The organism is Pseudomonas sp. GW821-FHT01E10, assembly GCF_059422365.1.
In genome coordinates this window covers 1-227,021 of sequence record NZ_JBWKWT010000010.1, presented here as the reverse complement: position 1 = coordinate 227,021, position 227,021 = coordinate 1, and the positions used below count along the sequence as shown (strand labels likewise).

The following is a 227,021-nucleotide window of genomic DNA, read 5'->3' as shown; positions in this document are numbered from 1 at the left end:
AGCAGCTTCAAGTGCTGACCGGGGACCTCGACAAGGAAGTGCGAGCGCTGCTCGAGCCAAGCCGCGCTGCTGAAATGGCCGCCAACGAAGAGAACCTGAAACAGGTTGGTGAACATTTGAGGAAGTTGCACAAGGCTGCGGGTGGGTTGGAGTTGCCCTGAAGCATAGGCCCCCGAAAGAGCAGAATCACTGTGGCGAGGGAGCTTGCTCCCGCTGGGGCGTGAAGCGGCCCCCGAAATCGACCAGACACCATAGGATGATGGCTTCGCCGCCGAACGGGAGCAAGCTCCCTCGCCACAGCCGGTCTCCTGATCGCTTAGCTGTGTATCAATACAAGCCCCATCGAGACATACAGCAAAAAGGGCTTCAGAACGTAGTCCTGAAGCCCTCGGTCTTGCTGTATGTGCTGTGCCGCGAGGCACTAATTCCTCTCTTACTTTCAGCTGACCCGCGCTTTACGCACGCCCTCGGACAAGGCCGCGCACAGGCTGAGTACGCCCTCCACAGCCTGATCCGGGGTCGAGGCGTTGGCGATGTGATCGATCAGCGCCGACCCCACCACCACACCATCAGCCAGACGCGCGATTGCCGCTGCCTGTTCCGGTGTGCGAATACCGAAGCCGATGCCGATCGGCAGATCGGTATGGCGACGCAGACGGGTGACGGCCTCTTCGACATGTTCCAGAGTCGCCGCGCCCGCACCGGTCACACCCGCCACAGACACGTAGTAAACAAATCCGGAACTGCCATTCAGTACGGTCGGCAGACGCCCATCGTCAGTCGTCGGAGTGGTCAGACGGATGAAGTCCAGGCCCGCCGCCTGTGCCGGGTCGCACAATTCAGCGTTATGTTCTGGCGGCATGTCGACCACGATCAGGCCATCGACACCGGCTTCTTTGGCTTCAGCGATGAAACGCGGCACGCCGTACATGTGAATCGGGTTGAAGTAACCCATCAACACCAGCGGAGTCTCGCTGTTGCCTTTGCGGAACTCGCGAACCATTTGCAGGGTTTTCGCCAGGTTCTGCTTGGCGCCCAAGGCACGAATGTTGGCCAACTGGATCGCCGGACCATCGGCCATCGGATCAGTGAAGGGCATGCCCAACTCGATCACGTCGGCGCCGGCACCGGGCAAGCCTTTGAGGATCGCCAGGGACGTGTCATAGCTCGGATCGCCGGCGGTCACGAAGGTCACCAGGGCGGCGCGGTTCTGTTCCTTGAGTTCGGCAAAACGCGTTTGCAGGCGGCTCATCAGTGTTTCTCCTGCTTGGACTGCACTTGTTGAGAGTTTTCCATGTGGTGCATCACGGTTTGCATGTCTTTGTCGCCACGGCCGGACAGGTTGACCACCATCAGGTGATCTTTCGGCAGGGTCGGTGCGCGCTTGAACACTTCGGCCAGGGCATGGGCGCTTTCCAGTGCAGGAATAATCCCTTCCAGGCGGCAGCACTTATGGAATGCGTCGAGGGCTTCGTCGTCGGTCACCGAGGTGTACTGGACGCGGCCGATGTCATGCAACCAGGCGTGTTCCGGGCCGATGCCTGGATAGTCGAGACCGGCTGAAATCGAGTGCGCGTCAATGATCTGGCCATCATCGTCCTGCAACAGGAACGTACGGTTACCGTGCAGCACGCCTGGTACGCCACCGTTCAGGCTGGCCGCGTGCTTGCCGGTTTCGATGCCGTAACCGGCCGCTTCGACGCCGATGATCTCGACGCTCTTATCATCGAGGAACGGGTGGAACAGGCCCATTGCATTGGAACCACCGCCGATGCACGCCACCAGGCTGTCTGGCAGACGACCTTCCTGGGCTTGCAACTGCTCGCGGGTTTCCTTGCCGATGACGGCCTGGAAGTCGCGAACCATGGCCGGGTACGGGTGCGGACCGGCCACAGTGCCGATCAGGTAGAAGGTGCTGTCGACGTTGGTCACCCAGTCACGCAGGGCTTCGTTCATTGCGTCTTTGAGGGTGCCGGTGCCCGCGACTACCGGGATCACTTCGGCGCCCAGCAGCTTCATGCGAAACACGTTGGCTTGCTGACGTTCGATGTCAGTGGTGCCCATGTAGATCACGCATTCGAGGCCGAAACGCGCGGCCACGGTGGCGGTCGCCACGCCGTGCATGCCGGCGCCGGTCTCGGCGATGATGCGTTTCTTGCCCATGCGCCGCGCCAGCAGGATCTGGCCGATGCAGTTGTTGATCTTGTGCGCGCCGGTGTGGTTCAGCTCTTCGCGCTTGAGGTAAATTTTCGCGCCACCGCAGAACTCAGTCAGGCGTTCGGCGAAATACAGTGGGCTTGGACGTCCGACGTAATCACGCTGAAAGTAGGCCAGTTCTTCTTTGAATGCCGGATCCTCCTTGGCTGCTTCGTATTCACGGGCCAGATCTAGGATCAACGGCATCAGGGTTTCGGCGACGTAACGGCCACCGAACGCGCCAAACAGGCCGTTGGCGTCGGGGCCGTTGCGCAGATTAGTCTGGGTCATGGGTCGCTCCAGTTGTATTCGAGAGGTGACGATGGGGTTCACTCTACCCCTGACATCCCACGCTGAAAACCGATAAGATCGCCGCAACCTGTCAGGAAAACTCACAGATCTCATGAGCCATGACCTCCCCCCGCTGAACGCGCTTCGCGCCTTCGAAGCCACTGCCCGCCTGAACAGCGTCAGTCAGGCTGCCGAACAGCTGCACGTCACCCATGGCGCGGTCAGCCGGCAACTCAAGGTACTGGAGGAACACCTCGGCGTGAGCCTGTTCATCAAGGATGGACGCGGCCTTAAACTCACAGATGCCGGCGTTCGATTGCGCGATGCCAGCGGCGAAGCCTTCGAGCGTTTGCGCAGCGTTTGCGCCGAGCTGACCCAAAGCACCGCCGATGCGCCGTTCGTGCTCGGCTGCTCGGGCAGTCTTTTGGCGCGCTGGTTCATTCCGCGTTTGGGGCGCCTGAATGCGGACCTGCCGGATCTGCGCTTGCACCTGTCGGCTGGCGAAGGCGATCTCGATCCACGACGGCCCGGTCTGGATGCCCTGCTGGTGTTTGCCGAGCCGCCGTGGCCGGCGGATATGCAAGTCTACGAGTTGGTGAGCGAACGCATCGGCCCGGTCATGAGCCCGCGATTTGCCGGCTACGAAAGGCTACGAAACGCACCAGCAAGCACACTGTTGAGCGAACCCTTGCTGCACACCACCTCACGTCCGCAAGCCTGGCCGATCTGGGCACAGCAAAGCGGCCTCGACGACAAGGCGCTGAAGTACGGTCAGGGCTTCGAGCATTTGTATTATTTGCTGGAAGCGGCAGTGGCCGGGCTGGGCGTGGCCATCGCGCCCGAGCCGCTGGTGGCCGAAGACGTGAAGGCCGGTCGCCTGGTTGCGCCATGGGGCTTCCGTGAAACCCCGGCGCAACTGGCGTTGTGGCTCCCCAAGCGCGCCGCGGACGGGCGCGCTCGGCAGTTGGCGCAGTGGCTTAAAAACGAACTGCGCCAGACACCTTAATGACCGCGCTTGAACAATAAATAGGCCGCAAGCAATCCCAGCGCACCAACGGCAACACCGGCTGTAGTCCAAGGGTGCTCCTGGGCGTAGTCACGAGTCGCGATCCCGGTTTCACGGGTTTTGACCTTAACCTCTTCATAAGCATCGGTGAGCAGATGGCGTGAGTGTTTCAGCGCGTTCTCGGCGTTGCTTTTCAACGTCTTGATAGTTTTACGCGACTCGTCCGAGGCGTCGTCCTTCAAGCTTTCCAACGATTTCAACAGACTCTCGATCTCGGCTTCCATGCTTTGCAATGAGGCGTTGCGTAACGACGTGTTGGCCATGATGGCTCTCCTGCATTGTTGATGAGTGACGTGTGTTGGTTGGGACTTCAGGGGTTCGAGAAAGTGCAGTAAATCTGAACGTCACTACGGATTGGTCGACAGAAGAAATAAGAAAAATCACTGCTAGGCTGTATTTCACACCTCAAGGAGAACGCCATGTCTGACCATCACACCTACAAGAAAGTCGAACTGGTTGGCTCGTCCACCAGCAGCATTGAAGACGCCATCAACAATGCCTTGGCCGAAGCCAACAAAAGCCTCAAGTACATGGAATGGTTTGAGGTGACCGAAACTCGCGGGCATATCAAAGACGGCAAAGCTGCACACTTCCAGGTGACACTCAAAGTCGGGTTCCGGATTGCCAGCAGCTGAGTTTGAGCCAGCCGTCTGAACTTGCGCGACGACTGAATGCCATAGGAAACAGCAAAGCGCTACAGAATGAGCGCATCCGGTAACAGGATGCCCTCCCTCTATTGATCCGACCAAGGAGTGCAACCCATGAAGAAGTTTATTCTGGCGGTAGGTTTGTTGAGCCTTGCGGGAACAGCCTTTGCCCAGGTCAAGTCGTGTGAAGAGCTGAAAGCCGAAATTGCTGCAAAACTGGACGCCAAGGGTGTTTCCAATTACACGCTGGAGATCGTCGACAAAGGCACTGCTGCCGGTGGAAAAGTCGTCGGGAAATGCGAGAAGGGCTCCAAGGTAATCGTTTACAAACAGGGCTGACTTCCCTCAATAACGAAAAGCCGACGCCATGGCGTCGGCTTTTTGTGGATGCCGTTTAAGTGTCAGCCCTTCATGACCTGCGCCAACAGTTCATAGGAGTGCACGCGATCGGCATGTTCATACAGGTCACAGGTGAAAATCAGTTCATCCGCCTGGGTCTGTTCGATCAGCACCTCAAGCTTGGCGCGGATTTTCTGCGGGCTGCCGACCATCGCCAGCCCCAGGAAATCACCGACCGCTTCTTTCTCATGGGGCAGCCACAGGCCGTCCATGGTCTTCACGGGTGGGCGTTGCACCAGGCTCTGGCCACGCATCAACGCAAGAATCCGCTGGTACACCGAAGTGGCCAGGTAATCGGCCTGCTCGTCGGTGTCTGCCGCCACCAGCGGCACACCGAGCATCACGTAAGGCTTATCCAACACCGCTGATGGCTTGAAGTGGTTGCGGTAGACGCGAATCGCTTCATGCATGAAGCGCGGTGCGAAATGTGAAGCGAAGGCGTAGGGCAATCCGCGCTCACCGGCCAGCTGCGCACTGAACAGGCTCGAACCCAACAACCAGACCGGGACATTGGTACCGGTACCTGGCATGGCAATGATCCGCTGATCCGGCGTGCGTGGGCCGAGGTAGCGCATCAACTCGGCCACGTCTTCCGGGAAATCGTCGGCGCTGCCGGAACGCTCGCGACGCAAGGCGCGGGCGGTCATTTGATCGGAGCCGGGCGCGCGCCCCAGGCCCAGGTCGATCCGGCCTGGATACAGGCTTTCAAGGGTGCCGAACTGCTCGGCGATCACCAGCGGCGCATGGTTGGGCAACATCACGCCCCCCGAGCCGACACGAATGGTCGAAGTGCCACCGGCCAGATAGCCCAGCAGGACCGAGGTCGCCGAGCTGGCGATCCCGTCCATATTGTGGTGTTCGGCGACCCAAAAGCGGTTGTAGCCGAATTTTTCGACGTGCTGCGCCAGGTCCAGGGAATTGCGCAGAGACTGGGCCGCACTGCCGTTCTCGCGCACGGGCACCAGATCGAGGGTCGAAAACTTGATCTCAGACAGTCGTTTCATAAACCTGCTTCTCCAATGGGTAAGCAGGTTTTTTCACCAACGAAAACCTGCCGAGGCTATAAGCGTGTTCTATGCAATGAGGGCATATACCCGAGTTTCAATAGAAGAGACAAAATTCCTGCACGATTAGAGGACTGATCAGATGAGGTGAACTTTGCCTGACGGTCTATCCTCAGAACCCTGGTAACCGAAAACCACGAAGGCGCGACGTTTCGCACCGGATCTTGAGGAGGCAGACATGGCTATCACAAAGAAAGCATCGGCTCATTGGGAAGGTGACCTGAAAACCGGCATTGGCTCAATCTCCACGGAAACCGGCGTACTCAGAGAAGCCCCTTACGGCTTCAAGGCCCGTTTCGAAGGCGGTAAAGGCACCAATCCGGAAGAGTTGATCGGTGCGGCCCACGCGGGCTGTTTCTCCATGGCATTTTCAATGATTCTCGGCGATGCCGGCCTCAAGGCCGACAGCATCGACACCAATGCCGAAGTCACTCTGGACCAGGTGGACGGCGGCTTTGCAATCACCGCAGTGAAACTGATCCTCAAGGCGAAAATCCCTGGGGCGACCCAGGCGCAATTCGAGGAATTGAGCAACAAGGCCAAAGAGGGCTGCCCGGTGTCCAAGGTGCTGAATGCGAAAATCAGCCTGGATGCGACGTTGGTCAGCTAAACCGATAAAAGATCGCAGCCGTCGGCAGCGCCTGGATTATTGATTGATCGGTAGGCGCTGTCGAAAGCTGCGATCTTTTTTTGCGTTGGAACAAAACATGGCTGGCGTAATTGTGGTCGAATAAATGACAGCAGCTTTAGCGCATCACCATGCGCGCTGCCTCAAGGGAGCTTCAACCATGAAACGTTTTGCCTTGGCGGTTATCTGTTGCACGCTGGCCACATCGGCTCTCGCGGTAACCAAATCGTGTGAGGAACTCAAGGCTGAGATCGAAGCCAAGATCCAGGCCAATAACGTCTCGTCCTACACCCTGGAAATCGTCACCAACGACGAAGTGCACGATCAGAATATGGTGGTCGGCACGTGCGACGGCGGCACGAAGAAAATCATCTACCAAAAAAATGACCGTTGATTCGCCTCACATGAGGCAGTAGCTCTCGCGATCTTCGGCGACAATCTCCCGCTTGGCGTTATACAGCCGGGCGCTGGGGCTGAACGCTATGGAGCGAGCCTCCAACAGATAACGCTGGCCGGCCTCGAAATGGTCGTAATTGATGGTCAGGTAGCATATTCGCTCCAGAGGAGTGTTCAGCAACCCCGGTCCTCCGCCAAACACTTCAAAGTCAAAACGTACCCTGAGCTCATGACTACCCGGGGTGACCTGAAAGTAACGGCCATCGCTCAACCGCTGGTTGTCCAGACGATCGGCCATCAGCAGTTTCCCGCCGGGAACTGGCGTAGCGAAGTCGACCCAGGCCATCTGCGGATTGACCGCCGGCAACGGACTCGTGCAGCCGACAAAGGCACCTGCAGCGAGCAACAGCAACAACCTGCGCATGATGAATATCCCAAGGACTGATCATTCAGCATAGCGCCGATCAGGTGCGTTGGCAGCCCGCTGGCTTACCCTGCCCAATCACTTTTCGCTGCTGATCATAAAGCTTTGCCCACGGCCGAAAGCCGATATTCCCCGCTTGCAGCTGATACCGCTGCCCGGCGTTGAAGTCCTTGAATTTCACATTCAACTGGCAGTCGCGCCACAACGGCTCGGCATCGGGGCCAATGTTGGTCGGCTGGACCGCGAACAAATAGCGAACCTTCAGCTCATGGCTGCCGGGCTGCACCTGGAAGTAGCGCTTGTCGATGGACGCCTTGTCATCGACTTTCAGCGCTTGCAGCGCGGCGTCTTGTTGTAATGGATCAAGATCGATCCAGGCCTGCGAAGGATCAGGGGTGGGCAATCCGGCACAGCCGGCCAGCATCAGCAGGCCTCCCGTCAGCATCAATTTGCGCATAGCGGAGCTCCAATAGGCGGGATAGTCTTGCGGGCAGACTTTCCAGGGATTTTTTTATTTTGATCAGGCCGCGTCCAAGCCTTGGGTTACTTGATCGCGTTTTACGCATTTTGTTTCCGGGTGTTTTTCTTTTGTCGCTCAATGGCTGCGCGAGCGTCAGCTATTACGGCCAATTGGCCAGTGGTCAGCTGCACTTGCTGCGGGCCCGGGAGCCGATTGCCAATGTGATTGCCGACCCCGACCGCGATCGGCAATTGCGTGCGCACCTGGCCCAGTCACAAAAGGCCCGAACGTTCGCCAGCCAACACCTGCATCTGCCGGACAACCAGAGCTACCGCTTGTACGCCGACATCGGCCGACCGTTTGTAGTCTGGAATGTCTTCGCCACGCCGGAGTTTTCGCTGAAGCCGCAGAACCATTGCTTCCCCGTCGCCGGCTGCGTCGCTTATCGCGGTTTTTACAGTCAGAGCGCTGCTCGCGGTGAGGCCGCCTTGCAACGCCTGCAAGGTATGGACGTGTCGATCGGCGGCGTCGAGGCCTATTCGACGCTCGGTTGGTTCAACGATCCGATTATTAGCTCGATGATGGCGTGGGGCGACGAGCGGTTGGCCACGCTGATATTCCACGAACTCGCGCACCAACGTTTTTATGTGAAAGACGACACCGAGTTCAACGAGTCCTTCGCCACGTTCGTCGAACAGGAAGGCACTCGCCAATGGCGCGCATTCCGAGACATGCCGCCGGACAATGGAGCGTTGGTACGCCAACGCGACCAGTTCATCCAATTGATTCTGGACACCCGCACCCGGCTTGAACGGCTTTACGCCCTACCGCTGCCGGCCGACCAAATGCGTGAGCGAAAAGCGGCCGAGTTCGAACAACTGCGCCGTGAGTACAGGACCCTGCGTGACAGCCAATGGGCTGGCAACAATCGCTACGATGCATGGATCAACGCCCCGATGAACAACGCCCGATTATTGCCGTTTGGTTTGTATGACCAGTGGGTGCCAGCGTTTACCGCACTGTTCAGGCAGGTCGATGGTGATTGGGTGAGGTTTTATGCGGCAGTGGAGAAGGTAGGCACGTTGCCGGTTGGGGAGCGCAAGGCGGCGTTGAGGGCGTTGGCAGGATCAGCGAATTCCGGTGGCTGAACGGGCCCCTTCGCGGGCAAGCCTCGCTCCTACAGGGGCGAGGCCAGACTACAAACTCGTAGGAGCGAGGCTTGCCCGCGAAGGCATACTGATCAGCGCTGCAAAAACGCCTGATGCAACTCATCCAGCGTCTCGAAGTGATACGCCGGTGCTTCGGCGCTCAATTCTTCCCGGCTGCCAAACCCATAACCCACCGCTGCCGCGTCCAGCCCATTGCTGCGAGCACCGATCAGGTCGTGCTTACGGTCGCCGACCATCAGCGTATTGGCCGGGTCGAGACCCTCTTCGGCCATCAAGTGTGCAATCAGCTCGACCTTGTTGGTCCGCGTGCCATCCAGCTCACTGCCATAAATCATCTTGAAATGCTTGGCGAAGTCGAAGTGCCGGGCAATTTCCCGGGCGAAAACCCATGGCTTGGAGGTCGCGATGTACAGCTGCCGCCCTTGGCCACCGAGGGTTTCCAGTAGAGGCGTGACACCGTCGAACACGCGGTTTTCATACAGGCCGGTGACCTTGAAGCGTTCACGATAGAAGTTCACTGCCTTCCAGGCCTTGGGTTCGTCGAAGTCATAGAACTGCATGAACGCCTGCAACAATGGCGGGCCAATGAAATGTTCGAGCCTGGTCAGGTCCGGTTCATCGATACCCAGTTTGCTCAGGGCGAACTGGATGGAGCGGGTGATGCCTTCGCGCGGGTCGGTCAGCGTGCCATCGAGGTCGAACAGTACGGTTTGGTAATGCATGGAAATTCCTGAGCAATAGCGAGACGCTTTCCGTTATCAAGCGGCTTAGAGCTGGTCGTAGCCTTCGGCCAGATGCAGGTCCTTGAGCTTCACGTAATTCGCTGCACTGTAGGTGAAAAAGGCTTTTTCCTTGTCCGTCAGCGGCCGGATCTGCTTCACCGGGCTCCCGACATAAAGGAAACCGCTTTCCAGGCGCTTACCCGGTGGCACCAGGCTACCGGCGCCGATGATCACATCGTCCTCGACCACCGCACCGTCCATGACGATGCTGCCCATGCCGATCAGAATCCGGTTGCCCACGGCGCAACCATGAAGCATGACTTTATGCGCGATGGTCACATCGTCGCCGATCAGTAACGGAAAGCCATCGGGGTTGAATGGCCCTGCATGGGTGATGTGCAACACGCAGCCGTCCTGCACGCTGGTGCGCGCACCGATCCGGATGCGATGCATGTCGCCGCGGATCACCGTCAGCGGCCAGACGGAGCTGTCTTCGCCGATTTCGACGTCGCCGATCACCACTGCCGAGCCGTCGACAAAAGCGCCTTTGCCCAGCAGCGGCGTGTAGTTCTGATACTTGCGAAGGGTCACGATAGGGTTTCTCTCTGTTGCCGATAGCTGCGGTGAACGTCGATTGTAATTAAGATGGGCGCATGTTTCTTCCCGCATGTTTTCCAGCCAAGGTGCCAACCGTGAGCGTGAACAACCCTCTTCTGCAGTCCTACGACCTGCCGCCGTTCTCGGCGATCCGTGCCGAACACGTGCAACCGGCCATTGAAAAAATCCTGGCTGACAACCGCGCCGCCATTGTCGAAATCCTCAAGACCCAGGCCAAACAACCGACCTGGGCCGGCCTGGTGCTGGCGATGGACGAACTCAACGATCGTCTGGGCGCCGCCTGGAGCCCGGTCAGCCACCTCAATGCCGTGTGCAACAGCGCTGAGTTGCGCGAGGCTTACGAGTCCTGCCTGCCGGCCCTGAGCGCCTACGCCACCGAGCTGGGCCAGAACCGTGAACTGTTTCAGGCCTATGAAGCGCTGGCGAACAGTCCTGAGGCCGCCGGTTTCGACGTGGCGCAGAAAACCATCCTGGAGCACGCCCTGCGTGACTTCCGCCTGTCGGGTATCGACCTGCCTGAAGCCGAACAAAAGCGTTATGCCGACGTGCAGAGCAAACTGTCGGAGCTGGGCAGTCGCTTCTCCAACCAGTTGCTCGACGCCACTCAGGCCTGGACCAAGCACATCACTGACGAAGCCGCCCTCGCTGGCCTGACCGATTCGGCCAAGGCGCAGATGGCCGCCGCCGCGCAAGCCAAAGACCTCGACGGCTGGCTGATCACCCTGGAATTCCCGAGTTACTACGCGGTGATGACCTACGCCCAGGACCGCGCCCTGCGCGAAGAAGTCTACGCCGCCTACTGCACCCGTGCGTCGGACCAAGGTCCGAATGCCGGTCAGAACGATAACGGCCCGGTCATGGAAGAAATCCTCGACCTGCGTCAGGAACTGGCAAAACTGTTGGGTTTCACCAGCTTCTCGGAGCTGAGCCTGGCGACCAAAATGGCCGAATCCAGCGATCAGGTACTCAGCTTCCTGCGCGACCTGGCCAAGCGCAGCAAGCCGTTCGCCGTCCGGGATCTGGAGCAGCTCAAGGCCTACGCCGCCGAACAGGGTTGCCCGGACCTGCAAAGCTGGGACAGCGGTTTCTACGGTGAAAAACTTCGCGAGCAGCGCTACAGCGTTGCCCAGGAAACCCTTCGCGCGTACTTCCCGATCGACAAGGTTCTGGGTGGGCTGTTCGCCATCGTCCAGCGGCTGTACGGCATCGAGATCGCCGAGCTGAAAGGCTACGATACCTGGCACCCGGACGTTCGCCTGTTCGAAATCAAGGAAAACGGCCAGCACGTCGGCCGCTTCTTCTTCGACCTCTATGCCCGCGCCAACAAGCGTGGCGGTGCCTGGATGGACGGCGCCCGCGATCACCGCCGCACAATCAATGGTGTGCTGCAAAGCCCGGTAGCGAACCTGATGTGCAACTTCACCCCGGCCGACAGCGGTAAACCAGCCCTGCTGACCCACGACGAAGTGACCACCCTGTTCCATGAATTCGGTCACGGCCTGCATCACCTGCTGACCCGCGTCGAGCACGCTGGCGTGTCCGGCATCAACGGCGTGGCCTGGGATGCGGTCGAGCTGCCAAGCCAGTTCATGGAAAACTGGTGCTGGGAGCCGGAAGGTCTGGCACTGATTTCCGGACATTACGAAACCGGCGAACCGTTGCCTCAGGATCTGCTGGAGAAAATGCTCGCGGCGAAGAACTTCCAGTCCGGACTGATGATGGTCCGCCAACTGGAGTTCTCGCTGTTCGACTTCGAGCTGCACGCCACTCACGGCGACGGCCGCAGCGTGTTGCAAGTGCTCGAAGGGGTACGTGATGAGGTTTCGGTCATGCGTCCACCGGCCTACAACCGTTTCCCCAACAGCTTCGCCCACATCTTCGCCGGTGGCTACGCGGCGGGTTACTACAGCTACAAGTGGGCTGAAGTATTGTCGGCCGATGCCTTCTCGAAATTCGAAGAAGACGGCGTGCTCAATGCCCAGACCGGTCGTGCATTCCGCGAAGCGATCCTGGCACGAGGTGGTTCCCAGGAACCGATGGTGCTGTTCGTCGACTTCCGTGGCCGTGCGCCATCGATTGACGCACTCTTGCGCCACAGCGGCCTGACCGAGGACGCGGCAGCATGAGTGAGGGACCTGTGATTACCAAAAAACGCTTTATCGCCGGGGCGGTCTGCCCGGCCTGCAGCGAGCCCGACAAGTTGATGATGTGGAACGAAGATACCGTTCCACATCGTGAGTGTGTGGCCTGCGGTTATTCCGATACGCTGAATGAACAAGGCCTGTCGGTGCCCAAGGAATTGGGCACCCGGGTTAACACCTCGGCACCCAAGGTGCCGGACGCCAAGGTTCAGGCCGTGCAGTTTTTCCCGAACCCGAAGCTGAAGAAAAAGCCTGACGAGCAACACTGAGTATCGAAAAACACCTTCCACTGCGCAACGCAGTGGAAGGTGTTACTTACTCGACATGGGCCGAGTTGAACCAACTCTTCATCGAACACATGGCAAACGGACTTGTGCTGCAATCACCATTGGCCAGCGCCGTACGAAGTTTGTCGACATCGGCCTGCATCATGTAGCGAATGCCGTCCTTGAAGTGGGTGCTATCGCCAAAACCGCCCTGAGTCATTTCACTCAGCGCATCTTCCTTACTCCAGCCCTGCACCACCACACGGTACATCGCCGCCATCAGGCCGGTGCGATCCGAGCCGTGTTTGCAGTGCATGAGCACAGGCCCTTTGGCCTCCGCGCTCTGAATCGTGCGAAGGGCCTTGAGCACATCACTGTCATCCACATGATTGGTGCGGTAGGGCAGTTGTATCTGGGTGATTCCGGGTTTTGACAACCAGCTCGAGTCCGGTTCAGGCAGGAAGTTGATGACGGTGGCGACCTTGAGTTTTTCCAGCAACGGCACCGCCCCCTTGTCCGGCAACGCACTGCGATAGAGGGTCGGGGACATCTGATAGAGGTTGTACTGAACCTCCACCGATTGAGCCCAGTCCGCAGGCCGGGATAGAGCAGCGTCGTCAGCGTGGGCCAGCGTCAGGTTGAAAAGTGCGGCCAGCGACAAAAGAAGCGTCGCAGGTAGAAGGCGCAGTAGGGACATGCTCAGGCGACCGTGAAGTGGTGGATAAGTGATCGATAGCCTGAACTCGGGACAGTCAAAGACCTGTGAGGGCACTGTCAAAGAATCGTGAATAGAACAGCAAATGCCCGAGGCTGGTGGTCATTCAGATCAGTCAGACTGTCCGACATCGCTAGTTGATTGAGAGACACTATCCGGCAAGACCTTGAGTTAATAGACACCGATAAAACCAGGCCTGCATGGAGTCTCATGCAGACCTGGCAACAACTATCAACTTCAGGGATTTACGATACTGGAATAAGCCTTGGCCAAGGCCAGCAGTTTTGCTTTGTCATCACCATCGATATCGCCATCACCGTCCACATCGCTGTTAATGGTTTTGATCGTGAAGGATTGACCACCATCGCTGGAAACCGCTGTCACATAGACGGAATCGACCAGTGCCTCTGTCTGCACTTCATTTACCGCATCCCATCCCGGCTCTTTACGGGCAAGCTGCATCGATACTTGTGCTTCACGAGGATTGGTTATGCTCGGCGCCAACAGTTGTAAAAAAATACCACGCTGATTAAAAAACGACATGATTAAATCCTTTTAATTAATAATCCACGACAACTTCGTGTGGCGAGGATAGTACTGATAGCCTTTGTAATTGCGCTACTTTATATATATTTCCGGTGATGACGGTTGCGCGATGCGCTTGATCCATAAACTTGTCTTGTTAGTTCCTTTATATAATCTCCGATGTTCACTCGCCGAACGGCACTGGTTTGTCGCTTTCCCCCTTGATACTGTATGCACATACAGCCAATGGGTTTTTATCGATGAACACGCCTCTGCCACCCCGCGGTCGCGGCACCGCCACCAACCCTCACAACCGTTTCGCACCGAACCGTTCGGTGGCCGAGGATGACGGCTGGTATCAGGAAGCACCAATCACCCAAGGCACCGAGGTGCGCATCGAGACGGCGAAGACCATCATTACCCGCAACAACTCGCCGGACTTGCCCTTCGACCGCTCGATCAATCCCTATCGTGGCTGCGAGCATGGCTGTATCTATTGCTATGCTCGGCCCAGCCACGCTTATTGGGACATGTCGCCGGGTCTGGATTTCGAAACCAGACTGATCGCCAAGACCAACGCCGCCGATGTGCTGGAAGAACAACTGTCCAAACGCGGCTATCAATGCGCGCCGATCAACCTGGGCTCCAACACCGATCCTTATCAGCCGATCGAGCGTGAATACAAAATCACCCGCAGGACCCTCGAGGTGCTGCTGCGCTATCGCCATCCGGTGACCATCATCACCAAGGGCTCGCTGATTCTGCGCGATCTGGACCTGCTGGCCGAACTCGCCGAACAACGACTGGTGGCGGTAATGATCAGCCTCACCACTCTGGACGATGAGCTCAAACGCATCCTCGAACCCCGTACGGCTGCGCCCAAGGCACGACTGCGGGCGATCCGGGTAATGCGTGAAGCGGGGATTCCGGTGGGTGTCTTGTGTTCACCGATGATTCCGATGATCAACGACAGCGAACTCGAAAGCCTGCTGACTGAAGCCCATGCGGCCGGAGCGCAAACTGCGGCTTACATGATGTTGCGCCTGCCGCTGGAAGTGGCGCCGCTGTTCGAAGAGTGGCTGGCCGCCCACTATCCTCAACGTGCAGCTCATGTGTTGAGCCTGATCCGCCAGAGCCGTGGTGGGGAGCTTTACGACAGTCGGTTTGGTGCCCGTATGCGCGGTGAAGGACCGTTTGCCGATCTGCTGGCGCAGCGTTTTGCCAAAACCATCAAGCGCCTGGGGCTCAACCGTCGGGAAGGTTTCGATCTGGACTGCAAAGCCTTTTGTCCGCCGGGTCGCCAGATGTCATTGATTTAAGGACAATCGGACCTATGGTGGAGTAGTGAAAAAAGTACGTCGCGTTCAAGCTGGTCATATTTCTTATGACCTGGAACGTACGTTCTAGAGCGCTTGATTCAGTTTGAGTTAAGCTTCGGCCGCTACCTTGTTCATCGAGTGACTGATGGGTCTGCTTTTCGACCTGGATGTTTTTTATACAGCCACTGGCTTCACATCGGACAAAACGGGAAAATTCCCTGACTCCGCCAAAGAGGATGAATCATGAGTGACAAGGATAAACAGCCTTTGGCTGCGTCGGCTTCAGCCCAACCCGAGGCGGAAACCGCCGATGCAGCGCTGCAGCATATCGTTGACGGCTTTTTGCATTTTCATCACGAGATCTTTCCGCAGCAGGAAGAACTCTTCAAAAAACTCGCCACGGCCCAGCGGCCTCGGGCGATGTTCATCGCGTGCGCCGATTCGCGCATTGTTCCCGAGCTGATCACCCAAAGCGCCCCCGGCGACCTGTTCGTCACCCGTAACGTCGGCAACGTCGTGCCGCCTTATGGGCAAATGAACGGTGGTGTTTCCACAGCCATCGAATACGCAGTGCTGGCGCTCGGCGTGCAGCACATCATCATCTGCGGCCACTCCGACTGTGGCGCCATGCGCGCAGTACTCAACCCGCAGAGCCTGGAAAAGATGCCGACGGTCAAAGCCTGGCTGCGCCATGCGGAAGTGGCGAAAACCATGGTTCAGGACAACTGCCATTGCTCGAATGAAAGCGAGAGCATGCACATCCTTACCGAAGAGAATGTGATCGCTCAGTTGCAACATTTGCGCACGCACCCGTCGGTGGCCTCGCGCATGGCCAACGGTCAGCTGTTTATCCATGGTTGGGTGTACAACATCGAAACCAGCGAAATCCAGGCTTACGACGCGGATCAGGGTTGTTTCCTGCCGCTCGATGGCAGCCATCCGATTCCGGTGGCGACGCCCAAAGCGCGCTTCTAAATCCTCTTCGTAGCCTGTCTCACAACAACGTTTGCGAGACAGGTCAACAGATCCCTGTGTGGTTTAGCCGAGGCTGCTGATCAGGCAGCCCGGCTTTGCCATGCCTGAAGAAAACTTCGGGAGAGTCACCATGCGTGCCGCTCAATTAAAAGCTGTTCTGCCACGGGAGCTGCTGGCTTCGGTGGTTGTGTTTCTGGTTGCCCTGCCTTTGTGCATGGGCATCGCCATCGCCTCGGGGCTGCCACCAGCCAAAGGCCTGATCACCGGCATCATCGGTGGGCTGGTAGTTGGCTGGCTTGCCGGTTCACCGCTGCAAGTCAGCGGTCCGGCGGCAGGCCTGGCGGTATTGGTGTTCGAACTGGTGCGCCAGCATGGTATCGCCATGCTCGGGCCGATCCTGCTACTGGCGGGTTTTCTGCAATTGGTAGCCGGGCGTTTGAAACTGGGTTGCTGGTTTCGGGTCACGGCGCCGGCTGTGGTGTACGGCATGCTCGCCGGCATCGGCGTGTTGATCGTGCTGTCGCAGGTGCACGTAATGCTCGATGCCGTGCCCAAGCCCTCAGGGCTGGATAACCTGGCGGCCTTTCCTACTGCAGTGATTCAGGCTTTGCCTTCGTTTGGCTGGCAAGCGGGTTTGCTCGGGCTGTCGACCATTGCCGTGATGTGGCTGTGGGAAAAATTCCGCCCGCATTCCCTGCGTTTCGTTCCCGGCGCATTGCTCGGGGTCGGTCTGGCAACGATCGCCAGCCTGGCGCTCGCCTTGCAGGTCAAACGTGTGGAGGTCCCGGCTAACCTGGCGGAGGCCATCGATTGGCTACGCCCGGCGGATCTGCTCAACCTGGCTGACCCAACCCTGCTGATCGCCGCCTTCGCCGTGGCCTTTATCGCCAGCGCCGAAACCCTGCTCTCGGCCGCCGCCGTGGATCGCATGCACAGTGGTCAACGCTCGGACTTCGACCGCGAATTGTCGGCACAAGGTGTGGGCAACATGTTGTGTGGCCTGCTCGGCGCGCTGCCGATGACCGGGGTGATCGTGCGCAGCTCGGCCAACGTTCAAGCCGGCGCCACCACCCGCCTGTCGACGGTGTTCCATGGCCTGTGGTTGCTGGCTTTCGTGTTGCTGCTATCGAGCGTGCTGCAAAGCATTCCGGTGGCGAGCCTGGCGGGCGTCCTGGTTTACACCGGTTTCAAACTGGTGGACCTCAAAGCCTTTCGCGGCCTGGGCCGTTATGGCCGGATGCCGATGTTTACCTATGCGGCGACTGCACTGGCAATCATCTTCACCGACCTGCTGACGGGCGTGCTGATCGGCTTTGGCCTGACGCTGGCCAAACTGGCCTGGAAGGCTTCGCGCCTGAAAATCAGCCTGATCGATCTACCGGCGGACGGCGAGATGGAACTGCGTCTGGTGGGGGCGGCGACTTTCCTCAAGGTGCCGGCGTTGACCCAGGTGCTGGGGAGCATTCCCGCTGGCGCGACGGTGCATGTGCCGCTCAATAACCTGAGCTACATCGATCACTCGTGCCTTGAGTTGCTGGAGGAGTGGGGCCGGGCCAATGCGGCCAAGGGTTCGAAGTTGGTGATTGAAGCGCGGGGGTTGAAGCGCAGATTGGAAGGACGGTTGCGGACCACCACCGGGGTAGGCTCAACGGCCGGTTGAAGCCCCCCTGTAGGAGCGAGCGGTGCGGCGATCCGACTTGCCCGCGAAGCTTTTGGCGTACTTGGGGACGCCGTCGCGGGCAAGCCTCGCTCCTACAGGGTTGCATAGACTTACGCGGCTGGTTGATCCAGCTCCAGCTCCACGCCCAATTGGCGCGACAGGCACGGCCAGCGCTTCCACGCGGCGCCGGTGTCCGGGCTGTTGAGTTTCTCGCGGTAGGCCTCCACCGACTCCAGCGCGAAACTTTCATCGTCAAGCATCTCGTCCACGGCGTGATGCACCGCCTCATCCAGTTGGTTGGCAAATTCCTCGCCAATCAATTGGTGGGCAATCAGGTTGGCGACAGTCATGTCCAAGGGGATCAATGGCTGGCCAAAATGCTTGATGTACAGGTCGTTGACCTCTTCGACCAGGCGGTGCGCCAGATAAGCTTCGTCCAGCAGGCTGTCCAGGCCAACGTGACCGGCCATGATCGCCGGCGGTTGGAGGAAGAACTGCTCGGCGATTGTCAGCACCGGCTTGATCTGCGATTCGATGCCCGCTTCCCTGGCGACTTCATTGGCTGCATCCAGCAGGTCTGGCACTTGTTCTATATACGCGGCCACAAAACGCGTCATCACGCCGTTAGCGTCGACATCCGGCAATTGGATGGCGGAGTGAAGGTGCGGCAGTTGGGTTTCCAGCTGACGAGTCAGCAGGCCGGTCTCGGCCTCGTGTTGTTGGGCTTGTTGGATCTGCTCGCGCAATGCGGCGGTGTTCATGAAAACTCCAGGAAACAAAGGCAATGAAATAGGGAAGACATAACTTAGCTGGCTCAGGAAAAAGGCTAAGACGCATTTGTCATAATTATTTCATCCTTGAGACATCGAAGTTATATCGATTTGCCACCACTCGTCTGCATCCTTCTCCATTCGTGACCTGGAACGCAAGTCCAACCTGTTTCAGCTGATTTACCCCATCGCGTTGCGAGGTGGCAGTCGCTGTCTATACTCGGTTCTGAATGGAGTTAGCTGATGACACCCGACTGCATACGCAGCAAGGCTCGGCGATTCAAGTTCGTGGTCTGAAAATGCCGCTCCCTTGCCGCAGGCGTTACGCCTACGGGATAACAAGAACGATAAGGGGAACCCGCAATGATGCGACATCCACATGTCTGGATGGGCCTCCTGTTGTGGTCGATTTTCAGTCAGGCGCAAGCGGCCTGGACTGTCAATATGGCGCCTGGAGCGACTGAGATCAGTCACGCAGTATTCGATCTGCACATGACCATTTTCTGGATTTGTGTGGTGATCGGCATCATCGTCTTCGGCGCCATGTTCTGGTCGATGATGATCCACCGCCGCTCGACCGGGCAGGTGGCCGCAAAATTTCATGAAAGCACCACCGTTGAAATCCTCTGGACCATCGTCCCCCTGCTTATCCTGGTAGCCATGGCGGTCCCCGCAACCGCCACACTGATCAAGATGTACGACAACACGGAGCCGGATATCGATATCCAGGTCACCGGCTATCAGTGGAAGTGGCATTACAAATACCTGGGTCAGGACGTCGAATTTTTCAGCAACCTGACTACCCCCGCCGATCAGATCCACAACAAGGAAGCCAAGGGCGAGCATTACCTGCTGGAGGTCGACAAGCCACTGGTGCTGCCGATCGGTGCCAAGGTGCGTTTTCTGGTGACCTCCGCCGACGTCATCCACTCTTGGTGGGTGCCGGCCTTCGCAGTCAAGCGCGATGCGATTCCGGGCTTCGTCAATGAATCCTGGACCCGTGTCGACAAGCCCGGCATCTACCGTGGCCAGTGCGCCGAGCTGTGCGGCAAGGACCACGGCTTCATGCCGATCGTGGTCGAGGTCAAGGAAAAGGCCGACTACGAAAAATGGCTGGGCGAGCGCAAGGCGGAAGCCGCGCAACTCAAAGAGCTGACCAGCAAGGAATGGACCCTCGACGAGCTCAAGGAGCGCGGCGACAAGATTTATCACACCACTTGCGTGGCCTGTCACCAGGCCGAAGGCCAGGGCCTGCCGCCGATGTTCCCGGCACTCAAGGGCTCGAAAATCGCCACCGGGCCGAAAGAGGCTCACCTGAGCCTGGTTTTCCATGGCAAGCCCGGCACCGCGATGGCGGCGTTTGGCAAGCAGCTCTCGGAAGTCGATATCGCGGCGGTCGTGACCTACGAACGTAACGCCTGGGGCAACAACAAAGGCGACATGGTCACCCCTAAAGAAGTGCTGGAGCTGAAACAGGCGGAAAGCAAATGACCCGGTCTATTGCGTACTCAAGGAATCGGTCGGGGCATGACGTCCCGGTTCGCCCAGCCCAGCCGTTTGCAGGAGACAGGACATGACTGTTGTAGTCGATGACCATGTTCATACCGATACCGCCCACGCCCACGGCCCCGCCAAAGGCCTGATGCGCTGGGTGTTGACCACCAACCACAAGGATATCGGCACGCTGTACCTGTGGTTTGCATTCACTATGTTCCTGCTGGGCGGCTCGTTCGCCATGGTGATCCGTGCCGAGCTGTTCCAGCCGGGACTGCAAATCGTCGAACCGGCGTTCTTCAACCAGATGACCACCATGCACGGTCTGGTGATGGTCTTCGGCGCGGTGATGCCGGCCTTCGTCGGCCTCGCCAACTGGATGATCCCGTTGATGATCGGCGCGCCGGACATGGCCCTGCCGCGAATGAACAACTTCAGCTTCTGGCTGTTGCCGGCCGCGTTCATTCTGCTGGTATCGACCCTGTTCACCCCCGGTGGCGGGCCGAACTTCGGCTGGACCTTCTACGCACCGCTGTCGACCACCTACGCGCCGGAAAGCGTGACGTTCTTCATCTTCGCCATCCACTTGATGGGGATCAGTTCGATCATGGGCGCAATCAACGTGATCGCGACCATCCTCAACCTGCGCGCCCCCGGCATGACGTTGATGAAAATGCCGCTGTTCGTCTGGACCTGGCTGATCACCGCGTTCCTGCTGATCGCGGTGATGCCGGTGCTGGCCGGCTGCGTGACCATGATGCTGATGGACATCCACTTCGGCACCAGTTTCTTCAGTGCCGCCGGTGGCGGTGATCCGGTGCTGTTCCAGCACGTGTTCTGGTTCTTCGGTCACCCCGAGGTGTACATCATGATCCTGCCGGCCTTCGGTGCCGTCAGCTCGATCATTCCGGCGTTCTCGCGCAAGCCGCTGTTTGGCTACACCTCGATGGTCTATGCCACGGCCAGTATTGCGTTCCTGTCATTCATCGTCTGGGCGCACCACATGTTCGTGGTCGGCATTCCGCTGGTGGGCGAGTTGTTCTTCATGTACGCCACGCTGCTGATCGCAGTGCCGACCGGCGTGAAGGTGTTCAACTGGGCCAGCACCATGTGGCAAGGCTCGCTGACCTTCGAGACGCCGATGCTGTTCGCCGTGGCGTTCGTGATCCTGTTCTCCATTGGCGGATTCTCCGGGCTGATGCTGGCCATCGCCCCGGCAGACTTCCAGTACCAGGACACCTACTTCGTGGTCGCGCACTTCCATTACGTGCTGGTGCCGGGGGCGATCTTCGGGATCTTCGCCTCGGCTTACTTCTGGCTGCCGAAATGGACCGGCCACATGTACGACGAAACCCTCGGCAAGCTGCACTTCTGGCTGTCTTTCATCGGCATGAACATGGCGTTCTTCCCGATGCACTTCGTGGGCCTGGCGGGCATGCCGCGGCGGATTCCGGACTACAACCTGCAATTCGCCGACTTCAACATGGTGTCGTCGATCGGCGCGTTCATGTTTGGTGCCACGCAGATCTTCTTCCTGTTCATCGTGATCAAGACCATTCGCGGCGGCGAGCCGGCACCGGCCAAGCCGTGGGATGGTGCCGAAGGCCTGGAATGGAGCATTCCATCGCCCGCGCCGTATCACACCTTCACCACACCGCCGGAAGTGAAATGAAACGCCTCGGTCCTGTAGGAGCCGGCTTGCTGGCGATGAACGCAGCGCGGTGTGTCAGACACTCCGCCTTCGCTGGCAAGCCAGCTCCTACAGGATATGGCGTAGAGGCTGGAAATAATGGCTGACTCGATCTCGATGAAGAAACTGGTCACCCGCCTGTTACTGGTGGTGGCGGCGATGTTTGTCTTCGGCTTTGCCCTGGTGCCGATCTACGACGTGATGTGCAAGGCATTCGGCATCAATGGCAAAACCGCCGGGCAGTATGAAGGCGAGCAAACGGTCGACGCCTCGCGGCAGGTTCGCGTGCAGTTTCTGTCGACCAACGCTGCTGACATGCCCTGGGATTTCTATCCCAAGACGGATGAGCTGACCGCGCACCCCGGGGCGGTGAACGAGATGATTTTTATCGCCCACAACCCCACCGACCGGCCGATGAGCGCCCAGGCGGTGCCGAGTATCGCGCCGAGTGCAGCCGCGGCGTACTTCCACAAGACCGAATGTTTCTGCTTTACCCAGCAAGTGCTGCAGCCCGGTCAACGCATCGAGATGCCAGTACGGTTCATCGTTGACCGCGACATGCCCAAGGATGTGAAGCACCTGACGCTGTCCTACACGCTGTTCGATATCACCGCACGTCATCCGCCCGTAGCTGTTGCAGCAAGCACGGGTGGCTAGGCGTTAAAGCGTGCCCGATAAGGAGAACAATAAATGGCAACTCATGAACATTATTACGTTCCAGCCCAGAGCAAATGGCCGATCATCGCCACGATCGGCATGCTGGTCACGGTGTTCGGCCTGGGCACCTGGTTCAACGACCTGAAGGCTGCGCGGCCGGAATCCCATGGCCCGCTGATCTTTTTCGTCGGCGGACTGCTGCTGGCCTACATGCTGTTCGGCTGGTTCGGGACGGTGGTCAAGGAAAGTCGCGCGGGGTTGTACAGCCCGCAACTCGACCGCTCGTTCCGCTGGGGCATGAGCTGGTTCATTTTCTCGGAGGTGATGTTCTTCCTGGCCTTTTTCGGTGCGCTGTTTTATGTGCGCAACATCGCGGGCCCGGCACTGGGTGGTGAAGGCACCAAAGGCATCGCCCACATGCTGTGGCCGACGTTCGAGTTCACCTGGCCGCTGCTGAACAACCCGGACTCGAAACTCTTTCCTCCCCCCAAGGAAGTCATCAGCCCCTGGGGCCTGCCTCTGCTCAACACCGTGCTGCTGGTGAGTTCCAGCGTCACCGTGACCATCGCTCACCACGCCTTGAAGAAAGGCCATCGCGGGGCGCTGAAAATCTGGCTGGCGCTGACCGTGTTGCTCGGTTGCGGCTTCCTGGGCTTTCAAGCCAAAGAATACCTGCACGCCTACCACGAGCTGGGCTTGACCCTCGGTTCCGGCATCTACGGCGCAACGTTCTTCATGCTCACCGGTTTCCACGGTGCCCACGTGACCATCGGCACCATCATTCTGTTCGTGATGCTGATGCGCATCATGCGCGGGCACTTCAATGCAGACCACCATTTCGGCTTCGAGGCGGCGACCTGGTATTGGCACTTTGTGGATGTGGTGTGGATCGGGTTGTTCGTTTTCGTCTACGTACTTTGAGCCTGGTACTCATGACTACCAAGGCACGTGAGACACCAACTGGCCGCTGAAAAAACCCCAGGCGATCAAGCCGACAGTAATGGCGGCCAGCGCAACACGAATACTCAAGGCGATGACCAGGCGATTCGAGCTGCTGTCGTCCTTGACCAGAAAAAACAGGCCGCTGAACAGGCTGACAACCGTGGCAATCAGCATCAGGACGATGGCTGCTTTGAGCATGGTGACACTCCGGGGGACAGGCGATGCATGTGAGTATAGCTATCGCGATGACCGACTTTCTGGCGACGCCATGAAGCGCTTCCGGCTGGGCCTCGTGCCGACTCTGGTGGTCGCGGTGCTGCTGCCCTTGCTGGTGTCACTCGGCTTCTGGCAGTTGAGCCGGGGCGCGGAGAAAAGCGCGCTGCTGCAAAATTACGCCGAGCGCCGGGCGGCCGAACCGATGGCCAGCACCGAACTGCAACACACCGAAGATCCGGCCTTTCGCCGGGTTCGCCTGCACGGCCAGTTCGATGCCGAACACAGCCTGCTGCTGGATAACCGGCAGCGCGACGGCAAGGTCGGGGTCGAGCTGTTGCAACCATTTCAGGATCAGGCCACCGGGCTCTGGTTGCTGGTCAATCGCGGCTGGCTGCCGTGGCCGGATCGGCGTACCCCGCCGTCATTCACCACACCGACTCAGGTGTTGAGCCTCGACGCCTGGGTCTACGTCTCCCCCGGCGCAACGTTCCAGTTGCACGCCGACCCCAACACCACGACCTGGCCACAACTGATCACCGCCGTTGAACCGGCCAGGTTGTGGACGGCGCTTGAACGTGACGGTTTCGCCTACGAATTACGCGCGCAAAGTGGCCCTGCGACCTACCGCGCCGATTGGCCGGTGGTGGCCATGGGGCCGGAAAAGCACCTGGCTTACGCCGTGCAGTGGTTCGCCCTGGCGATCGCGCTGTTCGGCCTTTATCTCTATCTCGGATGGCACAACGCAAAGGAGAACAATAATGGGAGTGGCCATGAATCCACCCGGCATGTCTGAGGCGAAAACACCGGTGAATCGGCGGCGCGGACGCTTGCAGTTGCTGCTGATCCTATTGGGGGTGATCGGTCCGATGATCCTCGCCACCGGCATGTACAAATTGCAGTTCTGGGTACCCGAAGGCCGCAGTTATCACGGTGAGCTGATCGGCAACGGCCAGACTCGCGCCGACATTGGCGTACAAGCGCAAGAAGAACGCTGGCAGTTGCTGGTGACGGCGCCCAAGGACTGCTCGGTGGACTGCCAACAGCTGGTTTATCTGGCGCGGCAGATCCAGATCGGCCTCGGTCGCGATGCTGCCCGTGCCAGCCATGCGCTGGCCATCGCGCAGCCGCTGAACAGCGATTACGAGACTAAACTTCAACGCGAGTACCCACAGTTGCAACGCTATTCATTGGACCTGCCGTCCTACATCAAAGGCGCACAGAGCAATGACACGCCGCACCTGTGGATCATCGACCCTCACGGCAATCTGGTGCTGCGTTACGACCCGACGGTGAAGGGCAAGGATCTGCTCAACGACCTGCGCCACCTGCTGAAACTGTCGAACATCGGATAAGGGCATCGTCATGGCCAAACCTGGATTTCGCCTCGCGCTGTTTGCCACCTTGCTGGCACTGATTGTGGTGTTGCTCGGCGCTTACACACGCCTGACCCACGCCGGCCTCGGCTGCCCGGACTGGCCCGGCTGCTACGGTTTTATCAGCGTGCCGCAAAGCGAAGCCCAGCTGGCTCATGCCGAACTGCATTTTCCAGACACCCCGGTGGAAGCCCACAAGGGCTGGAACGAAATGGTCCATCGCTACTTCGCCGGCACGCTGGGGCTGCTGATCGCGGTGCTGGCGGGCCGCGCCTGGGTCCATCGTCATCATCCGGGGCAGCCGGTGAAGTTGCCGCTGCTCTTGCTGGCGTTGGTCATTGGCCAAGCGGCTTTCGGCATGTGGACGGTGACGCTCAAGCTTTGGCCGCAAGTGGTCACCGGACATTTGCTCGGTGGTTTTGCGACCTTGAGCCTGTTGTTTCTGCTGACCTTACGCCTGTCCGGCGTATTGCCGGCGCTGACCGTGCCTCGACGTTTGCAATACTGGGCAACCGCCGGCTTGCTGTTGGTGATCCTGCAAATTGCTCTCGGTGGCTGGGTCAGCTCCAACTATGCGGCGGTAGCCTGCATCGACTTTCCAACCTGCCACGGCCAATGGCTGCCGCCGGCTGATTTCGCCAACGGTTTTCACCTGACCCAGCACATCGGCCCGAATTATCTGGGCGGGCAGCTGGACAGCGATGCCCGCACCGCGATTCACCTGACTCACCGCATCGGCGCATTACTGGTCACCTTTGTTCTGCTCGGTCTGGCCTGGCAACTGAAGGTCGTCGGCATGACGCGCCTGGCCGTCATGGTGCTGATCGCCCTTGCCGCACAAATCACCCTGGGCATCAGCAACGTGGTGTTCCACTTGCCGCTGCCGGTGGCCGTCGCCCACAACGCCGGCGGTGCGGCGCTGTTGCTGACGATGGTGCTGGTCAATTATCACGCGCGAACCAGCCTGGTTCGGGTCAAGCATCAGCCCCCTCGGCGCTGGCGTCTACGCCTGCGTAAGCACTCGGCCGGGCCCATAACAATAAAAGGAGAGATGCCATGGCGACTCTGATCGGCGAACGTCACAGTCAGGCCATCTGGCGAGACTACCTGGAACTGACCAAGCCGAAAGTGGTGGTGCTAATGCTCATCACCTCGCTGGTCGGCATGTTCCTCGCGACCCGCGCCGGGGTGCCATGGACGGTGCTGGTGTTCGGCAATCTGGGGATCGCCCTGTGTGCCGGCGGTGCCGCGGCGGTCAATCATGTGGTGGACCGGCGTATCGACGCGGTCATGGCCCGGACCCACAAACGGCCCCTGGCCGAAGGCCGGGTATCTCCAGCCGCCGCGCTGACCTTCGCCCTGATACTGGCGATGCTCGGCCAGGCCTTGCTACTGACTTTCACCAACCCGTTGACGGCGTGGCTGACCCTCGCCTCCTTGCTCGGTTATGCCGTGGTCTACACCGGTTTCCTGAAACGCGCGACGCCGCAGAACATCGTCATCGGCGGCCTCGCCGGAGCTGCCCCGCCACTGCTCGGCTGGACCGCCGCCACCGGTCATGTCGGCGCCGAACCATTGTTGCTGGTGCTGATCATCTTCGCCTGGACCCCGCCGCACTTCTGGGCGCTGGCGATTCACCGCAAGGAAGAATACGCCAAGGCTGACATTCCGATGCTGCCGGTGACCCATGGCGAGCACTACACCAAAGTCCACATCCTGCTCTATACCTTTGCGTTGCTGGCCGTCAGCCTGATGCCCTACGTGATCCACATGAGCGGCGTGCTCTACCTGATGTGTGCCCTCTTACTGGGCGCAAGGTTTCTGCAATGGGCCGTGGTGCTGTACCGTGGCACTCGACCGCACGCGGCGATCAACACGTTCAAGTACTCTATCTACTACTTGTTCCTGCTGTTTATCGCGCTGCTCGTAGACCACTACTTACTGCTGATCCTATGACCCGAACCCAGAAAACCGTCTTCATCCTCGTTGCCCTGATTGCGCTGATCCTGGGCCTGACCGTCAATAAAGTACTGACCGGGAAAAACCAGGGCGACCCGACGGCGCTGATCGATGCAGGGATCATCCTGCTGCCCCAAAGCCGCAATCTGCCGGACGTGAAGATGACCGATCAGGACGGCAAGCCAGTGGCGATCAACGAACTGAAAGGCAAGTGGAGTTTGCTGTTCTTCGGCTACACCTTCTGCCCGGACATCTGCCCGACCACCCTCGCCCAGCTGCGGCAGATCAAGAGTGAACTGCCGGCGGATGCGGTGAACAAGTTGCAGGTCATCCTGGTCAGCGTCGACCCGAACCGCGATACGCCCAAGCAACTCAAGCAGTACCTGGGCTACTTCGATCCGCAATTCATCGGGCTGACCGCAGCCTCGGTCGAAGACCTTCAGAAAATGGCCAACGCGGTGAGCATTCCGTTCATTCCGGCGGACACCAGCAAGCCGAACTACACCGTCGACCACAGCGGCAACCTGGCGGTGATCGGACCGGACGGGACTCAACGCGGGTTCATTCGTGCACCGCTGAATAACCAGAAACTGGTGGCGCAGTTGCCGGTGATGCTCAACCGTCAATAAGCACCACACTCTTTGTAGGAGCCAGGCTTGCCGGCGAAGGCGATCTCACGGGCGCCTTCGCCGGCAAGCCTGGCTCCTACAGAACGACAAAAAAAGGGGCGCATTCAATTCAATGCGCCCCTTTTTCGTTTACGTCAGCCGATCAGAACGCCGGCAATACCGCGCCTTTGTACTTCTCGAGAATGAAGGCTTTCACTTCCGGGCTGTGCAGGGCAGCAACCAGTTTCTGCATTGCCGCGCTGTCCTTGTCGTCCGGACGGGCAACGAGGATGTTCACGTACGGCGAGTCGCTGCCTTCGATGACCAGCGCGTCCTTGGACGGATCGAGCTTGGCTTCCAGCGCGTAGTTGGTGTTGATCAGCGCCAGGTCGACCTGAGTCAGCACGCGGGGGATGGTCGCGGCTTCCAGTTCACGGAATTTCAGATCCTTGGTGTTCTCGGTGATGTCCTTCACGGTCGACAGGATATTTTTCGAATCCTTCAACTTGATCAGGCCAGCCTTCTCCAGCAGCAACAGCGCACGGCCGCCGTTGGTGGCGTCGTTCGGGATCACCACGTTGGCGCCGCCCGGCAGCTCTTCCAGTTTCTTGTACTTGCTGGAGTAAGCGCCCAGCGGCTCCAGGTGCACACCGGCAACGCTGACGAGGTTAGTGCCCTTGGCCTTGTTGAATTCATCCAGGTACGGTTGGTGCTGGAAGAAGTTGGCGTCCAGACGCTTCTCGGCCACCTGTACGTTTGGCTGGATGTAGTCGGTGAAGACTTTGACTTTCAGGTCCACGCCTTCTTTGGCCAGGGCTGGTTTAACGAACTCGAGGATTTCCGCGTGGGGCACCGGGGTGGCCGCAACGGTCAAGGTGTCGGCAGCGTGGGCGGAAAAGGCTGCAATGGCAGCGAATGCGACGAGTAGTTTTTTCATTCAGCTAACTCCTTGTGAGGCGCCAGTCTTCGGCGCCTGCCAGCGAATGGCCGGCTCATGTCTTAAGTGACGAAAACTGTTTATTTGCGGGAGAAATGAACCACCAGCTTGTCGCCGACGGTTTGCAGCACTTGAACCAGCACCAGCAGCAAGACCACGGTGACCACCATCACGTCGGTCTGGAAACGCTGGTAACCGAAACGGATCGCCAGGTCGCCCAAGCCGCCAGCGCCGACCACACCGGCCATTGCTGTGTAGGACACCAGTGTAATCGCTGTCACCGTAATCGCTGCGAAGATGCCCGGGCGGGCTTCCGGCAGCAAGGCGTTGGTGATGATCTGACGGGTCGTCGCGCCCATGGCCTGGGTCGCTTCGATGATGCCGCGATCCACTTCACGCAGGGCGGTTTCCACCAGTCGCGCGAAGAACGGCGTGGCGCCCACCACCAGCGGTGGGATCGCACCGGCGACACCGAGGGAGGTGCCGGTAATCAATACGGTGAACGGAATCATCACGATCAGCAGAATGATGAACGGCAGCGAACGCAGAATGTTCACCACCAGCGATAGCATCGCGTAGACGCCTTTGGCTTCCAGCAACTGGCGCGGGCTGCACAAGAACAACAGCACGCCCAACGGCAACCCCAGCAGCACGGTGAACAACAGCGAACCGCCAAGCATCAGCAGGGTGTCGCCGGTGGCCAGCCAGATTTCGTACCAGTCGATATTGGAAAAGAAGCTCATCAGGACTTCCATCAGCGCAGCACCTCCATATGGACATCAGCTGCGGTGAAGTGAGCAAACGCCGCTTCCATGTCGCCACCGGTGACGGCCAGGGTCAATTGGCCGTAGGGAACCTCTTTGATGCGATCGATACGACCGGCCAGGATGCTGTAGTCCACGCCCGTTTCCCGGGCGACGGTACCCAGCAATGGTGCGTAGGTCGCTTCGCCCTGGAAGGTCAGACGCACGATGCGGCCCGGCACATGAGCGAAGTCGTCGCGCTGTTCGTTCTCGTCGATCTGCTCGTCTTCCTGGACGAAGCGCTTGGTGGTCGGGTGCTTGGGGTGCAGAAACACTTCGGCCACCGAACCTTGCTCGACGATCACACCGGCATCCATCACCGCCACCTGATCGCAGACTCGACGAATCACATCCATCTCGTGGGTGATCAGAACAATGGTCAGCTTCAGCTCGCGATTGATCTCGGCCAGCAATTGCAAAACCGACGCCGTGGTCTGCGGGTCGAGGGCACTGGTGGCTTCGTCGCACAGCAAAATTTTCGGCTTGGTTGCCAGGGCGCGGGCTATGCCGACACGCTGCTTCTGACCACCGGACAGTTGCGCCGGGTATTTTTTCGCATGGTCGGCCAGGCCAACCCGCGCCAGCAACTGCGCCACACGCTGGTCGATTTCGCTACGCGACAGCTCACCGGCGAGGGTCAGCGGTAGCGCAACGTTATCGGCCACGGTCTTGGACGCCAGCAAGTTGAAGTGCTGGAAAATCATCCCGACCTGCTGACGGAAACGTCGCAGGCCGTTGGCATCCAGCGCTGTGACTTCTTCACCATCGACGATGATCTTGCCGCCACTGGAGTTTTCCAGGCGGTTGATCAGGCGCAGCAGGGTACTTTTTCCCGCACCGGAATGGCCGATCAGGCCAAAGACCTGACCGTTCTCAATCGTCAGACTGGTCGGATGCAGGGCGGGAATATCCTTACCGGCGACGCGGTAAGTTTTGTGGACGTTTTGAAACTCGATCACGTAGCGAACCTTGTGGGGCGCGTTAGAAAAGGATCAGCGGTTAGCCGGGCGCGCATTTTAGCCTGTCCGTATAGAGGTTCTTAGCATTTATTTCGCCTTCAACCAGCGATTTGGCAATAAGGCGATCAAAGGTAGGAACCTGGGACCGAGGCAATTGCGGCCTGATGCATCTAGAAAAGCAAAAGATCGCAGCCTGCGGTAACTCCTACACGGTCCGGAGCTGCTGGCAGTCTGCGATCTTTTCTTTATGGCTTGCGAGGACTCAAAACCATCTGCGCCGGAATATTGCGCAGAATCTGTTTCTCCAGCTTCAGATCAAACCCCGAATCCAGCTTCTTCACCCGTTTGGTCAGCAACGTGGCCAACCATGGGTAGTCCTGAGTACGGGGAACCTGAATGCTCACGTCGCACTGATAATTCACCACATCGGCGGCGATAGCATCCAGTTGACGACGAAGTTTGCTCATATCGTTGAGGTTCAATGCCACCGTCGTGCTTTCAGCCGTCGGGTCGATCACTTTGGCCTGCGGTCTGGCTTCGGCAGCCTTGAGGGCCGCTTCGGCTTTATCCAGTTCAGCCTTGCGTGCATGAACGATGGCATTGTTAACGCCACCGGTCAGCGCCGGGGCCTTGGGCATCAATACCCGGGCACGGCTGAGGGCAGTGGCCGCGGCATTCACATCACCTTTTTGCAACACGATCTGGCTGCGCAGCAAATAGGCTTCGGCCAATTGCCGCTGGTATTGCTCAAGGGATTGATCGTTGGGCGACTCGGCCTGCAAGGCCGCCAATTGATCCTCGGCGGTGGCCAGCTCGCTGCTGGCCAGGCTTTGTTCCAGTTGTGCAATAGCCGTGGCCCGCGCATCGGGGGCCTCGGTGGCCGCCGGCGGCGTGCTTTGGCAAGCACCCAGTAGCAGCGAAAATGCGACAAGGAGCAGATAACGGGAGGCGAACGGCTTCATTCCTGCGACTCTCTATTTGCGCAAAAAACGAGCAAGTCTACACCCCTCGACGGGGCAGGACAAAACTCAGCAGAAACAACGCGGCGGCCGCCACCACAATCGACGGGCCAGCCGGGGTGTCCTTGAACCAGGACAACGCCAGCCCGCCACACACCGCGAGCATGCCCAGCAGGCTCGCGCCCAGTGCCATCTGCTCCGGCGAGCGGGCGTGACGTTGTGCCGCAGCCGCCGGAATAATCAGTAACGAAGTAATCAGCAACACGCCGACGATTTTCATCGCCACCGCAATCACCACGGCGATCAGCAACATCAGGACCAGACGCAACGCCGCCACCGGCAAACCTTCCACCCTGGCCAGTTCTTCATGCACGGTGATCGCCAGCAAGGGTCGCCACAGCGTGACAAGCAACACCAGCACCGCCGCGCTGCCGCCGAGGATCCAGGCCAGATCGGTCGGGCTGATCGCCAGCAGGTCGCCGAACAGATAGGCCATCAGGTCGATCCGCACTTCATGCATGAAGCTTAGTACCACCAGGCCCAGGGAGAGCGTGCTCGGTGCGAGAATTCCCAACAGCGTGTCAGACGCCAATGGCTGCCGCTGTTGCAGCGTCACCAGCAACACTGCCAGCAACAGGCAGCCTACGGTGACAGCCACGGTCGGGCTGACATCCAGCAGAAAGCCCAGCGCCACACCCAGCAGCGCGGCGTGGGACAGGGTGTCGCCGAAATAAGCCATGCGCCGCCAGACCACAAACGAACCCAACGGGCCCGCAACCAGCGCCAGGGCCAGACCTGCAAGCAGGGCGAAGAGCAGAAAATCAGCCATGCTTGCAGCTATCTCCATGAACGTGGGTATGGGCCGACGGGGTCGCAATGACCACCGAGCCATGCAGGTCGTGAGCGTGGTCGTGATGGTGGTGATAAATCGCCAGACTTTGTGCGTTCTTTCCGAACAGTTCGACGAACGCGGGATCGCCGCTGACCTGCTCGGGATGCCCGGAGCAGCAGACATGGCGATTCAGGCACACCACCTGGTCGGTGGTGCTCATCACCAGATGCAAATCGTGAGAGACCATCAATACGCCGCAGCCATGACGGTCGCGCAGACGTGTGATCAGGCTATAGAGCTCGGCTTGACCGGCCACGTCGACGCCTTGTACCGGCTCATCGAGCACCAGCAACTCCGGCTCGCGCAGCAATGCCCGGGCCAGCAGTACTCGCTGCATTTCGCCACCGGAAACACTTTGTACCGGGCTGTCGATCACCTGCTCGGCGCCGACCTCCTTGAGGGCGGCCAAGGCCCGAGCGCGGTCCACGCCAGGGACCAGACGCAAGAAACGCAGCACTGATAGCGGCAGGGTTGGATCGACATGGAGTTTTTGCGGCATGTAACCGACGCGCAACTTCGGCTTGCGCCAGACGCTGCCGCTGTCCGGCTTCAACAAACCGAGCACCGCGCGCACCAGCGTGGTTTTGCCGGCGCCATTAGGGCCGATCAGGGTAACGATCTGCCCCGGCTCGACGCTCAGTTCGATGTTATCCAGCACATTTTGCCCGGCAAAAGTGACGGCCACCTGCTCAAGACGGATCAGCGCATTGCTCATTAAGCCCCCTGGCAACCCGAGCAGAGACCGATGACTTCAACAGTCTGGGCCTCGACGATAAATCCGACGTCCCTGGCGCTGCCGACGATCGCGTCGCTGATGGACTTCTGTTCAAGCTCGATGGCGGCGTGGCATTGGCGGCAAATCAGGAACTGGCCTTGGTGAGCGTGTTCCGGGTGATTGCAGCCGACGAAGGCGTTCAGCGAGGAGATGCGGTGTACCAGGCCATTTTCCAGCAGAAAATCCAGCGCACGATACACGGTCGGCGGCGCAGCTCGGCGGCCGTCCTGCTCGCTGAGCACCGCCAGAATGTCGTAGGCACCCAGAGGTTTATGGCTTTGCCAGACCAGTTCCAGCACCCGCCGGCGCAAAGCGGTCAGGCGTAGCCCCTGACGTGCGCACAAGGCATCGGCCTCAGACAATGCGCTATGGACGCAATGAGAGTGGTCGTGGGGACGACTGGCAATCGGTGTTTTAGGCATGAGCGGCGACGAGTGTTGTGAGAGACGTTATTATGTTACCCGTTCTCGCCTCTTCGAGTGGTCATCGTGTCCCGACTTTTTTCTATCTTTGTCGCATTTGTCGCAAGTTTTCTGCTGATCGGTTCAGCCCAGGCCGAAGTCAAAGTACTTACCAGCATCAAACCGCTGCAGTTGATTGCTGCTGCGGTGCAGGAAGGTGTGGCGATTCCGGAAGTGTTGCTGCCACCCGGGGCATCGCCGCATAACTATGCCTTGCGCCCATCCGACGTACGGAAGGTGCAGTCGGTGGACCTGGTTTACTGGATCGGTCCGGACATGGAGGGTTTTCTGCCTCGCGTACTGAAAGGTCGTACGCTGCCCAGCGTCGCAGTGCAGGATTTGCCTGGCCTGAAGCTGCGACGTTTCGCCGAGGACAGCCACTCCCACGCCGAAGAAGCCGATGAGCATGACCACGATCATCGCCCCGGCAGCCTGGATGCGCACTTGTGGTTGTCACCGATCAACGCCCGAGTGATCGCCAGCAAAATGGCGGCCGATCTGAGTGCAGCCGATCCGGCTAACGCGGCGCGCTATCAGAGCAACCTCAAAGCCTTCGATGAACGCCTGGATGCCCTGGACCTACGCCTGAAGGCTCGCATGGCAGGGATCGCGAACAAGCCTTACTTCGTGTTCCACGAAGCCTTCGACTACTTCGAAGACGCCTACGGCCTCAAGCACGCCGGTGTGTTCAGTGTCGCAGCCGAAGTACAGCCCGGTGCCCAGCACGTCGCGGCGATGCGCGCGCGGTTGCAGGAAGTCGGCAAAACTTGCGTGTTCAGCGAACCGCCGCTGCGCCCGCGCCTGGCAGAAACCCTGGTGGCCGGGCTACCGGTGAAACTGGCAGAGCTGGATGCGCTGGGCGGGTACACGCCAGCGACCGCCCAGGGGTATGAGCAGGTGCTGGAAAAATTGGGAAATGATTTGGCCGGGTGCCTGGAGTCGTTGTAAGCAGGAAGTTTGGTGGTGAATCGTTCGCGGGCAAGCCTCGCTCCTACAGGGATCGCGCACATCCTGTAGGAGCGAGGCTTGCCCGCGAAGCTTTTAGAGGGCGAAAGGCAGCGGCGTGTCGACCTTCTGCCGCTGTGCCAAGCGCAGCTGAAATTCCATCGGATCGTGAATCAACACGTCCTGCCCGGCGAAAGACTCCGCCGCAATCAACCGCGACAACCAGAACCGCACGCACGCCACGCGCAGCATGGTCGGCCACAGCTCCGCTTCGGCAGCGGTGAACGGTCGCAGCGCGGCATAAGCGCCCAGCAACGCCCGCGCCCGAGCCCCGTCGAGCTGCCCTTGCTCGTCCGAACACCAGTCGTTCAAGGCAATTGCCACGTCATAGAGCATCGGCCCTGAACAAGCGTTGTAGAAGTCGATCAACCCGGTCAGGTGCGTGCCTTCGAACATCGCATTGTCGCGGAACAGATCCGCATGGATGTTGGCCCGCGGCAGCGCCAGAATTTTCGTCTTCTGCTGGGTGATCTCTTCCAGAGCCCGTTGCAGCAAATCGCTTTGTTCGGCGTTCAGGTGCGAGAGAAACTGCGTGCCCTCTTCCAGCATCCAGTCCAGGCCACGATCGGTTTTGCGCTTGATCATGTTGGCCTGGGTCGCCAGGTGCAGGTGAGCCAGCAGCTCGCCGACCTGAGCGCAATGCTGGGCGTTGGCGTCCTTGATGTGCTTGCCCGCCAGACGTGGCTGCAACAGCGCAGGTTTACCGGCCAGCTCGCGCAATGCAACGCCGTCGGTGGTGCGCAGGGCATAAGGCACAGGCAGGTTGGCGTCGTGCAGCACGTCGAGCAGTTCGATGAAGAACGGCATCTCCTGCACCGGACCGCGCTCGACCAGGGTCAGGACAAACTCGCCCTGCTCCAGGCTGATAAAGAAATTGGTGTTTTCGCTACCGGCGGCGATCCCCTGGAAATCAAGCAGGCGGCCGAGCCCGTAAGGGGCGAGAAAGGTTTCCAGCTCGGGCCGAGCCAGGGGGGTGAACACAGACATGGTTAAAACTGCCAGTACGGGCGCCGCGGTTGAGCCAGCGCCGATTGAAATTAAGAAACTACTTCCACTCAAAGATTTTCCACGAGGGAATCAGCATATCCGGCTGATCCGAGCGGATATAGTTTGCATCTGTTCCGTCCGCACGTATCAGAAAGTACGGTTTTCCGACCTTCGGGGTGACCTTGATCGCGTACACGAAGCCGTTCTGGCGATACTCCTGAATGGTTTTATCGCCTTCCGTGCGGATCGTTACTTCCGGGTCCGCCGAGGGCTTGTCATCCGCCGCCATGACAGCCAATGGAGTGATTGCAAACAAGCCAGCCAGCAACAAGCGATTTAGTGTGCGCATGATAACCTTGTCCCTTTGTCGTCAACGGTCCCGCTATTCTAGCGCCGGACCCGCCGAAAAGGTTGATCCTGCTCATGAGCCAAGCCCCCCTCGTCCTGGTGGACGGTTCTTCTTATCTGTACCGCGCCTTTCACGCGCTGCCTCCGCTGACCACGTCCAAAGGCCTGCCGACCGGAGCGGTCAAAGGCGTGTTGAACATGCTCAAGAGTCTGCGCAAGCAGTACCCGGACAGCCCGTTCGCCGTGGTGTTCGACGCCAAGGGCGGGACGTTCCGCGACGCGATGTTCGCCGAATACAAGGCCAACCGCCCAAGCATGCCTGACGATATGCGGGTCCAGATCGAGCCGCTGCACGCCAGCGTCAAGGCCTTGGGCTTTCCATTGCTGTGCGTGGACAACGTCGAAGCGGACGATGTGATCGGCACCCTGGCCCGCAGCAGCGCGGCCGCCGACCGTCCGGTGGTGATTTCCACCGGTGACAAGGATATGGCACAACTGGTCGACGGGCACATTACCTTGGTCAATACGATGACCGGTAGCGCGCTGGACGTGGAAGGCGTGAAGGAGAAATTCGGCGTCGCTCCCGAGCAGATCATCGATTATCTGGCGTTGATGGGCGATTCGTCCGACAACATCCCGGGCGTTCCGGGTATCGGTCCGAAGACCGCTTCCGGCCTGCTGGTTGGCGTGAATGGCGGCCTGACCGAGCTCTATGCGCAGCTCGATATCGTCCCGACCCTGCCGATTCGCGGCGCCAAGACCCTGCCGGCCAAGCTCGAAGAGCATAAGGAAATGGCCTTTCTTTCTTACCGATTGGCAACCATCAAGATCGACGTGCCGCTGGACATCGGCCTCGACGATCTGCAGATGGGCCCACCGGATCACGACAAGCTTGCCGAACTCTATTCCCTGCTGGAGTTTAAGAGCTGGTTCGAAGAGAACCAGCGCGACGCCAAGCGTTCGGGTCAGGACATCGTCGAGGTCGCCCAGGAGCAGCCGGGTGCCGCCGAAGCGAAATACGAAACCATCCTCGACCAGAAGCGCTTCGAGGCCTGGCTGGACAAACTCGACAAGGCGCCGCTGATCGCCTTCGTCACCGAAACCAACGGCAGCGATGCCCAACACGCGCAACTGGTAGGCCTGTCGTTCTCTGTCGCGGCCAACGAAGCAGCCTACATTCCGCTGACCCATTCCTACATGGGCGTACCGGAACAACTGGACCGTGACACCGTGCTGCTGGCGTTGAAACCGCTGCTGGAAAACCCGAATAAACTGAAAGTCGGCCAACATGCGAAGTTCGACACCAATATCCTCGCCAATTGCGCCATCGGTGGCGATCAGAACAACGGGATTACTGTTCAGGGTATTGCCTACGACACCATGCTCGAGTCCTACGTACTGGACTCAACGGCCACCCGCCACGACATGGACAGCCTGGCGCTCAAGTACCTGGGCCAAAGCAAGACCGACATCCAGGAGATTGCGGGTAAAGGCGTCAAACAGCTGACCTTCGACCAGATTTCCCTTGAGCTGGCGGGTCCCTATGCCGCCGAAGACGCCGATGTCACCTTCCGCCTGCATCTGGTATTGCAGGAAAAACTGGCCGCGACGCCAAGCCTGGTCAAAGTGCTCAACGAGATTGAAATGCCGCTGATGCCGGTCCTGGCCCGTATCGAGCGCCAGGGCGCGCTTGTAGACGCCAACCTGCTGGGCATCCAGAGCGTCGAGCTGGGCGAGAAGCTGGTCGCCCTTGAGCGTGAGGCCTTTGCCATTGCCGGTGAAGAATTCAACCTTGGCTCGCCAAAGCAACTGGGCGTGATTCTCTACGAAAAGCTCGGTTTGCCTGTACTCAGCAAAACCGCCAAGGGTCAGGCGTCGACTGCCGAAGCCGTGCTGGCCGAGTTGGCAGAACAGGACTACCCGCTGCCCAAGGTGCTGATGCAATACCGCTCGCTGAGCAAGCTCAAAAGCACCTACACCGACCGTTTGCCAGAGCAGATCAACGCACGCACCGGGCGCATTCATACGTCTTACCAGCAAGCTGTCGCAGCCACCGGGCGATTGTCGTCCATCGACCCGAACCTGCAGAACATTCCGATCCGTACCGCCGAAGGTCGCCGGATTCGTCAGGCGTTCGTCGCGCCGAAAGGCTACAAACTGCTGGCCGCGGATTACTCGCAAATCGAACTGCGGATCATGGCGCACCTGGCCAAGGACGAAGGCTTGCTGCATGCCTTCCGCAACAACCTCGACGTCCACCGGGCCACGGCCGCAGAAGTGTTCGGCGTCGAGCTGGATGCGGTCACCAACGATCAGCGTCGAAGCGCGAAAGCCATCAACTTCGGCTTGATCTACGGCATGAGCGCGTTTGGCCTGGCCAAGCAGATCGGCGTTGACCGCAAACAGTCCCAGGCCTACATCGACCGTTATTTCGCCCGTTATCCCGGCGTGCTGCAGTACATGGAGCGCACGCGCGCCCAGGCCGCCGAGCAAGGCTTCGTCGAAACCATCTTTGGTCGTCGCCTGTACTTGCCGGAAATCAACGCGAAAAACCAGGCCCTGCGCAAAGCTGCCGAGCGCACGGCGATCAACGCCCCGATGCAAGGCACCGCGGCGGACATCATCAAGAAAGCCATGGTGGCGGTGGACAACTGGCTGGCATCGTCAGGCCTGGACGCCAAAGTCATCCTGCAGGTACACGATGAATTGGTGCTCGAGGTGCGTGAGGACCTGGTCGACCAGGTACGCGAGGAGATTCGCGTGCACATGAGCAACGCCGCACAACTGGACGTACCGCTTCTGGTTGAGGTGGGCGCAGGCAACAACTGGGATGAGGCGCACTGAGCCACCTGAAAAGACGTTTGTGCTGCGGCCTGGCGCCGCAGCACATGACGAAGGGCTATAGAGCGAAAAACGACAGTGATTATTTCCAAAGGATTTTGAAAATAGTCTGAACTAAATCCGCGAACCGCCACTCAGAGATACTGAATGGCTGGTGAAGCCCTTCGATGCTCCTATGTTGTGTTAAGTGTTGGCAGATATCTGGACCCCGCCCTAGCGGTCCGGAACTTGAACCCCGGAACTTCTCCCTCCCCATACGAAGTCCGGGGTTTTTTTTGCCTGCCAATTGGCCTCGAGAGACTTACTCGGCAGCCTCGGCACCCTTGTCCGCCAACTCCATCCAGTCCGCCAGTACGGTGTAGGCTTCTTCCAGGCCCATGCGCTTGGGGGCCGAAAACAGCTGGATAGTAATCGTATCGCCCCAACCCTTGCGGATTTCCGATTGAACCTTGAGCAGCGTGTTTTTTGCCGCGCCGTAGGTCAGTTTGTCGGCCTTGGTCAGCAGGATATGCATCGGCATGCCGCTGGCAACGGCCCAATCGAGCATCAACAGGTCGAAGTCGGTCATTGGATGACGGATGTCCATCATCAGAATCAAACCTTTCAAACTCTCACGGCCACCCAGATAGGCTTCCAGGTGACGCTGCCAGTGCATCTTCAACGGGATCGGTACTTTTGCATAACCGTAGCCTGGCAGGTCGACCAGACGGCGTTCATCGTCTAGCTTGAAGAAGTTCAACAGCTGTGTGCGACCCGGTGTTTTCGAGGTCCGCGCCAGGCTGGCGTGGGTCAGAGTATTCAACGCGCTGGACTTGCCGGCATTGGAACGCCCGGCGAAGGCCACTTCAAAGCCTTCGTCGTCGGGACATTGGTCGACTTTGGCGGCGCTGAGCATAAAGGTGGACTGTTGGCACAGGCCGAGGATGGGATTCTTGAGTTGCATGGGATTTCCGATGTGGGCGGCGCCGGGAATGGACGCGGCAAGCAGTGTCGTTTCCGTTTCAGTGACGCCAGTATATAATGCCGCAGATTTTGTGTGCGCTTTGTCCCAGCGTAGGATGAAGTTCACGAGAGCGATTGACCTTGATTGCGCATTAGAACGCAGCACGCTCTCAACCCTGAAAAGGTCGTTTTATGACGAAATGGCTGCTAGCTGCCGGTGTCTTGATGCCGCTTTACAGCGCTCAGGCTACACAGGATCCGGAAGCTGTGTACAACCGTGTTTGTGGTGCCTGTCATTCCGGCCAACTACCCATGGCGCCCCGCAGGGGCGATCAGGAAGCTTGGACGCCGAGGTTGGCGAAAGGTATGGAGACGCTGGTGCAACACGTGACCCAGGGTTTCAAGGCGATGCCGCCGCGTGGTTTGTGCATGGACTGCAGTGCCGAGGATTACCGAGCCATCATCCAATGGATGAGCGAGTAAACCCGGTCCATAACTCTTTAACCCTTAGCCGTAGTTGGATTAGCTGATGAACAAATTGATCGTGAGTCTGCTGTTGACCGTGGGGATCTCCGGTATTGCCCATGCTGCAGGTGATGCGACTGCTGGTCAGGCGAAAGCCGCAGTATGTGGCGCCTGTCATGGCCCGGATGGCAATAGCATGGCGCCTAACTTTCCGAAACTGGCAGGCCAGGGCGAGCGTTATCTGAACAAGCAGCTGCACGACATCAAGTCCGGCAAACGCACGGTGCTGGAAATGACCGGCCTGCTGACCAACCTCAGCGATCAGGACCTGGCCGATATCTCCGCCTACTTCGCCAGCCAGAAAGGCAGCGTCGGTGCCGCCGACCCGAAAATCGTGGCTCGCGGTGAAGCACTGTTCCGTGGCGGCGACCTGGCCAAAGGGCTGCCAGCCTGCACCGGCTGCCACTCGCCCAATGGCGCAGGCAACGCAGCTGCCGGCTTCCCGCACCTGGGCGGCCAGCATGCTCAGTACGTCGGCAAGCAATTGACCGAATTCAGAAAAGAAGAAGGTGGCCGGACCAACGACGGCGACACCAAACCAATGCAAAGCATCGCTAAAAAGCTGAGCGACGAAGATATCGCCGCCGTCTCCAGCTATATTCAAGGCTTGCACTAAGGCCTGTGATCGAGCGTTGTGAGTGATGTACATCTCTTGCAACGTTAACTCTCGATTAATCCGTCGATGCAAACATAAAAAGGGTAGCTTTGGCTGCCCTTTTTTGTGGCCGCTGCCGTTACACTACAGAACTCAAGCCCGCCGGAATCTGTCTGAAAACAGGTCGCGCGAGGCGCCCAAATTGTCCAGGAGTAAAGCATGCGTAATCTGATCATCAGCGCCGCACTCGTCGCTGCCAGCCTGTTCGGCATGACTGCCCAAGCCGCCGAAAAACCTGAAGCGCCCTATGTCGAACTGAGCAACCCGGTCCCGGTGGCCGAGCCTGGCAAGATCGAAGTCGTGGAGCTGTTCTGGTACGGCTGCCCGCACTGCTATGCCTTCGAACCCGTCATCAACCCATGGGTTGAAAAGCTGCCTGCCGACGTAAATTTCGTACGTATCCCGGCCATGTTTGGCGGCCCTTGGGATGCCCACGGCCAGATGTTCCTGACGCTTGAGGCCATGGGTGTCGAGAGCAAGGTTCACGCTGCGGTGTTCAACGCAATCCAGAAAGAACACAAGAAGCTGACCGATAAAGAAGACATGGCGGACTTCCTGGCGACCCAAGGTGTAGACAAGGAAAAATTCCTGGCCACCTTCGACTCCTTCGCCATCAAGGGCCAGATCAACAAAGCCAAAGAGCTTGCCAAGAAATATGAAATCTCCGGCGTGCCTACCATGATCGTCAATGGCAAGTATCGCTTTGACATCGGCTCTGCCGGCGGCGCCGAACAAGCGTTGAAACTGGCTGACCAACTGGTCGCCAAAGAGCGAGCGGCAACCAAGGCCGTTGCCAACTAAGCGCGGCGACCGCCATGCGCCGCTGGGGAACTGAACGCATCGTTGGCCTGCACGACCCGCGGGTCAACGAGCATCACCTGGAATCAACGGGGTTGCCCGTGGACAGCCGTCTGCGTTTGCTCAGTTTCAATATCCAGGTCGGCATCAGTACCGAGCGTTATCGGCACTATCTGACCCGCGGCTGGCAGCATCTGCTGCCGCACACCGGGCGTGCCGACAACCTGCAAAAAATCGGCAATCTGCTGGGCGACTTCGATCTGGTCGCCTTGCAGGAAGCCGATGGCGGCAGCCTGCGATCGGGCTACGTCAATCAGGTCGAACACCTGGCGCAGCTCGGCGCCTTCCCTTATTGGTATCAACAACTCAATCGCAATCTCGGTCATCTCGGCCAGCACAGCAATGGCGTGCTCAGCCGCCTGCGCCCGTGGGCGATCGAGGATCATCCGCTGCCGGGGCCCAAGGGTCGCGGGGCCATTCTGGTGCGCTTCGGCGAAGGTCCGGAGGCGCTCGTGGTGGTGATGATGCACCTGGCGCTGGGCGCTCGCGCCCGTAGCATGCAACTGGCTTACATCCGCGAGTTGATCGGCGGTTATAAGCACCAGGTGCTGATGGGCGATATGAATACCCACGCCGGTGACTTGCTGCAACATTCCCCGCTGCGCGATTTAGGCCTGCTCGCGCCGCAGATGGAAGCGACCTTTCCCAGCTGGCGCCCACAGCGCTGTCTGGACCACATTCTGCTCAGCCCCACCCTGACGCTTGAAAAGGTCGAGGTGCTGGCACAGCCCATTTCCGATCACCTGCCGGTCGCGGTAGAGATTCGTCTGCCGGGCTCGCTCACGGCCGATGCATTCCCCGCGTTGAGTCCTGCCTGAATGAGCGACGAAGCACAGCGCTGGAAAGAGAAATACCTCAAAAGCATCGAACAACAGGAAAAGCTCGAACGTCGATGGGACGCCCGGCTCGACCTGCTGCGTCGCGGACTGGTGCGCAGCACCCTGGCTGCCGAAGGCACCGATCGCGCCGTTGACCTATGCATGAAGGAAATGCGCGAAGTCGTACGCACAGACGACATGGACGCCGGCCTGGCAGCCTTGCTGCCGCGCCTGGAAAAAGCCGTGCTCGACTCCGAGCAACGCCGGGAAACCCGGGTTGATCAAGTCAGCGCCGCACTGACGGCGCTGGTCTCTCAGTTGCAAGCATTGCCGCTGCCACGGGAAGTGAGCCGGCCACTGAAGAGTTTCGCCAAGCAGCTGAACGGACGTGTCGGCCAGGCTCGCGAAATCCCGTTGCTGCTCAGCGAACTGAGCGGCTTGCAAGGCAAAGCCTTGAGCCTGTTGGAGAACCCTGTGGAACCGGGTCGTCCGGGTTTTCTGCAGCGCCTGTTCGGTAGCCGGGATGCAGACGAGGCTGCGCCACAGATCGCCGCCCCCGAATTGCCAATGCCTGCACCGCAACCTGTCGAGCCGGTTGCAGCTCCACTGGCCGAACTCCCACTCGCGACGGTCAATCTCGCGCCAGCCGCCAACAAACCGCAAGCGGTAATGCCAACCGTTGAAGCTGCCCTGCCCGCCGCTGCGCCCGCTGAACCCGTGGACACTCCGGCTCCCACAGCAACAACGGCACCCATAGCCGAAGTCGTGGCGTTCGCCCCGCCCATCCTGGAGCCAGAGGCCACGAGCAGCCAGGCCCCGGAGCCACAAATCCAGCCGAACCTCGAACACCCGCAAGAGCCGGCTCCATCGATCGCCGTACCGGCCACCCAGGCTCCGCCGGCAATCAACCCGGATGAACTAATCCCGGAGGCCAGCGATCCGCAAACGTCAGAACACGACATTCTGTATGCCCTGCCGGACTCGCCGGAACCGTCCTACAGCTCTGTGGCCAAGCACATCGAAGACACTCTGCTGGGCCTTCTCGACGACCTGACGCTGCCCGAACGCCATCGACCGCAAGCCGAAGCGATGCGCAATCGTCTTCAAAACGGCTTGAATTGGTACGAACTGCTACCCATCCTCGATGATCTGGCAACATTAATGCTGGCCATTACCGACAGCGGCCAACACGAATTCGAAGCCTATCTGCAACGACTCAACGAACGCCTCGAATCATTTCAGAGCAACCTGCAAGCCGCCAGCGAAGGCCACGCCGACAACCGCTCTGCCGCGCGAGTGATGGACACGCAGATTCGCGAGCAAGTCGACGGCCTGCAAAGCAGCATGCAGGACGCGGCGGACCTCGATGACCTCAAGCACATGCTGGAAGACCATCTCGAAGGCCTGCTCGGCACCATGGACCAGCACCAGAAGCAACGCGACGAGCGCGAGCAGGAAGTCGCTGCCCGCCTGCAAAGCCTGGCTGAAAGGGTGGCCCACATGGAGCAGGAAGCGCTGGGTTACCGCGAGCACCTCGAAGAACAGCGCCAGAAGGCTTTGATCGATCCGTTGACCGGCCTGCCGAATCGAGCGGCCTGGAGCGAACGGCTGGACCACGAAATCAGTCAATGGCAACAACACGGCAATACCCTGTTACTGGCGATGCTCGACCTCGACCATTTCAAACGCATCAATGACAACTACGGCCATCTCGCGGGCGACAAGGTGCTGAAAATCATCGCCAGTGTGCTGCGCAAGCGTCTGCGCGGGACGGACTTCATAGCCAGGTTTGGCGGTGAGGAGTTTGTGCTGTTGATGCCTGCCACGGCGCCGATGGCCGGCGCGAAACTGTTGGAAACCTTGCGCGCATCGATCGAAGCTTGCCCATTCCACTTCAAGGGCGAGCGAGTCACTATCACCATTTCCATGGGACTGACCGCCTTCAGAGCGGGCGAACATAGCGACCTGGTGCTTAAAAGAGCTGATCAGGCGCTATATCGCGCGAAAAACACCGGGCGTAATCGGATAGAACTGGGCTGACCGTTAATTGTTCCATTTTGTTTAAAGGCGCGCTTTTGCGGTCGGCGCGCAAGGCAATACGTTACACTGTTGCATTATTGTCTCGTGTATATTGCCTCCACCATGAAACTTCTTGCTCTTATTGCTTCGCTGCTCGTATTAGCCGGTTGCGCCAGCGGTCCCCGGATTGACACCAGCCACCCTTCAGTCAATCACGACAGCCGTATTCAGTTCGTGGTGATGCATTACACCTCCGCATCCCTGGAGGACTCGCTGCAATTGCTGACCCATGGCGAAGTCAGCAGCCACTACCTGATCGGCGACGACGAGCACGCCACCATCTATAAGCTGATGGATGAAAATCTTCGAGCCTGGCACGCCGGCGAAAGCCAATGGCAAGGCCGGACCTGGCTGAATTCCAGTTCCATTGGCATCGAAATCGTCAATCCGGGCTTCCAGGACACCCCGACCGGGCGTCTCTGGTATCCCTACAGCGAAGCCCAGGTCCAATCGATGATCTTTCTGCTCAAGGACATCAGCAAGCGCCAGGGCATCAGCCCTCGCCATATCATCGGCCATAGCGACATCGCCCCCATGCGCAAGCTCGACCCTGGCCCGCTGTTCCCCTGGAAACGCCTGGCGGCCGAAGGCCTGGGAATCTGGCCGAACGAGCAGGCCGTGGCGCGTCAGCAAGCGCAGTTCGCCATGCAGCTGCCAAGCATCAGTTGGTTTCAGGCACAACTTGCCCGCCTGGGCTACGCCACGCCACAAACCGGCGAACTGGATGCAGCGACACGCAATGTGCTGGCGGCTTTTCAGCTGCATTTTCGCCCGTCCCGTTTCGACGGCACGCCGGACGCGCAAACCGCGGCGCTTCTCCAGGTGTTGAACCAGACAAAATAATGACGCCCGCCCGACGGTCAGGGTCTTTTCCCAATCAGCAGCTATAACTCATTGGTAATCCTTCGGATATTCCATGATGACGGCTGCTCGAGAGAAGCTGCGTAGCTGGTTCTATCGCCCTTGGTTTCTGGCGACGCTGGCGGCTGCCTTGAGTGCCACGCTGCTGATGACCGGCAGTCTGTTCATTGCGATGCATCAGGTCGAGGACAACGAAAGCCAGGAGATGAACGCCCAGGGGGAGCGCTTTCTGGTCCGTCTGGAGCAGCTGTTCGGGCAACTGCGCGAAAGCCTCGACGACCTTGAAGCTCAACCGCTGCGGGGCTGCGATGATGAAATGATCGCCACATTGCAGCAAGTCAGCTTCAATTACCGCTTCGTTTACGAAGCCGCTTACATGGATGCTTCAGGAATCTGCTCCAACCGCCCACGCCAGGAAGGGCTTTCGGTGATCCGGCCACCGGACATCGAGGGCCCCACCTACAGCTATTGGTTGAACACCACCACCGAACCCGATGAGAACCGCGCCGCACTGATGCTGGGGCGTGGCAATTTCCGGGTGGCTACGTCTCGCGGGCATTTGACCGACATGGTTGATCTGTCTCCGGGGAGCAGCCTGCTGGTGGTGCTCGACCACGACACCCGCGCGATTCCCGTGCTCGGTGCCGAGCAGGAGTGGCCCCCGACGCAACCCTGGCCCCCGAAAAATCACGATGCACTGCAAGTCACCCCTACCCGCCTGATTTACCGAATGCCGACCAACACTCCCGAATACCAACTGGTGCTGATCACCCCGCGTACCGGGATGCATGTGCCGGCCGTTTGGTGGTGGCTGCTTCCGGCCAGCCTCGCGCTAAGTGCCTGCGTAGGCATTCTGGTGTTTCTGCTGGTGCGCCAGCGTCAATCACTGGATGCCGAACTGCACGGCGCGATACAACGAGGCGAATTGCAGGTGTTGTATCAACCGATCTTCGACCTCGACAGTCGCAACTGTGTCGGAGCCGAAGCCTTGCTGCGCTGGCGAAGACCGGACGGCACCTTGACCAGCCCCGAGCTGTTCATTCCCATGGCGGAAAACACCGGCCAGATCCGCCAGATGACTGATTTCGTATTACAGCGCCTGCTGGAACAGCTCGGACAACTGTTGCGCGCCAATCCGCAGTTGTATATCTCGGTCAACCTGGCGGCCTGCGACGTCATGGTGCCGCGTATCGGTCAGGTGATGGCGCGCCTGCTGGCCTTGCACCGTGTAGCCGCCAGACAGATTGCCTTTGAGGTGACCGAGCGCGGATTGGTTGATGTCGTGGTGGCCAGAGAAAACCTGCAGGCCTTGCGCGATGTCGGGCATCAGGTGCTGATCGATGACTTCGGCACTGGCTATTGCAGCCTCGCCTACCTGCAAACACTGCCCGTGGACTGCCTGAAAATCGACAAGGCATTTATCGACGCGCTGGGTCATGACGCCGCCAGCAGCGGCGTGGCACCGCACATCATTCGCATGGCCCAGGCCCTGCAACTCAAGGTGATTGCCGAAGGCATCGAACATGAAGCCCAGGCAGAGTTTCTGAGCAGCGAGGGGGTGAAGTTCGGTCAGGGCTGGCTGTTCGCACACCCATTGAGCGCTGTGCAATTCATCGAATTGATTACCCGTGGCCGCCGACAGGCAACGCGGCGTCTGGATGACGAAGACTGAGAGGGTTCAGGCTTATACCGCCAGCGCCATGTAGAACTGCGAACCCTGCCCCGGCCGTGAATACACGCCCATCCGCCCACCGTGCAACTGCACGATCTCCTTGCACAGCGCCAGACCGAGCCCGGCGCCGCCCTTCTTGCGGCCGACCTGAACAAAAGGCTCGAATATCCTTCCTTGCTGGCTGTAGGCAATGCCTTCGCCGTTGTCTTCGACACTGATAATCACCCGCTCCCCATGACGTCGAGCCTGCAAACGTATCAGCCCGTCGCGGGAGGTATGACGCAAGGCGTTGTCGATCAGGTTATCGAGCACCCGCTCCAGTTGCGCCTGATCAGCTTGCAGCCGTGGCAACGTTCCCTGCACTTCCACCAACAGCTCAATGCCCTTCTCCTGCGCCGGGCCGGCAAAGCGTGCCTGGGCCTGCTCCAGTAAATCTTTGATGGAGCACGGCGCCAGGGTGAGTTTTTGCAGGCCATTCTGATAGCGAGAGAAATTCAGCAGGTCGTTGATCAACTGCATCAAGCGCTGCATTTCTTCATTCACGGTGTTCAGCAAGTCGGCCTCACGGGAATCCTCGGCAAAACGCGCCCGCTCGCGGAACAGGCCGAATGCCATGTGCATCCCGGTGACTGGCGTCCGTAACTCATGGGAAGCACGCAAGACGAACTCGCTGCGCACCCGTTCGAAGGCACGCTGTTCGGTGACGTCATGCAACACCATCACGGCGCCGAGAATATGCCCCTGGGTATGGCTGACCGGTGTCAGGCTATACGTCAGCAATCGCGACTCCCCGTCAACCTCGATGCTCAGGTCGTCCGGCACTCGCTCCAGGGTGCCGCCGCGCAGCACCAGATGCAGTTGTTCATCCAGTTCGGGACGCTCAAGTGCCGTGCCCAGCCCTTGGCCGAGACGCTCGGTGTCCCAGCCTAACTGGCGCTGAGCCACCGGGTTGAGGTGCTCGAGCTGACCTTGACGATCAATGATCAGCAAACCGTCGTCGATGCTATCGAGCACTGCTTGCAAACGCTGCTGTCCGGCGAGTAGCTCGTCGATATTAGTGGCTTGGTGCTGTCGCAGGGCCTCGGCCATGATTCCGAAGCGTCGGGTCAGCTGGTTCATTTCCACTGCGGAGGAAATCGGCAGAGTCACTTCGAAATTGCCTTGGCCGATGTTGTCAGCCGCCGCCGCCAGGGCCTCGATCGGAGCTCCGAAACGCTGGGCGATCGCATGGGCGGTAATGAACCCGATGAACAGCACCCCCACCCCGATCAACCCGAGCAGGCCGGCAATCAGCAACGCGCGGTCCCGGGCCTGGCGTTCGGTTTCACTGATGTTATCCAGAGCGCGCTTCTGTTCGGCGATCAAACCGTTGCGCAGCGTGTTGAATTTTTCCGTGAGATCCCCGCCCCCAGTGAGCACCTGTGCCGTATCGCGGGAAAGATCGTAGGCCTGCAGAAAGCTCTGGTAATCAGCCTTGGCCTTTTTGAAACCGTACTGGGCGCCCTCGCTGGACGGCTCGCGAGCAATGCCTTCATCGAGCAATTCGAGGTAATGCTGTCGGGATGCCTCGAGCGCCGCGGGATCAGGCTTCTCGCCGAGCATGATGATCAGTTGATCACCCAGGGTCTGGCGCAGCTTCAATCCCAGATCCAGCCTGACGAAGTTGTCACGGATCAGGGCCTCCTGTGTACCAGCCATCTGCATCACGCTGACCAGGCCTAGCAACAGCCCGAGCAGCGCCACGGTGATCAAGGCTGAAATACTCAGGAACAACCGGGTGCGCAATGTCATCGCCAGTTTCATCGGGTGCAGCTCACAGGTTGTACTGCTTGCGTTTGCGGTACAGGGTCGAGGCGTCGATACCCAGGGTCTTGGCCGCCTGATCCAGGGTATCGGCGGTGGCAAGGACCGCGCCGATGTGGGCTTTCTCCAACTCATCCAGGCTCAACGCGGCGCCAATGCGTGGCGTATTGTTGGTCGGAGCTTCGGCCATGCCCAAGTGGCTGATCTCGACCCGCTCCTGCGGACAAATAATGCTCGCCCGTTCCACCACGTTGCGCAGCTCGCGGATATTGCCGGGCCAGCGGTAGCTGAGCAGCGCCTCGCGGGCCTCGTCGCTGAAACACCGGGCCGGACGCGAGTATTCCTTGACGAAGCGCGCCAGGAAACGGTCAGCCAGGTTCAGGATGTCTTCCCTGCGTTCGCGAAGCGGCGGCAGGTGCAAAGTGATGACGTTCAGCCTATAGAGCAAATCCTCACGAAAGCGCCCGTCGCGGACCATGTCTTCAAGGTTGAGGTTGGTAGCCGCGAGGATTCGCACGTCGGCGCGACGGGTCACCGGGTCACCCACACGCTCGTATTCCTTGTCCTGGATGAAACGCAGCAACTTTGGCTGCAAGGTCAGGGGAAAATCGCCGATCTCGTCGAGAAACAACGTTCCGCCATCAGCCTGATTGACACGCCCCAAGGTGCTTTCGCTGGCACCGGTGAACGCGCCACGGCTGTGGCCGAAGAGTTCACTGTCCATCAATTCCGCTGTCAGGGAGGGGCAGTTGATGGTAATGCAGGATTTCTTCTGGCGTTTGCTCCAGCCATGAATGGCCTGTGACAGCTCACCTTTACCGGTGCCAGACTCTCCGAGAATCAGAATGTTGGCGTCGGTACTGGCGACCTGGCGTGCGGTTTCAAGCACCACTTTCATCGCCGGGCTGTGGGAGTCCAGCCCCTCCTTGGGTTTACGCACTTCACCTTCGAGGGCTTCCAGGCGTGCCGAGAGTTGCCGCACTTCCAGCTGTTTGGCGGTGGCCAGACGTAACTGATCAGGGCTGCAAGGTTTGACCAGATAGTCGGCGGCACCGGCCTGAATTGCATCCACGGCAGTGTCTACGGCGGAGTGAGCGGTGACGATCACCACACGCATCCAGGGCGCCTGAATTCGCATCTGGGCCAGCACATCGAGGCCATTGTCTTCACCCAGGCGCAAATCGAGGAAGCACAGATCGAAAACCTGACGCTGCAACAAGGCTTCGGCCTGAGCAGCGCTGGTCGCGGTGGCCACGCTGTAGCCTTCGTCTTCGAGGCAATAGCGAAAGGTTCGAAGGATGGCGGATTCGTCGTCCACCAGCAGAATGCGGCCTTGATGCTCAGTGGCTGATTCCATGTTCCTACGCTCCTTTAATAGGTGTTCTTGGTTAGTCCCGGAAAAATCGGGCAAGTTGCATGATTGATTCTGGTCGATTCCAGCCACAACAGGCTATCTATCTACTCAAAGTTCAGCTAATACGCTGATTTATTTGAACTTTTATTTACAGACCATTCTTTCAGCGATTGCCTGCGTCCCTTTCTGACATCTACGCCCTCCCCGCAATTCCAAAAATATTGAAAGTGCCTGCGAACTCATCGTGCATTACGCACGACTGCAAACGGATCATCGTGCAGGATGCGTCTAAAACGTTTTCTACAAACACAATAACCTTTTGATTTCTATCGTATTTATTCTTTATTAAAGCTGGCATGCAGGCTGCAATGGTCTAGGTAATCAGGGCATTTAATGAACCAGCGCCCGCCAAAGATCACTACCCGTATGGGAGGAACTTCAGGATGAATCGCCAAAGTGCCGCCCAATTGCGTCTTTCGCCACTGCATGTCCAGCAAGGCTTGTTTGCCCTGTTGGCGTTGTTGATCACCCTGATTGGTGGCCAGCAGTACATGCGTTGGGAGCAAAGCGCGCAACCGGCGCCAGTGCACCTTTCGATTCCACATCCCCCCCAAAGCCACTTCAGCGCCGTCAGCAGCAACCCGGCTGACAACGCCTCAATACGAATGATGGGCGTCGACCAGGCCCGGCCTGTGGACGAGACGCCCTCCCAGGAACGTTGGGTGTTTTAAGCAAACGAACTTGGCGCGCTCAACGCGCCGGGAAATGCACCACAAGCAACATCCTTAAATAGAAGCGTAAGGAGAATCACCATGTTGAGCTGGGCAATCACATTCCTGATCATTGCCATCATCGCTGCAGTATTGGGCTTCGGTGGTATCGCGGGCACCGCCACGGGTATCGCCAAGATTCTCTTTGTCGTATTCCTGGTGATGTTCATTGCTTCCTTCTTCTTTGGCCGTCGCGGTCGAGGTTGATATGTGTGTTTTGGTTAAAGACATTGGCGGCCGCCCTGCTTCTGGGCGGCAGTGCCATGACGATCGCGGCCACCCACGCGACATGCCGACTACCGCTTACTCGGTAAACCGGACGAAGGCATGCAGAAGATGTGGATGGCGCGACTGAAGAAAGATCCACGCCGGTATTGAGTTCGAAACACGAAAGAGGCCTCACGCTTCTTTCCACTGCGCTACCCGAGGACGGTAGACGCATGACCAAGGGGTCGGGACGTTCTGACTGCTTCAGGGTCGGAGTGACCTACGGGTACAGGGAGTAGCCGCGCAAGGGCCGGGTCAGGTGAAGCTGCGACGCAAGTTCGTCGGCCTAGCGTGGCTCGACGGACTTGTGGAGAGCTTCAACGTGCAAAACGTTGATCTAGAGCATTCTGCTCATATGTTCTTGCTGCATATTCCCCGCAAAACCGTTTCGCGGTGTTTCTTCGTGACCGTATATCGAGAAAGCTCTGACTTTCATGAGAAGAAAAATCGCAGTCGAACGTAGGACATCTCCTAAATTTTCACTGGTTCAAAAAAACATCAACCGGCGCTGAAATGGCCGGTTCACGGCACTTATACCTGCCGAAATGTCGCATTCGAACCGGCTGGGACGTGGGTTTCAGTTGAAAAATCTCATGCCGATTCGGCATAGGGTAGGCGTTTACGGCATTAGACGGCGCTTCCCCGCATCGGAATAGTTGCGCCTTTTTCGCTGCCAGAGAGCTGTAAATGCTCGCTCGCGGGGACCTTATACGGGGGTTGGTGCAAGACGGCTTCGCCATTGAGCGTTGCAGTTCATGCATCGGCCTGAGTCAAACGCAAGTAAGGGTAAAGATATGAAGAAGGCAAAGCTTAGCCTCGCCTGGCAGATCCTCATCGGTCTGGTTCTGGGGATAGCAATAGGTGCACTGCTCAACCACTTCAGCGCTGAAAAGGCCTGGTGGATCAGCAACGTCCTGCAACCAGCAGGCGATATCTTTATCCGTCTGATCAAGATGATCGTGATCCCGATCGTAATCTCCTCGCTGGTCGTCGGCATCGCTGGCGTTGGGGACGCGAAAAAACTCGGACGTATCGGTCTGAAGACCATCATTTACTTCGAGATCGTCACCACCATCGCCATTCTGGTCGGTCTGGTGCTGGCCAACGTGGTCCATCCGGGCAGCGGTATCGACATGAGCACCCTGGGTACCGTGGATATTTCCAAGTACCAGGCCACTGCTGCCGAGGTTCAGCATGAACACGCGTTCATCGAAACCATCCTCAACCTGATCCCGTCGAACATCTTTGCGGCCATGATGCGCGGCGAGATGCTGCCGATCATCTTCTTCTCCGTGTTGTTCGGTCTCGGTCTGTCGAGCCTGCAATCGGACCTGCGCGAACCTCTGGTGAAGATGTTCCAGGGCGTGTCGGAAAGCATGTTCAAAGTCACCCACATGATCATGAACTACGCCCCGATCGGCGTGTTCGCACTGATCGCGGTGACCGTGGCCAACTTCGGCTTCGCCTCCCTGCTGCCACTGGCCAAGCTGGTCGTCCTGGTTTACTTCGCCGTCGCCTTCTTCGCCTTCGTGGTGCTGGGCCTGATCGCTCGCCTGTTCGGCTTCTCGGTGATCAAGCTGATGCGCATCTTCAAGGATGAGCTGGTCCTGGCCTACTCCACCGCCAGTTCCGAAACCGTGCTGCCGCGCGTGATCGAGAAGATGGAAGCCTACGGTGCGCCGAAAGCCATTTGCAGCTTCGTGGTACCGACCGGCTACTCGTTCAACCTCGACGGTTCGACCCTGTACCAGAGCATCGCGGCGATCTTCATTGCCCAGCTGTACGGCATCGACCTGTCGATCAGCCAGCAATTGCTGCTGGTGCTGACCCTGATGGTCACCTCCAAAGGCATCGCCGGCGTACCGGGCGTGTCCTTCGTGGTGTTGCTGGCCACTCTGGGCAGCGTCGGTATTCCGCTGGAAGGCCTGGCATTCATCGCCGGTGTCGACCGCATCATGGATATGGCCCGCACCGCGCTGAACGTGATCGGCAACGCCTTGGCCGTGCTGGTCATCTCGCGCTGGGAAGGCATGTACGACGACGCCAAGGGCCAGCGCTACTGGAACTCCCTGCCGCACTGGCGCAGCAAGGAAAAGCTGCCGGTTGGTGAAACCTCCAGCAACTAATGCCCGCTCCCACAAGAGCCCCCAACAAACCCCGGAGAAATCCGGGGTTTGTCGTTTCTGCCTACCCCGCTATCATTCGCCGCATCTTCCGGGGGATTTGACTGATGCTTAATGGCCTGTGGCTTGGCTTCTTCATCGTGGCAGCCGTATCGGCGCTGGCGCAGTGGCTGATCGGTGGTAACGCCGGGATCTTTGCGGCGATGGTGGAAAGTATTTTCGCCATGGCCAAATTGTCGGTCGAGGTCATGATCCTGTTGTTCGGCACCCTCACCCTCTGGCTGGGCTTTCTGCGGATCGCCGAGAAGGCCGGGATCGTCGAGTGGCTGGCCAAGGCGCTGGGGCCACTGTTCCTGCGCCTGATGCCGGAAGTGCCGGCCGGCCATCCCGCCATCGGCCTGATCACCCTGAACTTCGCCGCCAACGGCCTGGGCCTGGACAACGCCGCCACACCGATCGGCCTCAAAGCCATGAAGGCGCTGCAAGAGCTCAACCCCAGTGCAACGATCGCCAGCAACGCGCAGATCCTCTTCCTGGTGCTCAACGCCTCCTCCCTGACCCTGCTGCCCGTGACGATCTTCATGTACCGCGCCCAGCAAGGCGCGCCCGATCCGACGCTGGTGTTCCTGCCGATCCTGCTCGCCACCAGTTGCTCAACCATCGTCGGCTTCCTGAGCGTAGCGTTCATGCAACGCCTGCGCATCTGGGACCCGGTGGTGCTGGCGTACCTGATTCCCGGCGCCCTCGCCCTTGGCGGCTTCATGGCACTGCTGGCGACGCTCTCGGCGACCGCGCTGGCGAGCCTGTCATCGGTCCTCGGCAACGTGACGCTGTTCGGCTTGATCATGCTGTTTATGATCATCGGCGCATTACGCAAGGTGAAGGTCTACGAGGCATTCGTCGAAGGCGCCAAAGAAGGCTTCGACGTCGCCAAGAACCTGCTGCCATATCTGGTGGCGATGCTCTGCGCCGTGGGTGTGCTGCGGGCGTCCGGGGCGCTGGACTTCGGTCTGGACGGGATTCGTCACCTGGTGGCGTGGGCCGGGTGGGACACACGCTTCGTCGATGCGCTGCCGACGGCCATGGTCAAACCGTTCTCCGGCAGTGCCGCCCGGGCAATGCTGATTGAAACCATGAAGACCGAGGGGGTGGACAGCTTCCCGGCGCTGGTGGCGGCAACGATCCAGGGCAGTACCGAAACGACCTTCTATGTCTTGGCGGTGTATTTCGGCGCGGTGGGCATCCAGCGTGCACGGCATGCGGTGGGCTGTGCGCTGCTGGCGGAGCTTGGCGGGGTGCTGGGGGCCATCGGGGTTTGCTACTGGTTCTTCGGCTAAACGAAAACCCTGTGGGGGCAAACCCACTCCCACAGGGTTCAGCGGTGGCTTCAGGGCCTCAGCGGCGGCACGACTTTCTGACCCTGCTCCACCGTCCAGGCCACCACCTGTGCCGTCAACTGGTCGCTGGCCTGGCCGAACCCGGCGACCACCGCCGGCACCTTCACATCGCTCAACGGCTGACGCACTTCAAAGCGCCGACTGGCGAGGATGCGCTGGTCATACCCACGCACCAGCAATGCATCCAGCCGCACGACCACGCTCGCCGTCGTGCCTTGGTATTCGGTCTGGAACGCCTGCAGGTTGCCGCCCAGCTCCAGGTCCGCCTGCAAATTGCTGTCATCGGTGCTGAGCAACGGCACCCGACCGTCACGCTGGAAACCATCGAGCAGACGATTGCGCAGCAGCACCGGCGCCGGGTCGCTCCAGCGGGAAGCCTTGTAGCTGCTGATCAGGTCACCCTGAGGGATCACGGCGATCTTCGGGTTGTTCAAGGCTTCGCTGGTCTGCGGCTTGGCCAGCCGCAGCGACCAGTGCAACGCCGTGCTGTGATTGGCCGGTGCGCCGCTCTGGGCCGAGGGCAACCGGTAGACATCGGATGGCTCGGACTTGGGCAGAATCGAGCAGGCACTGGTCAGGGCAAAACCGACAGCCAAGGCTAACGGGATCAGCTTCATGGCGTGAACTCCTTGTTCTTGTCACTGCCCAGCAGGTAACCGCTGGGGTTGGCCTCAAGCCGCTGGGAAATGGTGCGCAGCGAGCTCAAGGTGTCGCGCAACTCACGCACTGCCGGCGCCAGGCCATTGAGGCCCTGCATGCCGTTGTTGAGGGAATCCTGATTAGTGGTGAGCAATGAGTTGATGGTCGCGCTGCTCCGTTCCAGGGACTTCATGGCTTGCTCGGCACTGCCAAACATCTGCTTGCCCTGATCGTTGAGCAGGCTGTTGGCGTTGCGCATCAGCCCAGCGGTTTGTTCGAGTGTGGCGGAGGCCTGTTTACTGATCGACGCCAGTTGCTGCATGGCTTGGCCGATGTCGCCGCGCTGGTCGGCGATGATGCCGGTGGTTTGCTCCAGATGCTCAAGGGTCTTGCTGATGCGCTCGACGTTTTCCGAAGAAAACATCTGATTGGCGTTCTGCATCAACACGTTCACACCGGTCATCAGATCGTTACTGTCGCTCATCAAACGGGCGATAGGCGAGGGTGATGCCACGATGGTCGGCAAATTGCCGCCCTTGCCCTTGAGTGTCGGACTTTGCGGCGTGCCGCCGCTGAGCTGAATGATCGAGGTGCCGGTGATCCCGGTCAGCGCCAGTTTGGCCTGGGTGTCTTCCTTGATCGGGGTATCGCCGCCCAGGCGGATCCGCGCCAACACCCGGCGTGGATCGTTCGGGTCCAGGCGCAGCGTCACTACGTCGCCGACCTTGATCCCGCTGTACTGCACGGCGCTGCCCTTGGACAAACCGCTGACCGCCTCGTTGAAGACGATTTCGTAATCCTTGAATTCGGTGTCGACGCTGGACTTGGCCAGCCACAGACCGAAGAGCAGGGCGCCTGCCACCACTATGACGGTGAACAGGCCGATCAATACGTGATGGGCTCGGGTTTCCATGTCAGACCTCGTTGAGCTGGTTAGCGGCCGTCAGCGCCGCGCGGCCGCGAGGGCCATGGAAGTATTCGTGAATCCACGCGTCGTCGGTTTCCGAAACCTTGTCGATGGCATCCGCCACCAGTACTTTCTTTTGCGCCAGCACCGCCACCCGGTCGGTGATGGTGTAGAGCGTGTCGAGGTCGTGTGTGACCAGAAACACACTCAAACCCAACGCGTCGCGCAGGGTCAGAATCAATTGATCGAACGCCGCCGCGCCAATCGGGTCGAGACCAGCGGTGGGCTCGTCGAGAAATAGAATGTCCGGGTCCAGCGCCAGCGCCCGGGCCAGGGCGGCGCGCTTGATCATGCCGCCAGACAGTGAAGCAGGGTACTTGTCGGCCGCCGACAAGGGCAATCCGGCCAATGCCAGTTTCACCGCCGCCAGGTGCTCGGCATCGGTACGGCTCAGGCCGGCGTGTTCGATAAGGGGCAGGGCGACGTTCTCGGTCACTGTCAGCGAAGAGAACAGGGCGCCTTTCTGGAACAACACGCCGAAGCGCCGCTCGACCAGCGAACGCTCGTGCTCCGACAGGCTCGGCAAGTTCTTGCCGAAGACCTTCACCAGCCCTTCGCTGGGCTGGCGCAAGCCGACGATGCTGCGCAACAGCACCGATTTGCCGCTGCCGGAACCGCCGACCACCGCCAGAATTTCGCCTTTGTACAAATCCAGGTCGAGGTTCTCGTGCACGCTCTGGCGGCCGAAGCGATTGCACAGCCCACGGACTTCGATCACCGCCTCGGAAGGCGCTCGGGGTAGACGACTCACCAGCCCATCTCCATGAAAAACAATGCGGCCACGGCATCGAGGACGATCACCACGAAAATCGACTGCACCACACTCGACGTGGTGTGCGCACCGACGGACTCGGCGCTGCCGCTGACCTTGAAGCCTTCAAGACAGCCGATGGCGGCGATCAGGAACGCAAAAATCGGCGCTTTGACGATCCCCACCAGGAAGTGCTGAACGCCGATGTCCGATTGCAGCAGCGACAGGAACATCGCCGGCGATATATCCAGCGACAGCGCACACACCACGCCACCGCCGACAATCCCCGACAACATCGCCAGGAAGGTCAGCATCGGCAGCGCCACCAGCAACGCCAATACCCGCGGCACCACCAGCAACTCCATCGGGTCGAGGCCGAGGGTGCGGATCGCATCGATTTCTTCGTTGGCCTTCATCGAGCCGATCTGCGCGGTGAACGCACTGGCGGTGCGGCCGGCCATCAGGATCGCGGTGAGCAACACGCCGAATTCGCGCAAAAAAGAAAACGCCACCAGGTCCACGGTAAAAATGCTCGCGCCGAAGCTCGCCAGCACAGTCGCACCGAGAAACGCTACCACGGCGCCCACCATAAAGGTCAGCAGGGCGACGATGGGAGCGGCGTCGAGGCCAGTCTGCTCAATGTGCGCGACCATCGGCGTGAGGCGCCAGCGCTTGGGACAAAACAGCCCGCGCGCGATGGTTTGCAGGATCAGGCCGACAAAACCCAGCACCTGCAGGGCGTCCTGCCAGACCGCATCGACCGCACGGCCGATACGGGTCAGCAGTTGAATGCCGACGCTGATTTCCGGCTCTTTGATCGGCACGCAGAAATCAGTCAGCGAGCAATACACCGTCTGCAACAAGGCGCGATCGGCGGAGGAAAGGGTGCAATCAGGGTGTTCGGCGGACTTGCCCAGACGCTCGGAACCCAGCAACTCCACCAACAGCGATGCACCCGCCGTGTCCAGGGCACCGAGGCCGTTGAGGTCGATGGGGGTGTTGTTGTCGTATTGGCCACGGAGCTTTTCGCTCAGGTGGCTGAGATCGGCGTAATGAGCGAGCGTCCAGTCACCCGTGACCCGCAGCAGGGCAGGGATGTGCGAGGTATCCAGTCGGACATTGCCAGGCGTTGTGCTGCTGGTCATAAGCTCCTGCTTGTTCGGCAATTGCGCAGACCAGATTAATAGCACGAACCGCGTTACTTATCTTTGATGGGTGTGCTGTCCATGACCTTGAAGCGCAGCACGCCGATCAACTGGCCGTCTTCGGTGAGCACCCGAACTTGCCATTTACCCGCGGGATTGCCGGGGAAATTCTGCTTGTGGGTCCAGGCGCGGTAGCCTTCCTTGCGCCCGCCGTGGATATCCAGAGGGATGCGGTCGACCTCTTTACCGTTGAACATCCAGACGTGATAAATCCGCTCGTCCAGCCCCCGTGGGGCATTGATCGCGGTGTAGGCGTACAAACCGTCGCCACGAATCTGCTCGGCGCTGACTTCTTCCAGGCTCTTGCCGGGGGTGCGGTCCTGCATTTGGGTGCTGATCGCCACATCGGTCATCCACAGGGTGGCCGGCGGAACCCAGGAACGCAGCACCCAGCCGACAGCGCCGATGCCAACGGTGATGCTGAGGATCGCCAACGCATTGCGCACGGTCCGAATCGGGAAGATCGACGCCAGACTGGGGAACGACAGCACCATGGCGATGCCCAGCGCCAGTTTGAAGCTCTGGGAGGTGGTCAGGTGCAGGATGACGGGCAGGGCGGTCAGCAGGGCGGCGAAGAGGGTCAGGGTATGCAGCGCCAGGAACGCCCAGCGGCGCGGCGCCAGCCATTTGTAGTAGAGCGGGTCGGTGATCGAGATCAACGCCGCCATGCCCAACAACCCCGTGAAAAACAGTTGGCCGCTGTTCCAGGTGGTGGTGATGAAAAAGAACGGCAGGACGAAGAACAGGCTTTCCTGATGGATCATCTGCGTCGCATAACGCAGCAGGGGCTGGGGTATTTCGCGCTTGAAGACCTTGGCGAACAACTCAGTGAGGCTGTTTTCCAGCATCAGCCAGACCCAGCTGACCAGCATGATGGTGGTGATCCAGGTCGCCAGGCCTTGCTGGCGATCCACCAAGATGAAGCTGCCGACCCCGGAAATGAAACCGCCGAGCGCGATGACCCCGGGGTAGCGCTTCATCAATTCCAGGATGCGCTGTATGTACAGGGTCAGAGTCGGCATTCGGCGGTTCACAATAGTCGTGGGAAAAATCCCCGACAGGGTACCGTCCGAGGGGGCCTGTGGCGAGGGTTCCGGTTACGTTGACCAACCCCAAACCCTGTGGCGAGGGAGCTTGCTCCCGCTGGGTCGCGAAGCGGCCCTAAAACCACCCACCGCGTAATTTCAAGTAGATCTCCGATACCGGTTTACGGCTGCTGCGCAGCCGAGCGGGAGCAAGCTCCCTCGCCACAGGGAAATAACTACTTTCTGCGGTGAACACGCCAACCCAATGCCCCAAGCACCATCAATCCAAATACCCCGGCAATCGCCCACATCAACTGGTCATAACTCACCAACGGCTTCTCGATCCGCAAATACCCCGGTTGCAGCAGCAACTCACGCATCGCCTGGTTCGCCTCGGCCAGCGTCACTTCTTGCAGTGCCTTGGCCGGGTTGGTGAAATGGCCGTCCTCGTAGTCCCCAAGGGCGCTCCAGTAGTAATCCGCCAGGGCGCTGTTGCCTTGCACGGCCCAGGCCTGACGGGCGATGGCGGCCTGCTTGAGGCGGGCGAAGGTGGTGGCGTCGAGACCGTCCTTGAGCAAACCGGCTTTGAGCTCATCCAGCACCTGTTCAGCTGCCGGCACGTCGCCGCGTTCAAGATCGGCGTTCAGGCTCATGAAGCCCACTCCGCCAAACACCTCACGCTCGGCCGAGGGCCCATAGGACAACCCATGGACCAGGCGCAGTTGGCGATAAAGCGCCCAGTCCAGGTAGTCCTTGAGCAGATCGAACGTTTCGTCGGGCTGGTCTTCCTGCACCGGTTCCGGCACCAGCCAGTGCAACTTGGCGCCGCCACCGACAAAACCGTGGCTCAGAGTACGCTCGTGGGCCGCGCTGGCCTGGATTGTCGGCAAGGGCAGGTGATCGGCAGGCTCGACGGCTACGAGCGCGCCATACGCCCGTTCCAGATAGGCCGGCAGCAGGCGGTCGAGCTCGCCGACCACGATCAGGGTCATGTTGTTGGGCGCGTACCAGGCTTTGCGCACCCTCTCCAGTTGCTCGCGGGTCAGGTGACTGACTTCGGCGCGCTCCTGGCATTTGAGGCCCAGTTCCACCGCCAACTGATTACTGGCGGTGTGGCCCAGGTCCTGGCGATCCAGCCAGCGTTGCAGGTGCGAATAATGCCCACCGTCTTCGCGCTCGACCACCTGCTTGGCGACGTTGATAGCGTTGTCGTCGATACGGGTCTGGGTCAGCAGAGCCAACAACAGATCGAGGGCCTTACGCTGGTTTTTCGCCGGTGCTTCGATGACGAACGTGGTGTCGGCGTTGCTGGTGTAAGCGTTCCACTCACCACCCAGGGCCTGCATGCGCTCCTCCAGACCACCTTCGCCGGTGGCGTCGATGCCGCTGAACAGCAAGTGTTCGAGCAGATGCGGCAGCTCCTTGTCGGCGCAGCTGAAATCATCCAGACCCACGCCGACTACCAGCCGAATCGCCACATGCCCGCGCTCGGTGCCCGGTTTGAGGACCAATTGCAGGCCGTTGGGCAGCGTATAGCCCTCGACCTGAAAGCGATCCAGGGCAAATGAGGGCAGGGCGCCGAGCAACAGACAAGCGAATAGCAGACAGCGCATAACGAGTTTCCGTACGACAGCGTAAGTACAACAGACTTCAGGCAACTGTGGACGTTCAGGGTGAATGAGTGATGTCAGCCAAATCGTCGACCGCCAGAGCACCGGTGTCCGAAGTGCCCAACACCGCATAGGCACTGCTGCAAAACAGCGAATTGAGGCGCCTCATGTCAGCGATCAGCTCCAGATGCAGCGAACTGGTCTCGATGCTTTGCACAATCTTACGGTGCAAACGACTGACATGAGCGTGGGCCAGGCGGCGTTCCTGTGCGCGAAAGCGACGTTTCTCACGCAGTAACTGGCGAGCACTTTCCGGATCGGAACTGAGGAACACCGACAACCCCAGGCGCAGGTTGGCAATCAGCTGGCTGTGCAGGCCCGCCAATTCTTCCAGACCGACCTCGGAAAACGACCGCCGCTGCGCGGTTTTCTGCTGCTGAACCTTGCGCAGCATGCGTTCGATCAGGTCACTGGCCAGTTTAAGGTTAATCGCCAGCTCGATGGTTTCAGCCCACCGTTGGCTATCTTGTTCGCTGAGGTCTTCCCGAGGCATTTGCGCCAGATAGAGTTTGATCGCGCTGTAGAGCGCTTCGACATCATCGGTCAGGCGACGGATTTCCTGGGTAACGGCGGTCTGTTTGCCACGCAGTACGGCGAGCATGGCTTCGAGCATGTTGTCGACCAGATCGCCGATGCGCAGGGTTTCCCGGGCGGCATTGGCCAGCGCCAGGCTGGGGGTCACCAATGCCGTCGGGTCAAGGTGCCGCGGTTTGGCCGTGCCGTTGATGTCCGGCCGCTCCGGCAGCAGCCAAGCACAGAGCCTGGCCATCAGCCCGACGCTGGGCAACAGGATCAGGCAGCGCGCGGTGTTGTAGAGCAGGTGGAAGCCGATGACCATTTCCTGAGCGCTGAAGTCGAAGCTGTCGATCCAGTGCACCAGTGGATCGAGCACCGGAATGATCAGCAGCAGACCAATCAGTTTGTACAACAGGCTGCCCAGCGCCACCTGACGGCCGGCGGCGTTCTGCATGCTGGTGCTGAGGAAGGCGAGAACGCCGCTGCCGATGTTGGCGCCGATCACCAGGCCGATGGCCACTGGCAGGCTGATCACGCTGGCACCGGCGAGGGTCGCGGTCAGCAATACGGCGGCCAGGCTGGAGTATGAAATCATCGCGAACAGTGCACCGACCAGCGCATCGAGCAAGATATCGCCGGTCAGAGAGGCAAAAATCACCTTCACTCCCTGAGCATGAGTGATCGGCGTGGCGGCCTCGACGATCAGTTGCAGCGCCAGAATGATCAGCCCCAGACCGATGCTGACCCGCCCCATCTGCCCGACCCGGGTCTGCTTGCGCGACAGAAAGAAAATCACCCCGAGGAAGATCAGCAGCGGTGACAGCCACGACAGGTCGAGGGTCAGTACCCGCGCCATCAGTGCGGTACCGACGTCGGCACCGAGCATCGTCGCCAGGGCCGGGGTCAGCGCCATCAGGCCCTGACCGACAAATGAGGTGACGAGCATGGCGGTGGCGTTGCTGCTCTGGACCATGGCGGTCACCATGATCCCGGCGATAAACGCCAGCCAGCGCCTGGCCATGTTCTGCCCGATCACATGGCGCAAGTTGGAGCCATAAACCCGCAGGATGCCGGTTCGGACGATGTGCGTGCCCCAGATCAGCAAGGCCACGGCCGATAACAAATTGAGCAGGGTGAGCATACAGGCCCCCTGTGGTGGTAGCGCCCCAGCGGGGCAAGTTAACGATGCCGCGATCTTCTACGTTCTGTACTTAAGCTGTAGTTGGCTAACGGTCTGGACGCCAGCATCGCATAGCTAAAGAAGCGATTGAAACAAAACTGTCATGAAAACAGTTTGATGCAGACATGACAAAGGGGCCCGAAGGCCCCTTTGTCACAGCAGGGTGTTCGGGTTACTGACCCGGAACATCCTTGCGCAGTTTCACCGGCTCTTGCTGTGTGCGTTTTTTCGCAATCGCGGTGCGCATCCTGATGTTGATCGCTTCCACTGCCAGCGAGAACGCCATGGCGAAGTAGACGTAGCCTTTCGGCACATGCACATCGAAGGATTCGGCAATCAGCACGGTACCGACGATCAACAGGAAAGACAGCGCCAGCATTTTCAGCGACGGGTGCTTGTCGATGAACTCGCTGATGGTGCCGGAAGCCCACATCATCACCAGCACTGCGACGATGATTGCCGCGACCATGACCGGTACGTGGGACACCATGCCAACGGCAGTGATGACGGAGTCCAGCGAGAACACGATGTCGATGATCGCGATCTGGATAATGGTGTAGAGGAAGTTACCGCCCTTGCCACTTGGCTCGTCGCTGGTTTCATCCTCGCCTTCCAGCGCGTGATACATCTCTTGCGAGCTTTTCCACAGCAGGAACAGACCACCGAAGAACAAGATCAGGTCACGCCCGGAAATACCCTGGCCGAACACTTCGAACAGGTCCGCGGTGAGACGCATGACCCAGGTGATCGACAGCAGCAACAGAATCCGGGTGACCATGGCCAGCGCCAGGCCGAAGATCCGGGTACGCGCCTGCATGTGTTTGGGCATGCGGCTGACCAGGATCGAGATCATGATGATGTTGTCGATGCCCAGGACGATCTCCAGGGCGGTCAGGGTGAAGAAGGCAACCCAGATTTCAGGGTTGGTCAGCCATTCCATGTGTATTCCTTTGAGGATGTGTTTAAACCACGAAGGGCCCAGGCTTCAAACAAAGCCTGGACCCCTCATGGCGAGTCTTGGCTTATAGCGTGCTGAACAGTGGAAATATCCCCATCAGCAAGGCCGCCACCAGTATGCACAGGCAAACCAGCACCGCCCACTTCAAGGTGAACCGCTGATGGTCACCGAATTCGATACCGGCCAGGGCCACCAACAGGTAGGTCGATGGTACCAGCGGGCTCAGCAAGTGGACGGGCTGACCGACGATCGAGGCACGTGCCATTTCTACCGCGGTTATACCGTAATGACTGGCGGCTTCAGCAAGCACTGGCAACACGCCGTAATAAAATGCGTCGTTCGACATGAAGAACGTGAACGGCATGCTCACCAGCGCGGTGATCACGGCGAGGTACGGGCCGAGGAAATCCGGGATGACTGCCAGCAGGCTCTTGGACATGGCGTCGACCATGCCGGTGCCCGTCAGGATACCGGTGAAGATACCCGCGGCAAAGATCAACCCGACCACCGCCAACACGCTACCGGCGTGGGCCGCAACGCGGTCCTTCTGCTGTTGCAGGCAAGGATAGTTGACGATCATCGCGATACTGAACGCCACCATGAACAGCACTGGCAGCGGCAACAGGCCGGCGATCAAGGTGCCCATCAGTGCCAGGGTCAGCGCGCCGTTGAACCAGATCAGCTTTGGACGACGGGCGTCCGGGAACTGCGAAACGCTGATTTCGCTGTGGTCGATTTCATCACCGACCAGATGCAATTCACCCAGACGCGCACGCTCGCGTTTACCGTAGACATAGGCAATCGCCAGAATCGCCACCACACCGGCCAGCATCGCCGGAATCATCGGTACGAAGATCGCGGACGGGTCCACATGCAGCGCACTGGCCGCACGAGCGGTCGGACCACCCCAAGGGGTCATGTTCATCACGCCACCGGCGAGGATGATCAGACCGGCCATGATCCGCGGGCTCATGCCGATGCGGCTGTAGAGCGGCAGCATGGCGGCCACGCAGATCATGTAAGTGGTGGCGCCATCACCGTCCATGGACACGATCAGCGCCAGCACGGCGGTACCGACCGACACCTTCAACGGGTCGCCCTTGACCAGTTTGAGGATCTTGCGCACGGCCGGGTCAAACAAGCCGGAGTCGATCATCAGGGCGAAGTAAAGGATGGCGAACATCAGCATCACGCCGGTCGGCGCAAGCTTGGTGATGCCTTCGAGCATCATCGGGCCGATCTTCGGCGAGAAACCGCCGAACAGGGCGAAGATGATCGGGATGATAATCAGGGCAATCAGCGCGGACAGGCGCTTGGTCATGATCAGGAACATGAACGTGATGACCATGGCAAAGCCAAGGAAAGTCAGCATAGGAATACTCCAGGCGTAGCGCGGCTAGGGAATGGGCGAACCGATGAGGTCAGCGCAGAACGGGAAGCACGAAACGTACGGGCGGAGGTGCAGCGAAGAGGCGGATAGGAGCGGACATCAGAATCACCATTGTTGTTGTTAAATGGGCCGGGCGGGCAATGAAACACTCGCGTTGGCCAACCGGTCTGTTGCCGGCAGTGAGGCGATCCTAATCGGGGAAGCTTTCAGCCAGCTTTCGCGGATGAAAGCATTGACCGAATGTACGACCGGTCGTCGGCCGGGTTGAAAGTCAGTAAACACAGGCTCAGGAGGAAAAAACATGGGCGAACTTCACACTGGCGGCTGCCACTGCGGACAAATCCGCTATCAATTCAGCGGGCCATTGCAGGATATCGCCCACTGCCATTGCTCGATTTGCCGGCGGGTCAGCGGCGGGATCGTGACCACCTGGATCACCGTCCCCGCCTCGGCATTTGCCTGGGTCGCGGGTACACCGTCCCGGTATGGCTCATCATCCACTTGCACGCGGTATTTCTGCCCCAACTGCGGGGCGCAGCTGGCGCTGATAACAACGCTCAGTCCCGAAAGCATCGACGTGACCATCGCCACCCTCGACCACCCTGAGCAGGCGCCGGCCGAGCGGCATATCTGGACGGACAGTCGGTTGCCCTGGCTGCATCTGGACGAACATTTGCCTGGCGAGGCCGAAGAACAACTCTGATCAGAAAACAGACAGGTCCAGCGGCCGGATCGCACCCATCCAGATCGCGTGTTCGGTGTGGTCGAGCAGATCGTTGCCGGTCTCCGGGTGCAGGAACACCACCAACCCCTTGCGATTGAGCGCCAGCCACGGCAATACCTCGCCTAGGTATTGCGGCTCGAAGGCCAATTGGCAGCTCCAGTCCGGGTGCGGGCCGACCAGGCGTTCATGCACGCGGCCCATCTTCAGTGGAAACAATTGTGCGGCCTGCTCACACAAGGCCCGGGCCTGCGGGAGAGTATTGGCGTCGAAATAGACATGGGCGTGGTAGCCCTTGATCTGTTGCATCTGAAACCCCTTTGAACCTGGTCGAACCCACACCGTTCCCCACAGGTCTTACGTTATATAGGCAGGACGTTCGGAGCACAGCCATGAAAAACGCCGAAACCCCGGTAGTGAAGGTAGTGCTTTATGGTGCCATGAGTAGCCTGGGCAGTGCGCTGATGGCGGAAATGCTGCGGCGCCAACATGAAGTGATCGCGATTCTCGATGACCTGACGGCACTCGCGCCACGCCCCGGATTGCGCACCAAGGCCGGCAATCTGTTCGATGCCAAACGGGTCAAGCAAAGCGTGGCCGGCTGTTCGGCGGTGATCTGCCTGCTGGATGCGCCGGGGTTGCCGATGAACAGCGAACACATCGAAAAATCCATCGTGCCTGGCCCGGTCGAGCAGGTGCTGGCAGTGGATGCACTGATTGACGGCATGCAGGCCGCGGGTATCGCGCGGTTGTTTGTGGTGGGTGATTTCGAGGTGCTGGACGATCCGGAGATAGAAGACGAACTGCAACGCCACGCCGCAGAAGAAATCCGCGAGGCACTGCAAAGCAGCCCATTGCACTGGACCCTGGTGAATGCCCCACGCGGCGTACCAGGACTGTCCATCGAGCATTTCAGTCACGTCAGCACGAGCCTGGAACCCGGCCTGGCCGAACCGCTGGAACGGCTGAACCGAGTTGCCGTCGGGATTGCCGATGAGTTATGGCTGAATTTGCATGTCGGTCAGCATGTGAATTTTGTCGCGACTTCGGAACCGTAAAGCCCTCATACCGCAATCGATGGCAAAGGAAGACCATTAAGCGATTGCGCACTGCTGGCCTGTTCCGCCATCAACCAATCCACAAATGTTTGAATCAACGCCCCGCGCCGTTTGCGCTGGGGCAGGACCACGTAATAACCCAGCCTGGAAATCACTGTCTCGGCAATCGGTCGACACAACAGACCTTGCGCCAGCAAGTTATCCACAAGGTGCCGCCAACCGATCGCAACGCCCTGGCCGCCAATCGCCGCTTGAATCAGCAAGGTGTAATTGTCGAAGCGCAGTTGCCCCGGCGCTGGCGCCGACGTGATCCCCAGTTCGCGAAACACGCCGCTCCAGTCGAACCAGTTGCTGCTGTGTTCGCCACGCAGGTGCAACAGCGGAAACTCCAGCAATGACTGAGCCGGCAAGGGCAGGGGACGATCCTTCAAAAGCAGCGGGCTGCACACCGGAAACACTTCTTCACTGAACAACCAATGGCTCTCGCCTTGCTTGAACCGGCCATCGCCGAACAGCACCGCCACATCGATATCAGTGCGCAGCATGTTGTGGCTGCGCTCACTGGTAACCAGGCTGACGTCCACTTGAGGATGGGCGGTATGGAAGCGGTGCAGCCGTGGCATCAGCCAGTACGCGGCGAAGGCGAAGTCGGTGGCCACCTGCAACACTTCGTGTTGCTGCTGTGCACTGATCGCGCTCAATCCGGCGTCGATATTCTGTAAACCGAGCTGAACTTGCTCAAACAGAATCGCGCCAGCCTCGGTCAGTTCGATACCGCGATAAATGCGGTCAAACAATCGTGTAGCGAGCTGCTCCTCCAATCGTTTGATCTGCTGACTGATGGCCGGTTGCGTGGTGCCGAGCTCCACTGCAGCGGCAGTGAAACTGCGCTGGCGGGCCGCGGCTTCAAAGGCGCGCAACAGGTCCAGAGACAAATCACCGAGGGCGTCATACATAAGCTGTGCTTATCCTAGTCATTGCCTGGCGTGGGCTTTACCACAAGTTCCATGGGTTGCATGCTCGATCACAGCACTCTCGCATAAATATCCACTATGGAATGCCGCGATCACATGAAGCGCAAAAATATTCTTTTCATCATGGCCGATCAAATGGCCGCGCCAATGTTGCCGTTCTACGGCCCTTCGCCCATCAAACTGCCGAATCTGAGCCGGCTCGCCGCCGAAGGTGTGGTGTTCGACGCCGCGTACTGCAACAGCCCGCTCTGCGCACCGTCACGTTTCACCCTGGTCAGCGGACAGTTGCCGAGCAAGATCGGCGCTTACGACAACGCGGCCGATTTCCCCGCCGACGTTCCGACCTATGCCCACTACCTGCGGCGCCTCGGTTACCGCACCGCGCTGTCGGGCAAGATGCACTTCTGCGGCCCGGACCAGTTACACGGCTATGAAGAACGTCTCACCAGCGACATCTACCCGGCCGACTACGGTTGGGCGGTGAACTGGGACGAGCCGGACGTGCGGCCGACTTGGTACCACAATATGTCGTCGGTGCTGCAAGCCGGGCCCTGCGTGCGCACCAATCAGCTGGATTTCGACGAAGAGGTGGTGTTCAAGGCCCAGCAATACCTGTTCGATCACATCCGCGAAGATGGCGATCAGCCGTTCTGCCTGACCGTGTCGATGACGCACCCACACGACCCGTACACGATTCCCAAGGCGTTCTGGGATCTGTACGACGACGCCGACATCCCTTTGCCGGAAACACCCGCACAGGATGAACTCGATCCTCACTCCCAGCGCCTGCTCAAAGTCTATGACCTGTGGGACAAGCCGCTGCCTGTGGATAAGATTCGCGACGCGCGCCGTGCCTACTTTGGTGCGTGCAGCTATATCGACAGCAACGTCGGCAAACTCCTGCAAACACTCGAGGAAACCGGGCTGATCGATGACACCATCATCGTGTTCTCCGGTGACCACGGCGACATGCTCGGCGAGCGCGGCCTCTGGTACAAGATGCACTGGTACGAAATGGCCGCCCGCGTACCGCTGCTGATCAGCGCGCCGGGGCAATTCGGCGCCGGACGGGTCAGCGCAGCGGTATCCACCGCCGACCTGCTGCCGACCTTTGTGGAACTGGCCGGCGGCTCATTGGAGCCAGGCCTGCCGCTGGACGGCCGCTCGCTGGTTTCACACCTGCAAGGGCAGGGCGGTCACGACGAGGTGTTCGGTGAATACATGGCCGAAGGCACCATCAGCCCGTTGATGATGATTCGTCGCGGCGCCTACAAATTCATCTACAGCGAAGACGACCCTTGCCTGCTCTTCGATGTGCATAACGACCCGCGTGAACAGGAAGAACTCAGCCATTCGCCGCAACATCGTCAGCTGTTCGAGGATTTTCTCGCCGAAGCACGGGCCAAATGGAATATCCCGGCGATCCACCAACAGGTGCTCGCCAGTCAGCGACGCCGGCGTTTCGTCGCCGACGCCCTGACCATCGGCAAGCTGAAGAGTTGGGACCACCAGCCGCTGGTAGATGCCAGTCAGCAGTACATGCGCAACCACATCGACCTCGACGATCTGGAGCGTAAAGCCCGTTATCCACAACCCTGCCAAAACCAATAATGTTAAGGGGACGTCCATGCAAAAGTTATCCACAGTACTGACAGTCGGGCTTCTGGCTCTGGGCAGCACCTCGGCCTACGCCGAGCAAAGCTGCGAAACGGTGAAGATGGCCGACCCTGGCTGGAGCGACATCGCCGCCACCAACGCCATCACCGGGATTCTGCTGGACGGCATGGGCTACAAGGCCAAGGTCGACACGCTGGCGGTGCCGATCACCTTTGGCGGTCTGAAGGATGGCCAGGTGGACGTCTTCCTCGGCAACTGGATGCCGGCGCAGCAAGGCTTTTACGACAAGTTCGTGGCCAACGGCGATGTCACGCAGCTGGCGAAGAACCTCGACGGCACCGAGTTCACCCTGGCGGTCCCGGATTACGTCTGGGACGCGGGTGTGCATAACTTTGATGACTTGAACAAGTACGCCGAGCTACACCCCAAAGAAGTCGACAAGAAGATCTATGGCATCGGCTCCGGCGCCCCGGCGAACATTTCGCTGCAAGAGATCATCAAGAAGAATGACTTCGAGATGGGCCAGTGGAAACTGATCGAGTCCAGCGAGCAGGCGATGCTGGCCGAAGTATCCCGCGCGGTGAAGAAACAGAAGTTCGTGACCTTCCTCGGCTGGACGCCACACCCGATGAACGTGCAGTTGAAAATGCATTATCTGAAGGGTGGCGAGAAGTACTTCGGTGACACCGGCAGTGTTTATACACTGACCCGCAAAGGTTATGCACAGGCCTGCCCGAACGTCGGCAAACTGCTCACCAACCTGAGTTTTACTCAGGAAATGGAGAACAGCATCATGGCCGAAGTGGTGAACAAGAAGGTCAGCAACGCCGACGCGGCCAAGGCGTGGATCAAGGCCAATCCGGTGGTGCTGGATAAATGGCTGGAGGGCGTGAAGACCGTGGACGGCAAGGATGCTCTGCCGGCGGTCAAAGCCAAGTTGTAAGGTTCCCCTGTGGCGAGGGAGCTTGCTCCCGCTGGAGGGCGTAGCACTCCCATTTCGGCAAACCCGGTTTATCAACCTCACCGAGTTGTCCGGATTTGCGACTGCTGCGCAGCCGAGCGGGAGCAAGCTCCCTCGCCACAATGATCTGCCCACTACGAGCCAATGCTTTACCCTGACGATTTACCCCGTACCGAGAGGTCCCATGGCCTTCCCCAGCCGCCATTCACTCTTTCCCTTCCTGACCTGGTTGCCCCGGCAAACCCGCGCCAGCGTCGGTCGTGACCTGATCGTCGGCCTGAGCGGTGCGATTCTCGCGTTGCCACAATCCATTGCCTACGCCCTGATCGCCGGCCTCCCACCGGAATATGGCCTGTACGCCGCCATCATCCCGGTGCTGATTGCCTGCCTCTGGGGTTCGTCGTGGCATTTGATCTGCGGCCCTACGGCGGCCATTTCCATCGTCCTGTATGCCAGCGTCAGTCCTCTGGCCGTCCCTGCATCGCAGGACTACGTCACGCTGATCCTGCTTCTGACTTTCCTTGCGGGCATTTTCCAGTGGTTGCTGGGTTTGCTGCGGTTCGGCGCCCTGGTGAATTTCGTCTCTCACTCGGTGGTGCTGGGCTTCACCCTCGGCGCGGCGGTGGTGATTGCCATCGGGCAGCTGCCGAACCTGCTGGGGCTGGATGTGCCCAATCAGGCCACGGCGCTCAACAGCTTGATGATGCTGCTCAATCATCTCGGCGAAGTAGACAAACCCTCGCTGCTGCTGGGCCTGGCCACAGTCGCGGTTGGCATCGTGCTGAAACTGCTGGTGCCGCGCTGGCCGACGCTGTTGATCGCTCTGGCCCTGAGCGGATTGCTGGTGTGGCTGTGGCCAGCGATGTTCGGTCATGTGAAGCTGGTCAGCGCGTTTGTCGGGCGGCTGCCGCCCTTCAGCTCGCTGCCGCTGGATCTGGACCTGATATTGCGCCTGCTGCCCAGTGCGGTGGCGGTCGGCATGCTCGGGCTGGTGACGAGCCTGTCGATTGCCCGCTCCCTGTCGGCCCGCTCGCAGCAGTTGCTCGATGCCAATCAGGAAGTTCGCGCCCAGGGTTTCTCGAACATGGTCGGGGCGTTTTTTTCCGGCTCGCTGTCCGCCGGTTCCTTCACTCGCTCGGGCCTGAGCTACGATGCCGGCGCCTGCTCACCGCTGGCCGGGGTTTTTTCGGCGCTGTGGGTGGCACTGTTCGCGATCTTCGGTGCGGCATTGATTGCGCACATCCCGATCCCGGCCATGGCTGGCAGCATCCTTTTGATCGCTTGGGGATTGGTGGATCATCGCGGCATTCGTGCCTTGTTGCGGGTCAGCCATGCCGAATTCCTGGTCATGACGCTGACCTGTGTCGCCACCCTGTTGCTCGAGTTGCAGACGGCGATCTACGCCGGGGTGCTGGCGTCACTGTTCTTCTACCTCAAACGCACCTCACAGCCACGGGTGCAGCACTGGCGCAATGGTGACGAAGACATTCTGAGGGTCGGCGGCTCGATCTTTTTCGGCGCCAGCCATTACCTGCAAGTGCGCCTGCAACGGATGCAAGGCCCGCGAGTGGTGATCGAAGCACAGCAGATCAACTTCATCGACTACTCGGGCGTGGAAATGCTGCACCAGGAAGCACGACGGCTGCTGCGTCAGGATCGCAGCCTGACTCTGCGGCAGGCACGGCCGCAAGTGGTGGAGGAATTGAGGAAGCTGGAAGGCGCGGAGAAATGCCCGATCCGGTTTGAGGACTAAACGCCACTGTTTTGACAAACAGATAACCTGTGGCGAGGGAGCTTGCTCCCTCGCCACAGAACTACAGCGCCAGTTGCCGGCGAAGTTCGGCCAGCACCGGCGCCGTATCCGGGCGCACACCGCGCCACAGATAGAAAGCTTCCGCCGCCTGCTCGGCCAACATGCCCAAGCCATCCATCGACACGCCAGCCCCATGTTCACTGGCCCAACGGCAGAACGAGGTTGGGTCCTTGCCGTACATCATGTCGTAGCAAACCGTCTTGCCCGGTTCGATCAAACTGCCGGCAATCGGCGGTACATCGCCGGACAAACTGGCGGATGTGGCGTTGATGATCAGGTCCACCGGCTCGCGCAGCCAGTCGAAACCGCTGGCCGACACCGGCCCCAGATCGGCAAACAATTGCGCCAGCAATTCGGCTTTTTCCACGGTGCGGTTGGCAATGATCACCGACGCCGGTTGCTCCGCCAGCAGCGGCTCCAGCGCGCCGCGCACCGCACCACCGGCCCCCAGCAGCAGGATGCGTTTGCCCGCGAGGCTGAATCCGGCGTTGACCGTCAGGTCCCGCACCAGCCCGGCACCATCGGTGTTGTCGCCCAGTAGACTGCCATCAGCCAGTTTGCTCAGGGTATTCACCGCGCCGGCCCGTTGCGCCCGCTGGGTCAAGCTGTTCGCCAGGCGATAGGCATCTTCCTTGAACGGCACTGTCACATTCGCCCCACGGCCTTCGCGGAAAAATTCCAACGCACAGCCGGAAAAATCGTCGAGAGGTGCCAGCAAGGTGCTGTAGTCCAGTTTCTGCCCGGTCTGCTCGGCGAACAGACGGTGGATCAGCGGCGACTTGCTGTGGCCGATCGGGTTACCGAATACGACATAACGGTCCATCAGAATTCCTCGTTCAGGCCTTGGCCAACCAATCGCGGTCTTGCAGGAAGTATTCGGTCAGGCGTGCTTCTTCACTGCCCGGCTCGGCCTTCCAGTCGTAGGCCCAGCGTACTTGCGGCGGCAGCGACATCAGAATCGACTCGGTACGCCCGCCCGATTGCAGGCCGAACAGCGTGCCGCGGTCATAGACCAGGTTGAATTCAACGTAACGACCACGGCGAAACTCCTGGAACTCACGCTGTTTGGCGGTGAACGCATCATTCTTGCGACGTTGCACGATCGGCAGGTACGCGTCGATGAACGCATCGCCGATGGCGCGCATGAAAGCGAAGCTGGTATCGAAGTCCCACTCGTTCAAGTCATCGAAAAACAGGCCGCCGATGCCCCGTGGCTCATGGCGATGCTTGATGTGGAAGTAGCTGTCGCACCAAGCCTTGTAGCGCGGGTAAACGTCCGGGCCAAACGGCGCGCAGGCCTGTTCGGCGACGCGGTGCCAATGCACGCAATCTTCTTCATTGCCGTAATAAGGGGTCAGGTCAAAGCCACCACCGAACCACCAGACCGGCTCTTCACCTTCTTTTTCGGCGATGAAAAAGCGCACATTGGCGTGGGACGTCGGCACATGGGGGTTATGCGGGTGAATCACCAACGACACGCCCAAGGCTTCGAAGCCTCGACCGGCCAATTCCGGCCTATGAGCACTGGCGGACGGTGGGAGACCGCTGCCAAACACGTGGGAATAGTTGACGCCGCCCTTTTCGATGACTGCGCCGTTCTCAATCACCCGGGTGCGACCACCGCCGCCGGCAGGCCGGGTCCAGGCGTCTTCGACGAAACGCGCGCCGCCGTCTTCGGCTTCCAGGGCAGCGCAAATACGGTCTTGCAGGTCGAGCAGGTAGGCTTTTACGGCCTCGGTGCGGGTAGTCATGGCATCACCTTGAATCGGGCAAAGCTACGCGGCGCTCCATCAGAGCGGGGGGCCGGCGCAAATGGGTCCGTAGCATAACATCGCAGGCGAGCCTGCCGCAGTTGACGAAGATCAAGCTTGGGAGTTCGATAGGGCGCTTGGCGCTACGACTCTAGAAGCCAAAGACCTAAGGAGAGAGCAGATGGCAAAGCGTATCCAGTTCCGCGTCCATGGCGGCCCCGAAGTGCTCGAATACGTGGATTACCAACCCGCCGAGCCCGGCCCGCAACAGGTACGCGTGACCAACAAGGCCATCGGCCTGAACTTCATCGACACCTATTACCGCAGCGGCCTTTATGCGCCGCCAGCCCTGCCATCGGGCCTGGGCGCCGAAGGCGCGGGCGTGGTCGACGCAGTCGGTAGCGAAGTCACCCGCTTCAAGGTTGGCGATCGCGTGGCTTATGGCAGTGGCCCGTTGGGCGCCTACAGCGACGCGCATGTCTTGCCGGAAGCCAACCTGGTGCACCTGCCGGACGCCATCAGCTTCGAACAAGCCGCCGGCGTGATGCTCAAAGGCCTGACCGTGCAGTACTTGCTGCGTCAGACCTATGAACTCAAGGGTGGCGAAACCATCCTGTTTCACGCCGCGGCCGGCGGCGTCGGATCGCTTGCCTGCCAATGGGCCAAGGCCCTGGGGGTGAAGCTGATCGGCACGGTCAGTTCAGCGGAAAAAGCCGCCCTGGCGAAAGCCAATGGTGCCTGGGCGACCATCGATTACAGCCATGAGAACGTCGCACAACGCGTGCTGGAACTGACTGACGGTAAAAAAGTCCCGGTGGTGTACGACGGTGTAGGCAAAGATACCTGGCTGACATCGCTCGACAGCGTTGCGCCTCGGGGGTTGGTGGTGAGCTTTGGTAATGCTTCAGGCGCAGTAGACGGGGTGAATCTGGGGATTCTCGCGGCCAAGGGTTCGCTGTACGTGACCCGGCCGACGCTGGCGACCTACGCCAACAATGCTGAAAACCTGCAACGCATGGCTGATGAACTGTTCGAGATGATCATCAGCGGCAAGCTGAAGGTGGACATCAGCCAGCGGTATCCACTGGCTGATGCAGCGAAGGCGCAGACTGAGTTGTCGGCGCGCCGTACGACTGGTTCAACGATTCTGTTGCCTTGAGGGCCTCTTCGCGGGCAAGCCTCGCTCCTACAGGATTTGTGTCGTTCACACGATCACGGAACGACATTGATCCCCTGTAGGAGCGAGGCTTGCCCGCGAAGAACGATGACGCGGTCTCAATCCGGGCGCACCACATGCCCCGTCGCCAGATCGCGAATCACACTCGGATTCTTGCGCCCGCCCAGATTGCCACCGAGTACATAATCAACCTGCCCCCGGAAATACTGCTCCACGCGAATCCGCGTCCGTGCCGCCGGTCGGCCCTGAGGGTTCGCCGAGGTCGACACCAGCGGGCCGACCACCGCACACAAGTCCCGCACCAGAGGGTGGTCGCTGACCCGCAACGCCACCGTTTCATGCACACCGGTAATCCACTGGGGCAACAGATTCTGATGCGGCACCAACCAGGTGTTGGGGCCCGGCCAGGTGCTGGCCATGCGGTCCATCCACAACTCCGGGAAGTCTTCGAACAGGAAGTCGAACTGACGAATATTGTCGGCCACCAGAATCAGGCCCTTATCCACAGATCGGCCCTTGATCATCAGCAGACGATCCACCGCCTCTTCGTTCCACGGGTCGCAACCCAGTCCCCAGACGGCTTCCGTTGGGTAGGCAATGACCGCCCCGGCGCGAATTTCTCGTGCGGCTTGTTGCACACGCCAACTGTTAACCATGAAAAAACTCTCCGGAATAAGGCTCTGCGCAGTTTACCGATCTTCCTTATAAAACCTAGTTTACCCGCGCAAACCATCGACCGCTCTCACAGACCGCCCGGCCATCCATCTCCAGCTCCGTCAGCGCTGCCAGCACTTTCGACAAGGCCCAGCCGCTGGTGACCGCCAGGGCTTCGCTGGTATGAGGCGCCGCGTGGAGCAACATGAGCAGTGGATGGGTCACCGTCGTTTGCGGCGTTTCTGTGGATAACGGCAGCCGTTGCCAGCCGCGCAAGGCCTCAAGGATGTGTTCGATGGTTTCCACCAGCACCGCACCGTCGCGGATCAACTGATGGCAACCCTTTGCGCCAGGGTGGTGAATCGAACCTGGAATCGCATACACCTCACGCCCCTGTTCCGCCGCCAGCCTCGCGGTAATCAATGAACCGCTGGCAATACTTGCCTCGACCACCAACACACCAAGGGACAAACCGCTGATGATTCGATTGCGCCGGGGGAAGTTGCCCGGGGAAGGCCCGGCGTCCAGCGGGAACTCCGAAAGTACCGCGCTTCCCGAGGCGATCATGGCGTCCGCCAGTCGTCGATTGCGCTGTGGATAAAAATTTTCAAGTCCCGTGCCAAGCACCCCTACCGTTTGCCCGCCAACGTCCAGAGCCGCCTGATGCGCGGCGGCATCGATGCCCAGGGCCAGACCGCTGGTGATGACAAAACCGGCGCCGGCCAGACTGCGGGAAAACGCACTGGCGGTATCCATGCCCGGTCGCGATGCGCGACGGCTGCCGACCATCGCCAACTGCGGTTTTTCCAGAATGCCCGGATCGCCCGCGACGAATAATAGCGGCGGCGCATCACTGATTTGCGCCAGCAGCGCGGGGTAGTCAGGTTGGTCCCACATCAGTAAATGCTGGCCCGGACGCTCTAGCCAGGCCAATGCGTGGCTGGCGCCATCACGAATTTCACTGCAGCGCCGGGCCTCCGCGCAAGCGAGGGGCAGGCCCAACGCGCGCCAGGCACTGGCGGGTGCGCTGATGGCTTTGGAGGCAGAACCGAAAGCCTCCAGCAACTTCTTGAAACGTGCCGGACCGAGTTCAGGCAAAAGGTGCAGGCGTAAACGGGCTTCCAGTTCCGCAGGGGAAACGGACGTACAGGCAGACAGCGACATGGATCATCCTTGATCGTTATAAGGTCCCGTCGAATCGGGAATAAGCTGTGGATAACTCTGTTGGTAACTTGTGAGCAGGCTTAAGGATTTCGCACCTTGTCCATCACCGCCAAGGAGCGCGATGCGTTGAGCACCAGCCCGTAGCTGAGCTTGTCGTAGGTGCGGAATACCATCAGCAGGCCGGCCCGTTCGTCGGGGATTTTCAAGGGCTGACCGGTGATCCGGTCGCGCACGGTTTCGCCGGTTTTCATCACCACCAGCACATTGCCCTCGGCCAGGCCATCGCGCTGCCCCTTGTTCAGCGTGACGACATCCAGCGCGCCAATCTGGGTGACCCCACGCGGCACATCGATGATCAGGCCATTGATGTCGGTGGTTGGCGCACTGGGCATGAAGGTCGAATTGATCGAGCGCTCTTCGCCGCTGAACAACCGGTCGCCGAGTCGCACCTCTTGAGTGGTGCGTTGCAGGGCCAGGGTGGCGACGTCGCCCTCAGTGGCAATGATTTCGCCACCACCGATGTCGTCGGCGTTGATCCCCAGGAACTCCTTGCTCTGCGGATCGGTGTAGACCTTGCCCTGACGAAAGATGCCGTAGACCGACTGCGCCGGGTCGAAATGGCCACGCGCGAAGATTCGATCGCCGGTGCCGCTGAGTACCCGTTCGGCATCTCCGGCAACGATGTAGGGCGCCTTGTCGAAATCCTCGAGCTTGTCGACGATGCGATTGCTCAACAGAAAACTGTTGATCGACTTCAGCGGAATGCTCGGGATGGCGTCGGCCACCGGCGAACTGCGGACTCGTGGCGACAGCTTGATAGTGCCCCGGGAAGCGCCGCGGTTGAGGGTCAGGCGTGGCTGACCGTTGACGTAGACCAGCGACAGCGTATCGCCGGGATAGATGAGATTGGGGTTTTCAATCTGTGGATTGGCTTGCCAAAGCTGCGGCCACTGCCACGGCTCACGCAGGTATTTGCCGGAAATGTCCCAGAGTGTGTCCCCTGCCACCACGGTGTATTGCTGTGGAAAACCTTCCCTGAGTTGCACTTGCCCATGCGCAAAACCGGCCGAGGCCAGAAGGAGCAAGGCGAGTAGTGATTTCCTCATGCGGTGAATCCCTTTATTATGTACGTTCGCGTGAAACGCCAGAGCCCTCGTGGCTCGCCTCCGGCTCATTATTGAAAAGCCGGAAGCTACGTTCACAACGGTAGCCTGCATCTTCGGACTCGCCAGGCCATCGACCCGACTTTACCTCACACGTGCAGCAATTAAGCTTATGGCCATTTTAGACATCCTCGAATTCCCCGATTCGCGCCTGCGCACTATCGCCAAACCAGTGGCCTTAGTGGACGACGAAGTGCGTCAGTTGGTCGATGACATGTTTGAAACAATGTATGAAGCGCCAGGCATCGGCCTCGCCGCTACCCAGGTCAACGTGCACAAACGTATCGTCGTGATGGACCTCTCCGAAGACCGCAGTGAACCGCGGGTGTTCATCAACCCCGAGTTCGAAACCCTGACCGACGAGATGGGTCAGTACCAGGAAGGCTGCCTCTCGGTGCCGGGCTTCTACGAAAACGTCGATCGCCCGCAAAAGGTCAAGATCAAGGCCCTGGACCGCGACGGCCAGCCTTACGAACTGATCGCCGAAGGCTTGCTCGCCGTGTGCATCCAGCATGAATGCGACCACCTCAACGGCAAGTTGTTCGTCGATTACCTGTCCACGCTCAAACGCGACCGGATCAAGAAGAAACTGGAAAAGCTCCACCGCCAGAACGCTTGATGCCCTTCTTTCAAAGGCTTGCCGCGGCAAGCCTTTTTCTTTTCAAGATGCTTTGCAATTGAGAGCTTCCATGACTGAGCCACTGCGCATTGTCTTTGCCGGCACCCCGGAATTCGCCGCCGAACACCTCAAGGCCCTGCTGGGCAGTCCTTACGAGATCGTTGCGGTCTACACCCAACCGGACCGTCCGGCGGGCCGTGGACAGAAGCTGATGCCAAGCCCGGTCAAGCAATTGGCTCTGGAGCACAACATCCCGGTGTTGCAACCGCCAACCCTGCGCAACGAAGACGCTCAGGCGGAACTGGCGGCGCTGAAATCGGATTTGATGGTGGTGGTCGCCTACGGCCTGATCCTGCCGCAAGTGGTGCTGGATATCCCACGCCTGGGTTGCATCAACAGCCACGCCTCCTTGCTGCCACGCTGGCGCGGTGCGGCGCCGATCCAGCGTGCCGTTGAAGCGGGCGACAGCGAAAGCGGCGTGACCGTGATGCGCATGGAAGCCGGCCTCGATACCGGGCCGATGCTGCTCAAGGTCACCACGCCGATCAGCGCCGAAGACACCGGCGGCAGCCTCCACGATCGCCTCGCAGAGATGGGCCCACCGGCCGTGATCCAGGCGATTGCCGGCCTGGCTGCGGGCACACTGGAAGGCGAAGTGCAGGACGACAGCCTCGCCACCTACGCACACAAATTGAACAAGGACGAAGCGCGCATCGACTGGAACCGCCCGGCGGTTGAGCTGGAGCGTCTGGTTCGCGCCTTCAATCCATGGCCGATCTGCCACAGCACGCTGAACGGCGAAGCGCTGAAAGTGTTGGCCGCAAGCCTGGCCGAAGGGCAGGGCGCACCGGGGAAAATCCTCAGCGCCAGCAAGGACGGCTTGATCGTCGCCTGCGGTGAACAGGCGCTGTGCCTGACCCGTCTGCAATTACCCGGCGGCAAGGCACTGAACTTCAGCGACTTGTTCAACAGCCGTCGTGAGAAATTTGCCGTCGGCACCGTCCTCGGTCAAACGGCAGACGCTCAATGAACCCACGTCTGGCCGCCGCCAAGGCACTTGCTGCAGTCCTTAACGGAAAAGCCTCACTCAACAGTTCTCTGCCGACACAAATGGACAAGGTCGAAGACCGCGATCGCGGCTTCACCCAGGACCTGGCGTTCGGCACGGCTCGCTGGCAGCCGCGTTTGTCGGCGTTGGCGGCCAAGCTGCTGCAAAAGCCGTTCAAGGCGGCTGATGCCGATGTCGAGGCGCTGTTGCTGGTGGGGCTTTATCAACTGCTCTATACCCGCGTCCCGGCTCACGCCGCCATCGGCGAAACCGTCGGTTGCGCCGATAAACTGAAAAAGCCGTGGGCCAAAGCCTTGCTCAACGCCGTACTGCGCCGCGCCCAACGGGAAAACGAAGCGCTGCTGGCCGAGCTGGAACGCGACCCGGTGGTGCGCACCGCCCACCCGCGCTGGCTGCAAAAATCCCTCAAGGCCTTCTGGCCTGAACAATGGGAAGCCATTTGCGCAGCGAACAACGCACACCCGCCGATGATTCTGCGGGTCAACCGTCGTCATCACACTCGCGACGCTTACCTTGGCTTGCTGAGTGACGCTGGCGTGGCCGCCAAGCCCTGCATTTATAGTCGCGACGGCATCATTCTCGATGCTGCTGCCGACGTGCGCAGCCTGCCGGGTTTCGCCGAAGGCTGGATCAGCGTGCAGGACGAAGCCGCACAACTGGCCGCCGATCTGCTGGACCTCGCGCCGGGCCAGCGGGTGCTGGACGCCTGCTGCGCACCGGGCGGCAAGACCTGCCACATCCTTGAGGCCGAGCCCAAACTGGCCGGCGTGGTGGCTGTGGATCTGGAAGCCAAGCGTCTGGTGCGGGTGCGGGAAAACCTCGCACGCCTGGGCCTGAGCGCAGAATTGATTGCCGCCGACGGTCGCGACACCGCCACCTGGTGGGACGGCAAACCGTTCCAGCGCATTCTGCTCGACGCGCCATGCTCGGCCACCGGGGTGATCCGCCGTCACCCGGATATCAAACTGACCCGCCAACCCGACGACATCGCCGCACTGGCGGTGCTTCAGGGCGAACTGCTCGACGCCATGTGGATAACTCTGGAGGTGGGCGGCATTCTGCTTTACGCCACCTGCTCCACGCTGCCGACCGAAAACACCGAAGTCATCGAAGCGTTCCTCGCCCGCACGCCAGGCGCCCGTGAACTGGACCTCGCCACAGCGGCCGGCATCAAGCAGCCCCATGGTCGCCAGTTGCTGGCCCAGGAAGGCGGCCACGACGGGTTCTACTACGCCAAGCTGATCAAGATTGCCGCCGCGCGCGGTTAACCGGGTTTAAGGGAGTGACTGGATGAAGATCATCATCCTCGGCGCAGGGCAGGTCGGCGGTTCGCTGGCAGAACACTTGGCCAGCGAGGCCAACGACATCACCGTGGTCGACACCGATGGCGAACGCCTGCGCGACCTTGGCGATCGGCTGGACATCCGCACCGTGCAGGGTCGCGGTTCGCTGCCAACCGTACTGCGGCAGGCTGGTGCCGACGACGCTGACATGCTGGTGGCCGTGACCAACAGTGACGAAACCAACATGGTCGCCTGTCAGGTCGCCCACACCCTGTTCCACACCCCCACCAAGATCGCCCGGGTCCGCGAAGCCGCGTACCTGACCCGTGCCGAACTGTTCGACAACGAAGCGATTCCGGTCGACGTGCTGATCAGTCCGGAGCAAGTAGTCACCAATTACATCAAGCGCCTGATCCAGCATCCGGGCGCATTGCAGGTGATCGACTTCGCCGAAGGCAAAGCGCAGCTGGTAGCGGTCAAGGCGTACTACGGCGGGCCGCTGGTGGGCCAGCAATTGCGCCAGTTACGCGAACACATGCCGAATGTCGAAACCCGCGTCGCGGCGATTTTCCGTCGTGACCGGCCGATCCTGCCCCAGGGCGATACGGTGATCGAGGCTGACGACGAAGTGTTTTTCATCGCCGCCAAAGCGAACATTCGCGCAGTGATGAGCGAAATGCGCCGCCTCGATGAAAGCTACAAACGCATCGTCATCGCCGGTGGCGGGCAGATCGGTGAACGCCTGGCCGAGGCCATCGAAAGCCGTTACCAGGTGAAGATCATCGAGATGAACCCGGCCCGCTGCCGCTACCTCTCGGACAACCTCGACAGCACCGTGGTGTTGCAAGGTAGTGCTTCAGACCGGGATCTGTTGCTGGAAGAGAACATCGCCGACGCCGATATTTTCCTCGCCCTGACCAACGACGACGAAGCCAACATCATGTCTTCGCTGCTGGCCAAGCGCCTGGGCGCGAAGAAGGTGATGACGATCATCAACAACCCGGCCTACGTCGACCTGATCCAGGGCGGCGACATCGACATCGCCATCAGCCCGCAACTGGCGACCATCGGCACCTTGCTGGCCCACGTCCGGCGCGGGGACATTGTCAGCGTGCACTCACTGCGCAGGGGCGCGGCGGAAGCCATCGAGGCGATTGCCCACGGCGATGCGAAGTCGAGCAAGGTGATCGGCAAGGCCATCGAAAACATCGGCCTGCCACCGGGCACCACCATCGGCGCGATCATCCGCGATGAAGAAGTGATCATCGCCCACGACGACACCGTGATCGAAACCGGCGACCATGTGATTCTGTTCCTTGTGGATAAGAAGCATATTCGGGATGTGGAGAAGCTGTTCCATGTGGGGTTGAGCTTCTTTTGATCCGAAGGCCTCTTCGCGGGCAAGCCTCGCTACTACAGGTTTGAGCCGTCCAGCTATTATGCGAACGACTGAACCGTGTAGGAGCGAGGCTTGCCCGCGAAGGCGATTTCGAACTCCCCCAAAAAACCAGAGGTGCCACCCAATGATCGAATCCCTGGAAAAAATGCTCGCCAAGGGTGTGGATAACTCATTGCTGCGCTTCGGCCTGGGCAAGGGTTATCTGGATCTTGGGGAAAACGCCAAGGCCGCAGAGCATTTCCAGCGTTGCGTCGAGTTCGATCCGAAGTATTCGGCAGCCTGGAAGCTCTTGGGCAAGGCCCATCTGGCGCTGGCGGACTACGCGGCGGCGCGGCAGGCCTGGGAACAGGGCCTGGAAGCCGCCCGCGCCCATGGCGACAAGCAGGCGGAGAAGGAGATGACGGTGTTTCTGAAAAAGCTTGAGCGACAGGCGCACTGATCAGCGGTAACGCAGGCCAAGATCAATAGATCGCAGCCTGCTGAGTTATCCACAGCAGCGTCAATACCAGCGTGCTTCGCCCGGTGGACGCTTCTTGAAGCGCTTCATGCTCCACATGTACTGGCTCGGATAAGCCCGCACGTAGCGCTCGACTACCTGGCTCATGGCCGCGCAGGAGGTTTCGGTATCGGTGCTGTACATGGCCTCTGGCGCGGCTTCGAGGATCACTTTGTAACCCGAACCGTCCGGCAGCCGCAGGGCATGCAGGAACACGCCGACCGCTTTGCCACCGGCGAGCATGTTCGGCACGAATTTGCTGGTCAGGGCCTGAGTGGCGAAGAACGGCACGAAGATCCCGGCGGATTCGGCCGGTTCCGGGTCAGCCGGAATGCCTACCGCGCCCCCCTTGCGCACTTCCTTGATCACGCTGAGGATGCCTTCCTTGGTGGAAGCCGCCACCCGGTTACCCAATTGCACCCGCTGCTTGCGCAGCAACTCATCCACCGCCTTCAGTTTTGGCGGACGGTAGAAAATGATCGGTTTGCACTGGCTGCAATAGAAGTGGTTCAACACTTCCCAGTTGCCCAAGTGGCTGGTGATGCCAACCACGCCTTTACCGGACGCCAACGCATCTTTCAAAACGTCGAGGCCTTCGACTTCGCGCACCAGTTCAATGGAACGCTGGGCCGGCCAGATCCACGCGCAGGCGCTTTCAGTCAGAGACTTGCCGATGTCTTTCAGGCTTTGACCCACCAGACGCTCACGCTCGGCCGGGTCCATCTGCGGAAAGCACTTGGCGAGGTTGATCCGCACCACGTCGCGGGAACGGTTGGGGGTTTTCCACATGATCCAGCCAATCGCCGAACCCACCGCCTGCACTGCCCGCCATGGCAGTAGGGCAAACAGCCGCAGAGCGCCTACCAGCAAGGCGCCTTTAAACTTATCCACAGGTCACTCCTGATCTTGTGCTGTGCGCGAGGCGGCTATTCTAACCGCCGTTCGTCAACGTGGCGTAGCGATCGCAATCCAGGGTGTGGTCCATGACCATGCCTGAAGCCTGCATCAGCGCGTAACAAATGGTCGGGCCGACGAACGTGAAGCCGGCTTTTTTCAGGCCTTTGCTCATCTCGATGGCGGCCGGTGTCACCGCCGGCACTTCACTGCGATCCTTGAAATGATTGATCACCGGCGTGCCGCCGACGAACGACCAGAGAAACGCCACCGGGTCTTCCAGCTCCAGCCAGGCCTGGGCATTGCGCCGGGCTGCGTTGAGTTTGAGACGATTGCGGATGATCCCCGGATCGAGCATCAGTTCATCGATTTCCGCATCGCTCATCTGCGCCACGCGCTGCACGTCGAAGCCGAACAGCACCTCGCGATAACGCTCTCGCTTGCGCAATACAGTGACCCAGGAAAGCCCGGCCTGGAACCCTTCGAGCAAAAGCAACTCGAACAATCCCTGCGCATCGCGTAGCGGCGTGCCCCACTCCTGATCGTGATAAGCCATGTACAGCGGATCTTCGGTACACCAAAAGCAGCGTGGCATAAGGCTCCAGGGGGCGTGCGCAGGACCGAATCGGGTATACTCCCGCTCTTTAAATCGCAGCCCAAGAAACAGGTGAATTTCGTGAGCCAGCCTACGCCAGCCGTGCGTACCTTCCAAGACTTGATCCTCGCCCTCCAGCAATACTGGGCCGAGCAAGGTTGTGTGGTACTTCAGCCCTACGATATGGAAGTAGGCGCCGGCACTTTCCACACTGCCACGTTCCTGCGCGCCATTGGCCCGGAAACCTGGAACGCCGCTTATGTGCAGCCCAGTCGTCGCCCGACTGACGGCCGCTACGGTGAAAACCCGAACCGTCTGCAGCACTACTATCAGTTCCAGGTAGTGCTGAAGCCGAACCCGGACAACTTCCAGGAACTGTACCTGGGCTCCCTCAAGCACGTGGGTCTGGACCCGCTGGTGCATGACATCCGTTTCGTCGAAGACAACTGGGAGTCGCCAACGCTGGGCGCCTGGGGTCTGGGCTGGGAAGTCTGGCTCAACGGCATGGAAGTGACGCAGTTCACTTACTTCCAGCAAGCGGGCGGCATCGAGTGCTACCCGGTGACGGGCGAGATCACTTACGGTCTGGAGCGTCTGGCCATGTACCTGCAAGGCGTGGACTCGGTCTACGACCTGGTCTGGGCTGACGGTCCGTTCGGCAAGGTGACCTACGGCGACGTGTTCCACCAGAACGAAGTGGAGCAGTCGACCTACAACTTCGAACACGCCAACGTCGAGAAGCTGTTCGAACTGTTCGACTTCTATGAAAGCGAAGCCAAGCGCCTGATCGAACTCGACCAGCCGCTGCCGTTGCCGAGCTACGAAATGGTGTTGAAGGCTTCCCACACCTTCAACCTGCTGGATGCGCGCCGGGCGATCTCGGTGACCGCGCGTCAGCAATACATTCTGCGTGTACGCACCCTGGCGCGTTCCGTCGCGCAAGCCTATCTGCTGGCTCGCGCCAAGCTCGGCTTCCCGATGGCGACCCCGGACCTGCGTGATGAAGTACTGGCCAAGCTGGAGGCTGCACAATGAGTGCTCAAGATTTTCTGGTTGAACTGGGCACCGAAGAACTGCCACCCAAAGCCCTGAACACCCTGGCCGAGGCATTCCTGGCCGGTATCGACAAAGGCCTGCAAGCCGCTGGCCTGAACTACGAGAGCAAAACCGTCTACGCCGCGCCGCGTCGTCTGGCCGTGCTGATTACCGCGCTGGCGACCCAGCAGCCTGATCGCAGCATCAACCTCGACGGCCCGCCACGTCAGGCTGCGTTCGATGCCGAAGGCAACCCGACTCAAGCGGCCCTGGGCTTCGCCAAGAAGTGCGGCGTCGAGCTGAGCGAAATCGATCAGAGCGGCCCGAAGCTGCGCTACAGCCAAAGCATCGCCGGCAAGCCGACCGCGAGCCTGATGCCGACCATCGTCGAAGATTCCCTGAACGACCTGCCGATCCCCAAGCGCATGCGCTGGGGTGCTCGCAAGGAAGAATTCGTTCGTCCGACCCAATGGTTGGTGATGCTGCTCGGTGACCACGTCATCGACTGCACCATCCTCGCCCAGAAGGCCGGCCGCGATTCCCGTGGTCACCGCTTCCACCACCCTGAAAGCGTGCGCATCACCTCGCCGGCCAACTACCTGAACGATCTGCGTGCTGCTTATGTACTGGCCGATGCCAACGAGCGTCGCGAGCTGATCAGCAAGCGCACCGAAGAACTGGCGACCATGCAGGAAGGTACGGCCATCGTGCCGCCAAACCTGCTCGACGAAGTGACCGCGCTGGTTGAATGGCCGGTGCCGCTGGTGTGCTCGTTCGAAGAACGTTTCCTCGACGTGCCGCAAGAAGCGCTGATCACCACCATGCAGGACAATCAGAAGTACTTCTGCCTGCTGGATGCCGACGGCAAGTTGCTGCCTCGTTTCATTACCGTGGCCAACATCGAAAGCAAGGATCCACAGCAGATCATCGCCGGTAACGAGAAAGTGGTTCGCCCACGCCTGACCGACGCCGAGTTCTTCTTCAAGCAAGACAAGAAGCAAAAACTCGAAGAATTCAATCTGCGTCTGCAGAACGTGGTGTTCCAGGAAAAACTCGGCAGCGTCTACGACAAAGCCGAGCGCGTGTCGAAACTGGCGGCCTACATTGCCGCTCGCATCGGCGGTAACGCTTCCTGGGCGGCGCGTGCCGGCCTGCTGTCCAAGTGCGACCTGGCGACCGAAATGGTCGGTGAGTTCCCGGAGATGCAAGGTGTCGCCGGTTACTACTACGCCCTCAACGACGGCGAGCCGGAAGACGTCGCCCTGGCGCTGAACGAGCAGTACATGCCGCGCGGTGCCGGCGCTGAACTGCCTACCACCCTGACCGGTGCGGCCGTGGCCATTGCCGACAAGCTCGACACCCTGGTGGGCATTTTCGGTATCGGCATGCTGCCGACCGGCAGCAAAGACCCGTATGCCCTGCGCCGCGCCGCGCTGGGTGTGTTGCGGATCCTGATCGACAAGAAGCTCGACCTCGACCTGAACGACGCCGTGGCCTTCGCCGTGAATGCGTTCGGTGCCAAGGTCAAGGCTGCCGGCCTTAATGATGCCGTGCTGGAGTTCATCTTCGACCGTCTGCGTGCCCGTTACGAAGACGAAGGCGTGGACGTCGCGACCTACCTGTCGGTACGTGCCCTGAAGCCGGGTTCGGCCCTGGACTTCGACCAGCGTGTACAAGCGGTAGAAGCGTTCCGCAAATTGCCGGAAGCCGCTGCCCTGGCCGCCGTGAACAAGCGCGTGTCGAACCTGCTGAGCAAAGTCGAAGGCTCCGTGCCGACGGTCGTTGAAGCCAAGTACTTCGACAACGCCAACGAGTTCTCGCTGTATTCGGCGATCCAGCAGGCAGACCAGGCTGTGCAGCCAATGGCCGCTGCCCGTCAGTACAGCGAATCGCTGGCGCGTCTGGCCGCATTGCGCGAACCAGTGGATGCGTTCTTCGAGGCCGTGATGGTCAACGCCGAAGACGCCAAGGTGCGAGCCAACCGCTATGCGCTGCTGGCGCGTCTGCGTGGGTTGTTCCTCGGCGTCGCCGACATTTCGTTGCTGGGCTGAGGAGCTGCTGTTGAAACTGCTGATTCTCGATCGGGACGGGGTGATCAATTACGACTCCGACGCGTACATCAAGTCGGTGGAGGAGTGGATTCCACTCCCCGGTTCGATCGAAGCGATCGCGCAGTTGAGCAAGGCCGGCTGGACGGTGGCGGTCGCCACCAACCAGTCGGGCATCGCTCGCGGCTATTACGACATCGCCACCCTGGAGACCATGCACGCTCGCTTGCGCGAGTTGGTGGCAGAGCAGGGCGGCGAAGTCGGTCTGATCGTCTATTGCCCGCACGGGCCAGACGATGGCTGCGATTGCCGCAAGCCAAAACCCGGGATGTTGAAAACCATCGCCGCGCATTACAACGTTTCGCTGACGAATCTATGGTTCGTCGGCGATACTCTCGGTGACCTGGAGGCCGCCAAAGCCGTCGACTGTCAGCCAGTTTTGGTAAAGACCGGGAAAGGCGAAAAGACTCAGGGCAAGACCCTACCGGCAGGCACCTTGATTTTTGACGATCTGGCGGCGATTGCCGCAGAACTTATCCACAACTAAGGCTCTTCTGACATCCTGGCCAAGGACTGATCGGGAGTGCGCTTGAATAGGCGGGCAGTGCCCGCAACGGTAAATGTCGCCATGTCGATACTGCAGGCCATCAGAACTTTCCTCTTTTACCTGCTGCTGGGCACCAGTTCGTTACTCTGGTGCACCCTGAGCTTTTTTATCGCGCCGTTTCTGCCGTTCAAGGCGCGTTATCGCTTTATCAACGTGTACTGGTGCCGCTGCGCCTTGTGGCTGAGCAAAGTCTTTCTGGGTATTCGCTACGAAGTGAAGGGCGCCGAGAATGTGCCTGAACAGCCCTGCGTGATTCAGTCGAACCACCAGAGCACCTGGGAGACGTTCTTTCTCTCGGCCTACTTCGAACCGTTGAGCCAGGTGCTCAAGCGCGAACTGCTCTACGTGCCGTTCTTCGGCTGGGCCATGGCCATGCTGCGGCCGATCGCCATCGACCGCGACAACCCGAAAGCCGCGCTCAAGCATGTAGCGAAGAAGGGCGATGAACTGCTCAAGGACAATGTCTGGGTGCTGATTTTCCCGGAGGGGACTCGCGTTCCCTACGGCACCATCGGCAAGTTCTCCCGAGGCGGCACCGCGTTGGCCGTCAATGCGTCATTGCCCGTGCTGCCAATTGCACACAATGCCGGCAAGTTCTGGCCAAAAACCGGTTGGGCCAAAAAGCAGGGCGTGATCACCGTGATCATCGGCGCCCCGATGTACGCCGAGGGTAGCGGGCCACGGGCCATCGCCGACCTGAATGACCGGGTGCAGGCCTGGAACGAACAGATGCAGCGCGAAATGGGTTCGCTGCCAGCAGCCCCGGCAGCACCGAGTGCGACCGACCAAGTGACTGTCTGAAGTTCTGTGGATAACCTGTGTACCGTTTCGTTGAAAATCGCTGTATTTAGTTTATAAGCTTTTGATTTTTATACATATTTCTTAAGCAAATAAAACTTCGGAAAACGTGCATAAGTTTTTTCGGACGTAAAAAAACCGGCTGATATAGCCGGTTTTTTTATGCCTGTAAAAATGATCAGGCTCACTCGCTCAAAAGGGGTAGCTGGACACTGAACGTCGTGCCTTGTCCTACCACGCTATGACAGGAAATCCGCCCGCCGTGACGATCCACCACCGCCTTGACCATGGACAACCCCAACCCCAGGCCGTCACTGCCGTGAGCCGATGCAAAGCGTCGATACTGACTGAACAGCTCGGGAAGCTCTTCGACGGCAATCCCTCGGCCCTGGTCGACGATCTCGCACGTTAACCAACCCTCGGTACAACTCACCCGCACGGTGATCCGCGAACCCGCCGGACTGTACTTGATGGCGTTTTCCAGCAGGTTGAACAGTGCCCGTGTCAGTAACGACTGATCGGCCAGGACCAGCGCTTCAGCATCTTCGTCGAGGTCATGCAGCAACTGAATGTTCTTCAGATGAGCGATGCTCGAGGCCTGGTCGAAAGTATCGAGCAGCAACATCGCGAACATGCTCGGCTGAAACTGATAGGCCTCGGATTCAGCCTTTGCCAACTGCACAAAGGCCTCGGTCAGGTTCAGCGCCTTGCGCACTTGTAACTCGATCTGACTGAACACTTGAGTGTCGCCAGACACCTGATGCCGCTGAACGTCGAGCAAAGCCAGAATCGCCGAGTGGGGGGCCCTCAGGTCATGAGACAGAAAACGCAGCAACACGGCCCGCTGCTCCTCGGCGTCCCGTTCGACGCTCAAGTCAGTGAGGCTCAGTAACCAGCCAATCACCGAGTCGCCCTCGGCCGGCAACAGCGGCGCCAGGTCCAGACGCAGGCTGCGTGCCTGAGTGTCACGAAACTCCAGCAGCTCCAGGGTCGACAACGCCGGCAGCGTTCCATCGGACGGCACCGGGTAACCCAACTCGCTCAGTTGCTCGAGCATCTCCTCGCCCACCAGGCTGCTGGAAAATATCTCCCGAGCCTTACGGTTGGCCAACAGAATGCGCCCATTCGGATCGCTGATCAGCGTCGCCACCGGCAAGTACTCAAGGCCATCGGCAATGAAACGCCGGGTGTCACGTGTCCGGCTCATGGCCTGTTCCAGCGCGACGATTTGCCCTTGCAGCACATCGCCAGCCGGGGCCTGGGTCCGGCGGCGTTCGGGAAACACTTTCGGCTCGCTGTCCAGACGCGCCAGTTCCCAGCCGAAATAGGCGAGCACCGCATTCAGCCTTCGCCAATTCCAGATCAGGTAACCCAACAGCATACCCAGCAGACTCGCGGCCGGTGACCACCACCAACCAAGACGCAACAGCAGGCTCGAACCCAGCAGCGCGACCGCCATTGCCCCCAGGGTCAGCCATAACGCGCGACGCGGACGCACCAACATCAGGCCCAGCAACTCACCGACAATCACCACCGATAACAACGCCGCCAAACGTTCATCGAGAGCCACAATGTTGCGCTGTTGCAGCAACCCATTGAGGATATTTGCCTGAATTTCGATGCCCGGGGTGGTGCCCATGCTCGCCGATTGCGGTGTCACGTAACGGTCCCCCAAACCTGGAGCGGTGGAGCCGATCAGGATCAAGCGATCGCGCAGCAATTCGGGCGGGACTTCACCGCGCAAGACGCTGACGTAGGGCACACTGGGAAAACCCGCATCGGAACGGATGAAAGGAATCCGTATTTTGTGGGCTCGCTGCCAGCCTTGCGTCGACGGCAGGGCCGGGGTCCCGGGCATCGGTACATTCTCCTTGTCGGCAAGGGTCTGTTCGTACAGCAGCCAGGCCAGTTGCGCGCGTGTTTGTTGTGCCGGTCCTTCGCTTAAATACACACTGCGCACGATCCCGTCGGCATCCGCTTGGGCATTAATGTGCCCGATGCCTTTGACGCAATGGCTCAGTGGCGCCACCGGTTCAATTTCCCCCAAAGGCTGTCCATAACGCGCCACGCCTTCACGCAGCAACGGCACGAAGACATTTCCGGCACGGCAGGCCGCCTGGGCCAGAAGCTGATCGTTGCCGGGATGGCTATCGGGCTCGCTGAAAATCACGTCGAACAGAATGCCTTTGGCGTTCGCAGCGCCTAGCCGATCAAGCAACTGTGCGTGCATGGCCCGCGACCAAGGCCATTTGCCTAGCTGCTGCAAGCTGTAGTCATCGATCGTGACGATGAGTATTCGTGGGTCCACCGGCAGCGGGCTCAGCCGACGCAGGTTGTCGTACAGCAGATTGCTCAAGACCAGGCCATGGGTCATGGACAGCACTGCCGTCAGCGGCAACAGGATCAGACTGACCCACAGCCACTCGCGGACCATCCGCCGAAACAGCCGCTGAGCCTGGGTCGGCTCGCGGCCGTCCTTCCTTGGGCGGCCCTTCATCGGTCGTCGGCCAGGGCGCTATTGGACACGCGTGGTCCTGGGGTAATAGAAAATGTCATACACCCCGGTCTCTCCTTCTAACCCCTGAGCGTCATACGCCGACAGGCGAACATGGTAGAACAGCGCTTTCAGCCCGCTGAATTTGACCTCGGGCGTGCTGGAAAACTGCTCTTGCTTGATGTCCAGAAAGTTCGCGTCGGTGGCCACTTGCGCCCGATAACGCGTGGCGCCTTCGATGGGCTTCATGATCAATTGCCAGACAGGCACATTACCCGTTTGACCGGCCTGCCCCAACAAACGTGGGGCAGGTAACAAGTCGATTGGCGTCAACGTGCCTTGTTTCTGAATACGCAAGCCCTGACGGGCCATGACCTGGACTTCATCATCCTCAGGGCCCTGAGTCCGTTTGGCAGTGGAGCGGGCAGAGCGGGGGCGCGACAGTTCCTCATCACGATTGACCGCCACTTGCCCGTTCAGCACTTCCAGTAATGCCTGGCCACCATCATCGTTGCGCACCCGGAAGTGCGTACCCCGTACGCCCAGTACACCGACCGGCGTGACGATCTGAAAACGATCATGGTCGCTGGCACGCTTGATCACATACGACTCGACCTGGCCCTGCTCGAGGATAACCTGAGGGATCGAATGTTCTTCATTGAGGTGTAGCGTGATCTGGGAGCTGGAAGGCAGCACTACCCGCGAGCCATCACCCAGGGAAAGGCTGACAAACGCCGAGGGCGAGGTCTTGATGCCTTCCCGCTCGTCGATCGGCATGCCTTCCTGCAGTGGCGTCTGTTTACCTTTGGCATCCAGCTTCCAGGCTTCGCCAGTCAGATGTTCGACAGTCGCGGGCAGCGGTTGGCCGCGACATTGTTGATTATCATCGATATAGGGCAGACGTTTTGCCGAGGCGGCAGCCGCCGATGCACTCTGGGTGAACAATTCCATCAACCCGGCAACCAGTAAAAGACAAACGCCAGAACGGCGTGGGAGCAATAAGGTCATGAGGTTCATGGATTGGCTTTTATGCTCTTATACAAATCATGCCGGGAAACGCCCGCGCTGACGCACGATACCTGACCGGATGCTCTGGCAGATAGCCATGGGTGCAAAGGAAATGAGATGACACATCCCTGTGTCGGAACCGAGCAGGCACTCCATGTGTTTTTCCCCTGAACTGCAGACTCGCCGAAAACCGGCGATCGACGGTCCTGCAGTTTGGCATTGACGCTCCCTGCGTCGGAGCACATCCCAATGCCCCTGTGCCGCTCAGCGAAAACGAATTTACCGGCATAAGCGACCTTGCGCGGTCATTCTCAATATTTGTTCAGAATTGACTGAAGGCGCCTAAAACACCCAACGTTGTTGCGCCGAACGAATGTCGAGCTGGGCGGCTTCCACCTGTGCGGAGTGCACCGGGGCAAAGCCTGGCGAGTCGCCCATCACCGTGTTCGTCTCTGCCGGGCCGAAGTAACGCGGTGCAACATTCTGCTCGATGACAGATATTGACTGGACCGTGGTGCATCCCAATCCGAGACCCGCGGCCAACATCAACGCTGTTAATCTTGTAAACCCGTTAAAGATAATCTTTAGACGCATTTTTTCCCACAGTCCCTCTGGAGCATTCTGCCGATAATTCATCGCCTACCGGCTAAGTGATATCAGCGTATCCACACTTGGGAAGTTCACAGCAATTCGCCACAATTGTTCAGATTCAACCAATCAGCCTAAACTCCCGCAGGAATTTTCTTAACCGTTGCACTTACGAGATGAAGGAAGCACTCGGCATGCGTGTCGCAATACTGGATGACGAACCCGCCGAACTCCGCCGGGTGGAACAGACACTGCGACAGATCCCCGTCACGGGGGAGCAGACGTGGACGTTGCACAGTTTCGAGCGGGGAGAGGACCTGTTACGGCAACTTCGCCGGGAAACTTTCGATCTGCTGATCCTCGACTGGCAATTGCCCGACATCAGCGGTCTGTCGTTGTTGCGCTGGACCCGGGAACACATGGACTCACCACCGGCCGCGATCATGCTCACCAGTCGCGATACCGAAAGCGATATCGTCCAGGCCTTGAACGCCGGAGCCGACGATTACGTGAGCAAACCGTTTCGTCCTAATGAGCTGATGGCTCGGGTGAGCGCCGTACTTCGTCGGCATGGACTGCAACGCGCGGCAGCCACCGAAATACTCACATTCAATGACCTCGAATTCGACGACGCCGAACTCACTGTCACCCGTGCCTCCACCCCCATCAGCCTGACCGAACGGGAATACCGTCTCGCCCGCTGCCTGTTCGCCAATCTGGGCCGACCTTTGTCCCGTGAATACTTGTATGAGCGCTTTTGGACCCATGAAGAAATCGTGTCCTCCCGGCCTCTGGATACTCATATTTATCGCCTGCGCAACAAGCTGGGGCTGACGGCTGATCGCGGTTGGCAACTGCTGACGATTTACGGGTATGGGTATCGGCTTGAGAGCGTAGCCACCGCTAGCGAATGATTCGACGAACAATATAAAAGTCCAACGCTGAGCGTTGGCAGTGTCCATTACGGTAGTTCTGCGCGGGAAATCAATCCCCCGCCCATGTAGATTTCAATTGATCAATGTTCTGGCACAACCGCCTTAGTCCGAGCGCAACCTGGCTCTGGGGGCGGCATGGATTGTGTCGGCAGACTTGCGATAGAGGCCGACTGCCAATCCCATAATGATGATCGCAATTGAAATCAAGTTCGGTATCGAGATGTGTTCGCCGATAATCAGCATCGAACTGCCGATGCCGAATACCGGAATCAACAACGACAGCGGTGCCACTGTTGAAACAGGATAAAGCTTCAACAGCGAGTTCCACCCCCAATAGGCAAAGTGTGTGGCCAGATAAACCTGGAAAATAATCGATAGCACAGCTGTCAGGTCGAGACTGCTTTGCAGATTCTCAAAGGGCGCGGCACCTTGCATGAGCCAGGCGATGAAGAAGAGTGGGATGGGTGGAAACAGACTGGCCCAGACCATAAATGAAAAGATCTCTTTGACACCGGATGTCTTGATAATCACGTTGCCGACGCTCCAGGCGACTGCACTCAGCACAATCAGCAGTACTCCAAGTATCGCGTGCTCCCCTTGCTGAGTAGAAATGATGCCCGCCAACCCGACCAATGCCAGCAGTGCCCCGATAAGCTGAGCCCTACGTAGCTTCTCTTTAAATAATAACGCCCCCCAACCCATGGTGAAGAACACGCTGAGCTGGATGATCAGCGAAGCAATACCGGGGCTGACACCGACCTGGATGCCATAGTTGATTACGCCCCACATACCCAATCCGAAAATGAAGCCGTAGGCGACAACATAGCTGAACTTGATGGCGGGGCGCTTTATGAAGAACACCAAAGGTATGGCGGCGAGTGCAAAGCGTATTCCGGTTAACACAAAGGGATCGATCGAGCGTAACCCCAGCTTGGTGATTGGAAAGTTCACTCCCCACACTAAAGTGACGAGTATCGCCAGAACCAAATGTTTTTTCTGCATATCCCTAGCCTCACATTAAGCGGCACACCGCGGTATGCCTCATTCCAATCAGTTCAATGCGAACCGTTTCTGCATCAGGCATTTTTGGAGATGTGATTCTATGGTCCAAAATTTTGGCCTGCTTGCTATAGCAGGTCTACTTTTGTCAAAATCGGGCCATGTCGATCAATCCAACACTGGATCCCTACGAGCATGGAAGCCCCGATGCTGTGGTGAACCTGAGCAAGTATTCTTCGGGTACTGTTTTTGCGCGGCATACGCACAGTCGTGGTCAGTTTGCGTACGCCTCGACGGGCGCGTTGAAGATGTTCACCGATCAGGGGAATTGGGTTGTCCCGCCTCAAAGAGCGCTTTGGGTTCCCGCGTGCGTGTCGCATGAAATGCATATGCGCGGCGACGTGACCATGATCAATACTTACCTCAATGAGGCTGCCTCCATCCGCGCCGGTTTGCCGGAGCATTGCCAGGTCTACGATGTTTCGCCGTTGCTGAGGCATCTGTTGGAAGCAGCGCTGGCCATCGACCCGGAGCAAGCGCCTAGTATCCGAAGCCAGTCCGTACAGACGCTGCTGGTGGATGAAATCGGCACCATGTCGGAGCTTCCATTGAGCGCACCATTGCCTTCGGAACCTCGACTGGCCGTTTCGTGCCATCGATTCCTGGATGCCCCCACGCAGAATATCTCCATCAGTGAAATGGCCAGCTGGTCGAACATGAGCCGGCGAACGTTCACGCGATGTTTTCGGGAAGCGACTGGCATGAGTTTTGTCTTCTGGAGACAGCAAGTCTGTCTACTCGAAGCCACGTCCAGACTGAGCAATGGTTCATCTATCACCGAAGTGGCGATGGATCTGGGTTACAGCAGCCCAAGCGCATTTACCTCGGTATTTCGGCGTAACCTGGGGGATTCACCGGGGCGTTATCTGGCCAAGTCCAAAGGCGCATCGATGTTCTGAGCGATTGATCAAGAAGGGTGTCTAGTCCTGAAACAGGTGTAAACCTTATTCAGGACGGGACACGCGCAATAAAAAAGGCCAACGCATAGCGTTGGCCTTTTTTGTTTTAGCGGTCCTGCCGGATCAGAAGTCCAGGTTGGACACCGCCAAGGCGTTGCTTTCGATGAAGTCACGGCGAGGTTCGACCGCATCACCCATCAGGGTGTTGAAGATCTGGTCGGCGCCGATGGCGTCTTCGATGGTCACTTTGAGCATGCGGCGCGAGCCCGGATCCATGGTGGTTTCCCACAGCTGATCAGGGTTCATCTCACCCAGACCTTTGTATCGCTGGATGGTATGACGCTTGGTGCTTTCGGCCATCAACCATTCAAGGGCTTCCTTGAATTCGGTGACGGCTTTCTTGCGTTCGCCACGCTGGATATAAGCGCCATCGTCCAGCAGGGTGCTCAGTTGAGCGCCCAGGGAAACGACGGTCTTGTAATCGTTGCTGCCGAAGAAGTCGCGGTTGAAGGTGACGTAGTTCGACAGGCCGTGGGAGATCAGTTCGACCTCTGGCAGCCAGACATTACGTTCACGGTCTTCGCGCAGGCTGGCCTTGTAGACCAGGCCGGACTTCTCGACGGTGCGCAGGCGAACTTCGTACTGAGCCAGCCAATCCTGCATCGCTGCGTGGTCGGACAGTTGCTCCATGCTCACGGCTGGCAGGTAGATGAAGTGCTCGGTCAGTTCCTGCGGGTACAGGCGCGACAGGCGCTTGAGGGTCTTCATCACCAGACGGAAGTCATTCACCAGACGCTCGAGAGCTTCACCGGAGATACCCGGGGCTTCTTCGTTCAGGTGCAGGCTCGCATCTTCCAGGGCCGACTGCGTCATGTACTCTTCCATGGCGTCGTCGTCTTTGATGTATTGCTCTTGCTTGCCTTTCTTCACTTTGTACAGCGGCGGCTGAGCGATGTAGATGTAGCCACGCTCGATCAGCTCCGGCAGCTGACGGAAGAAGAAGGTCAGCAGCAGGGTACGGATGTGCGAACCGTCGACGTCAGCATCGGTCATGATGATGATGTTGTGATAACGCAGCTTGTCGATGTTGTACTCGTCGCGACCGATGCCGCAGCCTAGCGCGGTGATCAAGGTGCCCACTTCTTGCGAAGAGATCATCTTGTCGAAGCGCGCCTTCTCGACGTTCAGGATCTTGCCCTTCAATGGCAGGATGGCCTGGGTCTTGCGGTTACGTCCCTGCTTGGCGGAGCCGCCAGCAGAGTCACCTTCCACGAGGTACAGTTCGGAAAGGGCAGGGTCTTTTTCCTGGCAGTCCGCCAGTTTGCCCGGCAGGCCGGCGATGTCCAGCGCGCCTTTACGACGGGTCATCTCACGGGCTTTACGCGCCGCTTCACGCGCACGCGCCGCGTCGATCATCTTGCCGACGACCAGCTTGGCTTCGTTCGGGTTTTCCAGCAGGAAGTCGGAGAAGTACTTGCCCATTTCCTGTTCGACCGCGGTCTTCACTTCGGAAGACACCAGCTTGTCTTTGGTCTGGGAGCTGAACTTCGGATCCGGCACTTTCACCGAAATGATCGCCGTCAGGCCTTCGCGGGCATCGTCACCGGTGGTGGCGACTTTGTGCTTCTTCGCCAGGCCTTCAGCTTCGATGTAGGTGTTCAGGTTACGCGTCAGTGCCGAACGGAAACCCACCAGGTGAGTACCGCCATCGCGCTGTGGAATGTTGTTGGTGAAGCACAACAGGTTCTCGTTGAAGCTGTCGTTCCACTGCAGGGCGATTTCCACACCGATGCCGTCTTCACGCTGGATGTTGAAGTGGAACACCTGGTTGACCGCAGTCTTGTTGGTGTTCAGGTATTCAACGAATGCACGCAGACCACCTTCGTACTTGAACAACTCTTCCTTGCCGCTGCGCTCGTCCTTGAGGACGATGCCGACACCGGAGTTGAGGAAGGACAGTTCGCGAATCCGCTTGGCCAGGATGTCCCAGCTGAAGTGGATGTTCTTGAAGGTGTCAGCCGAAGGCTTGAAGTGAATCTGGGTACCGGTGGATTCGCTGTCGCCAACGATTTTCATCGGTTCTTGCGGAACACCGTGGACGTAGGTCTGTTCCCAGATCTTGCCGCTGCGGCGAACGGTCAGGACCAGTTCTTCGGACAGGGCGTTAACCACCGATACACCTACACCGTGCAGACCACCGGAAACCTTGTAGGAGTTGTCGTCGAACTTACCGCCGGCGTGCAGCACGGTCATGATGACCTCGGCCGCCGAAACGCCTTCTTCTTTATGCACGTCTACCGGGATGCCACGACCGTTGTCGCGAACAGTGATGGATTCATCCGGGTGGATGATGATGCTGATGTCGTCGCAGTGGCCGGCCAAAGCTTCGTCGATCGAGTTATCGACCACCTCGAACACCATGTGGTGCAGACCGCTGCCATCGTCGGTGTCACCAATGTACATACCGGGACGTTTGCGTACGGCATCCAGGCCTTTCAGCACTTTAATGCTCGTTGAGTCGTACGTATTTTCTTCGCTCAATGCCTTCACTCCCGATGGTCGTGGGTCTGGGTGATACGGCCCTGTTCCACGTGGAACAAAGCGACTGGCGTTTCCGTCTGCCAGCCTTCCCTCAATAATTCGTGATCTACACAGGTGATAAAAACCTGGCAGCGTAAGTCTTCCAGCAAGCGACAAAGCGCGCGACGGTGGTGCTCGTCCAGTTCGGACGGCAAGTCATCCACCAGATAAATACACTGGCCGCGTCGGGCCTGGCTGACCAAGTGCCCTTGGGCAATCCGCAATGCACAGACCACCAACTTCTGCTGACCACGGGACAAAATGTCCGCGGCGTTATGTGCGCCTAATCGGAGACGCAAATCAGCCCGTTGTGGTCCGGCCTGGGTATGACCCATTTGCTGATCCCGCTGAAGGGATCCAGCGAGCACTGCACTCAACTCACGGTCTTTGTCCCAGCCTCGGTAATAGCTGAGCGTCAAGCCCTCAAGCTCAACCAGTTCGCTCAAGGTCTGTTCAAAGACTGGTTTCAAGGCTTTGATGTAAGCGCGGCGGTATTCATCTATTTCATCGCTGGCCTGGCACAGTTCCCTGTCCCAAACCGCTTGCGAAACGGCGTCAAGTGTACCATGCCGCAGCCAAGAGTTTCTCTGGCGCAAGGCCTTCTGCAAGCGCTGCCACGTAGACATGAATCGCGGTTCCACGTGGAACACACCCCAGTCGAGAAACTGCCGGCGAATCTTCGGCGCGCCTTCCAGCAGGCGGAAGCTGTCCGGGTTGATCAACTGCAGCGGCAGGATCTCCGCCAGTTGTGCCGCACTACGGGCGTTCTGCCCGTCGATACGGATCTGGAACTCTCCCTGACGATCGCGAGATATCCCCAATGCGCTGTGCCCACCCTCGGCCAATTCGACCTGGCCAAATACTGTGCACGCCAATTGTTCGTACTGAATAACCGGCAACAGGCGGGTGCTACGAAACGAACGGGCAAGCCCCAGCAGATGAATGGCTTCCAGAACACTGGTTTTGCCGCTGCCGTTGGCGCCGTAAAGAATGTTGATTCGGGGGGAGGGGGAGAAGGTCACCGGGTGCAGATTGCGCACCGCGGTGACCGAGACGCGACTTAAGGACATCTAGCTTCTGCTGAGCATGATTACAGACGCATCGGCATGACAACGTAAGCCGAGTCGTCGTTGTCGGACTCTTGCACCAGCGCACTGCTGTTGGAGTCGGACAGGATCAGGCGAACCTGCTCGGTGGTCATCACGCCCAATACGTCGAGCAGATAGCTCACGTTGAAGCCGATTTCCAGAGAGCCGCCGTTGTACTCAACGCCCACTTCTTCTTCCGCTTCCTCTTGCTCCGGGTTGTTCGCCTGGATCTTCAGCTGACCGTTGGCCAGCTGCAGACGGATGCCGCGGTACTTCTCGTTGGACAGAATCGCGGTACGGCTGAACGCTTCACGCAGGGCCTGGCGATCGCCGAGTACCAGCTTGTCGCCACCTTTAGGCAGAACACGCTCGTAGTCAGGGAATTTACCGTCGACCAGTTTCGAGGTGAAGGTGAACTCGCCGGTGGTAGCACGGATGTGGTGCTGGCCCAGCACGATGCTGACGTTGCCGTCCGGTTCGGTCAGCAGACGTGCCAGTTCCAGGATACCTTTGCGTGGCACGATGACCTGATGACGATCCGGCTGACCGATATCGGCCTGCATCGAGCACATGGCCAGACGGTGACCGTCGGTCGCCACAGCGCGGATGATCCCGGCCGAGACTTCCAGCAGCATGCCGTTGAGGTAATAACGCACGTCCTGCTGCGCCATGGCGAAGCTGGTGCGTTCGATCAGGCGACGCAGTTTGCTTTGCTCAAGGCTGCAGGTCAGCGAACCCGGGCCTTCTTCCACCGTCGGGAAGTCGTTGGCCGGCAGGGTCGACAGGGTGAAGCGGCTACGGCCGGCCTTCACCACGAGCTTCTGCTCATCGACCTTGATGTCGATCAGCGCGTCGTTTGGCAGGCTCTTGCAGATGTCCATCAGCTTGCGCGCAGGCACAGTGATGGAACCCGGGTCTGCAGGCTCTTCGAGTTGCACACGACCGACCAGCTCGACTTCCAGGTCGGTACCGGTCAGCGACAGTTGCTGGCCTTCGACAACCAGCAGCACGTTGGAAAGCACCGGCAAGGTCTGTCGGCGCTCGACGACGCCTGCGACCAGTTGCAGGGGTTTCAACAGGGCTTCGCGTTGAATGGTGAAATGCATGGTCTAGTCCCTTGCCTTAATAAGCTGCGCTGGTGTTCATCAAGTGGTCAGTGTACGCAGCAGGTTCTTGTAGTCCTCGCGGATGTCCGCGTCGGATTCCTTAAGCTCGTTGATCTTGCGGCAGGCGTGCAAAACAGTCGTGTGGTCGCGGCCGCCAAACACATCGCCGATTTCCGGCAGGCTGTGGTTGGTCAATTCCTTGGACAACGCCATAGCGACCTGACGCGGACGTGCTACCGAGCGTGAACGACGCTTGGACAGCAGGTCGGAGATCTTGATCTTGTAATACTCAGCGACGGTGCGCTGAATGTTATCCACAGAGACCAGTTTATCTTGCAACGCCAACAAGTCTTTCAGGGATTCGCGAATCAACTCGATGGTGATGTCGCGACCCATAAAGTGCGAGTGGGCGATCACGCGTTTGAGCGCGCCTTCCAGCTCACGGACGTTGGAGCGAATACGCTGGGCGATGAAGAATGCCGCGTCGTGTGGCAGATCGACTTTGGCCTGGTCGGCCTTTTTCATCAGGATCGCTACACGGGTTTCCAGCTCCGGCGGCTCGACGGCAACCGTCAGGCCCCAGCCAAAGCGGGATTTAAGGCGTTCTTCAAGGCCTTCAATTTCTTTCGGATAGCGGTCACTGGTGAGAATGACCTGCTGGCCACCTTCGAGCAGGGCGTTGAAGGTGTGGAAAAACTCTTCCTGCGAACGTTCCTTGCGAGCGAAGAACTGAATGTCATCGATCAGCAACGCATCCACCGAACGGTAGAAGCGCTTGAACTCGTTGATCGCGTTCAACTGCAGCGCCTTGACCATGTCGGCCACGAAACGCTCCGAATGCAGGTACACGACCTTGGCATTCGGGTTCTTCTTTAATAGGTGGTTACCCACAGCGTGCATCAAGTGGGTTTTACCCAAACCGACGCCACCATAAAGGAAGAGCGGGTTGTAACCGTGCTTGGGGTTGTCCGCCACCTGCCAGGCCGCAGCCCGTGCCAGTTGGTTGGACTTACCTTCGACGAAGTTCTCGAAGGTGAAAGTGCGGTTCAGGTAGCTGGTGTGCTTGAGCGCACCTTCGACCTGCACCGTGCGATGCTCGGAACGAACCGGGGCCTGTTGCGAACTGGCGCCGGCCATAGGGTCGAAGCTGTCGCGGGACGGCTCTTCACTGACCTCGGCAACTTTTTGCGTCGAACGCTTGGTCGGTGCCGCCGCCGGAGCAGGGGCTGGAGCGCTGACCGGTGCGGCCGCCGCCTGAGCCTGGGACGCCGCAGCGGCCAACGGGGCATTGGGTGCCGCACGCGGTGCCGAACTGCGTTTGCTGCCTATTAATAAGGAAAGCGCCGGCGCCATGCCATTGCCGTGCTCATCCAGCAGTTCAAGGACGCGGCCCAGGTACTTTTCGTTGACCCAGTCGAGAACAAAACGATTCGGTGCGTAGACACGCAACTCGTCGCCTTCGGCTTCGACCTGTAGCGGGCGGATCCAAGTGTTGAATTGTTGGGCAGGCAGCTCATCGCGCAAAAGCTCCACGCACTGCTGCCAAAGTTCCACTGACACGGATATCCCCTAAGTTGAAAGCCGGTGAGGCAAAAACAAGCGGTCATTGTAGCGGCCAGACGCCCACTTATCCACATGCAGGTTGCGCACAGGGCATGAATTATCAACGCGTTAACCCTCAAAAAGAAGACCAACGGTATGTGCATAAGCTCTGTGGATAACCGCCCATGAGGGCACTGGACAAGTGGGGGCGAAACTCGGTGGATAACCTGCCTGTGGATAACTGACCTTTCCACACACAGCTTATCCGATAGCGCAGCACAGGCTGATCACCGTTTTCCACTGTAGTTGTCATTCTCTGTACATCACGGTTTTTAAGGGCTTAAGGCAGTTATCCACAGATGATCGCGTGCCTAGCTTTTACTAGCTTTACAGAAAAGCTTTAAATAATTCCCTTCTTTATTTCTATATCTAGCGAACGACCTGCGGACGAGCAAATCCTCTGGAGATCTATTTATAAGGAAACGTTGGTTGGAAATTGACCTAGAGGCTTGCTTTCTCTAGAATCCCCGGTCTCTTAAAACGGGGGCCATTCCGGCCCGTTGTGGACGAACCAGGTAACACGACAATGAAACGTACTTTCCAACCAAGCACTATCAAACGCGCTCGTACCCACGGTTTCCGTGCTCGCATGGCTACCAAGAACGGTCGTGCCGTCCTGTCGCGTCGTCGCGCCAAAGGTCGTGCGCGTCTGGCAGTTTGATAATCCGGCACTGGAGGTGAGTCAGGACTTCAGTCGGGATAAGCGTCTGCTTACTCCCCGGCATTTCAAGGCAGTCTTTGACTCCCCTACCGGCAAGGTTCCGGGGAAAAATCTCCTGCTCCTTGCGCGCAATAACGATCTTGATCACCCCCGTCTCGGGCTGGTTATCGGGAAAAAGAGCGTAAAGCTCTCCGTCGAGCGCAATCGCCTCAAACGTCTGATGCGCGAATCGTTTCGCCTGAACCAGGATTCACTGGTCGGTTGGGACATTGTTATCGTCGCGCGCAAAGGTTTGGGTGACGTAGAAAACCCCGAATTGATTCAGCATTTCGGCAAACTCTGGAAACGTCTGGCACGCAGCAAGCCGGTACCAGCAGTCAAAGCCGAAACTGTAGGGGTAGACAGTCCCGATGCGTAAACTGGCACTCGTTCCGATCCAGTTTTATCGCTATGCCATTAGTCCCCTGATGGCCAATCACTGTCGTTTCTACCCCAGTTGTTCCTGCTACGCGTTAGAAGCCATAGAAAATCATGGCCTTCTGCGCGGTGGCTGGCTGACCTTTCGTCGTTTAGGTCGCTGTCATCCGTGGAATCCCGGTGGTTATGACCCGGTTCCACCTATCCCTACCTCCCGTTCTTCTTCGATGGCCGAGTAATCATGGATATCAAACGCACGATCCTGATCGTCGCCCTGGCAATCGTGTCCTACGTTATGGTTCTTAAATGGAACCAGGACTATGGCCAGGCTGCCCTGCCGACTCAGAATGTTGCTTCCAGTACTACCGCACCGGGTCTACCGGATACGGCGACTGGCAATAATGCTTCCGCCAGTGACGACATCCCGCGCGCCGCAAGCGATACCAGTGCAACTGCACCTGCTGAAACGCCAGTGGCTGCAAGCAAAGACCTCATCCAGATCAAAACGGATGTGCTCAACCTGGCCATCGATCCACAAGGTGGCGATGTTGCCCAGTTGACGCTGCCGCTGTATCCACGTCGCCAGGACCATCCGGAAATTCCATTCCAGTTGTTCGATAACGGCAACGAGCGGACTTATCTGGCTCAGAGCGGCCTGATCGGCACCAACGGTCCGGACGCAAGTCCTGCCGGTCGTCCGGTTTACTCCTCCGAGAAGAAGATTTATCAACTGGCTGACGGTCAGGACCAATTGGTCGTGGACCTGAAGTTCAGCAAGGACGGCGTCAACTACATCAAGCGTTTCACCCTGAAACGTGGCCTGTATGACGTAACCGTTTCCTACCTGATCGACAACCAGAGCGCTCAGCCCTGGTCCGGTGCAATGTTCGCGCAACTGAAGCGTGACGCCAGTTCCGATCCTTCTTCCAGCACTGCCACCGGCACCGCGACTTACCTGGGCGCCGCCCTGTGGACAAGTAACGAGCCGTACAAGAAAGTGTCGATGAAGGACATGGACAAGGCTCAGCTGAAAGAAACCGTCAGCGGTGGCTGGGTTGCCTGGTTGCAGCACTATTTCGTGACCGCATGGATTCCGGCCAAGGGCGAAAACAACGTCGTCCAGACCCGTAAAGACAGCAAAGGCAACTACATCATCGGCTACACCGGTCCTTCGCTGACTGCTGCGCCAGGTGCCAAAGTTGAAACCAGCGCCGTTCTGTACGCAGGTCCAAAAAGCCAGGCTGTGCTGAAACAGTTATCCCCAGGTCTGGAACTGACCGTCGACTACGGCATTCTGTGGTTCATTGCCCAGCCAATCTTCTGGTTGCTGCAACATATCCACGCACTGGTTGGTAACTGGGGCTTCTCGATCATCTTCCTGACCATGCTGATCAAGGGGATTTTCTTCCCGCTGTCGGCCGCCAGCTACAAATCCATGGCGCGCATGCGTGCAGTGGCACCGAAACTGGCCGCGCTGAAAGAGCAACATGGCGAAGACCGGCAGAAAATGTCGCAAGCCATGATGGAGCTGTACAAGAAAGAGAAGATCAATCCACTGGGTGGCTGCTTGCCAATCCTGGTGCAGATGCCGGTTTTCCTTTCGCTGTACTGGGTTCTGCTGGAAAGCGTGGAAATGCGCCAGGCGCCATTCATGCTGTGGATTACTGACCTGTCGATCAAGGATCCGTTCTTCATTCTGCCGATCATCATGGGCGCAACCATGTTCATCCAGCAGCAGTTGAACCCGACGCCTCCGGATCCAATGCAGGCCAAGGTGATGAAGCTGATGCCAATCATCTTCACCTTCTTCTTCCTGTGGTTCCCGGCCGGTCTGGTACTGTACTGGGTAGTGAACAACTGCCTGTCGATCGCCCAACAGTGGTACATCACTCGTAAGATCGAAGCGGCTACCAAAGCAGCTGCCTGATTTACACTGTGGATAACCACTCAAAACGCCCCCTAGTGGGGCGTTTTGCTATCTGTCACTTTTGTCTGGATACCGGTTTATGAGCGTTCCTCGTGAAACCATCGCTGCCGTTGCCACCGCTCAAGGTCGCGGCGGTGTGGGCATCGTCCGTATTTCCGGGCCGCTGGCGAGTGTGGCGGCCAAAGCCATCAGCGGCCGCGAGCTGAAACCGCGGTTCGCCCATTACGGCCCGTTCCTCAGTGAAAACGAAGAGGTGCTGGACGAAGGCATCGCACTGTATTTCCCGGGACCGAATTCGTTCACCGGCGAAGATGTGCTGGAGCTGCAGGGCCACGGCGGACCAATCGTCCTGGATATGTTGCTCAAACGCTGCCTTGAACTGGGCTGCCGTCTGGCCCGACCGGGTGAATTCAGCGAGCGCGCCTTCCTCAATGACAAGCTTGATCTGGCTCAGGCCGAAGCCATTGCCGACCTGATCGAGGCGAGTTCTGCACAGGCAGCACGAAATGCCCTGCGTTCGTTGCAAGGGGCGTTTTCCCAACGTGTGCATAACCTTACCGAGCAATTGATAGGCCTGCGCATTTACGTCGAAGCGGCTATCGACTTCCCCGAAGAAGAAATCGACTTCCTCGCCGATGGCCACGTGCTGAGCATGCTGGACAAAGTGCGCGACGAATTATCCACAGTGCTTCGGGAAGCCGGGCAGGGGGCCTTGCTGCGTGACGGCATGACGGTAGTCATCGCCGGTCGGCCGAATGCCGGCAAGTCCAGCCTTCTGAATGCCCTGGCCGGACGTGAAGCCGCGATCGTGACCGAGATTGCCGGCACGACCCGGGACATTCTTCGCGAACATATCCACATCGATGGCATGCCGTTGCATGTGGTCGACACTGCCGGGCTGCGGGATACCGACGATCAGGTCGAGAAAATCGGCGTCGAACGAGCATTGAAAGCCATCGGCGAGGCGGATCGGGTATTGCTGGTGGTCGATGCCACGGCTCCCGAGGCCCTTGATCCATTTGCCTTGTGGCCTGAATTCCTCGAAACCCGCCCGGATCCGGCAAAAGTGACGCTGATTCGTAACAAGGCAGACCTGACGGGCGAAGCAATTGCCCTGGAAGTCAGTAACGATGGCCACGTCACGATCAGCCTCAGTGCCAGGTCCGCCGGCGAAGGCCTGGAGTTGTTGCGCGAGCATCTCAAGGCCTGCATGGGTTACGAGCAGACCTCTGAAAGCAGCTTCAGTGCTCGCAGGCGTCACCTGGAGGCACTGCGCCATGCGAGTGCGTCCCTCGAACACGGCCGCGCACAGCTGACGTTAGCGGGTGCCGGTGAACTGCTGGCCGAAGATTTGCGGCAAGCCCAGCAGTCTTTGGGCGAGATCACCGGGGCATTCAGCTCCGATGATCTGCTGGGCAGGATCTTTTCCAGCTTCTGCATCGGTAAATAGTCCTTCTGCGTTACCCACAGACAGGCCGTTCTGGCCTGTCTGCTCCCCTTCTTCTGAAATAGACCTCCGCTCCCGAGCAGATTTTTCTGTTCGGGCAGATTTTCCGTGCCCGGGATTTGCTCGGTCAGCCCTTTTCTGTGGATTAAGCCCTGTGAATAACTGCCGCTAAGGGCAGTTGATAACAAGGCCTCAAAACTGAAGATAACCGCCTCTGTGGATAACACCCCCTTTCATCCACAGGCTTACACCGGTTATCCAAGGGCCTCCTCGGCACATGACCACAGGGTTTTGAATCTCTGTACACATTGAAAATAAAGGCCTCTATGAATCTATCCACAGAAAGGTGGGTCAGTAGAAATAAACATAAAAACAAAGATTTAATAAATTTCTCTCTTTTTAATTTCTATAACCCCGACTTCTCCACAGCTGGTTAAATTTTGTGCAAAGGGTTCTTTAGGAAGGGCGAAGTCCCTATACTTGCCGACCAGGTCCAAGAACCTGAGCTCAAACTATTCCGGATTACCTGACTAAAGCAGGCACGAGGTGCGTGGTGGATTTCCCTTCCCGTTTTGAAGTGATCGTCATCGGCGGCGGTCATGCCGGTACCGAGGCAGCACTTGCATCAGCACGTATGGGGGCAAAAACCCTGTTGCTGACGCATAACGTGGAAACCCTCGGTGCCATGAGCTGCAATCCCGCCATTGGTGGGATCGGTAAAAGCCATCTGGTCAAGGAAATCGATGCCCTGGGCGGCGCGATGGCCATGGCTACCGATAAAGGTGGTATTCAATTTCGCGTATTGAACAGCCGCAAAGGCCCGGCCGTGCGTGCAACTCGCGCCCAGGCAGATCGGGTTCTGTACAAGGCCGCTGTCCGCGAAGCTTTGGAAAACCAGCCGAACCTGTGGATATTTCAACAGGCCGCGGACGACCTGATCGTCGAACAGGAACAAGTGCGCGGCGTTGTCACGCAAATGGGCCTGCGTTTCTTCGCCGACTCCGTGGTGCTGACGACGGGCACCTTCCTCGGTGGACTTATCCACATCGGGATGCAGAATTATTCCGGCGGTCGCGCCGGTGATCCGCCTTCGATTGCTTTGGCACGTCGTCTGCGTGAACTGCCATTGCGTGTCGGTCGCCTGAAAACCGGTACTCCGCCGCGTATCGACGGTCGGTCTGTGGATTTCTCGGTCATGACCGAGCAAGCCGGTGATACGCCGATCCCGGTCATGTCGTTCATGGGCTCCAAAGAACAGCACCCGAAACAGGTCAGTTGCTGGATCACCCACACCAACGCCCGGACCCACGAAATCATTGCCGCCAACCTCGACCGTTCGCCGATGTATTCCGATGCCGGGTTGATCGAAGGCATCGGCCCACGTTATTGCCCATCGATCGAAGACAAGATCCATCGCTTTGCCGACAAGGAAAGCCACCAGGTCTTCATCGAACCGGAAGGGTTGACCACTCACGAGCTGTACCCGAACGGGATATCCACATCCTTGCCGTTCGACGTGCAATTGCAGATCGTGCAATCGATCCGCGGCATGGAAAACGCGCACATCGTGCGTCCGGGCTACGCCATCGAGTACGACTACTTCGACCCGCGTGACCTGAAGTACAGCCTGGAAACCAAAGTCATCGCCGGTCTGTTCTTCGCCGGGCAAATCAACGGCACCACCGGTTACGAAGAAGCCGGCGCCCAGGGTTTGCTGGCTGGAGCCAACGCCGCACTGCGAGCCCAGGGCAAAGATGCCTGGTGCCCGCGTCGTGATGAAGCGTACATCGGCGTTTTGGTTGACGACCTGATTACCCTCGGTACCCAGGAACCGTATCGGATGTTCACATCCCGCGCCGAATACCGCTTGATTCTGCGCGAAGACAACGCCGACCTGCGCCTGACCGAAAAAGGTCGCGAACTGGGTCTGGTGGATGACGCGCGTTGGGCGGCTTTCTGCAAAAAACGCGAAAGCATCGATCTGGAAGAACAACGCCTGAAAAGTACCTGGGTTCGCCCGGGCACCGAGCAGGGCGATGCGATTGCCGAGAAGTTCGGCACGCCGCTGACCCACGAATACAATTTGCTCAACCTGCTGAGCCGTCCGGAAATCGACTACGCTGGTCTGATCGCCGTGACTGGCGGGGGCGCAGAAGATCCACAGGTCGCCGAACAGGTCGAAATCAAGACCAAATACGCCGGTTACATCGACCGTCAACAGGATGAAATCGCACGCCTGCGGGCCAGCGAAGACACCAAACTGCCTGTGGATATCGATTACACGAACATCTCCGGTCTCTCCAAGGAGATCCAGAGCAAGCTCGGTGCGACCCGTCCAGAGACTTTGGGCCAGGCGTCGCGTATTCCGGGCGTGACCCCAGCGGCGATTTCGCTGTTGATGATTCATTTGAAAAAACGCGGCGCGGGCCGTCAGTTGGAGCAAAGCGCTTGAGTTCGTTGGTTACCTCGCAACATGCAGAAGAGTTATCCACAGGTGCTCGCCAGCTCGGTGTCACACTGACGGAAGCCCAGCACGCTCAGCTGCTGGGTTATCTGGCCTTGTTGATCAAATGGAACAAGGCTTACAACCTGACCGCCGTGCGTGATCCGGACGAAATGGTCTCCCGTCACCTGCTCGATAGCTTGAGCGTGATGTCGTTCGTCGAAAATGGTCGCTGGCTGGACGTTGGCAGCGGCGGAGGCATGCCGGGTATTCCGTTGGCGATCCTGTTTCCTGAGTCCCAGGTGACCTGTCTGGACAGCAACGGCAAGAAAACCCGCTTCCTGACCCAGGTCAAACTCGAACTCAAACTGGATAACCTGCAAGTTATCCACAGTCGCGTCGAAGCCTTCCAGCCTGAACTGCCATTCAACGGGATCATTTCCCGGGCGTTCAGCAGCATGGAAAACTTCAGCAACTGGACTCGCCATTTGGGCGACGCCGACACACGCTGGCTGGCAATGAAGGGCGTTCATCCCGCCGATGAGCTGGTAGCATTGCCGGCAGACTTCCACCTCGATAGCGAACACGCCCTGGCCGTACCCGGTTGCCAAGGCCAACGCCATCTGCTGATACTGCGCCGCACGGCATGATTGGGAACACAAGCAAGAATGGCTAAGGTATTCGCGATAGCGAACCAAAAGGGTGGTGTGGGCAAGACCACCACCTGCATCAACCTCGCAGCTTCCCTGGTCGCTACCAAGCGTCGGGTGCTGTTGATCGATCTTGATCCACAGGGCAACGCCACCATGGGTAGCGGTGTGGATAAACACGGTCTGGAAAACTCGGTCTACGATCTGTTGATCGGCGAATGTGATCTGGCCCAGGCCATGCACTATTCCGAACACGGTGGTTACCAGTTGTTGCCGGCAAACCGCGATCTGACCGCGGCCGAAGTCGTTCTGCTGGAAATGCAGATGAAGGAAAGCCGCCTGCGCAGCGCGTTGGCGCCGATCCGTGAAAACTACGATTACATTTTGATCGACTGCCCGCCATCGCTGTCGATGCTCACGCTCAATGCGCTGGTTGCCGCCGACGGGGTCATTATCCCCATGCAGTGCGAGTACTTCGCGCTCGAAGGGTTGAGCGACCTTGTGGATAACATCAAGCGCATTGCCGAACTGCTGAACCCGAACCTGAAAGTCGAAGGCCTGTTGCGGACCATGTATGACCCGCGCCTGAGCCTGATGAACGACGTCTCGGCGCAGCTCAAGGAACACTTTGGCGATCAGCTCTACGACACCGTGATTCCGCGCAACATCCGTCTGGCCGAAGCGCCAAGCTATGGCATGCCGGCGCTGGCGTACGATAAATCATCGCGCGGCGCGATTGCCTATCTGGCATTGGCCGGTGAGATGGTTCGCCGTCAACGCAAAAATTCACGCACCGCCGCTGCCCAGGCAACTTAAGGAATCCCCATGGCCGTCAAGAAACGAGGTCTCGGACGTGGACTGGATGCACTGCTGAGTGGTCCGACTGTCAGCTCGCTGGAAGAACAAGCGGTGCAAGCCGACCAGCGTGAGCTGCAGCACCTGCCCCTGGACCTGATCCAGCGTGGCAAGTACCAGCCGCGTCGCGACATGGATCCTCAGGCGCTGGAAGAGCTGGCGCAGTCGATCAAGGCTCAGGGCGTGATGCAGCCGATCGTGGTTCGCCCGATTGGCAGCGGTCGCTTCGAAATCATCGCCGGCGAACGCCGCTGGCGCGCCAGCCAGCAGGCTGGCCAGGAAACCATCCCGGCGATGGTCCGCGATGTGCCGGATGAAACCGCCATCGCCATGGCGTTGATCGAGAATATCCAGCGCGAAGACCTCAATCCGATCGAAGAAGCGGTGGCCTTGCAGCGTTTGCAGCAGGAATTCCAGCTGACTCAGCAACAAGTGGCCGAGGCTGTGGGTAAGTCCCGCGTTACCGTGGCCAACCTATTGCGCCTGATTTCGTTGCCGGAAGTCATCAAGACCATGCTGTCTCACGGCGACCTGGAAATGGGTCATGCCCGTGCCTTGCTGGGTTTACCGGAAAACCAACAGGTTGAAGGGGCGCGACATGTTGTCGCACGGGGGCTGACTGTGCGCCAGACTGAAGCACTGGTTCGCCAGTGGTTGAGTGGCAAACCGGAGCCTGTGGAACCGGCAAAACCGGACCCGGATATCGCCCGGCTCGAGCAGCGCCTGGCCGAGCGCCTAGGCTCTGCGGTGCAGATCCGCCACGGAAAGAAGGGTAAGGGGCAGTTGGTGATCGGCTACAACTCTCTTGATGAACTTCAAGGTGTGCTCGCACACATCCGCTGAAACAATTCCTCTTGTAGCGTGAAGTCGGAAATCACTACCTGACAGTTGAATAGGGGCAGAACCGCCCCTATACTCTGCGCGCATTTTGTCGGCACAAATTATGCCAAGTTATTGAATTTCGGCAGCCGACCATTGGGGAGCAAAAGTGATGGAAAACCGCACGCCAGACCGCTTGCCTTTCCATCGATTGGCTGTTTTTCCGGTGTTAATGGCTCAATTCGTCGTTTTGCTGATTGCCGCTTTGGCGCTCTGGCGATGGTATGGAGTCGTTGCCGGGTACTCAGGACTTTGCGGAGGCCTGATAGCCTTGCTTCCCAATATTTATTTCGCTCACAGGGCATTTCGGTTTTCCGGCGCCCGAGCAGCTCAAGCCATCGTCCGGTCTTTTTATGCCGGCGAGGCGGGCAAACTGATTTTGACGGCAGTGCTGTTTGCATTGACGTTTGCAGGTGTGAAGCCATTGGCGCCGTTAGCAGTATTCGGCGTCTTCGTGCTGACCCAACTGGTCAGCTGGTTCGCTCCCCTGCTTATGAGAACAAGACTTTCGAGACCTTAGGGCGTTTGAGGCAACCATGGCAGAAACAACCGCTTCGGGCTATATCCAGCACCACTTGCAGAACCTGACCTTCGGTCAGCTACCCAACGGCGGCTGGGGCTTTGCCCACTCCGCAGCAGAAGCCAAGGAAATGGGCTTCTGGGCTTTCCACGTCGATACCCTCGGCTGGTCGGTCGCGTTGGGTCTGATCTTCGTTCTTCTTTTCCGCATGGCGGCAAAGAAGGCGACTACAGGTGTACCTGGTGCTTTGCAGAACTTCGTTGAAGTATTGGTCGAATTCGTCGATGGCAGCGTGAAAGACAGCTTCCATGGCCGTAGTCCAGTGGTTGCACCGCTGGCACTGACCATCTTCGTCTGGGTCTTCCTGATGAACGCCATCGACCTGGTACCGGTTGACTGGATTCCTCAGCTGGCCATCCTGATCTCCGGCGACCACCACATCCCGTTCCGCGCCGTGTCGACCACCGACCCGAACGCTACCTTGGCCATGGCCTTCACGGTGTTTGCGCTGATCATTTTCTACAGCATCAAGATCAAGGGCCTCGGCGGCTTCATCGGCGAGCTGACCCTGCACCCGTTCGGTAGCAAGAACATCTTTGTTCAGGCGCTGCTGATTCCGGTGAACTTCCTGCTGGAATTCGTGACCCTGATCGCCAAGCCGATCTCCCTGGCTCTGCGTCTGTTCGGCAACATGTATGCCGGTGAGCTGGTGTTCATTCTGATCGCTGTGATGTTCGGCAGCGGTCTGCTCTGGCTGAGCGGCCTGGGCGTAGTTCTGCAGTGGGCGTGGGCTGTGTTCCACATCCTGATCATCACCCTGCAGGCATTTATCTTCATGATGCTGACCATCGTCTACCTGTCGATGGCGCACGAAGAAAACCATTAAGACCAGTCTCGACTGGTCTGATGTCCCACCCGGTCAAACGGGTGGGTGCCCTAAACGGGCTATGAAACGATTTGTTTTACCGCTTTAAAATCTAAAAAACCTAAACCATACGACGTAAAAGTCGGGAGGAAAGATGGAAACTGTAGTTGGTCTAACCGCTATCGCTGTTGCACTGTTGATCGGCCTGGGCGCACTGGGTACCGCAATTGGTTTCGGCCTGCTGGGCGGCAAGTTCCTGGAAGGCGCAGCGCGTCAGCCAGAAATGGTTCCAATGCTGCAAGTTAAAATGTTCATCGTTGCCGGTCTGCTCGACGCCGTAACCATGATCGGTGTTGGTATCGCTCTGTTCTTCACCTTTGCGAACCCGTTCGTTGGTCAAATCGCTGGCTAATTACTCGGATCTTCCGGGTAATTTGGTGTGATGGACAACGTAACTGCGAGGTGTTGGCGTGAACATTAATGCGACCCTGATTGGCCAGTCCGTTGCGTTCCTGATTTTTGTACTGTTCTGCATGAAGTTCGTATGGCCTCCGGTCATCACGGCTCTGCACGAACGTCAAAAGAAGATCGCTGATGGTCTGGACGCTGCCAGCCGAGCAGCTCGCGACCTGGAGTTGGCCCAAGAGAAAGCGGGTCAGCAACTGCGCGAAGCGAAAGCTCAGGCAGCTGAAATCATCGAGCAAGCCAAGAAACGCGGTACCCAGATTGTCGACGAAGCCCGTGAACAGGCTCGCGTCGAAGCTGACCGTGTGAAGGCTCAGGCTCAGGCCGAGATCGAACAGGAACTGAACAGCGTCAAAGACGCGCTGCGCGCCCAAGTGGGTAGCCTGGCCGTTGGCGGTGCTTCGAAGATCCTGGGCAAAGCAATCGATCAAAACGCGCACGCAGAGCTGGTTAACCAACTGGCTGCTGAAATCTAAGCGAGGGCGATCATGGCAGAACTGACCACGTTGGCCCGACCTTACGCTAAGGCGGCCTTCGAGCACGCTCAGGCCCACCAGCAACTGGCCAATTGGTCAGCCATGCTCGGCCTGGCAGCAGCGGTGTCGCAAGACGACACCATGCAGCGCGTGCTCAAGGCCCCGCGACTGACGAGCGCAGAAAAGGCCGCCACGTTCATTGACGTGTGCGGCGACAAGTTTGATGCCAAGGCACAGAACTTCATTCACGTCGTTGCCGAAAACGACCGTCTCCCGCTTCTGCCGGAGATCGCCGCTCTGTTTGACCTGTACAAGGCCGAACAAGAGAAATCGGTAGACGTTGAAGTGACCAGTGCTTTTGCATTGAACCAAGAACAGCAAGACAAACTCGCCAAGGTTCTCAGTGCACGACTCAACCGGGAAGTGCGCCTGCAAGTCGAGGAAGACTCATCCCTTATTGGTGGTGTTGTCATCCGCGCCGGCGACCTGGTTATCGATGGCTCGATTCGCGGCAAAATCGCGAAACTTGCCGAAGCATTGAAATCTTGAGTTTGAAGGGGCAGCAGAGCAATGCAGCAACTCAATCCTTCCGAAATAAGTGAAATTATCAAGGGCCGCATCGACAAGCTCGATGTGACCTCCCAAGCCCGTAACGAAGGCACTGTCGTCAGCGTATCTGACGGTATCGTGCGGATTCACGGTCTGGCCGACGTTATGTACGGCGAGATGATCGAGTTTCCGGGCGGCGTCTTCGGTATGGCTCTCAACCTGGAGCAAGACTCTGTAGGTGCCGTTGTATTGGGCGCATACCAGACTCTGGCTGAAGGCATGAGCGCCAAGTGCACCGGCCGCATCCTCGAAGTTCCGGTTGGTAAGGAACTGCTGGGTCGCGTAGTCGACGCACTGGGTAACCCAGTTGACGGCAAAGGTCCGCTGAACAACACCGAGACCGACGCGGTCGAGAAAGTTGCTCCAGGCGTGATCTGGCGTAAGTCGGTAGACCAGCCTGTACAGACTGGCTACAAGGCTGTCGATGCGATGATCCCTGTCGGCCGTGGCCAGCGTGAGCTGATCATCGGTGACCGTCAGATCGGTAAAACCGCTCTGGCGATCGACGCGATCATCAACCAGAAAGACAGCGGCATTTTCTGCGTCTACGTAGCTATCGGTCAGAAGCAATCGACCATCGCCAACGTAGTTCGCAAGCTGGAAGAAAACGGTGCACTGGCTAACACCATCATCGTTGCAGCGAGCGCTTCGGAATCTGCAGCACTGCAATTCCTGGCACCGTACTCCGGTTGCACCATGGGCGAATACTTCCGCGATCGCGGTGAAGACGCGCTGATCGTTTATGACGATCTGTCCAAGCAAGCAGTGGCTTACCGCCAGATTTCCCTGCTGCTGCGCCGTCCACCAGGCCGTGAAGCTTACCCAGGCGACGTGTTCTATCTCCACTCCCGTCTGCTGGAGCGCGCATCCCGCGTTTCGGAAGAATACGTAGAGAAGTTCACCAACGGCGCAGTGACCGGCAAAACCGGTTCCCTGACCGCACTGCCGATCATCGAAACCCAGGCTGGCGACGTTTCCGCGTTCGTTCCGACCAACGTGATTTCCATCACCGACGGTCAGATCTTCCTGGAATCGGCCATGTTCAACTCGGGCATCCGTCCTGCAGTGAACGCCGGTGTTTCGGTATCCCGTGTGGGTGGTGCCGCTCAGACCAAGATCATCAAGAAGCTGTCCGGTGGTATCCGTACCGCTCTGGCTCAGTACCGTGAACTGGCGGCATTCGCCCAGTTCGCTTCTGACCTGGACGAAGCGACCCGTAAGCAACTTGAGCATGGTCAGCGCGTTACCGAGCTGATGAAGCAGAAGCAATACGCGCCAATGTCGATCGCCGACATGTCGCTGTCGCTGTATGCCGCTGAGCGTGGGTTCCTGACCGACGTTGAAATCGCCAAGATCGGCAGCTTCGAGCAAGCGCTGATTGCTTACTTCAACCGCGATCACGCCGACTTGATGGCGAAGATCAACGTGAAGGGTGACTTCAATGACGAAATCGATGGCGGCCTGAAAGCCGGTATCGAGAAGTTCAAGGCCACCCAAACCTGGTAAGCCGCAGCGGGAGCCTAGCGGCTCCCGCTTGCTAACCTGATAGGTGTTACATGGCAGGCGCAAAAGAGATTCGCAGTAAGATTGCGAGCATCAAAAGCACGCAAAAGATTACCAGCGCCATGGAAAAAGTGGCGGTCAGCAAAATGCGCAAGGCACAAATGCGCATGGCTGCTAGCCGTCCTTATGCGGAGCGCATCCGCCAGGTTATTGGCCATCTGGCCAACGCTAACCCGGAATATCGCCACCCGTTCATGATCGACCGTGAAGTAAAGCGCGTTGGTTATGTCGTAGTGAGCAGTGACCGTGGTCTGTGTGGTGGCTTGAACACCAACCTGTTCAAGGCTTTGGTCAAGGACATGGCGGTAAACCGCGAAAACGGCGTCGAGATCGATCTGTGTGTCGTTGGTAGCAAGGGTGCGGCTTTCTTCCGCAACTTCGGCGGTAACGTCGTTGCAGCTATCAGCCACTTGGGTGAAGAGCCGTCGATCAATGATCTGATCGGCAGCGTCAAGGTGATGCTGGATGCCTACCTGGATGGCCGTATTGACCGCCTGTCCGTGGTGTCCAACAAGTTCATCAACACCATGACACAACAGCCTACCGTGGAGCAGTTGATTCCACTGGTGGCAACCCCGGATCAAGAACTCAAGCACCACTGGGATTATCTGTACGAACCGGACGCCAAAGAGCTGCTTGACGGCTTGATGGTCCGTTACGTGGAGTCGCAGGTCTACCAGGCGGTGGTCGAGAACAACGCGGCTGAACAAGCTGCGCGGATGATCGCGATGAAGAACGCTACCGACAACGCCGGTGATTTGATCAGCGATTTGCAGCTGGTCTACAACAAGGCGCGTCAGGCTGCGATCACCCAAGAGATCTCGGAAATCGTCGGCGGCGCTGCCGCGGTTTAACGGTTCAAATATTCAGAGGATCCAGCTATGAGTAGCGGACGTATCGTTCAAATCATCGGCGCCGTTATCGACGTGGAATTCCCACGCGACAGCGTACCGAGCATCTACGACGCCTTGAAAGTTCAAGGCGCCGAAACCACTCTGGAAGTTCAGCAGCAGCTGGGCGACGGCGTGGTTCGTACCATTGCGATGGGCTCCACCGAAGGCTTGAAGCGCGGTCTGGACGTCAACAACACTGGCGCAGCCATCTCCGTACCGGTCGGTAAAGCGACCCTGGGCCGGATCATGGACGTACTGGGCAACCCGATCGACGAAGCTGGTCCGATCGGCGAAGAAGAGCGTTGGGGCATTCACCGTCCTGCGCCAACCTTCGCTGAACAAGCGGGCGGCAACGAGCTGCTGGAAACAGGCATCAAGGTTATCGACCTGGTTTGCCCGTTCGCCAAGGGCGGTAAAGTCGGTCTGTTCGGTGGTGCCGGTGTAGGCAAGACCGTAAACATGATGGAACTGATCCGTAACATCGCCATCGAGCACAGCGGTTATTCCGTGTTCGCCGGTGTGGGTGAGCGTACTCGTGAGGGTAACGACTTCTACCACGAGATGAAGGACTCCAACGTTCTGGACAAAGTGGCACTGGTTTACGGTCAGATGAACGAGCCGCCGGGAAACCGTCTGCGCGTAGCACTGACTGGCCTGACCATGGCCGAGAAGTTCCGTGACGAAGGTAACGACGTTCTGCTGTTCGTCGACAACATCTATCGTTACACCCTGGCCGGTACTGAAGTATCCGCACTGCTGGGCCGTATGCCTTCGGCAGTAGGTTACCAGCCGACCCTGGCTGAAGAGATGGGCGTGCTGCAAGAGCGCATCACTTCGACCAAGCAAGGTTCGATTACTTCGATCCAGGCGGTATACGTACCAGCGGACGACTTGACCGACCCGTCGCCAGCGACCACCTTCGCCCACTTGGACGCCACTGTCGTACTGTCCCGTGACATCGCTTCCCTGGGTATCTACCCTGCGGTAGACCCACTGGACTCGACTTCGCGTCAGCTGGACCCGAACGTGATCGGCAACGACCACTACGAAACCGCTCGCGGTGTTCAGTACGTGCTGCAGCGTTACAAAGAACTGAAGGACATCATTGCGATCCTGGGTATGGACGAGCTGTCGGAAGCCGACAAGCAGTTGGTAAACCGTGCTCGTAAGATCCAGCGTTTCTTGTCGCAGCCGTTCTTCGTGGCTGAAGTCTTCACCGGTGCTTCGGGTAAATACGTTTCCCTGAAAGACACCATTGCTGGCTTCAAAGGCATCCTCAACGGTGACTACGACCACCTGCCAGAACAAGCGTTCTACATGGTCGGCGGCATCGAAGAAGCGATCGAGAAAGCCAAGAAACTGTAATCCCGGCGCCCGGCAACGGGCGCTAATTTAGGTTGAGGCAATCAGATGGCTATGACAGTCCATTGCGATATCGTCAGCGCGGAAGGGGAAATCTTTTCCGGCCTGGTCGAGATGGTGGTTGCGCACGGTGCACTGGGTGATCTTGGTATCGCCCTGGGTCACGCGCCGCTGATCACCAATCTCAAGCCGGGCCCGATCCGCCTGATCAAGCAGGGCGGGGAAGAGGAGGTGTATTACATCTCCGGTGGTTTCCTCGAGGTTCAGCCGAACATGGTCAAGGTTCTCGCCGACACCGTGCAACGCGCTGCCGACCTGGACGAAGCCGCAGCTTTGGAAGCCGTTAAGGCTGCCGAGAAAGCCTTGCATGAGCGAGGCGCGGAATTCGATTACGGTTCTGCTGCCGCACGTCTGGCCGAGGCTGCAGCTCAGCTGCGCACCGTCCAGCAGATCCGCAAGAAGTTCGGCCACTAATCGGCCATCGACTTGTTGCGCGATTGATTAAAAAGGGTAGCCTCGGCTACCCTTTTTTCTTTTTCGATATTCATCACCTGGTCGCAGTTGCTGACCACCCAGGATTGGTAGCCAGTCATGTCCCTTGAAATCGTTATCCTCGCTGCCGGCCAAGGCACTCGCATGCGTTCGGCCTTGCCGAAAGTCCTGCATCCGATTGCCGGTAATTCAATGCTCGGCCATGTTATCCACAGCGCCCGGCAACTTGATCCACAGCGCATCCACGTGGTGATCGGCCATGGTGCCGAAGCGGTGCGCGAGCGTCTGGCCGCCGATGACCTGAATTTCGTCCTGCAGGACCAACAGCTGGGTACCGGTCATGCGGTGGCCCAGGCTGTGCCGTTCATCGAGTCCGATACCGTGCTGATTCTCTACGGTGACGTGCCGTTGATCGAAGTCGAAACCCTGCAACGTCTGCTCAAGCAGGCTGCACCGCAGCAATTGGGTCTGCTGACTGTCGAGTTGGATGACCCGACTGGCTACGGCCGTATTGTCCGTGATGCCGCCGGCAAAGTGACTGCCATCGTTGAGCAGAAAGATGCCAACGCGGTTGAGCGTGCGATCACCGAAGGCAATACCGGCATTTTGGCGGTGCCTTCCCAGCGTTTGGGCGATTGGCTGGGCCGCCTCTCCAACAACAATGCCCAGGGCGAGTACTACCTGACCGACGTGATTGCCATGGCGGTCAGTGATGGTCTGGTGGTGGCCACAGAACAACCCCATGACGCCATGGAAGTGCAGGGCGCCAACGATCGCAAACAACTGGCCGAACTGGAGCGTCATTATCAGCTGCGCGCCGCTCGTCGTTTGATGGCTCAAGGCGTAACCCTGCGCGACCCGACACGTTTCGATGTGCGCGGTGAGGTTACCGTTGGTCGCGATATCCTGATCGACATCAACGTGATTCTCGAGGGCAAAGTGGTCATCGAGGACGACGTGGTGATCGGCCCGAACTGCGTGATCAAGGACAGCACCCTGCGCAAAGGCGTGGTGATCAAGGCCAACAGTCATATCGAAGGCGCGATTCTCGGCGAAGGCAGCGATGCCGGCCCGTTTGCTCGTTTGCGTCCTGGCACAGTGCTGGAGGCCCGCGCACATGTGGGTAACTTTGTTGAACTGAAGAACGCTCACATGGGCGAAGGTGCCAAGGCCGGTCACTTGACGTATCTGGGCGATGCCGAGATCGGTGCGCGCACCAACATTGGCGCCGGCACCATCACCTGCAACTACGACGGTGCCAACAAGTGGAAAACCGTGCTGGGTGAAGATGTGTTCATCGGCTCCAACAACTCGTTGGTGGCGCCTGTGGATATCTCCTCCGGTGCGACCACGGCGGCCGGTTCGACCATTACCCAGAATGTGGATAACGCTCAATTGGCCGTTGGCCGGGCTCGACAGAAGAACATCGACGGCTGGAAGCGGCCTGAGAAGATCAAGAAGAGTTAAGTTATCCACAGATCAAAAGATCGCAGCCTTCGGCAGCTCCTACAGGGAATTCGTGTTCACTCTGTAGGAGCTGCCGGAGGCTGCGATCTTTTTTTGAGTTATCCACACATCTTTTTTTCTGAAGCTGGCTTGACGAAGTTTCGCCGATAGGTTTTGATTGCTTACGTTATCTTTCGAATCGAAACTTACCAAGTCATGTCAAAGCGCAACACGCCCCAACGCCGCCACAATATCCTCGCCTTGCTCAATGAGCAGGGCGAAGTCAGTGTGGACGAGTTGGCCAAACGCTTCGAAACCTCGGAAGTTACGATTCGCAAGGATCTGGCCGCGCTTGAAAGCAACGGTCTGTTGCTGCGTCGTTATGGCGGCGCGGTCACCATGCCGCAGGAGCTGGTCGCCGATATCGGCCAACCGGTTTCGAAATACAAGCAGGCCATTGCCCGCGCCGCCGTCACGCGGATTCGCGAGCATGCGCGCATTATCATCGACAGCGGCAGTACCACCGCCGCGATGATCCCGGAACTCGGCCAGCAACCGGGCCTGGTGGTGATGACCAACTCCCTGCATGTCGCCAACGCGTTGACTGAACTCGAGCACGAACCGGTGCTGTTGATGACCGGTGGTACCTGGGATCCGCATTCCGAATCCTTCCAGGGGCAGGTGGCAGAGCAGGTACTACGCTCATATGACTTCGATCAGTTATTTATTGGCGCCGATGGCATCGATCTGGTGCGCGGGACCACCACCTTCAATGAATTGCTGGGACTGAGCCGTGTCATGGCCGAGGTCGCCCGCGAAGTGATCGTGATGGTCGAGGCCGACAAGATCGGCCGCAAGATCCCCAATCTGGAGCTGCCTTGGAGCAGTGTCCATACCCTTATTACCGATGATCGCCTGCCGCTTGAGGCCCGCGATCAGATTCAGGCCCGCGGCATCAATGTGATTTGCGCCGCTGTCAGTCAGGAGAAATAGCATGTGTGGAATTGTTGGTGCAGTCGCAGAACGGAACATTACCGCCATCCTGCTCGAAGGCCTCAAGCGTCTGGAATACCGTGGTTATGACAGCGCCGGTGTGGCGGTGTACACCAACGATGAAAAGCTCTTGCGCCTGCGTCGGCCGGGCAAGGTCAGTGAACTGGAACAGGCGCTGATCGAAGAGCCTCTGGTCGGCCGTCTGGGCATTGCCCACACCCGCTGGGCGACTCACGGTGCACCGTGCGAACGCAACGCTCACCCGCATTTTTCGGGCGATCTGGCGGTGGTGCACAACGGCATCATCGAGAACCACGAAGCCCTGCGCAAGCAGCTCAAGGCCCTGGGCCACGTGTTCACCTCGGACACGGACACTGAAGTCATCGCTCATCTGCTCAACGAAAAACTCAAAGAGCAGCCCGACCTGACCGCGGCCCTGAAAGCGACCGTCAAAGAACTGCACGGCGCCTACGGTCTGGCAGTGATCAGCGCTCGGCAACCGGATCGCTTGGTAGCAGCCCGCAGCGGCAGCCCATTGGTAATCGGTCTGGGCCTGGGTGAAAACTTTCTTGCCTCCGACCAGTTGGCCCTGCGCCAGGTCACTGACCGCTTCATGTACCTGGAAGAAGGCGATATCGCCGAAATTCGCCGCGACAGCGTGCAGATCTGGGACATCAACGGCGTGCTCGTCGAGCGTGAAAGCATTCAGTACCGTGACGGTGCCGAAGCCGCTGACAAAGGCGAGTTCCGGCATTACATGCTCAAGGAAATTCACGAGCAACCGGCCGTGGTGCAACGCACGCTTGAAGGTCGCCTGAGTCAGAATCAGGTGCTGGTCCAGGCGTTTGGTTCACAAGCGGCCGAGTTGTTCGCCAAGGTGCGTAATGTACAGATCGTCGCCTGCGGCACCAGCTATCACGCCGGCATGGTTGCCCGTTACTGGCTCGAAGAACTGGCCGGCATCCCGTGCCAGGTCGAAGTCGCCAGCGAATTCCGCTATCGCAAAGTAGTGGTGCAGCCCGATACCCTGTTCGTGAGCATCTCCCAGTCAGGCGAAACCGCCGATACGTTAGCCGCGCTGCGCAATGCCAAGGAACTGGGCTTCCTTTCCAGCCTGGCAATCTGCAACGTCGGCATCAGCTCCCTGGTGCGTGAATCGGACCTGACGCTGCTGACCCAGGCCGGTCGCGAAATTGGCGTGGCCTCGACCAAAGCCTTCACCACTCAATTGGTGGGCCTGCTCTTGCTGACCCTGGCCCTGGGTCAGGTGCGCGGCACATTGGCCGCAGGCGTCGAAGCCACACTGGTGGAAGAACTGCGTCGCCTGCCGACCCGTCTGGGCGAAGCCCTGGCCATGGACAGCACTGTGGAAAAAATCGCCGAGTTGTTCGCCGAGAAGAACCACACCCTGTTCCTCGGTCGCGGTGCGCAATTCCCGGTGGCTATGGAAGGGGCGCTCAAGCTCAAGGAAATCTCCTACATCCACGCCGAAGCCTACCCGGCGGGCGAGCTGAAACATGGCCCGCTGGCGCTTGTGGATAACGACATGCCAGTGGTCACGGTGGCACCGAACAACGAGTTGCTGGAGAAGTTGAAGTCCAACCTCCAGGAAGTCCGCGCCCGCGGCGGTGAACTGATCGTCTTCGCCGACGAACAGGCCGGCATGACCAACGGTGAAGGCACTCATGTTGTGCACATGCCGCATATCCACGACATCCTGTCGCCGATCCTCTACACGATTCCGTTGCAGTTGTTGTCGTACTACGTGGCAGTGTTGAAAGGCACTGACGTTGACCAGCCACGAAATCTGGCGAAGTCGGTGACGGTGGAATAAGTTATCCACAGGTGATCGAACCAATAAAAATCGCAGCCCACGGTTGCGATTTTTTTTACCTGAACGAAGGACATACCCGATGGACCGATTCCAGGAAATGCAGGTCTTCGCCGCTGTCGCCCAGGACCAGGGTTTCTCGGCGGCGGCGCGGCGCTTGGGGATGTCAGCAGCCAGCGTCACCCGGGCAGTGGCGGCGCTTGAGCAGCGCATTGGCACTCAGTTGCTGACGCGCACCACCCGTAGCGTGCATTTGAGCGAGGCGGGCCAGCGTTATCTGGAGGACTGTCGGAGAATTCTCGCCGAGGTGCAGGAAGCCGAGGATTCGGCCGCCGGGAGCCATGCCCAGCCCCGTGGGCAACTGACGATCACCGCGCCGGTATTGTTCGGCGATTTGTTCGTCACGCCGCTCATGGTCGGTTACCTGACTCAATTTCCTGAAGTCAGCATCAACGCTGTACTGGTCGACCGGGTGGTGAGCATGGTCGAGGAGGGCATCGATGTGGCCGTGCGTATCGGTGAATTGCCTGACAGCAATCAGCACGCAATTCGAGTGGGCGAAGTGCGGCGAGTGATCTGCGCTTCCCCTGGATTCCTGACTGACCATGGTCGGCCTCGGCATCCGGCAGACTTGAGCCGCGCCCCGATCATCGCCACCCTCCATCGGGCAGCCCAGAAGCTGGCCGTTCCTTGAGGCGGGAGAGCCGATCAGTGTTCGTCCGGAGCCACGTCTTGTGGTCTCTGCCAATCAAGCGGCGATCACTGCCGCCGCCATGGGCCTGGGATTGACCCGAGTCCTGTCGTATCAAGTGGCGAGCAAGATCGCCACCGGTGAGCTGGAAATCGTCCTGGCTGACTTCGAACTGCCGCCATTGCCCATTCATGTGGTCTACCAGGGTGGGCGCAAGGCCCCGACGCGGGTTCGCAGTTTTGTGGACTTTGCGGTGAAGGGGCTGCGCGAACACCCGGCCCTGCACGGCTGAAGGGTTATTGCACTGGATGAAATAATGGATTGCGTTTGCTGGTTATTCTGTTGCTTTGGTTGTGGATGGAAGATAGCGCTCCATCGGCGCTGATCCTTCCTGAGCGGCGCCACCACCCAGCGGAGTCGACCATGCAAGCCATCAAACTCTACAACTTCCCCCGTTCCGGCCATGCTCACCGTGTAGAGCTGATGCTGTCGTTGTTGCAACTGCCGACCGAGCTGATCTTCGTCGATCTGGCCAAGGGCGCACACAAACAAGCGGATTTTCTTGCGCTCAACCCGTTTGGTCAGGTTCCGGTGATTGAGGATCAAGGCATGGTGCTGGCCGACTCCAACGCGATCCTGGTCTACCTTGCGCAAAAATATGGCAACGGTCGCTGGCTGCCCACCGATCCGGTCGGTGCAGCCAAGGTTCAGCGCTGGTTGTCGGTCGCCGCCGGGCCGATTGCCTTTGGCCCCGGCAGGGCAAGGCTGATCACTGTATTTGGTGCGCCTTACAACGCTGAAGAGGTGATTGCCTATTCTCACACTTGGCTCAAAGTGATCGATCAGGAACTGGGCGCAACGGCCTATCTGGCCGGTAGCGAGCCGACCATCGCCGACATCGCCGCCTACAGCTACATCGCCCATGCTCCGGAAGGCAATGTGTCGCTGGACGACTACGCCAACATCCGGGCCTGGCTGGCGCGCGTTGAAGCCTTGCCAGGGTTTGTCGGCATGCCGCGCACCATCGCCGGTTTGCAAAAAACTGCCTGATGTTCACGGCCCTATTCAGTCGGGCCGTTCTTATTGCGCAATGAGCGCAGGGGAGAAGCCGTTATGGAACGTTCACCTTGGCATGCAGGCGAGAAACAGTTGCAAGCCCACGTGGGTGTCGCGGAGCGAATGGACGCATTGGGTCGTAGGGTGATTCGCGGCGAGATGCCGGACCAGCACCGCACGTTCTATCAGCAACTGCCGTTCATGCTGTACGGCGCGGTGGATGCCGACGGCAACCCTTGGGCGAGCATTCTTGAAGGGGCGCCGGGCTTTGCGAAGTCCCCCGAGCCCGGGCTGTTGCAGATCGGCAGCCTGCCCGGTCGCGACGATCCTGCACAACTGCAAGACGGGGCGGCGATCGGTCTGCTCGGTATCGAGCTGCACACCCGGCGTCGCAACCGTCTCAATGGTCGAGTCGGCGCTGTAACGGCGAGCGGCTTCGAGGTGACGGTGGAGCAATCCTTCGGCAATTGCCCGCAATACATTCAATTGCGCCAGTTTCGCTCGGTGCCATTGGCGGATCCGGAGACCCGTATCGCGCAGCATCTCAATGAGCTGGATGACGCGGCCAAAGCCATGATTGCCAGCGCCGATACCTTCTTTGTCGCCAGCTATGTGGACGTCGATGGCCAACGCTCGGTGGACGTTTCTCATCGGGGCGGCCAGGCCGGTTTCGTCCAAATAGAGGGCAATCGCCTGACCATCCCGGACTTCGCCGGCAACCTGTTCTTCAATACCTTGGGCAACCTGCTGATCAACCCTCGGGCCGGTTTGCTGTTCATCGATTTCGATTCGGGCGATTTGCTGCACCTCAGCGGTCGCACGCAAGTCATCCTTGAAGGCCCGCAGATCGAAGCCTTTCAAGGGGCTGAGCGGCTGTGGACATTCGAGGTGGAGCACGCGGTGCGTCGGTCCGCGGCACTGGCCTTGCGCTGGCGCTTTGACGGCGTGTCGCCCACCAGTCTGCTGACCGGCACCTGGACGCAGGCGAATGCACGCCTGCAAGCCCAGGCGCTGGGGAATCGCTGGCGGCCGCTGCGAGTGACGCGCATCGAGCGGGAGAGCCACAACATCCGTTCAATCTATCTGGAGCCTGCCGATGGCGCCGGGTTGCCGGTGTTTCAAGCCGGGCAACATTTGCCCTTGCGGTTCAACATCGCAGGCGATGTGCACATCCGCACGTACAGCTTGTCGAGCGCGCCATCCGATGACTTTTTCCGCATCAGCGTGAAGCGTGAAGGCCTGGTGTCCTCGCACCTGCATGAGCAGATTCGTGTCGGCGATGTGCTTGAAGCCCGCTCGCCTCAAGGGCATTTCACCGTGGCGCCGAATGAGCGTCGGCCGCTGGTGCTATTGGCTGCCGGCGTGGGGATCACGCCGCTGCTGTCGATGCTGCGGGAGGTGGTTTATCAAGGCCTGCGCACGCGGCGCATCCGTCCTGTGTGGTTCTTCCAGAGCTCGCGGACCTTGGCCGATCAACCGTTTCGCCCTGAGCTGGATCGCCTGCTCGACGGCCTCGGTGATGAGGTGCGGGTGCTGCGTTTGCTCAGTCAGCCGGAGGCCGATGCCCGTGAGGGTGAAGATTACGACCTGACAGGGCGCATCGACGCCGACTTGCTCAAGACCACTCTTGAGGTGGAGGACTACGACCAAGTGGATTTTGTCCTGTGCGGTCCGGGAAGTTTTACCCAGGGGCTGTACGACAGCCTGCGGGATCTGGATGTCCCTGATTCAAGGATTCATGCCGAAACCTTTGGCCCGTCGACGCTGCGTCGCAAGCCGGACCCGGACGCGGTGGTCATCGAGCAATTGCCGGCCGCTACCGTTTCGGTGCCCGTCGTGTTCCAGCGCTCTGCCAAAGAAGCGCGTTGGCAGCCGGACGGCGGCAGTTTGCTGGAGTTGGCGGAGAGCCGTGGCTTGCGCCCGGAATTCAGTTGCCGCGGCGGTTCCTGCGGGACCTGCAAAACCCGGTTGATCAGCGGAGAGGTGAATTATCCACAGCCTCCGGCGGAGGCTCCCGATGCGGGTGAGGTGCTGATTTGTTGTGCGGTGCCGGCGCAGGGTTCGCAGCCGTTGGTGTTGGATCTGTAACTGAACCAGACAACACAGAAAATCCCTCTGTGGGAGCGGGCAGTCAGGTGCTGGATACGGTGGTGGCAAAAAGTCAGGTGATCGTTGCCCGCAAGCCAACGGCTGAGTAGGGTAGCGAGCAGAGCGACAAAGGGCCTTTGAGAGGCCCTTTTTGTATTTCAGGGATAAGGTTTCTCATGGTTTTTTTCGCACGCTTGATCGTTTTGCTGGCAGCGTTGTTGCTCAACGGTTGCGAGCAATCGGACGCGCCGCCGCTCGATCAGCAACTCTATGTCTGGCAACGGCTATGGACGCCAGCCCATGACGCCGCGCTGCGCGACAGCCACACCGATTTCTCGACCTTGCGCGTGCTGGCCTTGCAGGCATTTCCACAGTCTGGCTGGAGCCGGGCGCGGATCGATCCGGCGCTGCTCAAGCGTGATGGCCGACCGCTGATTGCGGTGGTTCGTCTGGATGGCCAGCTCAATGGGCTGGACCGGGACGAGGTCACGGCGCAGATCCAGCAGGTGCTCAGCGATTGGCAAGGGCAGGGGTTGACCCTCTCCGGCGTGGAAATTGACCACGATGCGGGCAACGCCCGGTTACCGGCCTACCGCGAATTCCTCACCCATTTGCGTGGCGTTCTGCCGGCGTCCTTGCCACTGAGCATCACCGCGTTGCCGGCCTGGCTCGACAGTTCTGAATTGCCGGCGTTGCTGGCAACGGTCGACAGCAGCGTGTTGCAGGTGCACGCGGTGAGCGATCCACGGCGTGGGCTGTTCGACCCGGATCAGACACGGCAGTGGGCCAGGGCCTGGAGTCGCAACACATCGAAACCGTTTTATCTGGCGCTGCCGGCTTATGGCGTGGCGCTGTTGCCGGGGGCCGGGGGCGCGCCGGTCGTGGAAAGCGAAGTGCCCATCGAGCGAGGTGGCGAACGTCGGGAGTTGCTGGCGGACCCGCAGCAACTGAGCAAGCTCGGCGCCGAGTTGCGCGCCGATCCACCGGCCCATCTGGCCGGGCTGATCTGGTTTCGCCTGCCCCTGGCCAATGATCGCAGGGCCTGGAGCCTGACGACGCTGGGCGCTGTGGCGCGCGGCGATACGCTCGACAGTCATGTAGGGCTGAAACTCTCGGCGCAGGACGGCCTCTACGACATCAGCCTCAGCAACCAAGGCAACCTCGACAGTGCCTGGCCCGAACGCCTGACGCTGGCGGTGCAGGGCTGCGAGGGCGCCGATGCGCTGGCCGGTTATGCGTTGCAACAGCGCCCGGATCTGCTTACCTTCACCCGCCTGCGTGACGGTCGAATCCCGGCCGGCGGGCAGCGCGCCATCGGTTGGGCTCGCTGCGCACACATTGATCAAGGAGGTTCGAATGTTTACCCGTAACTGGCCCCGCCATGTGCTTTGCCTGAGCCTCAGCCTGCCATTGGGTTCGGCGCTGGCCTGCGGGCCGGACTTCCCCATGCGCCTGCTGGACAACCGTGGCCAGTCGCTGGCGGAACTGCCGGAAAGCAACTTCAACCTTGAGATCAGCCGCCTCGGGCATGCCATCGCGGGACTGAAAAATGTCACCGCCGCCACCAACATTCCGGGGGACGGTTACGGCGATGCGCCTGATTACACCCATCAGCGCGATACCGCCGAACAGGCCGGTCTGACGCCTGAACAACAAGCTTTGGTGAAACAACTGCGCAACCTGACCGATGCCCGTCAGGTTGAAGAGCAAGGCGCGAATCTGCCGGCCGAGCACAGACTCTATCTGGCTGGCGCCGTGGCGTTCAACGCCGGTGACCATGGCCTGGCCGCCGACTACTTCCAGAAAGTGCTGGCGCTGCCGGAGGAACAACGCCCGTTGCGTAGCACCTGGGCGGCGTACTCGTTGGGCCGGGCGCTGTTTGCCATGAGTTCAGAAGCAGGCGCGACCCCTGACCTGTTGGCTCAGTCCCGCAAGGCCTTCGAGCAGACCCGTCAACTGAGCATCGACGGCTTCAGCGACCCATTGGAACTGGGTGTCGCCAGCCTCGGCGAAGAAGCACGAGTGGCCCGCACCGCGGGTGATTGGGACAACGCCATCCAACTCTACGCCACGCAGAACCTTCACGGCTCGGCGGTGGGCTACACCTCGCTGAAGCTGTTGATGGCCGATCTGGCGGCGATGCCCGACGAGCAACTGGCCGGGTTGCTCAAGGGCAAAGCGGTGCAGCAACTGGTGACGGCGTCGTTGATCAGTCGGCTGGGCTGGTCATTCGGTGATCAACCGCCGAACGAACAGAAACTGATCAAACTGCTGCAAAGCAGCACCCGTGGCAGTCTGGATAATGCCGATCGCCTGGCGGCGATGAATTATCAACAGGGCGATTACGCCAGCGCCAAAGCCTTCCTCGAACAGGCTGGTGACGGTGGCCTTGCGTGGTGGTTGCGGGCGAAGCTGGCGGTGCGTGATGGCGACAAAAACGCCGCCGCAGCGGCCTATGCCAAAGCCGCCCAGGCCTTCCCGCAGAACGAATCCTGGGGCGAGCGGCGGACGCCCGACTGGGATTACGAAACGCTCCAGCCCAAATGCCGGGTCGAGGGTGAAAGCGCGATCCTGGCCCTGCAACGCGGGGATTACCTGCAGGCCTTCGATCAGCTCTATCGCAGCCAGGGCATCTACTGGTTCGACGCGGCCACCGTGGCCGAGCGGGTGCTGACCCTCGATGAACTCAAGCAGTACGTCGACACCCAGGTGCCGGCACCGCCACCGCTCAGCCAGCAGGATCGCGACAATTATGTGCCGTTGCCGGTGGCTGCGAGCCTGCGCAATCTGCTCGGGCGGCGTTTATTGCGTGAAGAGCGTTACGATGAGGCTCCGGCTTACTTTGACAACGCGGATTTGCAGGCCAAGGCCAAATGGTATGGGCAATTGCGCAAGGAGGCCGAGTCCAAATGGTGGCCGACCTCCAAGGCATTCGCTTACTACTACGCCGCGACGCTGGCTCGCTACAATGGGATGGAGCTGTTGGGCTACGAGATGTCCCCGGATTACGTGACCTTCGGTGGCAATTACAGCCTGGAAGCTCCGGAGCTCAAGGTCGGACCGCTGATGACCGAGGGCGAAGTGCAGCGTCAGCAAGCTACGGTGGCGCAACCTGATGAGCGTTTCCATTACCGTTATGTCGCCACGGCTCTGGCGAGTAAGGCCGCCGATCATCTGCCCCACAGCAGTCAGGCGTTTGCTTCGGTGCTATGCAAGGCCTCAGGGTGGGGCACCAACCTGCAAGAGCAAAGCGCGTTCTATCGTCGTTATGTCGAGGAGGGGCCCTATGTGGTCTGGGCCGGTGATTTCGGTCATCAATGCCAGGAGCCGGACTTCCAGAACGCCGACAAGCGCTATGTGACCCAGGTCACCGACGCTATGCGGTCCACGCTGCGACCCTACAAAAAACCATTGCAGATCGGCGCCGTGTTGGCCGTTACGGCAGCGGCGCTGTTGTTGATCAGTCGCCGCCGTCGGAAAGCGCGATAACGCTCAAGCTTGTTGAACAAAGGTCAGCCGCACAGCAAAACCAATCAACAGGCTGCCAAACAACCACTGCTGTACCCGCTGGGCCGATGGACTGCGTTGCAGCCAACGGCCCAACGCAGCGCCGACCAGCGCGTAGGCGCTGTCGAACAGCAAGCCGACGCCGACCAGCATCATGCCCAGGGTCGCAAATTGCGCGAGCACCGGTCCGGCTTGAGGGTTGATGAACTGCGGCAGCAGCACCGAGCAAAACAGCAGCGCCTTGGGGTTGAGCAGGTTAGTCAGCAAACCGCGCTGGATCGCCTCCGGCCACCGTGGTTTAGCAGTCGTTGCGTCTGCACCGTTCAAGCTCGGCAGCATCGTGGTGCGCAGGCACTGAATGCCGATCCAGAGCAGGTACGCGGCGCCGGCCAGGCGCACCACGTCGAAGGTCCAGGGCGCAGTCCTGAACAGCGTCGCCAAACCCAATGCCGCCAATGCCACATGACAACCGCGCGCCACGCCCAGCCCCAATGCCGTGGCCAGCGCCGCGCCTTTGCCCTGACGAGCGCCGGTCTGCAACAGCAGAATCATGTCCGGGCCCGGCAACAGGTACACCACTGTCAATGCCATGAAAAACAGCCAGAGTTCTGTCATGTCGCCCCCATTCGTTGTCGATTTGGTGGGGTCAGTCTACGGCCGAGGGGCAGGGCAGGTGGTTGCGTAGTCGGCTTCTAAAGCTTCGATATTTGGCATAACCTGCCAGTTTGTGATGATCGAACCATCAGGATCTACCAAAACATGAAACTGGACGCCTACGACCGCAAAATCCTCACGGCGCTGCAACGGGACGGACGCCTGAGCAACGTACAACTGGCCGATGAGATCGGCTTGTCGGCCTCGCCCTGTTTGCGCCGGGTCCGGATGCTGGAAGAGGCCGGTGTGATTCGTGGCTATCAGGCCAACCTTGATCGAGATGAAGTGGGCCTTGGGCTGACGGTGTTTGTCGGGGTCAAAGTCGAACGGCATAACGATGAACAAGCCGAAGCGTTTCGCCTGGCCGTGACGGCATTGCCTGAGGTGATTTCGGCGTTTCTGGTGTCCGGGGAATCGGATTTTCTGCTGCAAGTGGTGGTACCGGACTTGCGCGCCTATGACCGTTTCCTCACCGGGCGATTGCTGAAATTGCCGGGCGTGAGCGATATCCGCAGCAATTTTGCAATTCACACGGTGAAGACGCCGGGAGCGTTGCCGTTGGGGCATTTGCCTGACTGAAAAAGCGAAAAGATCGCAGTCTTTGGCCGCGATCTTTTGATCGTTCTAAATCTGCGTCGCCATCCCTTCCACATTCATCGCCGCCTGGCGCAAGGCCTCGGAGCGGGTAGGGTGCGGATGGCAGGTCAGGGCGATGTCTTCGGCCGAGGCGCTGAACTCCATGGCCACGCAATATTCGCCAATCATTTCGCTGACGCTCGGGCCCACAAGGTGCACACCGAGAACTTCGTCGGTGCGCTCATCGGCCAGTACCTTGGCGAAGCCTTCGGTTTCGTGGTTGATCTTCGCCCGGCTGTTGGCGGTGAAGGGGAATTTGCCGACCTTGTAGGCGCGACCTTCGGCCTTCAACTGTTCTTCGGTCTTGCCGACGCTGGCCAGCTCCGGTTTGGTGTAGATCACGCTGGGGATCAGGTCGTAATTGACCTCGCCAGCCTTGCCGACGATCTGCTCGATGCAGGCCATGGCTTCGTCTTCGGCCTTGTGGGCGAGCATCGGCCCTGAGGTGACGTCACCGATCACCCAGACGCCCGCGGCTTCGGTGCGGTGGCCCTTGTTGGCGAGCATGCCGCGTTTGTCGGTGGCGAGGCCGACGTTCTCCAGGCCCAGGCCTTGGGTGTAAGGACGACGACCAATAGCCACCAACACGTAGTCGGCTTCCAGCAGCTCGGCGGTGCCACCTGCGGCCGGTTCGACACTGAGTTGAACACCGCTCGCCGAGGAGGTGGCGCTGGTGACTTTCGAACTCAACTTGAAGCGGATGCCTTGCTTGCTCAATGAGCGCTGAAGGGTTTTACCGGCTTCAGCATCCACACCCGGGCAGATCCGGTCGAGAAATTCGACGACCGTCACCTGAGCACCCAGGCGCCGCCATACCGAACCCAGTTCCAGACCGATCACTCCAGCGCCGATCACCACCAGGTGCTTCGGTACTTCAGCCAGCGACAGCGCGCCCGTGGAGTCGAGGATGCGTTGGTTGTCGATGTCCACGCCTGGCAGGGGAGTGGGTTCGGAACCGGTGGCGATGATGATGTCTTTGGCGCTCAGCCGGGTCTTGCCACCCTGATCGTCGGTCACCGTGACGCTGCCCGGCCCGTCGATGTGGCCCCATCCCTTGATCCAGTCGACCTTGTTTTTGCGAAACAGAAACTCGACGCCCTTGGTCAGGCCTGTGACGCTTTCATCCTTCTGTTTCATCATCTGAGCCAGGTTGAGCACAGGTTTGACCTCGATCCCGAGGTTGGCGAATTCCGCCCCCATGGCCGCGTCGTAGAGCTCAGAGGCATGCAGCAATGCCTTGGACGGCATGCAACCGACGTTCAGGCAGGTCCCGCCGAGGGTGGCGCGGCCTTCCACGCATGCCGCTTTCAAGCCCAACTGCCCGGCGCGGATCGCTGCGTTGTAACCGCCGGGGCCGGCGCCCAGAATCACGACGTCATAGGTGCTCATGGTGCAACTCCTGGATTGAGAGGGGCGGGATCGATAAAAAGTAGTCTTCAATAAAAATTACGAACGTAATATGTGCGTTTCTCACCATTTCGGTCAAGGCTTCAGCTTGGCGACAGGTTCAGCGTTTTTAGATAGAACGATTCAGGACGAAAATTTCACCATTTTCGTTATATCGTAACGAATTGTGATGTGAGCAATGGCTGGGGTGGTATGCAAGTCGATCTCGATGGCGATGGGGCACAGATAGCAGGGCTGCCGCGCTTTCAGCAGGCGGTCGTTCAAGGACGTCGATTACGCCAATGGGCAATCGGTTTGGGGGCCTTGGCGGCCGCAGGGCTGGTGCTGGCGTTTTTTGTCGGGCTGTTTGCACCACAGTCGCTCTGGCCCGCGTTGCTGGTCAATCAGAGCGCCGGTTTGCTGGTGTTGGTCGCCGGTCTGCAGTCGGCCTGGTGGATAACGCAGTGGCGCGCACGAGCGATGAATCCATCAGTGTTGGTGCCGGTGGCTATCACCGAAGAAGTCGTTGTCGCCGAAGGTTGGTACGAGCGGTTGCTGGACGGCATCAGTCAGCGTTGGCTGCGGTTGCTTGGGCAGATCGGTGCACCGACGCTCTGGCTTGGCGGCTGGGCGTTGTTGAGTTTGTACAGCATCGAGCAGGTCTGGAACCTCGCTTTGCCACCCGCTGCGTTGGGATTATCGGCCAGTGTCGGCGCGGCGTTGTCGTTGCTGCTGGCGTTCGGTTTGCTGGTGCTGGAGCGGCAACTGGCGCAGGAAAATGTCGCCCAATGGCCTGAAGCCGGGTCGTTGGCGCAGCTGGCGCGGGTCGCGATTATTGGCCTGGTGCTCAGCGCCTTGTGTCTGTTGTTCGGTAGCGAAACAGCCGTCTGGCCGGTGCGTCTGGCGGTGCTGATCGGCTTGTTGCCGGGGCTGGTCGCCATCGAGTTGTTGCTGCGCGCCGTGTTGTCACTGTTCAGCCCCCGTCGTGAACAGCTTGAACCGACCTTGCTGGCGCGAAGCTTCGTCGCCGATATGTTGCGCTGGCCGCCACAGCCCCTGCTCGCATTGCAGCACGAGTTGCACAATCGCTTCGGTATCGACCTGCGACAAATCTGGGCCTTCACCTACATGCGCCGGGCGTTTTTGCCGGTGCTGGCGGTGGTGGCAATCGTCGGTTGGTCGCTCACCGGCATTCATGAAATACCGCTACAGGGGCGGGGCATCTACGAACGTTTCGGCAAACCGGTGGAAGTGTTTGGGCCCGGTTTGCACGCCGGTTTGCCGTGGCCGCTGGGTCGCGTGCTGAGCGTCGAGAACGGCGTAGTCCATGAGTTGGCCACCAGCGTGGGCGAAGCATCGGCCCCGGTCGCGGCCGAACCTGCCGAAGGCCCGGCACCGGCCATTGCCAATCGCTTGTGGGACGCCAGCCATGTGAATGACAAATCCCAGGTCATCGCCAGCAGCCGTGCCGACAAGCAGAGCTTTCAGATCGTCAACATGGACGTGCGCTTCGTCTATCGCATCGGCCTGAGCGATCAGGCGGCTCTGGCCGCGACGTACAACAGCGCCGACGTGCCGACGCTGATTCGCAGCACCGCCAGCCGGATTCTGGTTCATGACTTCGCCTCAAGAACCCTCGACGGTTTGCTCGGCGAAGACAGGGTAGGGCTCTCTGAAGAAATCGGCCGCGCCGTGCAGGCGGATCTGCAAAAACTCGACAGCGGCGTGGAAATTCTCGCCACGGTGGTCGAGGCCATTCATCCGCCAGCGGGGGCTGCCAATGCTTATCACGGCGTTCAAGCAGCGCAGATTGGCGCCCAGGCATTGATCTCCCGCGAGCGCGGTGCCGCAGCGGAGGCGACCAACCAGGCGCAATTGCAGGCCAGCATCGCTCGCGATCAAGCCACGGCCAGTGCGCATGAAATCAACTCGAGCGCTCGGGCCGCCGACCTGAAATTTGCCGCCGAGCGAAAGGCGTACTCCAGCGCCGGCCAGGCTTTTGTACTGGAGCAATACCTCAGCCAACTGACCCAGGGTCTGGCTAACGCCAAGCTGCTGGTTCTCGATCACCGTCTGGGTGGTAGCAGCAATGCGCCGACCATCGACCTACGTACATTCACGCTGCCGGCTGACCCTGCGCCGTCGCGTAATACCGCTCAGCCAGGAGCCGCCCATTGAGCCAGTCGACGCCTACTCACGATCATCACGACCACGATGACCACGCCGGCCACGATCACGGCCATGGCGGGCATCACCACGGTCATCATCACCATCACCACCATGGTGATCCGCACGAAGCTGGCCCTTTTCCGTGGCGGCGAATGGGCTGGGCGGCGCTGCTGGTGGCCTTTGCCGTTGCGGCGGCAAGCCTGGTGCAAGTGCGCTCGGGGGAGGCCACGGTGATTACGCGCTTTGGCAATCCATCGCGGGTGTTACTGGAGCCGGGTCTTGGCTGGCGTTGGCCGGCGCCGTTCGAGGCGGCGATTCCGGTTGATCTGCGGCTGCGTACCACCTCCAGCGGTTTGCAGGATGTGGGCACGCGCGACGGTCTGCGCATCATCGTGCAAGCCTACGTGGCCTGGCAGGTACAGGGCGATCCGGACAACGTGCAACGCTTTATGCGCGCCGTGCAGAATCAACCCGATGAAGCCGCGCGGCAGATTCGTACCTTTGTCGGCTCGGCGCTGGAAACCACTGCCAGCAGTTTCGACCTGGCCAACCTGGTGAACACCGACGCCAACCAGGTGCACATCGCCGATTTCGAAGCGCAGCTGCGCCAGCAGATCGATCAGCAGTTGCTCACCACCTATGGCGTGCGAGTGCTGCAAGTCGGTATCGAGCGCTTGACGCTGCCATCGGTGACGCTCACCGCGACGGTCGATCGTATGCGCGCCGAGCGTGAAACAATCGCCACTGAACGCACGGCTATCGGCAAACGTGAAGCGGCACAAATCCGTTCTGCGGCCGAGCGTGATGCGCGAATCGTACAAGCTGATGCCACTGTGAAAGCCGCAGACATCGAAGCCCAATCTCGCGTCGAAGCCGCGCAGATTTACGGCCGCGCCTACGCAGGCTCACCGCAGCTCTACAATTTGCTGCGTTCCCTCGACACCTTGGGCACCATCGTCGCACCGGGCACCAAACTGATTTTGCGCACCGATGCGGCGCCGTTCCGGGTGTTGGTTGACGGTCCACCGACGCTCGAAAACAAGTCCGGGTCGCAGCCATGAGTTTGGTTCCACGTGGAACAAATGAATTGAGCAGCCCCTGGATTCAGGCCGGGCGCTTGGCTTTTCTCGCGCTTTACGCTGTGACCGTGCTGGCTGCTTTGGCGTGGGCATTTTCCAATGTGCGGCAGATCGACCCGCAGAATCGTGCTGTGGTGCTGCACTTCGGCGCACTGGATCGCATTCAAAACTCCGGTTTGCTGTTGGCGTGGCCGCGACCGTTTGAGCAGGTGATCTTGTTACCGGCAGCGGACCGGGTGATCGAGCGTCGGGTGGAAAATCTGCTGCGCACCGATGCCGCGTTGCAGGCCGACCGGGTGGCGAGCTTCGCCACACCCCTCAGCGATGCGCTCGCCGGCTCCGGTTATCTGCTGACCGGTGACGCGGGCGTGGTGCAGCTGGATGTGCGGGTGTTCTACAAAGTCACTGAGCCCTATGCCTTCGTTCTTCAGGGTGAGCATGTGTTGCCGGCTCTGGATCGACTGGTGACGCGCAGTGCCGTGGCACTCACCGCGGCGCGAGACCTGGACACCATTCTGGTGGCTCGACCGGAACTGATCGGTGCCGACAATCAGGCTGCCGAACGTCGCGAACGTCTGCGCGGCGATCTGGTGCGAGGCATCAATCAACGCTTGGCCGAACTGACGGCGACCGGGCAGGGCTTGGGTATCGAAGTGGCGCGGGTCGATGTGCAATCGAGTCTGCCCGGCCCGGCAGTGAGCGCGTTCAACGCCGTGTTAACTGCCAGCCAGCAAGCTGACAAGGCCGTGGCCAATGCGCGCACGGAAGCCGAGAAGCTGACTCAGTCCGCCAATGAACAAGCCGACCGCACGCTGCAAGTGGCTCACGCCCAGGCCAGCGAACGCCTGGCCAAAGCCTCCACCGACACCGCCACAGTATTAAGCCTGGCCAAGGCGCAACAGCAGGGCACCGACCCGCAAATGCTGCTGCGTATTTACCGTGAGCGGATGCCGAAGATTCTCGGGCAGGCCGGTTCGGTGACGACGGTCGATCCGAAAGACGATTCCCGCCTGATCATTCAGGGAGCTGCGCAATGACTGCCCAAACCGCCGCCGCGCCGAGCATGTTGTCCTCGGCTGAACAACGTAGCGCCGCGCGCCAGTTGACCCTGGCCATGCTTGCACTGGGCTTGCTTGCGCTCGGCCTGATCTGGCGCTGGTTGTTGCCGGAGCAGACCGGGGTCAGCCAATTGCTGTTGGGTTTTGCTTCGTTGCTGGTGGCCGTGCCGGTCATGCGTTCGGCGTGGTACAGCCTGCGTTATCCGAGCCTGCACGGGATCACCGATCAGTTGATTGCCCTCGCCATGCTCGGCGCTTGGGCCACTGGCGATCTGCTGACTGCGGCACTGCTGCCGATCATCATGATCTTCGGCCATGTGCTGGAAGAGCGCAGCGTGATCGGCTCACAGGAAGCGATTCATGCCCTCGGCAAACTGACCCGCAGCCATGCGCGCAAGATTCAGGCTGACGGCGCTATCGTTGAAGTCGATAACGGCACACTCAAGGCCGGCGACCTGGTGGAGGTGCGTGCGGGTGATCGCGTGCCGGCCGATGGTCGGGTGTTGTCCGGTCAGGCGAGCCTCGACACTGCATCGATCACCGGTGAGTCGGTGCCCATAGAGGCCGTTGTGGGCATGCCGGTGTTCGGCGGAGCGATCAACCTTGATGGCTTGTTGCGCATTGAAGTGACCCGCACCGGTCACGAGTCGACACTGGGTAAAGTCATCGCGTTGATGCAAAACGCCGAACGCTCCAAGCCGCCGATCACCCGTTTGCTCGAACGCTACGCCGGTAGCTACATGGTGCTGGTGTTGCTGCTGGCGGCCGTAACCTGGTTCGTCACCAACGATGCCCAGGCGATGCTTGCGGTGTTGGTGGCGGCCTGTCCTTGCGCACTGGTGTTGTCGGCACCGGCCACGGCGATTGCCGGGGTGGCGGTCGCAGCTCGGCACGGGATTCTGATTCGCAGCTCGGCGTTCCTCGAAGAATTGGCTGACCTGACGTCGTTGGTGGTCGACAAGACCGGAACCCTGACGTTCGGCACCTTGCGCCTGCAATCGATCGACAGTCCGCTGAAAGATCGCAGTCACGTACTGAAACTCGCCGCCAGCCTTGGCTCTGCCAGCAGCCACCCGGTCAGCCGCGCGTTGGCCGGGTTGGTCACTCAGGAACATTTTCTGCTGCTCTCCGACATCCGCGAGCGTCAGGGGCTGGGTGTCGTGGCGATGACGGAGCAGGGCGAAGCGGCCCTCGGTCGTCCGGAGCTGTTCGCGCAATTGGGCATCGTCACCTCAGCTGTTCCCGGCCACGATGGCCCGATTGCCGGGCTGGCACTCAACGGTGAATTTCTCGCTTGGCTGTTGCTCGCCGACAGCGTCAAACCCGAGGCGCGGTTTGCCCTGAGCGAGTTGCGTGAACTGGGCTTGGGTCGTCAGTTGTTGTTGACCGGGGATCGACAAAGCGTGGCTCATACGCTGGCCCGGGATGTGGGCATCAGCGATGTCGAAGCCCAGGCCTTGCCCGAGGACAAACTCAATCGCGTGTTGAAAGAAATCGACAGCGGTTTCCGGCCGATGGTGGTGGGAGACGGCATCAACGATTCCCTGGCGCTGAAGGCCGGTGTGGTCGGCGTGGCCATGGGCGCGGGCGGCGCGGACATCGCGCTGGCCTCGGCCGATATCGTACTGATCGGCAGCGACCTGCGCCGGCTCGGAACCTGTGTGCGCCTGAGTCGCCAATGCCGGCAGACTTTACAGGTGAACGTAATCATCGGTCTGGGCTGGACCCTGGCGATTGTCGCCTTTGCCGCATTCGGCTGGCTGGGCGCGGCCGGGGCGATGATTGCCGCGCTGTTGCACAACTTGAGTACGTTATTGGTGCTCGGTAATGCTGGGCGTTTGCTGCGTTTTCAGGAGCCTTTGCTCAAGCTCAAAGATGAGGTTTGAGCGAGGCGAAAAGTTTTTTCATCGCCTCTGTAACGCCGTCAGGGCAGCGCTCTCTAGTGCTGTGTCGGGACTGAACAACCTTCCAGCCGACACCCCTGACGATTACTGAGGATATACAAATGAACTTCAAAACCGCCACCGCCGGTGCCGCTCTCGCCTTTGCCGCTGCAACAATGTTCGCAGGTGTTGCCACTCAGGCTCAGGCCGCCGACGCTGCACAGGTTCACTGCTACGGCGTGACATCGTGCAAAGGCATGAATGACTGCAAGACAGCCGAAAACGCCTGCAAAGGTCAGGCTGTCTGCAAAGGGCATGGCTTCAAGGCAATGACTCAGGCCGAATGCATGAAGGCCGATGGAAAAGTCGGCGAATAACTGACTGCCGAATGCCGTCGCGGTGGCTCTCTTGCCACTGCGGCACTTTGCGAGGAGTCCGCAAAATGTCTGCTTCCCTTTCTTGTCTGGGCTACGGCCTGGGTTTGCGCAGTGCCTACTACCAACAGATTCTTGAACAGTCGCCAGCCGTGGACTGGTTTGAAGTGGTCTCGGAAAATTTCATGGTCCAGGGCGGCAAGGCGCTGTACTACCTGGACGCCATTGCCGAACGGTATCCCGTGGTGATGCATGGCGTATCGCTGTCTATTGGCGGTCCTCATGCCCTCGATCCGCAGTATCTGCAACAGCTGAAACTTCTGGCGGAGCGAGTTGAACCGGCATGGATCTCCGATCACTTGTGCTGGAGCCGTGGCAACGCCCATCAACTCCATGATTTGTTGCCGCTGCCCTACACCGAAGAAAGTCTTTATTACGTGGCCGGCCGAGTGCGGCAGGTTCAGGACGTCTTGCAGCGTCCGCTGGTGCTGGAAAACGTCTCCAGTTACGTGCGCAGCGCTGGCGACGAATTCAGCGAATGGGAGTTTCTTGATGCGCTCAGCCGGTTGAGCGACTGCGAGCTGTTGCTGGACATCAACAACGTCTATGTCAGCTCCCGCAATCATGGCTTCGATCCGTGGACATTCATTCAAGGGCTGCCGGCCAAAAAGGTTCGACAGTTGCACCTGGCTGGCCACAGCGACCACGGCGATTACGTGATCGACACCCATGACCAGCCGGTGAGTGATCCGGTCTGGGCGCTCTATCAACAAACCCTGGAACACCTCGGGCCAGTCGCGACACTGCTGGAACGCGATGATCATTTCCCGCCTTTTGAAGAGCTACTTACCGAGTTGCAAAAGGCCCGGGCATTGGGTGATAGCGTGTTGACCCGGAGACTGAGATGCGCCTGAACGACTGGCAGCTGGCCTTTGAAACGTATCTGCTGGGTGAGCAGACAGCAGCCGATACCGCGCTAGGCGCGAGTCTTATGGGGGGGCCGACACTGGATGTGAGCACCGGGCTGGCGATCTATCACAACGCCTATCAGGCAAGGCTTCAGGAAGTTCTGCGCGGCGACTATCCGGTCATTTGGCATTGGCTGGGTGACGATGAATTCGAGCAGCTCGCGGCGGCTTACATTCGCCAGTGTCCGTCTGTTCATTACAGCCTGAGGTGGCTGGGTGAAGGGTTCGAGTCGTTTATTCGACAGCATTTAGTGCCAGAGCAAAGTGCAGCGCTGGGGGAGTTGGCGGCACTTGAGTGGGCATTCACGCTGGCGTTCGACGCGCCTGAAGGCGCGCCGCTGACGATACAGGACATGGCCGCCCTGAAGCCTGAAGACTGGCCGACGTTGCGGGTCAGCCCCAGCCCCTCTGTGCAATGGCTTGAGTGTGCTTTCAACAGTGTTGCGTTGTGGCGGGCAGTGAAGGATGAAACCGGGTTCCCCGGTAGTGCAGCGTTAGGGGCGCCCCAAGTATTGGTGATCTGGAGAGCGGGGCTGGTTTGTCATTACCGCAGCCTGGAACCTGCGGAGGCGGCAGCTCTAAACGGCTTGTTTCAGGGCGACTGGGATTTCGCTGAACTGTGCTCCGAATTAGCAGTCATCTGTGGTGAGGATGCACCCCTTCAGGCTGTTACATGGCTGAAACAGTGGGTTCAGGACGGTTGGTTGCAGCCTCGAATCATAGAGAGCAGCTATTAAATCGATAGCCGGCTATTTTTCAAGGATGGACTACCCTCAAATCAGACGTCTGAAAATCAGGGGGATTATCCATGCTCGCGCAACTTCCACTGGCCTTACAGAATCTGCAGTTGCCGCTTCGCTTGCGACTCTGGGACGGCCATGAGTTCAACCTGGGGCCGACGCCCAGCGTCACCATTGTGGTCAAGGACCCGCACATGGTTACCCAGTTCACCCATCCGAGCCTGGACGCGCTGGGGGCGGCGTTTGTCGAAGGCAAACTGGAGCTCGAAGGCTCCATCAGCGACGTGATTCGTGTCTGCGATGAATGGAGTCAGGCGCTGATCAGCGAAGACGACGATGCGCAACCGGTGCGCCTGGTTCACGACAAGGAAACCGACGCCAAAGCCATCTCCTACCACTACGACCTTTCCAACGAGTTCTATCAGCTGTGGCTCGACAGCGACATGGCGTATTCCTGCGCCTACTTCGAGACCGGCAGTGAAACCCTTGAGCAGGCTCAACAAGCCAAGTTTCGCCACCTGTGCCGCAAGTTGCGCTTGCAGCCAGGGGAGTATCTGCTGGATGTCGGTTGCGGCTGGGGCGGGTTGGCGCGGTATGCCGCGCGGGAGTTCGGCGCGAAGGTGTTCGGGATCACGCTCAGTCAAGCGCAGTTGGATTTGGCTCGTGAGCGGGTGAAAGCCGAGGGCCTGGAAGACCAGATCGAACTGCAACTGCTCGACTACCGCGATCTGCCTCAGGACGGGCGTTTCGACAAGGTGGTCAGCGTCGGCATGTTCGAACACGTCGGCCATGCCAATCTGGCCGAATACTGCAAGACCTTGTTCGGCGCGGTGAAAGAGGGCGGTCTGGTGATGAACCACGGGATTACCGCCAAACACACCGACGGTCGTCCGGTCGGGCGCGGTGCTGGTGAGTTCATCGAGAAGTATGTGTTCCCCAACGGCGAACTGCCGCACCTGGCGATGATCTCGGCCGAGATCAGCGAAGCGGGGCTGGAGATTGTCGATGTCGAGAGCCTGCGCCTGCATTACGCGCGGACCCTGGACCACTGGAGCGAACGCCTGGAAGACAATCTGGAAGCCGCCGCCAAACTGGTACCGGAGCAGGCACTACGGATCTGGCGGTTGTATCTGGCGGGATGCGCCTATGCCTTCGCCAGAGGCTGGATCAACCTGCATCAAATCCTCGCGGTGAAAGCCCATCCCGATGGCAGCCATGAACTGCCGTGGACCCGCGACGACATCTACAACTAGAGAATCGGCGAAATAAGCCGGGCGATCCGCATGCCGACCTGTTGCAGGCGGTGGGTTTCCCGGCTTTCTTCTTTGGCGATTTCGTGAGCCTGGGCGAAATCGTGGTTGAGCATCTGCTCCACTTCGGCGGCAAACCCGCTGTCGACCGTCAGCAGCATCACTTCGAAATTCAGCCGGAACGAACGGTTGTCCATGTTGGCGCTGCCGATGGCGCTGATTTCGTCGTCGATCAGCACCACTTTCTGATGCAGGAAGCCGGGTTGATAACGGAACACGCGCACCCCGGCACGTACGGCTTCGAAGGCATAAAGGCTGGAAGCGGCGTAGACGATCCGGTGATCCGGCCGCGATGGCAACAGGATCCGTACATCCACACCGCGCAGCACCGCCAGTCGCAACGCGGCGAACACCGCTTCGTCGGGGATGAAGTAAGGGCTGGTGATCCACACGCGTTCCGTCGCCGCATGGATGGCTTCGACGAAGAATAGCGAACAGGTTTCGTAGGAGTCCGCCGGGCCGCTGGCCAGTAATTGGCAGAGCACGCCGTCATCTGGATAAACGTCTGGCAGGATCAGCGGGGGCAGCGAGCGGGCTGCCCAGAACCAGTCTTCGGCGAAGGACTCCTGCATGCAGGCCACCACCGGCCCGCGAACTTGCACGTGGGTATCGCGCCAGGGCGCCAGGGGTGGTTTCTCGCCCATGTACTCGTCGCCGACATTGAGCCCGCCGACAAAGCCGACAAGCCCGTCGACCACTACGATCTTGCGGTGGTTGCGGAAATTCACCTGGAAGCGGTTGAGCCAGCCGCTGCGGGTGGCGAAGGCTTTGACCTCGATACCGGCATCTCGCAATGGTTGCACATACTCGTGGGGCAGGGAGTGGCTGCCGATGCGGTCGTAGAGCAAGTAAATCGCCACGCCCTCGGCAGCTTTCTTCGTCAGCAGGGTGTGCAGGCGTTGGCCGAGGCGGTCATCGTGGATAATGAAAAACTGGATCAGCACCGCTTCACGGGCGTTGCTGATGGCGTCGAAAATTGCATCGAACGTGGCTTGGCCGTCGATCAGCAAGTGCACATCGTTGTTTGCCAGGCATGGCATGCGCCCCAGCTTCGGCATGGCCCGCAAAGACGCGTAAGCGCTGGAGGCACGCGCAGCCAGTGCCTCTTCTACCCAGGGGCGCCAGTTCAGTTCGGAGATGGCCTTGCGCATTTCCTCGTTGGCTTGCCGTCGGGCCTTGATGTAACCATCGAAGGTGCTGCGGCCAAAGACCAGATACGGGATAAGCGTGAGGTAGGGAATGAACAGCAGTGACAGGGCCCAGGCGATCGAGCCCTGAGCGGTCCGAACGGTCAACACGGCATGGATGGCGGCGATCGAGCCCAGTGTGTGCAACAGTGCGATCAGATAACCGAATACATGCGGTCCGAAATAATCCATGGGGCAGCCTTGCTCCTTGAAGATTCAATGCTTAACAGACCATGTTCCGGGCAGAATGTCGCTATTTAATTGGCCCATGAACCGAAGCCCGTGGCTGACGTCTAACGGCCACTAATGATCAGGAGTTACTCGATGAACGTTCGTCTGCTGGGTTTGGCCATGGCGTTTGGTTTGGCACTTCCTGTGGCCGCTCAGGCACAGATGCTGCAACCGGGCTTGTGGGAGTTGACCTCAAGCAACATGAAGGTCGATGACCAGAACATGCCCGATCTGCAATTGATCCTCGGCCAACTACAAAACCAGATGACCCCCCAACAGCGGGCGATGCTGGAGAAACAAGGTATCACCATGGGCGGCAAAGGGATTCGGGCGTGCCTGACACCTGAGCAGGTGAAGAGCGACAACATTCCGCTGACGGACCCGCAATCGGGCTGCAAGCAGGAAATCACCGAGCGTACCGGTAACCAGTGGAAATTCCGTTTCAGCTGTCCGAAAGCGCAGGGCAGCGGAGTGGCCACTTTTATGAGTGACCGTGAGTTCACCACCAAGGTCAACGGCACCTTCAACGCCACCGGCATTCAGCAGAAGGGTAGCCTCGATACCCGCGCTGTGTGGTTGGGTCAGGATTGCGGCACAGTGAAGCCAAGGGCCTAAAAGCTTTGCGGGTAGGCTCGTTCCCACCAGGTCATATGTGATCCCTGTGGGAGCGGGCTCGCCCGCGAAGGTGTCCGCTCAGGCACCAGTCTTGGGCGGGTTCAACAAATCACACACCGCCTCAATCCCTTTCTCTCCGAAATCCTCCCCGCTGCCACTGCGCATGCTGACAAACCCACCGTCCTTTTCCTTCTCTCCGACCACCAACAGGTATGGCACCTTCTGGCTGTGCTGGCGAATCTTGCGGCTGATTTTCTCGTGACGCAGATCCGAGTTGGCGCGCAGTCCGCGCCGGCGCAGCGCTTCGGTCACCGAGTGCGCATAATCGCTCTGACGCTCATCGATATTCACAACCACGACCTGGGGTGGCGCTCGCCAGGTGTCCAGTTCCTGTTGGCTGGACCAACACGTGCCATAGATTCGTTGCTGCAACGTGCCGCTGATGTGGTCCAGTGCAAAGGCCTGCAACACCTTGGTGGTGGGAACATGCGGGCCTGCCGCGAAACCCTCGAAGTCCCCCAGACGATACAGCGATAGCCTTTCGGTTGGCGTTTGCTCCTGCCGGCGGATCGAATGGTTGGTCGCCGCCAATTCGCGCATACGCGCTTCGATCACTGGCAGAGCGGCCAGGGTTAAGGATCGCTGGAAAGCAAACTCATAAAAGAAGCCGTCACCCAGCGCCGATCCGGCCCGCAACTGCGTATTCGGATGTAGCTGTTTTACGGCCATGGCCAGCATCAGCGCACAGGAACGCCGGAGGATCTCCAGACCGTCGGGTTCCTGGGACGTGACGATGCTGACCCGCGCATCGCACTTGATCAGAAATCCGCAGTCCACCAGCACGCCGTCCACCCGACCCGCGAGCGCTGCATTAGCCAGGCCGAGGCTGATACTCGCGGCAACCTCAAACACGGACAGCGGTTGGTCATACTCACGCAATGAACCATCAGGCAGGGTGATGTGGATCATGATCGGTGTTCTCGAATATTTTCGATAACGTGCGTCAGCGCATAAACCGTAGCGGTAAGCCCTGACAGTTATCATTAAGACGTTTGTCGTGCCACGCAATTTGTCCCGACACGACCGTGGTGCTGACGCTGTGGCGAAAGCGATGCCGGGCGAAGGGCGTCCAGCCACATTGCGAAAGGATGGGTTGCCGGGAAACGGCCACGCCATCGGGCTCGGGTTTGATCAACACCAGGTCGGCCCAATACCCTTCGCGCAGGTAGCCGCGGTCGGGGATGGCAAACAGATCGGCGACCCGGTGACTGGTTTTGGCCACAAGGGTGGTGATCGGCACGATCCCATCAGCCACCAGCTCCAGCAGCGCGGGCAGGGCGTGTTGCACCAACGGCAAACCGGACGGCGCCTGGTTGTAGGGGCGCTGTTTTTCGGCCCAGGTGTGAGGCGCATGATCGCTGCCGATCACGTCCAGTCGATTACCCGACAGTGCGTTGCGCAAGGCGTCGCGGTCGGCCTGGGTCTTGATTGCCGGGTTGCATTTGATCAGGTTGCCGAGGCTCGGGTAGTCGCGGTCGTCGAACAACAAGTGGTGCAGACAAACCTCGGCAGTGATGCGTTTCTGTGCCAGCGGCTTGTCTTCGAACAGTGCCAGTTCACGGGCGGTGGTCAGGTGCAAAACGTGCAGCCGGGTGCCGTGACGTCTGGCTAGATCGACGGCCATTGAGGAGGATCGAAAGCACGCTTCGGCATTGCGGATAAGCGCGTGAGCGGCGGGCGGAAGGTGCTCGTCGAACAGCTCTCGCAGGTTCGCCGCGTTGGCTTCAATGCTGGGCGTGTGTTCGCAGTGGGCCAATAAAAGGGTCGGCACTTCGGCGAATAACCGCTCAAGAATTCGCGGATCGTCCACCAGCATATTGCCCGTGGAGGCGCCCATGAACACTTTGACCCCGGCCACTTCGCAAGGATTGAGTGCGGCGACGGTATCGAGATTGTCGTTGCTCACGCCGAAATGAAAACCGTAATTGGCCACTGAGTGAGTTGCCGCTCGACGTTTCTTGTCTGCCAGCGCGGCGAGGGTCAGGGTGGCCGGCGAGGTGTTGGGCATGTCCATGAAGCTGGTGATGCCGCCGGCCACCGCAGCTCGAGATTCAGTATGGAAGCTGCCCTTGTCCGGTGCTCCTGGATCACGGAAATGCACCTGGTCATCGATCATGCCTGGCAGCAGCCATTGGCCGTTTGCGTCGATTTCCACGGCGGCTTTTTCGCCTTCGATGCTGCTGGCGATCTTGACGATGCGACCGTGGCTTACCAGCAGATCACCGTCGAATTCCCGACCTTCGTTCACCAGCCGGGCGTTGCGAATCAGCACGCTGCTCATGGTCAGAACTCGTTCTGCAGGGCTTTGTAGCCGCGCACCAAATCGACGTTGGTGCGCGCTACGTCTTCGGAAAACTCCGAGGCGCTGACGCTGACGGGTGGGAACTGCGACAGGTCGGTGTTGGGGCCGATGCGTGTGGTGGAGGGCACGTAGAAGGCGTCAGGCAAGTCACGACCATCGACTACCGAGTTGTGCCGCACTACGCAGCCGTCGCCCACCGCGCAGTTGAACAGCACGCTGTTGAAACCGATGAACACGCGATTGCCGACGCTGCAGGGGCCATGGACGATGGAGCGGTGGGCGATGGAGCTGAACTCGCCGATGGTCACCGCCGCGCCGGACTTGGAGTGGATCACCACGCCATCCTGGATGTTCGAATTGGCGCCGATGGTGATTGCTTCCATCTCGCCCGAGTCGTCCACTTCATCGGCGCGAATCACCGCGTAGGGGCCGACGAAGACGTTCTCGCCGATCACCACTTTGCCGCAGATGATTGCGGTTTTATCCACGTACGCCGACTCCGCAATCAACGGCAGATCACCTGAAGGATTCTTGCGGATCATGGCTTGCTCAATGCCTCGTACAAGGTGTTGAGGTTGTATTCGAACAGCCCGGTGAAGGTGCTGGCCGGGCCAGTTGCAGCGAGGGCATCGGAGTACAACGTGCCACCGATATGCGCGCCGCTTTCATCAGCGATTTGCTTGAGCAGGCGCGTGTCCTTGATGTTTTCCATGAACACCGCTTTGACCTTGGCCTGACGGATCTGTGTGATCAGCGCAGCGACTTCGGCGGCCGAAGGTTCGCGTTCTGTGGACAGACCTTGCGGCGCCATGAAGTTGATGCCGTAAGCCTGACCGAGATAGCCGAAGGCATCATGGGAGGTGACGATTTTGCGATTACCCGGCGGCAGCGAACCGAGCTTGGCTTTAGCCTCGGCGAGCAAGGCGTAGATCTTTTTCAGATAGGCCTGGCTGTTGTGTTCGTAGTCAGCTTTGTTTGCAGGGTCGGCGGCGATCAGCGCTTTGGTGATGTTGCTGATGTACAACTCGGTGTTCGCCAGGTTGTGCCAGGCGTGCGGGTCGGGAATGGTTTCGCCGTCTTCATCCAGCGAGCGCGGAATGACACCGTGGCTGGCGTTGATGACCGGGGCTTTGGTTTCGGTGCTGGTCACCAGGCGGTCCAGCCATGGCTCGAAACCCAGCCCGTTCTTGATGATCAGTTTGGTGTTGAGCAGTGCCTTTGCATCATCCGGCGTCGGTTCGTAGGTGTGGGCATCGGCGTCCGGACCGACCATGTTGGTGATCTGAATATGGTCGCCGCCAACCTGATGGGTCATGTCGGCGAGGATGCTGAAGCTGGTGACCACCTGGAGTTTTTCCGCGGCAGACAGCGACATCGACAGCATCAGACTGAACAGCACGAGTAAAGCGCGCATCGGGTTACACCTCATTGGGATGTGAGCAAAGGCGGGCGGCGCAGCAAACCGTGTACCGGACCGAACACCACGGACAGCAGATACACACCGCCAGCCACCAGCACGATTGCCGGGCCGCTGGGCAGCGAGTAGTAGAACGACAGCAACAATCCGAGCCAGACCGAGAAGCTGCCGAGCAATGCGGCGATGATGATCAGCACCGGCAAGCGACGACTCCAGAAGCGAGAAGCGGCGGCCGGCAGCATCATCAAGCCGACCACCATCAGCGCGCCGATAGCCTGGAAACCGATCACCAGATTCAGCACCACCAGCGTCAGAAATACTCCGTGAGCCAGCGGCCCGAGGCGGCTGACGGTTTGCAGAAAGAGCGGGTCGAGGGTGTCCAGCAACAGTGGTTTGTAGATGAGCGCCATGGCGATCAGGCTGAAGCCCGAGACCCAGAGCATGCCGGTCAAGGTCGGGCCATCGACCGCCAGCGCCGAGCCGAACAACAGGTGCAACAGGTCCAGACGCTTGCCGGCGATGCCAAGGATCAGCACACCGCTGGCCAGCGATATCGGGTAGATCGCGGCCAGGCTCGCGTCTTCCCGCAAACCGGTGCGACGGGTAATCCAGGCGGCTAATCCGGCCATGCTCAGGCCGGCACCGAGGCCGCCGATGGTCAGCGCGGGCAGGCTCAATCCGGCGAACCAGAAGCCCAATGCGGCACCGGGCAAGATACCGTGAGCCACCGCGTCGCCGATCAGGCTCATGCGTCGCAGGATCAGAAAGACCCCAAGCGGTGCCGTGCTGCACGCCAGGACAAGGCCACCGAGCAGCGCTCGGCGCATGAACACGAATTCGTGGAACGGTTGCCAAAGGTAAGCAGCAGCGATCATCAAGCCACCTGCGTCTGAGGTTGTTGGCGAATCAGCTCGGTACTGGGACCGAGGACGCAACCGCTACTTTTGATCAGTAGTGCTTGTGGTATGTGTTGGCGCACGGCGGCCAGGTCGTGACACACCACGACCAGGGTTCGGCCGTCGGCATGCCAGGCGTGGATGTGTTTCCAGAGCAGCGCCTGGCCGAGTTCGTCGAGTGCGGCGTGGGGTTCGTCGAGCAGCAGCAAGGGCGCTTCGGCGAGGCTCAATCGGGCGAGTAGGGCACGCTGTAATTCACCTCCGGAGAGGGCCATCAACGGGCGGTGCTCCAGACCGGTCAGGCACCAGTCTTCCAGTGCAGACTTGAGGCGCTGGCTGCGTATCTCTGGCGCTTGTTTGTTGCCCCAGAAACCGGCAGCCACTAACGCTTGCAGACTGATGGGGAATTGTCGGTCCAGGTGTTGTTGCTGAGGCAGGAACGAAAGGCCGCCCTTGCGTGGAACATCAATGACGATGTTGCCGGCCAGTGGCTTTTGCAGGCCGGCGATGACTTTCAGCAGGCTGCTTTTTCCCGATCCGTTGGCGCCGATGACGGCGGTCAGACTCCCCTTGGGTAATCCGAAATCAACCGCTGGAGTGAGCGGCTGACCGGGTGCGCCCCAGCGCAAGGCTTGGCATCGGATCATACGGCCTCCCAGTTCCAGCGACTTTCGGCGACGGCATCGTGGGCGTGAAGGCTTTCGGCGTGGACGACTCGCACGTGAAAGGCGTTGATGCCCGGGGAGCGTTTCAATGCCAGGTTCAAGCGTCGCGCGGCGTCTTCGCAGAACATCAGGTTCTGACCGTTGGCGAGGGCGAAAGCTTGTTCGTCGGCGCGTTTCACGGCGGTTTGCACAGCGGTGCCGAGGGCCGCTTCCGCGTCGTTGATCGCAGCGATCAGCGGCAGGTCATCCAGATAGTCGTGCAGACGCAGCTGCAATTGCGCATTACTGCGTTGGCTATGCGGCGTCGCGATAATGCCTTTCGTGGAACCGAGCCAAGCCAGAACGTCTGCGTGTTGCAATGGTTGATTGGCAAAGTCATCAACGAATTGCTGCTGAATCAACTGCCTCGAAAGGGCTGCTGAGCACGGACAAGTTGAGGAATAAGGCACGTCGATTTTTAGTTCCACGTGGAACATCGCGTTTTTCAGACTCGCCTCGATGCTCACCGGATAGGTTTTCCAGCCGGCCAACGGACTGACGAGCGCGGGTCTTTTGAGCAGAAGTTCGGTGTGAATTTTTAGGTAAGCGTTGTGGGAAAGTCCTTCATGAGTCTCGAGAAAACTCAGCAAGACTCGCCGCAACAACGCGGGTGAAAGGTTTTCCTGCTCAAGCATTTCCAGCGCCAGGTACAGCCGCGACATATGGATGCCACGCGCCTCTCCATCGTCGAGGCTAACGCCAGCGTCGGCTTTTGCACTCAGTCGCTGGCCATCGAATAAAACAGGAAGAGCAATGCCGCACATGCCCACCCAATCGAGTGGCAGGGCTTGGCGTGAGGCCTGCGCGGCGATATCCGGCAGAGTCAGCGCATTCATGAGCAGGTCCATCGTGGGAGTTGATTTGGCATGTTATATTATAACAATCAAATCGACGATGCCTTTTTCGTGAACGAGCTTTCATCATGCACAGACGTCACTTGCTCAACCTGATTCTGGCCAGCGCGGCCTTTGCGTTACCTTTTGGTGTGTCGGCCACGCAAATTCGCAATGCACGACTGTGGCGTTCGGACGACAAGCTGCGACTGGTGTTCGATCTGAGCGGGCCGGTGCAGTACAAAACTTTTTCCCTGAGTGCTCCGGAGCGGCTGATCATCGATCTGAGTGGCGCCAACTTCAGTGGCGACTTCAGTCAGCTGGCGCTCGACAACTCGGTGATTCGCGCGATCCGTTCCGGGCATTTCGGTCAGGGCGATACGCGGATCGTCCTCGACCTCAGCGGTCCGGTGCAGCTCAACAGCTTCCTGTTGCCACCACAGGATGGGCAGGGGCACCGATTGGTGCTCGATCTGAAGGCCATTGCTCCGCTACAGATCGCGGCGGCGCCGTCGGAAAAACGTGAGCCCATCATCGACAAGGCTCATCCCAAGCGCGACGTCATTGTGGTGGTCGACCCTGGTCACGGCGGCAAAGACCCGGGCGCGGTCGGCGCCAAAGGTGAGCGGGAGAAAGACGTGGTGCTATCGATCGCCCAGCTGTTGGCCAAGAGGCTGAAGCGTGAAAAGGGCTTCGACGTGAAACTGGTGCGTAACGATGACTTCTTCGTCCCACTGCGCAAGCGCGTGGAGATCGCCCGCAAGCACAAGGCCGACATGTTCATTTCGGTCCATGCGGACGCAGCGCCGCGTCTCACTGCTTCAGGTGCGTCGGTGTACTGCCTGTCCGAAGGCGGCGCGACCTCGGCCACGGCGCGCTTCATGGCGCAACGTGAGAACGGCGCGGACCTGTTGGGCGCCACCAGCCTGCTCAATCTCAAGGACAAGGATCCGATGCTCGCCGGGGTGATTCTCGACATGTCGATGAACGCCACCATCGCCGCCAGTTTGCAGTTGGGCAACACGGTGCTCGGCAGTCTGGCGGGCATTACCACGCTGCATCAGAAGCGTGTGGAACAGGCGGGTTTCGCCGTGCTGAAATCGCCGGATGTGCCATCGATTCTGGTGGAAACCGGCTTTATCTCGAACGCCCGCGACAGCCAGCGACTGGTGACGGCGCGGCATCAGCAGGCGGTGGCTGATGGCTTGTTCGACGGCTTGCAGCGTTACTTTCAGAAGAATCCCCCAATGAACAGCTACATCGCCTGGCAGCAGGAGCAGAAGAAGGCACAGGCCTAGCAACCGGTCATCCGGCTGCAGGTGAACTTCGCGCTGCTGCCCCCGGAACTGGAGAACCGATTGATGGTTGTCCAGCCAACCCGGCGGTTGTAACCGACCCAGGCTTCGCCATCGGATGCGAGGCCGGTAAAGAACGTCAGTTGCCCGTAGCGGCTGTTGGTTTGCGCCCAATGGCGTTTGCCGGCCACTTCAAAGCCGCGCAAGTAGATCGTGCTACCGACGGTGTTAACGCTGTAGGCATTGCCGTCGGCATCCACGCAGGCCAGCAGATTGGCGCTACGGGTGCATTTGGCCAGGCTTGGGATCTGTCCCCAGGCTTCGACCGCAATCAGCAGCGAAAGGCTCAACAGCGAGAATCTCAGAGCGTTTCCCATGGCATTTCTCAAGGGGCGGACGGGTTAAAGCATCGTGCCCTTTGTCGTTGTGGGCAAGAGGGGGAGTGGCTTGTTTGTGTTGTTATACTATAACATAAATTAAGCCCGACATTGCGACCGGGCATCCCTGTGAGGAATACCTGATGCCCAATCGTCTTCCCGTGACCGTCCTGTCGGGCTTTCTCGGCGCCGGAAAAAGTACACTGCTGAATTACGTACTACGTAATCGCGATAATCTGCGGGTCGCGGTGATCGTCAACGACATGAGCGAAATCAACATCGATGGCAGTGAAGTTCAACGCGATGTCAGCCTGAACCGTGCCGAAGAAAAACTCGTGGAAATGAGCAACGGTTGCATTTGCTGTACGTTGCGCGAAGACCTGCTCGAAGAAGTCAGCAAACTCGCCAGGGACGGTCGTTTCGATTATCTGCTGATCGAGTCCACCGGCATTTCCGAGCCGCTGCCCGTGGCGGAAACCTTCACCTTTCGCGATGAAGAAGGGCAGAGCCTGGCCGACATTGCGCGGCTCGACACCATGGTCACCGTGGTCGACGGCATGAACTTCCTGCTCGACTACCAAGCCGCCGAAAGCCTCGCTTCCCGTGGTGAAACCCTGGGCGAGGAGGACGAGCGCTCGATCACTGACCTGTTGATCGAGCAGATCGAATTCGCCGACGTGATCCTGATCAGCAAGATCGATTTGATCAGCAGCCGCGAACGCCAGGAGCTGATCGCGATCCTCGAACGGCTCAATGCCCAGGCCGAGATCATTCCGATGGTCATGGGCGAGGTGCCACTCAAGAAGATCCTCAACACTGGGCGTTTCGACTTCGAGAAGGCCGCTCAGGCACCAGGATGGTTACAGGAATTGCGCGGTGAACACGTGCCGGAAACCGAGGAGTACGGTATTGCCTCCACGGCTTATCGGGCGCGGCGACCGTTTCATCCGCAGCGTTTTTTCAGCTTCATCGATCGCCCGTGGGTGAACGGCAAACTGCTGCGTTCCAAGGGCTTTTTCTGGCTGGCCAGCAAACACATGGATGCCGGTAGCTGGTCCCAGGCCGGTGGCTTGATGCGACACGGGTTTGCCGGGCGCTGGTGGCGTTTCGTGCCGAAAAGCCAGTGGCCGCAGGATGAAGAAAGTACCGCCGGGATCATGGAAAACTGGACGGCCGCCACCGGCGATTGCCGGCAGGAACTGGTGTTTATCGGCCAGAACATCGACTTTGCACAACTCACCGCCGAACTTGATAACTGCCTGCTGACGGATGATGAAATGGCCCTGGGCGTCGAGGGTTGGCGGCTGTTGCCCGATCCGTTCGGTCTCTGGCACGAAGAGGCGGCTGCCTGATGCTGGCGCCCAGTCTGAAGCGGCGACCGCTCATTGCTCAGGTTCAAGGTGAAACGCCAAAGGTGCTGACCGGGATTCTGGACGACGGTGTGAACCTCGCCCTCTGGCAACGCCAACTGCCGGCGCATATAGCCGATTTCGGTCGCTTGCTGTTGTCCCTGAACCAGCCGCTGGCCGAGTCGCTTTCTCTTGAAATGGCCAGTGAAGACACTGAACCCAATCTCCACGGTTTAGCCTCAGGCTTCAGCGATCTTGAAGGTTACGAAGGCTTTATCGCCGACGTTTCCTGGCTGGTCAGCGCGTTCGCCTGCCTGTTGGGTGCCCAACGCATCGGCCTGCGCCTGCGGGTTCTGGACAAAGCCATGTGCCCGCGTTTCCATGTCGATCATGTGCCGGTGCGGTTGATCACCACCTACGCCGGGATCGGCAGCCAGTGGCTGAAAGAAGGGGCGATGGATCGCCGCCGATTAGGCGAGCCTGACGCCGAACCCCAGGATGATTCGCTGATCCAGCGTATCTCCAGCGGCGAAGTGGCGCTGCTCAAGGGAGAGAAGTGGCACGGCAACGAAGGTTTCGGCTTGATACACCGTTCGCCGCAGCCGGCACCGGGCGAGCGTCGTTTGATCCTGACCCTCGACTGGCTGGGCTGACAGCTCAAGGTTTGAGCCAGGTTCCCTGGCTCTGGGCTTCGCAAAACGGCTTCAGATACGCCGCATCGGTGGCCACGCCGTAATAGTGAATATCCTGCCGGTAAGGCATATTGGCGACTTGAGCGTTGCTGCATACCCCGAACGCGCCGGCGGGGCATTGGTCGACGTACTGCACCTCGACTTTCTGCCCGGCCAGATTCGGCTGGCAGAAGCCGTCGGTGAACAGTTTTTCCGGGATGTTGCGGTTCTGCTGGCAGACCTTCACGTCCAGCCGCTCAGCCGTACTATGTACCACGCAGGCCTGGGCCAGCGCTTCACCCGACGTGAGTGCCAGAAGCAACGACCATCCCATCAACCGCATCCTTTACCTCCTCAGAAAACTTCGACCATGTTGCAGAACATTCCCACCCACGTTATCGCCGGCCCGCTGGGTGCCGGCAAGACCAGCCTGATCAAGCACCTGCTGGCGCAGCGGCCGGCCGGTGAGCGCTGGGCGGTGCTGATCAACGAGTTCGGCCAGATCGGCCTGGATGCTGCGCTGCTGACCCAGGACGTCGATGGTATCGCACTGGGGGAAGTGGCCGGGGGGTGTTTGTGTTGCGTCAATGGTGCGCCGTTTCAGGTCGGCCTCGGGCGGCTGCTGCGCAAGGCACGACCGGATCGACTGTTCATCGAGCCCTCCGGGCTGGGGCATCCGGCGCAGTTGCTCAGGCAATTGAGCGAGGCGCCGTGGCAAGGCGTCCTGGTGGTGCAGCCTTGCGTGCTGGTGCTGGACGCCCAGGCGCTCGCGGCTGGAAAACCGCTGCCAGCGGCGCAACTGCAAGCCTTGGACAGTGCCGGGTTGCTGTTGCTGAACAAGGCAGAAAGCCTCGACGACAGTGATCGCCAGCGAGTTGTCGCACAGTTGCCGTCGCGTCCTTTGTACTGGACGCAGCAAGCTGTCTTGCCGCTGAGCGAGTTACCGGGCCTCAAGGCTCAGGCTGTCGCGGGTGTGGATAACTTCATCGTGCCCAAGGGGCTGGCACAGATGCCGGCCATCTGGACTGACCCTGCGCAGCCGATTTGCTTGAGTCAGGCGCAAGAGGGTGGCTGGAGCGTCGGCTGGCGCTGGCATCCGAGTCAGACATTCGATGCCGTGCTTGTCGGAAAGTGGCTTGAGAGCCTTGAATGGCTGCGGGCGAAGCTGGTTATCCACAGCGTCGAAGGTTGGGTGTCGGCCAACGCGCTGAATAACTCGTTACTGGATTGGCAACCCAGCGAATGGCGACGGGATTCGCGCATCGAGCTGATTTTCAGTGAAGTGCAGGATGTTGAGTCGCTGCAAAGAGATCTGGCCGATTGCCGGTCGGTTTGAAGATCAAAAAATCGCAGGCTGCGATCTTTTGATCTTCAGGGACGCCACTTGGTGTGTTCTTGCCGCCACTGGCTCAATTCAATCACCTCGGCGCTGGGTTTTGCGACTTCGACCACCGGCGGTGTGTCGTCGAATGGCATTGGATAGGGCGCGAGCTCGATGTGTGCGCTATGGGCGCCGAACTGAGTGATGGTGCCGTTGTGGCGGGTTTCGCCGGTCACGGTAAATTCGAAGTTATACACACGGGCCAGGCGCCGACGGCCGTTGGCGTCTTTAATGAAAGCGATCTTCTTCAAGGCTACGTTGCCGTCCAGCAGCTCGATCCGCAGCTTGGCGCAATGCTGCTGAACCCGCTCCAGTGCGCGTTCGCGCAAGCCGTGGTTGTGCCACAGCCATGCGCCACCGGTGGCGAGCAGCATCAGCACGAAGATATTTCCTAGGGTCAGCATCAACAGGGTGCTCCAACAAGATAGTGTCAGCTTAACTGCGTCTCTGGTCTGTCGTACAGGCTGCGTTTAGTCGCATACTGCGCGGCTCGAATTTCAATCGGTTTATGGAAAACTCACCGCATGAAACGTACGCCCCATCTGCTCGCCATCCAGTCCCATGTGGTGTTCGGCCACGCTGGCAACAGCGCCGCGGTTTTCCCGATGCAGCGGGTCGGGGTGAACGTCTGGCCGCTCAATACCGTGCAGTTCTCCAACCACACGCAATATGGCCAGTGGGCCGGGGAAGTGCTGGCCCCGCATCAGATTCCGGAGTTGGTGGAGGGCATCGCGGCGATTGGCGAACTGGGCAACTGCGACGCCGTGTTGTCCGGCTACCTCGGCAGCGCGGCTCAGGGGCGGGCGATTCTGGCGGGAGTGGAGCGAATCAAATCGATCAATCCCAAAGCCTTGTACCTCTGCGATCCGGTGATGGGCCATCCGGAGAAGGGCTGCAGTGTTCCAGCCGAAGTCAGCGATTTCCTGCTGGAAGAGGCGGCGTTAGCCGACTTCATGTGCCCGAATCAGCTGGAGCTGAACAGCTTCTCGGGGCGCAAGGCGCAGTCACTGTTCGATTGCCTGGCCATGGCGCGGGCGCTGCTGGCGCGCGGTCCGAAGGCGGTGTTGGTCAAGCATCTGGACTATCCCGGCAAACTGACGGATGGCTTCGAGATGTTGCTGGTGACCGCTGAAGGCAGCTGGCACTTGCGTCGGCCGTTGCTGGCGTTCCCGCGTCAGCCGGTGGGCGTTGGCGATCTGACTTCCGGGCTGTTCCTGGCGCGTGTGCTGCTGGGTGACAGTCTGCTGAGCGCCTTCGAATTCACCGCGGCGGCGGTGCATGAAGTGCTGCTGGAAACCCAGGCGTGTGCCAGCTATGAGCTGGAACTGGTGCGGGCGCAGGACCGGATCGCCCATCCCCGGGTGCGGTTCGAGGCGGTAGCGATCAGTTTGTAACGGTGTGGCGGTAGAAAAGATCGCAGCCTTCGGCAGCTCCTGCGCGTCTGTGGGCGCTGCCCAGGCTGCGATCTTTTGCTTTAAGCGTCGCCCTTGATTTCCTGATAGCGCTTTTCCAGTTCCTGACGAATCTGCCGACGCTGCTGGGCCTGCATGTACCGACGCTTGTCTTCGCTGTTCTGCGGTTGCAGTGGCGGGACGGAGGCCGGTTTACGCTGGTCATCCACCGCGACCATGGTGAAGAAGCAGCTGTTGGTGTGGCGCACCGAGCGCTCGCGAATGTTCTCGGTCACGACCTTGATGCCCACTTCCATCGAGGTATTACCGGTGTAGTTGACCGAGGCCAGAAAGGTCACCAGCTCACCGACATGAATCGGCTCGCGGAAGATCACCTGATCCACCGACAAGGTCACTACGTAACGGCCGGCATACCGGCTGGCGCAAGCGTAGGCCACTTCATCGAGGTATTTGAGCAGGGTGCCGCCGTGGACATTGCCAGAGAAGTTGGCCATGTCGGGGGTCATCAATACCGTCATCGACAGCTGGGCGTTTCCGGGTTCCATAACGTACTCACGGGTTCAAGGCAGGGTTTGGGGGGCACCTCTGTGGGTGCTTGTCGGTGTTTTTCAAACCAACAGTTATCGGGACGCCGGGCGGGGAGGCGCCGTCACGCCCGAAGCGATCTGTTTCCATATATTGCACCGTCTTTGCGCCGGAAGTCGTGGTGTTACCCTTCAAAAGCCCACCCCCGAAGGAGCCACACACCATGCATGCCATCAGTTTCATTCAGGATCTGGCAGTGATCATGTTGATCGCGGGTGTGGTGACCGTGCTCTTTCATCGTCTCAAACAACCGGTGGTGCTCGGCTACATCGTCGCCGGTTTCATTATCGGCCCGCACACGCCGCCCTTCGGCCTGATCCACGACGAAGAAACCATCAAGACCCTCGCCGAGCTCGGGGTGATTTTCCTGATGTTCTGCCTGGGGCTGGAGTTCAGCCTGCGCAAGCTGTTCAAGGTCGGCGCCACGGCGTTTATCGCGGCTTTCCTGGAAATCGTCCTGATGATCTGGATCGGCTACGAAATCGGCCGCTGGTTCGACTGGAATACCATGGATTCGCTGTTCCTCGGCGCGATCCTGGCGATTTCCTCGACCACCATCATCGTCAAGGCGCTCAACGACCTGAAGATGAAGAACGAGCGTTTTGCGCAGTTGATCTTCGGCGTACTGATCGTCGAGGACATCCTCGGTATCGGCATCATCGCCTTGCTGTCGAGCATCGCCGTCAGCGGCACGGTCAGTTCCGGCGAAGTCTTTTCCACCGTTGGCAAGCTTTCCCTGTTCATGATTGTCGCACTGGTCATCGGTATTCTGCTGGTGCCGCGACTACTGGCCTATGTGGCGAAATTCGAAAGCAACGAGATGTTGCTGATTACCGTGCTGGGCCTGTGTTTCGGCTTCTGCCTGCTGGTGGTCAAGCTTGAATACAGCATGGTTCTCGGCGCGTTCCTGATCGGTGCGATCATGGCCGAATCGCGCCAGCTGCTGAAGATCGAGCAGTTGATCGAGCCGGTTCGCGACCTGTTCAGTGCGATCTTCTTCGTCGCCATCGGCCTGATGCTCGACCCGATGATCCTGCTGCAATACGCCTGGCCGATTGCGGTGATCACTGTGGCGGTAGTGCTGGGCAAGATGCTGTCCTGCGGCCTTGGCGCGTTTATCGCCGGCAATGACGGACGCACCTCACTGCGCGTGGGGATGGGGCTTTCACAGATTGGCGAATTCTCTTTCATCATCGCCGCGCTGGGCATGACGCTGCAGGTCACCAGCAGCTTTCTCTATCCGGTGGCTGTGGCCGTCTCGGTGATCACCACGCTGTTGACGCCCTATCTGATCCGCGCGGCCGATCCGCTGTCGATCAAGCTTGCTGCCGTGATGCCGCAGCGCCTGGCTCGTGTGCTGGGGATGTATGGCGAATGGCTGCGCAGCATCCAGCCTCAGGGCGAGGGCGCGCTGTTGGCGTCGATGATTCGGCGGATTCTGTTGCAGGTGGGGGTCAATCTGGCGCTGGTGGTTGCGATCTTTTTATCGGGCGCCTTCTTCGCCGAGCGCATGTCCGTTTACCTGCAAGACTGGATCAGCGACCCGAGCTGGCAGAAAGCGTTGATCTGGGGTGGGGCGTTGCTGTTGTCGCTGCCGTTCCTGATCGCCGCCTATCGCAAGCTCAAGGCGCTGTCGATGCTGCTGGCAGAAATGGGGGTGAAGTCGGAGATGGCCGGCCGCCACACGCAGCGAGTGCGTCGGGTGATCGCCGAAGTGATCCCGATCCTCTCGCTGCTGGTGATTTTCCTGCTGCTGGCGGCCTTGTCGGCCAGTATTCTGCCGACCAACAAGTTGCTGGTGCTGATTGTCGTGGTCGCGGCTGGGATAGCGGCGCTGCTCTGGCGCTGGTTCATCCGCGTGCATACGCGGATGCAGGTGGCCTTGCTGGAAACCCTGGATAACCACAAGGATTCGTCCGAGCATTGAGCGTGACGAGTCCCTGTAGCAGCTGCCGAAGGCTGCGTTCGACTGCGCAGCAGTCGCCAATCAGGCTACGAGGTGATTCAGGTTAACCGAGTGTCAGGGTTTACGACTGCTTCGCAGCCGAACGCAGGCTGCGCCAGCTGCTACAAAAAATCGTGCAGGGGTACATCAGCTTTCCAGCCAGACGTCCCGTGCCCAGTGCCAGACCGATTCCCAGGTTTCTTCGGCGAGTAACTCTTCTTCGGCCAGCCACAACACCACGGTGCCGTCTTCTTCGACGCAGTAGTAGTTGTCACCGTCCTGGCAGATCGGGATCAGGCTGCGATCAACACCAGCGTCCCAGGCGTTGGCGGCAACGTCCGGCAGGTAGGTGTGGGATTGCGGGTCGGTGACGGTCACCGGCTCCAGGCTGCCGTAGACTACATCGCTGACGGTCAGCAGAAATTCTCTGAATACGAAGGGAATGTCGATGAACAGTTGTTCTTCGATTTCTACCAGCAGATCTTCGTCGGGCAACTCCAAGGGGACCGGTACCGGTTCGTTGGCTTCACGCAGTTGTTCGATGATTTCTTCCACGTCCGGGATCCTCTTGCTTGATGGCGCGGTTTAGTTTGGGCGGTTTATACAGTAGCTCGCTATAGATGCAACCGTGAAATAGAAAACCCCGGCAGAGCCGGGGTTTTCATTACAGCATGCGAAACGCGGAGTTATCAGCCGTTCTGGCGGATACCTGCGACCAGCCAAGGCTGGTTTTCGCCCTGTGGACGTTCCATGTTCCAGCTTTCGCTGAACACTTCGCCCTGGTCGAAACGCGAGGTCTTCGACACGCCGCTGAAGGTCAGGGTGGCGATGGTCTTGTCCGCACGGTCATCAACGCCGTCCAGTTGTACCTGGAGGTTGTCGATGTAGGTCGACTGGAAGCCGTCGCCCAGGTCGGCACGTTCGCGCTTGAGGAACTCCAGCAGTTGCGGGGTCACGAACTCGGCGATCTTGTCCATTTCGTTGGCGTCCCAGTGCTGTTGCAGGGACTGGAAATGGTTGCGCGCGGCTTCAACGAAGCGCTGTTCGTTGAACCAGGCCGGAGCATTGATCACTGGACGGGCAACAGGTGCGGCCGAACCGCCGAAGATCGAACCCATGGCTGGCTTCTGCTCGAACACTTCACGTTGCATCGGCGCGCCGGCCGGAGCCATATGCTCCTGCTGTTTGCGACGACGAGCGGCAATGAAGCGGAAGACCAGGAAGGCGATGACCGCCATGATCAGGATGTCGAAGAACTGCATACCCTGGAAGCCGCCGCCCATGAACATGGAAGCCAGCAGGCCACCGGCCGCGATACCGGCCAGAGGGCCGAGCCAACGCGAAGCACCGCCGGCCTTGGCGGCAGCGCCAGCGGCACCGGCCGCGCCGGCAGTGGCGGCTGCACCGCCCACGCCAGGAGAAGAAGGAGCCATTTGGCTGGTCTGGTGAGTCGGCGCAGCGCCGACACTCTTGCCGCCACCAAAGCGCTTGGCGTTGGCGTCCAGGCTCATCGTCAGGCCGATGCACAACGCCATGGCGATGCTAAGAAAACGTTTCATAAAGGGAATTCCCATTTGTGGATGGCACGCGCGCCATGTTGCACAGCTGAAGTGTTACTGGCTAGCGGCAGAGTGTTTCGGGCTTTTGCCTGACAGGTTGTGTTCAGCTTCAGTCAGCGCAATAAGGCCTGTTAGCGTTAGTCTGTAGGACGAGTGGACAGCTTCTGTAGGAAGGATGCCTAGCGCCGCAGCGCCAGCATGACGACACCGGCCGTAATCAGGCCGATTCCGCCCCATTGGCGCAGGTCGAGTTTTTCGCCCAGCAGGATTACGCCGAGCACCGCCACCAGCACCACGCTGAGCTTGTCCACCGGAGCGACCAACGAGGCCGGCCCCAGTTTCAGCGCGCGGAAGTAGCAGATCCACGAGGCACCGGTGGCCAGTCCCGACAGCAGCAGGAACAGGTAGCTCCTGGCCGAGATCGATCCTAATGACTGATATTGGCCCGTGGCGTACAAAATCAAGGCCAGGCTGACCAAAACCACCACCGTGCGCAGCAGCGTGGCGAAGTCCGAGTTAACGTTTTCGATGCCGATTTTGGCGAAAATCGCGGTCATGGCGGCAAACGCCGCCGACATCAGGGCCCAGAATGTCCAGGAAGAAAAGAAACCCGAGCCCATGTTTTCGCGCCTTTCATAAGATCAATCTGAAACACAGAACCTTGTGGGAGCGAGCAGGCTCGCCCCCACAGTAAATCACTGGCAGGTTTTAGATCGCTTCCAGCTTGGCGTAACCGAGCATCAGCCACTTGCTGCCTTCGCTGAAGTTCACCTGCACCCGCGCCTGAGCACCGGCGCCTTCGAAATTCAGGATCACACCGTCGCCGAACACCGAATGCCGCACAGTCTGGCCGAGGCTGAACCCGGTGTCCGGGATCTCGCTGCCGCCGAACAGGCTGCTGGAACTCTGCTGCTGGCCTCCGCCGAACGGACGGCTGACGCTGTTGGACAGTCGCACTTCCTGGATCAGGCCTTTCGGCACTTCACGTACGAAACGCGACACCTTGTTGTAGGTCTCGCTGCCGTACAAGCGTCGGGTTTCAGCATAAGTCAGCACCAGGTTCTGCATCGCCCGGGTGATACCGACATAGGCCAGACGACGCTCTTCTTCAAGGCGACCGGGTTCTTCCAGGCTCATTTTGTGCGGAAACAGGCCTTCTTCCATGCCCACCAGGAACACGTAAGGGAATTCCAGGCCCTTGGCGCTGTGCAGGGTCATCAACTGAATGCTGTCTTCGTGCTCGTCGGCCTGGGTGTCCCCGGCCTCCAGCGAGGCGTGGCCGAGGAATGCCGCCAGTGGCGATTGCTCTTCGTCCTCTTCCGGGTTTTCGAAGTTGCGCGCGGCGCTGACCAGTTCCTCAAGGTTTTCTACCCGGGCCTGGCCTTTCTCGCCTTTTTCCGCCTGGTGGTAGGCGATCAGCCCCGACTGCTCGATGACGGTCTGGGTCATCAGGTGCAGTGGCATTTCCATGCACTTGGCGGCGAGGTTCTCGATCAGCTCCATAAACGCCCCAAGTGCACCGGCAGCGCGCCCGGTCAGGCCCTTGTTGGCCACCAGCTGACGCATGGCTTCCCACATCGACACGTCGCTGTGGCGCGCATGATCGCGAATCGCTTCGACGGTTTTTTCGCCGATGCCACGGGCCGGAACGTTGATCACCCGCTCCAGGGCCGCATCGTTGCCACGGCCTTCCAACAAACGCAGGTAAGCCATGGCGTTCTTGATTTCTGCCCGTTCGAAGAAGCGCTGACCACCATAAATGCGGTACGGGATGCGCTCGCGCAGCAAGGCTTCTTCCAAAACGCGCGATTGGGCGTTGGAGCGGTACAGAATCGCGATATCACTGCGAGCCAAGCCGGTTTTCAGCGCGCTTTCAATGGTTTCAACCACGTAGCGTGCTTCATCGTGTTCGTTGAACGCGGCGTACAGATTGATCGCTTCGCCTTCGCCACCATCGGTCCACAGCTCCTTGCCCATGCGCCCGGTGTTGTTGGCGATCAGGGCGTTGGCGGCCTTGAGGATCCCGGCGGTGGAGCGGTAGTTCTGCTCCAGACGAATGATCTCGGCATCCGGGAAGTCGTCGGAATACTGATAGATGTTCTCGATTTTCGCGCCGCGCCAGCCATAGATCGACTGATCGTCGTCGCCGACCACCATCAGGCTGTCGCCACCCTTGGCCAGCAGACGCAGCCAGGCGTACTGCACGGCGTTGGTGTCCTGGAACTCGTCCACCAGAATGTGCCGGAAGCGCTTCTGGTAATGGGCGAGCAGGCCCGGGTGGTCGCGCCACAGATCGAGGGCGCGCAGCAGCAGTTCGGAGAAGTCGATGACGCCGGCGCGCAGGCACGCAGCCTCGTAGGCTTCATAAATGCTGCGCATGGTCGCCAGGAACAGATCGCCGCTGGCTTGAATATGTTGTGGACGCAGACCTTCGTCTTTCTGCCCGTTGATGAACCACTGGGCCTGCCGGGCCGGCCAGCGTTGCTCGTCCAGGCCCAGCTCACGGATCACCCGCTTGACCAGCCGTTGCTGGTCGTCGCTGTCGAGAATCTGGAAGGTCTGGCTCAGGCCCGCCTCTTGCCAGTGCGCCCGCAATAAGCGGTGTGCCAGGCCGTGGAAGGTGCCGACCCACATGCCGGCCGGGTTGATACCCATCAGCTGCTCGATGCGATGACGCATCTCGGCAGCGGCCTTGTTGGTGAAGGTCACCGACAGAATGGAGTGGGGCGAGGCGTTTTCGACCTGGATCAACCAGGCGATACGGTGCACCAGCACTCGGGTTTTACCGGAGCCAGCACCGGCCAGGACCAACTGACGACCCACGGAGGCAGCTACGGCCTGGCGTTGGGCATCGTTGAGGGAGTTCAGCAGAAGGGAGAGATCATCGCGCATCGGGGCATTCTAGGGTGCGACGTCACACCGGGCAAACCGAGCTTTGCATTAGCCGATGAAAGAAGCACCGATGACGACCGGTCGGTCACTGGCTGCGAGCAGGGGCGGGGCTCGCCTGGCGGCTTTTACCCCGGATGCGGGCGACTAAAACTTTTGTCTATTTTATGACCTGAGGCAGTTTGGTCCGGGCATTTGCTTGTGTATGCTCCGTCCACAATTCGGGCTCGCATGCTCAACTATAAGAACAAGAACATCGCCTATGACCCTCAGCTCCGACCTGTCGGGCCCCTCCGTGGAGCCTCGGGCTATCCGCAAACAGTACGCCATGGAGATGGCGGTCGAACGCACGCGTCTGCTGTACCAGGGCTCGCTCTTGCCGACGCTTTTCATGTTGATCAACGGTCTGGTCTGCGCCGGGTTGCTCTGGAGCCCGCAACGCTACTTCGTGGTCAGTGTCTGGCTGGTCTGGTTATTGTCGCTGGTGGCGTTGCGGGTGATTCAGGTCGCGGCCTTCGATTCGGCGATTCCCAACCGTCAGGCCCATCCGATCTGGCGTCGCATGTTTCTGCTCGGTTCGGCGATGACCGGCCTGACCCTGGCCGGTGCCGGCATCGCGCTGGTGCCCGCTGACAATTTCATCCAGCAAGCCTGGGTATTCGGTCTGATCGGCGCCGCAGCCCTTTCGGCCAGCGTCGCTTATGCGGTCAGCCTGCCAGCATTTCTATCCTTTACCTTGCCCTGTCTGTTGCCCGCCATCGGCTATCTGTTCTGGGGCGGCGATGAACAGGAGCAGGGCTGGGGCTGGTTCGGGCTGATTCTTCTGGGCTCGTTGAGCGTGGTCGCCTGGCAGGTCAATCGGTTGATCGATCAGGGTTTGTTGCGGCGTTTTCAAAATCAGGCGCTGATCGAACACTTGCAGCAAGCGCAAAGTCGCAGCGAGCAACTCAATCACGAGCTGGCCAAGGAAATCGACCAGCGTCGTCGCGCCGAAGAAGAATTGCGCGAAACCCAGGTCGACCTTGAAAACCGGGTTGCCCAACGCAGTCTGGAACTGGATGCGGCCAACCAGGCTTTGAGCAAGAGCGAAGCACGGCTGGCGCTGGCGTTGAAGGCGAGCGAACTCGGTTTGTGGGACTGGAACTTGCAGACCGACGAAGTTCATCACACTCAGCTCCAGGAGTTGTTCGGGCTGGAGCCGGAATACGTGACGGCAATGCTCCGCCACCTCAAGCCGAGGCTGCACCCCGACGACTTGCCAGCGCTGAAGCGGGCGCTGGTCGAGCATTTGAAGGGCCGCACCGAGGATTATCAGATCGAGTACCGCGTTCGGCATGGCGATGGCCATTGGGTCTGGATCGAGGACCGTGGTCGAGCGGTCGAGCGTAGTGAAAACGGCCGGGTGATCCGCATGGTCGGCACCCGTCGCGATATCAGCGCCAGCAAGCACCTGGAAGAACAGCGCCAGCTGGCGGCGACGGTGTTCGAGGCGGCCAGCGAAGGCATCGTGATTTTCGACCCGAATTACGCACTGATCGCGGTCAATCAGGCTTTCAGTCGGGTAACTGGCTATGAAATCGACGACATGCTCGGGCGCAACGTGGTCGATTTGCCTTGCAGCCGCGACGCCCGTCGGCATTACGCGGCGATTCGTCAGGCGCTGGAGCAGCACGGTAGTTGGCAGGGCGAGTTGGTCGAGACCCGCAAGAATGGCGAGTTGTATCCGCAGTGGCTGCAGCTGAATGCCGTACGCGATTTGCGGGGAAATGTCAGTCATATCGTCGGCTTCTTCGCTGATCTGTCCGCTCGGCGTGAATCCGAAGAGCGCATGCGCTACCTCACCCACTACGACGAGCTCACGGGGCTGGCCAACCGTTCGTTATTCCGTGAACGACTAAGCGAGGCTCATCAGCGGGTGCGTCAGGGCGGTCGGCGCAGCCTGGCGCTGCTGCACATCAATCTGGATCGCTTCAAGTTGCTCAACGACAGCCTCGGCCACGAAATCGCCGATCAGCTGTTACAGAAAATGGCCCGGCGGTTGGTCAATGCGTTGCCGGAAGCGGACACCATCGCCCGGTTGTCCGGCGATGAATTTGCGGTGCTGTTCGACGCCTACGGCAACCTGTCGAGCCTGGCGCGCGTGGCGACCCGATTGTCGACCAAGCTGCGTTTGCCGATCACTGTCGAGGGGCATGAACTGGTGATGAGCGCGTCCATGGGCATCAGCCTGTTGCCGGACACCGCACGGGAGATTTCCGCGCTGGTCAGCCAGTCGAACATGGCCATGCAGCATGCCAAACACTTGGGCGGCAACAACTTCCAGTTCTACACCGACAGCTTGCAGGCCAGCACGCTCGAGCGTTTGCAGCTTGAGAACCAATTGCGCAAAGCCATCGAAGAAAAGCAGTTGAAGGTGTTTTATCAACCGAAACTCTGCCTAGCCACCGGCCGGTTGAATGCCGCCGAAGCGCTGGTGCGCTGGAATCACCCGACCCTTGGCCAGGTACCGCCGGGGGATTTCATCGGTCTGGCCGAGGAAACCGGCCTGATCAACGCTATCGGCGAGTTCGTATTGCGTCAGGCCTGCTGGCAAGCCTGCGAATGGCAACGTCAGGGGCTTGAGCCGATTCGGGTGTCGGTCAATCTGTCGGTGCATCAGCTGCGTCAGGGGAAACTGGTCAGCCTGGTGCGCCAGGTGCTGGAGGAAACCGGTCTGGCGCCGCACTATCTGGAGCTGGAACTTACCGAAAGCCAGTTGCTGGACAGCGTCGAGCACATCATCGCGACCTTCCAGCAATTGCGCGATCTGGGGGTGAAGCTGGCGATCGACGATTTTGGTACCGGGTATTCGTCTCTGAGCTACCTCAAACGTATTCCTGTGGATTACGTGAAGATCGATCAGGCATTTATCCGTGGGCTGGGAGAGAGCAGCGAGGATGCGGCGATTACCCGGGCGATCATTGCCATGGCCCACGGCCTGTCGTTGAAAGTGGTGGCCGAAGGCGTCGAACGGCCGGAGCAGCTGGAGTTTCTGAAGGTCGAGCATTGCGATGAAGTGCAGGGTTATTGGATCAGCCGTCCGGTTGAGGCTGCAGACCTGGCTGAGCTGTTGCGCGCGGACGAAAAAACCTCGTAGGTGCTACATGGAGCATATGTCGCGTGATATGGGGACATTGAGTTACGCATTGAGCAGGCAAAAAGCCGATTCATGTAGTATAACTACAAGCGTGCTACATCCCCGGCACCTGCCAATGACAAAGAGTCCAGCCCCTTGAATCTGCTGCAACACATCGCCCAGTCACGCCACCTGTTACGCAAGTCGGAGCTCAAGGTCGCCGACCACGTGCTGCTTGATCCTGCGGCGGTGATGCACAGTTCCATGGCCGACCTGGCCCACAGCGTAGGCATCAGCGAGCCGACCATCGTGCGGTTTTGCCGCGCCATCGGTTGCTCCGGGTTCCAGGATTTGAAACTGAAGCTGGCCCAGAGCCTGGCGGCCGGCGCGAGCTTCGGGCAATTCGCGATCCATGAAGACGATTCGGTTGCCGACTACAGCCTGAAAATCTTCGACACCACCCTGCACACCCTGATGGAAGTTCGCGAGAAACTTGACCCGGTAGCGTTGCAGAAGGCCGTGACCGCGATGTCCCAGGCCCAGCGTGTCGAGTTCTACGGCTTCGGTGCGTCGGGTGCGGTGGCGGCGGATGCCCAGCACAAGTTCTTCCGTTTGTTGCTGACTGCGGCGGCGTATTCCGACCCGCACATGCAGGCGATGTCGGCGGTGACCTTGAAGCCGACCGACGTGGCGATCTGCATTTCCCAGTCCGGTCGCTCAAAGGACCTGTTGATCACCGCCAACCTGGTGCGCGAAAGCGGCGCCACGCTGATCACCCTGTGCCCGAGCCAGACACCGTTGGCCGAGTTGTCGACCGTTAACCTGGCGATCGACGTGCACGAAGACACTGAAATCTACACGCCGCTGACGTCGCGCATCGCCCACCTGGTAGTGATCGATGTGTTGGCGATGGGCGTGGCCATGGCCCGTGGGCCGAGCCTGGTCAATCACTTGAAAAGCGTCAAGCGCAGCCTTCGCAGCTTGCGGTTGTCGCCAAAGTCAGTAAAAGCGCTGGACGATTGATTCTGGCTGCAATTGTGGCGAGGGAGCTTGCTCCCGCTCGGCTGCGCAGCAGACGCAAAATCTTAGGGCTGCTTTGCGACCCAGCGGGAGCAAGCTCCCTCGCCACAGGTTCGCGGTCAGCCAGTGAGTTTCATCGTTCTGTAACCCTCCCGCCGCCAAACCGTCATCCCTCGCGCCTATCTTGAAACTCCCGTACTCGCCTTGGGAGACTCGAAATGGCCCAGCCCTACGAAGAACGCAACAGCGCCGTCAAAACCCGTCGTCAGCAAGAAGACCAGCGCCGCATGGAATTTCGCCGCGCCATCGAAGATCGCTGCGAGCGCCGCCAGCTTCTGGCCGAAATCGGCGAATTTCCCGACGACCTCGAACTCAACTACTGGCAGGCAGCACCGATAACTTCCCGTCGAAACGCTCAACCAGTGCGCTGATTTGCGCTCGTTCGCTGCGGATAAACGCAAGGAATGCGTGGGCCACCGGCGATAGCCGTTTGGCCTTGGCCTGCACCAGGCACCAGCTACGCAGCAGCGGCAGCTCTTCGACCGGCAGCTCGATCAGGCCACCGGTCGCCAACTCAAGGTTCAGGGCGTGGCGCGTCAGCAGCGCCAGGCCCAGACCCGCCAGCACGCATTCACGCTGAGCTTCCGCCGAGGCGACCTCCTGGGTCTGGGTGAAGTGCACGCGCTTCTCTTTGAAATACTCCTCGCAGGCCAGTCGCGTGCCGGAACCGGGTTCGCGCAGCAGCAGCGTGTAGGGTTCCAGATCCTGCAAGCGCAATGGACCCATGTGGCACAGCGGATGATCCGGTGGCGCCACGGCTACAATCGGGTTGTTGAGGAACGGCAGGAATTCCAGCCCCATGTCCTGGGGGACCATCGACATGATCACCAGATCATCGCGGTTATCCGACAGGCGCCGGATGACCTGGCCACGGTTGACCACCGTCAGGTGCAGGTTCACTTCCGGGTGCTGGCGCTTGAACGCGGCAAACAGATGCGGCACGAAATACTTGGCGCTGGACTCCACCGCCAGTTTCAGCTGACCTTGCAATGAGCCTTGCATGTCCGACAGCTGCATATCGAGGTTTTCCAGGCGCCCGAAAATGTCCCGGCTGGCGCGCTGCAGCGCTTCGGCCGCCTCGGTCATGTAGAGTTTTTTGCCGACATAATCGAACAAGGGCTGACCGATCAGCTCTTCAAGTTGACGAATCTGTAGGCTCACGGCAGGTTGTGTGAGAGACATTTCGTCGGCAGCGCGGCTGTAGGACCTTAAATCGCACACCTCATTGAAGATCTGCAATTGACGCAATGTCATACGCATCAATGACTTACGCATTTTCTATAAATCCTGAGCGAAGGTCGATGACTCAACTATAAGTCTTTGCTTATGTCTGACCCAATTATTATTCATTTTTGTTAATCCCTTGCGACAGCTAGTGTGGAGCTGCGACTGAATTGAAACATTTGGTCACGCGTCGACCTGTCTAATCGGGTCGTGGGTGTCACCGGCTCAAGGGAACCTCCAAGTGATAAAAAAGATCCTGATTGCCAACCGTGGTGAGATTGCCGTACGAATCGTGCGCGCCTGCGCCGAAATGGGCATTCGCTCGGTCGCGATCTATTCCGACGCCGACCGTCATGCTTTGCATGTGAAGCGTGCGGACGAGGCCCACAGCATCGGTGCCGAGCCATTGGCCGGCTACCTGAACCCGCGCAAGCTGGTGAACCTGGCGGTGGAAACCGGTTGCGATGCGTTGCACCCCGGCTACGGCTTTCTTTCGGAAAATGCCGAGCTGGCGGACATCTGCGCCGAACGCGGAATCAAATTCATCGGCCCGTCGGCGGAAGTCATTCGCCGCATGGGCGACAAGACCGAAGCGCGCCGCAGCATGATCAAGGCCGGCGTGCCGGTCACACCGGGCACCGAAGGCAACGTGTCGGGCATTGAAGAGGCCCTGACCGAAGGCGACCGCATCGGTTACCCGGTGATGCTCAAGGCTACCTCCGGTGGTGGCGGCCGCGGCATTCGTCGTTGCAACAGTCGCGAAGAACTCGAACAAGCCTTTCCGCGAGTGATTTCCGAAGCCACCAAGGCTTTCGGTTCGGCGGAAGTGTTCCTGGAAAAATGCATCGTAAACCCGAAACATATCGAAGCGCAGATCCTCGGCGACAGCTTCGGCAACGTGGTGCACCTGTTCGAGCGTGACTGCTCGATCCAGCGTCGCAACCAGAAGTTGATCGAGATCGCTCCGAGCCCGCAACTGACTCCGGAACAGCGCGCCTACATCGGCGACCTGTCGGTTCGTGCAGCCAAGGCCGTGGGTTACGAGAACGCCGGTACCGTGGAGTTCCTGCTCGCCGAGGGCGAGGTGTACTTCATGGAGATGAACACCCGGGTGCAGGTGGAACACACCATCACTGAAGAAATCACCGGCATTGACATCGTTCGCGAGCAGATCCGCATCGCATCCGGTTTGCCGCTCTCGGTGAAACAGGAAGACATCCTGCACCGTGGTTTCGCGCTGCAGTTCCGGATCAACGCCGAAGACCCGAAAAACAACTTCCTCCCGAGTTTCGGCAAGATCACCCGTTACTACGCGCCCGGCGGTCCCGGCGTGCGCACCGACACAGCGATCTATACCGGCTACACCATTCCGCCGTTCTACGATTCGATGTGCCTGAAACTGGTGGTCTGGGCGCTGACCTGGGAAGAGGCGATGGACCGTGGCCTGCGGGCCCTCGACGACATGCGTCTGCAAGGGGTCAAGACCACCGCCGCGTACTACCAGGAAATCCTGCGTAACCCGGAATTCCGTAGCGGCCAGTTCAACACCAGCTTCGTTGAAAGCCACCCTGAACTGACCAACTACTCGATCAAGCGCAAACCCGAAGAGCTGGCCCTGGCCATCGCCGCCGCCATCGCCGCCCACGCAGGCCTGTGAGGAATAGAACAATGAGCAAACAAATCCACGTTACCGACACAATCCTGCGCGACGCCCATCAATCGCTGCTCGCCACCCGCATGCGCACCGAAGACATGCTGCCGATCTGCGACAAACTCGACAAAGTCGGTTACTGGTCGCTGGAAGTCTGGGGCGGTGCGACCTTCGACGCCTGCGTACGCTTCCTGAAAGAAGACCCGTGGGAGCGTCTGCGCCAACTGCGCGCCGCGTTGCCTAACACGCGCCTGCAAATGCTCCTGCGTGGCCAGAACCTGCTGGGCTACCGCCATTACAGCGACGACGTGGTCAAAGCCTTCGTCGCCAAGGCCGCGGTCAACGGCATCGACGTGTTCCGTATCTTCGACGCCATGAACGACGTGCGTAACCTGCGCGTGGCCATTGAAGCGGTGAAAGCTGCCGGCAAACACGCCCAGGGCACCATCGCCTACACCACCAGCCCGGTGCACACCATCGAGGCTTTCGTGGCGCAAGCCAAGCAAATGGAAGCCATGGGTTGCGACTCGGTGGCGATCAAGGACATGGCCGGTCTGCTGACCCCGTACGCCACGGGTGAACTGGTCAAGGCTCTGAAGGCCGAGCAATCGCTGCCGGTGTTCATCCACTCCCACGACACCGCCGGCCTGGCTGCGATGTGCCAACTCAAGGCCATCGAAAACGGCGCCGACCATATCGACACCGCGATCTCCAGCTTCGCCTGGGGCACCAGCCACCCGGGCACCGAATCGATGGTCGCCGCCCTTAAAGGCAGCGAGTTCGACACCGGCCTGAACCTGGAGCTGCTGCAAGAGATCGGCCTGTACTTTTACGCCGTGCGCAAGAAGTACCACCAGTTCGAAAGCGCGTTCACTGCCGTCGACACTCGCGTGCAGGTCAACCAGGTTCCGGGCGGGATGATTTCCAACCTGGCCAACCAGTTGAAAGAGCAGGGCGCCCTGAATCGTATGAGCGAAGTGCTGGCTGAAATCCCGCGCGTTCGCGAAGACCTCGGCTTCCCGCCGCTGGTGACCCCGACCTCGCAAATCGTCGGCACCCAGGCGTTCTTCAACGTGCTGGCCGGCGAGCGCTACAAGACCATCACCAACGAAGTGAAGCTTTACCTGCAAGGCGGCTACGGCAAGGCGCCGGGCACTGTGAACGAAAAGCTGCGTCGTCAGGCCATCGGCAGCGAAGAGGTGATCGACGTGCGTCCGGCCGATCTGCTCAAGCCGGAGATGACCAAGCTGCGTGCCGAAATCGGCGCCGTAGCCAAGTCTGAAGAAGACGTGCTGACCTACGCCATGTTCCCGGACATCGGCCGCAAGTTCCTCGAAGAACGCGCAGCCGGCACCCTGACACCGGAAGTGCTGCTGCCGATTCCGGAAGCAGGCGGTGTGGCTTCGGCCGGTGGTGAAGGCGTGCCGACCGAGTTCGTCATCGACGTTCACGGCGAAACCTACCGCGTCGACATCACTGGTGTGGGCGTCAAGGCTGAAGGCAAACGCCACTTCTACCTGTCCATCGACGGCATGCCGGAAGAAGTGGTGTTCGAACCGCTCAACGAATTCGTCAGCGGCGGCAGCAGCAAGCGCAAGCAAGCCACTGCACCTGGCCACGTCAGCACCACCATGCCGGGCAACATCGTCGACGTGCTGGTCAAGGAAGGCGACACCGTGAAAGCCGGCCAGGCCGTGCTGATCACCGAGGCGATGAAGATGGAAACCGAAGTCCAGTCGGCCATCACCGGCAAAGTCACCGCCATCCACGTGGCCAAGGGCGACCGGGTGAACCCGGGCGAGATTCTGATCGAGATCGAAGGCTGAGTTAACAGCCTCGATATACCGCTTTAAACCTCGGGGGGGCATGTGCTCCCCTTTTTTTTCGCACTGGGTTTGTGGCTGTTAGAAACTCATTCGCCACTGACCCGTCACGCCGTGGTTACGGCTGTCGGTGCCGATCTCGCCAGTGAGTCCGATGCCCAGGGTGTGTTTTGCTGACAATCCAAGGTCCAGCCCTGTATCGACCAGCAGGCTGTCACGATCCAGCGGCGCACCGGAAACGGTGAAGTTTTTTCCGCCCGTTACCAATCGTTGGCGGGTATCGCTGTAGACGTCCCCGTAAGTATGTTTCCAGCCGGCACTGAACCGTGGCGTCAGCTGCATGCCGTTATCCAGAGTGTTGAGCTTCGCCAGCCGCAGGCCGAACGTGCTGTTCAAATTGTTCTGCGTTTGACCGTGTACCTTCAGAGCCGCAGCGCCACCTTTTTCCGTGTAAGTGTCGCGTTGATAGCGCTGGTAGCCCAGGCTGGCAAACGGTTCGATGCTGACGTTCGTCCGCCCCAGGTTGTAACCCAATTCCGCAAAGGCCTGCTGGGTGTTGGCATCGTAACGGCCTTCGGGGCGGTCGCTGAAACCTTTGAAGGCAACCCGGCGTTTAGTGCTGCCATCGTGACTGCTGTAGGTCGCACCCAGGCGCAGGGACATTGGTCCGTTTTGACGCAGGGCATAAGCTCCCAAATGCCAGCTGTCGAGATCGCCGTCGAGTCCGCGGCTGTCCAGGCGCGTTTCGGATTTTCCGCTCATCACCCCGATGCGCCATTCTTCATCGATGCCCCAATCAGCTCCCAGTACCAGACCGTGGGTTGTGTGTTTCAGAGCGTCGTAGTCGCGATCCAGCGTTCCACCGTGACCCATTGCTTGAAGCCAGACTCGGCCATTGTCTTCGCTGCCGGCGGCCAGGCGTGGCGCATTGCGTCTGGTGGAATTGCTGTAGCTACTGGCGCTGTGCAGCTGACGCATGGCCGAGAGCATGGTCGCGCTGATTGGGCTGTCACTGTTCAGGGTCGCTTTCGCAAGGTTGGCGTTGTTGCCGCCGTCCAGCTGGTCGATGGCCTGGGAGGCTGTTTCGGTGGTGGAGGCAAGCAGGGCCGTGACAGCGGCGTTCGCGGTATTGGGAGGTGTCTGCGCCGTTGGACTGGCTTTGGGTTCTTCAATACTGCGGGCGAGTTCCCGACCGTTTTTGTTGGTCGCGAGACTCTCGAAAGGCACTTCGTTGCGAGCGTAGGTCAGGCGGACGGCCTTTTCGTCGCTGTAGTCCGGGGTGGCCGTCATGAATGCGAGATTGTTTTCAATATTGCCAAAATGCCCATCGACCTTGTCGGCCTCGATAATGGTGTACTGGGTGGTTTGCGGATAGTCACCCGATACTGCGACGATTTTCAGGGTGGCATTGCCGAGGCTGGCGGTGCCGTCGACTTTGATCGTCTCGTGACGGCCGTCGGGGTTGACCTCATAGGCCAGGATGGCCGAGTTGGACAGGTTCAAATTGCCTTTGACCCTTGGGGCGCCATGCAATCCATCGACGTTGACGCGGCCGGAGACATCCAGGCCGCCGACGGTGCCTGCACCTGCAAAAGTACCGCCGTGCGCGACTGTTACATGACCTTTAATGTCGCCATTGTTGAAGAGCTTTCCGACCGTAATCGCCCCACCTTCGATTTTCCCGTCATTGGTCAGGATGCCGTCATCGAGCACCACCACACCCTTGTTGAAATCTCCGGTACTGGTCAGCGTCCAGGATCCCTGCGAAACATACAGGCCGTTGAAGTTGCGGGTATTCCCCAATCGGCCACCGTCAGTTGCATCAAGCTGTATGACGTTGGTTCCTTTGCCGCCATCGACCCGACCTTCGAAGCTTCCACCATTTTTGACGATGATGAGGTCATCTCTATTTTCCGGTCTCAGGGAAGTACCTCGCCGAGCGGGCTGCGGCGCATCAATCACCGTTTGAAAGGTGGTGTCCGCCTCGATAAAGGCTAGAAGCCGGGTAAGCGGGTGCGGCTCAGTATCAAGCTGCCCGGTTACCTCAGCGATATTCGTCGCCTCAGCTTGCGCGGGTAGTTGTTGGGCGCTTGAAAATTCGGCGCAACCCAGCGCAAGCGCAATGGCCAGCGCCAGGTGTTGTGGTCGGTATTTGTGTTGAACGGGCATCGAGTACGGCCTCTTTTGATGGGAGGCCAAACTCTAAAAGTGAGGCTATAGGTGCCGATGTCAGCTGCTTCCGGCGGGCTTGCGGGGGGTGTCAGCAGGTTGTGTAGAAAATAGCCAGCCGCTTGAGGGCGGCTGTTTTTACCCATTTGAACTGGACGCTTTTTCTTACAGTGAATGAGGACAAGGGGGCTGGCGCTCCAGCAAAAATGCATCTTTCGCGGATCAAAAAAAGCGCAGCTCTCGACGGCTCCTACCGGCTTACGTACGCCTTCCCGTAATGCCGTTCCATCCGCGCCTGAATCAGCTCCAGTCCAATCGACATCAGCCAATAAATGATCGCCGCCGTCGTCAGCATTTCGATATAGCGATAGCTCGAGCGCCCGTACGATTGCGCCAGGAACATCACTTCCCAAACCCCCATCACCGAGATCAGCGACGAGTCCTTGAGCATGGAGATGAACTGGTTGGTGGTGGGCGGGATGATGGCGCGCATGGCCTGGGGCAGGGTGACGCGCCAGAAAATCACGGTTTCGCGCATGCCCAGGGCCAGCGATGCTTCGCGTTGGCCGTGGGGAACGCCGAGGATGCCGGCGCGGAAGATTTCGCTCAGGTAGGCGCCATAGTTCAGCGACAGGGCGATGATGCCGGCGGCGATGGCGCCCGGCACCACGCCCAATTGCGGCAAGCCGAGGTAGATCAGCAATATCTGGATCAGCAGCGGCGTGCCGCGAAAGAACGAGGCATAGAAGCTTGCGATGCCGAACGCCACGGCGCTTTTCGACAGTCGAGCCAGGGCCGTGATGAAGCCCAGCAGCGACGAAGCCACAATCGAGCACAGGCACAAGAACAGCGTCAGTGCCGCGCCTTGCAGAAAGCCGTTGGGCGCCAGGTGCAGGCCGATCAGGTTCGGCAGTTTGTCGAGGATGATCGAGAACTTCAGGTCGAAGCTCAGGAAGAAACTGGCGAACAAGCCGAACATCGCCGCCCAGGTCAGGTACAGCCGGGTACGGAAGCCGAAGACCCGTTGCAGTAATGACTCAGCCACCGGTTGCGGCGGCTGAGGAGGTTTGGGGAAGGAAGTCATTTGCTGATGTCGGCGCCGATCCATTTTTGCGACAGCTTGCTCAAGGTGCCGTCCTGTTTCAACTGAGCGAACACATCACGCACTTTGGCGTCCCACTGCGCGTCACCTTTTTCGATGGCCACCGAGTTCGGCTCCGAGTACAGCGGCTGGCCGGCGAGCTTGAAGCGCTTGTCTTCGTTCAGGCGCGGTTGCGCGGTGACGAGGTTGGTGAGGATCGCGTCCAGACGCACGCCAGCGCCCAGGCCCAGATCCTGGAACGCGACGTTGTCGGTGTCATACGGGGCGATCTGCACGTTCTCGAACGGGTACTGCAATTGGGTGTCTTCGGCGCCTTCGATCACCAGGTTTTTGTTCAGGTAGCTTTCATAGCTGGAGGCGCTGGTGAGACCGACTTTCTTGCCGCTCAGGTCCTTGGCGCTGTGAATGCTATCGTCCTTGGCATTGACCACGATCACGGCAGGGGAGGCGTAGTACTCGACCGGGAAGTCGAAGACTTCGGCGCGGGCCTTGCTCGGGGTCATGGAGCAGATGCAGATGTCGTAACGCCCGCTCCAGCGGCCGGCGGCAATCACATCCCAGGACGGCGTTTCCAGACGCAGCTTGACGCCCAGTTTGTCCGCCACGGCCTTGGCCACGTCGACGTCGAAACCGTCGAGCTGGTTTTGATCGTTGAGGAACGAGAAGGGTGGATAGCTTTCCATCAACACGCCGACCAGTTCTTTCTTTTGCTCGATGCGATCCAGAGTGGCGCCGGCAAAGGCTTGGGTGGAGGCAGCCAGAATCGTCAGGCCCAGGGCCAGCAGCGGTTGAAATTTCACAGTTGATCCCTGAAAAAAAAGAGGTTGTTATTAACCGAGTGGTGCGTATTAAATAGTTATAAGAACGACTCTGATAGTGAGTTATTTTCATAAGCTTATGAGTGAAAAGCATATGGGCGCAGGGACGGTAATTCTGGATGGTGGCATGGGTCGGGAGCTGCAGCGCCGAGGGGCGCCGTTCAGGCAGCCCGAGTGGTCGGCGCTGGCCTTGAGCGAAGCGCCGCAGGCGGTGGAGGCGGTGCACGCGGCTTATATTGAAAGCGGTGCCAACGTGATCACCAGCAACAGTTACGCGGTGGTGCCGTTCCACATTGGCGAGGAGCGTTTCGCGGCTGAAGGCCAGGCCCTTGCGGCGTTGGCCGGTGAGCTGGCTCGGCGTGCAGTCGATGCCTCGGGCCAAGCGATTCGTGTGGCCGGCTCATTGCCGCCGTTATTCGGCTCCTACCGCCCGGACTTGTTCGACGCTGCTCGGGTGACTGAACTGCTGAGCCCTCTGGTCAATGGTCTGGCGCCTCATGTCGACCTGTGGCTGGCCGAAACCCAGAGTTCGATCGTCGAAGCACGGGCGATCCATGCCGGTCTGCCGAAGGACGGCAAACCGTTCTGGCTGTCGTTTACCTTGAAAGATGAAGACACCGATGAAGTGCCGCGTTTGCGCTCCGGTGAACCGGTGGCTGAGGCCGCTGTGGTGGCGGCTGAGTTGGGTGTCGAGACTTTGCTGTTCAACTGCAGCCAGCCGGAAGTGATCGGGGCGGCGATTGATGCGGCGCGGGAAACCTTCGAGCGCCTGGGGGTGAAGATTCACATTGGCGCATACGCCAACGCCTTCCCGCCGCAGCCGAAAGAGGCCACGGCCAACGACGGTCTGGATCCGCTACGCGACGATCTCGACCCGCCGGGTTACCTGATGTGGGCGGCTGACTGGCAGAAGAGGGGAGCCAGCCATTTGGGCGGGTGCTGTGGGATCGGGCCGGAGCATATTGCGGTACTTGCCCAGACATTAGCGTGATGCCATTCGCGGGCAAGTCGGATCGCCGTGCCGCGATCCGACTTGCCCGCGAAGGTGTCGTCCGGGCGCCGAAGCTTACCCGCGGCACTCCGTCAACGTTTTCACCTGCCCCGATTCCGTCTGGTTTTCATCGCTCAACCACCGCTCGAACCCCGCCTTAATCGTCGGCCATTCCGAGTCCAGAATCGAATACCACGCTGTGTCGCGGTTCTGACCCTTGACCACCATGTGCTGGCGGAACACCCCCTCAAAACTGAACCCCAACCGCTCTGCTGCGTACTTGGAGCGAGCGTTGCCGTTGTTGCACTTCCATTCCAGGCGCCGGTAACCCAACGCAAAGGCTTCCCTGGCCAGCAGGTAAACCGCCTCGGTACTTTTCGGCGAGCGCTGCATCGGTGCGCCGAAGGTCACATGGCCGATCTCGATGCGACCCTGGGCAGGAACGATCGACATCAGGCTGAGCAGGCCCTGCACCTCGCCGCTGACACGGTCGATCACACTGAAGAAATACGGATCGCTGTTGGCCGCATGGTTGTTCAGCCAGTCATTGAACGCACTGCGTTCCGGGAAAGGACCGTAGGGCAGATAGTCCCAGAGTTTCGGGTCTGAGCCCGGGCCTTCCAGGGCTTTCCACAAACCGTCGGCGTGACGCGCCGGGTCGAGTTTTTCCAGGCGAATGAAACGCCCTTCGATCAGTTGGACCGAGGGCGCCGGAACGCCTTTCCAGTCTGCGAGTGAAGTCGACATGGTGTTCTCCTTGAACCTTAAAGGGCTTTGCGAAACTGGATGAAACCGGGCCGTTCGGCGATGCGCTCGTAGAGCTGGATCGCGGTGGCGTTGGTTTCGTGGGTCAGCCAGTGGACCTTGCAGCAACCGTCGGCCTTGGCTGTGCTGTAGACGAATTCGATCAGTTGCCGACCGACGCCGGTGCCACGAGTTTCGGGTGTCACCAGCAAGTCTTGCAGGTAACAGGAGTTTTCGATGCTCCAGTTCGAGCGGTGATAGATGAAATGCACCATGCCCACCGCTTTGCCGTCGACCCAGGCCAGCGCCCCGTGGGTCGGTTCGCTCGGGTCGAGCAGGCGCTGCCAGGTGCTTTGAGTGACCGCCTCGGGCAGCTCGGTGTTGTAGAAGCGCAAGTAGGCTTGCCACAACGGCAGCCAGGCAGCGTGATCGTCGGCGGTGACCTGGCGGATGTCGATCTGACTCATGTTCATTCCTTAACGCGTCAAAGTGGCAGGTACATGGAAAATTCCTTGGCGAATGCCTTCATCCTAGGCAGGCTAATGGTCTGTTGTAAGAGCCATTAATGACCAATTTCATAGGTCCATTGTCATGTCGAATACGCCGCTTCCCTCGTCGTTCAACCCGGCGGGTATCGAACTCGACCGCCGCCAGGGCCTGAGTCGACAGCTCTATCAAGCGCTGCGGGTACGCGTACTCGACGGACGATTGGCCAGCGGCACACGACTGCCGGCCAGTCGCGATCTGGCTACGGCCTTATCGATTTCCCGCAACAGCGTGGTTCGTGCCTACGATCAGCTTTACGCTGAAGGCTTCATCGAGGGGCGTGTGGGTGACGGGACTTACGTGGCGCAATTGCCTCAGGCGGCGTTGCCGGCGAAAAAATTATCCACAAAAGTATCCACAGGGTTTTCAACAGGGTTACCCACAACCTTATCCACAAATTGGCTGGATTTACCTGTTGTTCCATCCAGTAAAGTTATCCACAGCAGTGCTTTGGGGCGCGTTGAAAAGAATCATTTGGCTGTGCCGCCTGGTGGTCCGCCGCGCGCATTCAGGGTCGGCGTCCCGGCGTTCGATCTGTTCCCGTTCGAGGTTTGGGCCAAGCTGAATGCGGCTTTCTGGCGTAAGCCGGATTTACAGCAGCTGTGTTATGGCGACCCGGCAGGTGATGAACGCTTGCGCGGATTGATTGCTGCCTACTTGCGCAGCTCGAGAGGGATGCAGTGCGCCGCTGAGCAAATTGTGATCACCAGTGGCGCGCAGCAGGGGATCAGCCTTTGTGCACAGTTGCTGGTGGAGCCTGGCGATGGGGTGGGGATTGAAAATCCGGGTTATCGCGCTGCCGGCCATGCCTTTGCGGTAGCCGGTGCGCAGCTGCACGGTGTGCCGGTGGATGAGGAGGGGATCGACTGCAGCGCCTTGGCGCAGTTGAGCGATTGCCGGCTGGCTTACGTTACGCCTTCCCATCAATACCCGACCGGTGTGGTCATGAGTCTGGCCCGGCGTCTGGAACTGCTCGCCTGGGCCGAGGGCAACCAGGGCTGGATCATCGAGGACGACTACGATGGCGAGTACCGTTACAGCGGCGCGCCACTGGCGCCGCTGGCGGCACTCGATCGCCATGGGCGGGTGCTGTATGTCGGCACCTTCGGCAAGGTCGCTTTTCCGGCGCTGCGCCTGGGTTATCTGGTGCTGCCGCCGGGCCTGGTGGACGCATTCGCGCAGCGTCGGGCGGTGGATGTGCGGCATTCTGAAGTGAGCACTCAAGCGGTGATGGCCGAGTTCATGGCCGCCGGGCATTTCCAGCGGCACATTCGCCGGATGCGGCGTGCCGCCCTCAGCCGTCGCAATTGTTTGCTGGGCGGCTGGCCGGCGGGGATGACCGGAGTGGGTAGCCTGCCCACCGTCTCCGCCGGGCTGCACATGACGGTTTCGGTGGACAGCCTGGCCCGCGAACGGCGACTGATCGAACAAGCGGAAAGTGTGGGTGTGGAGATCAATGGCTTGAGCAACTATTGGCTACCGGACTCCAGGACACCAGTCGATCAGCGCGCCGGTCTGGTATTGGGTTTTGCGGCGGTGCCAGAGCCAGCGATAGAGTCGGCGCTGGCACGGTTGCGACAGGTCTGGCGGGATTGAACGATGGCCTCCCGGTTTTTAAATGAACCGCTGATCTATGAAAAACACTGAGGCGGCGAGTGTGCGACTGATCTCGCCGCGATAAATGGCGATGAGTTCCTGATTGCTGCCACCCGCGCAGATCAAAGCCCCCCCTATTAGCCGTTGACCAAAAAAGACCCGCGATGGCGCGGGTCTTTGATTCACCGGGTGTTTCAGGTCCCGGACTTGATCTTGGTCCAGGCCCGGGTCCGTGCCCGTTCAGCATCGCGAGGCAAGGGTTGCAGGGTGTAAAGCGTGCTCATCGCCGTTTCGGTCGGGTACAGGTTCGGGTTGTTGCGAATCGCCGGGTCGACCATTTCCGTGGCGTCCTTGTTCGGGTTCGGGTAGCCGACGAAGTCGCTGACCGGTGCGATGACCTGGGGTTGCAGCAGGTAGTTGATGAAGGTGTAGGCGTCTTCCGGGTTTTTCGCGCCTTTGGGGATCGCGAGCATGTCGAACCAGATCGGCGCGCCTTCCTTGGGCAGGCGCATGTCGACGATCACACCATTCTTGGCTTCCTTGGCGCGGTTGGCGGCCTGGGAGAAGCTGCCGGAATACCCGACCGCGACGCAGATGTCACCGTTGGCGATGTCGGCCATGTACTTGGACGAATGGAAGTAGGTGATGTACGGCCGGATCTTCATCAACAGCGCTTCAGCCTTGGCGTAGTCCGCTGGCTTCTTGCTGTTGGGGTCCAGGCCGAGGTGTTGCAGGGCCAGCGGCAGGATCTCCGAAGGTGAGTCGAGCAGGGCCACGCCGCACTGCTTGAGCTTGCTGATGTTCTCTTCCTTGAAGATCAGGTCCCAGCTGTTCACCGGTGCGTTGTCGCCCAGCGCAGCCTTGACCTTGGCCGGGTTGAAGCCAATCAGGATGGTGCCGTACATGTACGGCACGGCAAATTTGTTACCCGGGTCGTTGGCTTCGATCAGCTTCATCAGCTTGGGGTCGAGGTGGTTCCAGTTCGGCAGTTTGCTGCGGTCCACTGGCTGGAATACGCCGGCTTCGATCTGCTTGGCGAGGAACACGTTGGACGGCACCACCACGTCGTAGCCGGAGTTGCCGGTCAGCAGCTTGGCTTCCAGCGCTTCGTTGGTGTCGAAGATGTCGTAGACCAGTTTGGTCTGGGTGTTCTGAGCCTTGAAATCGTCCAGGGCTTTGGGGGTGATGTAGTCGAACCAGTTGTAGACCCGCAAAGTACGTTCTTCAGCATGGACGGCGCCACTGAGCAGTGTGGCGCAGAGCGCTGGAGCGATAAGACGCTTGAGTCTGTTCATTCTTCTAATTCCTCATTGGGCGCTTTCAAAACCTTCGAGAACGTTCACGGCGTTGATGCCGATTTCTTCTACCGCGTAACCGCCTTCCATCACGAACAGCGTCGGCTTGCCGAGGCCTGCGATGCGGGTACCCATCGCCAGGTAATCCGGGCTGTCGAGTTTGAATTGGGAGATGGGGTCGTCCTTGAACGTATCGACGCCCAGGGACACGACAACGATGTCGGCGCCGTACGTTTCGATCTCTTTGCAGGCTTGTTCCAGCGCGGCGCTCCAACGGTCCCAAGCACTGCCGGCGGGCAATGGGTAGTTGAAGTTGAACCCTTCGCCTGCGCCTTCACCGCGTTCGTCTTCGTAGCCGAGGAAGAACGGAAACTCGGCTTCTGGATGACCGTGGATCGAGGTGAACAGCACGTCGCTGCGTTCGTAGAAAATCGATTGAGTGCCGTTGCCGTGGTGGTAATCGACATCGAGGATCGCGACCTTTTTATGGCCCTGATCGAGGAACGCTTGAGCGGCGATGGCAGCATTGTTGAGGTAGCAATAGCCGCCCATCAAATCGCTGGCGGCATGGTGTCCCGGTGGACGGCACAGGGCGAAGGCACTGCGGGCGCCGCGCTGGATCGCCGCTTGGGCCGTGAGGGCAACTTGCGCTGCGCTGTACGCCGCTTGCCAGGTGCCGGCGGTAATCGGTGCGCCGCCGTCGAAGCTGTAATAGCCGAGTTGGCCGTGCAGGCTGGTGGGCATGATTCGGCGCAAGGTGCGGGCCGGCCAGGTGTAGGGCAGCAAGTCGCCGTCGGTATTGAATGCGGTCCAGCGCGCCCAGGCGCCTTTGAAGAAGTCGAGGTAGTCGCGGCTATGGATGCGCGCGATCGGATCAAGGCCAAAGTCTTTCGGCACTTCAACCGGGCCGAGGTTCTGGTCCTTGACCCGTTGCAATACGTGATCGGCCCGTGAAGGCATTTCGAAGCAGGGCATCAATTGCCCGTCCATCAATTCACAACGGCCGTGGTGCAGGTGGTGATCGTCCGAGTAGATCGTCAGCATTGTTGTTCTCCGCAGGCTGATTCGGTTTGAACACAGTCTTGCGGCAGGCGACGTTTGGGAGAACGGCAGGAAAGGCCAAAAGGGGATCTATGTGGCCAAAACATTTGACCGAAATTCGCCCCTTATTGGCGCGGGAGTGCCCCGGTCCGGGGCAATAAAGTGCTCAAGCGCTTGGAATGGAGCCTGCCTCTTCCGGGAAGTACCGTTGCAGTACTTGCAGCATGTCTTCACGTTTGCGTTGTTTTAACCAAAAACGCATCACTGCCAGGTTGTCTCCCTTGCACTGGTGACCGGCGCGAGGGTCGGCGCCTTTTTCCAGCATCAACGTGAACAGGTCTAGCGTTTGTTGCTGGTAGGCGACAGGGTCCATTCCGCTCGACAGGTCCCGTCGGGCCAGGCGCAGCAGTGCCGGTTCGAGTACCTCTTCATTGCTGTTGCAGGTGCCTTCTCGATAACCCACGTCCAACTGTGCTCCGCTGTTGATCAACCGTGCAGCGGCAGGGTAGGCGCCGCTTTCGATTGTGAGGTAAAGCGCGGATCGACCTTCTTTCTTTTCTCGCAGGTCGAGGTTCTGAGGGTACTTGAGCAGCCAAGTGAACAGGTCGGAATCCATGATCGTGGCGTGTTGCATCAACACGGTTTCACCGTTCAGATCGGTCTCGTCGATGGCGGCTCCCGCTTCGAGCAAAAATTTTAGGCGCCGGGCCTTTTCGGGGTCTTTGCTTTCCCGGCGATCCTTGTACAGCGCCTGCATCACCAAAGGCTCGCTGCCATTAAGGCCTTGGGTCTTTGCGCCGTGCTCCAGCAGCAAGCGAGCGATTGCAAAGTTGGGTTTATCCAGTGAATGCAGCAACGCACTGCGCCCATCCTCGCCCTGGGTATCGGCAGGAATGCCGGCTTCCAAAAGACTGCGCACGCGGGTTTCATCCTGAGCGTCGACCGCTTGCAACAGCGGCCATTGAGCCTTGCAGGTTTGCGGATCGCCCTGGGTGATATTCAGCCTTTCCAGGACCCGATCGGGAATGCTCATGTCGCGTGCCAAGCGCAGGCCGCAGTAAATTCGGTAGTACTCCAACGCCTGTGCGTGGTTGGTGGTGTACGCGGGGGTCTTTTCGTACCAGGACCACTGCAGGTCTGCCATGTTCAGATAGGTCGGGATACGTTGAGGATCGCGGCGAATGACTTCCTTCAACAAATTGATGGTGACTTTGTCCGGCGTGTTTGCACTTCGCCAGAAAGCGATGTCATTAAGCAGGCCGGCGAAATCTTTCTGGTCGGCGCCGACAACGCGAAAGTCAGTGTTGAGAAACAGCTCTTCGACTTTCTTCAGGCCCGGGCCTTTGTCCTTGGCTTTGGCCAGTTGCTGGTGCAGCTCACGCAGTTGTTTCGCGCCGTCACCGGCGTCGTAGGGTTGAGCCGCAATGCTGAAACCGAATGCCTCGTCCGGGACGTGGTAACGCAGCGCCGGCCGCGAAGATTCCAATGCCTTGAGCCAGGCGTCTGAAGTGTCCGGGAGGGTCGCTTGCAGCGCCTGGAAAACCAGGTGCTGATCGTTTGGGACGCGCCCGATAGCCAGCAACGGCGTGCCCGGATTGCGGCTGTCGACCAGCAGGTAACGTCTGGTGTCCCAGCCGTTGCGCCCACATTCAAAGCTCAGCTCGTTCACCGCGATGCCTGGCGCCAACTCGATATGCGAGGCGCTGGGACTCATGACGAGGTTTTCCTGACTTTTGGTGCAGTCATGGAATTCTTGCGCAGTCATCAGCGGTATCGGGCCGAGCTTATAGGCGCGCTCCCGATAGTTTTCATCGCGATAAACATTCAGATAAAACAAACCGCGATACTGGCTGAGCAAGCCGACCATGGGCGGTGAGACGCCCGTCGCACTTTCCGTGACGGCTGTAGGGACGATGGCAATCTTGTATTCGGGGGTATCGACCACGGCTTGAGGGGGCAGGCCAAACCAGTCCATTTGAATGGCCTGTGCGGCCAGGGGCAGGTTGAGCAGCAAGGCCAGCAAGGCAGCGCGCGTGCAAAGAGAAGAGAAGGGCATCAAGCAGGAACACCGGCAAAGATTGGGCTGCGTAATGTAGTTCAGCCCGGTCGGATGTGCCTGGTTTTATCTCAAGGCCGGAACTGGCTCGGCGCCACGCCACTCCAGCGCACAAACGCATGCCGGAAGCTCGCGGTCTCGCTGAAGCCCAGTGCTTCGGCGATTTGATAGATCGGCAGTTGATCCTCGCAAAGCATGCGTTTGGCCTGTTCGAATCGCAGTTCATCGAGCAATTCCTGATAGCTGCATCCCAGGTCCTTCAGATGTCGGCGCAGGGTGCGCGACGAGCAGTTCAGCTGTTCGGCCAGCCCGTCCAGACCCGGTGCCGCGCTCAGTTGCGCGGCGAGCAATTGGCGGATGCGCCCGAGCCAGGCCTGACGCCCGGTGAACTCGGTGTTTTGCTTGCGACAGCGCTCGGCCATGGCCTGGTGGGTAATGGCGTCGGCCAGTGGCAGGGGGTGTTCGAGCCAGCGCTTGTCGAAGGCAAATCCGTTGGACGCTGCATCAAACTGCAACGGACAGTCGAAACGCTCGCTGTAGCGCGCCTGATAGTCCGGTGCCGGGTAATCGAAGCGAGCGCCAAGCAAAGGTAGAGGGTGGCCGAGCAGGTCTTCGCAGGTGACTTTCATCGAGACCAGGCAAAACTCGACATTGAACGGTGCCAGCGCGGGGTTTTCCCGATAGTCGCCCGCGGTGAGCCAGATGCGCTCGCCATCCTCCTCCAGGCTCAACTCGAACAGTGTTCCCAATAGCGCCGGGTAGTGCAGCGCCAACTGCAAGGCGTCACCTAAAGTGGCGCTGGTGAGTAAGGCGTACCCGAGCATGCCATAGGACGAAACGTGCATCCGCCGGCCCAACTCCAGACCGATATCGCGGCGCAGCGCGACGGCATTGGCGCACACCAGCATCTCTTGATTGGTGGTGATGCGCGTGTCCGCCCGGCTCAGATCCGCCACGCTGATGCCGCTGCCGGCCAATAACGCCTCGCTGGACAGGCCTTCGGCCTTGAAGGTGTTGAGCACCAGGGAGACGGCGTTGAGGGTGGTGAGGTGGGAGTGGAGCATGGAGTCTTCCAGCGTCGAGATGCTGGAACGGGAGCAAGTTATGTGCCCAATAACGATCTTGTGGGAGCGGGCTCCCACAAGGTTATGTGTTGTGTCAGCTCAGTTCGCCACACAGGTCGAGTTCGACCAGCCGCCGAACTTCAGCGGTTTCAAGCCCTGCACCGAGCAGCCCATGCAACTTGCCGAGCGCCGCCTCGCGAGTCATGCCGCCACCGGACAACAGGCCGGCATCGCGCAAGCGGCTGCCCGCCTCATACACGTCGAGCTTCACGCCACCCTCATGACATTGGGTGACCGCAACCACTACCACGCCATTGTCTCGTGCCCGTTCCAGGCTGGCGATAAACCCGGGGTTGTCGCTTGGTCCGGTACCGCTGCCATAACATTCCAGCACCAGACCCTGAATACCGCTGTTGAGCAGGCCATCCAGTTGCTCGGCGCCGATGCCGGGGAACAACGGCAGCACCGCGACCTTCGCCAGTTGCCTTGGCTGGTTGTAGTTCAGTTGGGCAGGTATCGAGGAAGCTTTCACGCCGCCGCCCTGACGCTCCAGTCGCTTGAACGGATGACGACCGAAACTGCGAACCTTGGCGCAGCGGGTCGGGTCGAGCAGTTCGCCGTGGAAGTACAGATGAACACCCGGCGCCAGGCCTTGGCCAAGGGCACCCAGTGCACCACTGATGTTTTCCCAGGCATCACTGTCGGTCACGCCGGCGGGCAGCATGGAGCCGGTGAAACATACACGGGCGTTCAGGCCGAGCAACTGGAAGCTCATGGCCGCGGCACTGTAGGCCAGGGTGTCGGTGCCATGCAGGATCAGCACGCTGTCGCAGCCCTGGGCATCAACGGCGTCGACCACCGCTTCACGCAGTTGCTGCCAGTACGCAGGGGTCATGTTGGCGCTGTCGATCAGTGGCGACATCTCGCGAAAGCGCCACTGCGGCACCACCAACTCAGGCTGGCTGTGCAGGTAGTCGCGCATCCGCGCTTCGAAACCGGACGCCGGGGCCAAGCCGTGGGCACTGGCTTGCATGCCGATGGTGCCACCGGTGTAGAGCACCATGACGTGCTGCGCGGCAGGGTAAGAGGCGGAATTCATTGATGGGTCTCCTGGACGAATGCACCTTGCGCCGCAGCATGCCTGCGTGCGCAAGGTGTGTCACGTCGAGTGGCAGGACGCCACTCGTTGCGGTCTGTCGCGGCGGGTGGCGGGGAGCCACCCGCTAGGGCGATCAGCGTTGCGTGGCAGGCGTGCCCTGGGCTGCGCCTTGCTCGCGTGGAGCCGATTGGCTTGGGCTGCTCGGCCAGGCCTTCAGGTCCAGGTCCAGATCGGTGAATTTGCTGGAGTCGAACACTGGCTGCTTGACGCCGGCGCGGCGCTGCTCGTCGTAGTCGCGCATCACGCGCAGGCCGACCTTGAACAACATGGCCAGGGCCATCAAGTTGACGAAGGCCAGGCAGGTCATGGTGATGTCGGCGAAGGCGAACACGGTCGACAGGTCCTGCATCGAACCCCATACCACCAGCGCCAGAACCAGGCCGCGGAAAACCATCAGCACGGCGCGGTTGCGGCTGAGGAACTGCAGGCTGTTCTCGCCCAGGTAGTAGTTGTAGAGGATGCAGGTGAAGACGAACAGCGACAGCGCGACGCTGACGAACACGCGGCCCCAGTCACCGACCACGGCGGCCAGCGAGTTCTGGGTCAGGACGATGCCGTCACCTTCGAAGCCCGGGGTGTAGAAGCCCGACAGCAGGATCAGCAGCGCGGTGCAGGTGCAGATCACGAAGGTGTCGAGGAACACGCTGAAGGCCTGGACCACGCCCTGGGCGCCCGGGTGCTTCACGGCGGCCACGGCGGCGACGTTCGGCGCACTGCCCAGGCCTGCTTCGTTGGCGAACACGCCACGCTTCACGCCCATCACGATGGCGCTGCCGAGCAGGCCGCCGAAGGCTGGGTCGAGGCCGAAGGCGCTCTTGAAGATGGTTTCCAGCATGGCTGGCACGTGTTCGATCTGGGTGCCGATCACGTACAGGGTCACGCCGATATAGGCCAGGGTCTTGACCGGTACCAGCAGGTCGGACACCGCGGCGATGCGTTTGATGCCGCCGATGAAGGTAATGGCCAGCAGCACCGCCAGGACGATACCGGTGTGGCGTGGGTCGAAGGCAAAGGCGTTCTGCAGCGAGTGGGTCACGGTGTAGGACTGCAGGCCGATGAAGGCGAAGCCGTAGGTGACCAGCAGCAGGATGGAGAACACCACCGCCATGCCTTTCAGCTTCAGGCCGTGCTGAATGTAGTAGGCCGGGCCCCCACGATACAGGCCGTCGCCTTCGGCGCGCTTGTAGACCTGGGCCAGGGTGCATTCGAAGAAGCTGCTGGACATGCCTACCAGTGCGGTGACCCACATCCAGAACACGGCGCCCGGGCCGCCGAGGGTCACGGCGATGCCGACACCGGCGATGTTACCGGCGCCGACGCGGCCGGCGAGGCTCAGCATCAGGGCCTGGAACGAGCTCAGCTGGCCTGCCTGGCCGTGAAGGGACTCTTTGAAGACACTGAACATGTGGCCGAAATGGCGGAACTGGACGAAACGCGAGCGGATCGTGAAGTAGCTACCGAGCCCGACAATGAGCGCGATCAGTACTTTCCCTGAGAGGAAGTCGTTGATGACTTCGAGCATGGATTATTCCTCGCTATTTTTTGTGTGTGCGAATACTGGGTGGTCGACACATCGCGTTACACCAGGTTGTGCGTGGCACAACAGGTGGGTCGAAGGTTCGTCCCTGTTCCATTTCGCGGGTTGTTATTAGTTCGGCTTTCGCATGGGCTTGGGTCTCGTTATCGACGACCGCTCACGCGAAGAGGGCCGGCACTATACATAGGAGAGTGCCGTCCGTCTGCACAGTTGTGGTGCAATCGACGAAACGAAAGTGCTGCAAAATCAAAAAATCGCAGCCTTCGGCAGCCTCTACGGGTCTCTGTCAAACCCTGTAGAAGCTGTCGAAGGCTGCGATCTTGGCGGCACTGAAAACATTCAACATGTTCGTAAAATCCGCAAAGTGTTGGAAAAAAAAGGGCTTGAGGGAGTAAATCCCCAAGCCCTCAAAAGGTGAGAGGTGTCTAGTCCCTCGACCTGGTGAGCGTGCTCTTCAAAAGAGCCTGCGTTTGGTTAAGCCTTCAAAGGCACCAGACGCGGAGCAATCATGTTTTCCGGGCGCAGGATGTCGGCGAGCATTTCTTCGTCGAGCAAGCGTTCCTCGCGCACCAGTTCCAGCACGCCGCGGCCGCTTTCGAGGGCAACACGGGCAATGCGGGTGGCGTTTTCATAGCCGATGTACGGGTTCAGCGCGGTGACCAGGCCAATCGAGTGTTCGACCAGTTCACGGCAACGCTCTTCGTTGGCGGTGATGCCGACGATGCAGTGCTCGCGCAGCATGTCCATGGCACGTTGCAGCAGGCGGATCGAGTCGAAGATCTTGAAGGCGATCAGCGGCTCCATCACGTTCAGCTGCAGCTGGCCGCCTTCGGCCGCGATGGTCAGGGCCAGGTCGTTGCCGATGATCTGGAACGCCACCTGGTTCACGGCTTCAGGGATAACCGGGTTGACCTTGCCTGGCATGATCGAGCTGCCTGGCTGACGCGCCGGCAGGTTGATTTCGTTGATGCCGGTGCGTGGGCCGCTGGACAGCAGACGCAGGTCGTTGCAGATCTTCGACAGCTTGACCGCGGTACGCTTGAGCATGCCGGAGAACAGCACGAAGGCGCCCATGTCGGAGGTGGCTTCGATCAGGTCGGCGGCTGGCACCAGCGGTTGACCGCTGATCAGGGCCAGACGCTGAACGGCCAGGGCCTGGTAACGCGGGTCGGCGTTGATGCCGGTACCGATCGCGGTGCCGCCCAGGTTCACTTCGGTCAGCAGTTCAGGCGCCAGGGATTTGAGGCGTGCCAGGTCTTCGCTCAGGGTGGTGGCGAAGGCGCGGAATTCCTGGCCGAGGGTCATCGGCACGGCGTCTTGCAGCTGGGTACGGCCCATCTTCAGGACGTGGCTGAATTCTTCACCTTTGGCGGCGAACGACTGGATCAGGCTGTCGAGGCTGGCCAGCAGCGCGTCGTGACCCAACAGCAGACCCAGGCGGATAGCCGTCGGGTAGGCGTCGTTGGTCGACTGCGCCATGTTCACGTCGTTGTTCGGGTGCAGGTACTGGTATTCGCCCTTGCTGTGGCCCATGGCCTCCAGCGCGATGTTGGCGATGACTTCGTTGGCATTCATGTTGGTTGAAGTGCCAGCGCCGCCTTGAATCATGTCCACCACGAATTCTTCGTGGAAATCGCCGCGGATCAATCGGGCACAGGCTTCGCTGATGGCAGCGTGCTTGGCTTCGCTCAGGTGACCCAGCTCGCGGTTGGCGTCAGCGGCGGCCTGTTTGACCATCGCCAGACCAACAACCAGTTTTGGGTAATGCGAAATCGGAACGCCGGAGAGACGGAAGTTGTTCACCGCTCGCAGGGTCTGGATGCCGTAATACGCTTGAGCAGGTACTTCGAGTACGCCAAGCAGGTCTTTTTCTGTGCGGAAAGATGCAGCGGAGGACATGATAGAAATCATCTCGATATGGACCCGGTCTATGCCGGAATAGCGCAAATGCTAGGCTTGAGAAGAATTTTGGGCCAATGCTGTTAAACACTGGGCTATGCACATTCGGCATAATGTCGGTGTGACGCCGCGTACGTGGCGAACGTGTGACCTAAATTGGTGCATGTCCGGGAGGGCGTGATGAATCTGGAAAGCAAATGGCTGGAGGACTTTAGTGCTCTGGCTGCCACCCGCAGCTTCTCCCAGGCGGCCGAAAGACGCTTCGTGACTCAGCCCGCCTTCAGTCGGCGGATCCGCAGCCTCGAAGCCGCGCTGGGGCTGACCCTGGTCAATCGCTCTCGCACCCCGGTCGAGCTGACGGCAGCGGGGCAGTTGTTTCTCGTGACCGCGCGAACCGTGGTCGAACAGCTGGGTGAAGTGTTACGTCATCTTCATCACCTGGAAGGCGGGCAGGGCGAGGTGATCCAGGTCGCCGCCGCCCACTCCCTGGCACTGGGTTTCTTTCCACGCTGGATCGCACAATTGCGCAACGAAGGGCTGAACATTGCCACGCGGCTGGTGGCCACCAACGTCGGCGATGCGGTGCATGCGCTGCGTGAAGGCGGGTGTGATCTGATGCTGGCGTTCTATGATCCGGACTCCGCGATGCAAATGGACCCGGAAATTTTCCCGTCACTGCATCTGGGAGACACTGAAATGCTCCCGGTGTGCGCCGCGGATGCTGACGGCAAACCGTTGTTCGACCTGGAAGGCGAGACCAGCGTGCCTTTGCTGGCCTACAGCGCCGGGGCATTTCTCGGGCGCTCGGTGAACATGCTGTTGCGCCAGCGTGCCCTGAGGTTCACCACTATTTACGAGACCGCCATGGCCGACAGCCTGAAAAGCATGGCGCTGGAAGGCCTGGGCATCGCCTGGGTGCCGCGCTTGAGCGCGCGCGCCGAATTGGCTCGCGGCGAGTTGGTCATCTGCGGTGGCCCGCAATGGCATGTGCCGCTGGAGATTCGGCTGTATCGCTGCGCGCTGGTGCGCAAGGCGAATGTGCGGTTGCTCTGGCGCAAGCTGGAAGGCGGCACAGCGCCAAACCCTGCGGGTTAATGATTTTTTGTAGGCGTCGGGCTGACCCTGAAGTCAATAAAACCGGTACTTTGCGCCGTATGACAGATGGTCGTATGGGGGGCTGTTTATCTGCTTCATTGAGGTATACTGCGCGGCCTTCGGCCGGTTTGACTGGCCATAATTCGTACAATCAAGCCACGCATTTTGCGTGGCTTGTTGTTTTTTGACGCGCCCGCGGGCGCCCAGAGAGAAGAGGCACGACGATGAGCGCACTGGTTGGCGTGATCATGGGCTCCAAGTCCGATTGGTCCACCCTTAGCCACACCGCCGATATGCTGGAAAAGCTCGGCATCCCTTACGAGGTGAAAGTGGTCTCTGCCCACCGCACCCCGGACCTGCTGTTCCAGTATGCCGAAGAGGCTGAGGCCCGTGGCATCGAGGTGATCATCGCCGGTGCCGGTGGCGCGGCCCACCTGCCTGGCATGTGTGCGGCCAAAACCCACCTGCCGGTGCTGGGCGTGCCGGTGCAGTCGTCGATGCTCTCGGGCGTCGATTCGCTGCTTTCTATCGTGCAGATGCCAGCCGGCATTCCGGTCGCCACCCTGGCCATCGGCAAGGCCGGTGCGATCAACGCAGCGCTGCTCTCGGCGAGCATCCTGGGCGCCAAGCATCCGCAGTTTCATACCGTGCTGAAAAAATTCCGCGCTGAGCAGACAGACAGCGTCCTGGACAATCCAGACCCACGCATCGCCTGAGGTTGTTGACGATGAAGATCGGTGTAATCGGTGGCGGCCAGTTGGGTCGCATGTTGGCGCTGGCGGGCACTCCGCTGGGCATGAACTTCGCTTTCCTGGACCCGGCGCCGGATGCTTGCGCAGCCGCATTGGGCGAACACCTGCGGGCCGATTACGGCGATCAGGATCACCTGCGTCAGTTGGCCGATGAAGTCGATCTGGTGACCTTCGAGTTCGAAAGCGTCCCGGCCGAAACCGTGGCCTTCCTGTCGCAATTCGTTCCGGTGTACCCGAGCGCCGAAGCGCTGCGCATTGCCCGCGATCGCTGGTTCGAGAAGAGCATGTTCAAGGACCTGGGGATCCCGACTCCCGCGTTCGCCGACATCCAGTCCCAGGCCGATCTGGACGCCGCCGTGGCCTCCATCGGCCTGCCGGCCGTGCTGAAAACCCGCACCCTGGGTTACGACGGCAAGGGTCAGAAAGTCCTGCGCAAGCCTGAAGATGTGGTCGGCACCTTCGCCGAACTGGGCAGCGTCGCCTGCTTGCTGGAAGGCTTCGTGCCGTTCACTGGCGAAGTCTCGCTGATCGCCGTGCGCGCTCGCGATGGCGAAACCAAGTTCTACCCGCTGGTGCACAACACCCACGACAGCGGCATCCTCAAGCTGTCCGTGGCCAGCACCGACCACCCGTTGCAAGCGTTGGCTGAAGACTACTCCAGCCGGGTACTCAAGCAGCTGGACTACGTCGGCGTGATGGCGTTCGAGTTCTTCGAAGTCGACGGTGGCCTAAAGGCCAACGAGATCGCCCCGCGTGTGCACAACTCCGGACACTGGACCACCGAAGGTGCCGAGTGCAGTCAGTTCGAAAACCACCTGCGGGCCGTTGCCGGTCTGCCGCTGGGTTCGACGGCCAAGGTCGGCGAGAGCGCGATGCTCAACTTCATCGGCAAAGTCCCGGACACCGAGAAAGTCCTGGCCATCGCCGATTGCCATCTGCATCACTACGGCAAGGCCTTCAAGGTCGGCCGCAAGGTTGGTCACGCCAACCTGCGTTGTGCTGACCGTGCGACGCTTGCCGCGCAGATCCTCAAGGTCGAAGCGCTGATCGCCGAATAGTTTCATGTAGCAGCGGCGGAACCTTCCGAGGCCGCCGTTCTCTGATGGCAGGATGCCAAAGTCTGGCTAGGCTTTAGCCAATTCAATCAGAGGGAAATGCCATGGGAATTATCGGAACCATCTTTATCGGCTTGATCGTCGGCCTGCTGGCTCGGTTTCTGAAACCGGGCGATGACAGCATGGGCTGGATCATGACCATCCTGCTCGGTATCGGCGGTTCGCTGGCGGCCACTTACGGCGGCCAGGCCCTGGGCATCTACCATGCGGGTCAGGGCGCAGGGTTCATCGGTGCGCTGGTGGGCGCGGTGATATTGCTGGTGGTCTACGGCCTGATCAAAAAGAACTGATTCAAGCGACAAAGCCCTCTCTGCGCCAACACCGGAGAGGGCTAGAATGCTTGGCGTTATACCGTCCTTTCCTTTGCCGAGCACCTTCATGCGCCGTCTTCTGTTGACTCTTCTCTTCCTGGGCAGTGGTTTGGCCCATGCCGGCGAACTGCCGGAAACCGACTGGCTCGAACTGATGCCCAAGTCGGACCAGAAGGCCCTCGAGGCCATGCCCGAAATCGATCACAACTCACCGGAAGCCAATGGCACCTTTACCCAAAAAGGTGGCATGAAGCAGAGCAAGGGCTTGCCGGCGGTGATGTATTCGACCAAGACCGTGCCGTCGATGAACGACAAGCACATCCGCATCGGCGGTTATCCGGTACCGCTGGAATCCGATGCGAAGGGCCGCAGCACGTTGTTCTTCCTCGTGCCGTACCCGGGCGCTTGTATCCACGTGCCACCGCCGCCGCCTAACCAACTGGTGCTGGTGCGTTATCCCAAAGGCCTGAAGCTGAATGACATCTACACACCGCTTTGGGTGACCGGTACGCTGAAGATCGAGAAGGTCAGCAACGACCTGGCGGATGCGGCGTATGCGCTGGATGCGGCGCAGGTGCGGGTGGTCAAGGAGTCGGATTTGTAGGTTTTTAAATGTGGGAGCAAGCCTGCTCCCACATTTATTGTGTGGTGTTAAAGCGGTTTGCTGGCGATGCTCACGCCCAGGGTATGGCTAGCCCCCGGCGCCAGCGTCACCACATCATCCATCACATTTGCCGTTTCAATGCACAACATGCGCTGCCAGCCATCGTCAGCCATGTCGCTGAACGCCGCCGCACGGTCGACCCACGGGTTCCAGATCACCGCCGAGCGCGAACCGCTGCTGGTCAGTTCAATGCGTCGCTCCCAATGCGGGTCAACGATGCTCAATGTCGGCGGGGTATTCAGATAGATGCGGTCGGTCTCACCGGTAAAACGCAGATCACCGGTCTGAGTGACGGTTTTCCAGTCGTCCAGTGTCTCGATGTAACTCAAGCCATCCAGCCCTTCAACGTGCACGTTGCGCACATCGCTGACCGCGAAATAGCTGTGCAGCGCCTGGCTGATCGTGACGGGTTCGGCGCCGTTGTTTTCGCTCGTCAGGCTGATATGCAATTGTTCATCCAGACGAATGCTCAGTTTCAAGTCCACCTGATGCGGCCAGCCTGGCAGTCCGCCTTCAGGGTAGGGCAGGACGAATTCCACCTTCAGGCTTTCGCCCTCGGTTTCGATGCTGCCCAGTTCCCAGTCCATCGCTCGCACCAGCCCGTGAGCGGTCGGCGGCTCCTGGCTGATGCGCATGGCCTGGACACTCTGCGGGTTGCGCGACAGATTGCCGAACCACGGCCAGCACACCGGCACACCGGCACGAATAGCTTTGCCGGTCTTGAACACTGCCTCGTCGTTGAGCCAGATCAGCGGCGGTTGGCCGGCCAATTGATAACTGAGGATGTGCGCGCCTTGCTGGGCCACCAGCAATTCGGCCTGACCGTGGCGGATGCGCCAGCAGTTCAGTTCATCCAGTTTCACGGCTTCGACGGTGGGCGTGCTCATGGGGCGACTCTCAATCAGGAACAATGACTGCTATGGACCGCAAAACGGTCACCGCGTTTAACGAGCGCCTTGTTTAACGAGCTCTGGGCGGAACCGAACGAGTGCGGCCGCTGCCGTCGATGGCGACGAACACAAACACGGCTTCGGTCACTTTACGCCACTCGCTGGACAGTGGATCGTCGCTCCAGACTTCGACCATCATCTGAATCGAGCTGCGACCGATTTCCAGGGCCTGGGTATAGAAGGAGAGCTGAGCGCCCACCGCCACCGGCACCAGAAACGCCATGCGATCGATCGCAACGGTGGCCACGCGACCACCGGCAACCTTGCTGGCCATTGCGGTGCCAGCCAAATCCATCTGCGCCACCAGCCAGCCGCCGAAAATATCGCCAAAGCCGTTGGTTTCACGCGGAAGCGCGGTAATTTGCAGGGCCAGGTCGCCTTGCGGGATTGGATCTTCTTGTTCGAGCTCTATCATGCCGGGGGTGCCTCTGACCCGTGACTCTCATTGGTACTTCAGGTGAATAGCCGTCTCAAGGAAAAACGATTCAGCCCCGAACATACTACGTTCGTCACGTTTTTCGTAAGGCGCCTAAAGGGAAACTCTGCGAAATCGGCTGACGGGTGCCAACGACGGTTTCGCACAGCAACCCCTTACAAACCGTTGCAACGTTGTGAGTATATCGGTCGATAGACTTCGAGACGACCGTCCGGTTCTCATTTCGACCGTCAAATACGCACCTCTATGTGCTTTTTCGAACAATTTGCTATCGTGCCGAACCTGCCCAAGCCTCCGCCAGCGTTGTTGAGGTTGCAGATCTGACTATAAGAGAAGCCCTTGCCATGACCACAGCGCCCTCGAGCATCGCGCAACCAGCCCAACCTGCACGTCCGCTGACCCGCAACGACTACAAGACATTGTCGCTGTCTGCCCTGGGCGGTGCGCTGGAGTTTTACGACTTCATCATCTTTGTGTTCTTCGCCACAGTGGTCGGCAAACTGTTCTTCCCCGCCGACATGCCCGAGTGGCTGCGCCTGATGCAGACGTTCGGCATTTTCGCCGCCGGTTACCTGGCCAGGCCGCTGGGCGGCATCGTCATGGCGCACTTCGGTGACCTGCTGGGACGCAAGAAGATGTTCACCCTGAGCATTTTCATGATGGCGGTACCCACCCTGATCATGGGCTTGCTGCCGACTTATGCGCAGATAGGCATGTGGGCGCCGATCCTGTTGCTGCTGATGCGGGTGATCCAGGGCGCAGCGATTGGCGGCGAAGTGCCGGGAGCCTGGGTATTCGTTTCCGAACACGTACCGCAACGGCATATCGGTTATGCCTGCGGCACGCTGACCAGCGGTCTGACTGCCGGCATTCTTTTGGGCTCGTTGGTCGCCACGGCAATCAACAGCCTCTATACGCCGGTGGAAGTGGCCGATTACGCCTGGCGGATCCCGTTCCTGCTGGGCGGCGTGTTTGGCCTGTTCTCGGTCTACCTGCGCCGCTGGCTGCACGAAACCCCGGTGTTTGCCGAACTGCAATTGCGTAAAGCCCTGGCCGAAGAAGTGCCGCTGCGCGCTGTGCTGCGTGACCATCGCGGGGCGATTCTGATTTCCATGCTGCTGACCTGGTTGCTGTCCGCCGGGATCATCGTGGTCATCCTCATGACGCCGACTGTATTGCAGACCGTTTACCACTTCCCGCCGACTACCGCGTTGCAGGCCAACAGCCTGGCCATCGTGTTCCTGAGCCTGGGCTGTGTGGCCTCCGGTGCACTGGCTGACCGTTTTGGCGCCGGGCGGGTGTTCGTGTTCGGTAGCGCGTTGCTGCTGCTGACCTCGTGGACCTTCTATCACAGCCTGTTCAATCATCCCGACTGGCTGTTCCCGATGTATGCCCTGACCGGTTTGCTGGTCGGCACCATCGGTGCAGTGCCGTATGTGATGGTCAAAGCCTTCCCGGCGGTGGTGCGCTTCAGCGGCCTGTCGTTCTCCTACAACCTGGCCTACGCCATCTTCGGCGGCCTGACCCCGATGGTCGTCACCCTGCTGCTCAAGGAAAGCCCGATGGGGCCGGCGTATTACGTGGCGATTATTTGCGGCGTCGGGATTGTGGTGGGTGGTTACCTCTGGAAGAAAGGTCGCTAAGCCGACCGATGCCTTCGCGGGCAAGTCGGATCGCCGCACCGCTCGCTCCTACAGGTCATGCGCCAGTTTTGAAATGACACTGATCCTGTAGGAGCGAGGCTTGCCCGCGAAGAACGATGACGCGATATCCCTTCAAAAATCCAAATACTGGCCTTTCATCCAATTGTCATATTTCAGCCATAGAGTGTTCACACGGCCTGCTGATACTTGGCCCCGACTTAACACACCCTATCTGCTAGGAGTAAGGCATGAAACTGAAGCGTTTGATGGCGGCAATGACTTTTGTCGCTGCTGGCGTTGCGACTGCCAACGCGGTTGCCGCTGTTGACCCTGCTATCCCGAGCTACACCAAGACCACTGGTGTGTCGGGCAACCTGTCCAGCGTCGGCTCCGATACCCTGGCCAACCTCATGACCCTGTGGGCTGAGAACTACAAAAAAGAATACCCGAACGTAAACATCCAGATTCAGGCCGCTGGCTCTGCCACCGCGCCACCTGCGCTGACTGAAGGCACCTCCAACCTGGGCCCGATGAGCCGCAAGATGAAGGACACCGAACTGGCGGCCTTCGAGCAGAAGTACGGCTACAAGCCAACCGCTATCCCGGTGGCCGTGGACGCCCTGGCGGTCTTCGTACACAAAGACAACCCGATCCAGCACCTGACCATGGAACAAGTCGACGCGATCTTCTCCTCGACTCGTCTGTGCGGCGCCAAAGCTGATGTGAAAACCTGGGGCGACCTGGGTGTGACCGGCGACCTGGCCAACAAGCCAGTACAACTGTTCGGCCGTAACTCGGTATCCGGCACTTATGGCTACTTCAAAGAAGAAGCCCTGTGCAAAGGCGACTACAAGCCAAACGTCAACGAACAACCAGGTTCGGCTTCGGTCGTGCAGTCGATCAGCTCCTCGCTGAACGGCATCGGTTACTCGGGCATCGGCTACAAGACCGCCAGCGTGAAGACCGTGGCCCTGGCCAAGAAAGGCAGCACTGACTTCATCGAAGACAGCGAAGAAAACGCCCTGAACGGTAAATACCCGCTGTCGCGTTTCCTCTACGTATATGTCAACAAGGCCCCGAACAAGCCTCTGGCCCCGCTGGAAGCCGAGTTCGTGAAACTGGTTCTGTCCAAGCAGGGCCAGGAAGTTGTAGTGAAAGACGGCTACATCCCACTGCCAGCCAAGGTTGCTGCAAAAGCACTGGCTGACCTGGGTCTGGCGGAAGGCGGCGCTGAAGTCGCAAAAAAGTAAAACCCTAGGTCCGGGGTAAACCCGGACCTGCAGGAGCGAAGCTTGCCCGCGAAGGAATCGCCGCATCGCTCGCTCCTGCAAAGGCTCAGGGTTGCCACGCTGGCAACCCGGCCCCCCAAATTTCCGATCCACTGCCAGTTTCCACTGGCGGCGGATTTGTTGCGTCACTGCATTGTCATCTTTCTGTCATACAGGATCGCTAGGGTGTGCGCATGAATGATCTGGCCAATTCCACCATGACTACAAATCCCCCCAAGCGAATTGACTTCAATACGCCTGAGCTGCACCGCAAGCGCCGTATTCGTGCGCTGAAAGATCGCCTGACCCGTTGGTATGTGCTTGTCGGCGGCCTCGCCGTCCTGGGCGCGATCACCCTGATCTTCTTCTTCCTCGGTTATGTTGTCGCGCCGCTGTTCCAGGGGGCTGATCTGACCGCCAAAGACGCCATCACGCCCGCCTGGATGCAAGACGCCGGCAAGCCGCTGATGATCTCCCTTGAAGAACAGAACCAGGTGGCCATGCGGGTTTCCGACAAGGGCCAGGCGCTATTCTTTGATATCGATAGCGGCGCCGAACTGCGCCGTGTCGACCTGCCGATCCCGGCCGGTACCAGCGTGACCTCCATCGGTGAAGATCAACCCGGCCATCCATTGGTCGCAGTGGGGTTGTCCAACGGTCAGGTGCTGGTGTTCCGTCACACCTATAAAGTCAGCTACCCGGACGGCAAGAAAACCATCTCGCCGGCCATCGAATACCCGTACGGCGAAACGCCAATCGTGCTGAACGAGGCGGGCGGCGCTCTGGAGCACGTCAGCCTCAATGCCACCGATTCGACCCTGCTGCTGGCTGGCTCCACTGGTGCGCAACTGCATGTCATGTCGCTGACCAGCGAAGAAAACATGATGACCGGCGAAGTCACCAACGAGCAGAAACGTATCGACCTGCCGCAAATGACCGAGCCAGTGAAGAACATCTTCGTCGACCCGCGTCAGCAGTGGCTGTACGTGGTCAACGGTCGTGCTCAGGCTGACGTTTTCAGCCTGCGCGACAAGAGTCTCAACGGTCGCTACAAATTGCTCGAAGACGGCGATGCCGAGATTACCGCCAGCACCCAGCTGGTGGGTGGTATCTCACTGATCCTCGGCGACTCCAAGGGCGGTCTCGCCCAGTGGTTCATGGCTCGCGATCACGATGGCGAACTGCGCCTGAAGCAAATCCGCACCTTCCAGATGGGCGCTGCGCCGATTGTTGAAATCACCGCCGAAGAACGTCGAAAAGGCTTCGTTGCCCTTGATGCGTCCGGCAAGCTCGGCGTGTTCCACAGCACCGCGCACCGCACTTTGCTGGTGGATCAGGTGGTCGACGGCCAAGGCCTGTTCGGCCTGTCGCCACGGGCCAACCGCGTGATCGTGGAGCAAGGCGGCAAGCTGCAACCGTTGCTGCTCGACAACCCGCACCCGGAAGTTTCCTGGAGCGCGTTGTGGAGCAAGGTCTGGTACGAGAACTACGACGAGCCTAAATACGTCTGGCAATCGACTGCCGCCAACACCGACTTCGAACCCAAGCTGAGCCTCTCGCCGCTGACCTTCGGTACCCTGAAAGCCGCGTTCTACGCCATGCTGCTGGCCGCGCCCCTGGCCGTCGCCGCAGCGATCTACACCGCGTACTTCATGGCCCCGGGCATGCGTCGCAAGGTCAAACCGGTGATCGAACTGATGGAAGCGATGCCGACGGTGATCCTCGGCTTCTTCGCCGGCCTGTTCCTCGCACCGTATGTAGAAGGGCATTTGCCGGGCATCTTCAGCCTGCTGATGCTCCTGCCGATCGGCATTCTGGTGGCCGGTTTCGTCTTCAGTCGCCTGCCTGAGTCGATCCGCCTGAAAGTGCCGGACGGCTGGGAAAGCGCGATCCTGATTCCGGTGATTCTGTTCGTGGGCTGGCTGTCGCTGTACATGAGCCCGTACATGGAAGCCTGGTTCTTCGGCGGTGACATGCGTATGTGGATCTCCCACGACCTGGGCATCACCTACGACCAGCGCAACGCTCTGGTGGTCGGCCTGGCCATGGGCTTTGCAGTCATCCCGAACATCTACTCGATCGCCGAAGACGCCGTGTTCAGCGTGCCGCGCGGCCTGACCCTCGGCTCCCTGGCCCTTGGCGCCACGCCGTGGCAGACCATGACTCGCGTGGTGATCCTCACCGCCAGCCCGGGCATCTTCTCGGCGCTGATGATCGGCATGGGCCGTGCGGTCGGTGAAACCATGATCGTGCTGATGGCCACCGGTAACACCCCGGTCATGGAAATGAACCTGTTCGAAGGCCTGCGCACACTGGCAGCCAACGTCGCGGTGGAAATGCCCGAATCGGAAGTCGGCGGCAGCCACTACCGCGTGCTGTTCCTCTCGGCGCTGGTGCTGCTGTTGTTCACCTTCATCATGAACACCCTCGCGGAACTGATTCGTCAGCGTCTGCGCAAGAAATACTCGTCGCTTTAACAAAGGTAGAAGTCTGTGAAACAGAACTCCCTGAATGGATGGTTCAAGAGCGGCGCCCCCGGCGTCTGGATCAGCGGCGGCGCGGTGTCCATTGCGGTCATCATGACCATTGGCCTGCTGGCGGTCATTGCCGTGCGCGGTCTGGGGCACTTCTGGCCGGCGGACCTGATCCACGCCAATTACGACGTGCCGGGCCAGGCCAACCACCTGGTCATCGGCGAAGTGGTGCAGAAGGAAGAAGTGCCACGCGAGCGCCTGAAAACCGCTGGCCTGCCGGTGCCCGATCAGGGCCCGGAGTTCATGACCCGCGAGCTGATCAAGGTCGGCAACCGCGATCTGAACGGCACGGACTTCACCTGGATTGTCGGCGAGTGGCTGACCAACCAGAAAACCCCGCCAGAGCTGATGACCATCGAGCGTCGCGAGTGGGGCAACTTCTACGGCTATCTGGTCAACGTTAAAGAGGACGGCAAGGTCGTCGCTGAAGGCGAAGCCGCATGGCCTGAGTTGCAGGCCCGTGTCGATCGCGTCAACCAGTTGGCTGGGCAGCTCAAGAGCCTGGAAAAAACCGACATCGGCGCGATCAACGCCGGTCTCGAACGTGTTCGTCTGCACGGTCGCAAGCTGGAATTGGCCGGCCGTCTCGACGCTACCGCACAGGCGGACCTGGAGTCTGAGCGCGCCGAGCTGAATGCCCGTTATCAGGAAATCGAAGCGCGTCTGAACGACCTGCACAAGCAGTTCAACCGTGACAGCCTGACGGCTCGTGACGCGAACGGTAAAGAGGTCGAGATCGGTATCGGCAAAGTGGTTCACGCCTATCAGCCGAACGCCATGAGCACCTTTACCAAGGTGGGCTTCTACTTCAGCAAGGTCTGGGAATTCCTCAGTGATGACCCGCGCGAAGCCAACACCGAAGGCGGGATCTTCCCGGCGATTTTCGGCACCGTGATGATGACCCTGATCATGGCGATGATCGTCACTCCGTTCGGTGTGCTGGCGGCGGTCTACCTGCGTGAATACGCCAAGCAGAACACCCTGACCCGAGTGATCCGTATTGCGGTGAACAACCTGGCGGGCGTACCGGCGATCGTTTACGGCGTGTTCGGCCTGGGCTTCTTCGTTTATGTACTGGGCGGCTCGATCGACCGGTTGTTCTTCCCCGAAGCCTTGCCGGCGCCGACCTTCGGTACGCCGGGTCTGTTGTGGGCTTCGTTGACCTTGGCCCTGCTGGCTGTGCCGGTGGTGATCGTGGCCACCGAAGAAGGCCTGGCGCGGATTCCTCGCACCGTACGCGAAGGCTCGTTGGCCCTCGGCGCGACCAAGGCCGAGACCTTGTGGAAGATCGTGCTGCCGATGGCCAGCCCGGCAATGATGACCGGCATGATCCTCGCCGTGGCCCGCGCCGCCGGTGAAGTGGCGCCGCTGATGCTGGTGGGTGTAGTGAAACTGGCACCGTCGCTGCCGCTGGATGGCAACTACCCGTACCTGCACCTGGACCAGAAGATCATGCACCTGGGCTTCCACATTTATGACGTCGGCTTCCAGAGCCCGAACGTAGAAGCCGCGCGGCCGCTGGTGTATGCCACGGCGCTGCTGCTGGTGCTGGTGATCGCGACATTGAACCTGTCGGCCGTTTATATCCGTAACCACCTGCGCGAGAAGTACAAGGCGCTGGATAGCTGATCAACACCGAACTGTAGGAGCCGGCTTGCTGGCGAAGGCATCACCGCGGTGAGCCTGCGGGACCGAGTTGTCTGCATCGCCAGCAAGCCGGCTCCTACAAAGAATTGCGTAACCGCGGGCCTGGCCTGCGGCCCCGAACCGAATTTGTTAGCACAGGGAGCCTCCCATGCAGCACGAAGCACACACTCACGGCATCAACATGTCGGCCCTGGGCCGCGACAAACAGAGCCTGAGTCTCGAGCAGGAAACCGTGGCCATCGAAGTGCCGGGGTTGAGCCTGTTCTACGGCGACAAACAAGCGCTGTATGACGTCAGCATGAACATCCCGAAACAGCGCGTGACCGCCTTCATCGGCCCGTCCGGCTGTGGCAAGTCCACGCTGTTGCGCACTTTCAACCGCATGAACGACCTGGTGGATGGCTGCCGCGTCGAAGGCGCGATCAACCTCTACGGCAACAACATCTACCGCAAGGGCGAGGACGTGGCCGAGCTGCGTCGTCGCGTCGGCATGGTGTTCCAGAAGCCCAACCCGTTCCCGAAAACCATCTATGAAAACGTGGTTTACGGCTTGCGCATCCAGGGCATCAACAAAAAGCGCATCCTCGACGAAGCCGTCGAGTGGGCGTTGAAAGGCGCGGCGCTGTGGGATGAAGTCAAGGATCGTCTGCACGAGTCGGCACTCGGTCTGTCCGGTGGTCAGCAGCAACGTCTGGTGATTGCCCGCACCATCGCCGTGGAGCCGGAAGTGCTGCTGCTCGACGAACCGTGCTCGGCACTCGACCCGATCTCCACGCTGAAAGTCGAAGAGCTGATCTACGAACTGAAATCCAAGTTCACCATTGTTATCGTGACCCACAACATGCAACAGGCCGCGCGTGTTTCCGACTACACGGCGTTCATGTATATGGGCAAACTGGTGGAGTTCGGCGACACCGACACCCTGTTCACCAATCCGGCGAAGAAGCAGACCGAAGACTACATCACCGGTCGTTACGGCTAGGAAGCTGTTGTTGCTCACTGAACTGACGCTGCGGCCCACCGCACCTTACCGGACGCTCCAAGGACGCCAACATGATTAGTAAAGAAGGCCTTACCCATCACATCTCCCAGCAGTTCAACGCTGAGCTCGAGGAAGTGCGCAGCCACCTCCTGGCCATGGGCGGGCTGGTCGAGAAGCAGGTCAACGACGCGGTCACCGCGCTGATCGAGGCCGATTCCGGCCTGGCCCAGCAAGTGCGCGAGGTCGACGACCAGATCAACCAGATGGAACGCAACATCGACGAAGAATGCCTGCGCATTCTGGCCCGTCGTCAGCCGGCGGCGTCGGACTTGCGTCTGATCATCAGCATCTCCAAATCGGTGATCGACCTCGAGCGTATCGGCGACGAAGCCACCAAGATCGCCCGTCGCGCCATTCAGTTGTGTGAAGAAGGCGAAGCGCCGCGCGGTTATGTCGAGGTTCGCCACATCGGCGACCAGGTGCGCAACATGGTTCGCGATGCCCTGGACGCATTTGCCCGCTTCGACGCCGACCTGGCGCTGTCGGTGGCGCAGTACGACAAGATCATCGACCGCGAATACAAGACCGCGCTGCGCGAACTCGCCACCTACATGATGGAAGATCCACGCTCTATCTCGCGTGTCTTGAGCATTATCTGGGTGCTGCGTTCCCTTGAGCGAATCGGCGACCACGCGCGCAATATCTCGGAACTGGTGATTTACCTGGTGCGCGGCACCGACGTGCGTCACCTGGGCCTCAAGCGCATGAAGGAAGAAGTGGAAGGCACAAGTGCCGAAACCGCTAATGTTCCGGACAAAGCTGACGATAAGTAAGGTTGCCCAAGAAAAAGCGCCCGGCCTCTTGGCCGGGCGTTTTTGTTTGTGTGGCTTTTGAACTGAAAAGCCGAATTGAAAAGCAGCACCCGCGAACGAAAAGTCCCGGCGTGACTGAAGAGTTTTGGCAAAGTGCCATCAGCCAGCGTTATGCTTGCCGGGATTTTTAAAGGGGTGTTGGATGAGCAAGATCAGTGTGTTGGTCGTGGACGATGCGTCGTTCATTCGTGACCTGGTAAAAAAGTGCCTGCGCAACTACTTCCCGGGGATCCGGACCGAAGATGCAGTCAACGGTAAAAAGGCCCAGGCCATGCTGGCCAAGGAAGCGTTCGACCTGGTTCTGTGCGACTGGGAAATGCCGGAAATGTCCGGTCTGGAGTTGCTGACCTGGTGCCGTGAGCAGGACAACCTCAAGACCATGCCGTTCGTGATGGTGACCAGCCGTGGCGATAAAGAAAACGTGGTCCAGGCGATCCAGGCCGGGGTTTCCGGCTACGTCAGCAAGCCATTCACCAACGAGCAGCTGTTGACCAAGGTCAAGCAGGCCCTGAACAAGGTCGGCAAGCTCGATACCTTGATGAACAGCGCGCCGACCAAAATGAACTCGGCGTTCGGCAACGATTCCCTGAGCGCATTGACCGGTGGCAAAGCGGCGGTAGTCGCACCCTCGGCTGCAGCGGTCAACCCGTTTGCCAAACCTGCCGCCGCCGCGCCAGCCCCGGCTGCGGCGCCGTCTCGCGGCCTGCTCAACAATCCACCGGTCAAGGCGCCTGCCTCCGCATCAGCTGGCGGTCGTGGCCAAGGCCAACTGCGTCTGTCGAGCGGCACACAGCAATGCGTGATCAAGGCCTTGAGCATCAAGGAAGCGCTGCTGGTGGTGAAACGCACTGACACCTTGCCGCAAGTCCTCGACAACGCCGTACTCGACCTGGAGCAGGGCGACAATGCCGAAACTGCCCGTCTTAACGGCTACTTGCACGCCATCGTCGCCCACGAGCCGAAGCCGGACAGCGAGTGGCTGCAACTGACGTTCCGCTTTGTCGACCAGGATGCACAGAAGCTCGACTACATCTCCCGCCTGATCGCCCGTGGCACCGCGCAGAAGCACTTCGTACCGGGTGCGTAACGTGTACCGCTGATCGTTCCCACGCTCTGCGTGGGAATACCTCCCCGGACGCTCCGCGTCCGCTTCGGATGGGACGCAGAGCGTCCCGTGCTGCATTCCCAGGCAGAGCGTGGGAATGATCATTTGAAACATCTGTCGACTACGCAGGTCCATTTCTGCTGCTAGGCTCCTTCCCAGGCCTACTCAACAGAATTTTGCCCATGCTCGCGCGCCTGCTGTTTTTCTGTGGTCTTTTCATGGCATCCACCTCGGCTGTGGCCATGACGATCTATAAGTCCACTGATGCCAGTGGCGTGGTCTCTTACAGCGACCGCCCCACCAAAGGCGCGAAGGTGTTCGTTTTTCGCGACCGAATGGTCGAACACCTTGAGCGGCAGGTGTACCTCGACATCAAGAGGCTGAATGGCATGGACAGCGTGTTCGTGCGCAACGACCTGTATGCGCCGGTCGAGATCGAGCTGAGTTTCGACAGACTGCAGAACGTCAGCGGAGCGCCGAGCCGACCGATCCGGCGGGTGATGCCGGCGCGCAGTAACCTTCGTCTGGCCCTGCTCACGCCGACGAAGGCCGGAAGGCCGATCGTGTATAACCCAAGGTTCGCATATTTCCTGGGCGACCCCTCAGGGGCTGCCATGGCCTATCGATATCCGTTGCCCTGGCGTGGCGGTCCGTTTCGGCTGACCCAGGGCCCCAATGGCCAATACAGCCACTACGGACCGAAGAACCGTTACGCGATGGATATCGCCATGCCCGAAGGCACGCCGATCATCGCGGCGCGCGGCGGGGTGGTGGTGAAAACCGAGAATGGCCAGACCGGGCGCGGCAACGATCCATCGGGCAATTTCGTGCGGGTGTTGCACGATGACGGGACGATGGGCGTGTACCTGCACCTCAAGAAAGGTTCAGTCTGCGTACGGGAAGGTCAGCGGGTAGTGGTGGGCAGTGCGCTGGCGCTGTCGGGCAACACCGGCAACAGCAGCGGCCCGCACCTGCACTTCGTGGTGCAGCGCAATACCGGGTTGGGCCTGGTGTCGATTCCGTACCAGTTCAATCAACCGGTGGGGGCGTTGCCCAACTTTGCGTTGGGCAGTAGGAGCCGGCTTGCTGGCGATGAACGATAACGCGGTATAACAGAGACACCGCAGCGCTCCTGATCGCCAGCAAGCCGGCTCCTACAAGGGCGTGGCTCAGTCCAGCATCAACACCTTGGCCAATATGATCTTCGGCCCTTTCATCTTTTTGATGATGATCCGCAAACCTTCGACTTCCAGCACTTCTTCCTCTTCCGGCACCCGTTTCAGGGTTTCGTAGACCAGCCCGGCGAGGGTTTCGGCTTCGATGTGGTCCAGGTCGATGCCCAGCAGGCGTTCCACCTTGAACAGCGGCGTATCACCCCGCACCAGCAGCTTGCCCGGCTGATACGCGAGGATCCCGCGTTCAGCCTTGCGGTGTTCGTCCTGAATGTCGCCCACCAGCACTTCCAGCACGTCTTCCATGGTCAGGTAGCCGATGATGTTGCCGTCGGCTTCCTCGACCAAGGCGAAGTGCGAGCCGCCCTTGCGGAACTGCTCCAGCAGTTGCGACAGCGGCATGTGCCGCGATACGCGCTCCAGTGGTCGGGTCAGTTCGGCGAGGTTGAACGACTCGGGAATGTGATCAAGGGCGGCCAGTTCCAGCAGCAGATCCTTGATGTGCAGCAGGCCGACGAACTCCTTGCGCTCGCTGTCGTACACCGGGTAGCGGCTGAACTTGTGGCGACGGAACAACGCCAGGATTTCCTTGAGCGGAGCGTTGAACTCGAGGGTGACCAGGTCTTCCCGGGAGTTGGCCCAGTCGACCACTTCCAGCTCGCCCATTTCCACCGCCGAGGCCAGTACGCGCATGCCTTGGTCGCTTGGGTCCTGGCCACGGCTGGAGTGCAGGATCAGTTTCAGTTCTTCGCGGCTGTAATGGTGCTCGTGGTGCGGGCCGGGCTCACCTTGCCCGGCGATGCGCAGGATCTGGTTGGCGCTGGCGTTGAGCAGGTAGATGGCCGGGTACATGGCCCAGTAGAACAAGTACAGCGGCACCGCCGTCCACAGCGACAGCAACTCGGGTTTGCGGATGGCCCAGGATTTTGGTGCCAGCTCACCGACCACGATGTGCAGGTACGAAATGATGAAGAACGCCGTGAAGAACGAAACCGCCTTGACCACCTCAGCGGAATCTACACCCACGGCACTCAGCACAGGCTCCAGGAGGTGCGCGAACGCCGGTTCGCCGACCCAGCCCAGACCCAGAGAGGCGAGGGTGATACCCAATTGGCACGCTGACAGGTAAGCATCGAGCTGACTGTGTACGGTGCGCAGGATGTGCCCGCGCCAGCCGTGCTGTTCAGCGATGGCTTCGACCCGGGTCGAGCGCAGTTTGACCATGGCAAACTCTGCCGCAACGAAAAAGCCGTTGAGCAAAACCAGGATCAGAGCAAAAAGAATCATGCCGAAGTCGGCGAATATTGTTGCGAGGGTCAAGCCAGGGGAAGGGTCCATGATGGAGTTTTGCGGGTTCCGTGTATTCAAAAAAGGGGGAAATGCAGTGCCTGAAGGGCAGGCACAAGTCAGCCAATGTAGCGGCTGACTGATCGATTGCCTAGTGGCGAGTGCTAGTCGGTATCAGTCCGCGGCGCTGATCACGCGGGATTTGGTGACCTGGGCCGGCGCGAAATGGCAGGTAAACGTGCTGCCATGCCCCGGCACACTGCTGATTTCCATGCGTGCCCGGTGGCGCAGCAACACGTGCTTGACGATGGCCAGCCCCAGCCCGGTGCCGCCGGTGTTGGAATTGCGGCTGGAATCGACGCGGTAGAAGCGTTCGGTCAGGCGCGGCAGGTGTTTGCTGTCGATGCCGATTCCCGAATCCTGCACGCTCAGGTGTGCACCTTGCTCGTCGCCCCACCAGCGAATGCGGATATTGCCCTCGGCCGGGGTGTATTTCACCGCGTTGAACACCAGATTGGAAAACGCACTGCGCAGTTCGGCTTCACTGCCCTTGAGCAGAATCGTCGGGTCGGCTTCCAGGGTGATGCGCTGATTTTTCTGACCCGACAGCTGTTGGGCGTCGCTCTTGATCGATTGCAGCAGGCTATCGATGGACACTGGTTGGTTGTCCGATGGGTAATCGGTGGCTTCCAGTTTGGCCAGCAGCAGCAAATCGTTAAGCAAGGTCTGCATGCGCCCGCCTTGCTGCTGCATTTGCTGCAGGGCACGGGTCCAGCGCGGATTCACGTCCTCGACGTTATCGAGCAGGGTTTCCAGGTAGCCGCAAATCACCGTCAGGGGTGTGCGCAGCTCGTGGGACACGTTGGCGATGAAGTCTTTGCGCATCTGCTCCAGCTGATGGATACGCGTCACGTCGCGCACCAGCATCAAGTGCTCGTTGTTGCCGTAGCGGGTGATGTACAGCTGAATGCGCAGGCGATCATTGATCGGCGACGGAATCTCCAATGGTTCGGCGTAGTTGTCCTGCTCGAAGTATTCCTTGAAACGCGGATGGCGCACCAGGTTGGTCACCGGCTGGCCGCTGTCCTGAGGAGTCTTGAGGCCGAGCAGGGTTTCGGCGGCGCGGTTCCACCACTCAAGGTTGCCGTCGCTGTCGAGCATGATCACTGCGTCTTTCAGCGCGGCAGTGGATTCCTGGACCCGGTCGATCACCGCTTGCAGGCGCCCGCGTACCCGTTGGTCGCGGCGTTGCAGGTGATAGATGCTGTCGAACACTTCGCCCCACAGGCCATAGCCGTCGGGCGGTGCTTCATCGGGTTGGTGCAGGCGCAGCCATTCGTGCAGGCGCAGCAGCTGTTTGAGGGTCCAGGCCAGGTAAACACCCAGGCCCACGGCGAGACTCCAGCCGTAGTAGCCGGAAATCAGGCCGATCACCAGGCAGGCGGTGACCAGCAACAGCATGTGGCGAATCAGGGTGCCATGCCAGTTTTGGTTCACGGAAAATATGCGTCCTTGTCAGCGAGGCTGGCGGCCGGCTCAGGCCTTGGTGGAAAACCGGTAGCCGGTGCCGCGCACGGTTTGTACCAGATTTTCGTAAGCATCGCCGAGGGCTTTGCGCAGGCGACGGATGTGCACGTCGACAGTGCGCTCTTCGACGTAGACATTGCCGCCCCAGACCTGATCCAGCAACTGGCCGCGAGTGTAGGCGCGTTCCTGGTGGGTCATGAAGAATTGCAGCAAACGGTACTCGGTCGGGCCCATCTCGGCAGGTTTGCCGTCGATGGTCACGCGGTGGCTGATCGGGTCCAGCAGCAGGCCGCCGACTTCGATCGGCGCTTCGCCATCGGTCGGGCCGGCGCGACGCAGCACGGCTTTGAGGCGGGCCACCAGTTCGCGGGGGGAAAACGGTTTGGTGATGTAGTCGTCGGCGCCGACTTCCAGGCCCTGGATCTTGTTGTCCTCTTCGCCCTTGGCGGTGAGCATGATGATCGGGATATCCCCGGTCAGTTCGTCGCGCTTGAGGCGGCGGGCCAACTCGATGCCGGAAGTGCCGGGCAGCATCCAGTCGAGCAGAATCAGGTCCGGTTTGCGGTCGACGATAATGGCATGGGCCTGCTGTGAGTTCTCCGCCTCCAGGCAGTCATAGCCGGCCATTTCCAACGCAACGGCGATCATTTCGCGAATGGGCGCTTCGTCGTCGACGATCAGAATGCTCCTGCCAACCATGCCTTAATCCTCTTGTCATTTAACTGTCTTGCGCCGCATTAGATAACGGAATTATTGCAGTCGTGTGACAGTATTTTAGCCGGCCTGCGATTGTCGCGATCCTGAACTAAGCTCTAATTCCGAATCCTGACAACCACAAAAGGAAGGTTTCCATGAATCACATTGCTAAATCCTGGAAGGTCCTGCTGGTCACGGCTGCGTTAACGCTGCCGTCCCTGGCCTTTGCGGCAGAACCCGCCATGATGAAAGGCGGCATGATGGTCGATCAGAAGGGTATGACCTTGTATACCTTTGACAAGGACAAGGACGGCAAGTCGATGTGCATGGGTGAGTGTGCGAAGAACTGGCCGCCGATGATGGCTCCGATGGATGCCAAGCCCATGGGTGAATGGAAGCCGATCAAGCGTGACGACGGCACAATGCAATGGACTTACGACGGTAAGCCAATGTACACCTACAAAATGGACAGCAAGCCGGGAGACATGAAAGGCGACGGCATGATGAAAATGTGGCACGTGATTGGCGAACACAAGTAAGCGATTTGCCTGCCCTGTAAACAGTCTGTAGCAGCTGGCGAAGCCTGAGTTCGGCAGCTGCTACAGATCAATCGCAGTCAACGTAATGCGTAATCCAGCACAATCCCCACAAAAATCGCCAACCCCGCCCAGTGGTTATGCAAAAACGCCTGGAAGCAACGCATCCGGTCTTTGCTGCGGGTGTACCAGAACTCCCACGCAAAGCAGCCTGCCGCCACCAGCAACCCAAGGTGGAACCAGCCACCGAGATGGAATTTCGAGCCAGCCAGCAACAGGCAGCCCAGCGCCAGGCCTTGCAAGGTCAGAATGATCACCCGGTCGGCATCGCCAAACAGGATCGCGGTGGATTTCACCCCGATCTTCAGGTCATCGTCGCGGTCGGTCATGGCGTAATAGGTGTCGTAGCCCACGGTCCACAGCAAATTGGCGATCCACAGCAACCAGGCTGTCGCCGGCAACTCACCAGTCTCGGCAGTGAACGCCATCGGCATGCCCCAGGAGAACGCCGCGCCCAGCACCACTTGCGGGTAATAGGTGTAACGCTTCATGAACGGATACGTGAAGGCCAGGGCCAAACCGCCCAGCGACAGCCAGACAGTCGCCGCGTTGGTGCACAGCACCAGCAAGAAGCTCACGCCCATCAGCACCGCGAAGAACACCAGGGCTTCTTTGGAGCTGATCTTGCCGCTCACCAGCGGCCGCTGCTCGGTGCGTTTCACATGGCCATCGACCTTGCGGTCCGCCCAATCGTTGATCACGCAACCGCCGGCACGGGTCAGTACCACGCCGAGCACGAAAATCACGATATTGGCCAGTGACGGCGAACCTTCACCGGCAATCCACAGTGCCCACAATGTCGGCCACAGCAGCAGGTAAATGCCGATCGGCTTGTCCATGCGGGTCAGCTGAATGAAATCCCAGGCCCGAGGATTCACGCGGTTCAGAGACTTGAGCAGGTTCTGGTACATCAGCAGTTCTCCGGATGCGCGCGGGCGGCGCTCCACAGGGTCGGCAGGAAAACCTCGGCCACCAGCACGCTCAGGGCGCCACGGTCGAAACGCGAGCGCCGGGCCCACAGTTCAGGTGCTTGAGCCTCCATCGGCAACCACGCTTGAGGATAGTGACAAACCTCGATGGCCCGGCGCTGAAATGCCTGATCGCAAAACAGCAATTCACCCAGAGAACGGCTACCCAGCTCATCCATATGCAATCCGTCGCCCTGCAGCGCGCTACGCGCCGCCACGCTGCGGGCAAACACCCAAGCTTCACCGTGGCCGCGCAGATACACCTCGCGCACCCAGCCTTCGCTGCCTTCGGCCAGCTCCAGCGCGGCACATTCGTCGGCGCGCAGCGATTGCCAGCCTTCGAACAGCGGCGTGACGCTGAAACCGTCATTCGACAAACGGGTCAGGCGTCGGGTCAGTGACCCTTCATCGAACAACCAATCGAGCGTAGACGTGTCGGGGCGGGGCATCAGTTGGCTTTGAGAAAGCCAGAGCGGCGTCGGGGAAGGGGCTTTTGAGTGCGGCACAGTGAGTCATTATTGGCAGCAAATGAGGCGGCGAGCTTACCATGTCAGGCGGCGAGTTTGATTGATCCGGCCTGCCGTTGCGCCGAACAGGCTTGCATCTGTCGGGCCCGATCAGTACAAAACGCCCTGAGCCGGACGGCAACGCTTCATCTATCGACCGTTCGCGCCGGCAAAAGCCTGAATCCCGAGGAAATACCTGAATGAAAAAGTGGCAATGTGTGGTCTGCGGCCTGATCTATAACGAAGCCGAAGGCTGGCCGGACGACGGTATTGCGGCGGGCACACCGTGGCAGGACGTGCCGGAAGACTGGCTGTGCCCGGACTGCGGCGTGGGCAAAATGGATTTTGAAATGATTGAAATCAACTAAGCATCCAAGGAGCTAGGAATGAACGCACCTGTCGTGATCGTCGGCACTGGGCTGGCTGGCTACAACCTGGCCCGGGAGTTTCGCAAACTCGATGGCGAAACCCCGCTGCTGTTGATTACCGCAGATGACGGACGCTCCTACTCCAAGCCGATGCTTTCCACCGGCTTTGGCAAGAATAAAGACGCCGATGGCCTGAGCATGGCCGAACCGGGCGCCATGGCCGAGCAATTGAAGGCCGAAGTGCGCACCCACACGCGCATCAGCGGCATCGATCCGGGCCACAAGCGCCTGTGGATTGGCGAAGAATCAGTGATCTACCGTGACCTGATCCTGGCCTGGGGCGCGGAAACCGTGCGGGTGCCGATTGAAGGCGACGCGGCCGACGCGGTTTTCCCGATCAACGACCTTGAAGACTACGCACGTTTTCGCGCGGCGGCGGCCGGCAAGCGTCGGGTGCTGCTGCTGGGCGCCGGTTTAATTGGCTGCGAATTTGCCAACGACCTGATGCTCGGTGGCTACGAAGTGCAACTGGTTGCTCCCTGCGAACAAGTCATGCCGACCTTGCTCCACCCGGCGGCGGCTGCTGCGGTCCAGGCCGGCCTGGAAAGCCTGGGCGCGCGCTTCCACCTGGGGCCGGTGCTCAATCGCCTGCAGCGAGTGGCGGACGGCCTGGAAGCGCATCTGTCTGACGGCCAGGTCATCCCTTGCGACGTAGTGGTGTCAGCCATCGGTCTGCGTCCGCGCATCGACCTGGCGGCCGCTGCCGGGGTGCAGGTCAATCGTGGTGTGGTGGTTGACCGTCACCTGAAAACCTCTCACGCCAACATCTACGCCCTGGGCGATTGCGCCGAGGTCGATGGGCTGAATCTGTTGTACGTCATGCCCCTCATGAGCTGTGCGAGAGCGCTGGCCCAGACCCTCGCCGGAAACCCTACGGCGGTGAGTTACGGCCCGATGCCGATCACCGTGAAAACCCCGGTCTGCCCATTGGTGGTTTCCCCGCCACCACGGGGCGCGGAGGGCGTCTGGACGGTCGAAGGGCAGGGCGCGGACATCAAGGTGCTGTGCCGCGACAGCGCCGGCAAATTGCTGGGCTATGCCCTGACCGGCGCGGCGGTGATGGAAAAACTCGCCCTGAACAAAGAACTTCCGGCCCTGTTGGCGTAAATGCCGGTCGTTCTGTCGGAATCACCCCGTTTTTGCCCCCACAAAGGTCGCGGGGAGACTGGCGCCGCTCTTGCGCGCATGCCATCCTCATTCCCGTCTGCCGCAGAGTAGAGCACCTGCGGCGCCTTGGGCGCTGTTCCAACGAGAACAGCACGGACATAACAACAAAAAACCGTCAAAGGGGCTTCACTCATGCGTAAACCAGAACTCGCCGCTGCCATCGCGGAAAAAGCAGATCTCACCAAAGAACAGGCCAATCGCGTTCTCAACGCCGTTCTCGAAGAAATCACCGGCGCTCTGCATCGCAAGGATAGCGTCACGCTGGTGGGCTTCGGCACCTTCCTGCAACGCCATCGCGGTGCCCGCACCGGCAAAAACCCGCAAACCGGTGAGCCGGTAAAAATCAAGGCCAGCAACACTGTTGCGTTCAAGCCAGGCAAGTCGTTGAAAGACAGCGTTAATCCGTAACACGCACCGACTTCCCGCACAGCGGGCGAGCGGGATAAAAAATGGGCACGCCAACGAGGTTGGGTGCCCATTTTTTCTGTCTGGCGGATCAGCCGACTCGGCTTTGTTTCCTGGCGAGAATCGCTGCTATTTCCGGCTCATTCAGGTGATCCAGCGCGCGCTCCACCAACAAATGCACCCCGTCGGCCAGGCGGCTGAGCGCCTCATTCCTCGTCCAAATCTTCCTCATCGATCAGGCCTTGAACAAACTGGAGGAAATTCGAGCAGACCAGCTTTTCGGATTCAGCCTGATTTTCTTCAGGGCTTAGGTCACTATCAAAGCTGTCAGTGGTGAAGTAACTAACGGCCTCCGTATCAAGATTCAGGCAAAAGAAGTTACCACCCCAGTCGTTCGCGAAAGGCAGAAGGTGTGCAGGAAGTACCTGTTTTTTTAGCATCAACTGGTAGGTGGATAGCAGCGAGGAGTCGCCACCGGGAATTGGCTTGAATGCAGCCACTTCCAGTGGCTCGTCAAAATCTTCGCTGACCCAATAGGTCCGCTCCGGTACACCTCCGTTGTACTTGAGATAATGGTTTTTAAAGGGCGTCGGTAGCTTCTTACCAATGGCGCATTCCAGGTGATCCAGATCCGCTGGCGTAATGGCCGCCTCGTCATTCGAAAATGTGTTTTCGAGCATCATTAATCTCAGCGTTAATGGATCCTCACCGTTCTGATCCACTTTTTTATAAGGGATCAATTCAGCCGCCCTTGAGTAAATCGATTGGTTTGGTTTCGGTTAGTTGGATCTTGAAAAGGGTAATCACCTGCATGCTGAGTGAAACCTAGGCTCTATCTATTGAGCCGACCTTCTCCGTATCGACCACTTCTGCACCTACCAGATCTAGTTCTTTAAGCACAGTGGCGGCGTGAGGCGAAAGAAATACGAATCCAAGTAAAGTTATTTCATCGATACTAAAAAAATCGATGCTGACATTTTCTTTGATTGTCAGGCTGATGATATTTTTGATTTCGCCGCTCGCTCGAAAATTAATCTTCGACTGTGTCTGATCGATCACGTCCACAGGCTCCTTGTCTATTCGTTGCTGGCGCATAAAAAAATATTGGCGCTGTGCGACCGAAACGCCTTTTGGGTTGACAATCTCCAGTTCTGCGATCTCCCATCGGGAAGTCTTGAGGGTCTGGAAGACTTTCAGGAAGCGCTCACTGACAATATGCCCCTCAAAGGCAGTGCAAAAGTCAAAGTCATAGCGCTTGTCCTTGGTAATCAGCACCAGCTTTTTCGGGAGGGGAGCGAGAGCTTCGTCGGGGCCCGCGTCGTGCCAGTCGGCATCCATCGCATCGTCATAGGCGCCAGGGCTGAACGACTCATGAATGACGCCATCAATGAAGGTGGGGCAGTTTTTGTCTTTCTTGAATGCAAGGGTATAGAACATGAAAGCCTCTTGTCAGCAAAGTCGACCGGTACTGGATTTGGTTCGTATTCTTCCTGAAACGGTCTTCTTGCGAAGTTTGAACTGGACACAACCCCAACCCCATTCCTCAGGGTCAGACCCTGTATTTCCTTAAAAACAGGCACTCCAACTGGTTCAAATGCCCGCTTTTGTTGGAAAAAATCAAGCCTCCATGAAGTCGTCGTATTCTCGATAGTGATTGATTGCCTGGATCAAAATGGCGCTATCAGGGGTCTTTATTTTTTTCTGAATTATCTGCGATATGGCTTGAAGGGTTTGCACGTCAACCCAGGTCTCTACATTTTCTTTTTCCAGCGACTTAGGAATGGTTTCTCCGGCGCTGTTTTCTACGGTTTTGTCATCCTCTTCTAGATCATCAATTTCATCTTCGGTAATGAGATAGAAAACCGCATTTTCTGGTTGCTGCTCCCATTCGTCCAAATTTGTATAGATCCAGTCATTATCGGTAACGGAATTGATCGTGCTGAATAGGTCGGTGATGCCTTTCATCTTTTTCATCAGTGATTCCTTATTTTCTACAAGATGACCCACCACCCCATGCCTTCCTGCCGCCGACTCGTTTTCCATTGCGGCCTTTCGGGTGGTAGTCACCATGACGGTTTTTTCGATGCGCCGACCCAGCGGGTCGTAGGTCATCCTGACCACGCTACCGTTTTCATTGCGCACTTCAATCAACCGGCTTTCGGCGTCGTAACCGAAGCGCTGCACGCCCCGTTTAGTACTGCGTTCTTCGATCATCCGGCCAAACGCGTCATAGCGGTAACGTTTGTCCTGATAGGTCAGCAGTTTGTTGTGCACCACCAACCCAGAGCCGCCCCTAAAAATGTCGGCCATCATGGGGGCCAGAAGCCTAGGCCTGATTTTAATAAGGGACAAACGTGCGGTTGGCGATATAGAAACCCAAGCCTTTGTTATTTTTGAATTTTTTCTCGATCATAGAATCGGCCAACTGCTGAGAGATCAGAAGGTCTCCTGACTCTGGCTCACGAGCGATTCCGCGCATGCCGGCAGCACCGTCCAGGAACCAGGTTTTAGTGAAATAGATGATCGATCCGTCATCATCCCGTTCAGCGGCAGATTGCCCTTGATCTATCGCGTTGACGGTATTGATTGCATTCACTATGAAAAAAGCTTCGTCGACCTCTTCCCCGTCTGCAATGACGACAGCAGGTTGAATGAGCTGAATGTCCTGAGCAGATTGATGGGTGAGAAAATCCGCAAGTCGCTCAGTGACTAGTGGGACTCCCCCAAGTAGCCATAGGCAGTCATACGCAAGCAACTTTTTTTTCTTGCACGGAAAATAGACCTTTGGCTTGTCCATATTCAATGGATAGGGTTTTCCCGCCAACAATGACAGGTAGTCAAAATTCGAACCGGCGGTTTCATAAGAACCGCTTTCGATGTCATACGAACCGATCAGTTGTTCGCTGTAATAAGCAGGGGCTTTCCAACTTAAAATCATGTTTGATTTTCCTGGCCGTAATAAACACCGACCGTCAGCAGGTTGGCGGCGAAGTCGTACACGGTATGCTTTTGCATGGCAGCCGGCGTCATCGAGGGCTGGCTGGTGTGTACGGCATTGTCGCGCAGGTAAGCGACCACTGCGGCAATTGGCTGCTGAGCAACCGTCCCTGGGCGTCGTAGCTGAATTGGGTGCGTTCGCCGAGGGCATCGGTGATGGTTTGCAGATAGCCCCGGTTGTCGTAGCTGAACCGCGTCGGATAACCCGAGCAATCAATGTGTTCCACCGACTGGCCGAACGGGTTCCAGCGCAGCTTTTTGCTTTTGCCGGTGGCGTCGATGATCTCGACGACCTGGCCGTGGGTGTCGTAGCGGTATCGCGTGATGTGGCCCAGCGGATCGGTTTCGGCGACGCAGTTGCCGCGCTGATCGTAGCGAGCGTTTGTGGCCATGTGGTGTTGAGCTGGCCATTCTTTTTGAAGCTGCCTTCCAACTGGAATTTTTTGTGGATACCACGCAGCTTTATCAATGCCTTTTCTAACGCGCTCATGTTCGTTCTCCGAATAAAATTGGCGGAGGTGCGGGGGCAGGACTTGAGCCATGGCCCGAAGGCGTATGCGGTTCGTGGCGTGGGAAGTTTGCTCCCTATCGGCGGCGCAGCCGTCGTAACCGGCTGATCGATACCTTTGAAAAAGACGGCGCTGGTGAGATCGATAACGGGCACAACTCAGGTAAATTGAACGAGGAAATATCCAGCTTCGTCGCCTTCCTTCATCTTTTTCGCCCGGTTGTCGGCAAAAACGTAGCCGATGCCACCGCCGAACAATCCTTCGTGGCGAGGACTGATTTTTGCGATATCGGCGTCCAATATCTGGGCTAGAAAATAATAGCGAGGGCTTTCATACAACGGATCTTGCAACCAGCCAGGGCGACCTAATATTTTGCTGATACTGGCGCCGCAGTCCGGATCCTCCAGCTCTTCGGTCATTTGTTCGTCCGTGAGGGGTTGCTGGGCAATGTAGCTTCGCGGAATCGGATCCTCCAGGGTCGGTGGCATAAACTCGAAAGGCGCCAGCGTATGAAGCAGAACTTTACTATGTCCCTGTGCCAGCTTTTCCATCTCGCTCTGTTGGTGGACAGTCAATTGGCGTAACGATGACCGTTTGTACGTATCGCCTTCACGCTCCACGGAAACGAACACTGTCAGAGCCATGCCCGACGGTATAAAAGAAGTGCTGAGGAAATCCGATGTCATCATAAGCACTGGTAGCATCAAATGACCCTTGGTTGGATCCTTTGGCCACAGATCAATATCGGTGAGTCGAGCGCCCCCGCCTATTTGTCCAAGGTTATGGTCTTTTTCGGAGAGGATGATTTGATTGATGCCCATAGTCCGTGATCCTTTAGAAGCAGCCTTTTCTTTTGGCGAATGATGTGGAAAAACGCCTCGCTGTTCGTGCCTGTTGTTGGGTGATGATGCCGGTTCTGACCAATGAGTTGTGAATAGCTTGGGACATGAGGCGAATTTCCAGCTTCCCGCGCTTGAGCATTTGATTAGGTCCCAGCCCGCGAGCACGGCGCAAACGATTTTCCTCGGCATGCACCATGTCGTGATGTTCGGGCGATAGCGCAATGGAAGGGTTACCTTTATAGCGCCGGCCCTTTGCGATACCTTTCTCTTCCAGAAACTTATTACGAACAATCTCGTGTGCTTCCAGCCCATCATTCTTGTGGGCTTTGGCACCGTAACCGGCCACCTCACCTTCTTTTAGCAGCCCAAATGGGTCAATCCACCTGGTGGCGTTGGGAGCCCCATATCCGGATCATAAAGCCGGAACGTGTTGTAGTGCAGTCAGGTCTCTCGGTAGAAAAACTTATTCCTGTTTTTTATCCAAACATGCATGTTATGGTTTTCACTAAAAAGTAGAGCCGGAAGTTGTTTGGCTCTTCCGGCTCCTTTTCTAATCTAGTCTAGAAAGTCATCGTTTTCCAAATAATAAGTAACTGCTTTCAGTAGTTCTTCTTTGCTGGAGTTCGGATGATGTTCTGTTTTATTTTCAATGATCGCTTTGAGTATTGGAGACTCAAGGAATGTTCCGTATTTGTCATCGAACTCCATTTCTTCGTCGTCATTTTCTGCAAGGTAATATTTTTTATTTAGGATGTCGTTTTTTGACTCCAAATCAAAATCAGTATCAACATATAACCATCCTGCATTGGGTAGATCATTACATTTTTGCAGAAGCTCGTCAAAGCCATTAATGGTTATCATAAGTACTCCTTGTTTTCGACATTTCGTACCGCCGCCCCATTTATTTCGACCGCCTTTACCATCAGGGTGGTAGATTTTATGATACGTTTTATGATCATTGAAGTCGGCTAGCTGTAATGAGCCTGGTTTGTTTCCATGATGCCAAGTCAAATTGGCTGGGGATGTTCCTCTGAACGTCCCATTCGACCGTGGCTGCACATGCTCTACAGCGCCAGGGTATTTAGTCTGCATTTGACGTTTAAAGTCCGGATCTGTTTGCATTCGTTTGTAAACAGATTCATTTGCGCGGCTAAAGTGCTCTGCGTCAGTCATTTTGTATTCGGACGCGTTCAGTGAGTGCTCATGGAACACATGATATTTCCCTAGGTCGCGAGATCCTTCACCATTGTATAGCCCAAGCGGATCTATCCAGGTCAGGGGGTTTGGGGCATAACTGTAAAAGTTCAGCCCTCCCGCCAACCCAATCGGATTCCTTGTTGGTTACGGCATGCGCATTAGCGCAGTCCTCAGGCGTTTGATCAGCTTCGGATCCTTGAGGCAATCGGCCGGCCGCATGTTATCCAAGGCCGGCACCTGCTGTTCGACCCACCACAAACCTTCCTTGAGCCCTCTTTTTCCGTAGAGAATGACCGCCATATCGAGGTTGCCATCCAGTTGTTTCGCTAGGGAGCGGGCGTCGTCGTCGAGATAGTCCTCTTCGTATAACCGCACAAGCATATTCCAATCGGAATCGCCGGGGTATTCGTCTTCCAGTTGTTCCATCTTCTGCACTCATTGGCCGGGTCAGATCCATGACCTGAAGATTAACCATAAAAATAATTAAAAAATAGTTCGAAATTTTCTTTCCCAAGCAGGGGGCTGACTTCCTTTGTGAGTAATTTCACGAACTTGCTGGAAAGCTCGTCATCGTCGTTATAGATCTCAAATATTTCGAATTTTCCGTGGACAACCTCAATCAATTTTGCAAGAGCGAAAAAGAAATCAGCCAATGAGTCGGCAATTTTGAAAGGCAAAGCCACGTCATAGCTGGCAAATACAGGTGTACCCTCAATGTCGGTAACAGCGATGACAGGTTTACCACCTCCGATATCATCCATGAATACTACAAAACCGGCTGGCCAGCGTGGGTTGAGCTGCGACTTGTTTGAATTGCCATCCCACTTGTAGCCCACTTGGTCATCTTCAAGGGTGTTCAGATCAAAAAAACGTATCGGAGTCAAACCTGTCTCTATCTCTACACCCACAGGCTCGTAGTTGTCATAGAAAAAGTCAGTTTCGACAGAGCGTTCAAGCGTTTGCGGCCATGTGGCGTTGACTTGGCCATTCTTTTCGAAGCTGCCCTCTAACTGAAACTTCTTGTGGATACGGCGCAGCTCTATCAACGCTTTTTCTAACGCGCTCATGTTCGTTCTTCCCTGTGGGTTACAGCATGCGCATCAGCGCGGCTCTCTCGTTTGTGAGAGCGTCTATAGGCTGTACAAAATATTGTAGAATGAGGTTGAATTGTCTTTTATCGAGGACAGATCCTGGTCTATAGATGCTTTTTCGAATGATGATTTATTGATTGCCATTCGACGAGTGATTATTGCTTCCAGCAGCTTTATGAACAGTGCCTCATCATTGACGTGTTTTTTAAGCTTTAGAATTTCGCGAGGCTTGTTTTTCAGGATGTAAAAGGAATAGTTCATCAAAATAATATTTGAGACAAACAGATTTTCCGTAGACTGAAGGGGGTTGATCGTGTCGATTAAAACATTAAATATCTGTCTCTTGTCTTTAGCGTATGCCTGCAAAAATACATCGGGATACATGAATTCGCTATGGCGATCATTTAGCCTGAAACGGTAATTTGTGTCGCCGGGTTCGGTCAATAATGTGACGAGGCTTGTTTGATAGTTTTTCAACGTGCTTAGCAATACATGTTCTTTTCTGCTATCAAATTTTATCGCTTTGTAAACCAGGTTGATAACATCCAAAAAAGCTACAGGCCCCCGGGTGTCGGTAGCCATTACCAGCTGATTATCCTTGATGCTGAACCGACGATACGCTTCGTCGTCAATGCTCAATTCGAAAAGCAGGAATCTGAGTATATAGTTTCTGAGCTGTGCATCCGAGTCGAGAGAACTGTTTTTCAAACTGATCAACTGGATCAGAAAGAAGAAAATAAAATAGTCTTTATTGGTTCGTTGACGGTTGTCGATGTCAAGTAGATAGCCAAAGCGGGACAGGATCAAGAGAAGGGTATAGCAGTCCGGTTCCGTGAAGCCGTTTTTTGACATGGATTTTTCGAAGGCGCTTATGGAGAACAAATCGTGCCAGCGGCTCACATAGAAGGTCGAACCGTTGTGTTTTCTGGCGGCGACAGAGAGCAGTGAAGGCTCGTCTTCTTGGTAAAAAACAACGCCCAGCTCTTTCGGATATGGACGGATGTTCAGGAAACTCTCAAGCTTGTATGAAAGGAGATTGAATATGTCCATTTAACGCTATCCGCATGTCTTCCACTTTCCGTTCGGGCCTTTTTTCTCGACACGAAACGAACGCCAATTGCTCAGCGCCACCGACCTGCAGGGCGGGCGCTACGAATACTACGACGCCGGGCCTAATTCAAACTTTTTCAGTTTTTCCAACCGATAATTGTTTTTTCATGCTGGTACGGTTAACTCGGACTAAGCCAAGAAGAGAAATCAGAAATATATATTTCATTTAAAATCAAATCTAGAGGTATATCTTCAATGCTATCGGCTATCTCGTCATAAGGGGAGGGTAATACATAGGAAAATCCGAAATCATCATCAAGAATTATTGAGCCATTAAAGATTCGTTGACGCTTTGTAAGTTTTTTTACTTGGCCAAAAGACATCCCTGTAGAAAGCATACCTCTGTAAAGTCCTTTGTAATGTACATTGCAGCCAATTGAGAATATAGCTCCGTCAGAAAGGGTTGCTATGGTGATCGTGTCGTTTACCACATAGGCTACCCTCGTTTCCCCGTCCGGCAGATTATAGTTTTTTATTTTTATGTTGTGTTTTTTATATAGCTCATCGATATAGTTGGAAATGTTTTCCCCTAATAGTATGTCTGCTGCTGAGTGCTTGGAATTGATATCTGCTGTAAAGTCAATCATGTTCAAGTTCCACCGTTCATTAACGTGCCATTAACATAGACTGGAGAGTCTTTTATTAGATCGTAATTTTTGAACCCGCCATGTCCAATTCTACCAAATACAATATCTTCTCCAGATCTATTGGCTTTGTACACTTTCCAGTAATCGTTTCCGTGAATGTTGGGCTGGATGGAACCGCCATCTTGGATGGTAATAAATAACCCTAGAGTACGACCGCCTCTCGAATGCTCTGAGTCTTCAAGTGTGGGTAAACACTTGCTCGTCAAGAGATTGATTTTGTCAATCATTCCTCAGGATAAATTTTCAGTTTGCTATTGTCCGTAAGTATTTCAAAAATGGTTAGGGAATCATCTGCGTGATTGATCTCATAAGACCTTTCCGTGAAGGTGCTTCGCCATATTTTTTCAGTAATCGAAGTGATTTTATCGGCGTTGTATTTATAAAGGGTTTCGAAGTATTCTCCCGTGTTGTTCAAGCAGTAATGCCCTGTAGCTTTGTCATTCAGAAACTTAATCAGGGAAACCGAGTCAAGGTTGGCCTCTAGGTTGCCGTTTAGCTCACTGCCGAATGTAAGCTCAAGGATTTGATCGGCCTCATGCAAAAAAAACTTTCTATAAACAATCCATTGCTTTTTAATTGTTACGTATTTTGCAAATTTTAACTCGCCTATTATTTTGTTATCTTTATTTAAGAAATAACATTGCCTGTTTTTGGCTGGCTCGGAATCTTTTTTTAAAAAACGTCCAGGCTTACATCCCTGGAGCTCCGACATATAGGGGGCCGGCGAATAGGAAGGCATGATCCCCATGCCCCAGATTGTCGTTTTGTAGTTTTTCTCCATAGACGATATAAGCTCTGAATATTTATCCTTATATTCATTGAGTCGTGCATATAAAAAGTCCTTCATGGGGTATCTCCTACTTTGCTAATGGGAAAACCTTTCCACCGTTGAGCTCCAAGTTGAGTTTATTTAAACCCGACTCGAATCCAGATTTTGTGTTCGCCCCTTTTAGGGTTTCCCATACGTGTTGTTTATACGCATTGCCATGTACTCCTTCCCCGGCATGAGCGGTTGCTGTTGTATTTGGTAAACGGGACTGTGGGTTTACAGGCAGCCATATACCATTTTCTTTCTGATTTATGTCAATGCCAAGTCTGTCCATACGTCTTCTCAACCAGCGCATACGCACATCCTTCGAATTGGACATTACTATATGGTGGGCTCGATAGTTCGAGTTTGGCGCTTTACCCAAACGGCTTCCAAGAACTTTAGCATCGCTCGAGCAACTTAGGCCCAGAGCGTCTATCCAAGTGAATGGGTTAGGTGAGTATTGATAAAGATTGATTCCCCCCGCCAACCCAATCGGATCCGGCGTCGTAAACCGCCCCACATCCGGATCATAAAACCTGAACGTATTGAAATGCAGCCCCGTCTCCCGGTCCAGGTACTGCCCCTGAAACCGCAGGTTCTGCTCTTCAATGTAATACGGCTCGCGCACCTCTTCTAACGTGTTGCCCCACACCCGATAACTCGCCTTCCAGACGTTGTGGCCGTCTGCCTCGGTGAGTTGTTCCGGCAGGCCGTTGAGGTCGTTGTGGTAGTAGCGGATCTTTTGCAGCGGGCCGGTGCCGTCGACACGGGCCAGGGGTTCGTAACCTTCGTCTTCGTAGAGGTAGAGGCTGGTCTGTTGATGGCGATGTTCCTGCAACAGGCGCAGGCCGTCCCAGGTGAAGCGGGTTTCGCCGAGAGGGTAGCCGTTGGTGTCGTGTACGGTTTTTTCGATGCGCCGGCCCAGTGGGTCGTAGGTCATTCTGACCACGCTGCCGTTTTCATTGCGCACTTCAATCAACCGGCTTTCGGCATCGTAACCGAAGCGCTGCAGGCCTCGTTTAGCGCTGCGTTTTTCGATCATCCGGCCAAAGGCGTCGTAGCGGTAACGCTTGTCCTCATAGGTCAGCAGTTTGTTGTGCACCACCAGCCCGGCGCCGGGTTGTGGGCCGTCCAGCAGGTTGGCGGCGGCGTCGTAGGCGAAGGTTTCGCGCTGGCCGTGCAGGCTGTCCTGGCTGGCGATGATGCGGCCAGTGGCGTCGTAGTGCAGCAGTTGGCGGTGTTGCGTGGTGGGTTGCTGGTCGAGTTTGCCGATCAGGTTGTCGGCGGGGTCGTACTCGAAATGTTTCTGCACCGCTGCCGGCATCAGCGATGGCTGGCTGGTGTGTCGGCGTTGGCGTGAGCGTAAGCGCCCGCTGCGGTCGTATTCGCTGCGGGTGCTGATCTGGCCCTGGGTGCGCAGCACTTCGCGGTGCAGGCGGTCGCGTTCGAAGTCGCTGATGACCTGGCCGTCGAGGTTGATCTGGTGCAGGTGGCCGCTGCCGTAGTACAGGCGATTGAGCCAGCGGCCGTCGGGCAGTTGGGTCTGGATCAGGTTGCCGAGTTCGTCGTAGTGGTAGTGCAGGTTGCCGGCCGCGCTTTGTTCTTCGAGCAACTGGCCGAGGGCGTCGTAGGCGAAGCTCAGGGTTTGTGCGTTGTCCTGGTGGTCGGTGAAGGTGACGGCGGTGAGTTGGTCCAGTGGGTCGTAGGAGTAGTCGGTGCGGCCATCGTCGGTGACTTTGGCGATCAGCCGGCCGACGGCGTCGCGTTCCAGTCGGTGAACGATGGGAGCGGGGGGCGACTCGGGGACGACGGCCAGACCGTTGCCGTAGGGCGCCGGAACAGCCGTGACCGCCGCGACGTTATCCAGCAGGTCATAGGTGTAGCGCTTGGCACTGCCATCCAGATCCTGTTGTTCTGTCAGCCGATCTCCAGCGTCCCAGGCAAACCGATAACTCTCGCCGTTCTCATTGGTCAGCGCCTGCAGCCGCCCGTAGCGGTCATACCCGAACTGCACCTGTCGGCCGTGGGCGTCGGTGCGCTGGCGCACCTGGCCGCGACGGTTGTGTTGGTACAGCGTGGTGTGCCCGGCCGGGTCGGTGTAGCCGATCAACTGGCCACTGACGTCGCGCTGATACTGCTCGGTGCGGCCGTCCGGCAATTGGCTGCTGAGCAACCGTCCCTGGGCGTCGTAACTGAATTGGGTGCGTTCGCCGAGGGCATCGGTGATCGTTTGCAGATAGCCCCGGTTGTCATAGCTGAACCGCGTCGGGTAACCCGAACAATCGATGTGTTCGACCAGTTGGCCGAACGGGTTCCAGCGCAGCCTTTTGCTTTTGCCGGTGGCGTCGATGATCTCGACGACCTGGCCCTGGGTGTCGTAGCGGTATCGCGTTACATGGCCCAGCGGATCGGTTTCGGCGATGCAGTTGCCGCGCTGATCGTAGCGATACTGCCAACTGTTGCCCGCGGCATCGGTTTCCACCAGCGGCAAGGCCCAGTGCTCGAGCCATAAGGTCGAGTCGCTGCGGCCCAGCGGGTCGGTTTCGCCGATCAGGTTGCCGGCGTTGTCGTAGCTGTATTCGTAGCGCCCGCCCTGCGGGTCGGTCGCGTTGAGCAATTGGCGCTCGTCGTTCCATTCGAACT

General features: G+C 59.1%; 217 protein-coding genes and 6 pseudogenes (1 of these 223 running past the window's edge). 119 read left to right on the top strand and 104 right to left on the bottom strand.

What is annotated here, in order from left to right:
• Window positions 1–161 carry the 3' end of a DUF7844 domain-containing protein gene (locus AC07V0_RS19185; RefSeq protein ID WP_064615709.1) on the top strand. The gene continues 1,801 nt to the left of window position 1, outside the view, so 161 of the gene's 1,962 nt are visible here — the last part of the coding sequence; its start codon lies off the left edge, out of view; it ends in the stop codon at window positions 159–161.
• Window positions 162–439: 278 nt separating this feature from the next.
• On the opposite strand, the gene trpA is transcribed toward AC07V0_RS19185, so the two are convergent.
• The gene (gene trpA, locus AC07V0_RS19180; protein WP_495019820.1) at window positions 440–1,252 is read right to left on the bottom strand and encodes a tryptophan synthase subunit alpha; all 813 of its coding nucleotides are present in this window, start codon (window positions 1,250–1,252) and stop codon (window positions 440–442) included.
• Window positions 1,252–2,487, bottom strand: a complete 1,236-nt coding sequence (trpB, locus tag AC07V0_RS19175; protein ID WP_018927237.1) for a tryptophan synthase subunit beta — start codon at window positions 2,485–2,487, stop codon at window positions 1,252–1,254. The genes trpA and trpB overlap by 1 nt, the downstream gene beginning before the upstream one ends.
• Before the next feature lie 112 nt (window positions 2,488–2,599).
• Here trpB and AC07V0_RS19170 point away from each other — a divergent pair, with 112 nt between their 5' ends.
• A complete protein-coding gene (locus tag AC07V0_RS19170) occupies window positions 2,600–3,493 on the top strand; it encodes a LysR family transcriptional regulator (RefSeq protein ID WP_018927238.1) in 894 nt (297 codons plus the stop codon).
• Here the strand turns inward: AC07V0_RS19170 and AC07V0_RS19165 are convergent.
• Window positions 3,490–3,816 carry an ElaB/YgaM/YqjD family protein gene (locus AC07V0_RS19165; protein ID WP_064615705.1) on the bottom strand — a complete coding sequence of 109 codons (327 nt, stop codon included), beginning with the start codon at window positions 3,814–3,816 and terminating at the stop codon, window positions 3,490–3,492. The two genes, AC07V0_RS19170 and AC07V0_RS19165, sit on opposite strands and share 4 nt — an antisense overlap.
• Before the next feature lie 156 nt (window positions 3,817–3,972).
• Between AC07V0_RS19165 and AC07V0_RS19160 the strand changes: the two genes are divergently transcribed.
• Together AC07V0_RS19160 and AC07V0_RS19155 are read left to right on the top strand one after the other, a co-directional pair.
• A complete protein-coding gene (locus AC07V0_RS19160; protein ID WP_018927240.1) occupies window positions 3,973–4,188 on the top strand; it encodes a dodecin in 216 nt (71 codons plus the stop codon).
• 126 nt (window positions 4,189–4,314) lie between these two features.
• Window positions 4,315–4,539 carry a DUF1161 domain-containing protein gene (locus AC07V0_RS19155; protein ID WP_018927241.1) on the top strand — a complete coding sequence of 75 codons (225 nt, stop codon included), beginning with the start codon at window positions 4,315–4,317 and terminating at the stop codon, window positions 4,537–4,539.
• 62 nt (window positions 4,540–4,601) lie between these two features.
• Here AC07V0_RS19155 and AC07V0_RS19150 read toward each other — a convergent pair whose 3' ends face one another.
• Window positions 4,602–5,603: an LLM class flavin-dependent oxidoreductase gene (locus AC07V0_RS19150; protein WP_064615703.1), complete on the bottom strand. Its 1,002-nt coding sequence runs from the start codon at window positions 5,601–5,603 to the stop codon at window positions 4,602–4,604.
• Window positions 5,604–5,841: 238 nt separating this feature from the next.
• On the opposite strand from AC07V0_RS19150, the gene AC07V0_RS19145 reads away from it, so the two are divergent.
• Both AC07V0_RS19145 and AC07V0_RS19140 read left to right on the top strand, forming a co-directional pair.
• Window positions 5,842–6,273, top strand: coding sequence for an OsmC family protein (locus AC07V0_RS19145; RefSeq protein WP_008152515.1), 432 nt, complete (start codon window positions 5,842–5,844; stop codon window positions 6,271–6,273).
• A gap of 178 nt (window positions 6,274–6,451) precedes the next feature.
• Window positions 6,452–6,685: a DUF1161 domain-containing protein gene (locus tag AC07V0_RS19140; protein WP_018927243.1), complete on the top strand. Its 234-nt coding sequence runs from the start codon at window positions 6,452–6,454 to the stop codon at window positions 6,683–6,685.
• 6 nt (window positions 6,686–6,691) lie between these two features.
• Here AC07V0_RS19140 and AC07V0_RS19135 read toward each other — a convergent pair whose 3' ends face one another.
• Both AC07V0_RS19135 and AC07V0_RS19130 read right to left on the bottom strand, forming a co-directional pair.
• Complete coding sequence (locus AC07V0_RS19135; protein WP_064615701.1) at window positions 6,692–7,111, bottom strand: PA0061/PA0062 family lipoprotein; 420 nt, start codon at window positions 7,109–7,111, stop codon at window positions 6,692–6,694.
• A gap of 40 nt (window positions 7,112–7,151) precedes the next feature.
• Complete coding sequence (locus AC07V0_RS19130) at window positions 7,152–7,568, bottom strand: PA0061/PA0062 family lipoprotein (RefSeq protein ID WP_018927245.1); 417 nt, start codon at window positions 7,566–7,568, stop codon at window positions 7,152–7,154.
• A gap of 59 nt (window positions 7,569–7,627) precedes the next feature.
• Here AC07V0_RS19130 and AC07V0_RS19125 point away from each other — a divergent pair, with 59 nt between their 5' ends.
• Entirely contained in the window at window positions 7,628–8,719 is a 1,092-nt protein-coding gene (locus AC07V0_RS19125) for an aminopeptidase (protein ID WP_026286505.1), read from the top strand.
• A 92-nt stretch (window positions 8,720–8,811) separates the two neighbouring features.
• Here the strand turns inward: AC07V0_RS19125 and AC07V0_RS19120 are convergent, their stop codons facing one another.
• Both AC07V0_RS19120 and AC07V0_RS19115 read right to left on the bottom strand, forming a co-directional pair.
• On the bottom strand, window positions 8,812–9,462 hold the full coding sequence (locus AC07V0_RS19120) for an HAD family hydrolase (RefSeq protein WP_495019819.1): 651 nt from the start codon (window positions 9,460–9,462) through the stop codon (window positions 8,812–8,814).
• Window positions 9,463–9,507: 45 nt separating this feature from the next.
• The gene (locus tag AC07V0_RS19115) at window positions 9,508–10,053 is read right to left on the bottom strand and encodes a gamma carbonic anhydrase family protein (RefSeq protein WP_007940736.1); all 546 of its coding nucleotides are present in this window, start codon (window positions 10,051–10,053) and stop codon (window positions 9,508–9,510) included.
• Window positions 10,054–10,154: 101 nt separating this feature from the next.
• Between AC07V0_RS19115 and prlC the strand changes: the two genes are divergently transcribed.
• Together prlC and AC07V0_RS19105 are read left to right on the top strand one after the other, a co-directional pair.
• The gene (gene prlC, locus AC07V0_RS19110; protein ID WP_495019818.1) at window positions 10,155–12,206 is read left to right on the top strand and encodes an oligopeptidase A; all 2,052 of its coding nucleotides are present in this window, start codon (window positions 10,155–10,157) and stop codon (window positions 12,204–12,206) included.
• Entirely contained in the window at window positions 12,203–12,490 is a 288-nt protein-coding gene (locus AC07V0_RS19105; RefSeq protein WP_064615693.1) for a YheV family putative zinc ribbon protein, read from the top strand. The genes prlC and AC07V0_RS19105 overlap by 4 nt, the downstream gene beginning before the upstream one ends.
• A gap of 46 nt (window positions 12,491–12,536) precedes the next feature.
• On the opposite strand, the gene AC07V0_RS19100 is transcribed toward AC07V0_RS19105, so the two are convergent.
• Window positions 12,537–13,184 carry a dual specificity protein phosphatase family protein gene (locus AC07V0_RS19100; RefSeq protein WP_026286506.1) on the bottom strand — a complete coding sequence of 216 codons (648 nt, stop codon included), beginning with the start codon at window positions 13,182–13,184 and terminating at the stop codon, window positions 12,537–12,539.
• 255 nt (window positions 13,185–13,439) lie between these two features.
• Window positions 13,440–13,745, bottom strand: coding sequence for a hypothetical protein (locus tag AC07V0_RS19095; protein WP_064615689.1), 306 nt, complete (start codon window positions 13,743–13,745; stop codon window positions 13,440–13,442).
• Between the two features lie 242 nt (window positions 13,746–13,987).
• Between AC07V0_RS19095 and AC07V0_RS19090 the strand changes: the two genes are divergently transcribed.
• The 3 genes from AC07V0_RS19090 to AC07V0_RS19080 all read left to right on the top strand — a co-directional run bounded on the left by AC07V0_RS19090 (window position 13,988) and on the right by AC07V0_RS19080 (window position 17,681).
• Window positions 13,988–15,046: a PA0069 family radical SAM protein gene (locus AC07V0_RS19090; protein ID WP_019651195.1), complete on the top strand. Its 1,059-nt coding sequence runs from the start codon at window positions 13,988–13,990 to the stop codon at window positions 15,044–15,046.
• Between the two features lie 243 nt (window positions 15,047–15,289).
• Window positions 15,290–16,021, top strand: a complete 732-nt coding sequence (locus AC07V0_RS19085; RefSeq protein ID WP_018927254.1) for a carbonic anhydrase — start codon at window positions 15,290–15,292, stop codon at window positions 16,019–16,021.
• A gap of 130 nt (window positions 16,022–16,151) precedes the next feature.
• A complete protein-coding gene (locus tag AC07V0_RS19080) occupies window positions 16,152–17,681 on the top strand; it encodes a SulP family inorganic anion transporter (protein WP_018927255.1) in 1,530 nt (509 codons plus the stop codon).
• A 110-nt stretch (window positions 17,682–17,791) separates the two neighbouring features.
• On the opposite strand, the gene AC07V0_RS19075 is transcribed toward AC07V0_RS19080, so the two are convergent.
• Window positions 17,792–18,442, bottom strand: coding sequence for a hypothetical protein (locus AC07V0_RS19075; RefSeq protein WP_018927256.1), 651 nt, complete (start codon window positions 18,440–18,442; stop codon window positions 17,792–17,794).
• A gap of 372 nt (window positions 18,443–18,814) precedes the next feature.
• On the opposite strand from AC07V0_RS19075, the gene coxB reads away from it, so the two are divergent.
• The 4 genes from coxB (at window position 18,815) to AC07V0_RS19055 (ending at window position 23,213) form a co-directional block, all read left to right on the top strand.
• On the top strand, window positions 18,815–19,942 hold the full coding sequence (gene coxB / locus AC07V0_RS19070; protein ID WP_019580289.1) for a cytochrome c oxidase subunit II: 1,128 nt from the start codon (window positions 18,815–18,817) through the stop codon (window positions 19,940–19,942).
• Between the two features lie 82 nt (window positions 19,943–20,024).
• Window positions 20,025–21,617, top strand: a complete 1,593-nt coding sequence (gene ctaD / locus AC07V0_RS19065; protein ID WP_064615680.1) for a cytochrome c oxidase subunit I — start codon at window positions 20,025–20,027, stop codon at window positions 21,615–21,617.
• 117 nt (window positions 21,618–21,734) lie between these two features.
• Entirely contained in the window at window positions 21,735–22,292 is a 558-nt protein-coding gene (locus AC07V0_RS19060; protein WP_018927259.1) for a cytochrome c oxidase assembly protein, read from the top strand.
• A gap of 33 nt (window positions 22,293–22,325) precedes the next feature.
• Window positions 22,326–23,213 (top strand): cytochrome c oxidase subunit 3, encoded by an 888-nt coding sequence (locus tag AC07V0_RS19055; protein ID WP_018927260.1) that lies wholly within the window; start codon window positions 22,326–22,328, stop codon window positions 23,211–23,213.
• Between the two features lie 15 nt (window positions 23,214–23,228).
• Here AC07V0_RS19055 and AC07V0_RS19050 read toward each other — a convergent pair whose 3' ends face one another.
• Entirely contained in the window at window positions 23,229–23,432 is a 204-nt protein-coding gene (locus tag AC07V0_RS19050; RefSeq protein WP_018927261.1) for a twin transmembrane helix small protein, read from the bottom strand.
• Window positions 23,433–23,502: 70 nt separating this feature from the next.
• Here AC07V0_RS19050 and AC07V0_RS19045 point away from each other — a divergent pair, with 70 nt between their 5' ends.
• Genes AC07V0_RS19045 through AC07V0_RS19025 form a run of 5 tightly spaced genes read left to right on the top strand, consistent with a single transcriptional unit; the run spans window position 23,503 to window position 27,411 of the window.
• On the top strand, window positions 23,503–24,243 hold the full coding sequence (locus tag AC07V0_RS19045) for an SURF1 family protein (RefSeq protein ID WP_111453136.1): 741 nt from the start codon (window positions 23,503–23,505) through the stop codon (window positions 24,241–24,243).
• Window positions 24,209–24,802 carry a PA_0111/PP_0108 family redox-active disulfide protein gene (locus AC07V0_RS19040; RefSeq protein WP_026286508.1) on the top strand — a complete coding sequence of 198 codons (594 nt, stop codon included), beginning with the start codon at window positions 24,209–24,211 and terminating at the stop codon, window positions 24,800–24,802. The genes AC07V0_RS19045 and AC07V0_RS19040 overlap by 35 nt, the downstream gene beginning before the upstream one ends.
• A gap of 10 nt (window positions 24,803–24,812) precedes the next feature.
• Complete coding sequence (locus tag AC07V0_RS19035) at window positions 24,813–25,892, top strand: COX15/CtaA family protein (protein ID WP_495019817.1); 1,080 nt, start codon at window positions 24,813–24,815, stop codon at window positions 25,890–25,892.
• Window positions 25,880–26,779 carry a heme o synthase gene (gene cyoE / locus AC07V0_RS19030; RefSeq protein WP_018927265.1) on the top strand — a complete coding sequence of 300 codons (900 nt, stop codon included), beginning with the start codon at window positions 25,880–25,882 and terminating at the stop codon, window positions 26,777–26,779. The genes AC07V0_RS19035 and cyoE overlap by 13 nt, the downstream gene beginning before the upstream one ends.
• Window positions 26,776–27,411, top strand: a complete 636-nt coding sequence (locus AC07V0_RS19025; protein ID WP_019651205.1) for an SCO family protein — start codon at window positions 26,776–26,778, stop codon at window positions 27,409–27,411. The genes cyoE and AC07V0_RS19025 overlap by 4 nt, the downstream gene beginning before the upstream one ends.
• A gap of 142 nt (window positions 27,412–27,553) precedes the next feature.
• Here the strand turns inward: AC07V0_RS19025 and AC07V0_RS19020 are convergent, their stop codons facing one another.
• The 7 genes from AC07V0_RS19020 to zur form a co-directional block, all read right to left on the bottom strand.
• Window positions 27,554–28,327 (bottom strand): MetQ/NlpA family ABC transporter substrate-binding protein, encoded by a 774-nt coding sequence (locus tag AC07V0_RS19020; RefSeq protein WP_018927267.1) that lies wholly within the window; start codon window positions 28,325–28,327, stop codon window positions 27,554–27,556.
• A gap of 80 nt (window positions 28,328–28,407) precedes the next feature.
• Window positions 28,408–29,082, bottom strand: coding sequence for a methionine ABC transporter permease (locus AC07V0_RS19015; protein ID WP_018927268.1), 675 nt, complete (start codon window positions 29,080–29,082; stop codon window positions 28,408–28,410).
• On the bottom strand, window positions 29,082–30,089 hold the full coding sequence (locus AC07V0_RS19010) for a methionine ABC transporter ATP-binding protein (protein WP_007940716.1): 1,008 nt from the start codon (window positions 30,087–30,089) through the stop codon (window positions 29,082–29,084). Before AC07V0_RS19010 ends, AC07V0_RS19015 begins: the two co-directional genes overlap by 1 nt.
• Before the next feature lie 245 nt (window positions 30,090–30,334).
• Complete coding sequence (locus tag AC07V0_RS19005; RefSeq protein ID WP_064615672.1) at window positions 30,335–31,051, bottom strand: PA5502 family lipoprotein; 717 nt, start codon at window positions 31,049–31,051, stop codon at window positions 30,335–30,337.
• 37 nt (window positions 31,052–31,088) lie between these two features.
• Window positions 31,089–31,877, bottom strand: coding sequence for a zinc ABC transporter permease subunit ZnuB (gene znuB / locus AC07V0_RS19000; RefSeq protein WP_019580298.1), 789 nt, complete (start codon window positions 31,875–31,877; stop codon window positions 31,089–31,091).
• Window positions 31,870–32,655 carry a zinc ABC transporter ATP-binding protein ZnuC gene (gene znuC / locus AC07V0_RS18995; RefSeq protein WP_007940713.1) on the bottom strand — a complete coding sequence of 262 codons (786 nt, stop codon included), beginning with the start codon at window positions 32,653–32,655 and terminating at the stop codon, window positions 31,870–31,872. The genes znuB and znuC overlap by 8 nt, the downstream gene beginning before the upstream one ends.
• Window positions 32,655–33,137, bottom strand: a complete 483-nt coding sequence (gene zur / locus AC07V0_RS18990) for a zinc uptake transcriptional repressor Zur (protein ID WP_026286509.1) — start codon at window positions 33,135–33,137, stop codon at window positions 32,655–32,657. Before zur ends, znuC begins: the two co-directional genes overlap by 1 nt.
• Before the next feature lie 66 nt (window positions 33,138–33,203).
• On the opposite strand from zur, the gene AC07V0_RS18985 reads away from it, so the two are divergent.
• The gene (locus AC07V0_RS18985) at window positions 33,204–34,124 is read left to right on the top strand and encodes a zinc ABC transporter substrate-binding protein (protein ID WP_111453150.1); all 921 of its coding nucleotides are present in this window, start codon (window positions 33,204–33,206) and stop codon (window positions 34,122–34,124) included.
• 93 nt (window positions 34,125–34,217) lie between these two features.
• On the opposite strand, the gene AC07V0_RS18980 is transcribed toward AC07V0_RS18985, so the two are convergent.
• Entirely contained in the window at window positions 34,218–35,168 is a 951-nt protein-coding gene (locus AC07V0_RS18980) for a homoserine kinase (protein WP_018927273.1), read from the bottom strand.
• Window positions 35,169–35,226: 58 nt separating this feature from the next.
• Entirely contained in the window at window positions 35,227–35,517 is a 291-nt protein-coding gene (locus AC07V0_RS18975) for a DUF2782 domain-containing protein (protein ID WP_018927274.1), read from the bottom strand.
• Between the two features lie 74 nt (window positions 35,518–35,591).
• On the opposite strand from AC07V0_RS18975, the gene polA reads away from it, so the two are divergent.
• A complete protein-coding gene (polA, locus tag AC07V0_RS18970; RefSeq protein WP_018927275.1) occupies window positions 35,592–38,360 on the top strand; it encodes a DNA polymerase I in 2,769 nt (922 codons plus the stop codon).
• A 298-nt stretch (window positions 38,361–38,658) separates the two neighbouring features.
• On the opposite strand, the gene yihA is transcribed toward polA, so the two are convergent.
• Window positions 38,659–39,300: a ribosome biogenesis GTP-binding protein YihA/YsxC gene (gene yihA, locus AC07V0_RS18965; RefSeq protein WP_007940707.1), complete on the bottom strand. Its 642-nt coding sequence runs from the start codon at window positions 39,298–39,300 to the stop codon at window positions 38,659–38,661.
• A 191-nt stretch (window positions 39,301–39,491) separates the two neighbouring features.
• On the opposite strand from yihA, the gene AC07V0_RS18960 reads away from it, so the two are divergent.
• The 7 genes from AC07V0_RS18960 (at window position 39,492) to AC07V0_RS18930 (ending at window position 46,767) form a co-directional block, all read left to right on the top strand.
• Window positions 39,492–39,782 carry a c-type cytochrome gene (locus tag AC07V0_RS18960; RefSeq protein WP_019020904.1) on the top strand — a complete coding sequence of 97 codons (291 nt, stop codon included), beginning with the start codon at window positions 39,492–39,494 and terminating at the stop codon, window positions 39,780–39,782.
• A gap of 46 nt (window positions 39,783–39,828) precedes the next feature.
• Window positions 39,829–40,440, top strand: a complete 612-nt coding sequence (locus AC07V0_RS18955) for a c-type cytochrome (protein ID WP_007940706.1) — start codon at window positions 39,829–39,831, stop codon at window positions 40,438–40,440.
• Window positions 40,441–40,638: 198 nt separating this feature from the next.
• Entirely contained in the window at window positions 40,639–41,280 is a 642-nt protein-coding gene (locus AC07V0_RS18950) for a thiol:disulfide interchange protein DsbA/DsbL (RefSeq protein ID WP_258612907.1), read from the top strand.
• 14 nt (window positions 41,281–41,294) lie between these two features.
• Complete coding sequence (locus AC07V0_RS18945; RefSeq protein WP_007940704.1) at window positions 41,295–42,155, top strand: endonuclease/exonuclease/phosphatase family protein; 861 nt, start codon at window positions 41,295–41,297, stop codon at window positions 42,153–42,155.
• Window positions 42,156–44,195: a GGDEF domain-containing protein gene (locus AC07V0_RS18940; protein WP_436275132.1), complete on the top strand. Its 2,040-nt coding sequence runs from the start codon at window positions 42,156–42,158 to the stop codon at window positions 44,193–44,195. It begins immediately after the preceding gene.
• A gap of 102 nt (window positions 44,196–44,297) precedes the next feature.
• The gene (locus AC07V0_RS18935; RefSeq protein ID WP_138866575.1) at window positions 44,298–45,077 is read left to right on the top strand and encodes an N-acetylmuramoyl-L-alanine amidase; all 780 of its coding nucleotides are present in this window, start codon (window positions 44,298–44,300) and stop codon (window positions 45,075–45,077) included.
• A gap of 73 nt (window positions 45,078–45,150) precedes the next feature.
• Window positions 45,151–46,767, top strand: coding sequence for an EAL domain-containing protein (locus AC07V0_RS18930; protein WP_018927280.1), 1,617 nt, complete (start codon window positions 45,151–45,153; stop codon window positions 46,765–46,767).
• 12 nt (window positions 46,768–46,779) lie between these two features.
• On the opposite strand, the gene AC07V0_RS18925 is transcribed toward AC07V0_RS18930, so the two are convergent.
• Window positions 46,780–48,570, bottom strand: coding sequence for a KinB sensor domain-containing domain (locus tag AC07V0_RS18925; protein WP_495019816.1), 1,791 nt, complete (start codon window positions 48,568–48,570; stop codon window positions 46,780–46,782).
• 10 nt (window positions 48,571–48,580) lie between these two features.
• Entirely contained in the window at window positions 48,581–49,927 is a 1,347-nt protein-coding gene (gene algB, locus AC07V0_RS18920) for a sigma-54-dependent response regulator transcription factor AlgB (RefSeq protein WP_018927282.1), read from the bottom strand.
• 440 nt (window positions 49,928–50,367) lie between these two features.
• Here algB and AC07V0_RS18915 point away from each other — a divergent pair, with 440 nt between their 5' ends.
• The 5 genes and pseudogenes from AC07V0_RS18915 to AC07V0_RS18895 all read left to right on the top strand — a co-directional run bounded on the left by AC07V0_RS18915 (window position 50,368) and on the right by AC07V0_RS18895 (window position 54,421).
• Window positions 50,368–50,655 carry a hypothetical protein gene (locus tag AC07V0_RS18915; protein WP_064615662.1) on the top strand — a complete coding sequence of 96 codons (288 nt, stop codon included), beginning with the start codon at window positions 50,368–50,370 and terminating at the stop codon, window positions 50,653–50,655.
• A gap of 81 nt (window positions 50,656–50,736) precedes the next feature.
• On the top strand, window positions 50,737–50,901 hold the full coding sequence (locus tag AC07V0_RS18910) for a DUF1328 domain-containing protein (RefSeq protein ID WP_003177151.1): 165 nt from the start codon (window positions 50,737–50,739) through the stop codon (window positions 50,899–50,901).
• 66 nt (window positions 50,902–50,967) lie between these two features.
• Window positions 50,968–51,072, top strand: a pseudogene (locus tag AC07V0_RS18905) (inhibitor of vertebrate lysozyme family protein); the annotation flags it as partial.
• Between the two features lie 683 nt (window positions 51,073–51,755).
• The gene (gltP, locus tag AC07V0_RS18900) at window positions 51,756–53,087 is read left to right on the top strand and encodes a glutamate/aspartate:proton symporter GltP (protein WP_018927284.1); all 1,332 of its coding nucleotides are present in this window, start codon (window positions 51,756–51,758) and stop codon (window positions 53,085–53,087) included.
• 104 nt (window positions 53,088–53,191) lie between these two features.
• A complete protein-coding gene (locus AC07V0_RS18895; RefSeq protein WP_495019815.1) occupies window positions 53,192–54,421 on the top strand; it encodes a nucleoside recognition domain-containing protein in 1,230 nt (409 codons plus the stop codon).
• A 50-nt stretch (window positions 54,422–54,471) separates the two neighbouring features.
• Here the strand turns inward: AC07V0_RS18895 and AC07V0_RS18890 are convergent, their stop codons facing one another.
• The 9 genes from AC07V0_RS18890 to AC07V0_RS18850 form a co-directional block, all read right to left on the bottom strand.
• Window positions 54,472–55,098, bottom strand: a complete 627-nt coding sequence (locus AC07V0_RS18890) for an ABC-type transport auxiliary lipoprotein family protein (protein WP_019651219.1) — start codon at window positions 55,096–55,098, stop codon at window positions 54,472–54,474.
• Entirely contained in the window at window positions 55,095–56,033 is a 939-nt protein-coding gene (locus AC07V0_RS18885) for an MlaD family protein (protein ID WP_018927287.1), read from the bottom strand. The genes AC07V0_RS18890 and AC07V0_RS18885 overlap by 4 nt, the downstream gene beginning before the upstream one ends.
• 1 nt (window position 56,034) lies before the next feature.
• Window positions 56,035–56,838 carry an ABC transporter ATP-binding protein gene (locus AC07V0_RS18880; RefSeq protein ID WP_018927288.1) on the bottom strand — a complete coding sequence of 268 codons (804 nt, stop codon included), beginning with the start codon at window positions 56,836–56,838 and terminating at the stop codon, window positions 56,035–56,037.
• A complete protein-coding gene (locus tag AC07V0_RS18875) occupies window positions 56,835–57,983 on the bottom strand; it encodes an MlaE family ABC transporter permease (protein WP_018927289.1) in 1,149 nt (382 codons plus the stop codon). The genes AC07V0_RS18880 and AC07V0_RS18875 overlap by 4 nt, the downstream gene beginning before the upstream one ends.
• A 53-nt stretch (window positions 57,984–58,036) precedes the next feature.
• The gene (locus tag AC07V0_RS18870; protein WP_028940067.1) at window positions 58,037–59,065 is read right to left on the bottom strand and encodes a DUF5924 family protein; all 1,029 of its coding nucleotides are present in this window, start codon (window positions 59,063–59,065) and stop codon (window positions 58,037–58,039) included.
• Window positions 59,066–59,304: 239 nt separating this feature from the next.
• Window positions 59,305–60,681 carry a M16 family metallopeptidase gene (locus AC07V0_RS18865; RefSeq protein WP_258612902.1) on the bottom strand — a complete coding sequence of 459 codons (1,377 nt, stop codon included), beginning with the start codon at window positions 60,679–60,681 and terminating at the stop codon, window positions 59,305–59,307.
• A 55-nt stretch (window positions 60,682–60,736) separates the two neighbouring features.
• Window positions 60,737–62,395 (bottom strand): Na/Pi cotransporter family protein, encoded by a 1,659-nt coding sequence (locus AC07V0_RS18860; RefSeq protein ID WP_018927292.1) that lies wholly within the window; start codon window positions 62,393–62,395, stop codon window positions 60,737–60,739.
• Between the two features lie 211 nt (window positions 62,396–62,606).
• Entirely contained in the window at window positions 62,607–63,374 is a 768-nt protein-coding gene (locus tag AC07V0_RS18855; protein ID WP_018927293.1) for a TerC family protein, read from the bottom strand.
• Window positions 63,375–63,456: 82 nt separating this feature from the next.
• Window positions 63,457–64,764, bottom strand: a complete 1,308-nt coding sequence (locus AC07V0_RS18850; RefSeq protein ID WP_018927294.1) for a CitMHS family transporter — start codon at window positions 64,762–64,764, stop codon at window positions 63,457–63,459.
• Window positions 64,765–65,083: 319 nt separating this feature from the next.
• Between AC07V0_RS18850 and AC07V0_RS18845 the strand changes: the two genes are divergently transcribed.
• On the top strand, window positions 65,084–65,485 hold the full coding sequence (locus tag AC07V0_RS18845; protein ID WP_495019814.1) for a GFA family protein: 402 nt from the start codon (window positions 65,084–65,086) through the stop codon (window positions 65,483–65,485).
• On the opposite strand, the gene AC07V0_RS18840 is transcribed toward AC07V0_RS18845, so the two are convergent.
• A complete protein-coding gene (locus AC07V0_RS18840) occupies window positions 65,486–65,812 on the bottom strand; it encodes a DOPA 4,5-dioxygenase family protein (protein ID WP_019580317.1) in 327 nt (108 codons plus the stop codon). It abuts the gene before it with no gap.
• A gap of 83 nt (window positions 65,813–65,895) precedes the next feature.
• Between AC07V0_RS18840 and AC07V0_RS18835 the strand changes: the two genes are divergently transcribed.
• Window positions 65,896–66,561, top strand: coding sequence for an NAD(P)-dependent oxidoreductase (locus AC07V0_RS18835; protein WP_018927296.1), 666 nt, complete (start codon window positions 65,896–65,898; stop codon window positions 66,559–66,561).
• A 5-nt stretch (window positions 66,562–66,566) separates the two neighbouring features.
• Here AC07V0_RS18835 and AC07V0_RS18830 read toward each other — a convergent pair whose 3' ends face one another.
• Window positions 66,567–67,517, bottom strand: coding sequence for a choline sulfate utilization transcriptional regulator (locus AC07V0_RS18830; RefSeq protein WP_018927297.1), 951 nt, complete (start codon window positions 67,515–67,517; stop codon window positions 66,567–66,569).
• A 114-nt stretch (window positions 67,518–67,631) separates the two neighbouring features.
• Between AC07V0_RS18830 and betC the strand changes: the two genes are divergently transcribed.
• The 3 genes from betC to AC07V0_RS18815 all read left to right on the top strand — a co-directional run bounded on the left by betC (window position 67,632) and on the right by AC07V0_RS18815 (window position 71,866).
• Window positions 67,632–69,146: a choline-sulfatase gene (gene betC / locus AC07V0_RS18825; RefSeq protein ID WP_064615656.1), complete on the top strand. Its 1,515-nt coding sequence runs from the start codon at window positions 67,632–67,634 to the stop codon at window positions 69,144–69,146.
• Window positions 69,147–69,162: 16 nt separating this feature from the next.
• Window positions 69,163–70,095 carry a choline ABC transporter substrate-binding protein gene (choX, locus tag AC07V0_RS18820; protein WP_495019813.1) on the top strand — a complete coding sequence of 311 codons (933 nt, stop codon included), beginning with the start codon at window positions 69,163–69,165 and terminating at the stop codon, window positions 70,093–70,095.
• A gap of 202 nt (window positions 70,096–70,297) precedes the next feature.
• On the top strand, window positions 70,298–71,866 hold the full coding sequence (locus AC07V0_RS18815; RefSeq protein WP_495019812.1) for a SulP family inorganic anion transporter: 1,569 nt from the start codon (window positions 70,298–70,300) through the stop codon (window positions 71,864–71,866).
• A 61-nt stretch (window positions 71,867–71,927) separates the two neighbouring features.
• Here AC07V0_RS18815 and aroE read toward each other — a convergent pair whose 3' ends face one another.
• On the bottom strand, window positions 71,928–72,749 hold the full coding sequence (gene aroE / locus AC07V0_RS18810; RefSeq protein WP_018927301.1) for a shikimate dehydrogenase: 822 nt from the start codon (window positions 72,747–72,749) through the stop codon (window positions 71,928–71,930).
• Window positions 72,750–72,762: 13 nt separating this feature from the next.
• Complete coding sequence (gene hemF / locus AC07V0_RS18805) at window positions 72,763–73,677, bottom strand: oxygen-dependent coproporphyrinogen oxidase (RefSeq protein ID WP_018927302.1); 915 nt, start codon at window positions 73,675–73,677, stop codon at window positions 72,763–72,765.
• Between the two features lie 181 nt (window positions 73,678–73,858).
• On the opposite strand from hemF, the gene AC07V0_RS18800 reads away from it, so the two are divergent.
• Window positions 73,859–74,836 carry an NADPH:quinone reductase gene (locus tag AC07V0_RS18800; protein WP_086945248.1) on the top strand — a complete coding sequence of 326 codons (978 nt, stop codon included), beginning with the start codon at window positions 73,859–73,861 and terminating at the stop codon, window positions 74,834–74,836.
• 116 nt (window positions 74,837–74,952) lie between these two features.
• Here AC07V0_RS18800 and tsaC read toward each other — a convergent pair whose 3' ends face one another.
• The 3 genes from tsaC to AC07V0_RS18785 form a co-directional block, all read right to left on the bottom strand.
• Window positions 74,953–75,510, bottom strand: coding sequence for an L-threonylcarbamoyladenylate synthase type 1 TsaC (tsaC, locus tag AC07V0_RS18795; protein WP_018927304.1), 558 nt, complete (start codon window positions 75,508–75,510; stop codon window positions 74,953–74,955).
• 55 nt (window positions 75,511–75,565) lie between these two features.
• Entirely contained in the window at window positions 75,566–76,672 is a 1,107-nt protein-coding gene (gene dprA, locus AC07V0_RS18790) for a DNA-processing protein DprA (protein WP_018927305.1), read from the bottom strand.
• An 80-nt stretch (window positions 76,673–76,752) separates the two neighbouring features.
• Window positions 76,753–77,778 carry a LysM peptidoglycan-binding domain-containing protein gene (locus AC07V0_RS18785; RefSeq protein WP_258612898.1) on the bottom strand — a complete coding sequence of 342 codons (1,026 nt, stop codon included), beginning with the start codon at window positions 77,776–77,778 and terminating at the stop codon, window positions 76,753–76,755.
• Between the two features lie 169 nt (window positions 77,779–77,947).
• On the opposite strand from AC07V0_RS18785, the gene def reads away from it, so the two are divergent.
• The 5 genes from def to AC07V0_RS18760 all read left to right on the top strand — a co-directional run bounded on the left by def (window position 77,948) and on the right by AC07V0_RS18760 (window position 82,644).
• Complete coding sequence (def, locus tag AC07V0_RS18780; RefSeq protein WP_495019811.1) at window positions 77,948–78,454, top strand: peptide deformylase; 507 nt, start codon at window positions 77,948–77,950, stop codon at window positions 78,452–78,454.
• Window positions 78,455–78,524: 70 nt separating this feature from the next.
• Window positions 78,525–79,484, top strand: a complete 960-nt coding sequence (gene fmt, locus AC07V0_RS18775; protein WP_495019810.1) for a methionyl-tRNA formyltransferase — start codon at window positions 78,525–78,527, stop codon at window positions 79,482–79,484.
• Complete coding sequence (gene rsmB, locus AC07V0_RS18770) at window positions 79,481–80,791, top strand: 16S rRNA (cytosine(967)-C(5))-methyltransferase RsmB (protein WP_026286510.1); 1,311 nt, start codon at window positions 79,481–79,483, stop codon at window positions 80,789–80,791. Before fmt ends, rsmB begins: the two co-directional genes overlap by 4 nt.
• A gap of 22 nt (window positions 80,792–80,813) precedes the next feature.
• The gene (gene trkA, locus AC07V0_RS18765) at window positions 80,814–82,187 is read left to right on the top strand and encodes a Trk system potassium transporter TrkA (protein ID WP_018927309.1); all 1,374 of its coding nucleotides are present in this window, start codon (window positions 80,814–80,816) and stop codon (window positions 82,185–82,187) included.
• Between the two features lie 142 nt (window positions 82,188–82,329).
• Window positions 82,330–82,644 carry a tetratricopeptide repeat protein gene (locus AC07V0_RS18760; RefSeq protein WP_018927310.1) on the top strand — a complete coding sequence of 105 codons (315 nt, stop codon included), beginning with the start codon at window positions 82,330–82,332 and terminating at the stop codon, window positions 82,642–82,644.
• Between the two features lie 60 nt (window positions 82,645–82,704).
• Here AC07V0_RS18760 and AC07V0_RS18755 read toward each other — a convergent pair whose 3' ends face one another.
• Window positions 82,705–83,592: a lysophospholipid acyltransferase gene (locus tag AC07V0_RS18755; RefSeq protein ID WP_495019809.1), complete on the bottom strand. Its 888-nt coding sequence runs from the start codon at window positions 83,590–83,592 to the stop codon at window positions 82,705–82,707.
• 40 nt (window positions 83,593–83,632) lie between these two features.
• Window positions 83,633–84,190, bottom strand: coding sequence for a DNA-3-methyladenine glycosylase I (tag, locus tag AC07V0_RS18750; RefSeq protein ID WP_495019808.1), 558 nt, complete (start codon window positions 84,188–84,190; stop codon window positions 83,633–83,635).
• An 81-nt stretch (window positions 84,191–84,271) separates the two neighbouring features.
• On the opposite strand from tag, the gene glyQ reads away from it, so the two are divergent.
• From glyQ to AC07V0_RS18730, 4 genes are all read left to right on the top strand, one after another.
• The gene (gene glyQ / locus AC07V0_RS18745; RefSeq protein WP_003213601.1) at window positions 84,272–85,225 is read left to right on the top strand and encodes a glycine--tRNA ligase subunit alpha; all 954 of its coding nucleotides are present in this window, start codon (window positions 84,272–84,274) and stop codon (window positions 85,223–85,225) included.
• Window positions 85,222–87,276, top strand: coding sequence for a glycine--tRNA ligase subunit beta (glyS, locus tag AC07V0_RS18740; RefSeq protein ID WP_018927313.1), 2,055 nt, complete (start codon window positions 85,222–85,224; stop codon window positions 87,274–87,276). Before glyQ ends, glyS begins: the two co-directional genes overlap by 4 nt.
• 4 nt (window positions 87,277–87,280) lie before the next feature.
• Window positions 87,281–87,820 (top strand): D-glycero-beta-D-manno-heptose 1,7-bisphosphate 7-phosphatase, encoded by a 540-nt coding sequence (gene gmhB / locus AC07V0_RS18735; RefSeq protein WP_167331188.1) that lies wholly within the window; start codon window positions 87,281–87,283, stop codon window positions 87,818–87,820.
• 81 nt (window positions 87,821–87,901) lie between these two features.
• Window positions 87,902–88,681, top strand: a complete 780-nt coding sequence (locus tag AC07V0_RS18730) for a lysophospholipid acyltransferase family protein (RefSeq protein ID WP_018927315.1) — start codon at window positions 87,902–87,904, stop codon at window positions 88,679–88,681.
• A 181-nt stretch (window positions 88,682–88,862) separates the two neighbouring features.
• Here AC07V0_RS18730 and AC07V0_RS18725 read toward each other — a convergent pair whose 3' ends face one another.
• The 3 genes from AC07V0_RS18725 to AC07V0_RS18715 form a co-directional block, all read right to left on the bottom strand.
• Window positions 88,863–91,175: a CHASE2 domain-containing protein gene (locus tag AC07V0_RS18725; RefSeq protein WP_018927316.1), complete on the bottom strand. Its 2,313-nt coding sequence runs from the start codon at window positions 91,173–91,175 to the stop codon at window positions 88,863–88,865.
• 18 nt (window positions 91,176–91,193) lie between these two features.
• Complete coding sequence (locus AC07V0_RS18720; protein WP_064615640.1) at window positions 91,194–92,180, bottom strand: FecR family protein; 987 nt, start codon at window positions 92,178–92,180, stop codon at window positions 91,194–91,196.
• Window positions 92,181–92,522: 342 nt separating this feature from the next.
• Window positions 92,523–92,726 (bottom strand): hypothetical protein, encoded by a 204-nt coding sequence (locus tag AC07V0_RS18715; protein WP_172901216.1) that lies wholly within the window; start codon window positions 92,724–92,726, stop codon window positions 92,523–92,525.
• Between the two features lie 236 nt (window positions 92,727–92,962).
• Here AC07V0_RS18715 and AC07V0_RS18710 point away from each other — a divergent pair, with 236 nt between their 5' ends.
• Window positions 92,963–93,682 (top strand): response regulator transcription factor, encoded by a 720-nt coding sequence (locus AC07V0_RS18710; RefSeq protein WP_026286512.1) that lies wholly within the window; start codon window positions 92,963–92,965, stop codon window positions 93,680–93,682.
• Window positions 93,683–93,805: 123 nt separating this feature from the next.
• On the opposite strand, the gene AC07V0_RS18705 is transcribed toward AC07V0_RS18710, so the two are convergent.
• Entirely contained in the window at window positions 93,806–94,705 is a 900-nt protein-coding gene (locus AC07V0_RS18705; RefSeq protein ID WP_430954517.1) for an EamA family transporter, read from the bottom strand.
• A 158-nt stretch (window positions 94,706–94,863) separates the two neighbouring features.
• On the opposite strand from AC07V0_RS18705, the gene AC07V0_RS18700 reads away from it, so the two are divergent.
• On the top strand, window positions 94,864–95,661 hold the full coding sequence (locus AC07V0_RS18700) for an AraC family transcriptional regulator (protein ID WP_495019807.1): 798 nt from the start codon (window positions 94,864–94,866) through the stop codon (window positions 95,659–95,661).
• A gap of 123 nt (window positions 95,662–95,784) precedes the next feature.
• Here AC07V0_RS18700 and gyrB read toward each other — a convergent pair whose 3' ends face one another.
• Genes gyrB through dnaA form a run of 4 tightly spaced genes read right to left on the bottom strand, consistent with a single transcriptional unit; the run spans window position 95,785 to window position 101,995 of the window.
• A complete protein-coding gene (gene gyrB / locus AC07V0_RS18695; RefSeq protein WP_007934319.1) occupies window positions 95,785–98,202 on the bottom strand; it encodes a DNA topoisomerase (ATP-hydrolyzing) subunit B in 2,418 nt (805 codons plus the stop codon).
• 5 nt (window positions 98,203–98,207) lie between these two features.
• Window positions 98,208–99,311: a DNA replication/repair protein RecF gene (gene recF / locus AC07V0_RS18690; RefSeq protein ID WP_018927321.1), complete on the bottom strand. Its 1,104-nt coding sequence runs from the start codon at window positions 99,309–99,311 to the stop codon at window positions 98,208–98,210.
• A gap of 20 nt (window positions 99,312–99,331) precedes the next feature.
• Window positions 99,332–100,435 carry a DNA polymerase III subunit beta gene (gene dnaN, locus AC07V0_RS18685; protein ID WP_007903001.1) on the bottom strand — a complete coding sequence of 368 codons (1,104 nt, stop codon included), beginning with the start codon at window positions 100,433–100,435 and terminating at the stop codon, window positions 99,332–99,334.
• Window positions 100,436–100,474: 39 nt separating this feature from the next.
• Window positions 100,475–101,995 (bottom strand): chromosomal replication initiator protein DnaA, encoded by a 1,521-nt coding sequence (gene dnaA / locus AC07V0_RS18680; RefSeq protein WP_495019806.1) that lies wholly within the window; start codon window positions 101,993–101,995, stop codon window positions 100,475–100,477.
• A 568-nt stretch (window positions 101,996–102,563) separates the two neighbouring features.
• On the opposite strand from dnaA, the gene rpmH reads away from it, so the two are divergent.
• The 26 genes and pseudogenes from rpmH (at window position 102,564) to AC07V0_RS18550 (ending at window position 130,155) form a co-directional block, all read left to right on the top strand.
• Window positions 102,564–102,698, top strand: a complete 135-nt coding sequence (gene rpmH, locus AC07V0_RS18675; RefSeq protein WP_003213577.1) for a 50S ribosomal protein L34 — start codon at window positions 102,564–102,566, stop codon at window positions 102,696–102,698.
• A 16-nt stretch (window positions 102,699–102,714) separates the two neighbouring features.
• Complete coding sequence (rnpA, locus tag AC07V0_RS18670) at window positions 102,715–103,116, top strand: ribonuclease P protein component (protein ID WP_026286513.1); 402 nt, start codon at window positions 102,715–102,717, stop codon at window positions 103,114–103,116.
• Window positions 103,109–103,354, top strand: coding sequence for a membrane protein insertion efficiency factor YidD (yidD, locus tag AC07V0_RS18665; protein WP_003213574.1), 246 nt, complete (start codon window positions 103,109–103,111; stop codon window positions 103,352–103,354). Before rnpA ends, yidD begins: the two co-directional genes overlap by 8 nt.
• 2 nt (window positions 103,355–103,356) lie before the next feature.
• Window positions 103,357–105,042, top strand: coding sequence for a membrane protein insertase YidC (gene yidC, locus AC07V0_RS18660; protein WP_018927323.1), 1,686 nt, complete (start codon window positions 103,357–103,359; stop codon window positions 105,040–105,042).
• A 79-nt stretch (window positions 105,043–105,121) separates the two neighbouring features.
• Window positions 105,122–106,492 (top strand): tRNA uridine-5-carboxymethylaminomethyl(34) synthesis GTPase MnmE, encoded by a 1,371-nt coding sequence (gene mnmE, locus AC07V0_RS18655; protein WP_018927324.1) that lies wholly within the window; start codon window positions 105,122–105,124, stop codon window positions 106,490–106,492.
• A 550-nt stretch (window positions 106,493–107,042) separates the two neighbouring features.
• Window positions 107,043–108,941: a tRNA uridine-5-carboxymethylaminomethyl(34) synthesis enzyme MnmG gene (gene mnmG / locus AC07V0_RS18650; protein ID WP_018927325.1), complete on the top strand. Its 1,899-nt coding sequence runs from the start codon at window positions 107,043–107,045 to the stop codon at window positions 108,939–108,941.
• A complete protein-coding gene (rsmG, locus tag AC07V0_RS18645) occupies window positions 108,938–109,582 on the top strand; it encodes a 16S rRNA (guanine(527)-N(7))-methyltransferase RsmG (protein WP_007934329.1) in 645 nt (214 codons plus the stop codon). Before mnmG ends, rsmG begins: the two co-directional genes overlap by 4 nt.
• Window positions 109,583–109,600: 18 nt before the next feature.
• Window positions 109,601–110,398, top strand: a complete 798-nt coding sequence (locus tag AC07V0_RS18640; protein ID WP_007934331.1) for a ParA family protein — start codon at window positions 109,601–109,603, stop codon at window positions 110,396–110,398.
• Between the two features lie 9 nt (window positions 110,399–110,407).
• The gene (locus AC07V0_RS18635) at window positions 110,408–111,280 is read left to right on the top strand and encodes a ParB/RepB/Spo0J family partition protein (RefSeq protein WP_007934333.1); all 873 of its coding nucleotides are present in this window, start codon (window positions 110,408–110,410) and stop codon (window positions 111,278–111,280) included.
• Window positions 111,281–111,428: 148 nt separating this feature from the next.
• The gene (locus AC07V0_RS18630; RefSeq protein WP_064621181.1) at window positions 111,429–111,836 is read left to right on the top strand and encodes a F0F1 ATP synthase subunit I; all 408 of its coding nucleotides are present in this window, start codon (window positions 111,429–111,431) and stop codon (window positions 111,834–111,836) included.
• 16 nt (window positions 111,837–111,852) lie between these two features.
• Entirely contained in the window at window positions 111,853–112,722 is an 870-nt protein-coding gene (atpB, locus tag AC07V0_RS18625; RefSeq protein WP_007934337.1) for a F0F1 ATP synthase subunit A, read from the top strand.
• A 133-nt stretch (window positions 112,723–112,855) separates the two neighbouring features.
• Window positions 112,856–113,113: a F0F1 ATP synthase subunit C gene (gene atpE, locus AC07V0_RS18620; protein ID WP_003097235.1), complete on the top strand. Its 258-nt coding sequence runs from the start codon at window positions 112,856–112,858 to the stop codon at window positions 113,111–113,113.
• Window positions 113,114–113,171: 58 nt separating this feature from the next.
• Complete coding sequence (locus AC07V0_RS18615) at window positions 113,172–113,642, top strand: F0F1 ATP synthase subunit B (protein WP_007969903.1); 471 nt, start codon at window positions 113,172–113,174, stop codon at window positions 113,640–113,642.
• A gap of 12 nt (window positions 113,643–113,654) precedes the next feature.
• Window positions 113,655–114,191: a F0F1 ATP synthase subunit delta gene (locus AC07V0_RS18610; protein ID WP_064621179.1), complete on the top strand. Its 537-nt coding sequence runs from the start codon at window positions 113,655–113,657 to the stop codon at window positions 114,189–114,191.
• Window positions 114,192–114,212: 21 nt separating this feature from the next.
• Window positions 114,213–115,757: a F0F1 ATP synthase subunit alpha gene (gene atpA, locus AC07V0_RS18605; RefSeq protein WP_007969905.1), complete on the top strand. Its 1,545-nt coding sequence runs from the start codon at window positions 114,213–114,215 to the stop codon at window positions 115,755–115,757.
• A gap of 50 nt (window positions 115,758–115,807) precedes the next feature.
• A complete protein-coding gene (gene atpG / locus AC07V0_RS18600) occupies window positions 115,808–116,668 on the top strand; it encodes a F0F1 ATP synthase subunit gamma (protein ID WP_007934344.1) in 861 nt (286 codons plus the stop codon).
• 27 nt (window positions 116,669–116,695) lie between these two features.
• Window positions 116,696–118,072 carry a F0F1 ATP synthase subunit beta gene (atpD, locus tag AC07V0_RS18595; protein WP_007969907.1) on the top strand — a complete coding sequence of 459 codons (1,377 nt, stop codon included), beginning with the start codon at window positions 116,696–116,698 and terminating at the stop codon, window positions 118,070–118,072.
• A 45-nt stretch (window positions 118,073–118,117) separates the two neighbouring features.
• Window positions 118,118–118,543, top strand: a complete 426-nt coding sequence (locus AC07V0_RS18590) for a F0F1 ATP synthase subunit epsilon (RefSeq protein ID WP_007934346.1) — start codon at window positions 118,118–118,120, stop codon at window positions 118,541–118,543.
• A gap of 117 nt (window positions 118,544–118,660) precedes the next feature.
• Complete coding sequence (gene glmU / locus AC07V0_RS18585) at window positions 118,661–120,028, top strand: bifunctional UDP-N-acetylglucosamine diphosphorylase/glucosamine-1-phosphate N-acetyltransferase GlmU (RefSeq protein ID WP_019580347.1); 1,368 nt, start codon at window positions 118,661–118,663, stop codon at window positions 120,026–120,028.
• A gap of 195 nt (window positions 120,029–120,223) precedes the next feature.
• Window positions 120,224–121,000: a DeoR/GlpR family DNA-binding transcription regulator gene (locus AC07V0_RS18580; RefSeq protein ID WP_007934349.1), complete on the top strand. Its 777-nt coding sequence runs from the start codon at window positions 120,224–120,226 to the stop codon at window positions 120,998–121,000.
• A 1-nt stretch (window position 121,001) separates the two neighbouring features.
• Window positions 121,002–122,834 (top strand): glutamine--fructose-6-phosphate transaminase (isomerizing), encoded by a 1,833-nt coding sequence (gene glmS, locus AC07V0_RS18575; protein ID WP_086945240.1) that lies wholly within the window; start codon window positions 121,002–121,004, stop codon window positions 122,832–122,834.
• A gap of 79 nt (window positions 122,835–122,913) precedes the next feature.
• Window positions 122,914–123,814: pseudogene (locus tag AC07V0_RS18570) on the top strand (LysR family transcriptional regulator).
• A gap of 131 nt (window positions 123,815–123,945) precedes the next feature.
• Window positions 123,946–124,572 carry a glutathione S-transferase family protein gene (locus tag AC07V0_RS18565; protein WP_018927332.1) on the top strand — a complete coding sequence of 209 codons (627 nt, stop codon included), beginning with the start codon at window positions 123,946–123,948 and terminating at the stop codon, window positions 124,570–124,572.
• 63 nt (window positions 124,573–124,635) lie between these two features.
• Entirely contained in the window at window positions 124,636–126,666 is a 2,031-nt protein-coding gene (locus tag AC07V0_RS18560) for a 2Fe-2S iron-sulfur cluster-binding protein (protein ID WP_086945239.1), read from the top strand.
• Window positions 126,667–126,842: 176 nt separating this feature from the next.
• Window positions 126,843–128,036 carry a DUF3142 domain-containing protein gene (locus tag AC07V0_RS18555; RefSeq protein ID WP_086945238.1) on the top strand — a complete coding sequence of 398 codons (1,194 nt, stop codon included), beginning with the start codon at window positions 126,843–126,845 and terminating at the stop codon, window positions 128,034–128,036.
• Complete coding sequence (locus AC07V0_RS18550; protein WP_086945237.1) at window positions 128,023–130,155, top strand: hypothetical protein; 2,133 nt, start codon at window positions 128,023–128,025, stop codon at window positions 130,153–130,155. Before AC07V0_RS18555 ends, AC07V0_RS18550 begins: the two co-directional genes overlap by 14 nt.
• A 3-nt stretch (window positions 130,156–130,158) precedes the next feature.
• Here AC07V0_RS18550 and AC07V0_RS18545 read toward each other — a convergent pair whose 3' ends face one another.
• Window positions 130,159–130,788, bottom strand: coding sequence for a LysE family translocator (locus AC07V0_RS18545; RefSeq protein WP_019651261.1), 630 nt, complete (start codon window positions 130,786–130,788; stop codon window positions 130,159–130,161).
• 144 nt (window positions 130,789–130,932) lie between these two features.
• On the opposite strand from AC07V0_RS18545, the gene AC07V0_RS18540 reads away from it, so the two are divergent.
• Complete coding sequence (locus tag AC07V0_RS18540; protein WP_019580354.1) at window positions 130,933–131,406, top strand: Lrp/AsnC family transcriptional regulator; 474 nt, start codon at window positions 130,933–130,935, stop codon at window positions 131,404–131,406.
• 45 nt (window positions 131,407–131,451) lie between these two features.
• On the opposite strand, the gene lpdA is transcribed toward AC07V0_RS18540, so the two are convergent.
• Window positions 131,452–132,852, bottom strand: a complete 1,401-nt coding sequence (lpdA, locus tag AC07V0_RS18535; RefSeq protein WP_086945236.1) for a dihydrolipoyl dehydrogenase — start codon at window positions 132,850–132,852, stop codon at window positions 131,452–131,454.
• Window positions 132,853–133,062: 210 nt separating this feature from the next.
• On the opposite strand from lpdA, the gene hflK (AC07V0_RS18530) reads away from it, so the two are divergent.
• From hflK (AC07V0_RS18530) to cfaB, 8 genes are all read left to right on the top strand, one after another.
• Window positions 133,063–135,027, top strand: a complete 1,965-nt coding sequence (gene hflK / locus AC07V0_RS18530; protein ID WP_086945266.1) for a protease modulator HflK — start codon at window positions 133,063–133,065, stop codon at window positions 135,025–135,027.
• The gene (gene hflC, locus AC07V0_RS18525; protein ID WP_086945235.1) at window positions 135,024–136,079 is read left to right on the top strand and encodes a protease modulator HflC; all 1,056 of its coding nucleotides are present in this window, start codon (window positions 135,024–135,026) and stop codon (window positions 136,077–136,079) included. The genes hflK (AC07V0_RS18530) and hflC overlap by 4 nt, the downstream gene beginning before the upstream one ends.
• Window positions 136,076–137,134 carry a protease modulator HflK gene (gene hflK, locus AC07V0_RS18520; protein ID WP_026286517.1) on the top strand — a complete coding sequence of 353 codons (1,059 nt, stop codon included), beginning with the start codon at window positions 136,076–136,078 and terminating at the stop codon, window positions 137,132–137,134. The genes hflC and hflK (AC07V0_RS18520) overlap by 4 nt, the downstream gene beginning before the upstream one ends.
• Entirely contained in the window at window positions 137,131–139,041 is a 1,911-nt protein-coding gene (locus AC07V0_RS18515; RefSeq protein ID WP_064621174.1) for a heavy metal translocating P-type ATPase, read from the top strand. Before hflK (AC07V0_RS18520) ends, AC07V0_RS18515 begins: the two co-directional genes overlap by 4 nt.
• 119 nt (window positions 139,042–139,160) lie before the next feature.
• A complete protein-coding gene (gene bufA2, locus AC07V0_RS18510) occupies window positions 139,161–139,415 on the top strand; it encodes a BufA2 family periplasmic bufferin-type metallophore (RefSeq protein ID WP_018927345.1) in 255 nt (84 codons plus the stop codon).
• A gap of 65 nt (window positions 139,416–139,480) precedes the next feature.
• Window positions 139,481–140,326, top strand: coding sequence for an MNIO family bufferin maturase (gene bufB, locus AC07V0_RS18505; RefSeq protein WP_064621173.1), 846 nt, complete (start codon window positions 139,481–139,483; stop codon window positions 140,324–140,326).
• Window positions 140,317–141,117 (top strand): HvfC/BufC N-terminal domain-containing protein, encoded by an 801-nt coding sequence (locus AC07V0_RS18500; protein ID WP_086945234.1) that lies wholly within the window; start codon window positions 140,317–140,319, stop codon window positions 141,115–141,117. The genes bufB and AC07V0_RS18500 overlap by 10 nt, the downstream gene beginning before the upstream one ends.
• A gap of 71 nt (window positions 141,118–141,188) precedes the next feature.
• Window positions 141,189–142,373, top strand: a complete 1,185-nt coding sequence (gene cfaB, locus AC07V0_RS18495; RefSeq protein ID WP_018927348.1) for a C17 cyclopropane fatty acid synthase CfaB — start codon at window positions 141,189–141,191, stop codon at window positions 142,371–142,373.
• Here the strand turns inward: cfaB and cls are convergent.
• Entirely contained in the window at window positions 142,370–143,809 is a 1,440-nt protein-coding gene (gene cls / locus AC07V0_RS18490) for a cardiolipin synthase (protein WP_018927349.1), read from the bottom strand. The two genes, cfaB and cls, sit on opposite strands and share 4 nt — an antisense overlap.
• Before the next feature lie 132 nt (window positions 143,810–143,941).
• Between cls and AC07V0_RS18485 the strand changes: the two genes are divergently transcribed.
• Window positions 143,942–144,463, top strand: coding sequence for a DUF3617 domain-containing protein (locus tag AC07V0_RS18485; RefSeq protein ID WP_019580360.1), 522 nt, complete (start codon window positions 143,942–143,944; stop codon window positions 144,461–144,463).
• Between the two features lie 78 nt (window positions 144,464–144,541).
• Here the strand turns inward: AC07V0_RS18485 and AC07V0_RS18480 are convergent, their stop codons facing one another.
• Genes AC07V0_RS18480 through folE2 form a run of 7 tightly spaced genes read right to left on the bottom strand, consistent with a single transcriptional unit; the run spans window position 144,542 to window position 150,678 of the window.
• Entirely contained in the window at window positions 144,542–145,432 is an 891-nt protein-coding gene (locus AC07V0_RS18480) for a His/Gly/Thr/Pro-type tRNA ligase C-terminal domain-containing protein (RefSeq protein ID WP_064621171.1), read from the bottom strand.
• 34 nt (window positions 145,433–145,466) lie between these two features.
• A complete protein-coding gene (locus AC07V0_RS18475; protein ID WP_086945233.1) occupies window positions 145,467–146,804 on the bottom strand; it encodes a dihydroorotase in 1,338 nt (445 codons plus the stop codon).
• A 2-nt stretch (window positions 146,805–146,806) separates the two neighbouring features.
• Window positions 146,807–147,367 carry a gamma carbonic anhydrase family protein gene (locus AC07V0_RS18470; protein ID WP_019580363.1) on the bottom strand — a complete coding sequence of 187 codons (561 nt, stop codon included), beginning with the start codon at window positions 147,365–147,367 and terminating at the stop codon, window positions 146,807–146,809.
• Window positions 147,364–148,239, bottom strand: coding sequence for a metal ABC transporter substrate-binding protein (locus AC07V0_RS18465; RefSeq protein WP_018927354.1), 876 nt, complete (start codon window positions 148,237–148,239; stop codon window positions 147,364–147,366). Before AC07V0_RS18465 ends, AC07V0_RS18470 begins: the two co-directional genes overlap by 4 nt.
• A gap of 11 nt (window positions 148,240–148,250) precedes the next feature.
• Entirely contained in the window at window positions 148,251–149,117 is an 867-nt protein-coding gene (locus tag AC07V0_RS18460) for a metal ABC transporter permease (protein WP_086945232.1), read from the bottom strand.
• Window positions 149,117–149,785, bottom strand: coding sequence for a metal ABC transporter ATP-binding protein (locus AC07V0_RS18455; RefSeq protein ID WP_086945231.1), 669 nt, complete (start codon window positions 149,783–149,785; stop codon window positions 149,117–149,119). Before AC07V0_RS18455 ends, AC07V0_RS18460 begins: the two co-directional genes overlap by 1 nt.
• On the bottom strand, window positions 149,782–150,678 hold the full coding sequence (gene folE2 / locus AC07V0_RS18450) for a GTP cyclohydrolase FolE2 (protein ID WP_086945230.1): 897 nt from the start codon (window positions 150,676–150,678) through the stop codon (window positions 149,782–149,784). Before folE2 ends, AC07V0_RS18455 begins: the two co-directional genes overlap by 4 nt.
• An 86-nt stretch (window positions 150,679–150,764) precedes the next feature.
• On the opposite strand from folE2, the gene AC07V0_RS18445 reads away from it, so the two are divergent.
• On the top strand, window positions 150,765–151,973 hold the full coding sequence (locus AC07V0_RS18445) for an N-acetylmuramoyl-L-alanine amidase (RefSeq protein WP_086945229.1): 1,209 nt from the start codon (window positions 150,765–150,767) through the stop codon (window positions 151,971–151,973).
• On the opposite strand, the gene AC07V0_RS18440 is transcribed toward AC07V0_RS18445, so the two are convergent.
• Window positions 151,970–152,347, bottom strand: coding sequence for a glutamine synthetase (locus AC07V0_RS18440; protein WP_086945228.1), 378 nt, complete (start codon window positions 152,345–152,347; stop codon window positions 151,970–151,972). The genes AC07V0_RS18445 and AC07V0_RS18440 overlap by 4 nt on opposite strands.
• Before the next feature lie 143 nt (window positions 152,348–152,490).
• Here AC07V0_RS18440 and zigA point away from each other — a divergent pair, with 143 nt between their 5' ends.
• Both zigA and AC07V0_RS18430 read left to right on the top strand, forming a co-directional pair.
• Window positions 152,491–153,699 carry a zinc metallochaperone GTPase ZigA gene (gene zigA / locus AC07V0_RS18435; RefSeq protein WP_086945227.1) on the top strand — a complete coding sequence of 403 codons (1,209 nt, stop codon included), beginning with the start codon at window positions 152,491–152,493 and terminating at the stop codon, window positions 153,697–153,699.
• Window positions 153,699–154,349, top strand: a complete 651-nt coding sequence (locus tag AC07V0_RS18430) for a DUF1826 domain-containing protein (protein ID WP_086945226.1) — start codon at window positions 153,699–153,701, stop codon at window positions 154,347–154,349. The genes zigA and AC07V0_RS18430 overlap by 1 nt, the downstream gene beginning before the upstream one ends.
• 4 nt (window positions 154,350–154,353) lie before the next feature.
• Here AC07V0_RS18430 and AC07V0_RS18425 read toward each other — a convergent pair whose 3' ends face one another.
• On the bottom strand, window positions 154,354–154,710 hold the full coding sequence (locus AC07V0_RS18425) for an NADH:ubiquinone oxidoreductase (RefSeq protein WP_111453092.1): 357 nt from the start codon (window positions 154,708–154,710) through the stop codon (window positions 154,354–154,356).
• Window positions 154,711–154,737: 27 nt separating this feature from the next.
• Here AC07V0_RS18425 and AC07V0_RS18420 point away from each other — a divergent pair, with 27 nt between their 5' ends.
• Complete coding sequence (locus AC07V0_RS18420) at window positions 154,738–155,703, top strand: CobW family GTP-binding protein (RefSeq protein WP_086945224.1); 966 nt, start codon at window positions 154,738–154,740, stop codon at window positions 155,701–155,703.
• A 35-nt stretch (window positions 155,704–155,738) separates the two neighbouring features.
• Here the strand turns inward: AC07V0_RS18420 and AC07V0_RS18415 are convergent, their stop codons facing one another.
• A complete protein-coding gene (locus tag AC07V0_RS18415) occupies window positions 155,739–156,152 on the bottom strand; it encodes a DUF3301 domain-containing protein (RefSeq protein WP_064621161.1) in 414 nt (137 codons plus the stop codon).
• A gap of 120 nt (window positions 156,153–156,272) precedes the next feature.
• On the opposite strand from AC07V0_RS18415, the gene pdxY reads away from it, so the two are divergent.
• Complete coding sequence (pdxY, locus tag AC07V0_RS18410; protein WP_495019805.1) at window positions 156,273–157,142, top strand: pyridoxal kinase PdxY; 870 nt, start codon at window positions 156,273–156,275, stop codon at window positions 157,140–157,142.
• Window positions 157,143–157,222: 80 nt separating this feature from the next.
• Here pdxY and AC07V0_RS18405 read toward each other — a convergent pair whose 3' ends face one another.
• The gene (locus AC07V0_RS18405; protein WP_007934430.1) at window positions 157,223–157,705 is read right to left on the bottom strand and encodes an acyl-CoA thioesterase; all 483 of its coding nucleotides are present in this window, start codon (window positions 157,703–157,705) and stop codon (window positions 157,223–157,225) included.
• Window positions 157,706–157,908: 203 nt separating this feature from the next.
• Here AC07V0_RS18405 and AC07V0_RS18400 point away from each other — a divergent pair, with 203 nt between their 5' ends.
• Window positions 157,909–159,672 carry a cation:proton antiporter gene (locus tag AC07V0_RS18400; protein ID WP_086945223.1) on the top strand — a complete coding sequence of 588 codons (1,764 nt, stop codon included), beginning with the start codon at window positions 157,909–157,911 and terminating at the stop codon, window positions 159,670–159,672.
• A 165-nt stretch (window positions 159,673–159,837) separates the two neighbouring features.
• Here AC07V0_RS18400 and AC07V0_RS18395 read toward each other — a convergent pair whose 3' ends face one another.
• From AC07V0_RS18395 to uvrD, 4 genes are all read right to left on the bottom strand, one after another.
• Window positions 159,838–160,245 (bottom strand): SMI1/KNR4 family protein, encoded by a 408-nt coding sequence (locus tag AC07V0_RS18395; protein ID WP_007934432.1) that lies wholly within the window; start codon window positions 160,243–160,245, stop codon window positions 159,838–159,840.
• A gap of 134 nt (window positions 160,246–160,379) precedes the next feature.
• A complete protein-coding gene (locus tag AC07V0_RS18390) occupies window positions 160,380–161,249 on the bottom strand; it encodes a Tim44 domain-containing protein (RefSeq protein ID WP_086945222.1) in 870 nt (289 codons plus the stop codon).
• Between the two features lie 179 nt (window positions 161,250–161,428).
• Window positions 161,429–161,869, bottom strand: coding sequence for an EamA family transporter (locus AC07V0_RS18385; RefSeq protein ID WP_007934436.1), 441 nt, complete (start codon window positions 161,867–161,869; stop codon window positions 161,429–161,431).
• Window positions 161,870–161,957: 88 nt separating this feature from the next.
• A complete protein-coding gene (gene uvrD / locus AC07V0_RS18380) occupies window positions 161,958–164,141 on the bottom strand; it encodes a DNA helicase II (RefSeq protein WP_007934438.1) in 2,184 nt (727 codons plus the stop codon).
• A 259-nt stretch (window positions 164,142–164,400) separates the two neighbouring features.
• On the opposite strand from uvrD, the gene AC07V0_RS18375 reads away from it, so the two are divergent.
• The 3 genes from AC07V0_RS18375 (at window position 164,401) to AC07V0_RS18365 (ending at window position 168,704) form a co-directional block, all read left to right on the top strand.
• Complete coding sequence (locus AC07V0_RS18375) at window positions 164,401–167,274, top strand: EAL domain-containing protein (protein ID WP_086945221.1); 2,874 nt, start codon at window positions 164,401–164,403, stop codon at window positions 167,272–167,274.
• 135 nt (window positions 167,275–167,409) lie between these two features.
• Complete coding sequence (gene hexR / locus AC07V0_RS18370; protein WP_017850032.1) at window positions 167,410–168,276, top strand: transcriptional regulator HexR; 867 nt, start codon at window positions 167,410–167,412, stop codon at window positions 168,274–168,276.
• Window positions 168,277–168,491: 215 nt separating this feature from the next.
• Window positions 168,492–168,704, top strand: coding sequence for a PA3496 family putative envelope integrity protein (locus AC07V0_RS18365; protein WP_086945220.1), 213 nt, complete (start codon window positions 168,492–168,494; stop codon window positions 168,702–168,704).
• Here the strand turns inward: AC07V0_RS18365 and AC07V0_RS18360 are convergent.
• Window positions 168,646–169,608: a LysR family transcriptional regulator gene (locus AC07V0_RS18360; RefSeq protein WP_086945219.1), complete on the bottom strand. Its 963-nt coding sequence runs from the start codon at window positions 169,606–169,608 to the stop codon at window positions 168,646–168,648. The genes AC07V0_RS18365 and AC07V0_RS18360 overlap by 59 nt on opposite strands.
• A gap of 190 nt (window positions 169,609–169,798) precedes the next feature.
• On the opposite strand from AC07V0_RS18360, the gene AC07V0_RS18355 reads away from it, so the two are divergent.
• Window positions 169,799–171,214, top strand: a complete 1,416-nt coding sequence (locus AC07V0_RS18355; protein ID WP_018927371.1) for an acetyl-CoA carboxylase biotin carboxylase subunit — start codon at window positions 169,799–169,801, stop codon at window positions 171,212–171,214.
• A gap of 11 nt (window positions 171,215–171,225) precedes the next feature.
• The gene (gene oadA / locus AC07V0_RS18350; RefSeq protein WP_018927372.1) at window positions 171,226–173,034 is read left to right on the top strand and encodes a sodium-extruding oxaloacetate decarboxylase subunit alpha; all 1,809 of its coding nucleotides are present in this window, start codon (window positions 171,226–171,228) and stop codon (window positions 173,032–173,034) included.
• Window positions 173,035–173,112: 78 nt separating this feature from the next.
• Here the strand turns inward: oadA and AC07V0_RS18345 are convergent, their stop codons facing one another.
• The 3 genes from AC07V0_RS18345 to AC07V0_RS18335 form a co-directional block, all read right to left on the bottom strand.
• Window positions 173,113–175,200, bottom strand: coding sequence for an autotransporter outer membrane beta-barrel domain-containing protein (locus AC07V0_RS18345; protein WP_064621158.1), 2,088 nt, complete (start codon window positions 175,198–175,200; stop codon window positions 173,113–173,115).
• 250 nt (window positions 175,201–175,450) lie between these two features.
• Entirely contained in the window at window positions 175,451–176,284 is an 834-nt protein-coding gene (locus tag AC07V0_RS18340) for an amino acid ABC transporter permease (RefSeq protein ID WP_086945218.1), read from the bottom strand.
• A complete protein-coding gene (locus AC07V0_RS18335; RefSeq protein ID WP_064621156.1) occupies window positions 176,281–177,102 on the bottom strand; it encodes an ABC transporter substrate-binding protein in 822 nt (273 codons plus the stop codon). The genes AC07V0_RS18340 and AC07V0_RS18335 overlap by 4 nt, the downstream gene beginning before the upstream one ends.
• 112 nt (window positions 177,103–177,214) lie before the next feature.
• Here AC07V0_RS18335 and AC07V0_RS18330 point away from each other — a divergent pair, with 112 nt between their 5' ends.
• Complete coding sequence (locus AC07V0_RS18330; RefSeq protein ID WP_064621155.1) at window positions 177,215–178,111, top strand: homocysteine S-methyltransferase family protein; 897 nt, start codon at window positions 177,215–177,217, stop codon at window positions 178,109–178,111.
• A gap of 75 nt (window positions 178,112–178,186) precedes the next feature.
• On the opposite strand, the gene AC07V0_RS18325 is transcribed toward AC07V0_RS18330, so the two are convergent.
• Window positions 178,187–178,858 (bottom strand): GNAT family N-acetyltransferase, encoded by a 672-nt coding sequence (locus AC07V0_RS18325; protein WP_086945217.1) that lies wholly within the window; start codon window positions 178,856–178,858, stop codon window positions 178,187–178,189.
• 17 nt (window positions 178,859–178,875) lie between these two features.
• Window positions 178,876–179,322, bottom strand: a complete 447-nt coding sequence (locus AC07V0_RS18320; RefSeq protein ID WP_018927378.1) for a GNAT family N-acetyltransferase — start codon at window positions 179,320–179,322, stop codon at window positions 178,876–178,878.
• 124 nt (window positions 179,323–179,446) lie between these two features.
• Between AC07V0_RS18320 and pdxR the strand changes: the two genes are divergently transcribed.
• On the top strand, window positions 179,447–180,997 hold the full coding sequence (gene pdxR, locus AC07V0_RS18315; protein WP_026286518.1) for a MocR-like pyridoxine biosynthesis transcription factor PdxR: 1,551 nt from the start codon (window positions 179,447–179,449) through the stop codon (window positions 180,995–180,997).
• Window positions 180,998–181,191: 194 nt separating this feature from the next.
• On the opposite strand, the gene AC07V0_RS18310 is transcribed toward pdxR, so the two are convergent.
• From AC07V0_RS18310 to AC07V0_RS18285, 6 genes are all read right to left on the bottom strand, one after another.
• A complete protein-coding gene (locus AC07V0_RS18310; protein ID WP_086945216.1) occupies window positions 181,192–182,292 on the bottom strand; it encodes a polyamine ABC transporter substrate-binding protein in 1,101 nt (366 codons plus the stop codon).
• A 12-nt stretch (window positions 182,293–182,304) separates the two neighbouring features.
• Complete coding sequence (locus tag AC07V0_RS18305; RefSeq protein WP_018927381.1) at window positions 182,305–183,336, bottom strand: histone deacetylase family protein; 1,032 nt, start codon at window positions 183,334–183,336, stop codon at window positions 182,305–182,307.
• A 163-nt stretch (window positions 183,337–183,499) separates the two neighbouring features.
• The gene (locus AC07V0_RS18300) at window positions 183,500–185,389 is read right to left on the bottom strand and encodes an ankyrin repeat domain-containing protein (protein ID WP_140393630.1); all 1,890 of its coding nucleotides are present in this window, start codon (window positions 185,387–185,389) and stop codon (window positions 183,500–183,502) included.
• 71 nt (window positions 185,390–185,460) lie between these two features.
• Window positions 185,461–186,453 carry an AraC family transcriptional regulator gene (locus AC07V0_RS18295; protein WP_086945214.1) on the bottom strand — a complete coding sequence of 331 codons (993 nt, stop codon included), beginning with the start codon at window positions 186,451–186,453 and terminating at the stop codon, window positions 185,461–185,463.
• A 94-nt stretch (window positions 186,454–186,547) separates the two neighbouring features.
• Window positions 186,548–187,552, bottom strand: coding sequence for an asparaginase (locus tag AC07V0_RS18290; RefSeq protein ID WP_019651301.1), 1,005 nt, complete (start codon window positions 187,550–187,552; stop codon window positions 186,548–186,550).
• 133 nt (window positions 187,553–187,685) lie between these two features.
• A complete protein-coding gene (locus AC07V0_RS18285) occupies window positions 187,686–189,134 on the bottom strand; it encodes an alanine/glycine:cation symporter family protein (protein ID WP_018927384.1) in 1,449 nt (482 codons plus the stop codon).
• 250 nt (window positions 189,135–189,384) lie between these two features.
• On the opposite strand from AC07V0_RS18285, the gene AC07V0_RS18280 reads away from it, so the two are divergent.
• On the top strand, window positions 189,385–189,567 hold the full coding sequence (locus tag AC07V0_RS18280) for a hypothetical protein (RefSeq protein WP_138866537.1): 183 nt from the start codon (window positions 189,385–189,387) through the stop codon (window positions 189,565–189,567).
• 56 nt (window positions 189,568–189,623) lie between these two features.
• Here the strand turns inward: AC07V0_RS18280 and aspA are convergent, their stop codons facing one another.
• Window positions 189,624–191,048: an aspartate ammonia-lyase gene (gene aspA, locus AC07V0_RS18275; protein ID WP_007934488.1), complete on the bottom strand. Its 1,425-nt coding sequence runs from the start codon at window positions 191,046–191,048 to the stop codon at window positions 189,624–189,626.
• 180 nt (window positions 191,049–191,228) lie between these two features.
• Between aspA and AC07V0_RS18270 the strand changes: the two genes are divergently transcribed.
• The 5 genes from AC07V0_RS18270 (at window position 191,229) to AC07V0_RS18250 (ending at window position 194,925) form a co-directional block, all read left to right on the top strand.
• The gene (locus AC07V0_RS18270) at window positions 191,229–192,143 is read left to right on the top strand and encodes a LysR substrate-binding domain-containing protein (protein ID WP_018927385.1); all 915 of its coding nucleotides are present in this window, start codon (window positions 191,229–191,231) and stop codon (window positions 192,141–192,143) included.
• Window positions 192,144–192,367: 224 nt separating this feature from the next.
• The gene (gene purE / locus AC07V0_RS18265) at window positions 192,368–192,859 is read left to right on the top strand and encodes a 5-(carboxyamino)imidazole ribonucleotide mutase (RefSeq protein ID WP_003196369.1); all 492 of its coding nucleotides are present in this window, start codon (window positions 192,368–192,370) and stop codon (window positions 192,857–192,859) included.
• An 11-nt stretch (window positions 192,860–192,870) separates the two neighbouring features.
• The gene (locus tag AC07V0_RS18260; RefSeq protein ID WP_007934491.1) at window positions 192,871–193,953 is read left to right on the top strand and encodes a 5-(carboxyamino)imidazole ribonucleotide synthase; all 1,083 of its coding nucleotides are present in this window, start codon (window positions 192,871–192,873) and stop codon (window positions 193,951–193,953) included.
• Window positions 193,954–194,054: 101 nt separating this feature from the next.
• A complete protein-coding gene (locus tag AC07V0_RS18255) occupies window positions 194,055–194,300 on the top strand; it encodes a GlsB/YeaQ/YmgE family stress response membrane protein (RefSeq protein ID WP_018927386.1) in 246 nt (81 codons plus the stop codon).
• Between the two features lie 88 nt (window positions 194,301–194,388).
• Window positions 194,389–194,925, top strand: a complete 537-nt coding sequence (locus AC07V0_RS18250) for a DUF3299 domain-containing protein (protein ID WP_026286519.1) — start codon at window positions 194,389–194,391, stop codon at window positions 194,923–194,925.
• A 47-nt stretch (window positions 194,926–194,972) separates the two neighbouring features.
• Here the strand turns inward: AC07V0_RS18250 and AC07V0_RS18245 are convergent, their stop codons facing one another.
• Both AC07V0_RS18245 and AC07V0_RS18240 read right to left on the bottom strand, forming a co-directional pair.
• Entirely contained in the window at window positions 194,973–195,872 is a 900-nt protein-coding gene (locus AC07V0_RS18245; protein WP_018927388.1) for a D-hexose-6-phosphate mutarotase, read from the bottom strand.
• A 73-nt stretch (window positions 195,873–195,945) separates the two neighbouring features.
• Window positions 195,946–196,350, bottom strand: coding sequence for an acyl-CoA thioesterase (locus tag AC07V0_RS18240; RefSeq protein ID WP_007896491.1), 405 nt, complete (start codon window positions 196,348–196,350; stop codon window positions 195,946–195,948).
• A 365-nt stretch (window positions 196,351–196,715) separates the two neighbouring features.
• Between AC07V0_RS18240 and AC07V0_RS18235 the strand changes: the two genes are divergently transcribed.
• From AC07V0_RS18235 to AC07V0_RS18200, 8 genes are all read left to right on the top strand, one after another.
• On the top strand, window positions 196,716–198,014 hold the full coding sequence (locus AC07V0_RS18235) for an MFS transporter (protein WP_018927389.1): 1,299 nt from the start codon (window positions 196,716–196,718) through the stop codon (window positions 198,012–198,014).
• A 248-nt stretch (window positions 198,015–198,262) separates the two neighbouring features.
• A complete protein-coding gene (locus AC07V0_RS18230) occupies window positions 198,263–199,264 on the top strand; it encodes a phosphate ABC transporter substrate-binding protein PstS (RefSeq protein WP_018927390.1) in 1,002 nt (333 codons plus the stop codon).
• A 461-nt stretch (window positions 199,265–199,725) separates the two neighbouring features.
• Complete coding sequence (locus AC07V0_RS18225; protein ID WP_172901218.1) at window positions 199,726–201,759, top strand: ABC transporter permease subunit; 2,034 nt, start codon at window positions 199,726–199,728, stop codon at window positions 201,757–201,759.
• Window positions 201,760–201,774: 15 nt separating this feature from the next.
• Complete coding sequence (gene pstA / locus AC07V0_RS18220; RefSeq protein WP_018927392.1) at window positions 201,775–203,445, top strand: phosphate ABC transporter permease PstA; 1,671 nt, start codon at window positions 201,775–201,777, stop codon at window positions 203,443–203,445.
• 166 nt (window positions 203,446–203,611) lie between these two features.
• Window positions 203,612–204,445, top strand: a complete 834-nt coding sequence (gene pstB / locus AC07V0_RS18215) for a phosphate ABC transporter ATP-binding protein PstB (protein WP_008150054.1) — start codon at window positions 203,612–203,614, stop codon at window positions 204,443–204,445.
• A gap of 71 nt (window positions 204,446–204,516) precedes the next feature.
• Window positions 204,517–205,278, top strand: a complete 762-nt coding sequence (gene phoU / locus AC07V0_RS18210; RefSeq protein WP_007934507.1) for a phosphate signaling complex protein PhoU — start codon at window positions 204,517–204,519, stop codon at window positions 205,276–205,278.
• A 181-nt stretch (window positions 205,279–205,459) separates the two neighbouring features.
• On the top strand, window positions 205,460–206,404 hold the full coding sequence (locus tag AC07V0_RS18205) for a response regulator (protein ID WP_086945212.1): 945 nt from the start codon (window positions 205,460–205,462) through the stop codon (window positions 206,402–206,404).
• Window positions 206,405–206,604: 200 nt separating this feature from the next.
• A complete protein-coding gene (locus AC07V0_RS18200; protein ID WP_018927394.1) occupies window positions 206,605–207,525 on the top strand; it encodes a peptidoglycan DD-metalloendopeptidase family protein in 921 nt (306 codons plus the stop codon).
• A 66-nt stretch (window positions 207,526–207,591) separates the two neighbouring features.
• On the opposite strand, the gene AC07V0_RS18195 is transcribed toward AC07V0_RS18200, so the two are convergent.
• The 3 genes from AC07V0_RS18195 to phoB all read right to left on the bottom strand — a co-directional run bounded on the left by AC07V0_RS18195 (window position 207,592) and on the right by phoB (window position 211,107).
• Window positions 207,592–208,932 (bottom strand): hemolysin family protein, encoded by a 1,341-nt coding sequence (locus AC07V0_RS18195; RefSeq protein ID WP_018927395.1) that lies wholly within the window; start codon window positions 208,930–208,932, stop codon window positions 207,592–207,594.
• Window positions 208,933–209,055: 123 nt separating this feature from the next.
• Window positions 209,056–210,378: a phosphate regulon sensor histidine kinase PhoR gene (phoR, locus tag AC07V0_RS18190; protein WP_018927396.1), complete on the bottom strand. Its 1,323-nt coding sequence runs from the start codon at window positions 210,376–210,378 to the stop codon at window positions 209,056–209,058.
• Between the two features lie 39 nt (window positions 210,379–210,417).
• Window positions 210,418–211,107 carry a phosphate regulon transcriptional regulator PhoB gene (gene phoB, locus AC07V0_RS18185; RefSeq protein WP_007896474.1) on the bottom strand — a complete coding sequence of 230 codons (690 nt, stop codon included), beginning with the start codon at window positions 211,105–211,107 and terminating at the stop codon, window positions 210,418–210,420.
• 152 nt (window positions 211,108–211,259) lie between these two features.
• Between phoB and AC07V0_RS18180 the strand changes: the two genes are divergently transcribed.
• Window positions 211,260–211,643: a COG4315 family predicted lipoprotein gene (locus AC07V0_RS18180; RefSeq protein ID WP_018927397.1), complete on the top strand. Its 384-nt coding sequence runs from the start codon at window positions 211,260–211,262 to the stop codon at window positions 211,641–211,643.
• Window positions 211,644–211,720: 77 nt separating this feature from the next.
• On the opposite strand, the gene ubiA is transcribed toward AC07V0_RS18180, so the two are convergent.
• Entirely contained in the window at window positions 211,721–212,611 is an 891-nt protein-coding gene (gene ubiA / locus AC07V0_RS18175; protein WP_018927398.1) for a 4-hydroxybenzoate octaprenyltransferase, read from the bottom strand.
• A complete protein-coding gene (locus AC07V0_RS18170; protein ID WP_086945211.1) occupies window positions 212,611–213,174 on the bottom strand; it encodes a chorismate--pyruvate lyase family protein in 564 nt (187 codons plus the stop codon). Before AC07V0_RS18170 ends, ubiA begins: the two co-directional genes overlap by 1 nt.
• Before the next feature lie 200 nt (window positions 213,175–213,374).
• On the opposite strand from AC07V0_RS18170, the gene AC07V0_RS18165 reads away from it, so the two are divergent.
• From AC07V0_RS18165 to AC07V0_RS18155, 3 genes are all read left to right on the top strand, one after another.
• Window positions 213,375–213,542, top strand: coding sequence for a rubredoxin (locus AC07V0_RS18165; RefSeq protein ID WP_007896465.1), 168 nt, complete (start codon window positions 213,375–213,377; stop codon window positions 213,540–213,542).
• A gap of 18 nt (window positions 213,543–213,560) precedes the next feature.
• Window positions 213,561–214,709, top strand: coding sequence for an NAD(P)/FAD-dependent oxidoreductase (locus AC07V0_RS18160; protein WP_086945210.1), 1,149 nt, complete (start codon window positions 213,561–213,563; stop codon window positions 214,707–214,709).
• 192 nt (window positions 214,710–214,901) lie between these two features.
• Window positions 214,902–215,177 (top strand): HU family DNA-binding protein, encoded by a 276-nt coding sequence (locus AC07V0_RS18155; RefSeq protein WP_003213368.1) that lies wholly within the window; start codon window positions 214,902–214,904, stop codon window positions 215,175–215,177.
• Window positions 215,178–215,265: 88 nt separating this feature from the next.
• Here AC07V0_RS18155 and AC07V0_RS18150 read toward each other — a convergent pair.
• From AC07V0_RS18150 to AC07V0_RS18075, 16 genes and pseudogenes are all read right to left on the bottom strand, one after another.
• Window positions 215,266–215,379 (bottom strand): annotated as a pseudogene (locus AC07V0_RS18150) (DUF6124 family protein); the annotation flags it as partial.
• Window position 215,380: 1 nt separating this feature from the next.
• Window positions 215,381–215,914, bottom strand: a complete 534-nt coding sequence (locus AC07V0_RS18145; protein ID WP_225609317.1) for an SMI1/KNR4 family protein — start codon at window positions 215,912–215,914, stop codon at window positions 215,381–215,383.
• 85 nt (window positions 215,915–215,999) lie between these two features.
• Window positions 216,000–216,611, bottom strand: a complete 612-nt coding sequence (locus AC07V0_RS18140) for an Imm43 family immunity protein (protein ID WP_064621147.1) — start codon at window positions 216,609–216,611, stop codon at window positions 216,000–216,002.
• A gap of 636 nt (window positions 216,612–217,247) precedes the next feature.
• Window positions 217,248–217,463 (bottom strand): annotated as a pseudogene (locus AC07V0_RS18135) (hypothetical protein); the annotation flags it as partial.
• 49 nt (window positions 217,464–217,512) lie between these two features.
• Window positions 217,513–218,112, bottom strand: coding sequence for an imm11 family protein (locus tag AC07V0_RS18130; RefSeq protein WP_173861144.1), 600 nt, complete (start codon window positions 218,110–218,112; stop codon window positions 217,513–217,515).
• Window positions 218,113–218,254: 142 nt separating this feature from the next.
• A pseudogene (locus AC07V0_RS18125) lies at window positions 218,255–218,548 on the bottom strand (hypothetical protein); the annotation flags it as partial.
• Between the two features lie 290 nt (window positions 218,549–218,838).
• Complete coding sequence (locus AC07V0_RS18120; protein WP_086945209.1) at window positions 218,839–219,501, bottom strand: hypothetical protein; 663 nt, start codon at window positions 219,499–219,501, stop codon at window positions 218,839–218,841.
• A 13-nt stretch (window positions 219,502–219,514) separates the two neighbouring features.
• Complete coding sequence (locus tag AC07V0_RS18115; protein WP_064621142.1) at window positions 219,515–219,868, bottom strand: hypothetical protein; 354 nt, start codon at window positions 219,866–219,868, stop codon at window positions 219,515–219,517.
• Between the two features lie 209 nt (window positions 219,869–220,077).
• On the bottom strand, window positions 220,078–220,695 hold the full coding sequence (locus tag AC07V0_RS18110; protein ID WP_207238812.1) for a DUF7716 domain-containing protein: 618 nt from the start codon (window positions 220,693–220,695) through the stop codon (window positions 220,078–220,080).
• A gap of 78 nt (window positions 220,696–220,773) precedes the next feature.
• A pseudogene (locus AC07V0_RS18105) lies at window positions 220,774–220,860 on the bottom strand (RHS repeat-associated core domain-containing protein); the annotation flags it as partial.
• A 3-nt stretch (window positions 220,861–220,863) separates the two neighbouring features.
• Entirely contained in the window at window positions 220,864–221,145 is a 282-nt protein-coding gene (locus AC07V0_RS18100) for a hypothetical protein (protein ID WP_019651906.1), read from the bottom strand.
• A 41-nt stretch (window positions 221,146–221,186) separates the two neighbouring features.
• Window positions 221,187–221,786, bottom strand: a complete 600-nt coding sequence (locus AC07V0_RS18095) for a hypothetical protein (RefSeq protein WP_064621140.1) — start codon at window positions 221,784–221,786, stop codon at window positions 221,187–221,189.
• 63 nt (window positions 221,787–221,849) lie between these two features.
• On the bottom strand, window positions 221,850–222,860 hold the full coding sequence (locus AC07V0_RS18090; protein WP_064621139.1) for a hypothetical protein: 1,011 nt from the start codon (window positions 222,858–222,860) through the stop codon (window positions 221,850–221,852).
• Window positions 222,861–223,039: 179 nt separating this feature from the next.
• Window positions 223,040–223,507, bottom strand: a complete 468-nt coding sequence (locus AC07V0_RS18085; RefSeq protein WP_086945208.1) for a hypothetical protein — start codon at window positions 223,505–223,507, stop codon at window positions 223,040–223,042.
• Window positions 223,508–223,790: 283 nt separating this feature from the next.
• On the bottom strand, window positions 223,791–224,414 hold the full coding sequence (locus tag AC07V0_RS18080) for a hypothetical protein (protein ID WP_086945207.1): 624 nt from the start codon (window positions 224,412–224,414) through the stop codon (window positions 223,791–223,793).
• A gap of 10 nt (window positions 224,415–224,424) precedes the next feature.
• Window positions 224,425–227,021: RHS repeat-associated core domain-containing protein (locus tag AC07V0_RS18075; RefSeq protein WP_492568235.1), on the bottom strand; the 2,597-nt coding region annotated here is incomplete at its 5' end.

Coding starts and splice junctions, on each gene's coding strand:
- trpA (WP_495019820.1), bottom strand. CDS start 1,252: ATGAGCCGCCTGCAAACGCGTTTTGCCGAACTCAAGGAACAGAACCGC.
- trpB (WP_018927237.1), bottom strand. CDS start 2,487: ATGACCCAGACTAATCTGCGCAACGGCCCCGACGCCAACGGCCTGTTT.
- AC07V0_RS19170 (WP_018927238.1), top strand. CDS start 2,600: ATGAGCCATGACCTCCCCCCGCTGAACGCGCTTCGCGCCTTCGAAGCC.
- AC07V0_RS19165 (WP_064615705.1), bottom strand. CDS start 3,816: ATGGCCAACACGTCGTTACGCAACGCCTCATTGCAAAGCATGGAAGCC.
- AC07V0_RS19160 (WP_018927240.1), top strand. CDS start 3,973: ATGTCTGACCATCACACCTACAAGAAAGTCGAACTGGTTGGCTCGTCC.
- AC07V0_RS19155 (WP_018927241.1), top strand. CDS start 4,315: ATGAAGAAGTTTATTCTGGCGGTAGGTTTGTTGAGCCTTGCGGGAACA.
- AC07V0_RS19150 (WP_064615703.1), bottom strand. CDS start 5,603: ATGAAACGACTGTCTGAGATCAAGTTTTCGACCCTCGATCTGGTGCCC.
- AC07V0_RS19145 (WP_008152515.1), top strand. CDS start 5,842: ATGGCTATCACAAAGAAAGCATCGGCTCATTGGGAAGGTGACCTGAAA.
- AC07V0_RS19140 (WP_018927243.1), top strand. CDS start 6,452: ATGAAACGTTTTGCCTTGGCGGTTATCTGTTGCACGCTGGCCACATCG.
- AC07V0_RS19135 (WP_064615701.1), bottom strand. CDS start 7,111: ATGCGCAGGTTGTTGCTGTTGCTCGCTGCAGGTGCCTTTGTCGGCTGC.
- AC07V0_RS19130 (WP_018927245.1), bottom strand. CDS start 7,568: ATGCGCAAATTGATGCTGACGGGAGGCCTGCTGATGCTGGCCGGCTGT.
- AC07V0_RS19120 (WP_495019819.1), bottom strand. CDS start 9,462: ATGCATTACCAAACCGTACTGTTCGACCTCGATGGCACGCTGACCGAC.
- AC07V0_RS19105 (WP_064615693.1), top strand. CDS start 12,203: ATGAGTGAGGGACCTGTGATTACCAAAAAACGCTTTATCGCCGGGGCG.
- AC07V0_RS19100 (WP_026286506.1), bottom strand. CDS start 13,184: ATGTCCCTACTGCGCCTTCTACCTGCGACGCTTCTTTTGTCGCTGGCC.
- AC07V0_RS19095 (WP_064615689.1), bottom strand. CDS start 13,745: ATGTCGTTTTTTAATCAGCGTGGTATTTTTTTACAACTGTTGGCGCCG.
- AC07V0_RS19090 (WP_019651195.1), top strand. CDS start 13,988: ATGAACACGCCTCTGCCACCCCGCGGTCGCGGCACCGCCACCAACCCT.
- AC07V0_RS19085 (WP_018927254.1), top strand. CDS start 15,290: ATGAGTGACAAGGATAAACAGCCTTTGGCTGCGTCGGCTTCAGCCCAA.
- AC07V0_RS19080 (WP_018927255.1), top strand. CDS start 16,152: ATGCGTGCCGCTCAATTAAAAGCTGTTCTGCCACGGGAGCTGCTGGCT.
- AC07V0_RS19075 (WP_018927256.1), bottom strand. CDS start 18,442: ATGAACACCGCCGCATTGCGCGAGCAGATCCAACAAGCCCAACAACAC.
- coxB (WP_019580289.1), top strand. CDS start 18,815: ATGATGCGACATCCACATGTCTGGATGGGCCTCCTGTTGTGGTCGATT.
- ctaD (WP_064615680.1), top strand. CDS start 20,025: ATGACTGTTGTAGTCGATGACCATGTTCATACCGATACCGCCCACGCC.
- AC07V0_RS19060 (WP_018927259.1), top strand. CDS start 21,735: ATGGCTGACTCGATCTCGATGAAGAAACTGGTCACCCGCCTGTTACTG.
- AC07V0_RS19055 (WP_018927260.1), top strand. CDS start 22,326: ATGGCAACTCATGAACATTATTACGTTCCAGCCCAGAGCAAATGGCCG.
- AC07V0_RS19050 (WP_018927261.1), bottom strand. CDS start 23,432: ATGCTCAAAGCAGCCATCGTCCTGATGCTGATTGCCACGGTTGTCAGC.
- AC07V0_RS19045 (WP_111453136.1), top strand. CDS start 23,503: ATGAAGCGCTTCCGGCTGGGCCTCGTGCCGACTCTGGTGGTCGCGGTG.
- AC07V0_RS19040 (WP_026286508.1), top strand. CDS start 24,209: ATGGGAGTGGCCATGAATCCACCCGGCATGTCTGAGGCGAAAACACCG.
- AC07V0_RS19035 (WP_495019817.1), top strand. CDS start 24,813: ATGGCCAAACCTGGATTTCGCCTCGCGCTGTTTGCCACCTTGCTGGCA.
- cyoE (WP_018927265.1), top strand. CDS start 25,880: ATGGCGACTCTGATCGGCGAACGTCACAGTCAGGCCATCTGGCGAGAC.
- AC07V0_RS19025 (WP_019651205.1), top strand. CDS start 26,776: ATGACCCGAACCCAGAAAACCGTCTTCATCCTCGTTGCCCTGATTGCG.
- AC07V0_RS19020 (WP_018927267.1), bottom strand. CDS start 28,327: ATGAAAAAACTACTCGTCGCATTCGCTGCCATTGCAGCCTTTTCCGCC.
- AC07V0_RS19015 (WP_018927268.1), bottom strand. CDS start 29,082: ATGGAAGTCCTGATGAGCTTCTTTTCCAATATCGACTGGTACGAAATC.
- AC07V0_RS19005 (WP_064615672.1), bottom strand. CDS start 31,051: ATGAAGCCGTTCGCCTCCCGTTATCTGCTCCTTGTCGCATTTTCGCTG.
- znuB (WP_019580298.1), bottom strand. CDS start 31,877: ATGGCTGATTTTCTGCTCTTCGCCCTGCTTGCAGGTCTGGCCCTGGCG.
- znuC (WP_007940713.1), bottom strand. CDS start 32,655: ATGAGCAATGCGCTGATCCGTCTTGAGCAGGTGGCCGTCACTTTTGCC.
- zur (WP_026286509.1), bottom strand. CDS start 33,137: ATGCCTAAAACACCGATTGCCAGTCGTCCCCACGACCACTCTCATTGC.
- AC07V0_RS18980 (WP_018927273.1), bottom strand. CDS start 35,168: ATGTCTGTGTTCACCCCCCTGGCTCGGCCCGAGCTGGAAACCTTTCTC.
- AC07V0_RS18975 (WP_018927274.1), bottom strand. CDS start 35,517: ATGCGCACACTAAATCGCTTGTTGCTGGCTGGCTTGTTTGCAATCACT.
- polA (WP_018927275.1), top strand. CDS start 35,592: ATGAGCCAAGCCCCCCTCGTCCTGGTGGACGGTTCTTCTTATCTGTAC.
- yihA (WP_007940707.1), bottom strand. CDS start 39,300: ATGCAACTCAAGAATCCCATCCTCGGCCTGTGCCAACAGTCCACCTTT.
- AC07V0_RS18960 (WP_019020904.1), top strand. CDS start 39,492: ATGACGAAATGGCTGCTAGCTGCCGGTGTCTTGATGCCGCTTTACAGC.
- AC07V0_RS18955 (WP_007940706.1), top strand. CDS start 39,829: ATGAACAAATTGATCGTGAGTCTGCTGTTGACCGTGGGGATCTCCGGT.
- AC07V0_RS18950 (WP_258612907.1), top strand. CDS start 40,639: ATGCGTAATCTGATCATCAGCGCCGCACTCGTCGCTGCCAGCCTGTTC.
- AC07V0_RS18945 (WP_007940704.1), top strand. CDS start 41,295: ATGCGCCGCTGGGGAACTGAACGCATCGTTGGCCTGCACGACCCGCGG.
- AC07V0_RS18940 (WP_436275132.1), top strand. CDS start 42,156: ATGAGCGACGAAGCACAGCGCTGGAAAGAGAAATACCTCAAAAGCATC.
- AC07V0_RS18935 (WP_138866575.1), top strand. CDS start 44,298: ATGAAACTTCTTGCTCTTATTGCTTCGCTGCTCGTATTAGCCGGTTGC.
- AC07V0_RS18930 (WP_018927280.1), top strand. CDS start 45,151: ATGATGACGGCTGCTCGAGAGAAGCTGCGTAGCTGGTTCTATCGCCCT.
- AC07V0_RS18925 (WP_495019816.1), bottom strand. CDS start 48,570: ATGAAACTGGCGATGACATTGCGCACCCGGTTGTTCCTGAGTATTTCA.
- algB (WP_018927282.1), bottom strand. CDS start 49,927: ATGGAATCAGCCACTGAGCATCAAGGCCGCATTCTGCTGGTGGACGAC.
- AC07V0_RS18915 (WP_064615662.1), top strand. CDS start 50,368: ATGAATCGCCAAAGTGCCGCCCAATTGCGTCTTTCGCCACTGCATGTC.
- AC07V0_RS18910 (WP_003177151.1), top strand. CDS start 50,737: ATGTTGAGCTGGGCAATCACATTCCTGATCATTGCCATCATCGCTGCA.
- gltP (WP_018927284.1), top strand. CDS start 51,756: ATGAAGAAGGCAAAGCTTAGCCTCGCCTGGCAGATCCTCATCGGTCTG.
- AC07V0_RS18895 (WP_495019815.1), top strand. CDS start 53,192: ATGCTTAATGGCCTGTGGCTTGGCTTCTTCATCGTGGCAGCCGTATCG.
- AC07V0_RS18890 (WP_019651219.1), bottom strand. CDS start 55,098: ATGAAGCTGATCCCGTTAGCCTTGGCTGTCGGTTTTGCCCTGACCAGT.
- AC07V0_RS18885 (WP_018927287.1), bottom strand. CDS start 56,033: ATGGAAACCCGAGCCCATCACGTATTGATCGGCCTGTTCACCGTCATA.
- AC07V0_RS18875 (WP_018927289.1), bottom strand. CDS start 57,983: ATGACCAGCAGCACAACGCCTGGCAATGTCCGACTGGATACCTCGCAC.
- AC07V0_RS18870 (WP_028940067.1), bottom strand. CDS start 59,065: ATGCCGACTCTGACCCTGTACATACAGCGCATCCTGGAATTGATGAAG.
- AC07V0_RS18865 (WP_258612902.1), bottom strand. CDS start 60,681: ATGCGCTGTCTGCTATTCGCTTGTCTGTTGCTCGGCGCCCTGCCCTCA.
- AC07V0_RS18860 (WP_018927292.1), bottom strand. CDS start 62,395: ATGCTCACCCTGCTCAATTTGTTATCGGCCGTGGCCTTGCTGATCTGG.
- AC07V0_RS18855 (WP_018927293.1), bottom strand. CDS start 63,374: ATGGAATGGCTGACCAACCCTGAAATCTGGGTTGCCTTCTTCACCCTG.
- AC07V0_RS18850 (WP_018927294.1), bottom strand. CDS start 64,764: ATGCTGACTTTCCTTGGCTTTGCCATGGTCATCACGTTCATGTTCCTG.
- AC07V0_RS18845 (WP_495019814.1), top strand. CDS start 65,084: ATGGGCGAACTTCACACTGGCGGCTGCCACTGCGGACAAATCCGCTAT.
- AC07V0_RS18840 (WP_019580317.1), bottom strand. CDS start 65,812: ATGCAACAGATCAAGGGCTACCACGCCCATGTCTATTTCGACGCCAAT.
- AC07V0_RS18835 (WP_018927296.1), top strand. CDS start 65,896: ATGAAAAACGCCGAAACCCCGGTAGTGAAGGTAGTGCTTTATGGTGCC.
- AC07V0_RS18830 (WP_018927297.1), bottom strand. CDS start 67,517: ATGTATGACGCCCTCGGTGATTTGTCTCTGGACCTGTTGCGCGCCTTT.
- betC (WP_064615656.1), top strand. CDS start 67,632: ATGAAGCGCAAAAATATTCTTTTCATCATGGCCGATCAAATGGCCGCG.
- choX (WP_495019813.1), top strand. CDS start 69,163: ATGCAAAAGTTATCCACAGTACTGACAGTCGGGCTTCTGGCTCTGGGC.
- AC07V0_RS18815 (WP_495019812.1), top strand. CDS start 70,298: ATGGCCTTCCCCAGCCGCCATTCACTCTTTCCCTTCCTGACCTGGTTG.
- aroE (WP_018927301.1), bottom strand. CDS start 72,749: ATGGACCGTTATGTCGTATTCGGTAACCCGATCGGCCACAGCAAGTCG.
- hemF (WP_018927302.1), bottom strand. CDS start 73,677: ATGACTACCCGCACCGAGGCCGTAAAAGCCTACCTGCTCGACCTGCAA.
- AC07V0_RS18800 (WP_086945248.1), top strand. CDS start 73,859: ATGGCAAAGCGTATCCAGTTCCGCGTCCATGGCGGCCCCGAAGTGCTC.
- tsaC (WP_018927304.1), bottom strand. CDS start 75,510: ATGGTTAACAGTTGGCGTGTGCAACAAGCCGCACGAGAAATTCGCGCC.
- dprA (WP_018927305.1), bottom strand. CDS start 76,672: ATGTCGCTGTCTGCCTGTACGTCCGTTTCCCCTGCGGAACTGGAAGCC.
- AC07V0_RS18785 (WP_258612898.1), bottom strand. CDS start 77,778: ATGAGGAAATCACTACTCGCCTTGCTCCTTCTGGCCTCGGCCGGTTTT.
- def (WP_495019811.1), top strand. CDS start 77,948: ATGGCCATTTTAGACATCCTCGAATTCCCCGATTCGCGCCTGCGCACT.
- fmt (WP_495019810.1), top strand. CDS start 78,525: ATGACTGAGCCACTGCGCATTGTCTTTGCCGGCACCCCGGAATTCGCC.
- rsmB (WP_026286510.1), top strand. CDS start 79,481: ATGAACCCACGTCTGGCCGCCGCCAAGGCACTTGCTGCAGTCCTTAAC.
- trkA (WP_018927309.1), top strand. CDS start 80,814: ATGAAGATCATCATCCTCGGCGCAGGGCAGGTCGGCGGTTCGCTGGCA.
- AC07V0_RS18760 (WP_018927310.1), top strand. CDS start 82,330: ATGATCGAATCCCTGGAAAAAATGCTCGCCAAGGGTGTGGATAACTCA.
- tag (WP_495019808.1), bottom strand. CDS start 84,190: ATGCCACGCTGCTTTTGGTGTACCGAAGATCCGCTGTACATGGCTTAT.
- glyS (WP_018927313.1), top strand. CDS start 85,222: ATGAGTGCTCAAGATTTTCTGGTTGAACTGGGCACCGAAGAACTGCCA.
- AC07V0_RS18730 (WP_018927315.1), top strand. CDS start 87,902: ATGTCGATACTGCAGGCCATCAGAACTTTCCTCTTTTACCTGCTGCTG.
- AC07V0_RS18725 (WP_018927316.1), bottom strand. CDS start 91,175: ATGAAGGGCCGCCCAAGGAAGGACGGCCGCGAGCCGACCCAGGCTCAG.
- AC07V0_RS18720 (WP_064615640.1), bottom strand. CDS start 92,180: ATGACCTTATTGCTCCCACGCCGTTCTGGCGTTTGTCTTTTACTGGTT.
- AC07V0_RS18715 (WP_172901216.1), bottom strand. CDS start 92,726: ATGTTGGCCGCGGGTCTCGGATTGGGATGCACCACGGTCCAGTCAATA.
- AC07V0_RS18710 (WP_026286512.1), top strand. CDS start 92,963: ATGCGTGTCGCAATACTGGATGACGAACCCGCCGAACTCCGCCGGGTG.
- AC07V0_RS18705 (WP_430954517.1), bottom strand. CDS start 94,705: ATGCAGAAAAAACATTTGGTTCTGGCGATACTCGTCACTTTAGTGTGG.
- AC07V0_RS18700 (WP_495019807.1), top strand. CDS start 94,864: ATGTCGATCAATCCAACACTGGATCCCTACGAGCATGGAAGCCCCGAT.
- recF (WP_018927321.1), bottom strand. CDS start 99,311: ATGTCCTTAAGTCGCGTCTCGGTCACCGCGGTGCGCAATCTGCACCCG.
- dnaN (WP_007903001.1), bottom strand. CDS start 100,435: ATGCATTTCACCATTCAACGCGAAGCCCTGTTGAAACCCCTGCAACTG.
- rpmH (WP_003213577.1), top strand. CDS start 102,564: ATGAAACGTACTTTCCAACCAAGCACTATCAAACGCGCTCGTACCCAC.
- yidD (WP_003213574.1), top strand. CDS start 103,109: ATGCGTAAACTGGCACTCGTTCCGATCCAGTTTTATCGCTATGCCATT.
- yidC (WP_018927323.1), top strand. CDS start 103,357: ATGGATATCAAACGCACGATCCTGATCGTCGCCCTGGCAATCGTGTCC.
- mnmE (WP_018927324.1), top strand. CDS start 105,122: ATGAGCGTTCCTCGTGAAACCATCGCTGCCGTTGCCACCGCTCAAGGT.
- AC07V0_RS18640 (WP_007934331.1), top strand. CDS start 109,601: ATGGCTAAGGTATTCGCGATAGCGAACCAAAAGGGTGGTGTGGGCAAG.
- AC07V0_RS18635 (WP_007934333.1), top strand. CDS start 110,408: ATGGCCGTCAAGAAACGAGGTCTCGGACGTGGACTGGATGCACTGCTG.
- AC07V0_RS18630 (WP_064621181.1), top strand. CDS start 111,429: ATGGAAAACCGCACGCCAGACCGCTTGCCTTTCCATCGATTGGCTGTT.
- atpB (WP_007934337.1), top strand. CDS start 111,853: ATGGCAGAAACAACCGCTTCGGGCTATATCCAGCACCACTTGCAGAAC.
- atpE (WP_003097235.1), top strand. CDS start 112,856: ATGGAAACTGTAGTTGGTCTAACCGCTATCGCTGTTGCACTGTTGATC.
- AC07V0_RS18610 (WP_064621179.1), top strand. CDS start 113,655: ATGGCAGAACTGACCACGTTGGCCCGACCTTACGCTAAGGCGGCCTTC.
- atpA (WP_007969905.1), top strand. CDS start 114,213: ATGCAGCAACTCAATCCTTCCGAAATAAGTGAAATTATCAAGGGCCGC.
- atpG (WP_007934344.1), top strand. CDS start 115,808: ATGGCAGGCGCAAAAGAGATTCGCAGTAAGATTGCGAGCATCAAAAGC.
- atpD (WP_007969907.1), top strand. CDS start 116,696: ATGAGTAGCGGACGTATCGTTCAAATCATCGGCGCCGTTATCGACGTG.
- AC07V0_RS18590 (WP_007934346.1), top strand. CDS start 118,118: ATGGCTATGACAGTCCATTGCGATATCGTCAGCGCGGAAGGGGAAATC.
- glmU (WP_019580347.1), top strand. CDS start 118,661: ATGTCCCTTGAAATCGTTATCCTCGCTGCCGGCCAAGGCACTCGCATG.
- AC07V0_RS18580 (WP_007934349.1), top strand. CDS start 120,224: ATGTCAAAGCGCAACACGCCCCAACGCCGCCACAATATCCTCGCCTTG.
- glmS (WP_086945240.1), top strand. CDS start 121,002: ATGTGTGGAATTGTTGGTGCAGTCGCAGAACGGAACATTACCGCCATC.
- AC07V0_RS18565 (WP_018927332.1), top strand. CDS start 123,946: ATGCAAGCCATCAAACTCTACAACTTCCCCCGTTCCGGCCATGCTCAC.
- AC07V0_RS18560 (WP_086945239.1), top strand. CDS start 124,636: ATGGAACGTTCACCTTGGCATGCAGGCGAGAAACAGTTGCAAGCCCAC.
- AC07V0_RS18555 (WP_086945238.1), top strand. CDS start 126,843: ATGGTTTTTTTCGCACGCTTGATCGTTTTGCTGGCAGCGTTGTTGCTC.
- AC07V0_RS18550 (WP_086945237.1), top strand. CDS start 128,023: ATGTTTACCCGTAACTGGCCCCGCCATGTGCTTTGCCTGAGCCTCAGC.
- AC07V0_RS18545 (WP_019651261.1), bottom strand. CDS start 130,788: ATGACAGAACTCTGGCTGTTTTTCATGGCATTGACAGTGGTGTACCTG.
- AC07V0_RS18540 (WP_019580354.1), top strand. CDS start 130,933: ATGAAACTGGACGCCTACGACCGCAAAATCCTCACGGCGCTGCAACGG.
- lpdA (WP_086945236.1), bottom strand. CDS start 132,852: ATGAGCACCTATGACGTCGTGATTCTGGGCGCCGGCCCCGGCGGTTAC.
- hflK (WP_086945266.1), top strand. CDS start 133,063: ATGCAAGTCGATCTCGATGGCGATGGGGCACAGATAGCAGGGCTGCCG.
- hflK (WP_026286517.1), top strand. CDS start 136,076: ATGAGTTTGGTTCCACGTGGAACAAATGAATTGAGCAGCCCCTGGATT.
- AC07V0_RS18515 (WP_064621174.1), top strand. CDS start 137,131: ATGACTGCCCAAACCGCCGCCGCGCCGAGCATGTTGTCCTCGGCTGAA.
- bufA2 (WP_018927345.1), top strand. CDS start 139,161: ATGAACTTCAAAACCGCCACCGCCGGTGCCGCTCTCGCCTTTGCCGCT.
- bufB (WP_064621173.1), top strand. CDS start 139,481: ATGTCTGCTTCCCTTTCTTGTCTGGGCTACGGCCTGGGTTTGCGCAGT.
- AC07V0_RS18500 (WP_086945234.1), top strand. CDS start 140,317: ATGCGCCTGAACGACTGGCAGCTGGCCTTTGAAACGTATCTGCTGGGT.
- cfaB (WP_018927348.1), top strand. CDS start 141,189: ATGCTCGCGCAACTTCCACTGGCCTTACAGAATCTGCAGTTGCCGCTT.
- cls (WP_018927349.1), bottom strand. CDS start 143,809: ATGGATTATTTCGGACCGCATGTATTCGGTTATCTGATCGCACTGTTG.
- AC07V0_RS18485 (WP_019580360.1), top strand. CDS start 143,942: ATGAACGTTCGTCTGCTGGGTTTGGCCATGGCGTTTGGTTTGGCACTT.
- AC07V0_RS18480 (WP_064621171.1), bottom strand. CDS start 145,432: ATGATCCACATCACCCTGCCTGATGGTTCATTGCGTGAGTATGACCAA.
- AC07V0_RS18475 (WP_086945233.1), bottom strand. CDS start 146,804: ATGAGCAGCGTGCTGATTCGCAACGCCCGGCTGGTGAACGAAGGTCGG.
- AC07V0_RS18470 (WP_019580363.1), bottom strand. CDS start 147,367: ATGATCCGCAAGAATCCTTCAGGTGATCTGCCGTTGATTGCGGAGTCG.
- AC07V0_RS18465 (WP_018927354.1), bottom strand. CDS start 148,239: ATGCGCGCTTTACTCGTGCTGTTCAGTCTGATGCTGTCGATGTCGCTG.
- AC07V0_RS18460 (WP_086945232.1), bottom strand. CDS start 149,117: ATGATCGCTGCTGCTTACCTTTGGCAACCGTTCCACGAATTCGTGTTC.
- AC07V0_RS18455 (WP_086945231.1), bottom strand. CDS start 149,785: ATGATCCGATGCCAAGCCTTGCGCTGGGGCGCACCCGGTCAGCCGCTC.
- folE2 (WP_086945230.1), bottom strand. CDS start 150,678: ATGAATGCGCTGACTCTGCCGGATATCGCCGCGCAGGCCTCACGCCAA.
- AC07V0_RS18445 (WP_086945229.1), top strand. CDS start 150,765: ATGCACAGACGTCACTTGCTCAACCTGATTCTGGCCAGCGCGGCCTTT.
- AC07V0_RS18440 (WP_086945228.1), bottom strand. CDS start 152,347: ATGGGAAACGCTCTGAGATTCTCGCTGTTGAGCCTTTCGCTGCTGATT.
- zigA (WP_086945227.1), top strand. CDS start 152,491: ATGCCCAATCGTCTTCCCGTGACCGTCCTGTCGGGCTTTCTCGGCGCC.
- AC07V0_RS18430 (WP_086945226.1), top strand. CDS start 153,699: ATGCTGGCGCCCAGTCTGAAGCGGCGACCGCTCATTGCTCAGGTTCAA.
- AC07V0_RS18425 (WP_111453092.1), bottom strand. CDS start 154,710: ATGCGGTTGATGGGATGGTCGTTGCTTCTGGCACTCACGTCGGGTGAA.
- AC07V0_RS18420 (WP_086945224.1), top strand. CDS start 154,738: ATGTTGCAGAACATTCCCACCCACGTTATCGCCGGCCCGCTGGGTGCC.
- AC07V0_RS18415 (WP_064621161.1), bottom strand. CDS start 156,152: ATGCTGACCCTAGGAAATATCTTCGTGCTGATGCTGCTCGCCACCGGT.
- pdxY (WP_495019805.1), top strand. CDS start 156,273: ATGAAACGTACGCCCCATCTGCTCGCCATCCAGTCCCATGTGGTGTTC.
- AC07V0_RS18405 (WP_007934430.1), bottom strand. CDS start 157,705: ATGGAACCCGGAAACGCCCAGCTGTCGATGACGGTATTGATGACCCCC.
- AC07V0_RS18400 (WP_086945223.1), top strand. CDS start 157,909: ATGCATGCCATCAGTTTCATTCAGGATCTGGCAGTGATCATGTTGATC.
- AC07V0_RS18390 (WP_086945222.1), bottom strand. CDS start 161,249: ATGAAACGTTTTCTTAGCATCGCCATGGCGTTGTGCATCGGCCTGACG.
- AC07V0_RS18385 (WP_007934436.1), bottom strand. CDS start 161,869: ATGGGCTCGGGTTTCTTTTCTTCCTGGACATTCTGGGCCCTGATGTCG.
- uvrD (WP_007934438.1), bottom strand. CDS start 164,141: ATGCGCGATGATCTCTCCCTTCTGCTGAACTCCCTCAACGATGCCCAA.
- AC07V0_RS18375 (WP_086945221.1), top strand. CDS start 164,401: ATGACCCTCAGCTCCGACCTGTCGGGCCCCTCCGTGGAGCCTCGGGCT.
- AC07V0_RS18365 (WP_086945220.1), top strand. CDS start 168,492: ATGGCCCAGCCCTACGAAGAACGCAACAGCGCCGTCAAAACCCGTCGT.
- AC07V0_RS18360 (WP_086945219.1), bottom strand. CDS start 169,608: ATGCGTAAGTCATTGATGCGTATGACATTGCGTCAATTGCAGATCTTC.
- oadA (WP_018927372.1), top strand. CDS start 171,226: ATGAGCAAACAAATCCACGTTACCGACACAATCCTGCGCGACGCCCAT.
- AC07V0_RS18345 (WP_064621158.1), bottom strand. CDS start 175,200: ATGCCCGTTCAACACAAATACCGACCACAACACCTGGCGCTGGCCATT.
- AC07V0_RS18340 (WP_086945218.1), bottom strand. CDS start 176,284: ATGACTTCCTTCCCCAAACCTCCTCAGCCGCCGCAACCGGTGGCTGAG.
- AC07V0_RS18330 (WP_064621155.1), top strand. CDS start 177,215: ATGGGCGCAGGGACGGTAATTCTGGATGGTGGCATGGGTCGGGAGCTG.
- AC07V0_RS18325 (WP_086945217.1), bottom strand. CDS start 178,858: ATGTCGACTTCACTCGCAGACTGGAAAGGCGTTCCGGCGCCCTCGGTC.
- AC07V0_RS18320 (WP_018927378.1), bottom strand. CDS start 179,322: ATGAGTCAGATCGACATCCGCCAGGTCACCGCCGACGATCACGCTGCC.
- pdxR (WP_026286518.1), top strand. CDS start 179,447: ATGTCGAATACGCCGCTTCCCTCGTCGTTCAACCCGGCGGGTATCGAA.
- AC07V0_RS18310 (WP_086945216.1), bottom strand. CDS start 182,292: ATGAACAGACTCAAGCGTCTTATCGCTCCAGCGCTCTGCGCCACACTG.
- AC07V0_RS18305 (WP_018927381.1), bottom strand. CDS start 183,336: ATGCTGACGATCTACTCGGACGATCACCACCTGCACCACGGCCGTTGT.
- AC07V0_RS18300 (WP_140393630.1), bottom strand. CDS start 185,389: ATGCCCTTCTCTTCTCTTTGCACGCGCGCTGCCTTGCTGGCCTTGCTG.
- AC07V0_RS18295 (WP_086945214.1), bottom strand. CDS start 186,453: ATGCTCCACTCCCACCTCACCACCCTCAACGCCGTCTCCCTGGTGCTC.
- AC07V0_RS18290 (WP_019651301.1), bottom strand. CDS start 187,552: ATGAATTCCGCCTCTTACCCTGCCGCGCAGCACGTCATGGTGCTCTAC.
- AC07V0_RS18285 (WP_018927384.1), bottom strand. CDS start 189,134: ATGCTCGAAGTCATCAACGACTTCCTCTCAGGGAAAGTACTGATCGCG.
- aspA (WP_007934488.1), bottom strand. CDS start 191,048: ATGTCCTCCGCTGCATCTTTCCGCACAGAAAAAGACCTGCTTGGCGTA.
- AC07V0_RS18270 (WP_018927385.1), top strand. CDS start 191,229: ATGAATCTGGAAAGCAAATGGCTGGAGGACTTTAGTGCTCTGGCTGCC.
- purE (WP_003196369.1), top strand. CDS start 192,368: ATGAGCGCACTGGTTGGCGTGATCATGGGCTCCAAGTCCGATTGGTCC.
- AC07V0_RS18260 (WP_007934491.1), top strand. CDS start 192,871: ATGAAGATCGGTGTAATCGGTGGCGGCCAGTTGGGTCGCATGTTGGCG.
- AC07V0_RS18255 (WP_018927386.1), top strand. CDS start 194,055: ATGGGAATTATCGGAACCATCTTTATCGGCTTGATCGTCGGCCTGCTG.
- AC07V0_RS18250 (WP_026286519.1), top strand. CDS start 194,389: ATGCGCCGTCTTCTGTTGACTCTTCTCTTCCTGGGCAGTGGTTTGGCC.
- AC07V0_RS18245 (WP_018927388.1), bottom strand. CDS start 195,872: ATGAGCACGCCCACCGTCGAAGCCGTGAAACTGGATGAACTGAACTGC.
- AC07V0_RS18240 (WP_007896491.1), bottom strand. CDS start 196,350: ATGATAGAGCTCGAACAAGAAGATCCAATCCCGCAAGGCGACCTGGCC.
- AC07V0_RS18235 (WP_018927389.1), top strand. CDS start 196,716: ATGACCACAGCGCCCTCGAGCATCGCGCAACCAGCCCAACCTGCACGT.
- AC07V0_RS18230 (WP_018927390.1), top strand. CDS start 198,263: ATGAAACTGAAGCGTTTGATGGCGGCAATGACTTTTGTCGCTGCTGGC.
- AC07V0_RS18225 (WP_172901218.1), top strand. CDS start 199,726: ATGCAAGACGCCGGCAAGCCGCTGATGATCTCCCTTGAAGAACAGAAC.
- pstB (WP_008150054.1), top strand. CDS start 203,612: ATGCAGCACGAAGCACACACTCACGGCATCAACATGTCGGCCCTGGGC.
- phoU (WP_007934507.1), top strand. CDS start 204,517: ATGATTAGTAAAGAAGGCCTTACCCATCACATCTCCCAGCAGTTCAAC.
- AC07V0_RS18205 (WP_086945212.1), top strand. CDS start 205,460: ATGAGCAAGATCAGTGTGTTGGTCGTGGACGATGCGTCGTTCATTCGT.
- AC07V0_RS18200 (WP_018927394.1), top strand. CDS start 206,605: ATGCTCGCGCGCCTGCTGTTTTTCTGTGGTCTTTTCATGGCATCCACC.
- AC07V0_RS18195 (WP_018927395.1), bottom strand. CDS start 208,932: ATGGACCCTTCCCCTGGCTTGACCCTCGCAACAATATTCGCCGACTTC.
- phoB (WP_007896474.1), bottom strand. CDS start 211,107: ATGGTTGGCAGGAGCATTCTGATCGTCGACGACGAAGCGCCCATTCGC.
- AC07V0_RS18180 (WP_018927397.1), top strand. CDS start 211,260: ATGAATCACATTGCTAAATCCTGGAAGGTCCTGCTGGTCACGGCTGCG.
- ubiA (WP_018927398.1), bottom strand. CDS start 212,611: ATGTACCAGAACCTGCTCAAGTCTCTGAACCGCGTGAATCCTCGGGCC.
- AC07V0_RS18165 (WP_007896465.1), top strand. CDS start 213,375: ATGAAAAAGTGGCAATGTGTGGTCTGCGGCCTGATCTATAACGAAGCC.
- AC07V0_RS18160 (WP_086945210.1), top strand. CDS start 213,561: ATGAACGCACCTGTCGTGATCGTCGGCACTGGGCTGGCTGGCTACAAC.
- AC07V0_RS18155 (WP_003213368.1), top strand. CDS start 214,902: ATGCGTAAACCAGAACTCGCCGCTGCCATCGCGGAAAAAGCAGATCTC.
- AC07V0_RS18140 (WP_064621147.1), bottom strand. CDS start 216,611: ATGTTCTATACCCTTGCATTCAAGAAAGACAAAAACTGCCCCACCTTC.
- AC07V0_RS18130 (WP_173861144.1), bottom strand. CDS start 218,112: ATGATTTTAAGTTGGAAAGCCCCTGCTTATTACAGCGAACAACTGATC.
- AC07V0_RS18120 (WP_086945209.1), bottom strand. CDS start 219,501: ATGGGCATCAATCAAATCATCCTCTCCGAAAAAGACCATAACCTTGGA.
- AC07V0_RS18110 (WP_207238812.1), bottom strand. CDS start 220,695: ATGACTGACGCAGAGCACTTTAGCCGCGCAAATGAATCTGTTTACAAA.
- AC07V0_RS18100 (WP_019651906.1), bottom strand. CDS start 221,145: ATGGAACAACTGGAAGACGAATACCCCGGCGATTCCGATTGGAATATG.
- AC07V0_RS18095 (WP_064621140.1), bottom strand. CDS start 221,786: ATGAGCGCGTTAGAAAAAGCGTTGATAGAGCTGCGCCGTATCCACAAG.
- AC07V0_RS18090 (WP_064621139.1), bottom strand. CDS start 222,860: ATGGACATATTCAATCTCCTTTCATACAAGCTTGAGAGTTTCCTGAAC.
- AC07V0_RS18085 (WP_086945208.1), bottom strand. CDS start 223,507: ATGATTGACTTTACAGCAGATATCAATTCCAAGCACTCAGCAGCAGAC.
- AC07V0_RS18080 (WP_086945207.1), bottom strand. CDS start 224,414: ATGAAGGACTTTTTATATGCACGACTCAATGAATATAAGGATAAATAT.